A 230,686-nucleotide genomic window follows, 5' to 3' on the forward strand; every position below is an offset into this window, starting at 1 on the left:
TAGTTAAAGACAATAATAATAGCTAATCCTATAGCAATCACTAGACCTCTATAGATAGCTCGTATTTTACTTGATGTCATGGCGCTTTACCCATCCTATTTGTTCATGTGTGGTCATAATTTTATAATAGTCTTTGTGCGAACCGATTATCTTAATAGGCATTTGAGCTTTAGAAATGCCTAAAATCGTGGAATTTTTTGTCGGTAAAATGCGTATCTCTTTTTGGGCGAGCAAAGTCGCTGAACGCTGTTGGAATAATAAATTATAGAGAGCAAACCCTAGACATAGTATTCCAAGCAATAGGAAAATAATTTTGCGCCCAAAGAGCAAAAAGAGCAATAAGAAAAACACACATAAAACTAATAGAGCTACATTAAAAAATACCAAAAAATTATTTTTAGGGACTAGCTCGCTTTGCACATTAATCGCATCATTGATAGGCACAACAGAAAAATGCAAAGTTTTAAAACGCTGTTCTTTTAAAGAAAAATAATCAAATGAAAGGCTTTGGATTTTTTTAGGCAACACACAATAATAAATCACGCTCCCTTCTTTGGTCTTGCTTTGAGCTATTGAGGCATTATCAAATCCTTGCTTAATTGCCTCTTTGATTGAGAACTTTTCCCAATTTGCTCTTTTAAAAGCCATTTCTATTACCAAAATATTATGCTCACTATCATAATCTTTGGTCTTGTATTGCACTACATCTAAATCTTGCGCCATAACTCCTGCATAACGAGGATTTTGAGATAAATCACTCACTTGCAAAGAAATACTAGGGGCTAAAGAATAATCTATATACTTATCCTTATTGGAAAACGCACTAACTTTAAGAGCCGGAATGCTCGCTTTAACACCCTTGATTTTATAATAATACACCGCTTTAAAAAGCTCTTTTTCTACCCCTCTCCATGTAGGCACTTTATTTAAAAGCTCTATTTGGTCTTTATCCACTTCCCCCTCAAGCTTTGCCTCTAAAAACTGCGCATCAAATAGCAACAAACTATAAGTTACTGCAATAGTCTGCCCTACATAAGCGGGGGTATTTTCTAAGGCATCTAAATTTTCTGCCTTAACATAAACTACCTTAGCCTTAACATCTTCATCTTTTTCATCAAGCACTTCTGCATTGACAAACCCTACACAAAGGGCTAACAATAACCATATTATTCGCATTTAATATGCCTCAAGCAAGGATAAAAGCATTTTAACTCCATCTATAGAGGGTGTTTGCAAGATTTTTGCAATTCCTAACGCCCTTTCAGGGTGGGGCATAAGTGCAAAAACATTCTTGTCCTTATTGCAAATGCCAGCAATATTATTTACAGAGCCATTTACATCATCACTATAGCATAATAGCACTTGTTTATTCTCATATAAACGCTCCAAAGTTTCTCTAGGTGCATAAAAATTCCCCTCCTTATGCGCTATAGGTAAAATAATCTTTTCTTTTATTTGATAATCTTTTAATAACGCATTATGATTATTTTCAACATACAGCTCTTGGTTTTTTGCAATAAATTTCAAACCCTTGTTTTTCATTAAAGTCCCCTCTAAGAGCTTGCTTTCTGTAAGGATTTGAAACCCGTTGCAAATACCTAGCACACGCCCCCCATTACTAACATATGCTTTAATAGCTTTCATAATAGGCATTTGGCTTGCAATACAGCCTGAACGCCAATAATCCCCATAGCTAAACCCTCCAGGAATAACAACCAAGCTCGTTTCTTTGGGTAAGGAATTTTCCCTATGCCCCACTATCACGCTTGAAATCTTGCAAGTTTTATTAGCCTGCACAAAATCAAAGGCTTTTTTCATATCTCTTTGACAATTTGTGCCTAAAAATTCTAAAATAGCTATCATTACCTTAACAATATTTCATAATGTTCTGTTATAGGATTTACTAGAAGTTTCTCTGCCATAAGCCTTGCCTCTTGTAAGGCCTTTTTTTTATCCGTAGTTTCTAGTTCTAAAAGCACGCTTTTACTTAAGGCAATTTTTTTAATCTTATCAAAACCCAATGAATTCAATGAATTTTCAAGCGCTTTGAGCGTTGGGTCTAAAACGCCCTCTTTTAAAAAAATACGCACTTCTACTTGCATAATCTCCTCATGCTTATTATCTTTTTAATCTTTTTGATTTTACACTCCAAACAACAACTCAATCATTGATAAAACAAGCCAAACTAGTCTCTTAATAAAACTATCTTAAAGGCTTGCAATATGTCTTAATAGCCTTTTAAAAGGCATTTATCATTATCTAAGACTTCTAATCATCTTAATGTTTTCTTCAAGTGCCCCTATGTTTTAAACTTGCTTGATTTTTATCTTAAAAAAGAATTTTTGATGCCCTTAAGCCAAAAATACCCTTCTTAAATAAACCAAATCAACCTAAATGCCCCATAATCACAACAACCACATTTTTAGACTTAATAAAATGTCTTAAAGCCAAGGGGTCTTTGATATGCCATAAAAAGCATTGCCCCTTATAGCCATATCAAGCGTATTGTTGCTTAAACTATCTCTTTATTTCTTGGTTTCAACCTTTTTAGGCTCTTCTATGATTGTCCAAGTTTTTAAACTATCAATAGCGACTTTCAACTGAATGTCATTACTAATAATCTTTGGTGTAATATCTTGGTCTTCTTCACTCTTTTGATTCTTGGTAGCGTTCTTAGAGGCTGGATTTTTATCATCAATCTTTTTAAGCTCTTGCTCTAAATGGTGTTTTAAATCTGCCTCTTTCAAACTAAACTTATTCTCGTTCTCTGGCACTTTACCCGGATAAATCACAATATCAGGTTTAATACCGGTAGCTTGGATAGTGCGCCCACTTGGCAAGTAATAGCGTGCGGTAGTGATTTTAATGGCCTCGTTTCTATTGACAGGCAAGAGCATTTGCACACTTCCTTTACCAAAGGTATTTTCTCCAATAATAATGGCTCGTTTATGATCTTGCAAGGCTCCTGCTACAATCTCGCTCGCACTCGCTGAACCCGCATTGACCAACACCGCAATAGGCAAGTTCGCATAAGGCGCTCTACCATTAGCCTTGTATTCTAAATTCTCATCTTTATTCTTGCCCTTTTGAGAGACTAAAATGCCGTCTTTAATGAATAAATTAGATAAACCTACCGCTTGATTGAGTAAGCCTCCGGGATTTCCTCTTAAATCTAGCACAATGCCCTTAGCTTTAGGATTAGCCTTCAAGCCATCTAAGACTGATTTGGTTACATTCTTATCAAAGGAATTGACTCTTACATAGAGATAAGGGGTTTTTTCAATCTTTTTGACATATACAGACTTAACCTTAATAATATCTCTCACAATATTGAATACTAAGGGCTTGGGCTCGTTTTTTCTCACTACAGTGATTTGGATAGAAGTCTTTGGCTTACCACGCATAAGATTGATAGCATCATCAATATTCATATTAAGAGTGCTTTCTTTATTGATTTTCAAAATCGTATCGCCAGCTTTAACCCCCGCTTTGTAAGCTGGAGTGCCCTCTAAGGGTGCAATAACGGTTAAAACGCCATCACGCATGCCCACTGTGATACCAAGCCCTCCAAACTCCCCATCAGTTTGAGCTTGAAACTCTTTAAACTTCTTTTCATTCAAATAGGCTGAATGCGCATCTAAATTAGAAAGTAAGCCCTCAATAGCCTTTGTCATAATTTCAGAAATACTGATTTTATCCACATATTTTTTTTCAATTTCTGAAACCACATTGGTGAAACGGCTGAATGCCTCAACCCTTTTGGCTGCTAATTCTTGGGGGTTCTCTTTGACTTGCTTATTTTCCTTAATCTCTGCACCATGCAAGCTCAAAGAAAGCCCTACAGAAACTACTAATAACCCCTTAAATAACCGCTTTGTCATTTTTGCTATAACCTCATATTCAAATATAACCCAACTTCCACATGCAACACGCAAAATTTAATGGGGTTTTTCATTTTAATTTTCTTCCCTAATTCTAGCAAGTTTTGAATAATATCACAAAGTAAAACTTAGTGCCACTTCTTATCTTTATAATTTGAACGCCCTCTTTTAACACGCCCCAAGATTTCAATATTAGCCCTATAGCGTTTGGCTAATCGTTTTAAACGCACCTTATATTTAGGCGCGCAGCAAAACAACCATTCATACTCTTCCCCACTTTTATAACGCTTATCTTTTTTAAATAGCTTAAAATCTAGTTGATTAAGTTTAGAAAGCCGATTGCACTCCGTATAAATGCCATCAGAAATATCTAACCCCACGCTAATAAAGCGAGTCAAATTTTTAAAAAACCCTACATTAAAACTTAATTGAAAAAAGCGAGATTTTTTACAAGCATTCCCCCCTCTTAAAAGCGAATGTAAGGCTTTATAGCTAGAGCCAACTCTAGCGCTACTTATAATCAAATCTCCTTTTTTAGCCCCTTTTCTATACAACACTCGCCCCCTAGTCTCACCTATCATCGTAATAGCAAAACTAAGCGTATTAGAACTAATCGTATCGCCCCCAATAAGCTTAATCCCCCATTTTAAGCACACTTCTTCAATGCCCTCTTCTAAAAGAGAGCATTCTTTTAAGCTAAAGCTTTTTGGCACACTCAAGCCCAAAAGAGCGTATTTGGGTATAGCATTCATGCATAAAATATCAGAAATATTGACTAAAAAAGCTTTTTTAGCAAGGGCTTTTAAAGAAAACCACTCCCTTTTAAAATGCACCCCCTCACTAAATAAATCTAAGGCTAAAACTTTGTCTTTAGAATTTGTAGAGATAACTCCAAAACGCTCTTTTAAAGAAGTGCTTAAAACTACGCCATCATCGCCTATTCCTTTAGCAATAGGCGTTTTTTTAAGCCATTTAAAAAAATGCGTCTCTAAGTCCATTTTTTAGGACATTTTCATATGCATATCAATAAAAGTAGCTTGATGGATTAAGGCTCCCACACTAATAGCGTCCACGCCACTTTGAGCGTATGAATGAATTGTTTCTAGTGAGATATTACCGCTTGCTTCTAATAATACAAAAGGGTAATGCGTGTTTCTATAGGCTACAATTTCTTTGGTTTGTTCGGTTGTCATGTTATCACACATCACAATATCCGCTCCCGCACTCATAGCGTTTTTAGCTTCTTCAAAGCTCTCGCATTCAATTTCAATTTTAGCCGTAAAGGGCAAGCTCTTTTTGGCATGTTCTAAAAAGTTTTTTAAATCTTTCACATGTTTTAAATGTGTGTCTTTAAGCATTAAAGCGTCATCTAAACCTAAGCGGTGGTTACTTGCCCCCCCATTTAGCACCGAATATTTTTCAAAACTTCTTAAAAGGGGTCTTGTTTTTCTTGTATCTAACAAACGCACTTTTTTAGAATTTAGCGCTTCTACAAAACGCCTTGTCAAAGTAGCGATTCCGCTACTATGTTGCAAAATATTTAAAAGGGTGCGTTCAACCTTTAAGAGCATGCTAAAATTCCCCCTAATCTCCATTAAGGTGTCTTTGGGCTTAAAACACTCTTTGTCATTAATATTTTTAACGCACTCAATGCCTGTCATCTTAAGCAACTCTAAGGCGTATTTTTCGCCTGAAAAAACCCCATTTTCCTTAGTCCTAATAAAAGCTGTGGCTTGAAAATCTTTTTCTAACACCCTTTCAAATAAATCCCCATGCCCCAAATCTTCTTTTAAGGCATGTTCTAAAAAGGCTTTGATATTCATTATGATAACTCCATCATTTTAGTTAAAGCGATTTTGGCATAATACGCTACTTCATCTTTTAATTCAATGGTGTTGATAGCTCTATGGTTTTTATAGGCTTTTAGCACTTCAAACACATCTTCTAAGGTTGTTTCATTCATAGTGGGACAAAGAGCAAGAGAGCTAGAGAGAATAAAGGTGTTTTGATGGTTTCGTTTGGCTTTTAGGCGGTTGACTAAATTGCTTTCAGTGCCTATGGCTACTTTTTGATTTAGGCTTAGATTTTCTACAAATTCTATGATTTGACTTGTAGAACCGCTAAAATCAGCGTTTTGAACCACACTAGGCTCACACTCAGGATGCACAGCAATTAAAATATCTGGGTATTTTTGGCGGTAAAATTCTATATCTTCTAGTTTGAAGAGTTGATGCACCGAACAAAAGCCATTATAACAAATGACATCGGCGTTTTGTATTTCTTCTTTACTATTTATGCCTAAAATCGCACTCTTTAAGTCATTTTCAAGAGCTAAATTTTCGCCTAAACATTTATCTGGTAAAAAAAAGATTTTTTTATTTTGTTTTAGGGCATAATCAAAGATTTTAGGGGCGTTCCTGCTCGTGCATACCACGCCATTATCCTGTGCGACTTTAGCTTTGACTTCAGCATTAGAATTAATATAAGTGATAGGATAAAATTCCTTAATGCCATATTCTTTTAATAAATCCACGCTTTTATTATAGTAGTGGCTATCTATCATTCTAGCCATAGAACAGCATGAGAGTTTTGGCATAATCACTTGTTTTTCAAAAGCTAGGGCTTTCACGCTTTCGCCCATAAAATGCACCCCACAAAACACAATGAGATTTTTATCGCTTTGACTTGCCTTTTTAGCTAACTCTAAGCTATCGCCCACATGATGAGCTAACTCTACAATCTCATCTTTTTGATAAAAATGAGCGACCATTAGGGCGTTTAAATCATTCAATAGTTCTAAAATAGAAGCTTTTAAATCTTTTTTAGTCTGCATTAAATTCCCCTATACTTTCTCCAAACTTCACGCATTTTTCCCTTAATTCTTTAAAGGCTATGTTTTGAGCAAAGATTACTATAGTAGAACCCATTTCAAAATTCCCTAAAAGTTGTGCTTTTTTAATTAAAATGGGGGAATTATAGCTATATTTTTGAATTTTTTTAGTTATGCCCATATTTTTGGCATTAGTTTGGATACGCTCATCAAATAAAAAGCGCATTTTACCAACATTTAACGCCCCAACAGCTACAAAATATAACTTATTGCCTTTAACATCTCTTGCAACAAGCACCACTCGCTCATTACCCACAAATAAATTCTTGTTTTTGTATAGCGAAGGCATATTAACCGGCAATAATTTACCCGGAAAATAACGAGCCTCTAAAATTTCTAAATCACAAGGGGCGTGGTAGTGGTGATAATCCTTAGGCGAGAGATAAAAATTCATATAAGAATAAGAATTATCCAAAGGCTTATCTTCACCCACCAATTCATTTGCATAATAGAACATGCCCTTAATCTGTAAGGCTTGATTATCTTCTAAAACTTTGCATTCAGTAATGAGGGAATCACATGGCGCAATTAAGGTATTTAAGCTAGTATCAAAATCTCGTTCTTTTTTTAAAGAGCGAGTGAAAAGGGCGTTCAAACTCTTATAGTTTTCTAAAGGCTCAAATTCGCTCAAATCAATTTTAAAGATTTTGACATAAAGGGCATTGATTTGTTTTTGGATAAAGGGGGGGAACTCATAGTGAGCAAAAGAGCCAAAAACCCTTGAAAGAGTATTGCTTAAAGCCACTATTTTAACCCTGCCATATTGAGTATAAATTCAATTTCGCCCTTACTCACTTTAAATTCCTTAGAAATAGATTCCACACTAAAGCCATTTTGATACATTTTCAAAACTTGCTTTTCATTAATCTCATCACTTCCTGCATAATGCCCCATATCTTTAAACTTATTCTCTAAAACAATGATTTTTTCTTCTAAATAATCACGCTCTTTATCCATAGACTTTTGGATTTCTTGCAATTGATTATACAGATGCGACAGAGTGGTTCTAAGGGCACTATCATCTTTGCCATTTTGCTCTATAGCTACATTTTCTAAGCGCCCCTCTAATTCTTTCAGTCGCTTAGAATGGACATAATTTTCTTGATAGGACTCATCTAAGGTTTTTTCCAAGCGCCTCATCTTATGATAAAACTCTTTTTCCTTAAAATATAAATACCCCACCAAACATACTAAAACCAATAAAATAGCCCCTAAAACTATCATAACCAAATCATTTGTTGCCAACATTATTCTCCCTTCTCTTATAATTTCAATCTTTCAGCGTTTGCAATATGCTTATCATAGCGCTTTATATCCAAAGAGCGCATGCGAGTGATTTCTAAAAAACTCTCATCTTTAGCTATGCCAAAAAAAGCTAAAAACTTTCCTAAAAATAAGCATCGCACATAGTAGTTCTTAGAAATTATAAAACTCTCATTTCTCGCACAAATAAGTCCATGCCCTAAAGCCAAAATACTGCTACTTTGTTTGAGCTTAAGCAAGCTTTGGCTCAATAACAAACTCTCTAATTTTTCTAATTTAGAATACATAGCCTTTAATAATTCTAAAGTGTCGCTTTCAATATTTAAATTAGAAAAGTCAAACCCCAAATCAAGTCGTTCGTATTCTTCTAAAAGCTCAAAAGAGCGCTCACTTTTAGGGATAAATTCTTCATAAGCAAAAGCTAAATCGCATTGAACTAGGCGGGTTTGAAAACCTAAGGCTTGAGATTTTAAAACCAAATCATGCATGTTTTAACCCCACATCAAGAACAATAAAAATAAAAAAGATAACCCCCAAATAGCCATTACTCACAAAAAAGGCTTTAGGAATATTTTTATAATCTCTAGTTACTAAGATTTGCTCATACAATAAAATCAAAGCTGAAACTCCTAAGCCTAAATACGCAAAAAGCCCCCCATCATAGTTTTTCACAAAACCTAGCCAGCATATTAGAGCTAGAAGGTGTGAGAGCCTTGAAAAATTTAAGCACCACTCTTCACCTAACTTGCTTGGAATGGAATGTAAGCCCCTTTTTTTGTCAAACTCCATATCTTGTAAAGAATACAATAAGTCAAATCCAGCCACCCATAGCATAACCCCCAAAGCTAAAAAGACATTCCATAAAGGAATAGCTCCTAAGATTGCCACACTTCCAGCAATGGGGGCTAGTCCTAGTGCTAAACCCACGATAAAATGAGCCAAAGAAGAAAAGCGTTTGAAATACGAATACCCCCCTAAGATGATTAAAAAGGGTAAAGAGAGCTTAAAGGCTAAAGTATTAATGCAATAACTCACAACCACAAATAAAAGAGCGTTTGAAAAACTAAAAATAACCATGCTTTTAACACTAATTCTTCCATCTACACTGGGGCGATTTTTGGTTCTTGGATTATCTTTGTCAATGTCTCTATCTACTAAGCGGTTAAACCCCATAGCAAAGTTTCTTGCACTTAATAATGCCAAAGAGCAAAGGATTAAAATCTCTATGCCAAAAAAGAGCGTTTGATTTTTTTGATACGAGCTAACAACCATAGCTATAAACAAGAACATGCTAGAAAATATGGTGTGTTCTAAAGCGACTAATTCACTTAAGGCTTTGATTTTATGCGTGATTTTTTTAATCAATTATTTAATTCCTAACGAAATGACTTTTCTTAAACCTTGAGACACGCTCAAATCAGTCAATTTCATTTTTTCTTTAGGGATTTTTAATAACAGCCCTGAAATAGGGTTTGGGGTTGTAGGAATAAAAACCCAACAAGATTCATCTTCTTCTTTCTTGGTAATAAAGCCTATGACTTCACTCCCCCCAAATTCTACATAAACTACCCCTAAATATTCCATGCCCCCCTTACCAGAAAATACTCCTATCATATCTTTTAAAGCCCCATATACTGAGCCAATGATAGGAATCTTGCTAATGATGTATTCAGAAGCCTTGATAAGCAAAAACTCTTTGTTTTTTTCAAACAAACGCCCCACATACACTAATAATAACGCACTTAAAAATAAAATGCCCATGGTCGCACTCAAGCTATTTGCGGTCGTGTTAAAAATAATTTCTATGAAATTTTTCACAAAGCTATAGACAAAGGATAATAACCACAACAAAATGATAATCGGCAGTAGCACCAAAATGCCCTTACCCATAAGCCGTAATATGGTATTCACTCTTAAGCCCTTAATTCCCTACAATTAAACTAGGCATTATAATATATTGATAGCAACAATACAAGAAAAAGCTAACGCTTAAAATATTCATGCTTAAATAGGCTTTAAAAAAACGAACACTAAGAAGTGTTAAGCACAAAAACACCCCTAAGAGCCACAAAGGTGTATGAATTGAAATAGTAGGAATTTCTAAAGGCGTATTTAAAAAATTATCTAATAGATGCCCCAAATTGATTGCATGCAAGAATAAACTCAAAGGAAAAAACACCACAAAAACAAAGCCTAAAGGAATGCTAAGGAGTTGATAAAATGAAAACATAGGAAAAAAGGCATGCACAACAATAAGCATGTTAAAAAACACCAAAACGCTTAAGCTTATGGCTTGAATAAATCGCCTTAAAAGAGAGTTATCTTTAAAAAAAGCTTTCGCATGTTTTAAAAATAAAAAGATATACCACACCCCACAAACTGAGAGCAAAAACCCCACACTAAAAAGCAATTTAGGTAGTAGGGCAATGGCGATAAGGCTTGCTAAAATCAAGAGCTTGAAACTTAGTAGCCTTATGCCAAAAAAGCATGCTAAAAACCCTAGTAAGCCCATTAAAAACGCCCTAAAAAAAGATGGCAAAAAATCTAATAGCACTAAATAACCTAGCATAAAAACCCAGACTAAAACCCCCACATCAAAAAAGGCGTTCCTATAGGGAAAATAGCGATTTTGCAAGGGCTTATAAAAGAGAGACAAAAGAAAATAAAGTGTGGCACTCAAAATGCCTAAATGAAACCCACTAATGGCTAGTAGGTGGTTAATGCCTAAAGAATTAGCCCTATCTCTTAAATCTTTATTCAGACTATCGCCCAAAAACAACGCCCGATACAAATTGCTGATAAAGTCGTTTGAATGCATGCTATCAATAAAATTGCGTAAATGAGCTTTAAAATCTTGCTTGTGCAATAAAGAAAAAGAATAGGTGTGAAAATAGCATGATTTCAAAGATTGCAAAAAATTACAAGGCATAACCTTACCAAAAAATCGTGCGTAGCGGTATTGAAGATTTTTTAAAGGCTCTTTTGTAGTGGTGTAAAAAATATGACCTTGAGCGGATTTGAGTTTTAAGACAAAATAAGATTTTTGGTTTTTCATCTTAGGGTATTGCAATAAAATTTGAGCGTTGAAACTCATGGGCTTTGAAAAATCAAGTTTTTTGTAATTAGAGTATTCTAAATAGAGATTAAAAGCAAACAATAAGCCTAAAATGACAAAACATACTAAGCTCTCTTTGGGGGTTGTGAGTAAATCAAACGCCCCCTTAAAAGATGTGGTTTTCAAATGGGCATGATATTGATTTGAGTTTCTTGCTCTTCTAAATGAGTGGTATCTATAGAGATGTCTTCATAGCGAGTGAGCGGAGCGTTATAGCGTGTATAAACCGTTCCTGTAGCCCCATTTCTGTTTTTAGCCACAATGATTTCAGCATCTTCTACACTTCCATTTTGTTTGTGAAGACGCCTTTCTTCATCAACCTTTAAACGCAAAGTCTCTGCTTCTTCAACCTTGCCTTCTCTTTTGAGTTTGTCTATTTTATTGTTTTCAGCTTGAATCCTATACCAATAATCTCTATACACAAATAAAACAATATCCGCATCTTGTTCAATCCCCCCACTATCTTTAATATCCGAAAGTATGGGGCGTTTGTCATCTCTACCTTCTAAAGCACGATTAAGTTGCACTAACGCTACAATAGAAATTCCTAATTCCCTAGCTAGAGTTTTAAGCTCCCTTGAAATCTCAGCGACTTGCTCATGGCGTTCTCTATTTATTTTAGCCTTGCTCCCTGACATCAGTTGCAAGTAGTCAATAAAGGCAATTTCTAAGTCCTTATGCTGGGCTTTAAGCTTTCTTAGTTGCAAGCGGATTTGTTCTATTCTCACATAACTTTTATCATAAAAATAGAGTTTTTTTTGAGAAAACTCATCAAATCGTTTGGCTAAAATTTCCCATTGATTATCATCAAGTCTTCCACTTCTTAAATCGCTCATGTTAATAGAAGTTAAATCAGACAAAGCCCTTATAGCTAAATCTTCTGCATCCATTTCCAAGCTAAAAACCGCTACCCCCTTATCCTCATTAAGAGCGGCTAAAACCATGTTCATCATCAAACTTGTTTTACCCATAGCAGGTCTCCCCCCAATAATGACTAAATTCCCCTTATTAAATCCGGTGGTATAGCTATCTAGTTGGGCAAATCCAGTCGGCACACCTGTAACTTCTAAGCTCCCTTTTTCCATGTTTTCTGTAATCATTTTCATAGTGCTACTAAGCACTTCTTTAATATCCCTAAAACCATCTATCGTGCTACCATTTAATAAAGCATAGACTTCTTGTTCTACAGCGTTTAGAATATCACTAGATTTTTGTGGGCTTTCTAAGGATTTTTCTCTAATGGTATTAGCTAAACTAAAAAGCTTGCGTTTAATGGAAGCGTTTTTAATCTCTTCTACATAAGCTTCAATATTATCCATAGGACTTGCGGCAAAAATAGCGAGCAAATCTTCTTCGCTGATTTGCTTATCGCTTGGCATTTTTTGACGGATAAAATTCTCATCAATAGGGTATCTTTCTTCATAGAGTTTTAAGGCGATTTCAAAAAACAAGCCATTAGGCGGATAGTAAAAATCGCTAGGCTCTAAAATGCTATGAACTTCTTGAATCTTATCATTAGCAAACACAATGCCTGAAAGCACAATGCGTTCAATGTTTTGCAATCGTTGTAATTGTTCTAATTCCATTCTTTATCCTTTGATAATATTTTAATCTTTTCTATCAAATCTAGGGGTGTTAAAGCGTAGTTATTTTTAAACTCTAAGCTTGCTAATGCATGGGCCAAACTCGCATTAATACTAGCTTCTATTGGCGAATAATTTTGAGAAAGTAAGCTAACAATCAGTCCGGCTAACACATCACCACTCCCTGCTTTTGCTAGAGCAACACTCCCTAAATTGTTAATAAAAACTTGCCCTTGATGAGCGATAATAGTATTAGCTCCCTTTAAAAGCAACACAACCTTTGGGTAATCTTTAGAAAAAGCCCTTGCAATCTTTAGCTTATTATCCAATAATTCTTGCATGCTTATTTTGACCCCCATAAGCCCTAAAAGTGATAAAAATTCTTTAGGGTGTGGGGTAAGTATTACTTCATAATCTAGGGCTTGTAAAATTTCTTTGTGATAAAAAGCCCCAGCATCTAAAACACATGGGGCAAGTTCAAGCCACTGATTAAAATCCTTTGGCATTACTTCTAATCCCATCCCTAAAGCAAACGCACTAAGCTTGTTAGGAAAATTCTCACAAAAGACTAATTCTAAAGGCTTATTACTAGGATTAATCTCACATTCTAAGACTTGAATACTCACAACTCCTGCTCCAAAACTTAATGCACTCATCGCACTAATTAGCCCTGCTCCACTATGCTTACCTAAAAGCACATGTGCATGCCCATAATCGCCTTTATGAGCGTTTTTGTGCTTCCTTAGGGGTAATCTCAAATCGCTTTTTTCTAATAAAAAGGTGTCTGTCTTTGTCTCATAAACACTAGAAGCAACGCCTAAATGCCCTACTTCTAATTCCCCCACATAATCCTTAGCCCTATCACTTAATAAACATGCTTTTAAAGCTCCCATGCTTATAGTCATAGTTGCTTGAAACGCCCCTTGAGAGATTCTACCTTGAATATCTATCCCGCTAGGAATATCACAAGCGATTTTAAATTTTGCTTTTTTAGAAAGGCTTTCAAAACAATTAATTAGAGACGAATTTAATTCGCCCTTAAAATGACTCCCTATAACACAATCTATTAACACATCGCATTCTAAATCATCTAATGGGTTATATTTTTTTATTTCTACCCCTATTTTTAACGCCCTTTCTTTTTGTAATTGACACATAGGGCTTTTTGGGGGTCTCATTTCAAAAACTAGCACTCTAAAATGCCCCACTAAGCGTCTGGCTAACGCATAGCCATCGCCCCCATTATCCCCACTCCCACATAGTATAATGACTTTAGAATTTAAGGGAGCGTTTTTAAAAACCGCCTTTTCTAAAGCTATAGAAGCGTTTTCCATTAAAATATCTTCGCTTAATTGCAATTCTTCAACAGCTCTTTTGTCTAAGAAATCTACTTTTTCATACACTGAGCGCATTATCTATCCTAGTGAGAAAATTATCAAAAGATTTTACTTGAATTTAGCTTGATTTTTAAAAGATTCTTTTACTTCATGCCATTTGCTTACCCCATAAAGAAACCCCCCTAATTTAAATTAGGGGGAAACCTTTGGCTTAATAGACTTTTTTGACTACCAATTTAACCCTATACTTGAAAAATGGAAATTTCAAGTATAATAGCACCAAAGGTTTTTTGCCATTTTTTTTACTCATGGCAATTCCTTTGCGGTAAGATTTTTACCCCCTAACTTCTGCTAAAAACTAGGGGGTAAGTGTCATTTTACAAAAATCTTTCTTAATTCTTAAAATAAAGTATCTTTTTTAAAACTTTGCGTTTTATCTTTTTCTATGACTTGTTTAGTGGCTTTGATTTTATGGTAAGATTTTATCACGCCCCATAGTTGCAATATGGGGCAAATTACAGACATAGGAGTTTGTCATGTCCAAACTACATGATAAAAACTCTTGGTTAGTAGTATATCTTAAATTCTCTTTTAAGGGTTTTAAGTTTGTCTTTTTAATTGAAAGATAGCTAATCAAAGTTCCCTTAAGCTCACGCTTAGGGGTTTTCCTTAAAGTAATTTGTCTTAACTTTTGGGGCGTTTTTTAAACAAAGCGTTATGTTTTCATAAAAAGCTATCATTTTTTTCTTTTTCTATCACTTGTTTAGTGGCTTTGATTTTGGCATCGTTATATTCTGCTATGGCTTTTATGAATTTTGTTTTTTCTAAGAAGTTTTTTCAAATCATATTTTTATTCTTAGCAAAATTTTCTAAATTCATTCTTTAAGGGGGACTTAGGACGCTCTTCATTGCGTCCTTATCCCCCTTAACAACCCCCAAACACCCACAAGGCTTTTAAAGTTATCGCTTTAAAACTTTGTTTTAAAGCTCTTTTATATTTATCTTAAAAAGCTATCGCTTTTTTTCTTTTTCTAGGACTTGTTTGGTGGCGTTTATTTTAGCATCGTTATACTCTACTACGCCCTTAATGATTTGCTTTTGTAAGGCGTTAATGCAAAGGTGCATGAAATTAAAATCAAGGTTGCCATGTTTTGTGGTGGGTAGTAAAATATTGATTTCATCGGCATCTTTTGCGTAAAAATTGCGTGAGTAATCAAATTGCCCTGCATGAGTAACCTTGTGGATAGCACTTGTGATAAACAAAACGGCGTTTTTTTCTAAGTCTTGGGTATGAACGACGGCGATATGGTCGTCTGCTCCGTAGGGGTAATTCCTGTATTTTGCAGAACCAAACATATCAATGGTAATCGTATTTTTAGGGAATATCTCTACTTGATTGCCGATAAAGGCTGAAACGCCCTCTTGATTTTCTCCAGCGGTTACAAAAGGTAAATCCCCTAAAATACGGTCGGCACTTTTTAGGCGTTTGCCCCTTGTAGATTTACCAAAAAGATTTTTAAGGTTAAAGCTTTGCCATTTTAGGCTACCAAGCGTTTCACTGAATTGTTTAAGAGCATTTTCTTCATCGCTTGTTAGAGTGGTGTTTTTTAGCCCTGTAGCTTGTAAGTAAGCGTCAAGTTCGGCGAGCCGATGCTGTTCAAGTTCGGCGAGCCGATGCTGTTCAAGTTCGGCTATAAAATTTTCCATAAAATTAAAGTCAATGTCTTCTAGTGTGGGGGTGGTAGCATTAAGGGTGCTTGGTTTTAGGGGTAGAATGACCTTGTCGTTTTTAATTTTTGCCCATGAACACATGTTTTCATAGCCGAATTTTTTAGGATAACCAAAAAATAGCGTGGATAAAAACAAACCGATTTTATGGTTAATCTCAAATTTAGGTTTGAGAGAAAATACCCTAGCGTGTGTTACCATTTTATAAGCAAAACTGCGATAAAACGCACAACCAAACATGTCAATAGTAATGGTATGACTTTCAAAAACTTTTGCTTTTATATCGCTTTGTCCTAAAACACCATTATTGCTAAGTCCTGCGGTAATGACAAAATCACCCCTATGATTGATGTGGTGTTTTTGAATGTCAAAGTCGCCATTACCTGCATCAAACAAATCCCCTAATTTAAACTCACCCCACTTAATAGCGTTTAATTGGCTACTAAGGGGGCTTACAACTTTGGGGGCGTTTGGCTCTTTAAGATTAAACTCACTTCATAGGCGAGATAATCGCTAATGGTCTTTTTAAAATCTTCTAGGGTGGGTTTAGTCTCATTCTTTTGGTGGGCTTCAAAATTAAAGTCTTTGGCGTGTTTATTTTCCTCTTCTTTAGCGATAAAATCTTCAATATAGATGTTTTCTAAATCCCCCCATAATTCTTTAGAAACTTCTGCTTTCAAACCGGCTTTATAAATTTTGATGATTTCTTCATAGCGTTTGTTAGGCTCGCTGATTTCATTCAAGCCCCTTTTAGTGCGTTTAAAGCCATCGTTTCTAAAATCTATGAATTTGACTAACCTTTCATAGTCATGCGCTTCGTGGGCTTTGAAAATATAAATGCTGGTTTGTACCCCTGCCATAGGCATAAAAAGGTCTGTTGGCATTTTAATGCTCGCTAATAAAGAATGCTTTTTTAAAATCTCTTTGTTAGACTTGAGAGCTTGTCCGCTTCCCGCACTATCTTGAATGATGATAGCTCCAAGACCGCCTTTTTGCATGCAATCTAGCCCAAACTTAATAAAGGGCATGCCGTTTTCTTCGTAGCTAAAGGGTGGGTTTAATAAAAGGATATTAGGCTTAAAATCTTCATAGATTTTTTGGCTTGTTTCAAAAGTGTTGCCCTTAATGATTAAACTTGAGCCATCGCCTCTTAAAATCATGTTCGTAGTTGCTAGAGAAAACATTTCAGCGTTGAGTTCTACGCCTAAAAGTTGGGATTTTTTCATGCTCTCTATTTTTTCTTTGGCTTTTGAAGTGTTTTTACCATAGGTTTTTTCTATATTTTCAATCATTAAAACCATAGAAGAGATTAAAAAGCCCGCACTGCCTGCGGCTAAGTCCATGACATAAGAATTAGCATTAACCCCTAAAAGTTCGCTCATCATTTTAGTTACATATGGGGGTGTTAAAACAATGCCTAATTCCTTGCCATCGCCTAAGGCGTATTTTAAAAATTCGCTATAAAGTTCGCCTATGATGTCTAAATGTCCGGTGTTATCGCTCTCATTAATGGGTTTATGGACAAATTCATAGAGAAAAGAAAAAATTTGTTTGGTGATACTCGCATGTTGAGTGAGTTGCGTGCTGATAGCTTTATCAAGGCTTGTTTTATTGTCTCGTTGGGGGTCTTTGGCTATTTCTTTAAAGCTAGAGAGCATTAAATCGCGCTTGTCTTCGTTTAAGCCCTTAGCTTTTAAAAATTCCTTGATTTGATTAAACACTAAAATACTATCTCGGCTTGTATTGGCTAACTCACCTTTCAAATCGCTTGGTTTTAAGCCCTCTTTGACACCTTTAATTTCTTGCATAGATAAAAGCATGCCGCTTACATATAGCACTCGTTGGGGGGCGGTGATGTTGTGGTTGTGCATAAGGCGGTTAAGCTTTTTGGCGGTATCACTCAACTCAATTTTAGTTTTGAATAAGATTAAGGCTTTTTCACTCTCTGTAAGGGTGCATTCTTTATAGAAGTCATCAAACGATTTTTGGTTTTCTAAAAAATGCAAGTTTGTAACATGGGTTAATTTGTGTGCGTTAGCCCCACTTGCAAACACATAATACACTTCTATAGCGATATTTTCTCTATTGTCCCCTGCAACACCTATAGCGATACATTCTTTATACTTGTCTTTATCTCTAAGAATGCTTTTAGCATAATATAACGCTCCATTAACGGCGTAATCTTTAATGGATTTTTCATCGCTTTTTATGGTGCTATCTTTTGAATTAAGGGATTTTAAAAATTTAGAATAAAGTTTGTTTTCTATCACTATGGGAATGATATTTTCTTTATCGCCTTTAGCGTGATAGATTTCTAAACTAAAATCAGGACGGCCAAAAGAAGCTTTGCTTTCGGTCTTGCTCGCATTTTTTAGAGCGTTTTTTAAGCTATCGCTCATTTTTCCTTCAATATTGAAGTCCTTGTTTTTTATGAGACCTAAATTTTCTAATTCTTCTTTGATATAGTCGTTAATATCATCTTCTAGTTTAAAGGGGAGTATTTGCATAAAAATCCTTGTTAAAAATACTAATTTTTAAAATTATTACTCTATTATTTTTGCTATTTTTGTGGCTATTCAAGGCTTAAAACTTAAATTAAACTTTGAGTTATTTTTAGTTTAGCCCCGCTTAATTTAGTTGAAATCAAACCCACCCACTTCGCCTAAACTCATGCTTTCATAAGTGGCGTTCACATAATTATTACGAATTTCACAATTTAAGACTTGTTCGCATTTCAAGCAACTTGTTACTTGTTTTTCATCTTGACAAGCTTGTAATTTCAAAAGAGCGTCATTAAAACGCTCTTCATATTCTAATTTTTTAGCACTATCTTGCATTATTCTCCCTTTAAATGTTCTTCTAAAATTTTAGCCTCATAAGCACTTGTTAAATAGCATTCGCATTTCTCATGATAGCTTGCTACGCCTTGTTCTAACAAACGCTCTTTAACGCCCTTATTAAAATAAAACGCCTCCCCTTTAGCTTTTTCAATCATAAAAGCTAGGGGAAAGACTTCAAAAAGCTTGCGTAATTTCTTTTGTGGGTAGGAAAACATTCCGCCTTTTTTAATCAATAAGTGATGCACATCAGCGACCATGGCCCCTGAGTAGCGTAAGCGATAATTTTCTTCAAAAAGCGTGTTTAAAGCTTTTTTTAGTCCTAGAGAAAAATCCTTTTGATTGCCCCCACTGGCGATGATTTTACCCTTATTTTCCAAAGTAATTATCTCTATGAAATGGAACTTGTTTTCATAAAAAGCATAGCGATAAACTTTATCTAAGGCTATAACTAATTCAATCTTATGCCCAAAAACCATATAAAGGCTTGCAACTAAATTTTGAGCCTTGAAATCGTTTTCATAAATTCCCATAATTGTGCCAACTAAGAAATTCGCCTCCATAACCGAACTGCCATCTAAGGGGTCATAAGCGATACAATAAGAGCCATTTTCTTTAGAAATAGGCATCTCTTTTTCTTCACTAAAGACACTTTTAATATTTTCTAAACCTAAAAAATTTTCTTCTAAGAATTTGTCTAGGGCTAAATCTGCCTTGATAGGGGTGTCCCCACTACTATTTTCTAATTGGGTATAACTCCCTGAATCAGGCTTTTCTAAAATCTCTTGAAAATCTTTAGCCTTTTTTTCTAAAAGAGCTATAATTTGTTTGATAATGTCTGCATGCGAACCTTGAAAATGTCTATAATCCATGAAGAACCCTTTTATAATTTGATTAAAAATGCTAACATTTTACTTTAAAACATTGAAATTAGGGAAGTATTTTGAAAGTAGCCCCAAGCCTTTTGAGCGCTAATTTTATGTGCCTTGAAGAAGAAATAAAAAGCGTGAGTAACGCCGATTTTTTGCATGTTGATGTGATGGATGGGCATTATGTGCCTAATTTAACCATGGGTCCTGTCATTTTAGAAAATGTTACTCAAGTTAGCAAAGTGCCTTTAGATGTGCATTTAATGGTAGAAAATGCGAGTTTTTTTGTAGATTTATTTGCCCCCTTAAAACCACACTTTATAAGCATTCATGCCGAGAATGAAAAGCACCCCCACAGAGTGCTACAAAAAATTAAAAGCTTAGACATCATTCCGGGTATTGTGCTAAACCCCCACACACATGAAGAGAGCATTAAGTATCTCTTAGAAAGTGTGGGTTTAGTGCTTTTAATGAGTGTCAATCCGGGCTTTGGCGGGCAAAAGTTTTTAGACTTGGTGTTAGAAAAAGCCTTGCGAATAAAAGAGCTTATTAATTGCTACAATCCTAACTGTCTTTTGGAAGTGGATGGGGGCGTGAATGATAAAAATACCCCCAAACTTAAAGAAGTGGGTGTGGATATTGTAGTCTCTGGGAGCTATATCTTTAAAGCAAAAAATCGTAAGCTTGCTATTGAAAGCTTACAGAATGTCAGATAATCTCTTGCATAAAGATATTCAAGCCTTAATTGCTCATCTTAAAAATAACGATATTTCTATAGATACACTCAATGTTTTTTTAAAGCGTTTAGATTTATATGATGAACTAAGTGTTCAGTATTTGAAAGCATGCGGGCTTAGTCTCATAGAAACTAATAACGACTTAATCACACTCAAAAACCTTAAAACCCCTTTTAGAGATGAAGTTTTTACTTTTATTGATTTAGAGACAACCGGTTCTAACCCCCTAAAACATGAGATTTTAGAAATTGGTGCTGTGCAGGTGCAAAATGGCGTGATAATCAAGCGTTTTGAAACTTTTATTAAAGTTAAGAGTGTCCCCCCTTATATTAGCGAACTAACCGGCATTAGCTATGAAGACACTATAGGTGCGCCAACTATTAGCGAGGTTTTGCAAGAATTGCGCCTTTTTTTAGGCGATAGTGTGTTTGTAGCGCATAATGCTAATTTTGATTATGCCTTTTTGGAGCATAATTTCATTGAAAAGCTCCATAGTCCTTTATTAAATCTCAAGCTTTGCACTTTGGATTTATCAAGGCGTGCCATTTTATCTATGCGCTATTCTTTGAGTTTCTTAAAAGAGCTTTTAGGCTTTGATGTAGAAATTAGCCATAGAGCTTATGCGGACGCATTAGTTAGCTACAAGCTTTTTGAAGTGTGCTTATTAAACTTGCCTCATTATGTCAAAACTTCTATAGATTTGATTGATTTTTCTCGCTCTGCTAATACCTTAATTAAAAGACCTCCAAGAGCTCGCCTAAAGCCTGAAACCCCCTCAAGTTTCCCTCTTTTTGAAAGGGCTCAAAATTTTTTAAATTCCCAACCTACAATAGCAAACAAATGCCCTCTTGATTTAGCTTTTTGCTATTAAAATAGGTCTTTAGCCTACAATATCTAGCAAACGCTCTTCATGCCATAACTCAATCTCTTCTTCTTCTAGTTCAAAGAGTTTGGATTTTTTAGAGCCTTGATGGTATTTTTGAGAGCCACTTTCAGGTTCTTTATCCCAAATAGAATGCGCATTTTCTAAAGCTCGTGTTTCTTGGGCTAGTTCAAGCTTGTTTTGAAAACTTTGTGCTAAATCTAGCATATCACTTCTTGCACCTTGTTGGATAGCTGAATTTAAAGGCGTGTTTTGATTGATATAAGTTACATTACCTAGAGCTGAAACACTCATAGCTGACCTCCTTAAATCAAGCGTTCTTTATAGTGATAGTTCGGTATTTTGAGTAAATGACATTAGCCCCTTTAACAATTTTGACAAATTTTCGCTGTGTGTAGTCAATTTCGTAACCACTATAAACATCTTTTTGCATTTTGACTAATAATTCTGCCAACTCATAGATGACTTCATCTCTAGGCGCATTCTTTTGGCAAAACACGATTAAATGCGCACTGGGGATATCTCTAATATGCATCCATAAATCATTCGCTCGTGCGTCTTGCAATAATTTAATATTTTCTTTTTGGTTTTTCCCTAAACCGATTTTAAAATCCTTATAATATAGCACCTCATACCCACTAACAACACGCTTAATCTTTGCGTTCTTAATGGGGGCAAACATTTCTAAAACACCTTCTTTTAAGGCATCTTTAACATATGCAATTTGACGCTCTTTAAAAACAATCTTTTCATTCAAATTTTCTTCTTCTAAATGCAAGAATTGGGCTTTTTGCTTTTTCTTCTTGCTGAGCGTGAATTTCTTATTGATAAAAGCACTTAAGGGCATGCTATTGTCAATTTCAATCTCACATTTTTGCCCTAGAAAATCTTCTAAAACCACGCTTTTATCATGCTTATGGATTAAATGTTGATAGGTTAATAATAGCGTAGCTTGTGATTGCAAATGCTTAGCCTCTAGTTGCAAGTCTTTAGCGCTTTCTAAATTTTCTAATTTTTCAATAAGGCGTGTTTTTTGAATATTTAGGCGTTTGATGATTTGACTTTTTTTCTGTTCTAGCTCTTTGTTTTCTTGATTTTCAAAAGCTTGTTTGAAAATTTCAAGCAACTCTTCTATGTTTATATCTTGTTCTTTATGAACATATGAATTAGAAGGGAGTTTGTCTAAAATATCGTTTTTAGTTACCCTATCATTAAAACGCAGTGCTTCTATAACGCATTTATGGTTATCTAAAATGATTAAATTGGCTCTTTTAGGGACAAATTCCAAACGCAATGTAAAACTTTCGCTCTTATAGGCTAAATCTTTTTTAAAAACAATCTCTATTATTCTATCATTATCTACAATTTTTGCATTGATTAAAAGCGCATTTTTAGCGAATTTATTGAGCCAAAAATCTAAAGCCAAAGTGTTTTTTAAAATACTCTCTAAAGGCTTTTGGGATAAGCCAATATAAGGCACATTAAAATCTAAGATAAAAACATAGCGTTTATGCTCTTTTTCAAAAGTCTCCAAAAGAAAAGTAGAATTTTTAATACGCTTTAAATTAAAGCTCTTTTGAGTGTTTAAAAAATGTATAAATGCTTTTAAAAGATAGAATTTCACTCGCTTACCTTTAGTTTTTCTTTAGCAAAATTAATCGCACTCTCCACATTTTCACTACCTCCAACCATGCGAGCGATTTCTAAGACTCGTTCTTTATTTTCTAAGATTTTTAGCATGCTTTTTTGCTTGTCTTTATAAACTAAAATATGGCACTTGGCAATTGCTGGAATATGCACTTGATGGGAAATAGCAAATATTTGAACGCACTCGCTTAATACTTCTAATGCCTTAGAAACCGCTAAACTCTCTTCGCCACTTAGATTTGAATCCATTTCATCTAAGACTAGCACCCCTTTAAAATCCTTTAAAAATTCCATTTCTAAAAGCATGAACGCTAGTCTCAAACGACTATATTCACCAGAACTTAAAGTCTCTAAAACAGAATTTTCTAAATTTAAAACAAGTTTTTGAGAGCCCTTTTTATCCATGCTCACTTCTTCTAAAATTAAGCTTGGATTTTTTAATAACAACTCTTTGGCTTTAGCTTGCAATTTAGTATTAAAGCCTTGCAAATATTTGATTCTTAAAGCGCTTAATTGAGCGCACAAATCAATGCATTCTTTTTTTAAATTCTCTCTTTGTGAATGCAAACTTTCGCAATTTTCATCAATTTGACTTAAATGGCTCAATTCATTTTTGACATAAATTAAACGCTCTTTGGCATTAAGAATACTTCCATAATCCTTAATCACAGAACTTAACTCGCTTAATCGCTCTAAAATTGCCCCCGCATCTAAATGCTCGCATTCTTCTAATTTAGTCTGTTCTTTTTCTAATAAAGCGCTTGCCTCCATTAAGGCACTCTCTAAAAATTGTGCGTTTTCTCCCATGCTCTCTAAAGCATGCGTGATTTTATGCGAAGTTTCTAAAGCTTTTAAAGCTTGGATAATTTTATCGCTCAACTTTTCTTTATGCGATAATAATTTTTTTTGCTCTAAAAGGCGTTCGTATTCATCTTCTTCTAAATTCAAACGCTCTAATTTCATTTTTTCAAAATTTAAGCGTTCTTCTAAATCTTTAACAAAACGCTTTTTGTCTTCTAAAAGGCGTATTTCTTTTTCTAAAAGCTCTAAATTTTCAAAATTCTCTTTAAAATTATCTAAAAGGGGCATAAATTGTTTATCAAGGCTTATAATATAGCCATCTAATAAAGCAAGCATTAAATCATTATCTAGCTCATTTTGACTAAATCTGTCATTAGACAAGCGTTTGATTAAGCCTTTTAATAATTCTTTAAGCGTGTTTTTTGACAAGCTTGTTTGATTTAAAAAATAGCGTGTTTTTTCTCTTTTTATCACACTTATAACTAAAGGTTCATCATTATCTTCTCTAAAAATGCCATATTTTTCAGTATCCAAAAAGGGGGCTAAAAATTCCACTTCAATATTTAGTGCATTGCTTTCTTTAAGCCCAAAGGCTCCTAAAAGACTAGCAATTAAAACACTTTTTCCCGCTCCACTTGCGCCACTAATAGCATTTAATCCTGTATCAAACTCTATATCAATGTTTTCAAAAACAGCATTTTGACGCACTTTTAAGCGTTTAATCAACATTAAAACCCCTCTTTTGTATTTTCTAGCACCATTTTTTGTCTCTCTCCCCATAATAACTTTTCCTTAAGCACTCTAAAATAATCTCTATCATTCTTATGCAAAAGAATGGATGAATGTTTACTCGCCTTAAGGTTTAGCTTTTGATCTGCTTTTAGTTCAAAGATTACTTGCCCATCTACAACTATAAGTGCGTCTTTATTCACCTTAAAACTCAAACAAAATTCTGCCCCAAGCACTAAGGGGCGTTGGGTTAAAGAAAAATCACATAGTGGCGTTAGAATATAGCTTTGACTTAAAGCATGCACAATAGGACCATTAGCGCTTAGATTATAAGCCGTTGAACCTAAAGGTGTTGCAATAATAAGCCCATCGCCTTTGTAAGTATTAAAAACAACACCCTTAACGCACGCCTCTATCCCTAAAACCCCGAGTGATTCTTTTTTGGTGATTAAAATTTCATTGATAGCATAAAAAGATTTATTTTCTATAGTTGCTTCTAAGGCCAAATGTTTTTCTGTGATGACTTCTTTAGATTTTAGGGCTTTTAAAAACGCTTGCAATTCGTATAATTCAATCGCACTCAAAAAGCCTAAATTTCCCATTCTCACCCCAAAGCAAGGCTTATTATGCCCATGCACCACTCTTAAAGCCCCAAGCATGGTGCCATCGCCCCCCAAGCACAAAAAAGCATGCGCTTTTTTCAACGCTTTTTTAATCTCAAAATCACTGATGATAAAAGCCTCAAAACCCTCGCTTTCTAGCAAGCTCATTACAAACTCTTTGGCTTGATTAAGCGCTTTTAAACGAGCGCTATCTCTATGAGGAGGGCGCACAAACACACCTATAATCTTTATTGACTTTTCCATAGACATTATTGTAGCTTAAAAGTTTAAAATGCACTTTTAAACTAGTTTATTCTGCTTAGTGATTTAAATCAATTAATTGTTATAATTATTTTTATATAATTAAAAATATTTTTATTAAAATCTTAAAAATTCCAAGAATAGCGCACTTTATAACAAGATTAAAAACAATAAAATTAAATTTTTTGCCCTATTTGCTTTTTAAACACTTTTTCTTTACTATAATTCAAAATACTCACTAGATGTGGGTTAAGATTATCTTGAAATTAAAGGGATTTTTAATGAAAACATTTAAAACTTTAGCATTAAGCACTCTTTTAACCTCTGGACTCTCCACTTTAGTCATGGCAGAAAATAGTGGTGTCTATACTAGCATTGGATTTCAATACTCACAATTAAGACTAACAACAACCAATACCGATAGAATTCGTAATCCTTCCCCTGCATTAGTAGATGTTATTCCTAATAGAATTACCATGGGCAATATGTATGGCTTTGGTATCAATATTGGTTACAAACATTTCTTTGGCAAGGAAAAAAGAAATGGCTTACGCTATTATGCGTTTTATGACTATGCCTATTCTAACCCTTACTATAATAACAGCCAAGATAATTTAGGGCGCACCAATAATAATGTCTATGGAGTAGGATTTGATTATCTCTTTAATTTTGTTAATAAAGATGATGTTCAAGCAGGTCTATTCTTTGGTGTAGCAATTGCGGGTTCATCTTGGAGTAGTGCTATGCAATCTCAAGGCACTTGCGCTAAAAATGATGATTATTGTCGCAATAATTTTACTTATGTGCAAGTCCCATTGCAATGGGGCATTAGGACTAATGTGAGCAAACACAATGGTTTTGAAATTGGTATGAAAGTCCCTCTAGTTCAAAACTATTGGCTAAAAGTAGGCTCTCAAAAGGGCGCTAATGGAGATACTCTAGCCTCAGTTACTTACAAACGCTCTGTTGTGTTCTATCTCAACTATGTCTATAGTTTCTAAACCTTTTTAAGCTTAACCTGCTATAAAAGATGCTTTTAAAGGCATCTTTTATAGTCTTTTTGCCCCTTATTCTCTCACTTTAAGAGTTTTTTAATATTATTTAGATACTCTAATATTCAATCATTATTAAAGATTGATTTATTTTTAAGGATTTTAAATGCAAAAATTATTTTCTAAACGAGTTTGTGCCCTTGCCTTTATTGCTCTTACTAATAGCGCATTTGCTATGGATAATAATGGAGTCTTTATAGGAGCAGGATACCAACAAGGTATCGCTCAAATGCGCTCCACTATTAATGCTAACCATCAAAATACTAGCACTAAAATTCAAGGCTTTGGCGTTATGCTAGGCTATCAGTTCTTCTTTGGAAAGTATTTAGGTTTGCGTGCTTATGGCTTTTTTGATTATGCGCATGCTGATTCTATCAAGCTTAAAAACCCTAATGCTAAAGCAGATGCTAAAGGTGGTTTCAATAACCAACAAAAAGTAGAGCCCAACATGCTTACTTATGGTGGAGCAGCGGATTTAATGCTTAATTTTGTTAATAATGGTATTATGAGCTTAGGAATCTTTGGTGGGGTGCAATTAGCCGGTAATTCTTGGATTATGGCAACACCTAGTTTTGAGGGTATTTTATTAGAAGAATCTCGCATAAGCAAAAAGGCAAGCGCCTTTCAATTCCTCTTTAATGTAGGGGCTCGCTTAAGAGTATTAAAACATTCTAGCATAGAAGGGGGCATTAAATTCCCTATGCTTAAAGACCCTTTTATTACAGCAAAAAATATGGACTTGAGTTTTAGAAGGGTGTATTCGTGGTATGTGAATTATGTGTTCACTTTTTAAAAGATTTTTTGTTTTATTATAAAACCCCTTAATCCCCTTAATACTAAGGGGGTTACACCCGCCCACATACAAAAGCAAAATCTAATTCAATAATACAAATAGCCCTTAAGCGTTATATTGAGACACATTTGACATATAAATTAAAAACAAAAACTCAACTCTCTTATGCTTAAAATATCTTAAAAACCATACTCATTGCATGCTAAGTATAATCAAATACGCTAATCTTTTTAAGCAAGTATTTAAAAAAAGTATTTTTTCATCTTTTTAGCAAACTTTATATCCATTAAGAAGATTTTTATTTAAGACTATTACATAGTGGCTTATACCCTTTCAAACTCGCTCTTTTAAGAAAAATTTGATTGGAAGTTTAAGGCATTAAGACTATCAAAGAATAGATATAGCTTGCAAGCTAATTTTATCAAAATTAAGGCACGACAACTTTTTTAGTATGCGCTCTAAAAACACTTATTTTTTAAAAAATTGATTGCAAGCTTATGGTATGAATTACCCCAATTAGCTCAAAGATGATGAGATAATTTAGCTTATTGTTTCATAACTAGCTAGTTCTTAATATGCTATCTCTTTTTAGAATAAACCCTTATTAGAGAAACTCACAAGTAGCTTTAGACAAAAATCTCGCTTTTCTTATGCCTATCATCTAGCATGACCAACATTCATGTTGTAGTTTCTATAATGATATATTTAAAAAATATTAAGAACTAAAAAGTTTATATATGCTTAAAGCCTTCATCAAGGGGCTTTAATGCCTTTAGGGCATGCTTAAAAAAATATGGCGCAAAAGTTTCGCACTACTAATAAACGCACCCTTAAGCACCGCACTTTTATAAGTATAATGCTCTTCAATTTTAGCCACTTCGCCCACATACACCCCAGCGCCAAAAATCCCATCTAGTCCGCTTGTAGTTACCTTATCGCCTATCTTAATAGATGCGCTTGGTGCAATAAACTCTACAACCAATTCTTGCTTAGCATTAGCCTTAGTAAAACCTAGCACTTCATTTTCCCCCACTACCACACTATAAGCACAGCGCCTATGGGCATTCAAATACCCTTTCAAACGCCCTTGTTCCAAAAGTGCTATACCTATGGCTTGCTTATGAGAAACTAGACCATAAATCTTATCTTTCGTTAAAGATAAAGAATGGCTTAAATAAATACTATTAGTATCCTCAAAAGTTGCAAATGAAGTCATAAAAATAGGAAAATAATGCGCAGAATTAAAAACTTGCTTAGAATCATCAAAGGCTTTTAAGCGCTCTTTTAAATCGGCATTTTCTAGCTTTAAAGCTTCAAATTCTAAATGTTCTTTTTGAAAATCTTTAATGCTTTTAGCTTGAAAAAAATATGCTTGAAACTCATTAAAAATAGCGTTTTTAGTGCTAATTAATGCGCTTTTAATCGTATCGCTCACATATGAAGAGCTACCTTTAATATCTAAAAAATAGAATAGGAAAAAAACCCCTAAAAACCCAACTAATTTAACATAAAATCGCATTGAAGTTATTCGCTAAAGCCTACACGACTAAGCAAATCCAAATCTTCTATCGCCTTACCTGTGCCTTTGGCTACTGCTAATAAAGGTTCTTCGCCCACATACACAGGGAGCTTAACTGCATCACTTAAATACTTGTCTAAGCCCTTAATAAGCGCCCCACCACCTGTTAGCACCACGCCATTTTGCACAATATCTCTAGCCAAATCCGGCTTAACTTCTTCAAGCACACTTCTTAAAGCACTAGAAATTTCTTTAATCTGGTCTTTAATCGCCTCTAAAATATCATCAGAAGTCAATTCTATCGTGCTTAAAAGCCCACTTACTTGGTCTCTTCCAGAGATTTCCATGCTTAATGTTGGGTCTAGCTTAATCGCACAACCAATTTCAATCTTAATGTTTTCGCCGGTGCGTTCACCTATAAGAAGATTAAATTTCTTGCGGATATATTCCACTATGCTTTGGTCTAGTTTATCCCCAGCTACCCTAATGCTTTTAGAAAGCACTAATCCGCCTAAACTAATCACACCAATTTCAGTTGTGCCTCCACCAATATCTACAATGAGACTTCCTTGTGGCTCTTTAACCGGCAAGCCTGCTCCAATAGCGGCTGCCATAGGCTCTTCAATCAAAAAGACTTCTCTAGCTCCTGCACTTAAAGCACTCTCTTTAACCGCATTTCTTTCTACGCTTGTCAAGCCATAAGGCACGCATACCATAATGCGTGGGCGAATCCAAGACTTACGCTTATGAGCCTTTTCAATAAAGTAGCGAATCATTTTTGCGGTAATATCATAATCGGCAATCACGCCATCTTTCATAGGGCGAATCGCTCTAATGCCATTAGGGGTTTTACCAAGCATTTCCTTAGCATCACTGCCTACTGCTAAAATATCATACGCCTTAGAGTCAAATAGCCCCATGCGCACCGCCACAATAGAAGGCTCATTAATAATAATCCCTTGCCCTTTTACCAATACAATCGTATTAGCCGTGCCTAAGTCTATAGCAATGTCGTGCGAAAACAGACCGATTAGCTTGCTAAAAATCATGCTTTTTGTCCTTGTCCTTTTGATTTAAAATTTTAAGCCCTAATATAATTCAAGGGAGGGCTTTTGAATGGCTTTTTTTAACAATGAGAGGTTCAGCTTGCTTTAAAACGCAATCTTTGGTAATACGCACCTCACAGCCCTTAAGCTTAGGCAAATCAAACATAATATCTAAGCAAAAATCCTCAATAATTGCCCTTAAACCTCTAGCCCCGGTTTTTCTCTCTAGGGCTAATTGAGCAATCTTTTTAATCGCCTCTTCTTCAAAAATCAAATCCACTTCGTCCATTCTAAAAAGCTGTTGGTATTGCTTGATGAGGGCATTTTTTGGCTTTTGTAAAATTTCTACCATAGCCTCTAGACTAATACTATCTAAAGTGCTTAAAACATGCAAACGACCAATGAGTTCTGGAATAAGGCCATAATTGACCAAGTCGTGGGTTTCTGCTAAATGCAAAATTTCTTCTTGCTCTTTCTTGCTCATTTTCTCATGGGTGAAACCAAGCACATTTTGTGTGGTGCGTTTTTTAATGATTTCAGCTAATCCATCAAACGCTCCTGCACAGATAAATAAAATATCGCTTGTATCAATTTGGATAAAATTGCCATCAGGGTGTTTGCGCCCCCCCTTAGGTGGGATATTTACCACAGAGCCTTCAATAATTTTTAATAGCGCTTGTTGCACACCCTCCCCAGAGACATCTCTAGTGATAGAGCGATTTTCTGATAATCGACTAATCTTATCAATCTCATCAATAAAGACAATGCCCTTTTGCGCTTTTTGCACATCCCAATCGCTTGCTTGCAATAATCTGGTAAGAATATTTTCTACATCTTCGCCTACATAGCCTGCCTCAGTCAAACTTGTTGCATCACTAATAGCTATAGGAATATCCAAATGCTTAGCTAAAGTTTGCGCCATTAAGGTTTTGCCTGAGCCTGTTGGGCCTATAAGTAGAATATTAGACTTAGAGAGCTCCACTTCTTCAAAAGCTAAAAGAGCTGAATCCTTTAAGCCCTCTTCATTAGAGGCTTGGTTTTCTAATTGCTCCTTGAAAGCCAAGCGCTTATAATGGTTATATACCGCTACAGAAAAGACCTTTTTAGCTTGCTCTTGTCCAATCACATAGTTATCTAAAACCGCTTTAAGCTCTTTAGGAGCTGGAATATGAGAGAAAAAAGACTCATTGTCAGAGAGAGTGTGAGCCCCTTTGTATTTTGTGTCTTTTTTATCAATAAAAGCGCTCTCATGCTTATGCAACTCTTCATATATAGCGCTGACACAATATTCGCATATACAAACATCTTTAGTCAAATTACTAGAAAAGATGACTCTGCGCCTTTTGGGGTCGCTTGATTCGGGTTTTTGGCAAAAACTGCAATAAAGCGTTTCGTTCATTCTAATCCTTGCATATCTTAATCACTCGGCACTAGAGCTATGAGCATATTCACTTGTCTTATACGCCATACCTCTAGAGCTTGCTAAAATAAAGGTGCAAATCTCTTGCACAATAGGGTCATTAGGGTGCTCTTCTAATTCAATTTTTGCACTCTCTCTTATGGAAGGAACAGGTCTAAAGAGCCTTTTATAAAGCGAGCTGATAAAATCAATTTCTTTGCTTTCTAAGAGTTGACGCATTCTGTGGCGATTTAACCCTCTAATAAACGCCCTATTTCCCTCAACAATACAATAAGGAGGCACATCTTTTCCTAAGGCACTCTTTCCAGCTATCATAGAGCCTTTAGCAATACGAGTGAATTGATGGATGGCTGTAAGTCCGCCAATATTAACATAATCTCCTACTTCCACATGCCCTGCTAAAGTTACGCCATTAGCTAAAATACAATGATTCCCAACCACGCAATCATGCGCTACATGCACATAAGCCATAAGCAAGTTTTTATCGCCAATAATTGTCTTAGAAATCCCCCCTTCAGTGCCGGGATTTATCATGCAAAATTCACGGATTAAATTATCCGCACCAATAATAAGCTCGCTATATTCACCATGGTATTTTAAATCTTGGGGTTGAGTGCCTAGCACTGCAAAAGGGAAAATCTGAGTGTTTTGACCTATAAAAGTATGTCCTGCAAGCGTTACATTGTTATGAAGTTTGACTCCATCGCCAAGCTTTACATTATCATGGATAATACAAAATTCACCAATCTCTACATCTTTTCCAATTTCAGCCTTGGGTGAAACAATGGCTGTTTTAGCAATTTTGACCCCGCTCATACTTCTTCTCTCTCTGCAATCATAGCCTTTAGTTCAGCCTCAGCTACTATTTTACCATCTACTCTAGCAGTGCCACCAACCTGCCATATCATACCCTTGTGCTTTAAAACTTCCAAATGATATTCTAATCTATCTCCGGGAACTACAGGCACACGAAACTTAACCTTATCAATAGTCATAAAATAGACAATTTTTCTTCTTGCTACCTCAGGGTCAAATCCCCACAAACTCGTAAAGGCTAAAAAGCCTCCGGTTTGTGCCATACCCTCTACAATTAAAACACCCGGGAAAATAGGCTTTCGTGGAAAATGCCCATTAAACACATCTTCATTAAAAGTGATATTCTTGTATGCGATGATATTTTTATGTGGTTGTAAATCTATTACTCTATCTACTAAAAGCATAGGATAGCGATGCGGCAAAATTTGTAAAATATCCTCAATAGAAAAACTAGAGGCCAAAGTTTGTTGTGATTGTTGTGATTCCATGATAAAAGCAAAACTCCTTTATTTAATTAAAGCGCACGCAAATCTATTTAATTTAAACTAGCATTATAACATAAAAACCCATGAGCGCTATGCCATTACTTGATTGCGCTAGGAGTAATTCTATATATACGAGCTCTATTAGTAAAGGCTTGCTCGGACTTACTGCCTATGTTAATATTAAAAAATATTTTAAAGTAAATACTTAGAATTATGGATTAAAACCACTTATTCTTGCTCTTCGGAATTTTTATGGTGGCTTAAAATATTTTCTCTTAAATGATAATGAGGGTATTTGTTAGAATCTAATACCACCTGCCCCATAAGTTGCTTATCAAAATTGAAAACTAAAGGGGCTAGGTAATTCACGGTGGAAAGCTCAATGGGCGTTTGAACCACCATAATGTTGGCAATTAGCACATTTTGTGCATCTTCTAATTCTAAAAGAATTTTTAAGGGTGTTGGCACTTCAAATTCGTATTTTCTTAGAGCAAAAGGATTTACAAGAGTAAAAGAAGGGATAGCATCATTTTGTGCATTACTTAAACGCAAAAAAATCTCATCAATTTTTTGCAGTTCCATTTTGCGAATAGATTCAAAACCTAGAATAGGCACTTTCACATCAAAAAGCATGCGATTTGCATTCCCCTTAAAAAACGCACAAAATCTTAATCCAAATCAAAAATCTAAAGCTTAAGATAAGCGTTTGTAAATTGAAATTTAAAGTATTCATTATATCAAAAAACCACTTGTAAAATCAATTTGTGTTAGTTTTAGGTATAATCCTAGAAATGGTTAATATCCATAATCTTTAATAAAGATAGGTGGCATGCACTTAAAACATTGGAAGCAGTTTCTTTTAGTTACTATAGTAGCGTTGGCTATTTTTGGGGGTTGCTCTAAAAAGAAAAAAGAAGAATACAATAAGCCTGCGATTTTTTGGTATCAAGGGATTTTACGAGAAATTTTGTTTTCTAACTTACAGACTGCAGACAATTACTACTCCTCTTTGCAAAGCGAGCATATCAATTCCCCCCTTGTTCCAGAAGCGATGTTAGCTCTAGGACAAGCTCATATGAAAAGAAAAGAATATATCCTAGCAGCGTTTTATTTTGATGAATATATTAAGCGCTTTGGGACTGAAAAAAATGTAGATTATCTAACCTTTTTAAAACTACAATCACACTACTACGCATTCAAAAACCACTCCAAAGACCAAGAATTTATTTCTAATAGCATCGTAAATATGGGCGAATTTATAGAAAAATACCCCAATAGTCGTTATCGCCCTTATGTAGAATACATGCAGATTAAATTTATTTTAGGGCAAAACGAATTAAATCGTGCGATTGCCAATGTGTATAAAAAACGCCATAAGCCCGAGGGTGTAAAACGCTATCTTGAAAGGATAGATGAAACTTTAGAAAAAGAGACTAATCCAAAACCCTCATACTTACCTTGGTATGTGTTTATTTTTGATTGGTAGGCTAAAACATGCCACAATGCTTGTATTCAAAGCACCAATACTATTCAATAGAGAGATAAAATGACTAAAGATTTTCCAAAAACTCTACCTCTAATTGTAGAAGAAGACACTTTTTTATATCCCTTTATGATAGCCCCCATTTTTTTACAAAATGAGACTAGCATTAAAGTGGCAACATACGCTAAAGACAACAATTCGCTTGTCTTTGTAGCATGTCAAAAAGAAAGCCATAGCGAAAATGAACCCCCCTATTATGATGTAGGGGTTATAGGCACCATTATGCGTAAAACGAGCATGCCAAATGGCAAAGTTAAGCTCTTGCTTAATGGTCTAGCTAAAGGACGCATTTTAGAACCTGCTAAAGAAAATGCTCAAGGGGTTTTAGAGGCTCAAATAGGCTTGATTGAATACCTTGAATACGACCTTGAAAATATCCAAGCTATCATAGAGGTATTAAAAGAGAAGGTTACCACCTTAGCTAACATCAGCTCCTTTTTCCCCCCAGATTTAATCAAGGCTTTAGAAGATAATGAAGACCCTAATCGCATTGTGGATTTGGTGGCTACTGCACTTCATTTGAAAAAAGAGCAAGCCTACAAACTCTTTAAAAGCAATAATACCGAGCAACGCTTATTGGATTTAATTGATTTAGTCATTGAAGAGACTAAGACTCAAAAACTCCAAAAAGAGATTAAAAACAAAGTCCATCAAAAAATGGAGCAAGTCAATAAGGAATATTTTCTCAAAGAGCAACTCAAGCAAATCCAAAAAGAGCTTGGCACAGACAAACAGCGAGATGAAGATTTAAATCAGTATTACCAAAAGCTAGAAAGCATTAAGCCTTTCTTAAAAGAAGAGGCTTTTAAAGAAATCAAAAAACAAATTGATAGATTGAGTAGAACCCATGTGGATAGCTCTGATAGCGCGACTTTGCAAAATTATATAGAGACTATGCTAGATGTGCCTTTTGGTCAATATGAAAAAAAGGCTCTCAATATCAAGCATGTTAAAGAGCAATTAGACAGCGACCACTATTCCTTAAAAAGACCCAAAGAGCGTATTGTAGAATACTTTGCCACCATGCAGCTTTTAGAAATGCGTCAAAGTCAAGAAAAAGATAAAAAAAATACAAAAGAAAAAAAAGACAAGACTAAAGGCACCATTCTATGCTTTTATGGACCACCCGGAGTAGGTAAAACGAGTTTAGCTAATTCTATTGCTAAAGCCATAGAGCGCCCACTAGTAAGAATCGCCTTAGGGGGCTTAGAAGATGTGAATGAATTAAGGGGGCATAGACGCACCTATTTAGGCTCAATGCCCGGACGCATTGTGCAAGGACTCATTGAAGCTAAAAAAATGAATCCGGTTATCGTCTTAGATGAAATTGACAAAGTGGATAGAAGTGTTAGGGGCGATCCAGCGAGCGCTTTATTAGAGATTTTAGACCCTGAACAAAATGCCGCTTTTAGGGATAATTATGCAAATTTCAGCATTGATTTATCGCAAGTGATTTTTATTGCCACAGCTAATGATATTTATAATATTCCAGCTCCCTTAAGAGATAGAATGGAATTTATCAGTGTATCAAGCTACACTCCTAATGAAAAAGAAGAAATTGCTAAGAATTATCTCATTCCCCAAGAATTAGAAAAGCACGCCCTAGAGCCTAGCGAAGTGAATATTAGCGATGAATGTTTGAAACTCATTATTGAAAAATACACCAGAGAGGCAGGAGTTAGAGATTTACGAAGACAAATCGCTGCAATTATGCGTAAAGTCGCTCTAAAATACCTAGAAAATAACGAAAATGAGCCTAAAACTTCTAAGAAATCTAAAGGGCGTTCCAAAAAGAATGAGAAAAGCACTGATGAAAAGCTTTCAAATTTCTGTGTCTCTATCACGCCCAAAAACATTAAAGACTATTTAGAACGCATGGTGTTTGAGATTGACCCCATAGATGAAGAAAATAAAATCGGCGTTATCAATGGCTTAGCATGGACTCCAGTAGGTGGCGATGTGCTTAAAATTGAGGCGATTAAAATTAGGGGTAAGGGTGAATTAAAACTTACCGGAAGTTTAGGCGATGTGATGAAAGAATCCGCTCTCATAGCCTTTTCAGTGATTAAAGTCTTGCTTGATGAAGAGAAGTTAAAAGCCCCTAAAATCCCTAGCGAGACCTTTAAAGATGAGAAAGGTAAGAAAAAGAAAAAATCGCTTAAAGTTTATAACGCTTATGACTTGCATTTGCATGTCCCAGAAGGGGCTACGCCTAAAGATGGCCCAAGTGCTGGAATTGCTATGGCAAGCGTAGTTGCAAGCATTTTGTGCGATAGAAAAGCAAGAAGTGATACCGCTATGACAGGCGAATTGACACTAAGTGGGGAAGTCTTACCTATAGGGGGGTTGAAAGAAAAGTTGATTGCCGCTTTTAAAGCCGGCATTAAGACGGCTCTAATTCCAGTTAAAAATTACGAAAGAGATTTAGATGAAATCCCTACTGAAGTGCGTGAGAGCCTAGAAATTATCGCTGTTAAAAATGTCATGGAAGTGTTAGAAAAAACCTTACTTTAGAGAAAAAAGAATGCAAGCAGGAATTATCGGTCTAGGGCTTATGGGCGGAAGCTTAGGCTTAGATTTACAAGCATTAGGCTATTTTAAAAATATTTTAGGCTATGATTCTAATGCTTTGCACGCCCAGCAAGCCTTGACTTTAGGGCTTGTAGATGAGTGCGTAGAATTTGAAAAAATCCTAGAGTGTGATGTGATTTTTCTAGCCATACCCGTTGAAGGCATTATTAATTGCTTGCAAAAAATGACTTCTATTAAAGAAGAAGCGACTATTATTGATTTGGGCGGAGCTAAACACAATATCATTAAAAGCGTTCCACAAAACATTCGTAAGAATTTCATCGCCGCACACCCCATGTGTGGGACAGAATTTTATGGTCCTAAAGCGAGTGTCAAAGGGCTGTATGAAAACGCTCTTGTTATTTTATGCGATTTAGAAGACTCAGGCGCTCATCAGGTTAAACTCGCCAAAGAAATCTTTTTAGGCATAAAAGCTCGTTTGGTTAAAATGAAGTCTAGCGAACATGACGCTCACACCGCTTATATCAGCCATTTACCCCATGTCTTAAGCTATGCTTTAGCCAATAGCGTTCTCAAACAAAAAAACCCAGAGATTATTCTTTCTTTAGCAGGTGGGGGCTTTAGAGATATGAGCAGAATCTCTAAAAGCTCGCCCTTAATGTGGAAAGATATTTTCAAACAAAACAGAGACAATATCTTAGAAGCCATTGAAAAATGCGAAACAGAGATAACCCAAGCTAAGACTTGGATTAAAAACAACGATTATGAAAGCTTAGAAAAATGGATGGCACAAGCTAACAAGCTCCAAGAGTTTATGTAAGTTTTTAAGGGCTTAACCCCTATCAAAGCATTGTATCAGTAATCCATTTTTTACAATAAATAAGATTATATACAAACAAGAATAGGTTTTTTCTTTTGAATAAAATTTAGTAATTTTTATCCTTAATAATCAATGCTTTACAAAGCAAATCTAGTATCTCTAATGTTTGTAATTCTATAATAAGTATTGATATTAAAATTGCCTCTAGTTGGCATTATAAAATAACAACCAGAGGCTTTTTTAAAGTAAGACTTACTTCTTGCAACAAATAAAATCATTTATCACAATTGCAAACACAAAGTCTATTTTATTCTTTTAATAATGGCGCAAAAAGCTTAAGAGGTTCTTGAGTGGCTAATTCTTGACATTTGAGCAAAAATTCTCCAGAACCTAATAAATTCTCTGCGCCCTCACAATCTAGAGCTATCTTGGATTTATGCCTATCAGCCACTTTAAAGACTGCCCTTGTGGGAATATTGCTCCTTAAGATAGAGCTAAAGAGTTCTGAACTAGGATTTTGTGTGGCAAGGATTAAGAAAATATTAGCACTGCGTGCTTTTTGCGCCAATCTTTCTAAAGGCTCTTTAATTTCTTTGTAACTCATCAATAAATCTGCCAATTCTTCTATTACGATAACTAAGGGGGTCTTTTCTTCCAAACCATTAAAACGATTTTGCATTCTTTCTATCACTTCTTCTAGGATTGAACTACTTTCACTCATATCCTTAATTACTTCGCAATTTGACCTGTTTTCATACTTACCAAATTCCTCCCCATTCTTAGGGTCAATCAATAAAAACTCTATTTTTTGGTGCGTATTTAATCGCTCTAATGATTGGATTAGACCATGCAAAAAATTGCTTTTTCCACTTCCGGTTTGTCCCGCTACAAAAAGATGAGGCGCTTTTTTCAAGTCTAAAAAATAAGGCTGATTAGTCGCACTACGCCCCACATAAAAAAGGATTTCTTCCAAACTAGCGCTAACTTTTTTCAAATCATTATCAAAATCTGATTGATTCAATTGTATCCATGTATCTTTTTCTCTAGGAACAAAGAGATTAAAACGCATAACCTCTCCCTTGATTTGTTCCATTCTGGGCTCACCACACAATCCAAGTTGGCTAGAAAAGGTGTGTAGATTCTTACTTAATTTAGTAATATCATCTTGGGAATTAAGCTTAAGCTTATAAACATCTTCTCTCAAGCATTTGTCTTTGTCTAAGAGTTCATGTGATATTTTCAACAATTTGAGATAATTTTCCACTTCATTAGTATCAATCTTTTGTTTTTTTATATCAATACCTATATTGTTATGCATAGATTGATTTAATTTAAAGCTATCAATAAGCACTTGATAGAAATTATCTCTACTAGAGTTATAGGTATTATTCAGTTCATAAAGACCCCTTTTAATATACTTTTGAAGTGTTTTAGTGAAAATGTCCTCATTGTTAAAATCCACTTTTTCCTCTTCGTGTCTTATAAAAAACATGAGTTTTAAAAGTGGCTCGTAATTTTCTTCAATGTCTTTATGTTGTCCTATGACTTGCTCTAAATTATATTCACTACCTTTAATTTCAACATTAGGCAAAGCATGTCTTTTATAAAAATCCTCATCATTTAAAGGAATTTTCTCAAGTTGCAAACTCAAATTGATAGCTATCCTTAGAACAAAATATTTAGGCGGAATAGAACTATTTAAGCTAATAGAAAAACCCAAGCCCTCAATAATATTCTTTATCAGCCTTTCTTCATTACCATTAGTAAAAATCTTAGCCATTATTTTTCCTTATAATCCCAAAATTTCTTTCACATTTTTTTTCATAAAACTCGCACTATGCCTATCTCCATGATTTTGAATCTCAAAGCTCTGTGCAATATCATTTTGTGATATTTCATATTCATTAAGACCAAATTCTGTATCTTGGGGAAGAACAATAATTTGATGTGAGGCTTTTAGAAAATAATTTTTCACAATACTTTGCCTATTGATACTATCTATACGACCTAAGGGCGTGTCAATCACTAAGGGAAATTGCTTTTTAGAAATCAAGGCTAATGCCCAAAAGATACTAATTGTTGCAATTTGTTTTTGCCCGGCAGATTGGCTAGAGATAGAGACCTCATCTCCAGAAGCATTAAAAAAACTCAAAGCAAATTTCTCATCAATATTTACATTCTCAACATTATCATTAGGCAAAATTTGCTTGTAATTTTCTACAACTTGTTTTCTTAAATCTTTCAATAATTTCTTAATTAAAGATTCTTTATAAGTCTCAATCCCTAATTTCAAACTTTCATAGAGCTTTATTTGCTTGAGCAGTCGCTCATCTTTCTTGGTTTGATTCTCTAGTTCATCTTTTTCTATTTTAAGACCCATGAGCTCTTCTTCTAAAGCTCTTAAACTCTCTCCCTCCACTCTAAGCTTTTCTTCCAAGTTTTTAATTTCACCTTCTAATTGCTCAATTTCTGTTTTAATATCCTTAAAATATTCTGCATGCAAACTCTCATCTTTAAGTTCAGCCAAATGAGTGCTTATCTCCTTAATTTCTCTTGGCAATCTGGCAAGTTCTAAAATACACTCTTTCAAATCTTTGGCATTTTCTCTATAGTGCAAACGATTAAAATCTATATTTCCAAGATGACTAATGGGGTCTTTGTGAGTTGTGTTTGTTTGTAGATTTTCATAAGTCTGTTTAATCAAGTTTTCTATATTTTTATCAAGCTCATCTTTAAAACAAAGAGCTATTTTATCTTGCAAATAACTTGCAATACCCTCACTTAAAGTCAAGCTAAATTGCTTGATAAAGTTCTCACTTAAATAGCTCTTTTCTTTTTCAATTTGTGCTTTTTTCAAACGCTCTTCAATACTTTCTAACATCTTTTCTTGATTGAGCAACAACACACTATTGCACACTCTCACAAATTTATTTTTACACTCATTTTGTCTTTTTTCTAATTGCTCTTTATGGGCTTGAACACTCCCTAATTCTTTGCTTGACTCAATAATAAGTGTTTTTTCGCTCTCTTTTTTGTCTTTTAACTCCTCTTGCTTAGAATTAAAATCTTCCTCATAAACCTTAATTCTGTCTTTTGTTGTAGTACTTTTTTCTTCCTTAGTTTCAATATCTCTTTCTATCTCTTTATAACGGTTACGCCTCTCGGTATTTTGGATAGATTTTGTTTGAATTTCTTTTCTAATAGACTCAATTTCTTTGATAGCTCTAGCAAGGGGCGTAATATTGAGAATATTTTGGATTTTATCTTTCAATTCGCTTTTCATTTTTTCTGCCATTTGCTCAATCTCTTCGCCATCAAAAATGAAAAAAGGCACTAGTGAAGAAGGCAAAAGTTGGTCTATATGTTGTTAGGCTATTTTATTTTCATAAGCTTGATAATGCGTTTTATAACTCAAATGCTCTTCAATATCTTTTTTAAAATCAATATCCCAACTTCTAGTGATTGTGATTGGCTGATGGTCTTTTTCACATTCCAAAGACACGAAAAATTCGTGCTTATTAACTAGATTTTGCTCATTTTCTCGCCTAGCCCTAATATTTAAGATGCCACTCCAATCTCCATACCCACGAACTAAATTTTCTGGCTTTGAAGTGTTGAAAAATTTAGAACCTTCAGGAACCTCATGTCCTGATAATAGTCCGCTACCCAAAAAGAGTAATTTCAAAGAACGCAAAAAACTTGTTTTTCCAAACCCATTACGACCATAAATCAAATAAAGATTCTTATTTATTTCTTTTTCAAATGATAATTCTTGCCTACCGTAATATGCAAACAAATTGCAGATAACAATGCGTTTAAAAAATATCATTTAAAACTCCTCTACTTTATTAGTATGGTTATCAACCATAGCTTCAATTATTGCCTTTAAGCTACCTAAATCAGTGCCATGACTTAATTTAATAGCCTCTTTAATAATCTCTTTTACTAGATTAGAATTTTCTATTTTTTCCTCTTCAAAAATCTCTGAATGCAGTAATTCAACTTTCTCTTCTTGATAATTTGACATGCGCTCAAACTCCTTTGTAATGTCTATAAATTCCCTTTCAGTGCCAAACTCTTTTTGCCATATTTTTGCAATCATCTCTAATTCACTATCACTAATTAGTTGGTGTGAAGTATTAGAGCGTAATTGATACTCTCTCTCGCATTCTAATAAGCGTCTTAAAATCAGCATACGAGCGTTCTTAGTAAAAGGACCGGGGGCATAATTGCCATCTTTTTTAAAATCACTACGATATTCTTGTTGCTCTCTAATTTCTTTAATGAAGTTTCTAAAATCATTCAAGGGTTGCAAATGCGTTTCTCCATTTTTGATAAACCCTTGCAAAGACTTATCCTCATTCACTAAAGTGCAAACCCAACACCCAAAACGACTCCCTCCACAAGACTTCGTATTAGTATCTAGGATAAATTGGCATTCATCATTACTCGCCTTAGAATAAAGGCTGAATAATTCCTCATGTGATTTATTCCACTTAGGCATATTAAAATGGCTCAAATACCCCCACACATCATCTAATGACCAATCCACAATAGGGCGATAAATCAAAGTATTAGGATAATAATCATGTTTGCTAAAACCCTCTTCACTCACCACACGCTTTTCTACGCTCTTTTTACGCAAACTGCTCTCATTGCTACGAACTCCTAAAAGCAAAATGCATGAACCATGCTTGGCAATGATTTGTTCTATGGCTCGTTGAGCAGGGCGGATTTTTAATCTATCTGTGCACCATCTAAAAAAGCGTGTGGGACTTGGATAACCCTTACCAATAAGATTGGTGAAAAATTGCTCATTAGCATTAGGTTCTACTAGCTTGATTTCAAAGGGTAATCCTCTAGCATTTGCGTCTTTTTGAATAGATTCAATTAAATTAAGCAGATATTTTTCTACAACGGGTGATTCCACTAAAGTGTTAGAAACAATGGCATAGGTAGGATTAAGCATTTCTTTGGGCAAGTTGCATAACAACTCATAGAGCAGTTGTAACACGCATGAACTATCCTTGCCTCCACTAAAAGCTACAACCCATGCCTTTTTATGCTCTAAATAGCGTTTTTTCAATGCGTCTTTAGTGGTTTTAATTTGCGATAAAAGACACTCATCTAAACGCTCAAAAAGAGCGTAATCTTTAAGCTCTAAAAGCGAGCCATCCAAATAGCCAATATCAATATTTTTAAATTCATTTTCTAACCTTAAGGCCATCTCTCTAGCCTTAAAACTAGAAAAGCATGCTAAGAGAATTTTAAGGTTTTGGTTGTGATTAGTTGGGGGGGGGGGGGTAACTTGTCCTACTTGTTGGTTAATGAAATCACATACTTCTTCAAAAGTTTGAAAATTGATGCTCCCTTGAACATGCTCATTCAAATAAGCTTGCTTGGAACGAATATCAATTACACAATAAGACGAGTCGTAAGCTTTTGGGCTAACCCTATGTAACAATTTATATGCCTTGTGCGAAGTTTTAATAAAAATATAGTTTACCTAAAAAACTTTCAATCTTAAAAACATAACAAAAATCAAGCCAAATAAAAACTCAAAAACCCTTTTTAAGGTTTTTTGAGTTTTTTTAGTAATTTTATAGCTTTTTTAATAATTCTTTTAAATACTCTCTGTATGCTTTTTCATCATAATCTTTTTTACGCCCTACGCCATCTTTAATGGCCGCACTAGCGACTGCACTAGCGACTTCTACTAACGCTCTTTCATCAAAAGGCTTAGGAATAATATAGTCTTTTGAAAAACTAAGCGTTTTAAGATTGTAGGCTTTCAACACTTTTGGGCTTACTTCTTGTTTAGCTAAATTAGCCAAAGCGTATGCGGCAGCTAGTTTCATATTCTCTGTAATCTTAGTGGCATACACATCTAAAGCCCCCCTAAAAATATAAGGAAACCCCAAAACATTATTAATTTGATTAGGATAATCACTCCTTCCTGTGCCAATAATCGCATCGTCTCTCACTGCATGGATTTCTTCAGGTAAAATCTCTGGTGTAGGGTTAGCCAAAGCAAAAATAATGGGGTCTTTTGCCATAGACTTAATCATGTCTTTACTGACTAACCCCGCCAAAGAAAGCCCCAAAAACACATCAGCCCCTTTCATAGCCTCACTTAAAGTCCTATCTGTTGTTTCTATTTCAAATTCCTTTTTTTCCTTACTCAAATTGCTCCGACCACAATACACCACCCCCTTAGAATCGCATAATACAATATGTTTAACTCCAAGTTTTCTATACATTCTTGAACACGCAATAGCAGCCGCCCCTGCCCCACTCACCACGACTTTAATTCCATCAATTTTTTTACCATTAATTTCTAAGGCATTCAATAGAGCCGCACTAGAAATCACCGCCGTGCCATGCTGGTCGTCATGCATCACAGGGATTTGAACCTTTTCTTGGAGTTTTTGCTCTATATAGAAGCAATCAGGCGCCTTAATATCTTCTAAATTAATCCCCCCAAAGCTAGGGGCTAACGCCCTACAAATCTCTACAATCTCATCTCTATCTTTGGTATCTAGCTCTAAATCCACCACATCAATATTACTGAATTTCTTAAACAATAACCCCTTGCCTTCCATAACAGGCTTAGCCGCACTCGCTCCAATATCACCCAGTCCCAAAACCGCCGTGCCATTAGAAATCACTGCAACACTATTAGCCTTATTAGTATAAGTATAAGCCAGCATTTCATCCTTAGCGATTTCTAAGCATGGCTCAGCCACCCCAGGACTATAAGCTAAAGACAAATCTCTAGCACTCTCACAAGCCTTAGTGATATTCATGCCAACCTTACCGCCAATGTGATACTCAAGCGCTTCTTTTTTAGTGTATTTAACCATTTTCGTTGCTCCTTGTTTGAATTGGATTATCAAGCGATTATACAAAGAAATTTTTAAGTATTTACAAAATTATTTTTAAGCAGGCTATAAAAGATTTGTTTTTTCATAGAGTGTTTAGCAAGTAAATATTTTAATCCTAAATACTCCCCAACAAAATGTTTTTAAATAAAAGATTTTAAGAAAGTCAATGCTTGATAAAAGGCAAAGTCATGCTAACTAGACTTATTTGAGATTATATAGCTATCCTAGATAGCTATATAAGAACTAAAAGACATCATTTAGTTTGCGGGAGTGCCCTCAACAAGAATGCAAGTTGTCCCAGCTGGCACTGCCATCCACCATAAAGCAGGGATATGGTCTATAACCATAGTCATGTTCGCAAGCTTAGTGGCATCAGGCTTATAATGTGCCAATGCTTTATCTATTGCTTGTTGCTCCAAATCGGCAAGCTTACTCTTATCTTTTACATAATCATCAAAATGCCATGACCAATCTAATTTGCAAGCATTCGCTGAAACCTTATCGCTACCTGAAACCGTGGGCTTAGCATTTGTATTAAAAGGCCCTAAATTAGCGCTACACCCCACCAATAATGAAAACAAAGCTACAGCCCCAACTTTTAACACCGACCTACATGCCCTCATGAGAAACTCCTTTGGAGAAATAAAAAATTATTGCTTATTATAGTGATTTAAAGCTAATTATTGTTTATCTCAACTCAAATATTATTTATAGAAATTTTTTATTACGATTTTCAAATAATTAAAATACAACAAAAACATTATATAGTAGTGTTATCTACGCAGTTGTAATGTTTGCAAGTCAACCGATTAACTACAAATTAGATTGCTCGCATCAGATTATATAAATTGCATAAAGTTTAATAGAGATAAAAAATTAAAAATCCCTATATTTCAATCCCTAGCTTTAAAAACATGTCTTTTAGGCGTTTTTCATAGGTGTGTTTGGTTGAAGCTTCCTTAAAGGCTTGTTTTCTAATTTGTTCTAGCTCATTCTTATGCTCTAAATAATACTTAGCCTTAGAAATCAAATCTTCTTTGTCCTTATAAAAAATCATACTATCTTTAGAAAATAACTTTTCTAAATCTGGGTTATAGGTGGTCAAATACGCACCCCCACTCATAGGAGCATCAAAATCTCTTAATTTCATATTGACCCAATCAGCCAACGAATTTCCAATGCCTCCCACTCCAAGCACGATTTCGCATTCATTAAAAAATTGATTAGTTTCTTCTAAAGCAATGCGTCCTCCAAAGCCATTACCATAAGCTTTCACATTCAATCCTGCATCTTTTAAAGCCTGAATCAACTCAGCCCTTATGCCATAATTACCTCCCACAAAACCAATATCATATTTTTTTTTGACATTTTCTAAGGGATAGTAAAACTCTGTGCTACTAGCCAAGGGGAAATAAAAAGCCGGTGTGCCTTCTTTATTGATATGCTCTATTCTTTCGGGGGCAGTGCTCAAGGCCACATCAATAAAGGGTAAAATTGCATGCGTACCAAGATGGTTATTGAAATCATAAGTATGTCTATCGTCCATTTGCAAGTTTAAAATTTTTAAATCTTTATGAGCATGCTTGATTCCTAGCAAATCTCTTGGCGTATAGTTCCACCCCCAACCCTGAATAATTAAAAAATCTACTTTAGGATTAGCATTCTCTAAAATCTCTAAAATCTTGGTGGTGTTTACATAGGAATTGGCTTCTTTATATAAATGTATGCGACCATTAGCAAACCCATAATGACTTGTGCCATAACTCCCATCATCTTTATAAAATAAATACAGCTTCTTGCATACTTTTTCTAAATCTTGGATAAAGCCACTCTTATCTTGGTGCTCATCATTACCAGCAAATAAAACCACCGGCTTTCTGTCCTTAAACTTCGCTCTAAATTTCTCATCAAAACCACGGAGTTTCAAAAGCTCTTCATTGTAAGCTTTGAAGTCTATACTATCCCAAGATTTAAAGTCCATCCTTTGTAAAATGGGGGGGGGGGGTAGATGCTTGGTAATATGATAGCTCATGCTCTCGTTGGTATTGCCAACTCTTTTCATCAGTCATCATTAATTTCGTGTGTGCCTCCACAATAGAATAACGCCATGCTCTTAGAAAATTCTCTGTTTTTTTCAAGCCTAACAAACGCAAAATTTTTTTGGCTACTAAAATAGCTGACAAATTCAATCCTTTAATTGTTTTGATATAAAAATTGTAGCACACATGGTATAATTTGGTCTATGAAAATCCTCTACACCACAGAACAATTTTATCCTTTGCAAACCGGTTTAGCTACAGCAGATTATCATTTTGCTTTGAGTTTGACAAATCTAGGTCATGAAGTTTATGTCGTAACTATGGATAGCTTTCAAAACAAAAGAATTGAGAGAACAGGCAAAAAGATAATCTTAGAAGAACCTTTCAAAAAAGAAGCTATAGAGATTTCACCTAATTTGTTTGTAATAGAATTTGATTTTCGCACTACGGAATACCCCATTTGGTGTGGCGAGATAAATAATTATCGCTACTTTGTGCAAGAATTTGTGTGTGATTTGCTCATCGTCTCAGCATTCTTTACTTTCACAGGAGATTTATTGTGGGAGAGCTTGAATGAGCTTAAGGCAACAAAGAAAGTGTTGCGTTCCCATGGTGAAAGTGCTTTGGCTAATTATTTGAGATTAAACCAACCCACAAAACCAACAAAAAAGCAAGTTTTTAAAGACTTTATTAAAAATTTACTCCTATCTTTTGGTTTAACCCTTAAAAGAGAGCCTAATTTTTGGCATTTTACCATCACAAACGCCCCTACAACAAATACACAAAAAGCCTTAGATGTTACCCCTTATGAAAGTTATATGCCTTATCTAATCTTTTTATTAAAGCGTTTTCTTTCCTGTCTGGATAAAGTCTATTTTTTACACGACAAATCCCATGCGATTGATTTCCTAACCCCCCTTTGCAAAAGCGTGGGCATTTTACCTAACGGCGTGTTTCAAAAAGACATCACGCCCCCTAAAACGATTCTTGCTTCTTATTGTGGGGCATTAACGAGAGAGAGAGAGAGAGTAAAAGCCTTAGTGCATTACTAGAAAACCCCTTTGTTTTGAATGTGTCTAACTTCTACAAAGCCAAAGGACAGGACTTTGTTTTAAGAGCTTTTTATCTCTCTAAATGCAGCATTCCGCTGATATTTATCGGTAATTTTATAGAGAATAACACCCTAATAGACTTGCAGGCTTTGAAATTAAAGTTAGACAAAAAACATGGCTATAAAGAAGTGTATTTTTTCAAAAAAATCCAAAGAGAGAGTGTGTGCTTAGCCTTTTTAAAGACCACTTTATTCTTGCATGCAAGCATAGATGAAGCTTTTCCTATGGTTATATTAGAATGCTTGCAACACGCTACACCTTATTGTTGCACTGATGTAGGAAATGTAAGAAATTATCTCAAAGAGTTGTTAGTCAATACAGAACAAGAAATGGGCGAAAAAATCAACGCTTTACTCTCTAGCCCTAGCTATTATGAGAGTGTCTCCAAAAAATTACACGAAATTGTTAAAGACTATACTTACGAGAGCATTGCTAAAGAATTTTTAAAAGAGATTGAGTAATAACTACATCAAAAATTAGATAAGTCATACTATTTTCAATTATAGTGTATAATTTAAAAACTCTCAAGGCAACCATATGGAATTGATAAAAATAGAAATTTCAAACTTTAGGTCTATAAATTGAACAATTTTTCTTGTCGCTTAAGAAGCCCTCCACATAGAATTAATTCTCTGTCTTTTGTTTAAACAAATTCAGTTCTTTTATCAGCACATGCATATTGGTATAACTATTAAAATTTTTAAGGTCTTTTTCCAAATCTATTTCTAACAATTTAAACTCTTTTTTAAATTTTTTCTCTATCTTTTCAGCATGTTCTACAGCTATTGTCAATCTTGCCTTATTGCCACTTCTTTCTTCAATAAGTTTTCTAAATTTATCTTTACTATAATCTCCTTTAGAATAATCACGACAATACTTCTTTTTTACTTCACTAACAAGCCATTCACTGCCATAGAAAGGCTTATTATGACAATATTCAAAATGCAACAATATCCAAAATTCAAAACAAGGTTTAGATATAATAGGTTTCATTCTATTCTCTTTAGTTTCTTGTAGGGCTTTCTCAAGTGTTTCATGTTTATCCACATCCATCACACAAAATACTTTGTCAAAATTCTCTCCTCTATTTTTTGCAGTATTTAATATTTGCGATGGACTAGAATGTTTTGCAGGAATAACGCGAACTATATCTTTAGGTCTAAGATAGTCTTTTAAAGCCAAAAAATAATTAGGCTCTGTTTTTTCTCCTTCACAGACAATTAAAACCCTCGATTTTTGTTCTTGGCTAGGGTTTTTTCTAGACTCTTGTTTGCGTGCCCTTCTTTTTTTAAACAATTCATCACTGCCCATCAAACTGTTCCAAAATCATATCTAAATAGGGAATTGCACCAAAACGCCCTTCTAGGTAAAGTTTTTCAATATCTCGTGTCTCTTTTCTAATAAAGAAATCACTCAATGGATAAAGCTTTGTGGCGCTGTATTGCTTTTCGCAAAACCAAATTTGGTCTTTTCTAAAAATATTTTTACGAAGCAAAGATGTTGCATGGGTATTAAAAATAAGTTGAGCATTATTAGCATTAAAACTACTATGAAAATAATCTATAATGCGCTCACAAAGCAAAGGGTGTAAACCAGCATCTATCTCATCTACAACTAGTATATTTCCCTTTTCAAATGAGTCCATCATAGGCCCTAGAAAGGCAAAAAGTTTTTGTGTGCCATTTGATTCCTTCCCAAGAGGTAAGAAAGCTTGTTGCCCATTCTCGTTAGCATGTAAAAAATTGGCCTGTTTAATTTCCTTTTTTTCATTAACAAATTGTTCAAAAAAATGTTTAATGAGAGCATCTTTTTCTTTTTCTTTCTCAAAACTTTCTTTGAGCTTTTCCGTATTGACTGTTTTTATTTTTATATCCTTGATCCCTATGTCAGCACTTTTTAGCCATTGTAAAATTCTTTGTTTTGATTCTTCTTTTCCTTCTAAGCATTGCTCTATACTAAATTCTGGATCAAACCCTTTCATACTCATAAACTTTAATTTATGAGAAAACCACGCATATACTTTCTGTAATTGGGAGTTGTTATTTTGGTCGCCAATAGATAGAAAGAGCGCGTTGTCTCTTGTTGCTTGTTGCAAAAGAGTTCCTTTTTTAAGGTTGTTGCCAATTTTCCATTCATACTTTTGACTCTTTTCTTGATAAATACGCTGAAACCAGCATTGTTCGCGTCCCTTAGGATAGGCAAAAAGCCATTCTTCTAAAATACGCTCCTTACAATAAGCAAATCCATATTGATATTTAATATTTTCTTGAATAAAAGTTACTTCAAATTCTGTAGGCTCATTGTTCTTAAAGATAGAGGGATCGAAAGATAAAGGAGTATCAGAATTGTTCCTTGCACTTTCCAATACGATTTCTCGCATAATATATAATGCTCCAACAAAATTTGTTTTTCCAGAAGCATTAGCCCCATAAATAGCCGTTGTTTTTAGCAAACGCTCTTTTTTATGTGTATCGGTTACAAAAGTATATCTTTCTCTTTCGTCTGGTTGAGAATTTGCACTCATCAATAGCGTTTGTTCTTCTTCAAAAGAACAGAAATTTTTAAGTCTAAAGCTAATCAGCATACTTTATTTCCATTTTTGAACTATTTTAGTTCCAAATTTTAACATTTTTTGTTAAAACTACTATTAAGGTTTAACATTGATGCCATTTTATAGATTTTCAAATTTTTGTTTTTTAGATATCATTTCTATGTGTCATTGCATAAAAGTCTTTTTGTGTAAATTTCTTAAGCCTTAAACATTATTCAGTTTATTTAATATATACTTTAGTCTATTGACTAATTTTTTTATATCTCGTTCATTTGTTTTCAATACAAGCAATAATCTTGTCATCTTTATTAAAACAACAAAGTATGTAGATATCAATAATACAAGGCATAGTTTCAATCTTCTTGGTCTAATCACTGGAATTTTTAGGGGTGTTTTATCCTTTGACAAATTTTCCTATTTTTTTATTTAGTCCATCCTGTGGTAACTTGCTTAGTGCTTTTTACTTTGCTTTGTATAGTTTCTGTTCTGCCTAAAGAATGCAAGGGGAAACTTATCTTTTTAAAATAATTTCGTAAAATAAAATTCCCTTTCTTATCTATTCCAACATAATGGTTAAGTCTTGGTAGGTAAATTATGGGGATTGCAAAAATACCACCAACAATGGTGCTTTGAATAATCTCAAAATATCCCTTACTAACTTTAAAAACACTTAAAATCGAATCAATCTTAAGTATATTGGCTATATATTTTGTAATGTCAACATTGAGTTCAAAATAAGAAGATAAAAAGCCTAATAAAATAGGAATAATTATGTATGATAAAATAATAAAAATACTCAGATAGTCATTTTCATAGTAACGAACGTATTGACCCAATTTTTTGAGTTCTTTTCTATATTGATTTAAAGTTAATTCAGACACTTTCTCTCCCTAATTTTATATCGTAGTATCTTGTAAAGCATTTTTATAATCATCGCCCCTAAATTGATAAGTGCCATTATAGATTTGAGCCGTTAAGACATTTTTAATTTGATTGAGCTTAACTCCCTTTAAGGCTGATAAAGGAACTTCTACTACTAATTGATTTAGTGATTGGTCGCTTAAAGGGTTATTTATATCAAAGATAAAGCTATAATGCTTATTCAAGCTGTTGTATCTCACATCTTTAATCAACGCATAAATAAGAGATAAGTTCTCAACTTGACCTATAGCTGTTACTATGTTGTTAGATAACTCAGCACTCACATTTTCAAGTTGCATCATAAGGTCTCTATCGTCAATAAAACAATAACCTGCGTTAGTGTCAAATTCCGTTGCTTTTAAAACACTATCTAATGAAAAGGGGTTTTTAGTATTGAACCTAGACACAACTCTACCTACTCTACCCAATTGACCTCCATTTACTTTATGATAATGGTTTCCACCGAGTTTTGCTTTAATAGATTTTATTGTTACATTGTCAATAGACACAGCTCTATAAGACTTTCTCATAAAAGCAAAAGGAATAGTCTTTCTGAATGTCTCAGAGTAGTTTTTTAAGAATTTAGGAGAATTAGGACTTTCTACATTTTGGTCTATGTTAATATGGTTAGCAACCTTAACTCTTTGACCCCTTTTATAAGGTAGATATTCCGCTCCTTCTTTTTTCTGATAGAAAGCGTATTTTAAAGGGGTTGTAAAACACAAAAACCCTTCAGTGCTGTTACTCTTAGAATATAAAACACTATCTTGCTCGTATTTATACCCTAACTCTTTAAGAACCCCTAATAAATTAACCCCCTCTTGTAAAGCATAAATAAGAAAGCTAGGCTCTTTGCTACCTTGATAAATGCCATTCACTTTGATGTAACCTATTTTAGGGTATAATGCTTTAATATCAGCTTCTAAGTTTCTATTCCTTTGGGTATTTTCCTCATCGCTAACTAAATATTTTTTAGGAATATCAGCCCTGCCACTATAATACTCAACTATTTTATCAGTGGCTTTATCAAACCCTAAATCTGACCATAGCGATAACTTAAAATCTCTGTTTGCTGATATACAACCGCACTCATCATTATACAGATGTTTATAAAGACGAGATACCCCAAGAGCTGTTATGTTGTATTTTTCTCTCTCACTAAGCTCATCAAATGTTTTTAAATTAGGGTTATTCATAGCTTCACTCATAGTCATACTAGAAGTCAAACCAGCTTTAACCTTATAATCAGCCATAGCTTTAATAAGAGAGTTGCTTACCCTATCAGTGTTAATTCTAAAATTTTTCATAATTACTGCTCCTTTTAAAAATCCCAAAGATTATCTAAGTTTTCAGCACCTTTCTTATGTTTAAGTGCTTCAATCTTTCTTTTTACTAGATTTTCTCTCTGCTTATCCATCATTACTTTACTAGCCCTATACCCAGAAACTGAATTAGACAATGCAGATAATTTATATTTATGAATATCTGCATTCCTTTTACCACTTGATTTTATAGTAGGACGGCTTAACTGATACTTACTATACTTAGCCATTAAGGATTTTTCACTAGGTATATACAATTTAACACCCTTTATCAAAATCTCTGCAGGGTAGTCCATAGATGATTTTAAATAACCACCCTTCTTGCCTTTATTGTCAAAGAAATAGAAAACTCTGCCTTGTAATTTAGTGTATGCTTTTTGAAAATCTTTTTCAGTAGGCTTAGTGCCAAAACTCACATCATTAAACACAGCCCATCTAGTTCCAAACTGACCTACAACAGAAAATGGAGAAGTGCAGTATAACCCAACTGTTCTAAACTTTGACTGCTTTCCTGTTCTTTTGTCAATAGTTGGAGACTTAGAATAGCAAATAGCATCTTGCTGAAATTCATAAGCAGTATTCATCATAAAGTTAAAAAAGTCAAACTGCTCATACTTTAAATTAGGGCAAATAACAAAGTAAGATATTTCAGATGATGGGTCTCTATTTTCTTTATCAGCACTCTCATCCCAAACGCCATCAACCTCTATAATAACAACAGGTTCTGCTCTTAGCTTTTTAAGAAGTTTCCTATTGTTAGCCATATTCTGTTCTCTAGTAACAACATAAGAGTGATTTAACAACTCTCTTATAGGGGTGTTGTCAGTAAATGAAAATCCAGCTTTAACAAATTTTTTAATAAGATTAGGCTTTCTTTCTCTAAGCTCTTTAACAGACATTTGATACTTATCTTGTTTGTTATATTCAGTCTGTAGTATAGCAATCTCTTTTTCAGTAAAGGTTTTATAGAATTTAGCATTAAACTTACGAAATGCAGAAATTGTAGCAATCCTACTATCGCTATTATAATACTCAGCTATCTTAGATAAAGAACTAGCACTTATACGAAGTTTTAATGTTCCTTTCTTTTCTGCTTTCTCAAGGTCATCTAAGAAATCATCAACATCAGGATAATCAAAGCCTTCTAAAAATTTCTCAGTCTCTGCTTTTTGTTTAGCAAATTCCTCTTCCGAAATATCAATACCCGGTATTTCCCCATTCATATAATGAGCAGACTTAACTCTACTACTCTGTATATTTCCTTTTAACTCAGCTTTCTTTCTACTATACTCATCTAATTGAGCCGATAAAGATTGATTAGAATTAACAGAAATTTTACTAGGTTTATGCCTATTCTCTTGTTTAGACTTGATATGCTCATCAATCCTAGATGACAATGAATAGTCTTTAGTAGGGTTTTCGTCATTATCATTCAAGTATCGGTCTTGCTTGTCTTTAATAGGCTCGTCTTTGTCTGCTTGTATAAACAAGTTTTTGAAATCGCTAGGCATTATGTAATCCTTTTTAATTAATTTTTTCTCCTAGTTGATTAAGCGTATTTTTTAAATCTAAGACTTGTTGCTCGTTAATGCTTAAAATTAAATCTTGTTTAAAAAGCTTTTTGGATAAAAAGTGTTGTTCTATAGTGTTGATTATGGGTGTGAAAATAAAACGATTTTAAACCAAGCAAATCACTATAATAAATACGCTCTTTATCATAAGAATATTTAAGCATATCCATCGCAACCATACTAATAAACACATATTCTTTTTTAAAAACTTCAAACAAGTTTTGACAATCCCTTACAAATCTATGACATGCTTTATTCAAAAATACTATAAAATCTTTTTCTTCTTTTGTAAGATTAAAGGCGTTTTCTATCAAATGCAATGAGCCAAAACTTTGTAAAATGCCTTGTTCTTTAGCGTTTAATTTTGCCTTGCTATTAAGGGCGTTAAACACGCTGAAACGATGTTTTAAGGTGATACTTTGACAAGTTTTCAAGCGTTTGAAAAATGCGTTATTATTTTTATATTCCCCTAAAATATCTTGTTTTAAGGATAGAATATCTACTCTTTTAATCACAAACTCTATTAGCTCTTTTTTAGCCTTGTCAAGTTGCTCTTTGTAAGCATGCAAGTTGCTTATAATATGTTGTCTTTTTTCGCTAAAGGCTTGAAATTTAGCCTCCATATATTTTCTATATCCTTTAGACGCTGTTATCATTATACCATTCACCATTATTCCTTTTAATTTTTTACTTCATTAAAACGCATGAGTTTTAAAATCTCTATACGCTCTTTTATTTCTTCCATTTGTTGTGCGATAAAATCTTGAGTGAAAAGCATTTTTAAAAGCCCTTGCTGTTCTATGTTGTGCGTTAGGCTCAAAATAGGTTTTAATAAAGGCATGGGTTGATAGTAGTTTTCATAAAAATTTTTATCAAAAATATACGCATTTAATCTAGTTGTATGCATATAATAATTTTGATAGAGTTGTCTTAAGGCTTGTGTGATATAAGAATATTTATTTTCTCTAATATTAGGCTTTTTACAATTAAGATATTCTAGCATTAAAGGGGTGCTAAAACTTTTTAAAATCTCTTGTTCTTTGGGCTTTAATTTTTTATCATACGCCACTAAATAAAGCAACTCTATACATTCTTTTAAGGGCGTTTTAAAAACTTTTTTAGAATTTAAGGGCGTAGCATTTTTAATTAATATTCTTAAATTTTTCTCCAAGCTTTCAATCAATTTCCTTTCTTTTTTAAAAACCATAGCGTCATATTTTTTCCTGTCAGCACTTTTGAGCGTTTTATAATAACGCTCTAATTGAGATTTTTGAAACGCTTGAGAGTGTATAAATCTATGGTGTATGCGTATCATCACTAAAACCTTTAAATCTCATATAATGGCGTATCTTTGGCTACATGCAAATTTTTGGCGTATTTAGCGCTATTTCTTAAAGCTATCAAATTCTGCAATAAATCATAAATGATTTGTTCTTTGTAGTTTAAAACCTTGTTTTTATCAAAGCAATAATCCCAAAGGCTTTCTTCAAAGGGGGTGATTGTAATGTGTTTATTTCTATCAACATCAAAAGATTTGTTTTCATTGTATTTAAATTCACAATAACTGATAGGAACAATATAGTCATACAATATTTTTTTATAACTATCTTCTTCAAACAAACTAGAGCATTCTAAGCCATCAAATTTCCATCTAAAATTAGCTCGATCATCATAGACTTTGCCAAAAATTTCATACACCGCAAAATGCCCATGTTTATCAATGCTTATTTTGTCAAGATTTTTATAATTTTTATTTTTTAGAATTTTTACACCAAATAAGCTTAATAACCCTAGTTTTTCATCTAATACAATGGGTCTTGGCATGTAAGCTTCATCTTCATCACAAGCATTATAAAATTCTATAAAATTGTTTATATCATCTTTATTTAAAGTATTTTCAAATAATTTAATGCCAAAATCTGTAGCACAAATCTTATAGTTTTTAGTGCGTTCAAACATAGGCGCACTAAGATGAGTTTGTAGTTTTTTATATAGAGTTTTTTTATATTCTTTGGCTTTATTTTCATAAGATTTGCGAATATAGCTCTCATATCTTTTATCATATGCTAGATAACGCCCTAAAATAGCGTATTGTATAGTTAAATCTAGTGCTTTTGTTTGGCGTTCTACATAGTTTGTTTCAAAAAAAGCAATCTTTTTTATAAACTCTTCTTTGTTTGTTTCTTTTAAAGTTTCTAAATCTTGTAAGGTTTTTTCATAAACCTCGGTTCTTTTTTTCATATTCCTAATAAAACCATCCCATCCCATATTTTTCTATCCTTTTTTAAATCTCATATAACGGCTTGTTGCTATTCACATGCAAATCTTTAGCAAACTTCGCACTATTTCTAAAAGCAATCAAATTTTGATGCGCATCCATTATGACTTGTTCAGCGTAGCTTAAAAGCTTGGTGCTATCAAAGAAATAATCCCATAATTTCAACTTAGCTTTATTTAAGCATGAGGCAATAGAAAGGCTATAAAGGGGCTTATTATCATCTTTACTAAAAAGTGAGATTGAGCCATTAGCCTTAATAAAAAGGTCTTTTTCATACATCTTTTCATTAAATGCTTCTTTTTCTAACCTATTTTGCGACATTTCATAGAAATTCACTCGTTGATACACGGCATAGATATAATGATTAGCCTTAAGGGGTATGTTTTTAGTGGGCTTATTTTGAAGATTTAATAAGCCTAGCTCTTTATCTATAATGATAGGGGGCATTTTTTGATTTAATTTGACGCATTCATTATTATAAAAATCTATGATAATCTTAGCGTCTGTTTCGTTTAAACTTTTGGTAGCGTATTTTTGCCCCAAAATCGTGCCGTATTCTCTAAGTCCTTTAGACATTCTTTCAATTAAAGGCAAATTTAAGTGCGTTTTGAGTTTGTCATAAAGAGCTTTTTTAAATTCTATAATTTGTGCTTTAGAAACGCTTTCTTGATTTTTATGATTGATTTTACGCCCTATAATCAATGCTTTAATAAGCTTGTTGATACAATCTTGTTTTAAAGCAACCCTATTGTATTCTAGTTGCGCCATTTCAAAAATGTAATCTCTAGGTTTTTCATTTTTTAGCCATTCTAGGCGTAATTTTTCGGTTTGGAAACGCTTAGCTCGCCCCACTATAAACACTAAAGCGCCAGAGCCAGACATCCACCCACCACTAAAGCATTTTCTTTTTGTTTCTTCTAATTGCTTGATTTTTTCTAGCACCCTTTTTTCACAAACTTGTAAATTCTTTCTTTCTTTTGGCTTGCAAAAGGTTTTAATGCCTTGTTGGTAATAGGCTAACGCTCTTTTTAAATCCATATTTACACCTTTAGCGTATTCAAAAATCCCACCTAAAAGCTTGTAATCTTCAAAGTATGAATATTCATTTGCCACGCCCTCTAAATAAGTAACAACAATATCCGCATTGCAATTAAGCTTATAGCACACGCTAATGATATGTCCTAGTGGTTTTAGAGAACTTAAAGATTTATAGCCATAATGCCTTACTAAATATTGTTTTCTTTTAGTTCCAAAATGCCTAAAATATTGGTGTTCATTATAAAAAGCTAACACCTCCAAATTCAATTCTAAAAATTTCTTTAAATCCCCCTTTTTCCTATAAACTTGTGCGATTTCTAGCATGCAACTATCCCAAGAGCTACGCAACTTTTTAGGATAATGCTCTAATTCTTTATAAAAATATTCTAATGCTTTATCATAGTCTAGGATTTTCTTGTTTTCACTATAGATTTCTCCCAAAGCTTGGTAATACTTAGCGATTTTAGTTTCATTATTATTTGTGGCGTTTGAAAGAGCTTTTTTAGCGTATTCAATCGCTTTTTTGGCATTTGTAGGAATGATTATTTTAACTTTATCTGTTTTATTATCATCAAACCATAAGCCATAACGATAAATATTCATCAAACCATCTAGCCCTTCTATAGAGCCTAAATCTTTGGCCCTATGGTAGTAAAAAAGCACTTTTTGAGCTTTTTTAATCAATGCGTTACTCATTTGCTCACTTCTAAAAACTTCTTTTTGATAGAAATTAGCCAACGCCACACAGCAAGGCGCATTATCTAATTTAGCCCCTTTTTGATAAAGCTCAAAAGCAAGTTTTTTAAAATCAGGTTGTTTTTCTTTATCAGCATCAAATACTTTATCTTTCATGCTTTCATAAGTTTTTGCGAGCTCATAATAGGCTTGTGGCTCTTTGATTTGTTTGAAACATTCTATAGCAAGCTGATAATTTTTTAATTCATCAGCATAGATTTTCCCTAATTCTAAAAGGATTGTTGTGTTGTGTGGCTCTTTTAATTGCTTATTTTTTAACGCCATGATTTTTAATTTGCTTTGTTCTTTATGGAGATGATTGTTTTCTTCATGCTCGTCTTTAATTTCTTTATGGTAGTTATCTTTTTGCTTTTTATCTTTTAAAAAATATTTTTTAGCCTTTCTTAAATCTCTTTTAACACCTATGCCTAAGTAGTAATGCTTTGCAATATTTTCATATTCCTTATTACAAAGAGATTTTAAAAAGTCTTTAGTTTTTCTATGGCTTTCAAAAGGCTTGATTTCACAAGAATATCTGATTACGCCAAATCTACGCCTTGAAGAATAAAATTTTTTATGCCCTTTTAACATGTCTTATTCCTTTAGTGCTAAAAATAGTCCCCCTCCGTTTTTGATGATTAACTTATTTAATCTCTTTTAAAAGAGAATTTTTAAATTCTTTAATCTCATTTTCGCTGACTAATTCAGCGATATTCCAATGTTGGATTAAAAAGTCTAATAACTTCTCACTCCTTTCCTTAATCTCTGTAACGCCCCAAGAAGTATTTTTAGCAACTTCTTTTTCACTATAAGAGCCTTTTTGATACTCTTTAATTTTCTCATCAAAGGGCTTGTTGCTTAAAGAACTGTTAGCGTTTTTAGGAAGTAAGAGCAAGTTTCCTAATGCATGCACGACATTTGGTTTTTTAGCAAGATTTTTTTCTTTAGTGCTATAGCCTTTATCAGGGGTTTGGGGCAAAATATGCTCTATACTTTCTGCACTTTCACTAAAATCAAGACTTGTTGTAGGGTTATGATGCAACTCGTATTCATAAAGCAAATAGTTTAGTGCCTTGCCCCACTCATACCACTTTTTAGGTTTAGTTTTAAGATTAATGCGCTCTTCAAGTAATTCTAAACCACTATGTTGCCCCTTAAAAAACCCTTCTATTAATGTTGGAAGTTCTTCAATAGATACTTTATCCACTTCAAGCCATCGATACGCTTGAATATTTTTAAAGGCTAAATTAATCAACTTATCTTTAGCAGTGTCTCTACTAGCAACCCCATAGACTAAAAATCCAAAACGCTCTAAATTCCCTAGTAAATCCTCTAATTCTTTGGTGGTATAAGGCTGTTTATCAATAAATTTTAATAAAATTTGCGTTGTAAAAATAGAAAGCAATAAGGGCATGAACGCATTATCGCTCAAGGCATTTAAACGGCGCATTTTGTCTAATAAAACAAGCATTTTAGGCGTAATTTCAATTTTAAGTTCCTTTTCATCACCATTATCATCGGTATAACTTATGATAATATTCTCTTCATCAAGTGTGTGTAAAAAATCCCAAACCCAAGAAGAATATTTAATGAATAATAATAAGTCCTCTATTTTTTCATATTCATCATCTAAATTTGTGTTATGGGTGTATCTTTTATGGGCGTTAAACTCCATATCCAATAACCTTGCCTTAAAATTCCCTTTCTCCCCATAATAATACGCTACAAAATGTTTCAAAAAACTCTCTAAATGAGAATCTTGAAAATTTTTCAAACTATCATAAAGACTAGTATAGGTGCTATTGATAAAATCTTGAAGCTCTTCTAATTTGTCTCCATCACAAATCTTATGCGCTATGAAATGCAAGCGATTTTTTAACAATTCCAAAGTGGATAGCTCTTTACCACGATTATTAATGGTCTCAAAAGAACTGAATTTATCTATCCTACTATCATTTAATTCCACCACGCTAAAAAGCATTCTTTTTGTAAGGGCATCAAACATTCTGTTGAGCGTATCCATAGGTGTATTGCTGATTTTTTCTTCAAAAAATTCATAAGCATTAATAAAATTCTTAGCATAAAAAGAAGTTTTAAATTTTTCTAAATCTTTTTCTTCTTTAACAATAGCCTCAAAAGCGTCATCTACATCATAATAATTGTAGCTATAGTATAAAGTGGGTTTTAGACTTTTTAAAGAATGCTTGTCTTCATTCTTGGTAACCCTTGCTAAAAGACCTAATAACATTAGACTTGTAGTCAATCGTTGCTGACCATCCACAACTTCAAAATCAGGTAAATCAAGCTCATCTTCAGCCTCTCTCATTAACCTTAAAGTAAGATTATGCATGTAGTGAAACTTGTTTTCTAGCTTAGAGATATACTCTAAATCATTCCAAAAATCCTTTAATTGCCTTTCTTGCCATGCATAGCCTCTTTGATAATTAGGGATTTCAAACACGCCTTTATCAATCACTTCATCTAAATTCAATAATTTCATAAAAATCCTTTCTTATTGTTATTTAAAAACTACTAGCCACTTAACTTTTTCGCTTAATCAATTTTGGTGCTGAAATTTGGCGATTATGCGTAAAATGCCAAGTATTCCTATTAACTAACTCTTCGTATTCTTTGCTCCCTTTTTGAGCACAAACCCCCTCAACCTTTAACGCCCCTTCTTCATCACACTCAATAGTGTCATGGTCAATTTTTAGAGCAAAAACACTGCGTTGGACTTCAGCCCCCTTAGTTAAATCCTCATTCACAATACCAATAATGTAATCCACTTTACGCATAGCCTCAAAATCTTCATATTGAGCCACTTCACCTCTTCTTATGCGATAATAATCTAAAGTGCATTCATCACACATTTCTCTAAAACCCTCATTCCCTTCAATTGTCCCTTTATATGCGGGTGAAACCATACACAACAACAAGTTGTATTTTTCATGCACCTCTAAATCTTCTATCTTTGCCATTTCTAGCTCCTTTGAAATTTAATTCTGTAAGCCCCACTTAATTTAAATGGGGCTTATTAAACTAAATGTTAAAGACAATTGAATTTATAAGCGAAGAAAAAACAAGCAACTTTTGAAAAAGTTAAGAAAAATGGGGGTTTTAAGCGGATTTTGGTGAAAATTATGGTAGCGTTGTTTGAATGTTTGAATGTTTGAATGTTTGAATGTTTGAATGTTTGAATGTTTGAATGTTTGAATGTTTGAATGTTTGAATGTTTGAATGTTTGAATGTTTGAATGTTTGAATGCCACATCTTTTGCTCCTTTATAACCATAGCCACAGCCATGCGACTATCTATGATATTTAACTCTAAACAATGAAACTAAATTTTGTGGTCAATGCGTATTATAGTCTATGAATTTTAATTATTAGTTAACAGATGATAAAAAACGCTTTTAGCCCTTAGCTTAGCATATTAAAAGCAAAGATTATTTTACTTTTAATATATCCCAAAAAATTTAATAAGGACTATATAGTGGGATATTATTCAAGCGCATTGAATGATTTGGCAAACCTCTAATACCTCGCACACTATAGTTAAAATTTGTGCCTGTGCCTAAAGTGTCATAGACTTGGATTCCGGGAACATTTTGCAAACTTTGTGGGATATTTTGATTAGCGTTTTCTTTAAGATTTTTGTTAGAAATCACACTACGAGAACCTGTATGATTTTTAACTTTCTTGCTACGCCAAGAAGTGGGGGCATTATTAATATCTTTATTCTTTTTAGCATTTAAAATACTAGAAAAACTTAAGCTTAAAATGAGCAGTAATTTTAAAACTTTCATAGTAATCCTTTTTTGATTAGAATATCAAAATTTAAGTAAATTGACTCATTTACTTTTGTTGGTTATGATTCTATTCACATTTAGCCTTTAATAGTTTTTGTTAAATTTTTGACGGTTACAGAAACACACAAACACTCTTCTTTTGAACCTGTTTGACGGTTACAGAAACACACAAAAATCCATTTTTTACATTTTATTGTATGTTAAAACTACAATAGAGACTGAATGATATTTTTATGTTTTAAGGAGTTTTTATGTGCAACACTTGCAGTAATAACCAAAGAGTGCCTTTTAAAGGTTTTGCAGTAGATAGTAAAGATGGAAAGTTCCACGAGTGGGAGCACTCTCGCCATGCTATGGGTGAATATGACATTATCATTGATACGCATTTCTCAGGAATTTGTCATACAGACATTCACTTTGCTCATAGTGATTGGCTACCCGGAATTTATCCTATGGTTCCTGGACATGAGATTGCTGGGGTAGTAACTGCGGTTGGTTCTAAAGTAACTAAGTTTAAAGTAGGAGACCATGCAGGTGTGGGTTGTATGGTAAATTCATGTGGTGAGTGTGATACTTGTAAGCATGACCACCAAGAGCAATGGTGTGAAAACGGCAAGACCGTTTATACTTATAGCTGGGAAGATTCTTTCCACAATAATGAGCCTACTTATGGTGGTTACTCTAATAACATCGTAGTAAGCGAAAACTTTGCGATTTCTATCCCTAAAGAGGCTCCATTAGATAAGGCAGCGCCACTACTTTGTGCAGGAATCACCGTGTATTCACCTTTGAAATTCTCTAAAGTTGGCAAAGGTTCTAAAGTAGGAATCGCTGGTTTTGGTGGTTTAGGTCATATGGCTTTAAAATACGCTAAAGCTATGGGTGCAGAAGTGAGCGTATTTGCAAGAAATGACAAGAAAAAGCAAATGGCAATGGATATGGGTGCAACTCATTTCTATACTAGCACAGAAGAGTGCAAAGAAAAATTTGATTTAATCATTTCTAGCATTCCTACACAATATGATTTGCTCGCTTACACTAAGCTCTTAAAATATGGCGGTGAAGTAGCGATTGTGGGTATCCCACCAAAAGACCCACAAAGAAACCTAGACTTTGGTGATTTAGTGTTATTCTCTGGTAATCACAAAGTTTATGGCTCTTGGATTGGCGGTGTAGCAGAGACTCAAGAAATGATGGATTTCTCTGTAAAACATGGCATTTATCCTGAGATTGAACTCGTAACAGGTCAAGAAATTGATGCGACTTGGGATAAGCTCCTAAATGGTCAAGGCAATTTCCGCTATGTCATTGATATGAAAAAATCTATGGAAAACTTTAAGAAGTAAGGTTTTTTCTAAGCAATTTAACTCATTCTCCTTTTGATAAAGACTCTTTTTTAAAGGGTCTTTATCTTTCTTAAGTTTAAGGAATGCTAAATGCGTAACTTGCTCCAACTAGAAATCAAGAATTTTAATTGGTTTAATCTATTATTTTTTAGTTTGAAACACTAAGCCCCTAATTATCCCACTATAACAATATCTTATGAATAGAGTATTTGTATTTCTTGGCATACTAATAGGCATTTATTTCACATACTTTAGCATTCATGCTTTGCATTTATCCGCAGTGATTTCTTCTTGTTTGGCAGGAATTTTCTCCCTACTCCCTTTTTTTAAAAAATTAGGCCTAAAGTCTGAATTTAGCGTGGCTATTTATTGTGGCTCTTTTGCTGGCATGGGTTGTGTGCTAAACGCATACGAACTTCTACTTACAGCCATATTGGTATGGCTACTTATGCTACTTTTTGCTAATTTTTTTAAAGGCTTTGGAGGCAAGCTTGGGCTTATGATTATGTGGGTTCTGTTATTACAGAACTTATCATTCTAATCTTTGGGGGTCAAAACATTCATAATTTATCGCTGATTAAATTGCTTTTTCATTTTAACCCCTTAACGGATTTTTATTCCACAATAAGCGTTATTGTTGCAAGCACGCTAGGATTTTATATAGGCGTATTTTTCCACCATTATTTGAAAAAAGGAGCGATATTTTCTTCTGCTTTCCCATCTTTGACAATAGGGCTTTTAGAATACTTTCCTATCGCCCATATTGAATTATTTACAACAACCTTTTTTAGCGCCTCTTTTGTTGGAATGCTCGCTCAAGACCTAATCTTGCGCCGACTTTTTATCATGCTAATTATGGTGCATTTTTTAACAAGCATTTTAGTCAAAAACAATCTAGGAGAATATGGCGGAGCCTTAGGAGTTATCGCATTTTTCTCAGTGTTTATTGTTTTGCAAATATATTTTATCGCTCTTTATTTAAAGCAACTATTCTATAGAAGCAAAATCTAAACCTATTCCATTATCCCAAACTCCCCCTATAACATTCAATCATTAACCCTACAAATTTATAACTAAGTCCTTTAAGCATTTATAAGTTACAATATTTATAAAAACTCTTAAAAAGAATTATCATGCCAAATATCGCCATTCAAGGAATCTTAGGTTCGTTCCATTATATTGCCACTAAAGAATACTTCAAAGAGAATATAACCTTTTTAGAATGCGATAGTTTTAATGAAATGCCCCCCTTACTCTTAGAGCAAAAAGCTGATTTTTTAGTCATGGCGATTGAAAACTCTATTGCTGGAGCGATTTTGCCTAATTTTTCTTTGATTGGTGCGTATGACTTGAATATCATAGGCGAAATTTATTTGCCTATAACTCATAATCTCTTGGCCTTAAAAGGCACTAAAATACAAAATTTAAAAGAAGTTTGCTCGCATTCTATGGCGCTTTTGCAATGCCAAGAATTTTTTAAAAATTACCCCCATATTAAGCTAGTAGAATACGCTGATACAGCCCTTTTTGCCAAAAAGATTGCGAGCGAAAATCTTAAAAATGTCGGAGCGATTGCAAGCATTGAAGCTTGTAAAATTTATGATTTAGAGATTTTAGCCAAGCAAATTCAAGACAACACCCAAAACTATACCCGCTTTTTAATCCTTAATAAGCAAGAGAATAAAACTAATATCAATGCCAACAAAGCCTCTTTAAGCTTTGTTTTAAAGCATAGTGTGGGAAGTTTGGCTAAGATTTTAAATTTACTGGCTAGTTATCATCTTAATTTATGCAAGATTCAATCCTTGCCTATCCCTAGCAACCCTTTTGAATACGCCTTTTTTAGCGAAATTACTTTTAAAGATTATGCGAATTATCAAAATGGCTTAAAAGTTTTGCAACAAGAAGTTGAAAAATTACAGATTTTAGGGGAATATGAAGAGAATAAGCTTAATTGAATCATAAGATTTTATTTAAAAATCCTTGCCTTAACATGTCTAAATTTAATAAATATTGATTATGATTAAAAGTCTCTTGCAAAGGATTTAAAGCCGTGAGCCAACCCTTGCCATCCGTTATCCAAATAAAATCTATCCCTTGATTAATGATAAAATCATTTAAATATTGATACTCTCCAGCTGTGGCTTTAAGTTTTGAACCCCCACTACTATAATAATTCACTTCTATTAAAAAGAGTTTGTGTTTAGCTTGATTTAAAAGAGCAAAATCAAAACGCCGATTATTTTTATCTATAAGAATATCATAAGAAAAATTTTCTTTAATATTTTTTGTGTGGCTTGTTCTATATAGCTAAAATGGGGATTTTCTCTACAAAATTGTTCTAAAAATTGCGAGACTATTTTTTCCATTAAAAAACCTGTTCTATTTTTTTCTAGCATTACTATCAAGCCCTACTTCTATTCCAAAACAATAATCTACTAAGTTTTTAATTTCTTTATTTTTAAAAATACTTTTTAGACCACTTTCTTTAAAAAATATCAATAATTCATCTAAAATACTAGCATTCAAATCATTAATGAAAAGATATTCCTAATTTTTTGCAATTAAAGTTTTTAGGTTAGAAACAATAGGACTTTCTTTTAATTTTTCTAATCTTGTGGCTATCAATAAGGGCAAAGCTTTTCTTATATTAGGGTATTCCTTGATTAAATCAATAAATTCTTGTTCAATATTTGATTTATTAAGTAAATAATTTAATAAATTTAACTCTTTTTCTATTGTTTTAATATTTTGTTTAGCCTTGTTAAAATCACTAAAATAATCCCATGAGAAAATACTTTCGCATAATGAGTTAATAAAATCATTAAAAGTTATGTCTAGTTTCATTATTTATTCCTTGTATCAACACTTCATCAATCTTAAATCGCTTATTTCCCTTGCTATTAATACAACGATTAGCCTTTAGAATCTCTATTTTATAACCTTGATACAAATCTAAAATAAAAGGGGTATTAGAATTACTTAAAAAAACTTTAACTTGTTTTTTAGCCAAAGTGTCAAACACTCTAAAAAGCTCTTTTTGCTCTTTTTCTAAAAACTCATTTTCACTATAAGCGGCAAAACTAGAAGTCTCATTAAGTGGGTAGTAAGGCGGATCAAAATAAATTAAATCATTTGTATGGGCTAATTTTAACACTTCTTCATAAGAAGTGTGTTTAATGGTTGCATTTTGTAAGGCATAAGAACTATTTGAAATCACTTCAACATCACAAATTTTAGGGTCTTTATACGCTCCCATAGGCACATTAAAAAACCCTTCTTTATTCACTCTATACAAACCATTAAAACAAGTTTTATTGAGATAAATAAAGCGAGTTGCCCTTAAGAGAGCGTTAATTTCTTTAAAACCACTCTCCCTGTCCCACTCACGCACTTCATAATAAAATTCTTTAGAATGCTCTTTTTTAAATTTTTGCAATTCCACAATAAGTGCATTAGGATTGTTTTTAACCATTTCATAAGTGTTAATCAACTCCACATTAATATCAAATAAATACGCTTTCTTATTTTTTAGCCTACCCAAAGAAAACAACTCAAAAAATAACGCCCCACCCCCTAAAAACGGCTCAAAATAATTTTCAAATTCCTTAGGAAGTAAAGGTAAGATTTGAGACAATAAATTTCTTTTGCCCCCAGCCCATTTGATAAAGGGTTGGCATATCCTTTTGCTTAGCAAACTTCAAGCACCCAATCTTTTGAGGCTTTTTGCTCGCCTTGCTGGATACTCAAGAGCAAATCATAAAGCTGTTTAGTAACTTTACCCGGCGTTTCAAAAAAATAAGTTTTTTCATTGTGTCTAATCTCTTTAATAGGCGTAATGACTGCCGCTGTTCCGCACGCACCAGCCTCTTTAAAATCGCCTAATTCATCAATAAACACATCTCTTTCTTTGACTTCTAAATTTAAAAATTCTTTAGCTAAAAGCATTAAGCTTTTTCTTGTAATACTTGGTAAAATGCTAGGTGAATGAGGGGTTACAAAACAATTATTCTGTGTTATGCCAAAGAAATTAGCCGCCCCTACTTCTTCAATTTTAGAATGCGTTATGGGGTCTAAATAAATGCAATCATCATAGCCCTCTTGTGTAGCTAATTTATGAGCTAACAAACTTGCAGCATAATTCCCCCCAACTTTGACCCCCCCTGTGCCTTTAGGGGCAGCCCTATCAAAAGTCGTAGTAATAAATCTCGCCCCACCTTTTTCTATACCCCCCTTAAAATACGCCCCCACAGGCACACAAAACACACTAAAAAGGTATTCACTAGCAGGCTTTACCCCTAGATTATCCCCTATGCCTATGACAAAAGGGCGTAAATATAAGCTCGCACCACTTTTATAAGGGGCAAGCCACTTTATATTGGCTTGAACGACCTCAACGCATGCTCTTAAAAACAACTCTTCGCTCACTTTTGGCATAAGCAATCTCTCGCATGAGTTTTGCAAGCGTTTAGCATTTTCTAAAGGACGGAATAATAAGGCCTTATTATCTTTAGAGCGATAGGCTTTCAAGCCTTCAAAACAAGCTTGCCCATAGTGTAATACCGGCGAAGCCTCACTAAGCTGCAAAATATTTTCGCTGACTAACTCGCCCTTTGACCAAGAGCCGTTTTTATAAGTGGCTACAAAGCGAAAATCCGTTTTGATATAACTAAACCCTAAGTTTTCCCAATCTAAATTTTCTATCATTTCACACCTTTAATCAACATTTAGGTGTGATTGTATCTAAATGGAATTAAAAATCTCTCATATAATTGATTTGGAGCGCATATACACGGCGTATATTAGCCTGCAAAGTGTATCCTTGCTCGTTTTCAAGAGAAAAATATTTATGCGTGATTGTAGGCACTTTAATAGCTAGTTCTAGGCTATTATATTTAGCGATATGGGTGCGAATCCCAAAATTGAATAAAAACTGAAAGTTCGCCGGGCTATAGCTAGAATTGCTATGATGTTTTGCATAATCGCCAATTTCCTTACCAATACTGCTCGCCCAACTATCTCCAGCTAATTGCACCCCAACTACAAAGCCAAAAACCATGTTGTCCTTATTCACAAAGTTCCACAGCGTATCAAGAGCCACGCCATAAGTAAAGAGATTAATAAAATACTGCCCTTGATAAGAGTCTTTTTCTGTGAGAGTGTTGCCACCAAAACTAAAGCTATTGTAATTGAAACCACTCTCTCCAACCGGAATACCCTTTTTCATCACGCCAAAGCGATTATGGTTATAATCAAAAAACCCATAATAACGCATTCCAAACCATTTCTTCTTACCAAAAAACTGCTTGTAACCAATTTGAACCCCCGCTCCTGCATAAGGGGGAAATTTCATCAAAGGTTTTTGAGTGCCATTCTCATTAACCATTTTAGTCTGATTTTGTATCATGCTCACTTGAAAATTAAGTCCTACAAAGGCACTACTATTCTCTGCGTGTGCCAAAACGCCAGCCAATGCTCCCAACAATACTACTTTTCTCAACATGTGAATTATCTTTTCCTTTTGTTACCTTAATCCGTTTAAATCACATTAAGTGTTACTTATAAAGGAATAATAATATATCTTTTCTTAAAATCAATTAAAAATACTAGCCTTTTAAGTTATCCCAACGCTTGGCTAGAAAGGCGCTTGTCTCTAATGGCACTCTTAAAGAATAGACTTCGTTATTAAGGATATGCTCTATTTCTTGTTTTAACTCTAAGGCGTTTTTTTCTTCAATCTCAAAAATCAATTCATCATGCACTTGTAAGAGCAATTTCACAGAAGAATCATTTTTAAAACGCTCACTCACTTTCAACATCGCAAGCTTTAATAAATCGCTCGCACTCCCTTGAAAAATCGCATTCACGCCCTCTCTTAGATAATTACCCTTAACATAATCGTTTGCGTTAGTAAAATCAAACACCCTATAACGCCCAAGCAAAGTAGTTGCTTTAGAAGTCTTTAAAATCTCATCTTGCATGAATTGTAAATAATCTTTTATGCTAGGAAATCGTTTGAAATACGCCTCTATATAGCTCTTAGCCTCATTGACAGAAATATTCAAGGTTTCGCTTAATTTCTTGCTCCCCATGCCATATACAAGCCCAAAATTAATGCTTTTAGCAATATGTCGTTTATCTTTAGCTAAGTTTTCGCCAAACAACGCTTTAGAAGTTTCTAAATGAATGTCTCGCCCTTTTAAAAACGCCTCCATTAAGTCCTTATCCTGGCTAAAATGCGCTAGCAAACGCAACTCAATTTGAGAATAATCCACCCCTAATAAACAATACTCTTTGGAACTAGGAATAAAGCCCTTACGAATGAGTAGCCCTTTTTTAGAACGCACCGGAATATTTTGCAAATTTGGCGTGTGCGAGCTTAAACGCCCTGTAGTAGTGCCGGTTTGGATAAAAGTGGTATGAATTTTATCTTCCCTATCTTTCAAGCGTAATAAAGGGGCTACATAAGTGTTAGCGAGCTTGTTTAACTCTCTGTATTCTAAAATGAAAGGAATGCTTGGGTGTTTGTCAATGATTTTTAATAAGTTTTTTTCATCAGTAGAATTGCTTCTATTTTTAGGAAGCTCTAACTTTTCATACAAGACTTCAGCAAGCTGTTTAGGGGAGTTGAGATTAAAATCTGTGCCTATTAAATCTAAAATTTTACGCTCTAATTCACTCAATGAATTTTTAAATTCTTGCTCTAATTGCGTGAAATAATTCACATCAATTTTAAAGCCTTGAAATTCCATATCTAGAAGCACCTTCATAAAGGGCATTTCAATTTCTTTGGCTAAATTGAGCAAACTCTCTTCTAGCCCCCCCTTTTCAAAATACTCGCACAAGTGTTTTAAGGCTTTTAGTTCCAAACTCATGTGTTCTAATTTTTCAGCCTTACTTTTTGTGTTGAAGTCTTTCATCTCTTCATGCGTAATTAAATTTTCTTTTAAATACGCATTTAAAACTTCATCAAATTTCACTTTTTCTGAATTTTTCAAAAACGCTAAAATTTGAGTGTCTTGAAGTTGAACGCTTTCTAAAGACACCTTGTATTTTGCTTTTAGAAAGCTTAATAGGGTTTTTAAATCATGCCCTATGATGTGAGCATTTTTCAATATTTTAGAAAAAGCGTTTTTTAAAAACTCTAAAGAAAAGGGCATAAACAACTCTTCTTCTAAGGATAAAAAATAGCCTTGATTTTCGCATAAGAATGCTAGGGCTAGAATTTCTTTCTTTTTATTAACCACTAAGCGTATAAAAACTCTAGTATGCAGTGTCTCTAAACGCTCTAAAAACGCATTGAATTGCTCGGTATTTTCTAAAGCTATCATGTTTAATTTTTTTGGAGTGTTAGCTGTTTTTTCGCCACTATCAATAGCTAAACTTAAAAGCGAAGTGGAATTTTCTAAATCTCTTAAAGTAGAGACAAAACCATATTCTTTTAATTCATCTGTAATTCTTAATAAGGGATTAACGCTAGGAAAAGCACAACTTGAAAAATCAAATTCCTTAATACATTCTCTCTCTAGTGTAGCCAATTCTTTGCTCAAAAACGCACTCTCTTTATCATCAATAAGAGCTTGATACATTTTGGGGCTAAGCAAATTTTTAGCTAACTCTAAATTTCCATAAATCTTTTCTAAACTCCCTAATTTTTGCAATAATTCTTTAGCATTCTTGCTCCCAATACCTTTAATCCCTTTGTAATTGTCGCTACTATCCCCTACAATACCCTGATAATCTGTGAATTGACTTGGCATTACCCCGTATTTTTCAAAACAATCCTTAGCCAAAAACTCCGTTTTACCATCAAAAAGCACAATTTTATCGCTCAAAAGCTGGTTAAAATCCTTATCTTTAGAATAAATGCGTGTTTTATAAGGGCTTAGTGTGGCTAGACTAGCTATGACATCATCAGCTTCAAACCCACTCACTTCTATACAAGTAAAACCCATTTTTTGCAACCATTCTAAAGCGATAGGAATTTGTAAAAGCATCTCTTCTGGGGTGTCTTTACGATTTTGTTTGTATGCGCCTAGTTTTTCAGCCCTTTTAGTTTTGGTTTGACTTTCTAGGGCAAACACGATAAAGGGCATGTTTTTTCTGTCTTTATAAAATTTCTTAACCATGCCCACAAGCCCGGTCAAAAGCCCCGTAGGAAAGCCCTTAGCATTAGTTAAGGGCTTAGTTTTAGCGCTCATATAATAGCTTCTAAACAAATACGCAAAAGTATCAATTAAGGCTAAAGTCCCTTCTTTAGTGATTGGTTGTTCCATATTAAATTAACTCTCTTAATTCAAGCAAATTTTAAGCCTTGATTGTAGCATAAGCACCCTTTGATATTCAAACCACCCTTATTACAACTAACATGCTAAAATGCAAACTTTAACTCCATAAAGATAAAGAAGTAGAAAATGCCACATACTGAATACAAAAGCTCATTTAATTACATCTTAGAACAACTCCAAAATATCTCAAATGATAAAGACAGAGGCACAGAATTTGAATATTTTTGTAAGCAATTTCTTTTAAAAGACCCCACTTACTACAATCAATTTAAAGAAGTCTATTTAAGAAACGAGCTTTTATTAGATAATGATTATAAAGACATCGGCATTGATTTAATCGCCATAACAACTGATAATGAATTTGTCGCCATTCAATGCAAATGCTACACTAAAGATATTGCCAAAAGCGATATTGATAGTTTTATTTCCGCAAGTTCTAAAAGCTATCATAATAGTAAATATGGCGAAATCATCTTTAAAGAACGCCTTTTAATGCATATCGCTCCACGCTTAAGTGCTAATGCAGAAAAAATCATAGAAAATCAAAATCCAAGAGTTTTTCAAATCTCTAAAAAAGATTTTGAAGAAAGCCAAGTAGATTATTCTAGTTTCAAACTCAACGATAACACATATTCTTTTAAATTAAAACCCCATAAAGTCTTACGCTCACATCAAAAAGAGGCAATTAATAACATTTTAGAAGAATTTAAACATTTTAATAGAACCAAACTCATTATGGCTTGTGGCACAGGCAAGAGTTTAACGGCGATTAGACTATTAGATATTATGTTATTAGAACAACAAATCGCTCTTTTTTTAGCGCCAAGTATCGCTTTAGTAAGCCAAAGTTTAAAAGAGGCGTTCGCACAAAGTCAAAAACCTTTTAAAGCCTTTGTTATATGCTCTGATAGCAAGGTAGGTAAAGAAATAGAAGACGCTAAATCAAGCGAACTCCCCATTCCCCCAACAACAAACCCCACTTTATTAAGCGAACAAATCACAAAACACCAAAATGAAAGATTAATTATTTTCTCCACTTACCATTCTATTGAAGTGATTATGGATTGCTTAAAAGAATTAAAAAGAAACATTAAAATCGCCATTTGTGATGAGGCACATAGAACGGCTGGCTTTAATGAAAAAGATAAAGAACAAAGCCACTATACTAAAATCCATAACGATAATTTAATTAAATGCGATTATAGATTGTATATGAGCGCTACGCCTAAGATTTTTAAAGAAAGAGCCAAAGAACAAGCCAAAAAAGAAGAGCTATTTTTATACTCTATGGATAATGAAGAAATTTTTGGTAAAAACGCTTATGAGCTTAATTTTGATAACGCTTTAAAGCAAGATTTATTATGCGATTATAAAGTCATCATTTCTATTTTAGATAAAAATCTTATCACTAACTCCACTAATCAAACGCCCATAATTAAATACACAGACAAAAAAGGTAAGGAAAAAGAAAAACAAGTAGATTTAGAATTTGCCGGTAAAATCATCGCCACTTATTTAGCCCTAAGCAAACAAAATATTTTAGAAATTGACAAAACGACGCATAAAACTTCTATCTTTAACGAAGATAAAACGCCGATGAAAACTAGCATTGCGTTTCATTCTAGTATTGATAACTCCATTTTACGCACTTCTAGTTTTAAAACTATTTTAGATAATTTTGACAAAGACACCCTAAGCTTAGAATTAGAACATGTTGATGGCAACATGAACACCTTAGAAAAGAGCGAAAAACTAGATTTACTTAAAAACCCCAAAGCAGAGATTAACATTCTTTCTAACGCTAAATGCTTAACTGAAGGCATTGATATTCCTAGCCTAGATAGTGTAATATTCTTTGATAGCAAAGATAGCTTAGTAGAAATAGTCCAAGCAGTGGGGCGGGTTATGCGAAAAGCTCCTAACAAGCAATATGGCTACATCATCCTACCTATCACTATGGAACTTGAAAAATTAGAAAATTACGATGAGACTTTAAACAAACACGAAGATTTTAAAGCCCTTTGGAAACTTTTAAACGCCTTAAGAGCCCATGACAATAGATTAGTGAGCGAATGCGAACTTTACAAAAAGATTGAACCCATTTTAGGCAAACCCCCTAAAAATAAAGACGATAGCAACGATGATGACAACGACACAAACAATGAAAACAACAAAAACAAGGATTTAAAAAATAAAATTACCCAACAATCCTTATTTTTACAAGGCTTAAAAGACCACATCATAAACATCGCCCCTAATAAAATCGGCGATAGATACTACTGGAGCTCTTTTGCCTCTAATGTCGCCAATATCGCTAAAAACATTAAATTACGCCTAAAAGCCCTTTTAGCTGACCCTAGCATTGAAGAAAAAATGCAAGAATTTCTAAAAACCTTGCATATTAACATCAATTCTAGCCTAAATTTAGAAAACGCTCTAGATTTACTCACCCAACATGTGATTACTAAGCCTATTTTTGAGTGCCTTTATTCTTTAGGGCATTTTTCTCAAAATAACGCCGTGTGTGCCTCTATGGATAATCTCTATAATGATATTACTAAGCATAGCCTAGACGCTGAAACGACTGAATTAAACGAATTTTACACTTCCATTAAAGAAAGTGCCTCTTTTGCACAAAGCGATAAAGAAAAGCAAAGCATTATCAAAAACCTTTATAACACCTTTTTTGCTAAAGCCTTTGAAAAAGAGAGCCAAAAACTAGGCATTGTCTATACTCCTATTGAAATAGTGGATTTTATGATTCATTCTAGCAATGCATTACTCAAAAAGCATTTTAATACAAGCCTAAATGAAAAGGGTGTCAAAATCGCTGACCCCTTTTTAGGCACCGGTAGCTTTTTAACTCGGCTTTTGCAAAGTGGCATGATTTCTAAAGAAAATTTGCCTTATAAATACGAGCATGATATTTTTGGCAATGAAATCACGCTTTTAGCCTACTATATCGCTAATCTAAACATTGCTAGTGTGTATAACGAACTTTTAGGGAGTTTTATTGAGCCTAAGGGCGTGTGCTTTTGTGATACCTTTGAGACTTATGACAAAGACAAACCCCTAGATTTTAAAGAACCCTATTTAGAAGAAAACAAAGCCAAAATCAAAGCCTTTAAAAACGAAGAAAATCTTTTTGTCATTTTAGGCAATCCGCCTTATTCAAGAAAGCAAGAAAACGCAAACGATAACAACCAAAACAATTTTTACCCCAAACTCACTAAACGCTTACAAGACACTTACACCAAAGAAAGCAAAGCCCAAAAAAATGATTACGACACCTACAAACTCGCTTTAAGATTTGCAAGCGATAAAATACAAAAAGGCGTGATTGCTTTTGTAACCAATGCGAGTTTTTTAAGGGCTAATAGTGATGATGGCTTAAGGGCAAGTTTAGCCAAAGAATTTAACGCCATTTACATCATGGATTTAAGGGGTAACCAACGCACTAGTGGCGAATTATCTAAACAAGAAGGGGGAAAAGTCTTTGGCAGTGGCTCTAGGACACCGGTATGTTGCGTGTTTTTAATCAAAGATAAAGAAACTTTTAAGGAAAAGTGCGAGATTTTTTATCATAATATCGGCGATTATAGGAGCGCTGAAGATAAATTAAGTTTGTTAGAACATTCTAAGCATATTTTAAACGCCAAATTAGAACATCTAACCCCAGATAGCCATAACGACTGGCTAGATTTAAGAGACCCTGCTTTTGATAAGTTTATGCCCATCACGGATAAAAAGAAAAAGTTTAGCGAACAAGAAAGCGTATTTAAAGCCTTTAGTAGTGGAGTGGTAACAAGTAGAGACACATGGGCGTATAATTTTAGTAAGGAAAATTTAGCTAAAAATATCAAAACAAGCATTGATTTTTATAATTCTCAATTAGGGAAAAGTGCAAAAGAAGTTGAAAAAGACCCCACAAAAATTTCATGGAGTAGAAGAGCTTATAAAATGTGCGAAAGAGACTATAAACTAGATTTTAATGAAAATCAAATTCGCACAAGCTTGCAACGCCCCTTTACAAAAATACATATTTATTATGACATTGTTCTTAATGAAGAACAATGTCAAATGGATAAAATTTATCCATTTAATAATAATAGCACGCACGCCAACGAGAGAGAGAGAGAGAGAGAGAGAGTAAAACACACGCCATAATTATTTCTAGTAGTGGAGATAGTTTTAGTTGCTTAATGACAAATAATATAAGCGATTTACAAACGCTTAAAAACTCTTATGTTTATCCTTTGCATTACTACACCAAAACCCCCAAAGATAAAAACGCCTTGTTTAATGAATGCGATTATGAAAAAAATGACGGCATAACTAACTACGCACTAAAGGAGTTTCAAACAGCTTATAAGGATAAGGGTATTACAAAAGAGGATATTTTCTATTATATCTATGCCTTATTACACAACAAAACCTACAAAAAGAAGTTTAAAAACAATCTTAGCAAAGAATTACCCCGCATTCCTTTCATGCTAGATTTTAGGCATTTTGTCAATGTCGGGCGTGAATTAGGGCATTTGCATGTCAATTATGAAAATATTGAGCCAAGTAAAAAAGTGGATATTGAAATTAAGGGGCAAATGGGAGGCTTATTTAATGCGAACGCTTTAAAAGAAATAGAGCCTACAAAACTTATTGTCAAACAAATGCAATTTAAAAAGGGTAAAAATAGAACTTATGATAAATCTATCATTCATTATAATGATTTCATCACGCTTTCTAACATTCCTTTAAAAGCCTATCGCTACATTGTCAATGGCAAATCTGCGATAGAATGGATAATGGAACGCTACGCTATTAAGATAGATAAGGATAGTAACATTGAAAATAACGCGAATTTGTATAGCCAAAATCCTTATTACATTTTAAACTTGCTTTTAAGTGTCATAGAAGTGAGCGAAAAAAGTGTGGATTTAATAGAAAGCTTAGAATACAAGGAATTAAATCCAAGCTTATTTTAAATGAAAACATTGCATTAAAGGGGAGTTTTAAAAACTCCCCACAATTTTAATAACAAGGTGTTACTAAAATTGCACACAATAGTGCTATAATAACAATGTTTGTCATTGGTATCTCCTTAAATTAAATTTAGGGAAAATACCGCCTAGAGAAGTTCTAACCTTCTTTAGGCTTTTAACTTCCCTAGACTTGAATTATATCCTAAAGCTTATTTTTTAGAAATTAAAATAAAATCAAAAAAGGAATTTGAAAAAGCTTTGATTAGCGTTTGTATGCTAAATAGAAATATTATGAAAGATTTAAAAAAATATAAAATTTAATGAAAACATTGCATTAAAGGGGAGTTTTAAAAACTCCCCACAATTTTAATAACAAGGTGTTACTAAAATTGCACACAATAGTGCTATAATAACAATGTTTAGCATTGTTGCTCCTTTAAGTTGAACTTAGAGAAGCAAACGCCTAGAGAAGTTGCCACCTTCTTTAGGCTTAACTTCCCTAGACTTGAATTATATCCTAAAGCTTATTTTTAAAAATTAAATAATCAAAAGATTAAAAATAAAAAACTAAGACATTGCCTTTTAAAATATTTAATCGTTCGTTTTAGAATGCGTTTTAAAAGGTGAAAGGGCTTAATGAAAGAGAATTTTTCTGTAAGGATTAGGGGCAAATCCAACTCAATTTATCATGCTCAAAACATGATAAAAACCTTTGCGTGAGTTTTCTTTTTTGGAAAGTTTGAGTTAAAATTTTCACGCTAAAAAGGTTTCCCTCATTTTTTGGAGTTCTTTAAAGCGAGAATTAAGTCCCTTTAAATCAAAATCGTTTTTAATTATTTTTAAAATATTTTATCATAAAGCGTTATTCAAAAATAAACGCCTTTTAATTTTCTTTATGTTTTAAACAATCAACAAATAAATATTTATGCTCATTAGGTAAAGCATTAAATAAGCCTAGCGCTAAGTCTTGCATTTCTTTTAAGGCTTTGTTAGAACTTCGTAATGCCAATAGATTTTGCAAAGAGCGTGCGTTAATACTATAGGCTAAATGCGTTTTATAGCTTTCAGGCATGGCGTATTTGGCTAAATCGTTTTTGATATTATGCTCGCTTAATAAAACCCTTAAATTTTCTAAAGCTAGAACGCTCATCTCATTGACTTTCTCATTATCTACAAACACTAAAAATTCTTTCGCCCTAGCTAGATTAATCTCGTTTATGGGTAAAAAACTCTCTTTGTCTTTAAGTTCTCTTAGAGTATAACGGCTAGACTTAACGCTTAAACTCGCTATTCTATGACGGCTTAGTTCTTGTAACGCCCCCCTAGATAAACCCTTAATCTCAAAATTGTAATAAAGGTGTTCTAAAGTGGAAGAATGCCTAAAGATATTCCCTACTCTATGAATTAATTCCTTATCCTTACAACCCCCATCATCGCTGTATTCAAAACTTTGCCAGCAAGTCCTAATCGCTTGGCTTGCTATTTCTAAAGGGGTGTAGTGTTTGCAAACAACTTCCATTATATTACTCCACAGTTACACTTTTAGCTAGATTTCTGGGGTGGTCTACATCGTGATTTAGTCGCATGGCAATTTCTAAGGCTAAAAGTTGCAACGCCAAATTGGTGCGAAAAAATTCTTCCATATAACTCTCACTCTTTTCTAGCTTAATAAAATCATCAGCTATTTCTAAAACTTCAGAGCTTAACACACAAATGGTAGAATCTCTTGCACTTAATTCTTCAATATTACTCTTAGTTTTATCAAATAACAAATGCTTAGATAATAGTGCAATCGTAAAAAGATTAGAATCCACTAATGCAATCGGCCCATGTTTCATCTCTGCACTCGCATACCCTTCAGCGTGTAAATAGCTGATTTCTTTAAGTTTTAATGCCCCTTCTAAAGCGAGCGGATAAAACACATCACGCCCGATATAAAAAAAGCCATGCCCATGCAAGTAGCGTTTGGATAAGCGTTTGATTTTTTCATGCAATTTAGGCTCTACTAGCATGGCATTCACACTATCTAGCATGCTTTTGGCTTGAATTTTTTCTTCTTCCTTAGAAATCGTTTTTAGTTGTTTGCCTACATACACGCTTAAGAGCCATAAAAGCATTACTTGTGAAGAAAACGCCTTAGTAGATGCTACGCTTCTTTCTACTCCTGCTCTAGTTAAAAGGGTGTAATCACTGATTCTACTCATCATGCTAAAGGGGGCGTTACACAAACTAATGGTTTTAAGCCCTTGAGCTTTGGCTAATTTTAAAGCTTCTAAAGTATCAGCGGTTTCGCCACTTTGAGAAATCGCTATAAAAAGCTCGTTTTTATTAGCCTTAAAGTTAGCGTAGCGGTATTCGCTCGCTAAAATGGCTCTTGCTCTCACTTTGGCTAATCTTTCAAATAAATACACACTAGCCATGCTCGCATGGTAGCTACTCCCACAAGAACACAGCGTGATTTCACTCACATTTTCTAAAAACTTAGGGTCAATTTCACAATACACATTCAAGCCTTCTAAACGCCCTTCTAAGCATTCTAATAGGCTACTATGTTGCTCATAAATCTCTTTTTCTAAATAATTTCTAAAATTGCCTTTAGAACAATCTTTGTTATCAAAGGCGTAGTCTTTCATGTTTTCAATATTTTTTAAATCTTTAAAACTCTCTAAAGAAATTTGCCCCACACTATTTTCTTCTAAGACTACAAATTGCTCCACTTTAGAAGCTAGAACGCTTAAACTTGATGCAAAAAATAACCCTTCTTTACCTTTACCCACGACTAAAGGCGAAGAAGATTTAGCATAAAACAAGCTTTCTTTAGCTCTTTTATGGAGCATTAAGATTGCATAACTCCCTTCTAAAAGACTAATGCATTTTTGAAAGGCTTTCAATAAATCACTCTCTTTTTTAAGCGTTTCTTCTAATAGATGGGCGATGACTTCAGTATCTGTTTGGCTTAAAAACACATGCCCTTTAGCTTCTAATTCTTTTTTTAAGCTTGCATAATTTTCAATAATCCCATTATGCACTAAAGCTAAATTTTCTGTGAAATGCGGATGAGCATTTATGCTACTTGGCTTTCCATGGGTTGCCCATCTTGTGTGAGCGATACTCACGCCAAAATTCAAAAACTCTTTATTTTCAAGCTCTAATTTTAAATTTTCTAATTTCCCTTGGGCTTTATACACTTCTAAATGATTATCGCTCAACACCGCTAAACCAGCACTATCATACCCCCTATATTCTAATTCTTTCAAGCCTTCTAAAAGGATTTGCTTTTTTTCACTATTTCCTATGTAACCTACAATCCCACACATTTAAAACACCAACAATTCTCTTTTGATTTTATTTAAAGCATTTATCAATTCCTTTAAATGCTCCACTTCTTCGCTTAATTGTGCGAAAAACGCCTCATTCACGCTACTAGGCATATCCATACTCCCTCTTTTAATCTCAATAAAATCCCCCAAATTCAAATTCGCTAATTTCAAAAGCATTTCAATTTCACTCTGTGCATCTTCAATATCCGCTAAAATCTTGCGTATTTTTTCAAACATCTTATTGCCTTTAATTTTAGAAATATTGCATGATAGCCAAACTATCCTTGATAAGCTTTAAGCGTGTTTTCTAAAATGCGTTTAACTTTAGCGTGATTTTCTTTAAATTCCTTATGAGCGTTAGTTCCCACATAATTACTCACACAAAAAATCCCCTTAGCTTTCAAAGAAAAGGTTTTAGCCACGCTTAGCACGCTAAAAAACTCCATATTTTCTAATAAAATATTATTTTGAGCCATTTTTTGAGCAAAAATTTCATTAGTGTGAATGTAATTACTGCTATTAAGTTTCACTCTTTGAAAAAGGGCTTTCTCTTCGCATTCTATTTGTATCGCATTATCTAAAGGCGTATAGCTCTTAAAGTGAGTAAAACTCTCTTCAATTTGATAACATTCAACACTTTCAAACACGCTTAAAAGCTCAATTTCTTGACTATAACTCCCAGCACTCCCTATAAAAACAAGGCTTTCTATACTAGGATTTTTTAAGCATAAGCAAGTGAGATTTATCGCACTTTCTATTAAACCCACTCCAATAGGAATAGCTCCTTTTAACATTTCATTTCTTCCAGCACAAAGTAACATTATTTCCCTTTAAAATCTGATAGTTTAGTTTACCCATAGTTTAGTTCTATTTAATACAATAATTATAGTAAATTCTAAATTCTAAAGTTTCAAGTTAAAGAAACAAATTTTGGCTAAGGGCGGTGTTATTATGAGCATTTTATTGTTTATTTTGTTTCATTATTCAGATGCATCTCTTGTTTTTGCTTGCTTACTTTTCTTATTTAGCGTATTGTTTGCCTATGGATTGATTTCTATTAGCTTGTCTTATAGGCGTATTAAAAAAATCAAAAAACTTCCAAAAATACCCTATAGAGCTAGTTTCTAGCTTATCCTCTTATCCCTAAATATTTCTCAAGCCTCACTTAATATCCATTGATACCTAGTCTAAAAAATCAGTTTTAAAATTCTAGTCATTTTCGTTCACATTTTAATCCTAAGTTAAGCACATTTCATTCATATTTCATTCACACCATTTTTGAAGATAGCCAAACTAATCCCCTCGTTTGCGCTATAATACGCCTATGAATAGTATTGAAAAAGAAATCCTTGATTTAGTGAAACAAAAGGTCAATCCATCTGAGTTTGAAAGCTATTTGAGCCAACTCAAATATAATTCCAATAAGAGCAAAAGCGATATTGCTGTTTTTTCTGTGCCAAATATGCTAGTGTGCAATTATATTAAATCCAAATATTCTGCCCTACTTTCAGAACTTTTGAGTCAAAATAAAATCGGCAAGCATTTAGCTAATAGCGTGCAAGTGCAATTTGAAGTTGGCTCTAAAATCCAAGTTGCTGAAAAACCTATCATCAATTATAATGCGAGCAAATCTAGTATCAATGCCTCTTACACTTTTGAAAATTTCGTGGTAGGCAAGTGCGGGAATAATGTCTATAAAATCGCTAAAGACATCGCCCAAAGCGATACGCCCCCTTGTAATCCGGTGCTTTTTTATGGTGGCACAGGATTAGGCAAAACGCATATTTTAAATGCTATTGGTAATCACGCTTTAGAAAAACAAAAAAATGTTGTGTTACTCACTGCTGAAGAATTTATGAATGATTACAAAGCCCGCTTGCACAATAAAACCATGGATAGCTTTAGAGAAAAGTATAGAAATTGTGATTTCTTTCTCCTAGATGACGCTCAATTTTTGCAAGGCAAACCCAAGCTAGAAGAAGAGTTTTATTATACTTTCAACGCCCTTTATGAAAAGAAAAAACAAATTGTCCTCATCTCTGATAAGCCTCCTAGAGACATTATCGGTTTAGAAGAACGCTTAAAATCACGCTTTTCTTCTGGCGTTATTGCTAAAGCTATGCCCCCTGATTTAGAAACTAAGCTTTCTATTGTTAAACAAAAATGCCAACTCAATAAAATCGCTTTACCTGAAGATGTTATGGAATATCTTGCTCAAAATAGCGACAATATCCGTCAAATTGAGGGCGCTATTTCTACTATTAGAGTTAACACAGACCTTATGAATGCAAAAATTGACTTAAACTTAGCCAAGAACGCCCTAGAAGGTCTTCAAAAAGATAATATAGAAAATTCAAACTTAGAAAATATCGTGCTTGCTGTATCTCAAAGCCTCAATCTCAAATCTAGCGAACTCAGAAAATCTTCACGCCAAAAAAATGTTGCCTTAGGAAGACAATTAGTAGTATATTTTGCCAAACTTTATACACCTAATTCCACGCTTTCTTTAGCTCAATTTTTAGACTTAAAAAACCATTCAAGCATTTCTAAAAGCTACTCTAGCATTAAAAAATCACTTGAAGCTAAAAATTCTCTGGTATCTAATTTGGTTATGGAAATTAAAACCAGACTAAACACTTAAAACAATGTGAATGAAAAAGGAATGTCAAAAGGCATTTCATTCACATTTTCTAAATTCCTATAACTCCCTAAAAACCGAAGTTCTTAAAAACTATTTTTCGTTTCATTCCACTCTTTCACATCTCTACTACTACTGCTACTATTTTTAATACTTTAATAACTAAAATTTTAGTTAACCCCTTATAAGCTACTAAAGACCCTAAACTTAAGCTACAATTTTTGCATATACCAAAATTTGGAAAACTTTATGAAAAATTTTTTTTATATCCTCTTATTCTTTACAAATTCCCTTAAAGCTCTTATCATTGAAACTTTAGAAGAGATTAAAACTTCACCCAAACAAGGCACTTTCAAAGCTAAAATCATTGATTCTAACGAGAATCATCAAGTCTTAGGAACTTATAAAATCTCTTCAAATGGAAAAATTATTTTTACTATCACACATATTCACACTTTAAACACTTATAAACCTTTTGATGAAAAAACCTCTTTACAAACTACCTTAAATCCTAAACGCTCAATCATTCCCAAAGGCACACAAATCATTTTATCTTCTAAAGAATTTAAAAATCATCATATAAATTCTTTCAATTCTTTTTCAAAACCATCACTTCCAAAGGCACGCCAAAATTTTAATCCTGCACCTTCACAAACTTATTCAAACTTTTCTTATTTAGAAATTCCTAATAAATTACGCCAAATAAACTCTAAAAATAGCTCTTCTAAGACTTTAAACACTTTAGCTGAAGTCAAACATCAAACTAATGTTAAAGAGCCACTAAAAAGCTCTTTAAATGAAAATCTTATTTCTAAACCCTCAAATAAACAAGAAAATATCATATCAAAGCAGGTTGTTGCACCCTCTTTGGAAGAAACAACACCAAATGAATTTGAAACTATAGAGCCAAAAGACCCTAACTTAAAAGAATTTGCGTGCGGAAAGTGGGTTTATGAAGATGAAAAATTGCAAGCCATTCGCCCTAGCATTTTAAAACGCTTTGATGAAGAAAAAGAAACTTACACTGATATTACTCCTTGTGATTACAGCACCACTCAGGGTAAAACAGGCAAGATTATCATGCCTTATACAAAGATTACTCAAAAAATCAATGAGCCTTTAGAAGAGCCAGAAACTTTTGAAAGCACTCGTAATTTTTCTATTTTAAAAGCACAAAGCTCTATTAGTAAGTGTAAGGGAGCTAGAACTAAAAAAGATGGCACAATTAGACAATGCTATTTTATAGATGAGCCTTTAAAACAAAGCTGGGAAAGCCAATACCAAATCACTTCGCAACTTATCAAGGTTGTTTATGAACGCCCCAAACAAGATGACCAAATAGAGCCAACTTTCTATGAAACAAGCGAATTAGCTTACACTTCCACACGAAAAAGCGAAGTAACGCATAATGAATTGAATTTGAGCGATAAATTTATGGGGTTTGTAGAAGTGTATGAGGGGCATTATTTAAACGATATTTTAAAAGAAACTAGCGAATACAAAGAATGGGTTAAAGAGCATGTGCGTTTAAAAGATGGGGTATGTGAAATGTTAGAAATAGAAGAACTTCCTAGGGCTAAAAGTGTTCCTTTGAGCGTGGATAATTCTCGTGTTAATTGTATTAAAAAAGGGAATTATATTTTTTAAAGAAGTGGTGGCTTGAGGCGGAATCGAACCACCGACACGAAGATTTTCAGTCTTCTGCTCTACCGACTGAGCTATCAAGCCAAATAAGACAGAAATTATTACATAAAAAAGGTAAAATGAAGCTTAATTTTTAAAAAATTTACCAAAAAGATATAATTAAATCAAAATTTTAAAAGGATTAAAATTGAAATTGATTTCATGGAATGTGAATGGTTTGAGAGCTTGCATGAATAAAGGCTTTATGGATTTTTTTACAAGTGTTGATGCGGATATTTTTTGTATCCAAGAATCTAAAATGCAACAAGAGCAAAACACCTTTGAATTTAAGGGTTATTTTGATTTTTGGAATTGTGCGCTTAAGAAGGGCTATTCAGGGGTAGTAACTTTTTCTAAAACAAAGCCCTTAAATGTAAGCTATGGCATAGGAATAGAAGAGCATGACACAGAAGGGCGAGTGATTACTTGTGAATTTGATAAATTTTATTTGGTGAATGTCTATACTCCAAATTCGCAACGAGCTTTAGCAAGGTTAGAGTATCGCATGAGTTGGGAAATAGAGTTTAGAAAATTTTTAAAAGCTTTAGAACTTAAAAAACCTGTAATTGTATGTGGGGATTTAAATGTTGCTCATAATGAAATTGATTTAGAAAACCCCAAAGCAAACAGAAAAAACGCCGGCTTTAGCGATGAAGAGAGAGAAAAATTTAGTGAGCTTTTAAACGCTGGTTTTATTGATACATTCCGACATTTTTATCCTACTAAAGAAAAGGCTTATACTTGGTGGAGTTATATGCAACAATCAAGAGAGAGAAATATCGGCTGGCGGATTGATTATTTTTTATGTTCTAATAGTTTGAAAATAGAAATTAAAGACGCTAAGATTTATGAAAGTATTTTAGGGAGTGATCATTGCCCGGTGGGGTTAGAATTAAATTAAAAATAAAAAGTGTGCGAAATGAAAACAGAGTAGTTTCGCACAAATTGAGAGCCATATTCAAAAGCAAAAGGCCATTTAACCCCAACTTCTACACTTGCATCATGGTGGAATAACACCGTTTGGAACTTAAACCCTACCAAACCAAACATTCTAAAATTAGAAGTTTTAAGCGAAAAACCTTTGATACTATCCAAATCATTAATAATCATGTTGCGACTATATTTAGACATAGTCCATGTGTTTTCAGCAATTTGCATGCCATAAAAGAGAGCAAAGACCCATAGAGGATTTTTATTATATTCTACGATTAAATCTCCGCCTAAGCCATAAGTAAACATATTAGCTTGTGCGTTGGTAGATTTATTTAAAATAACATTACCATAGTCCATAAAAATGTAATAACGAGAATAAAACCAATAATTAGTAGGATTAACTTCCCAGCCAAAAGAAAAGCTTGCTCCCTCAATGGTGCGTGTGAATTTTGTATCTCTATAAATTAGCATTTTCCCCACTTGATATTGTGAGGCGATATAAAATCGTGTTTTAGCTCCTACAACTATAGGGTTTAAAAAAGAAACACTTAAAAATAAGGGGGTTACTTTTTTAAACAAATCTTTTGAAAAAATTTTCAATGCTTAATAATTCCTATTTAATGGAGAGCTAAGATTATCTTGATGATTAGTCCAATTTTGTAAAATAGTGGGGTTATTTTGTGGTTGCACCGGCCCATCATTTTCATTTAATTTTTCTAATTTATTTTCGCTATCAATGAGATTATCCACTTTTTGCGTGATTTTCTCATCATCTTCTTCATGCTCAATTCTTTCTATATCTTGATTAGCCTCTTTAGGGGCAGTTTTAGTTGTATGAGATGAAGTTGTTTTTTTGGGTGTGTCTTTACAAGCACCTAAAAACCCTATGAGAGAAATAATTGTGATAAAAAGAGATATTTTTGATTTCATATTTTAGTTTCCTCAATTAGAGTATATAATTTTGGCTTATCTTAGCACAAAATGGTTAAAATACTAGGACAAAATTAACGAAATAAAGGCTTTTTGAATAGGGTTTTCTAAGGTAAGAACAAATTGCAAGAAATGAATGAAATTTTAAAAAAATTAAAAGTAAAATCGCTTTTAGAAGCGTTACTATGTTATGTGCCTAAAGGATACAAAGACTTAAGCTTGTTAGAGCATTTTGAAATGGGGCTAAGTGGCACTCTAGAAGTTACTATTTTAGATAAAAAAAGCTATGCAAAAGTCTTAAAAATCTTTGTGTATTCTAAACGATTTAATGAGAATTTAGAGCTTGTATTTTTTAATTATAGTGCGTTTCATTACAATCAGTTTAAAATAGGCGAAAGTTTGTTTATTTATGGTAAATTAGAGCAAAGCTCTTTTAATCATGCAACTATTATTAACACGCCTAAAATCGTTACAGAGTTTGGAAAAATTTCTTTGCTTTTTAAAAAGGTCAAAAACCACGAAAAAATCCAAGAAAATTTACAAAGTCTCATTTCTTTAGAAAATTTAAAAAATGAAGGCATTAAAGAAAGTATCGCACATTTATTACTAGAAATCTTTTTTCCTACTCAAAATTTTGTAAAAGATTATGAACGCTTTAAGACTTTTCCTTTACAACATTTAAATGCGTTAAAATACATTGAAATGCTTTTTTATATGAAAAGTTTGGAGCGTAAGAAATTACGATTTAGTGCTAAAATTGTGTGTGCTAATAATAGCGAACGCTTAAATGAATTTATCACTTCTTTACCCTTTAGTCTCACTAACGACCAACAAAACGCCATTAAAGAAATTCAAAATGACTTGGCTAGTTCTATAGCGTGTAAGCGTTTGATTGTAGGTGATGTAGGGTGTGGAAAAACAATGGTGATTTTAGCAAGCATGGTATTAGCCTATCCACATAAAACCCTTTTAATGGCACCCACTTCTATTCTAGCTAAACAACTTTATAACGAAGCTTTAAAATTTTTACCCCCCTATTTTGAAGTGGAGTTGCTACTAGGTGGGAGTAAAAAGCAACCAAATAATTTGTTTGAAAAAACTATTCATGTTGTTATAGGCACGCAAGCTTTGTTATTTGACAAGCGAGACTTGAATGAATTTGCTCTAGTGATTACTGATGAGCAACACAGATTTGGCACCAAGCAACGCTATCAACTAGAAAAAATGGCTAGTCATAAGGGTAATAAACCCCATTCATTACAATTTTCAGCTACGCCCATTCCACGCACCCTAGCCTTAGCTAAAAGTGCCTTTGTCCAAACGACGGCAATTAGAGAAATCCCTTATAAAAAAGAGATTGAAACTCTAGTCTTGCATAAAAGAGAATTTAATGTTGTTATGGAGCGAATTAATAATGAAATTGCTAAAAATCATCAAGTCATTGTAGTCTATCCACTTGTGAATGAGAGTGAAAAAATCCCCTATTTATCACTCAATGAAGGGGCAAGTTTTTGGCAAAAACGCTTTAAAAATGTTTATATCACTTCAGGGCAAGATAAGAATAAAGAAGAGATTATTGAAGAATTTAAAGAATTTGGAAGTATTTTACTAGCAACCACACTTATTGAAGTAGGCATTTCTTTACCACGATTAAGCGTGATGGTGATTTTAGCCCCTGAGAGATTAGGCTTAGCGACCTTGCATCAATTAAGAGGGCGTGTGTCTCGTAATGGTTTGAAAGGCTATTGTTTTTTATGCACCATTCAAGAAGAAAACGAACGATTAGAAAAATTTGCTGATGAATTAGACGGATTTAAAATCGCTGAATTAGATTTAGAATACCGAAAAAGCGGAGATTTACTACAAGGCGAAGAGCAAAGCGGAAATAGTTTTGAATACATTGATTTGTCTAAAGATGAAAATATTGTCGCTGAAGTGAAACAAGATTTTTTAAAAAGTCGTAATGTTTCACGTGAAAACATTTAAATATTATAGCGCTAATTTTTAATATTCATGGTTAAGATATATTTTTCTTTTTTATCCATATTACTATTAAAATTGTCTTTTTAGTTATTATGAATAGTTTTATATGCCTAGATAAGTAAAAAGTGATTTAAAAGCAATTTTGAAGTTTTATAAAGGTTAAATCTTTTTATTTTTAATAGAATTGATAAAGCTCTATTTTAAAAAGATTAAAATAAAGCTTTATCTCCCCCACCCTTTTAATACAGATGATTAATCGTCCATTCTATCTGAATAATCAATATCATCTTGATTATCATCTAAGCTTATTGCTGTATCTTTGAGATAATCTTTATCAATAGCATGTTCTAAGATAGCCTTATCGTTAGCAAATTCTTTTTCCTCGTTCTCCAATGCGTGGAAAGAATTTTGCTCTCTATCTTGTTGAACTTTTAATGCTTTCTCGCCATTTAGTCCTTCAAAGACTTTATTACCCATAAACCAAGATAAGTTATACACGCCGGTTTTTGTATTACCGGTTAAGTTATAAACATCACTTGATAGTTTCTCATAGTCAGCTTTAATGGTAGCGTTAGAGCTATTAGCATATTTGCTATATGCGCTAACACTAGAGCTATCTTGATGTGCTTGTTGGTATAAAGGCATGGCCTCTTTAAAGTCTTGTAGCACTTGGCTTAAGTCATTTTGAGCGTTAGACAATGATTTTTCATCATTCAATAGGCTGTTTAATGCTTTTGCTTGTGCCACTACATTTTTAGATTTCATAGCTTGTTGCAATGCCACCTTATCTTTATTAACGCTTTGTGCGTCAGCCTTGGTAGTGTTATAGACAGACTTAAGTCCCCAAACGCTAGTAGCTTGGTTGTAGCGATTTAAATTTGCATTTAAAATTTTGCTATCACTATTTAAAGCGTTATTGAGATTGCTTACTTGATTTAAAGCGGATTGTTGCGCTTTAGCAATTGCTTGAGTTAAGATAGTCTTATCTTTAGTAAATTGTTGTTCCTCATCTTTCAATGCTTTTTGAGCGATTAAAACTTGTTGTTGGTTTTTAGCACTATAAGTATTCAAGCCTATCCACCAAGATAGTCTATACACACCGGTTTTTGTATTACCGGTTAAGTTATAAACATCACTTGATAGTTTCTCATAGTCAGCTTTAATGGTAGCGTTAGAGCTATTAGCATATTGCTTATATTCATTGATAAGAGAAGTATCTCCCCATGCGCTTGCATAGAAAGGCATAGAATTCTTAAAGTTATCATTCACTTTATTGAACGCATTTTGTGCGTTAGTAAAGTTTTGTTGAGCGTTCTCTAAGTTTTTCAACGCTTGAATTTCGTTTTGTTGCGCTTTAGCAAAAGCTTTAGCACCACTAACATTTTTTACGATATTAATCGCATCTTTTAAAAGTTTCTCATCTTTAGTTACCACTTGAGCACTATCTTTTACATTGCTATATGCGTTATTAAAGCTCCAAATACCGGTAGCTTTTTGATAGTTAGACGCATTATCTTGGTAAAGCTTATTATCACTCTTTAAGGTATCAGCATTTTGAGCCACGCTATTTAAAACTTTTTTAGCATTAAGGCTATCTTGGTATGCTACAGCCTCTTGTTCTTTATTGATAATACTATCTTTTTCATAGATACTAATACTATTATCAACTTTTTCAGCAAGCTTTTTCTCATTTTGAGCGATAACATTATGTCCAAGACTTAGTGTGCCATTCTCTAGGTTAAATTTGTATGTGGACTCTTTCCAACCAATATTGTTGACATTGATAATACCTTTATCAGTATTATTAAACACATTGGTCTTAATCATAGATTGCAAAGTATTATTTGCATGAGCGTATTGAGCTTGAGCGCTTTTAAGTTCATTTAGAGCACTATCTACAGCTTGTTGAGCTTTAGCAAAACCTTTAGTGCCAACAGCGCTATGGAGAGTTTTTAGAGTGTTGTTTAATGCAGTAGTAGCACTTGCCACTTTAGCACTAGCTTGATTAACTTTATTCAAGTCATCACTTAAAGAGGTAGTCGCTGTGTTGTTAGCATTACCTTTGATAGCAATATCTTTAACTTTCTCTAACTTATCAGCACTAGCTACATCTTGATTGTAAGTGTTTGTATTAGCTGTTTCATTAGCTTTTACAGCACTATTTAAAGCGTTGTTAGCTTTAGTGTAATCAGCTTGAGCAACCTTAAGAGCTTTAGTAGCACTATCTACAGCTTGTTGAGCTTTAGCAAAGTCAATAGTAGATTTGTTAGAGGCATTCTTAATGCTACCAAATTGCATAGTTTTTTGTAAGTTACTTAGGGCGCTATTGAGAGCTTTTGTCTTATTTACAACTTCTTGATTGGCATTTTTGAGGTCGTTATAAGCTTTTTGGATTGCTTTAGTAGCTAAGTTGGCTGAAGTTGAGTTAGAAATATTGTCTTTAGCACTTATCTTATTTAAAGCTTCAGCTTTAGCTATATCTTTTTTATAAATCGCATCAAGTTGTTTATATGCACTATCTTTAACGCCTGTTGACATGCTTTCACTTACAATTTTATTAATAGTGCTAACATGATTAGCAATCTTACTTACTTGTTTATTAATGCTTTTTTTATCAATACCTAAAGCACCATTTTCTAAATTATAGATAACTTCTTCTTTATTTTTAGCAAGACTATTGCCATTACCTTTCTCTGTAATGACCTCTCTCGTTTTTTTATTCTTAAATACGACTTTTTGATGCGGAAATTCATCTGTAAGTTGTTTGACATCATTATCTAAAATTTGATTATTAGCGCTTATTGTATTAAGCCTAATTTTAGCGCTATGCAGTGCATTATTAGCCTTAGCTACACTATTAGAAAGACTACCAACATAATTTAGAGCATTGCCTACATCATTCAAATAACTTTGAGCATGAGGAGTAGTAGAGTTGTAATCATTATTTAGAGCAGTTTGAAGTTTATTTAAAGTGTTATTAAGTTTAACTTCCGCTGTCTTTGCTTGTGCTATCGTGTTATTGATTTCCTTTAAGCTTGCATTTTGATTTTGTAAAGTTCCTACTTTTTTAACCAAAGTTTTGAAAGTATTGAGCTGTTGGTTCAGCACTTTGACTTCCTTAGTAGGAACAACACTTTTAAAACCATTAAAGTTTTGCTGTGCAGTAGGCCAACTAATTTTAAATGGCTTTAAGAATGGCTTATTAAAATCTTGTGCATTATTTGTAGCACTTGCCACACTAATAAGACTTGACGCTAATGCGAGACTGACGATAAATTTTTTATCCATATTTTCACCTTAATATTGAAATTATAATGGCATATGCCATAAAAAGCTAAAAAGACACAAATGTAACTTAACAAAAAAAAAAAAAAACGAAAAGTAAACAAATACAATTTTTAAAATGAAAATGAAACATGTGATAGTAATTTATAGCTTTATTTTGTTTCTATCGCTAAAAATAATTGTTATTTTTTTAAAATAATGAATATTTAAAACTAAATCAAAAGAAATTTTAAAAGTGTATAGTGGCTAAAATACATCATTAATTACTTGTATTATTAGAGTTTTCTGATTATTTGTAATATTTTTTAAAAATCTTTATCGTATCAATCAATGTTTAAAGCAATACATATTATTAAGATAGTTTTCATTAAAATGGATTTTTAATACAAAATACTTTTAATGTTTTTTTAGAGGGAATGAGATAAAAATAGCAAGTCTTAATGTTTCACGTGAAACAAATCAATCACCATTCCACCTAAAATGAGCCATTATCAATGAGCTATCATGCTAAAATACCGCAATGATAACAAGCACAAAAAATATTATTATTTTAATGCATGTTTTTCTGTGGCATAGAAAATAGAAAAATCGGTTTTTTTTGGTTTTTGTAGTAAAAGAGTGTAATATCTAAAAATTTAGATTGGAATTAGTTAGATGTGGTTCTATAGGCGTGAAACAATAGCAAAATTGCTATATTTCACTTAAGGGTATTTTAATTTTTAAACAAGGATTCTAAGGCCTCTACCCCTACTTTTTGTGCGTCTTTATCATTTTCATTTTCAGTGTTAGTATTTTCTTTAGCACTTGCAATCGTTTCAAATTCTATATGATAGCCTGTAAGCATGGACGCTAGGCATACATTCACTCCACCTTTACCGATAGCCTTAGATTTTTCTGTATCTAGCAAACGCACTTTAGCTTTTTGGAGATAGTTATCCACAATGAAACGCTCTTGAATTTGCTCTTTATCTTCGGCACTCAATTCTTCTAAAGGAATCTTTTTAATCTCAACGCTTAGAATTTTTGCCGGAGCTAGTGCGAGAGTTACATAAATTTCAGGCACATTTGAATATTCTATGCAATCAATGTTTTCTTTATTCAATTCATTGCTTATTGCGTTGATACGCACACCCTTAACCCCTACTGCCGCACCGATGGGGTCAATCCTAGAATTACTTGAAAAAAAGCTTACTTTTGCCCTATTACCCGGGATTCGCACGCAATTCATCACTTCAATTTCTTTGTCTTTAATCTCAGGCACTTCTAATTCTAACAACGCCTCAAGCATTTTAGGAGTGGTGCGACTAAGTTCTAATAATAAGCCTTTTTTGGTGCGTTTGACTTGTGTTAAAACGGCTTTAATGCTATCGCCTACCTTAAAGCTCTCGCCCTTAATCCTATGACGCATAGAAAGAACACCTTGAAATTGTTGCTCAATTTCAACAAAAGTATTTTGATTATTATCTACTAAAATCACTTGCCCTATCAAAACGCTATTAATACGCTTTTGAAACATTTCAAAATGGTTGTCTTCTAACGCCTTTTCTAGTTGGTATTGCAAATCTTTAAAAAGGCGGTTTACTGCCCCTTGTTTCATACTCTCTAAACTCAAGCTATAGGATAATTCATCTTTAACTTTAACGCTTGGCTCCATTTCCTTAGCTTTAGACAAGCTGATATATTTAGAAGGGTCATTAAGCAATCTTTCATCATCATCTTCTAAAACTTCTACAAGTTGGATAAGCTGGAGCTGCTTGTTTTCTTCAATCACAGAGTAGCGCGCCAAAGGGTCTAATTCATTTTGTGCCATTTTTAACAAACAGCCTTGAATCACTTTTGAAATCATCTCTTTAGGTAAATTTTTTTCATACGCAATGCACTCTATAAGGTCGCTGATTTTTTCCATTTCTTAAGTTCCTTTTTATTTTTGGGGAGATTATGCTTTAAAAAGAAGTCCTATTATAGCGAATTTTTAAGCCTTATTTAGGATTTCTTCTAAAATTAAGGTGATTTTTTCAAAATCTCCTTCGTTCAAGCTAAAGACTTCAAAACACACATGTTCGCATGAGATTCTTGTAATAACACCTTTTTGAAAAAGCCTTAAATAAAGTTTTTCACAATCTAAAACTTTTTTATTTTTAGGCTGGATTTTTACACAAAAGGATTCTAGCTCTAAATTTGGCAAGCTCCCTGCTCCAATGCTTGAAAAGCTAGACGCCACGCTTACATTTAACTCTAGGGGTTTTAAAAGAGCGTAGAGTTTTAGAGCTTTTTGCAATAATTCATCTTTAGTTTGATTTAGTAATTCACACACTTTAATATCTTCTTTAGCACTTATCCATGCTTTGAGACTATGAAATAATAGAGTGAGCGTAACTTTATCCACTCTAAAGGCTCTATAAAGCGGGTGGTTTTTTAAGATGTCAATCAATTCTTTTTTACCCATAATAATGCCCGCTTGTGTCCCATTAAAGAATTTATCCGCACTAAAGCTTAATAACGAAGGCTTTAAAGCTAGAATCTCTTCTAAAGTCTCTTCTTTGAGATTATCTAATAAGCTCGCACTCCCTAAATCGTAATAATCAACTAAGTTATGCTCTTTTGCTAGGGTTTGTAAGTCTTTAAAAGGCGTGTCTTTTTTAAAGCCTTTAAGGGTGAAGTTGCTAGGATGGATTTTAAGTAATATTTTGCTCTTTTCATTCAAAGCTAGGCGATAATCTCTTAAATAAGTGCGGTTCACGCTCCCTACTAAGTGCAATTTCGCTCCACTAGCTAGCAAAATATCCTTAATCCTAAAATTCCCCCCAATTTCTACTAATTCGCCATAAGAAACAATAATTTCTTGTTGATTAGCTAAAGCGTTAGCGATGAGAACGACTGCACTAGCGTTGTTATTCACAATTAAGACTTCTTCAGTGTCAAAACACGCTTTAAAAAGCTTTTTTAAGGGAGTTAAGCGGTTGTCTCTTTTAGCGGTGCTTAAATCGCATTCTAAATCAATGGGGTTTGTTAAAACTTCTCTTAGATTTGGTTCAATTTTTTCATAAAATTTTTGGGTAAAAAACGCTCGCCCATAATTTGACCCAAAGGCACTCACACTTGCATTGATAATCTTTTGATAGGGGTTTTTCAAAAGATTTTGGATAGCTCGCTTAGTTTCTTTAGCCATAATTTGAGCGTTTTCTTGCTGATTAGGCGTGAGAATGGAGGGATTTTTGCGTGCGTTTTCTATCGTTTGTGTAACGATTTTTTTAAGAAAAGTTTTATTGTAAGGCTCATTTTCTAAAAGTTGCAACACACTTTGAGTGCTTGGAATGGCTTGGTAATTTGGTTTCATATCTATTTTCTAATGTTAAATTTGAATATCTATCTTAGTCTAAACTCACTAAATTTCTTATAAAACTACTTTTTAAAATCCTTAAAAGCATTTTAGTGAGCTTAGTAAATAAGCGAAATTTCTTCCATAAGGTTTGGTAATTTTTATAAGGTCTTTTAGATTTCATTTTGAAAATATATAAAAGAGAGTTAAAAAAGAAATCTTAAGATTTCTTTTTTAAAACCTAGAATTGATAGGATACTTGGAGGCGAGCGTTAAATCCGGGTGCTGGGAGTGCCATACGCTTGTCTTTAGGAATCATATCGCTTGCTGGAGCGTCCGCACTTGCTTGCCATACAGAAGTTTGGTCTACATATTGCTTGTTTAAGATATTGTTAAAGACAGCAGAAAGTTTTAAGCCTCTCCATTTACTTCCGGGAGGCGTCCAGTTAATAAAAATATTATGCACGCCATAGCCGGGTTTATGAATTTTCATTAAGCCCCATTGTGGATAATAGATTGAATATCCCATATAATACATATTAGTTACAAAGCGTGAAAGCCAAGTGAGTGTAAGTCCCCAGCGAGGTATGCGATAGTCAGCTTTTAGGATAAACACATTTCCTGTAGTTGCAGCTAGTGCGTAAGTATCTGCCAATAAATGCCCCTCAGCTGTAGGCCAAGAACGAGCCACAGAGAAAGTCCCTAAGAAATTCTTGTATTTCACATTCCCTGAAACTTCATAACCATAGATATTAATGGTTTGAGGCAAGTTTCCTGACATATTCTTTGCAGTCGCATTACCCCCGCCATTTTTAGAGGCATCTTGACCATAGCTATTAACAAAGTTATTAATCACTTGGTAGAACGCTGCAGCACGCACATTAAAATACCTGCTGTTAAAATCCGCATTAAATTCTACATTTTGACCGATAGCTGGCTTAAGATTTCGTTGATAAATTACCGTTGGGTCTCTCATCAAAACGCCATCACCGGGTAAGGCACCTTTGGTTACATACGCATAGCTCACTTTTAAGCCAATTTTTTCAATAGGATTATAAAGAATGGTTGCAGAAGGTGAGAAACCAGAAGTTACATGGGTGCGTCCATCTTTATCTAACAAGGTATAAATATCATAACGAGTTCCCGCACCCACGATTAAATTTCTTAAAAGATTGTAGTTGGCTTGCACATAGCCACCAATAATATTACCGATAGCATGCGAGTTTTGAGGCATGTTACGATAAAGAGGGTTAGGCGTATTCAAATTTTGAGGGTATTGAGAGCTTTGGTCTGTGTAGTAATGGCGATAAGGCAAGCCTAAGCCATTAGGGCTATTAGGGTTGATATTATTTTTATAATAGCCATTTGCTCCCTTATCTAGTCCAGAGAATACGCTAATATTTTGATAAATTAAGCCGTATTCAAAGACATTTCCATAGTCTTCAGATAAGGGGTGTTGCACTTTAAGATTAATTCCGGAGTTTACTAAGAAGATTCTTCTAGCTAGAGTCCCTTCAGCATCAGCATTTCCTAAAGTCCAGTCATTCGCTGTAGTATTACTAGAATTTGGTGGTGCCATGTCATAGGCTGGATTTTTAGGCACAGGTCCTGTATAGACACCTGTTTTTGGGTTTATGCTCCAAGGTGCACCTACTGCTAAAGTAGAATTATACCCTATTTGATACCCTCCAGCACCACCATTAATAGGCGTAATGGTTCCTTGTGTGCATTGCCCAGCACCCTCTGGGCTATTACACCAAGGCCCCATTTCTTGGGTATAGTATGGATTATAAGGCTCATTAGAATTATAGGCAAAGGGATTTACTAAAGGATTATAATTACCCCCCCTTACCCCTAAGAAAGCGGTGGATTCAATACGAGGCTGACTAAAGCTTGTGCCACCCTCATGCTTGTATTTTAAGCTTAAACTATGGTTAAAGTTAATGGTATGAGCTAATTCTTTACCAAAGTCAATTACAAAAGGTGCGGGTTGACCTCCCGGATAATTTACTTTAGAAAGCGCTGAAGTGGTATTAGGGCGCAAAAGTCTTGTAGAGTTATAGCGAGTCATGCTATAGCTTAGCGTAATGGTGTCAGTATCATTAATATATCCATTGAATTTGGTTAAAACGCTGTTGGTTTCACTAGGAGTTCCTATACCTTGGTCGCTATTGCCCGGGTCGTTTAAGTCATAATTGGGGTGGAAAAGATTTCTAAAAGCGTTATTTCCATCCCTATAATAAAAGATATTTTGGTGGTTGTAATACGCTAACATATCCCAATTTTTGCCACGATAAGCAGTGGTAAAATTCACACGATACCCAAAGTTAGTAAAAAACCCTGCCTCAACCTTAGCGCCATAGGTTTGACCCTTTCTTAAAAAGTCATTCGCATCAATTAAAGTAAAGGCTAATTTACCTGCTACTGCACCCGGACCTGCTGAAGCGTTTGCCGCACCCTTAATAACCTCTACTTCTTTAATCATGTTTGGGTCAATCACGGTGTTAGCATCATGGTGGAAAATATTACCATTTTGAGCAACGCCATCTATAGTTACCCTTAAGAGACGGCTCTCAATACCCCTAATGTAGATTTTTTGTGCCATCAAGCCCCCACTTGCCACATTCACATCAGCTCTAGTTCTAAAAATATCATCAACTTGATTACTTTGGCGTTGTTCAAGCTCCTTTCTATTGATATACATCTTATTGTTATATTCAAAGGTTCTTTCGCCCATTGTAGTAACTTTACCAAGCGTGCGACTTTCTTGAGCTTCTAGACTACTTGCGACAACAAGCGAGACAAAAATAATCCTAAATCCATTTCTAAGCATTTCTTTTAGCCTTTATTCCTTAAAATTCAACAAATTTCAATTTTTCACATTAAGTCAAAAATTAAATCCAAAAGATTATTATTACACTATTTTATATAATAATACCTTAAACTTAGTTTTAAAATTACGAAATTATGAAAAAAAATACTACTAAGGATAGTTTTAGTATTTATTATAGTTTTATTGTGAAACTGAATCTATTATCACTCGTGAAAAATCGCTATTAAGTCCCCTTAAAAAGGTTTGAGAAGATACATTGATTTCGGCATTTTGGCGGAAAATATCGCTTGGTTGATTGCTTTGGCGTTCTTCTAAATCCTTACGCTTGATAATTATGGTATTCCCCCATTTAAAAGGTTTATAAACATGCTTTTTTCTAATCATAAAATGAGGTTTTAAATCCAAAAATTGTGCATGATTAGGAAAATATAAAGGTTCTAATAAGGGGTTTATAGGGCGAGCATTCAGGCAAATAATGAGAAAGAAGAAATTAAAAACTATCTTCATAGCAAATATTTATGCTTGCCCCTACTTGCGAACAAGAAGAAATTTCTAATTTAGTGATTTTTAAAAAGAGTTTAGAAATTTCTTCATAGCGGTTTTTTAAGATATTGCTTAAATCTTTAAGGGCATCTTCAATCAGCAAGTATTGCTTTTCTTGCATGGTATTTTGAATGATATTTTGGATTTCAATATAGTCTAGGTAAGCCTTGTTTTGCAATGTCGTATAGGAAAGATTTAAATCTAGGCTTATCTTTTGGGGTTTTAAGCGTTCAAACTCCAAAATCCCTAAAATGGTTTCAAAAATGAAGTTATGGACATGAACGCTTTGTGTTACTCTCATAAAATTTTCTTTTCTTTGCCTAAAAGCAAGTTAAAAATATTGCTAGTGTGTTTTAAAAGCGTGAAAATAAAGACCAATACCATAGGAGTTTGTGTGCCAACTTCTTTGATAATATTAATAGAGTCAGGAATATTCATATAAGGAACATAAAAGATTAAAAGCGTTGCAGTCCCTACTCCTAGAATGCTTGCTAGTGAAGAGATTTTAAGCACCTTGCCTACAAAAAACCATACTACTAGCCCTATTAAGCTCTCAATAGGAATGAGCAAGGCTACCGCACCCATAGTTGTAGAAACACCCTTACCCCCATTGAAATTCAAAAAGGGCGAATAACAATGCCCCAAAATACTCGCAATAGCTACCATCCATTGCAAACTATAATCCAAACCAAATAATTTACTTAAAAAAACTGCAAACATGCCCTTGAATAAGTCTAAGATTAAAACGAGCATAGCAAGTTGTTTAGCTTTAGCAACGCCAAGATTTTGCAAAGAGCGCAAAACATTGGTTGCGCCAATGCCTCCAGAGCCAATTTTGGTAATGTCTGTATTATAAAAGATTTTCATTAGCGCATAGCCAAAAGGAATCCCCCCAATCAAATACCCTAAAATAGTGAAAATGACATTAATGTTTGTCAAAAAGCTTAAAACGCTATCCATAAATTTGCCTTAAATAATAAAATGTCATCATTATAACATGTTGATGATTTTAAGTAAAAGCGTTAAGTTGTTAGGGTATAGTAAGACACTTAAATTTTAGGATATTTCATGCTTGATGCGACTAATCATTTTTTAAAATCATTTCGTTTGAAACGCTATATAGGGTATGCTCTAATTTTTTTAGCTTTGGTTATTACGCCTTTTATTCGCATTGATGGAGCACATTTATTTTTAATCTCGTTTGAGTATAAACAAGTGCATTTTTTAGGCAAGATTTGGAATGCCTCTGAAATGCAAATCATGCCTTTTATGGTTATTTTGCTTTTTATTGGTGTCTTTTTTATCACTACAATGTTGGGTCGTGTGTGGTGTGGGTGGGCTTGCCCGCAAACCTTTTTAAGAGTGCTGTATAGAGATGTGATTGAAACTAAGATTTTTAAACTCCATAAAAAGATTAATAATAAGCAAGAAATGGCTCAAGACACTTTAAGCTACAAGTTACGCAAAATGCTGAGTATTTTGTTATTCGCCCCTATTGTGGCAGGGTTAATGATGGTTTTTTTCTTTTACTTTATCGCTCCAGAAGATTTTTTTCTCTATCTTAAAAATCCTAGCGAACACGCTATTGCTATGGGTTTTTGGCTTGTAAGTGCGTTAGTAGTGTTATTTGATATTGTAGTGGTTGCAGAGCGTTTTTGTATCTATCTATGCCCTTATGCAAGGGTGCAATCGGTGTTGTATGACAATGACACTTTAAACCCTATCTATAACGAAGAGCGAGGGGGTGTTGTTTATGAACCTAATGGTGTGTTAAACCCCTTGCCTCCTAAAAAGCGTAGTGCAGATAATGAATGCGTGAATTGCAGGCATTGCGTGCAAGTTTGCCCTACTCATATTGATATTAGAAAGGGCTTACAATTAGAATGTATCAATTGCTTAGAATGCGTAGATGCTTGCACGATAACGATGTCTAAATACAACCGCCCATCACTCATTCAATGGACTTCAACAAACGCTACGATTAAGCATGAAAAAGTGCGCTTAATGCGTTTAAAAACCATAGCTTACATAGTGGTTATTGCCATTGTAGTAGGTCTATTAGCTATCACTTCGTTTAAAAAAGAACGCATGTTATTAGACATTAATCGCAATAGTGATTTATATGAATTACGCTCTAGTGGGTATGTGGATAATGATTATGTTTTTTTATTTAATAATACTGACATTAAAAATCATAGTTTTTACTTTAAAATTTTAGGGCATGATGAAATTAAGATTAAAAAACCCTTAGAGCCTATCACTATTAAAGCGGGGCAAAAGATTAAGGCGGTAGTGATTTTAAGAAAACCCTTAGAAAATCATGCGCAAGTTACAGAGCGCCATATCAAGCGCACTAGAGATGCAATTACCCCTATTAAGATACAAGCTTATAGCATAGATGATAAGAATATTACTATAGAGAGAGAAACGATATTTATCGCTCCAAATAGCTCCAAAGATTAAATTTCAAAGAGCATAAAGGGGGGGAAAATAATATAAAAGCAAAGAGCGTTTTTAACGCTCAATCACTTCATAAGGCAAGCCTTGTTTAGTCAATTCTTCCATAAAGGGGTCAGTGTTTAACTCTTCTATGTTAAACACCCCTGCTTTAAACTGCTCCACACTCCAAGTGTCATTACAAATCATTTTAGCTGCACACATGGCTGGCACGCCGGTAGTATAGCTTATAGCTTGTGAGCCTACTTCTTCATAGCATTTTTTATGGTCGCACACATTATAGATGTAGAGCGTTTTATCTTGATTGTTTTTAATTCCGGTCATATAACACCCAATGTTGGTTTTGCCGGTAGTGTCTTTGGCTAAGGTCGCTGGGTCAGGAAGTAAAGTCTTTAAAAATTGTATTGGCACGATTTTTACGCCTTGATGTTCTACTTCTTTAATGCCTAACATGCCAACATTTTCTAAGCACTTCATGTGGTTAAGATAATTTTGAGAGAAAGTCATAAAGAATCTTGCCCTTCTTAAGCCCTTAATGTTTTTAACTAATGATTCTAATTCTTCATGGTATAAAAGATAAGAATCCATCTCACCAACTTGGGGATAAGCCCATACTTTTTTGATTTCTAAAGGTTTGGTTTCAACCCACTTGCCATTTTCATAATAGCGCCCTTTAGAGCTGACTTCTCTTAAATTAATTTCAGGGTTAAAGTTGGTTGCAAAAGGGCGTTTGTGGTCTCCCGCATTACAATCCAAAATATCTAAAGTATAGATAGTGTCAAAATGGTGTTTTTGAGCGTGAGCGACATAAGCATTCGTTACGCCCGGGTCAAACCCAGCCCCTAAAACCCCTAAAATCCCCGCCTCTTTATAGGCTTTATCAAACGCCCATTGCTCTTTATACTCAAACTTCGCTAAATCTGGATGTTCGTAATTAGCGGTATCAATATAATGCGTTTTAGTTTCTAAACATGCTTGCATTATCGTTAAATCTTGATAAGGTAAAGCCACATTGATAACGACTTTAGGCTTGTATTTATTGATTAACGCTACTAAGGCTTGAACATCATCTGCATTGACTTGTTCAATTGTGATGTCTCCAAGCCCCCTTTTTAACATACTCTCTCTAATTGCTTGGCATTTATCTAGGCTTCGGCTTGCTAAGATAATGTTTTTAAAAATATCTCTATTTAAGCCCATTTTATGTGCTACGACACCGCCTACGCCACCAGCTCCAATTTGTAATACTGTGTGCAAGGAATACCTACTTTCTAATGAATATCGTTTATTTCTAAGGGGCTATTATATTATAATAAGGCAAATTTGCTTAATAAGGATACAAGTTTGCAAGAAATTAAACTAGATGTTTACGCTACTTTGGTGTGTATGGTCTTAGTGTTATTGCTTGGACGCTATGTTATTTCTAAGATAAAATTTTTAAGAGATTATGATATTCCAGAACCTGTTGTGGGTGGGGTTTTAGTAGCATTCTTTATCATGTTAGCCCACCAATTTTATGATTTTGATTTGCAATTTGATTCTTCTTTAAAAGACCCTTTAATGCTGACTTTCTTCATTACTATTGGCTTGAGTGCGGATTTCAAATCTTTGCAAAAAGGCGGGAAAATGCTTGCAGTTTTCTTGCTTGTGGTAGTGGGGTTTGTAGTGTGTCAAGATATTGTAGGTGTTGCTGTAGCAAGTCTTTTGGGGGTGAATCCTTTAATGGGACTTTTAGGGGGTTCTATTGCTTTAGTGGGAGGGCATGGCACAAGTGCGGCATGGGCTAATTCTTTCACACAAGCTCCCTATGATTTTAGCTCAAGCTTGGAAGTGGGCATGGTGTGTGCGACCTTTGGATTGGTGAGTGGGGGGATTATTGGAGGGCCTGTTGCAAAATATTTGATTTCTAAATACAAATTAGAGCCAAAAGATACTAAAGAAAAAGACGCTCTTGAAGGTATTGTCTCCAAAGGTTTTGAAACCCCTAAAGAAGAGCGCTTAATCACTGCATCAAGTTTTGTAGAGTCTTTAGCCTTGATTGCGATTGCTCTATTAGTAGGGACTTTTTTATCTCATTTAATGCCTAAGAGTTTCACTCTACCCACTTTTGTATTATGCTTGTTTGTGGGGGTTATTTTAAGAAATGCTTTATCGTTTTTCAAAATCCATAGCGTGTTTGATAGAGAAGTTTCTGTAATAGGTAATGTAAGTTTGAGCTTGTTTTTAGCTTATGCTTTAATGAGCGTAAATTTATTAGAATTGTTAAAACTTGCTGTGCCATTAGCGGTTATTTTAACGACTCAAGTGGTGTTTATGATACTTTATGTGGTTCTTGTAACCTTTAGAGCATGTGGCAAAGATTATGATGCGGCGGTGCTATGTGCTGGGCATTGTGGTTTTGGACTTGGAGCAACCCCAACGGCTATGGTGAATATGCAAACTATCACCAACCACTACGGACATTCGCATGTGGCATTTATCGTAGTGCCGTTAGTAGGAGCGTTTTTTATTGACATTATTAACGCTTTAGTGATTAAAGGGTTTTTGTCTTTGCCCTTTTTTCCTAGTTAAGGTTGGTTATGAGACTTTATGAGAGTTTATTAGAAACTTGTTTGAATAAGGCATGGGAATATCAAACTCTAGCTTTAGAAAACCCTAGCGTAGCTTGCATGGTGCTAGATAAAGACAATGAAATTCTAAGTCTAGAAGTGCATAAAAAGGCTAAAACTTCGCATGCAGAAGTCCTAGCCTCTAAAACGGCTCTAAAAATATTAAGACCTGAGCTAAAAAGCGACTTAGACCAAATAGAAGACCCTAAAACTTTAAGTGATTTTTTAAAAAAATACCACCACAACGCTTTTAAAGATTGCACTTTTTTAGTAACCTTAGAGCCATGCAATTCTTATGGTAAAACTCCAGCTTGTAGTGAATTATTAGAAATTTTAAAGCCTAAAAGAGTCGTTATTGCCACAGAAGAGTGTGAAGCTAAAAAAGGGGGTTTAGAAAGGCTAAAAAAAGCCCATATTGAAGTTTTAATTTGTAAGAATTTAGAAAAAAAGGCTAATGACTTGCTTTTGCCCTTTAGAATAATGGAAAAACAAGGGCGTTTTAATTTATTTAAACTCGCTTTAAGAATGAATGGGGATTATAAGCATGGTAAAATCACTGGTGAAAAAAGCACCATTTTTACGCATAATCAGCGAGCCGTTTGTAATTCTCTCATAATCTCTGGTAATACAATAAGAGTGGATAACCCTTTGCTAGATACTCGTTTTTCTGATAGCTTTTATCAAACAAAAGCCCCTAATATCGCTATTTTGTCTAAGCATTCTATCCATTCTAATTTAAGAGTTTTTTCTGTGCCTAATCGCTTGGTAAATGTCTATCATAACCCTAAAGATTTGCCCCTAAATAAAGGGTTCAACCTTATTGAAGGGGGGTGGGAATTATTTGAGAGCTTAAGAGAGCAAGTGGATATGTTACTCTTACACTCTCATGCATCTATGATTAGCAAGGCTTTTAACTCATTTATTTTAAAAACCCCTTTCAAAGGGCGTTTATTACACACACAACTTTTGGAAAATGAAGCCCTTTTATGGATAGCAAACTCTTAAGGTTATACCAGCCCTTAAACGCCTATTCTTATAACAGCGATTCGCTTTTTTTATACGATTTTTTACGCCCCTTTGTTAAAACGCACGATAAAATTTTAGATATAGGCTCAGGGTGTGGGATTTTAGGCTTATTGTGTGCGAGAGATAACCCACTAGCAAACATACACCTAGTAGAAAAGGATAGTAAAATGGCGTTTTGTTCTCAAAAAAACGCCCTAAAATTTCCTAACACTCAAGTGTTTGAAACTAACTTTTTAGTTTTCAACCCCCCTACTTTGTATGACATTATTGTGTGTAATCCCCCTTTTTATGCCTTAGGTTCTATTAAATCTATGACTAAAGGGCATGCAAGACACCAAAGCGAATTAGACTTTTTTTCCCTTGTTTCTAAGGTTAAAAAATGTTTGAAACCTAAGGGGTATTTTATTTTTTGTTATGAAGCCTTATCACTTTGTCTAGTCATAGAGAGTTTAAAGGGTGTTAAACTCACTTTAGAGACCTTAAGATTTGTTCAAAGTTTTAAAGATAAAAACGCCCACTTAATGCTTGGAGTGGCTAGGAATAATTCTAAATCCGCTTTAAAAGTCTTACCCCCCCTAATCACGCATAATTCCAAAAATCAAAGCGATAACACCAAAGAAGTTTTAAAAATCTATCAAACTTGTAACACTTATTCTATTAAAGTGCCTTTAGATTAAGGATTAAAATGAAATGTTCGCATTGTCAGTTAGAGTTTAAAGAAAGTGAGCTTTTTAAAGAGACTATCAATCATAAAGAATTAGTTTTTTGTTGCACGGGGTGTGCTAGGGTGTATGCGTTATTATTAGATTTGAATTTAGAAAGCTTTTATGACAAATTAGGCACTTCTACTTTAGCCCCTGTAGTGAGTGAAAATGCCATTAGCTCTTTGGAATTAGAACAAGCATTAGAAGAGAATAATAGGGGCGATTATATTCTTAATCTTTTATTAGAAAAAACCCATTGCACTGCGTGTTTATGGCTCAATCAAAAGGTTTTAGAGCGTTTAAAGGGGGTTAAAAAAGTGAGCGTGAATTTCACAACGCAACATTTACAAATTGTGTTTGACAAATCCTTAAACCCTAAAGAAATTATTCAAAAAATTGAGAGCTTGGGCTATGGAGCTAAAATCTATAATGCTAAAAATTACGCCTTAAAAGCTCAAAAAGAGCAACGCTCTTACTTGCTTACTTTAAGTATAGGGTTTTTTGCAACCATGAATTTGATGTTTATTGCGGTTGCCAAATATGCGAGTTATGCTAATAGCATGGACAAGCTTATGCAAAGAAACCTAGATATTGTCTCACTACTTTTAAGCTTATTAGTGCTAGTGGTTGTGGGGCGATTTTTTATTAAGGGGGCGTTTTATGGGCTAAAAAATGGCGTTTTTGGTATGGATTTGAGCGTGTCTTTTGGGGCGTTATCGGCGTTTGTTTATTCTATTTATGCCATGCTTAACTCACAAGAGACTTATTTTGAAGCTAGTAGCACGATTTTAACCCTTGTTTTTGGCTCTAAGTTTTTGGAATTAAAGGCTAGGTTGTTTGCGAATGAAAAATGCCTAGCTTTAGAATCGCATGAAATTCATAGCGTGATAGTTGTAGAAAATGACAAGCATATTGAAAAACACCCTAAAGATGTCGCTATAGGTTCTATTGTTTTTGTGCCTAGTGGAGCTAAAATCGCATTAGATGGAGAGCTTTTAAGTAGTGCAAGTGTAGATGCGTCCTTAATTAGTGGGGAGTTTAAGCCTTTGGAATTAGGGCTTAATGATAAGATTTTAGGGGGTTATGTGAATGTGGGCGTGCCTTTTAGCTATCAAGTTAGTGCGAATTTTCAAAACTCACGCCTTTCTAGTTTATTAGAAACCTTAAAAAAGAGTTTTTTAGAAAAGCCCTTAATTGAGAGTAGTGCGAATAAAATTGCAGATATTTTTTCTAAAGCGGTGTTGTTTTTATCCTTTTTAAGTTTTGTGCTATGGCAATTTGGTTTGGGGGCTAATTTTGAAAAAGCTTTAATGGTGTGTATTAGTGTTTTAGTGATAAGTTGTCCTTGTGCGTTTGCACTAGCTACACCTATTGCCTTAGTGATAGGGGTATTTAAAAACCCTTTGATTGTGTTTAAAGAAGCGTTGTTTTTAGAGACTTTAGCAAAAGTCAAAAAAATCTTTATAGATAAAACCGGCACACTCACTCAAAAAGAAGTCCTTTTAAAAGAGAGCATTATTTATGAAAGTTTTGATGAAAGGTTTTTAAAGAGTCTTTTAAAAACTAGAGAGCATTTAGCCCATAGTGCTATCATTAAATCATTAGATTGTGATGAGGTTGTCTTAGAAAAAATGGAGTTTTTTGCTCATGGGTTAAAAGCACATTATCAAAACGAAACCTTTCTAGTAGGGAGTTTGAAGTTTTTAGATTCTATGGGAGTTAATTTAAAAATCAAAGAAGAGATTAAGAAAAGCACGAATATTATGGTAGGCTTTGCTAAAAATAAGACCTTACAAGCGGTATTTATCTTAGAAGAGCGTTTGAAGTCTAATGCTAAAGAAGTTATTCAAACTTTACGAAATAAGGGTTTAGAATTAGAAATTTTAAGTGGGGATAATGAAAACTCTGTCAAAAATTGTGCAAAACAATTAGGGATTTCTAATTATCAAGCGAACTTGAAGCCTGAAGATAAGGCTCAAATAGTAAGTTCTTATAAAGGTGTGTGTGCCATGATAGGCGATGGCAATAATGACGCCCTAGCCCTAAAAAGAGCAAATGTTTCATTAGGGTTTGAAAAAAGTGCTTTAAGTAAGAGTGCGTGTGATATTTTGCTTTTAGAAGAAGATTTGAGTTTGTTAGAAAAAGCACTAAGTAATGCTAAAAAAGTCTATAAGATAGTGTTACAAAATATTGCTTTAAGTTTGATTTACAACGCCATTTTAATTCCTGTAGCTATGCTAGGGTATATCAACCCTTTAATAGCGAGCTTAAGCATGAGTGCTAGTTCTTTGATAGTAGTGTTAAATTCTTTGAGATTAAAGCGTTCTTAAGCAAACCACATAAGTTTTGCCAAAATAGCAATTAAAAAGCCAAAAGTTAAAGCGATATGATGGATATAATTACCGATAGGATTTTTCTTGCCTAAAAACTTGCAAGATAAAGAAAAAAGCACCAAAGCAAAAATGCTTAAAGCCAAAATCACTTTAACCATAAGCACTTTTTGAAAAGGGGTTTCACACCAACCCTTATCACCCCCCACATATTGGCTAAGCATCATACCCCCTGTAATAACAAGCGTTAAAACGCATAAGGGCATAATCTTAATCGCTCTTTTAGTGATACCCATATTGGCTTTGTTAGCAAACTCTTCGCCATACATTTTCTTCACATTAGGGAAAATTACCATATCAAAAAATAAATATCCAATAAAAATAATCGCACACAATAAATGCACTACCAAGATATAGGGATAAATCGCTGTCATAGGACTTCCTTAAAGGGGTTTTTGATAAGAAAGCACCCTACCATAATTTAGTTAATAACACGCAAGGAATAGAGATTTTTGAGTGTTGTTGTCGGTTGACTTTTAAGAGTATTGTAGGGTATAATACAATAATTTAGAAAGTAATACTCTAACCAAAAACCATGAGAGTAATACTTAATTTCCGTAAAAAAGAGATAGAAGTAAAATGCAAAATCGTAAAAAGATTGTGGGGAATTTTAGTGGCAATAGGTCTGTAGTGGCTGATTCTTTGGGTATTTCTAAGAGGGGTTCGGTTGTTTTAGGCACTTTTTTAGGTTCGTTTTTGTTATTATCTCCTTTAATGGCGTATGAAAAAAATGGTGCGTTTGTGGGAATTAGCTTAGAAATTGGTAGAGCTGACCAAAAAACTAATGCTTATAAAGATGGCTCTTTGTTTCAAATACCTAATGGCACGGTGGTATCAAACAATACGCCCAATACGCCCATAGGTCAAAGTGGTGGTTGTGCTCCCGGAAACTGCGTAGTTAATTGGAGTGGGCTAAATATGCTTAGCACCAATAAAAATCTTTTGGGGCATAACCAGCCTATGTATGGGCTAGGTGTGATGACAGGCTATAAGCATTTTATAGGCAAGAAAAAATGGTTTGGCTTGCGTTATTATGGCTTCTTTGATTATGGGCATTCTAATTTTTCTAATTCTCGTGCCGCTAACGCTATATCGCCCTTTTATCTAAACAATCAAAAAGTAGATATGTATACTTATGGTTTTGGCACAGACATGCTTTTTAATATCATTAACAAAGATAAGGCTACGGCAGGGTTTTTTGTGGGCGTAAATTTTGCGGGTAATACTTGGACAAATAATCGTGTAGGATATTTTGAAGATGGTTATGTCTATGGTGTGAATACTGACGCTGATGCGTATATGACTAATGCTGATGGCACGATTACATGTGGAGATACTACGCCGGCTAGTTGTAGCGTAGGTATTAATCCTAGTAGCGAGTATACTACAGGAAAACTAAACTCTAAAGTGAATAACACACACTTTCAATTTTTGGTAAATGTAGGGATTAGAACGAATTTCTTCAAACACCATGGCATTGAATTTGGCATCAAAATTCCTACCATTCCTAATGAGTTTTTTAAGGGCTCTACCACTATCAAGGAACAAAGTCAAGGACCACAAAAAGAAGTAACAACTGGCTCTGGCAAAGATAAGAAAACAACGCTAGAACCAACCACCATTAACGGACCAGAGACAAATTTTAGTTTGACTCAGACTTTAATGCGTCAATATTCCATGTATTTGCGCTATGTTTATACTTTTTAGGGTTTAGAGACGCACTTTAAGTTTTATGGTGCGTTATGAAAACCTTATTTTTTAGGCTATTGTTTTTTGTTGTTGAGTTATGATGACTTTATTATAAAGCTATCAATAGTGTTTTAAGATAGAAAACAACAAGGCATTGTTAAGCCCAAATGGCTGTAGTTGGTGATTCTAAAATGCATTAATTTTGCTATATGGCTTACAATAATCTTGGTCTTTTAACTCTTGTTGATAAAAATTATCTAGTATTACGAAAAGATTTTCATAAGTAATATTTTTACTTAAAATCACACCTAAAATATCTGTATCTAAAGATAAGATTTTCATACCATTAATGCCTTTCTTGTCCTTTTGATAAGGCATGATTTTTCTATATGAAAAATCGCTCACTACATTAGGATCTAAATAAGTGCTAATAAAAATGGCATAATCATTCAAATTCTTTGTTTTAATAAGATGATTACCTAAATGTCTGCTAACAGGTTCTAATTCCATACGCCTTTGATTGTCCTTAGTTGTTAGTGTAACTTCTAATAACAGACAATGCTTGTGATAAAAAGGCAACTTAGGGGCATATTCAAAGATAATATCAGCATCTCCCCCTTTTGCATGAGTCTTTGGCAATAAATTAGGTTGTAAAGAGAGTTTTAGAAATACGCCTAAATCACCCTCAAATTGAGAGATTTTATACCAAATAATGCCTATAATGTATTCAAAAATAGTAGGAATATTAGCCTCATCAGTAACTAACTCAAAAATATTTTTATCTGCCTTAGGATTATTGTTTCTATCTTTAAATAATTGAAGAAGTTTTAATAAAACTGCGTTACTAAATTTATTTTCAATCAGTGTGATAAATTGTTGTTTTTTATAATGATTAGTATTATAGATAATGTCTTGCTGATTTTTGATAGGAGCGTTAAGAGCTAGACTTAAATCCCTATAAAGCCTATCAAGGTTTGGGGCATTTCCTATAATCTCTTCTAAAGAAATAGCTTGTTTTAATTGATGATTTGGTTTAAAAATTTGTAAAGACAACGAGTCTATAACTTGTTTAAAATAGTGTTTAGGGAGTATGTCTAGCTTGATTAATCCGTTTTCAAACACGATAATATCACTCAAATTAAAATATCTACAATTTAAATCAAAATAATCCTCCAAAGTCGCTTTTGCTTTAAACACATGCAAGTATTTAAAAAAGATTTGCTTAAATTCTTGAATGTCTTTACAATTTAAAAATGGGTTAGTTGAAGATAAGCAAGTAGAAACTTGATTTTGTTCAATTATTTTTGAAGTAGGATTTTTAGCAAAAATAAGTTTAAACCATAAGCGACAAGTTTTGGAGTTTTTTAAATTTTTAAGGCTCTTAAAGAGTGTTATTAAATGTGTTTCTTGATTATTTATGCCATTTAAAAAACAATTTTGTAAAGCTTGATATATTTCAAAGTAATTCCTATCATAATTAGGACTTTTTCTGTTGATGCCAATTTTACAGATTAAATCTATGCTAACTTCATTTTTTAAAAATATTTGTAAGGCTTTTTGGTAATTAGGCATGCCTATTAAAACTTCATAAATAATGGCATCTATAAAGCTATTTCTATCTTTTTGGATATTCTCTAGTTTTCTATACTCTTTGATTTTATCAATTAGTAAATTTAAGATTTTTGAGTCAGTAATTAAGGGAATAAGGTATGTAAATTCATCATAATTAAGGTATTCTAATTCATCTAAAACTTTTAAGATTAATAATAAGGGTCTTATAGTTTTGTTATTGACTTGAATATGCGTTTTTAAAAGCTGTTTTAAAAAAACCATACTTTTGTTGTATCTATTAAAAATAAAGGCTCTTTTTCATCATTATTACTTGCTTTAAGCAATTCTTTACCAACCTCGCTTAGTTGCCTACTTTTTTTAGTCAATAATCCAATATCTACAAGCCCTGAAGTCTTTAATCTCGCATCTTTATCTTTTCTACTTGCATCCCCACTTAAAAACCCTTTTTCTTTTAAAAAATTATAGTATTGAACTTGCACATTATCCCATTGCCAAGCTCCGTAGTCAGCTAAGATTTCATTTTGAAATTCTTGTAATAATTGGCATTGCCAAATGATTTTGTAGGCTAATTGTTTAACTCTAAAACCTGTTGTTCCTATAACCCAAAAATAGCTTTGATACGATAACTCTGCCATGCTTTTTTCCTAATAATTTGTGATTAACACTTCTATGCTTGGAGCTTGTTTATTTTTTCTTTGATAATTGCTATTAGCATAGCTCTTTTTTAAATAGTGGCAATGGTATTTTTTAGCCCATTCTTTTAAAAGAAAATTTTCTTGGTTTTTACTCGCCAACACATTAGAAAGGGCAAATTTTAATCCTTTTTTATCCGTATTATCCAAAAAGTTTAATAAATCTTTTTCTTCTTGTATAGTCCATGCGTTTAATTCATTGTAAGGGGCATTAGTGATTAAATAAGGGGGGTCGCAATAAATAAGTGTATTTTTAGGCAATGTATTGATTTTAAATTCTCTAAAATCAATACGACTAAAAACAGCGTTTTTTTGTGCTAAGGTTTTAGAAAAAGTTATAAATTTATTTTGTAAATTTGCATTAAAATCTCTCTTGCCTACAGGAAGATTAAAAAAACCTTGCTGATTAAAACGGATTTGATTATTAAAGGCATAAACAATCAAAGTATAGAACATAAAAAGATTATCTTGTTTATTTTTTAAAAGCGTGTTGTAATCCTCTCTTAATTTTAAAAAAGGGGCTTTATTATGTTTTGCAAGTCCTATAGAGCTATTACTTTGATAAAAATCATATCCATGTATGTTGCTTTTTGACAAATTGTAAGCATCAATTAAAGATTGAACTTCTTGCATAAAAAGTTCATAAGGAATATTTTTAATGCTTTCTAAAAGCTTAATAAGTTTAGTGTTGCTATCATTAAAAATAATTTGTTTAGCCTTAACATTTAGCCCTACACTACAACCCCCACAAAACAAATCCACAAAAACTTCTAAGTTTTTAGGGAAATGCTTTAAAATTTGAGGGAGTAATTTGGTCTTACCCCCTATATAATTAAAGCAACTAGGAATTATTGCACTTTGCATAAAAATAATCTTTCTTTATGATTGGTTATTTTAGATTTACCCGTGCTAAAATATTTATAAGGGGTTTCAAATATCTCTACTTTGCCCTTTTGTTTTAAAATACTTAGAATTATCTCATCGCTTATTTTAGCATTGGAACGGCTATTACCTTTATCGCCCATATTATTATAAGAGAGTAAAATATATTTAGCCCTAGCTTTAGAAATTAAATCTTTAAAAACTAAGGGGGCATTTTTAGTGCAATATTCACTTTTTAGGTGTTCTAAGGGGATTTTTTTAGCCACACCTTGTGGGGTTTGTTTCTCAAAACGAGCGATATTTTCTAAAAGATGATAGGCACTACTATATTGCCTAGAATTATAAGGGGGGTCTAAATACAATAAATCACACTCAATTTTTTCTATTAAAATATTAGTGTCCAAGTTGTAACAAACATTGTTTTTTAGTGTCTTGGGCGCTATTAGGGGGATTAGTCTTAAAACTTTTTTATCTAAATCTTTAACATTTTTTTATACGCATCATAATGCCCTACGGTATTAGCAATTCTATCGCTTGCAAACAATAACGCACTAAGCAATAGGGCATATTCTTTAAAATTAAGCTCTTTCTTTAAATATTGTTGCTCTATATCTTTTCTAATTTCACCAATCAAAAGACAATTTTTAAAGCTAAAATAAGTGTTGCTAAAATATTCACTCATATAATTAGAGCTTTCTTTATTGTTTAAAAATAAGGGGTTATTATAAAAATCTAGCTTTTCATAAATTTTATTTTTATCATATCCTAAAGGCAAGAACCACGCACAATGTGTAATATAATTACTATATAAAATATCGTTTGTAATAATTGTTTTGTCTATGAAAGATGCACTAAATGCTCCTGTGCCACTAAACACATCAGCTATGACTTCAATAGGTTCTAGCGTGCTAATAATCTCTTTAAAAAATGCACAAATAGACTGCTTATTGCCTAAATAACGCCGATTGGCTAGAGTTAGAGATTTATCTTGTTCTTTTGTCATAAGAAATCGCTTATACTATTGCTAGATATTTTTTTTGAAATTTCTAAACCCTTATTGATGTATTCACTATTTTGTATGTGTTTAAATAAAATCATTTCTTTATAACTCGCTTTAATGAAATTTACAAAATGATAATAGGTAAGACATTTGTCTAAGTCTTTAGTTGCTCTATTCTTTTTGTAAGAATTACATAAAAATCTTTGCTTATTGTGATTAGCGTCATTTCTTACAAGCTTAGCGAACTCACAATGCAAACATTCTTTAATACCTTTTTGAATGGGTGTTTTAATGGTGGATGTTTCTTTGTTTTCAATAGCCTTTAGGAAAGCTATTTTATCAGTTTTTGTTAGGCTGTTAAAGGATTGCTTAATAATCTCTAATTTGCTTGCATTATTAGGCATCTAAATAGCCTTGCTTAAGGGATTTTTATAAGAATAGTGTAGCAAAACAGCAACTAAAAAGCAATGGTCTTTACAAATAGAACCAAAAGGTTTTTGAAATGCCCCCCCTACCATTCAAGCATTTCTAAAAACCCATTATTGTGAAGCGTGGGCGAAAGAATGGCAAGTTAGGGTTTGGCTAAAAGGGTTGGCTATGGGGTGGTCTACATGCACAAGCTGGACATATCTAATGGTGTGGTTAAATCCTGTGGTAAGCACATTTAAGATAGCACGCAAATCTCTCAAAGGAAATAAATCATGGGAGTAGTTTTCAAGCGTTCTATCTGGTGTATTGGTGCGTATAGCAATGAGCCCGTCTCTTGTGCGAACAAATGGTAAGGCATGCCCTACCATTTGGTTAGTGCGTCCTGATGAATCAATGCTATAAACAAATGCAATCCACACATTTCCTGCTTCTGCATGCAACATTTCATTTAGGCGTGTGGGGAATTGTGTTGAATCTAACATGGGGGTTGTGCTGACTTGATATCCAGCTAACATGGTATAGCTCATACCGGTATGGGCATGTGCGGCACGAGTAGGCATGTAAGCGGGGTCGCTCACTCTACGAATAAATTCGCCCGGAATTTCTAAAGCTAGGGCAAGCCCCGGAAAGCGTGAAGTGAAAGAAATAAAGGGGTCGGTATTAGGAGCGGTGTCAAATAAAGCCCCACCACTTTGCAAAGGATTGTCTGTATAACGCAAGAGTTCTAAAACAATTTGATAGCTTTGTAAAAGGCATACCCCACACATTCCAATACGACTAACTACCCCACGCACACAAGTGGTCGCAATGGCATGCAAGCGTCTTTTCCATGCATCTGTGAGCTGAAAGTCATTCCCTAGCCCCAATAATTCACGGCTAGATTTTCTGTGAGCAAGTTTAGGGTCTAAAATTGGGGCTTGGGGTGCACCTTTAGAACAAGTCTCTAAGCTCTTATGCGTGAAACGAGACAAATCGCCAATGGCGTTATCCAAGTAGAAATAATCTATAGGTGTGTTAGCGTCATCTTGATTAGCGTATGAAGGGTTAATAAAATAAGGCACCCCCCAATAAGGCCCATAAGTTTTTACTCTTAAATTATTCCCATAAGCATCTAAGATAATGGCTTTGTTATCTACAAGCAAGAGCTGGAAAGACTGATTTTTATTATTTTCTTTCTCTTTGGCAGTCATCTCATCTTTACAGGGCTTAAAATGAATGTATTCCCAAGAATCAATGCCTGAACTTGAAGTCAAGCCGTATAATTCGCCGGTATCTTTATGGTATTGTGCGATATGCCCTGTGATAGGGTTGTAATAGTAGTAGGTGATAAAGTCAAGCACAGAGCGTTTGCTCTCTACATAATACACCACGCCTTTTTCCAAGTAGAGCCATGAAATAGGGGTTTTAAAACTAAAGTTAAACACTTCGCTTGGATGGCTTAAAAAGTGGCTTGTAGTGTCGCTCAAATGAAAATCGTAATAGTCAGTAGGATTTTTAGAAATATAGAGCGTGTTTTTATAAACTTTAACAATATATTCTTGATTAGCGGTAAGAATTTTCTTATCCCTAATGATAAAGCGTTGGTTATCATCGTTTAACACAGCGGGGCGAAAGGTCAAATAGTCCCATTTTTCTGTGCTTTCAAAATACAATCCTGTAACACTATCTGGGGCTGTGAGAGCCAAATGCACCCCATGATGAACAAAAATAATGCGCCCTAAGGAATCTATACTTGCCTTGATAGAACTCTTCACATCCCCTAGCACAGGATAGCTCTCGCCTTTATAAAAAACTAGGTGTAAGCCATAAGTTTTGTCATCAAGCACAATTTCTATATTTTTTGCAGAATCAGCCATTTAATATCCTTTTAGTAATAATATGTTGTAACATAGTATCTCAAGTTTAAATTAAAATTACTATCAAAGTTTTGAGTTTCTCGCTGATTTTTGAATCATAGTGAAACCATTTTTCACATGTGATATGTGGGGGTGGTATTAAGAGCATATTAAAATATATTTTTTTAATTTATAGATATTTTACAACATATTTTTATGTTTATGTAGCTTTTAAATGAAAATAAAGTTAATTAAAGTTTAGAATTGAGTTTTTTAAGATAGTAGCAACTCAAGGTTAAAAAGATAAAAAAGGGTAATAATACGCCAATTTCAGGCATAAACATTCCTGAAACACTGAATTTCCCTAAAGCAAAGAATAGCCCCCAAATAACGAGCGTGATAATGATAAATTTTAATCCTAAAAGGGCTAGATTTTCATAGCGAGCAAGGCTGGGCGAAAAATAAGCGATTAGAACGCCTAAAAACGGCACAAAAAAGGGCAAGATTCCAAACACATACAAAAAAGCACGCACTTTTTTGGTGTCTGCATTTTGTCGCATTAAAGCATGCAAAGAAGAAATGGCATCTGTAATAGAAACGGCGGGTTTATTTTGATAGATGGTGTCTAGGACTTTGGGGCGAAAATTTTTGAGCGTTTTAAAGGTTTTTAAATGGGCTGTTTTCAGGGCGTTTGTGCCAAGCTCAAAATGTGAAGGCATGCTATAAATTGTAGTGTCATGTAATATCCAATACTTGCCTTCAAAAAAAGCCTCTTTAGCCTCAGCATAAGATTCTAGCACTTTATTTTTTAAACGAAAAACTTTGATATTTTCAGCTTTTTGCAATAACGGATTAATCTTGCCAAAATACACATAATCATCATTGTATTTCACTAATAAATGCTCTGAAGTGGCTGAAAAATTTTCTTTGTAGATGAGATTTTGCGTTTTTTCTTCCATATACACAAAAGAAGTTGTGTTTAATCCCACATAAATAGAAGTGAAAAAAAAGCTAATAATGAGCACTGGGTTTAAAATCTGGCGTTTGGAAAAGCCAATAGACAATAAGGCAGTGTATTGATTAGACTTAATAAAAGTAATATAAAATAAAACCATTGCTAAAAGCAAAGAAATGGGTAAAGTGTAATTGAGAGCAAATAATATATCATAGGTAAAAAATAGGATAATCATGTTTGCAGAATCGGGCATTTTATCGGCGTATTTCAAGCTATCAATACTTACAAAAAACAATTCTAAGGCTAAAAGCACAATGAGAAAGTATTTGAAGTAATACCACCCTACAAATCTAAACAAACGCATTCAAGTCCCTATAAAAAGGGTTTTTATTTTAAAAAAAATCAATGAACTTTTAAAATTTTTAGCAAAAAAGATTTTTAAAAGAGTGTTTGAATTAAGTTTCTTAAAAATTTTAATCAAAATGCTTTTTAAGTTATTTTCTAGCATTGCTACTAGCTCTCTAAAATCAAAGGATTTTTAAGGGTAAAGCGATTTTGTGTGGCGTTAAAGTCATGGGTTTTTATAAAAAATTTTAAGGCATTTTTAGCATGTTCAAATACAGCGTTTTTCAAAGGCTCTTCGTTTTCATTGAATCTTGAAAGCACATGTTCAATAATATTAGCCCCTTTAGAAATACCCACTCTTAAACGATAATAATTATTAGAACAGAGCAAATCAATGGATTTCAAGCCATTATGCCCCCCATTCCCTCCGCCATTTTTAAATTTCATAACACCTAAAGCTAGGTCTAATTCATCATGGATAACTAAAATTTCTTGGGGTTTATAAAAATTTTTAACGCTTAGGACACTTTCGCCACTCAAATTCATGTAAGTTTGGGGTTTGAGCAAGATAAAATCATTATAAATACATACACAAGCATTGTGCTTGGAATAAAAAGTGAAAGAGATATTAAAATCTTTAACAAGCAAGTCTAAAATGTCAAAGCCGACATTATGCCTTGTGTAAGCGTAACGCTCAGTAGGGTTGCCTAAACCTACTAAAAGCGTCATTTTTTTAAATTACTTCGCCTTAATCACACCGATTACGGCAATAGAATCATTGTCTAAAATCTTAACATTTTCGTGTTTTTTTAAATCACGCACTAAGATAGATTCATTCACATCTAAAGAAGTTACATCTACTAGGTAGCAATCTGGCAAATGCTCTGGAGTGCATTCTACACGCACACGCTTTTTAGAGAGCATTAAAATCCCCTTGTTTTTTAAGCCCACTGGAGTGCCTTGATGCTTAACAGGAACTTTAAACTTAGATTTCACGCCCTTAGTTACAGCGAGTAAATCCACATGGATAAGCTCGTTGGTTACAGGATTTTTTTGATATTCTTGAACCACGACTTCATAAGTCTTATCCCCTAATTTCACCGGGAAAATCAAATGTTTCTTTTCCTTAAGGTATTTGATGAAAGGGTTTAATTTGAACGCACAGCTGACATTCTCAATTCCCTTGCCATAGACATTTGCGATTAGATAGCCATCTTTTTTTAAAGCTTTGGCATTAGCCTTAGTAATACTCTCTCTAATAACGCCTTCTAACATGTTAATCCTTTAAAATTAAAATAAGGGTTTATCCTATCTAAAAAACCCTTAAAAAATTATTTAAAAACTACTTAAAAGCTTTTCAAAGGATTGTTTGAAGGCGACTAAGCCCTCGTTAAGAAGTTTTTGGGCGACATTTTCTAAATCCAAGTTTTGCTTTTTTAATTCTTTTTTAAACGCTTCAATTTCTGTCATGCTTAGGGGGGTTTGATACTCTGTATTTGGATTGAGTAAATAAGCGTTTAAGGCATCTAGGGGAGCGGTGTTAATAGAGTTTTTAAAACATAAAGCCTTGATATAGTAATCTTTAGCTAAAGAACTAGATTTAACCCCAGTAGATGCAAAAAGAGTGCTTGTAAGATGATTAGCGTGTTTCTCTATCTCATAATAACATTCTGTAGCATTAATAATGCCACTTTTTGCTTGTAAATTTTGAGACACAAGAGAGTCTATTTCTTTGTCAAATCGTGAGACAAACACGCTAATGACCGCTCTTTTTTGTGCCACTCTAGCTAGTAATTGAGCGATTTGTTGAGCCATTTTAGGTGAAAAGACTAAGGTTACATTAATGGGAATGAGAGCTTTAGCTAGAGATTCTATGACTTCAAAAGAGCTTTCGCTTGCTGGAACTTTTATCATCACATTAGGGCGGTTTAAAGCTTTAAATAATCGTTTGGCCTCATCAATACTTTGACTCGCATTGTCTTCTAAAAAAGGGTCAATTTCTAGGCTAATGTAACCATTCTTGGGGTCTTTTTCATATAGGGGCATTAAAGCATTTGAAGCTTGTAAAATATCCTTTAAAGCTAGAGTTTCATAAATTTCTTTAGCTTTTTTACCTTTAAGTTTAGTAATTTCATCTCTATAAAACGCGCTTTTAGTAATCGCTTGAAAAAAAAGGCTTGGATTACTTGTCGCTCCACAAATCGCACCCTTACTAATAAGCTTTAAAAAATCGTTTTCTAAAAAATCTCTTTCTATAAAATCGCACCACAAACTAAATTCTTGCATGTTTTATCCTTGTTTTAAATTTTGATAATAGTTTTTAACAATTTCTTGGTCGCTAAAAAAAATCGTTTTGTCTTTAAAGATTTGAATGCTTTCATCGCCCTTGCCTAAAATCAATAAGACTTCATCATCTTTTAAATGTTCTAGGGCGTTTAAAATGGCTTTTTTTCTATCTATTTCTACTATAACCTTAGAATGAGCGTTTTTGTCTATGCCTTTTAAAATATCCTTGATAATCTCTTCTTCATTTTCACTTCTTGGATTATCTGAAGTTAAGATAATTTTATGAGCGTAGTAACTTGCCATCGCTCCCATTTTGGGGCGTTTAGTCTTATCTCTATCACCCCCTGCTCCAAAAAGAGCGACAATTTTTTGGGTTTTAAAACTTTCAAAGACTTGTTGCATGCCATCTTCTGTATGGGCAAAATCTACTACCACTAAGGGCTTAGAATGCACAATTTCCAAACGCCCCTTGACCCCATAAAAATTTTCTAATAAAGGCGTAATAGTTTCTAGGGGCAACTCTGTGAGTAACTTAACCCCTAAAATCCCAGCTAGAATATTATAAAGATTATAACGCCCTAAAAGTGGGGAATAGGCTAAAGCATTTTCTGTAATTTTAGGCTCTCTTAAATCTTTTTGATAGCATAAGGATGCACTAATAGAAGGATTTAATGAAAAAGCTTGAATGTTTAAATGAGCTTTCTTATCTAGTGCGTAAGTGTGAGCGTTAATAGGATTAAAAAGGGCGTTTTTTTCATCTCTGTTGATAATTTTTAAGCTCTCGTCTTTAAAAAAGCTGTTTTTAGTGTCTCTATAATTTTCTATGCTTTTATGGAAATCTAAGTGATCACTTGTAATATTAGTGAGAATTTTAAGAGCGAAGTTAAGCCCAGCAATGCGATTTTGAGCGATGGCATGTGAGCTAACTTCCATAATAAAGTATTCGCATTCTAAAGATAAGGCTATCTCTAAGTTGTTATAGAGTTCTAAAAGAGTGGGGGTGGTTAAGCCTTTTTCTTTTAAGCGTTTGTCATTGACAAAAAACCCCCTTGTGCCTAAAAGAGCGACCTTTTTATTCAAATCTAAGAGTAAAGAATACATTAAACTTGCTGTAGTGGTCTTTCCGTTAGTGCCTGTGATGCCTATAATCTTAATTTTAAAATCAAAATAGTTTTTAAGCTCGTTAAAATCTAAAATGGCTAGGTTTTTTTCTTCAATCAAATGAGCGTATTTTTCATTTAGGGGGGTTTTGACAAAGAGAGTGTCATTAGGGTCTTTTAAGGCTTCGTTAGTGTCATCACTTAAAAAGGAGTAAGTATGGTTTTTATAAACAAGTGATTTTTTGAGTTTCAAAATTTTACCTTGAATTTAGGATTAAACATGCTTAAGTGCGTCCTTTAAAAGATTGCATAAAAAAGGGTCATAGATATGCACGCCATGCAATTCATGCATGCCCTCAATATAGTTGATAGCAAGCTCATAGTAGCCATACTGATTTAAATAACCCAAAAACTCATAAAAATCCTCTTTGTTATCAAAGATAATTCTAGTGCTAAACATCAAATCTTCAAATGCCTCTTTAAAGCCACGCTCTTTAAATAAACGCTTAAAATCCGCATACAAAATGCCATTTAATTCTTCGCCTTTTTGACTAGCTTGCGCCTCTAAAGCCTCTGCCATTTTGTTTAGTCCCTCATCAAAAGATGCAATAAGGCTTAAGATTTGCTCCTCAGCTTGGTGTTTGAGACTTCGTTTTTGCATGCTAATGAGATTTTGATACAGCTCATAAAAGCTATGGGCTTCTTTAGGAAAATCTAGGGCAATATCACTTAAAAGCGCTCCAATTTTAGCTTTATTATCCTCTTCGTCTAAATAAAGTGCCTCTGAAAAAAGGCGCAATGCTTTAGAATAATGCTTTTTTTTAAAGGCTAAAAAAGCGTTTTTAATAAGGGCGCGTTTTTTAAATTCGTAATCAAATTTATGCATGCCAAATCCTTAAAATCAAATCCTCCTAAATTCTTGCGCATTTTGCAAACAAACCACCTCTAATTCGGGGTGAATATCAGTTCTAAGCTGTCTTTCAACTACACTCTTTAGTGTAACCTTACTGCTTGGGCAAGATTTGCAAGCTCCCTCCAAGATTACATAAACTCTCATGTCTTTTATCCCTATAATCTCTATGTTCCCCCCATCTTTGATAAGATAAGGGCGGATTTTTTCCACAGATACACGCACGGGTTTTTGCAATTCTTCATCGCTAAACATTATCATGATAGCAAATCCTCTCTAAAAATTTAGCTTAAGATACCACAGAATGAGTGTTTTTTATCAAATATTTATCAATAAGCCCATACTTCTTTAAGGCGTAGTCAAATCGTTTTTTGTTAGAATAGCGCTGTAGTTAGACACTGCCATATCAAACACTCAACTTCAAATATTAAGAGTAAGAGTAAAAGGTTTTTAGCACATTTATGGAAATTAAAGACATTAAAGAGTTTCAAAAAGCCTCCAAGAAACTTCAAAAAGATACCCTAAAAATTGCTTTTGCAGTAGTATTTCTTATTGGTGTAGCCCTATTGGCACTTATTTTTGGTCATGCTGAATCTAAGGGATTGCTATTGGTATTTGCAACCATTATTGGGGGCTATATGGCTATGAATATTGGGGCTAATGATGTTTCTAATAATGTTGGCCCTGCTGTAGGCTCTAAGGCTATCACTATGGGTGGAGCGATACTCATTGCTGGGATTTGTGAAATGCTTGGAGCGATTTTAGCTGGAGGAGAGGTAGTTTCTACAATACGAGGGCGCATTGTTTCTCCTGATTTGATTGGTGATGCACAAATTTTTATTAAAGTTATGCTTGCAAGCATGCTTAGTGGGGCGTTATGGTTGCATGTAGCCACTTTATTTGGCGCACCAGTTTCTACTACGCACTCTGTAGTTGGGGGGGTTATGGGGGCAGGACTTGCGGCAGCTGGAGTTGATGTTATCAATTGGGAGTTTTTGCTAGGCATTGTGGCGAGTTGGGTTATCTCTCCTGCTATGGGAGGCGTGATTGCAATGTTGCTTTTGATGTTAGTTAAAAAGACTATCGCTTACAAAGAAGATAAAAAAAGCGCAGCTCTAAAGGTCGTGCCTTATTTGGTAGCACTAATGAGTTTAGCATTTAGCTGGTATTTGATTTTAAAAGTTTTAGAGCGCTTTTATCAAATTGGTTGGGAATACCAACTTTTAGCGGGCATTATTATTGCCTTATTGGTTTTTTGGGTATTTAAAAGGTATGTTTCTAAAAAAGCGTCTTTAATAGAAAATAAGCATGAAAGCATTAATGAGCTATTTAATATTCCTCTAGTTTTTGCAGCTGCACTTTTAAGTTTTGCGCATGGGGCTAATGATGTAGCCAATGCGATAGGCCCTTTAGCAGCCATTAGTGAAACTTTAGGTAATTCTATGAATGCTATAGAAAGCACTTTAAGCTCTGTGCCTTTGTGGATTATGATAGTTGGGGGAGCTGGAATTGCTTTAGGTTTAAGCTTGTATGGGCCAAAGCTCATTAAAACGGTTGGCTCTGAAATTACTGAATTAGATAAAATGCAAGCTTTTTGTATCGCACTTTCAGCGGTTATTACCGTGCTTTTAGCGTCTCAATTAGGATTGCCCGTAAGTTCTACGCACATTGTTATTGGAGCGGTATTTGGAGTGGGGTTTTTAAGAGAGCATTTAAGAAAACGCTTTTATAAGATTAGAGATAGCATTGTTTCAGCACACTTTGGGGAGGATTTAGAAGAAATTGAGGGCTTTTTAAATCGCTTTGATAAGGCTAGTTTGAAAGAAAAATCGCTTATGTTAGAGAGCTTGAAAAAGAATAAAAACACCGTTTTAGCCCTAGAATTGAAGAAAAAAGAGAAAAAATCACTTAAGAAAGTTTATAAAGAAGAAGTGGTTAAACGCTCGGTATTGAAAAAAATCATCACCGCTTGGATAGTAACCGTGCCTATTTCTGCGCTTTTGGGAGCAGGCTTATTTATGGCGATAGCTTTTTTAGAGGCAAGAATATGAGAGAGGATTTTAAAAATACTTTTTAAAGTTAGGCTTAATCTTTTATGTTAGAATTACAAAATTTTGTATCTTTTTTGAGATTTTAAGAAAGGTTGGGGAGCATTAAGGAGTTTATTTGGACGCATCTGAGTCGATTCTGATGTTGGTGTCTGCTTTCTTGTTGGTGTTGTTAAACGCCTTTTTTGTGCTTTCAGAGTTTGCCCTTGTAAAAGTGCGTAAATCTCGTTTAGAAGAGCTAGTTAAAGCGGGCAATTTAAATGCCAAGCTTGCTTTGGATATGAGCAAGCGCATAGATACTTATTTGAGTGCTACACAACTTGGTGTAACACTTTCTTCACTAGCTTTAGGTTGGGTGGGAGAGCCTGCTATTGCTAAGCTATTGTATGCGCTTTTGGGACAAATAGATATGGGGGATAATCCTATTTTTATCCATTCTTTAAGTGTGGGGATAGCATTTTTGGGTATCACCTTTTTGCATGTGGTGTTGGGTGAGATTGTGCCAAAATCCTTAGCTATTGCTAAATCCGAAAAGGCGGTTTTATTTATCGCACGCCCTTTGCATGTATTTTGGGTGCTGTTTTATCCTATCGTGCGTTTGTTTGATGTGATAGCGCATTTCTTTTTAGAGAGAATGGGGGTTGATCCGTCTAAAGAGCATGAGAATATGCACTCTGAAGAGGAGCTTAAAATTATCGTGGGCGAAAGTCTAAAAGGGGGCATTATTGATTCGGTTGAGGGTGAAATCATTAAAAATGCCGTAGATTTTTCTGATACGAGTGCTAAAGAGATTATGACCCCACGAAAAGACATGGTTTGTTTGGACGAAGAAAATAGTTATGAAGAAAATATTGATATTGTTTTAAAAAGCCGTTTCACTCGCTACCCCTATTGTAAAGGCTCTAAGGACAATATTATTGGCATGGTGCATATTAGAGACTTGCTCTCTCGCTCTATTTTTACCCCAGAAATGCATGACTTCAAACAATTAGTCAGAAAGATGATTATTGTTCCAGAAAGTGCATCAATTTCTCAAATTCTCATTAAGATGAATAAAGAACAAATCCATACCGCTTTGGTGATTGATGAATATGGTGGCACAGCTGGGCTACTCACTATGGAAGATATTATTGAAGAGATTATGGGGGATATTAGTGATGAATACGACTTGAAGCAAGAAGGCGTGAGCGAGCTTGAAGAAGGCGTGTTTGAGCTAGATGGCATGCTGGATTTAGAGAGCGTAGAAGAAGTGCTTCACATTGAATTTGACAAAGAATGTGAGCAAGTAACCCTTGGGGGTTATATTTTTAGCCTTTTAGAACGCATGCCTATAGAGGGAGATACAATCACTTCGCATAATTATTTGTTTGAAGTATTGAGTGTAGAGGGTGCTAGAATCAAGCGCTTGAAAGCAACTAAGCAGGAGATTAAGGAGCAATAATGAGAAAGACAAGAAGAATCTTAAGCATTGCTTTAGGGCTTGCAGTTTGTTTGAATGCCCTTGAAGAAAACATAGCATCCAATGCCAACCAACAAAAAACTAGCCAAACAACAGAAGATAAAACACAAGCTACAGAGCAAAAAAAGAATATTTCTCAAACATCTCTTCCTCAAACCCCCAATGACAATTCCAAACTAAGTCTTGCTGAGCCATTCAAAAAGACTCCCTTAACTGACCCAAAAGCCCAAAGAATATCGCTAGTGCAAGCATGGGATAGGGTGCTTTCTAATCATGATGGCTTGCATGCGAGCGAATATGAAATCAAGCGTGCTAGAAAATTAAAAACAGCTGCTAAACTCTCTTTCTTACCTCAAATTGATTTGAGTGCCTTTTATGTGTATCTCTCTAACCCCATTAAAATGGATTTTACACAACAAAAACAAGCGGGGGTTCAACAGGCTATGGGGCAAATCCATCAAGGTTTGCAAGGCATACAGCACACTATGTCCCCAGCAATGCAACACATGCCTCCTAATATGCAAGCGGGTTTGCAAGCAGGAGCACAAAGCGTTATGCAAGGTTTTGGAGGGTTAGCTAGGACTTTGGGAGCGCCTTTGTTATATTCCAAACAAAATATTGTGATTGGGGCTTTAAGCATTGTTTATCCCATTTATATGGGTGGTGCTAGATTTACTATGGTGCATATAGCAGATTTAATGCAAAAGGACGCACAAGAGGTCTATCGTTTGCGCAAGCTCTCTACCTTTCAAGAATTAGTGAGCGTGTATTATGGCATGGCATTAAACACAGAAGTAGCAGAGGTTTTAGAAGGCATTGAGGCAGGACATTACAAGCATTTCCAAAATGCTTTAAAAATGCAAAAAGTAGGACAAATTGCACGAGTAGAGACTTTAGGCGCTCAAGTTGCTTATGATAAGGCGCATATTGCTAGTGCTAGGGCTAAAGACACTTTGGATATTTCACAATTAGCTTTTAACTCCATTTTGTCTAGCAAGGAAAACACCTTGCCCTTAAAGGGCTTAGCGATTGTGGATAAGCCTTTGCCCAATTTGAGTGTTTTTGTCAATGATGCGATTAGTTCTTATCCGGCTCTAAGAAGTTTAGCCAATCATGTAGAAATTGCTAAAGATAACACCAAATTGCAAGTGGCTAAATTCTTGCCTCAATTCACTTTCTTTGGCTCTTATATTATGAAACAAAACAATTCGGTGTTTGAAGATATGATTCCTAATTGGTTTGTGGGTGTAGCAGGGCGTTTGCCTATTCTTTCGCCTTTAGGGCGCATTCAAAAATACCAAGCAAGCAAATTAGGCGAATTGCAAGTCTCAAGTCAGCAAGTTCAAGCCAAGAAAGATATGGAGTTATTAGTGAGTAAGACCTATAAGGAAACTCTCTCTTTCTTAAAAGAGTATAAAAGCTTGATTTCTAGCATAGAATTAGCTAAAGAGAATTTAAAACTTCAAGAGCAAGCATTCGCACAAGGCTTAAGCACTAACGCTCAAGTCATTGATGCTAGAAATACGCTTGCATCAATTATGGTGGAGCAAAAGAGTGTGGCTTATAGGTATATTGTTTCATTAGCCAATTTAATGGTATTAAGCGACCATATTGATATGTTTTATGAATATGTTTATTGAATAAGGAAAATAACATGTCTATACAAAAACTTGAAAAAAAGAAAGCGATTTTATTAGGCGTTTTGGGGGGAGCTTTTCTTTTATTGGCAGTGCTATTTTATTTAGCCTATCGCCCCAAAGCTGAAATCTTACAAGGTTTTTTAGAGGCTAGAGAATATAGCGTAAGCTCTAAAGTGCCCGGGCGTATTGATGAGGTTTTTGTCAAAAAGGGCGATAGAATCAAAAAGGGTAGTTTAGTCTTTAGCATTTCTAGCCCTGAGTTAGAAGCAAAACTCGCTCAAGCTGAGGCGGGGCATAAGGCAGCAAAAGCCTTAAGCGATGAAGTCAAAAAAGGCGCAAGAGATGAGACTATTATTTCAGCTCATGATATTTGGCAAGCAGCAAAATCTCAAGCTACTTTAGCAGAAGAAACCTATAAGCGCATTCAAGATTTATATGATAATGGCGTGGCAAGTTTGCAAAAGCGAGATGAGGCTTATGCAGCCTTTAAAAGCACCAAATACAATGAGAGTGCGGCCTATCAAAAATATAAAATGGCATTAGATGGGGCAAGCAAAGAGAGTAAAATCGCTGCTAGTGCTAAAGAAAGTGCAGCTTTAGGACAAGTGAATGAAGTGGAGTCTTATCTAAAAGATATTAAAGCCTATGCGCCAATTGAGGGAGAAGTAAGCAATGTGCTTTTATTTAGTGGGGAGTTAAGCCCCAAAGGCTTTCCTGTAGTCTTAATGATAGATTTGAATGACAAGTGGCTAAAAATTAGTGTTCCTGAAAAATATTTGAGTGATTTTGCTGTAGGAAAGGAATTTGAAGGTTATATTCCTGCATTAAAAAAGAATGCAAAATTCAAAGTTAAATACTTGAGTGTTATGGGGGATTTTGCCACTTGGAAAGCCACTAATAGTGCGAGCAGTTATGATATGAAAAGCTATGAAGTAGAGGCGATTCCTTTAGAAGAGCTAGAGGGCTTTAGAGTAGGCATGAGCGTGCTTGTAACGCTTAAGCCTTAATAAGGATTTTCTTTTGTTTAAGCAAGCTTATTTATGGGTCTTGCAAGACAAATTTTTATTTGTGGTGTGTTTTGTTTTGCCCCTTTTTTTAGGAATTTTGGGCAAGCAAATTTTTATTCAAGAAATTCCTAGAAAGCTCCCTATTGTTGTAATAGATTTGGATAAAACGACTACGAGCCATCAAGTTATTTTTGAACTAAACGCTACAAGTGCTATTAGCATCAAACACCATGTAGCAAATCTCAAAGAGGCTAAGCGCTTTTTAAATTCCGCAGAAGTTTATGGGGCGTTAGTTTTGCCCAAAGATTTAGAGCGTCAAATTAAAATGGGGCGCAATATTGACTTGCCCTTTTATTACAATGCAGAATATGTCCTAATAGGTAAAACCTTAAAAAACGCCTTTTTGCAAACCGCTCTAACTTTAGATGCTAAGACTTCGGCTACTAAAGCACTCATAAGAGATGCGAATTTAAGTTTAGCTAAAGCTCAAGCACTGCCTATTATCACTAAATTGCATGCGCTATATAACGAAAATAATAATTACGCACAATATCTCTTAAGCGTGGTATTGCCTTGTATGTGGCAAATTCTAGTAGCCGTTGGTATGCTTAATTTCATTCAAAAAGTCTCTAATATGCAAGAATTTTTATGGAGTATTGGGGCAAATGCAAGCATTTTTGGTTGTTTTGGGATAGTTATGGTGTTGTATTTTAATCTCATTGGCATGCAAGGCAATTACAAGCATTTCTTATTGGTAGTTTTGGCTATAGGGCTTATGACTTTGATTATGAGTGGGTTTGTGGTGCTTATGTATGTTGTGCTTAAGGATGCGATTAAGGTTGCGAGTGTAGTAGCAGGCTATACAGCACCAAGCTTGGCTTTTGCTGGAGTTACTTATCCGCAAAACAACATGGAAATGGCAGGGAATTTTTGGAGTCATTTTTTGCCTATTAGTCATTTTATGAAGTTTTTCTTACAAGAGGCCTATTATAAGCCTAGTTTGACACAATCTTTGCATTCTTTGTTGCCTTTGTTGCCTTTTTTAATATTCTTATTACTAGGTATTTTTCTTTTTGCTCGCTTTTTTAAAAAGCACTCTAATGGAGTTAATGCATGAATTTTTTAAGTTTATTATTAAAAGAATTTAAGGCATTTTTAGCTAATAGGGGGGTTTTATTTGTAGTGATTGGAGGGTCTATTATGTATGGCATGCTATATCCCTTGCCCTATTTAAATGATGTAGTAACCCATCAAAAAATCGCTCTTGTAGATGAAGATAATAGCGCATTATCTCGCCAATTTGCTTTTATGGCACAAAGTTCTAATTCTCTCAATATTGCTTACAAAAGCCCTTCTATGCTAGAGGCTAGAGAGCTTTTAAAAGAAGAAAAAATCTATGGAATTTTGCATATCCCCTATCATTTTGAGGCTAATATTTATAAGCAAATTCCTACAACCATAGATTTTTATGCTAATGCTAATTATTTTTTGATTTATGGCACATTGGCTACGGCGGTAGTTGATAGCGTGAATGCCCTTAATGATGAAATCAAGTTTAAGCGCAATGCCCAAAGAGAAGAGGCTAAATTAGAAACTAATATTGTAGGCATTAAGCCTATCGCTCTTTATAATCCTAGTGAGGGATATTTGAATTATGCTCTTTCTAGTGTGTTTGTTTTTATCTTGCACCAAGTTATGCTTATAGGAGCTAGTATGCTTACAAGTGCTAGGCGTTTAGAAACAATTAGTTGTGGCAAAAAACAAATTGCTTGTATTCTAAGCGCTAGGCTTGTTATGTTTATGGTAGTTCTTAGTGTATTTATGATGTTGTATTTTGGAGTGCTATTTCCTATTCATGGGATTGAAAGACATGCAAGTGCGTTAGTAGTCTTTGCTAATAGTGCAGTCTTTATGCTTTCAACTTTAAGTTTAGGAATTTTTTTAGGCACTTGGATAAAAAACCCTGCTTATACTACTCAAATTGTTTTGATTTCATCTTTACCTTTAATCTTTATGATGGGCTTTGTATGGCCTTTTGAGTCCTTACCTATAGGCTTACAAGTGTTTGCTAATATGATTCCAGCCTATCATGGCATTAGCTTATTGGTGCGCTTAAATCAAATGCAAGCAGAGTTTGTTGATGTAGCAAGCCATTTTTATGCGCTTTTGACTATTTTTGTGGTGAGTTTTGTAGGCAGTGTGTGGAAATTAGGCATTATAAAAGCACAAAAGAGCACGCATGCAAACGCTTGAAAAACTTATCACCTCCAAGCACCAAATTAAAGCTTCACGCTTTTTAGGGTATTTAATGCCTTTTAACGAGTTTGATAAAATGCTTTCAAATTTAAGAAAAGAGCATTTTAAGGCAGTGCATTTTGTAACAGCATTTCGCTATATGAAAGAAGGTAAGATTGAAGAAGGCTTTAGCGATGATGGCGAGCCTAAAGGAAGTTCAGGTATGCCTAGCTTGAATGTTTTAAGGCGAGAGAATTTAATGGGGGTAGGTATGATTAGTGTGCGTTATTTTGGGGGGACTTTGCTTGGAGTTGGGGGGCTTATGAAAGCTTATGCAGAGAGCGTGCTTTTGTGTATAGAAAATGCCAAGGAAGAAAATGCTTTCAAGGAGTTTATAGAATTAGAAACTTATGTTGGCACTTATGACTACGCACAATTAGATTACATTCAGCGTGAAGTTAAGAAATTTAGCCTACAATTAAATAAAAAAAACTTTCAAGCCCAAGGTGTGGAAGTAGAAATTAGTGGTGCAAGAGAAAAATTGCATGCATTTTTAGCGCATTTTAATCATTGATAGAAAGTATGTTAGGGAGAGTGTATGGGAATATTGAGTGAGTATTTTTTGTGGATTAAGGCTTTTCATGTTGTTGCCTTTGTCTCATGGATGGCAATGTTATTTTATTTGCCACGATTGTTTGTTTATCACGCAGAGAATGCCCATAAAAAAGAGTTTGTTGAGATAGTAAAAGTGCAAGAAAAAAAACTTTATACCTTTATAGGTGCGCCTGCTATGGGATTTACGCTTATTACGGGCATTTTAATGCTCCTAGCCAATCCTATGCTATTTAAAAGTGGGGGTTGGTTGCATGCGAAGTTGTTGTTAGTGGCATTTTTACTAATTTATCACTTTTTTTGTAAAAAATGCATGCGTGAATTAGCTAACGACCCCAATAAAAGAGGTGGGAAATTCTATCGTGTGTTTAATGAAGTGCCTACAATCTTATTGATAGGCATTGTGATTTTAGTGGTTATTAAACCTTTTTAAAGATAAAAGAATGAGTGAAAAGAATTTAGAGCAAAAACAAGAAAAAATCATCAACATGTTTGATGATATAGCAAGCTCTTATGACCAAGCCAATCGCTTAATTAGTTTTGGCATGGATATTAAATGGCGTGAAGATGCGTGCAAGCAAGCGTTTTTAATGCTTGAAAACAAGCAAGCCTTGAAGCTTATAGATGTGGCTTGTGGGACAGGCGATATGCTAATAGCATGGCAAAAGAGCGCTATAAAATACCAAGCAAGTTTTCAAAAATGTGTAGGGATTGACCCTGCAAATAATATGTTAGAGGTTGCCAAAAAGAAACTTGCAAAAAAAGAGTTTATAGGAAAGGCTGAGTTTATCCAAGCAGAGGCAAAAAGCTTAGAGGGCATTAAAGATAATAGCGTGGATATTCTCTCTATTTCTTATGGATTACGCAATGTTGTAGAAAGACAAGAGGCGTTAAAAGAGTTTGCTAGAGTGCTAAAGCCTAAGGGGGTTTTGGTGATTTTAGAATTTCTAAAAAAGGATAATCCAAGTTTTTTAGACAAAATCTCAGGTTTTTATACCAATAAGGTCTTACCAATAGTTGGGGGAGCAGTGAGTAAGAATTATGAGGCTTATTCTTATTTGCCTAAATCTATTGAGGGGTTTTTGAGTTTAGAAAGCTTGAAATTAGAGCTAGAGCAAGTAGGGCTTAATGTTTTAAAAACGCAAGGCTCATTAGGGGAAGTTTCTATCATGCTTTTAGCAAGTAAAGATTCTAGGGGAGTTTAAGAAAATGGAAAATCGTTTATTTGAAGTAGAAAAGAGTCCTAAGCGTAAAAGTGCGTCTAAAACAAAGAGCTTTGAAGAGTATATTCAAGCTTTAGAGCAAGTTTTAGAGCGCTTAAATAGCGCTGAGTTGCCCTTAAAAGAAGGCATAGAATTGTATCAACAAGGCATGCAAGAGCTGACTTTAGCTCAAAAGCTTTTAGAAGAAGCTCACAAAGAATATGAAAAATTTCAAACACTTGATTAAAAGGGGGTTGAGATAGTGGGAGTGCAAGTTATAGCATTACAATTAGAGAGTTTTAAAGAGGATTTAATTCATTCATCTCTAAAGGCTGTGCCAGATTCTAGCGTGGTTGTGTTACCAGAATATGTGATTAATCCCTTTTTTCATCATAACATGGCGCTAGATTTTGCAGAAATTTCTATGCAGTCTATGCAAGCGATTGAATGCTTGCTTAAAATTTGCAAAGAGAAGGATTTAGTGATTTCTGCGCCTGTTCTTTTAGAAGAGGAAAAAAAAATTTATAAAAAAATCGCTTTAGTTTCTAAAGAGGGCGTTCAATACTACACACAACAGCGTTTGATTTCTTATCCGCATTGGGATGAAGAAAGCTTTTTTGATAATGAGAAAACAGATTTTAAAGAGTTGTTAGTTATTGAGAGAGAAAATTTAAAAATCGCCCCTTTGTTTGGTTTTGAAGCTCATTTTGATGAAATATGGGTTCAAGCTAAAAAGCAAGGCGTAGATGTAGTGCTATTAAGTAGTGTGGGAACTTTTGAATCTAATGAGAGATGGCGGGATTTAGGAAAAATGCGTGCATTTTGTAATTCATGCGTATTGATTAGAGCTAACCGCATTGGGGCTTATACGCAGACTGCCTTTCATAATGAGCAAAAACAAGAGATTTTGTGGAAATTTTATGGGGATAGCTTTATTGCGCTGCCAGATGGAAGTATTGAAAATTCTTTGCAGGGTAAAATGGGTATGCTTAGCACACAAGTTACTAAACACTACATAGAAGAGTGGGCTAAAACCTGGCGTTTTAGAGAGATAAACTAAAAGGGGTTAATGTGATTGATAGAAAACTTTTATTGCAAGATTTTGACAAAGTAGCTAAGACTTTAGAATGGCGTAATATTGATAAGGATACACTAGCTTTTTGGCGTGAAAAAATTGTTGGCTATAAAAAGCAACTCATAGAATTAGAAAGTTTGCAAGCTTTTCAAAATAAAGTTTCCAAAGAATTTGGTATCAAAATGGCTCAAAAGGAAGATGTGAACGGGCTAAAAAAAGAGTTAGAAAATAATAAAATAAAATTAAACGCTCTTTCTAAAGTGGTTAGTGAATTAGAAAACGAGATTGATGCATGGCTAGTTAGAGTGCCTAATCTCTTAGATGAAAAAACCCCTTTAGGCAAAAATGAAGAAGATAATGTAGAAATTAAAAAAATTTTAACCCCTAGAGTTTTTGATTTCAAACCTAAAGAGCATTTTGAGCTCGCTCAAAATAATGGCTGGATTGATTTTGAGAGCGGCGTGAAATTAGCCAAGAGTCGTTTTTCAGTAATGAGGGGCTTTGGGGCTAAAGTTTATAAAGCGCTCATTAACTTGATGTTAGATTTCAATGAAAAAAATGGCTTTGAAGTTGTCTACACACCCGCTTTAGTGAATGAAAAAATGCTTTTTGGAACCGGACAATTACCCAAATTCAAAGAAGATGTTTTTAAAATAGAAAATGAAAATTTGTATTTAATCCCTACTTCTGAAGTAACGCTCACTAATTTGTATAACGACACCATAATTGAATCTGAAAAACTTCCTATTAAAATGACCGCTCACACGCCTTGCTTTAGAAGTGAAGCAGGAAGTGCTGGAAGAGATACAAGGGGCATGATTAGACAACACCAATTTGATAAAGTAGAACTTGTAGCGATTACACACCCTAAAGAGAGCGATAAAATGCAAGAACATATGCTAGAGAGTGCGAGTGAAATTTTAAAGGCTTTGGAATTACCGCATAGATTTGTGCAATTATGCAGTGGGGATTTAGGCTTTAGTGCGAGTAACACCGTGGATATTGAAGTGTGGTTGCCCGGACAAAATTGCTACAGAGAGATTAGCTCTGTGTCTAATACAAGAGATTTTCAAGCTAGGCGAGCTAAAATTCGTTTTAAAGAAAACAAAAAAAATCAATTAGTCCATACCTTAAATGGCTCTTCTTTAGCGGTAGGTAGGACTATGGTTGCTTTAATGGAAAACCACCAGCAAGTTGATGGAAGTATTAGCATTCCTAAGGCATTAGAAAAGTATCTATAAGGTTAGTTCGTGGTAAATGAAGAGCAAGATTCACAAACCCTAGAAGAGACAGCACAAGCAACAGAAGATGTAGGGGAAGAGCCAACACAAACGCAAGAATACGCCCAAGAAACAGAACCCTCTGCTTTAAGCTCAACTGATTCTAAAATCCCCCCTTTTAAACAAGCTTTCAAACAAACTATAGACAAGCTAAAAAACCCCAAAGAGCTTTTTAAGGGGCTTATGAATGATAAGAAAAAGCTCATTATTGCTATTGCAATGTTAGTTGCTTTTATAGTGCTAATTATAGTATTAAGCTTATTTTTGGGACATAAAGAAAAGAAAAAGGAAAACTCCAAAGCTCCTATAGCCACTTCAAAGCAAGCCACAACTAATAGTGCCAATAATGCTGAAGAAAAAGACGCTAAAGAAAAGGCAGAAAATCTTAATTTACCGGATTTAATGGGCGAGGGAGCCTTTGCTCCTAATGAATCTAAAGAGCGTCAAGTGGATGCGATGATAAAAAAAGCGAGCATTTTATATGAGCAAGGTCAAAAAAATGAGGCGTTGCACTTATTTGATAAAATTGCCTCTTTCTCTCAAAGTATTGCAAGCCATAATTTGGGCGTTATTAGGTTTAATGAGGGGAATTACAATGAGGCATTAGATTCATTTGATTCTAGCATTGCCTCACAAGAAAATGCAAGTGCAAGTGCGCTTGATGCGCTCGTGAGCGCTTATTATTTAAAAGATGCAGATTTATATTATCACTATCTAAAAATTGTTAGAGAAACTTTATACAAGGATTATAAAAAATCTTTTTATTCTTATGCGTATGCGCTTAAGTCCTACTATGCTGAGGAATATTTTGAGGCTCTCTCGCCCTTAAAACACCCCAATTCAACAGCCTTTCTTAAGCCCAATGCACGCCTAGCATCTAAAATATTTTTAATGTTTAGAGATGAGAGTAATGCGTATGAGAATTTAAAGAAAAGCGCTACTAGCAAAGATGAGCTTGCTTTAGGGCTTTTGCAAGCACGCTTAGGCAATTATGATGAGGCGTTGACACACTTAAAGAGATTTTTGCAACATTATCCTAACGATTTGCAAGGGCTAATGGCTACTGAAATGATTAGCTTAAAAAGGGGCGATATTTCTAGTGTGAGCGAAATCTTAAAAATGATTAGTCATAGGAAAAAGCAAATTGCTCTAGCTAATTCTTTTTATCCTATCAAGCCCCTATCAAAGCCGTTTTATTTGGATAAAGAATCTGCTAAAGAATATTTTTGGAAAGCTCAATATTTTCAAGGAAAGAGAGATACCATTTATCGTATTCTTTTTTATTATGCACCTTTTAAGATTGTAGATTCTTATGAGGCTTTAGGGGTGATTCAAGAAGGGCTTTTTCTTTTAGATTCAGAGCAACAAAAGGATTTAGAAGGAGCGAGCAAGGCTCTAAAAAGAGGGCGTATGATTGCTTTAGCGGATAAAAATAGCTTAAAGGGGCTTAGGGAATTAGAGCAAAAACATCTGCGTAAAGCCTTGTATTATTTTAAGCTTTCTTTGAAAAATAGCCCTAATAATGCCTTGATACACTACAATATAGGCTTAATTTATGCGCAATTAGAAAATTACTACAAAGCATATTTTCATTTTTTAAGGGCTTATCATTTAAATTCAGCAGATTATTTGAGTGCGATATTTGCCTTAATGTCAGCGCATTTTACCCATGATGATGGCGCAGAGCTTTTAAGAGAAATTACAGAGAATTTCTATAATCAAGATTTTTCTACCCCTACACAAAAAGCTTTTTTAGGTTCGCTTGTAGCCTTTTTAAACCATCGCACTAATTGGGATATGGACTGGCTTAAAAATGCGCCTAAAAAAATCCCCCTTTATTATGCGTTGCAAATGGTCTTTGCCAATGAGAATAAGAATAAAAAATTAGCCATAGAATCTTTTATGCGCTTAAAAACCATGTTGCCAAAAGATTTACTCTCGCATATTTTTTATGAAGTGGTATCCTACTATGATGCCAATATCCGTCATACTTTGAGTATCTACACACTTTTAGATTCTAATACGATTGATTTGGAACAAACCATGCTAGGGCCCATTTTAGGGCGTAGATTTTATGCGTATATGGGATTTATTGTAGGAGATTTGGATAAACAAGAGAAGTTGATTGAAAAAAAGCTCGCTAGTTTAGAAGAGGGCGAAGAGCCTAATGATTTGTTGCAAAATTTAGCTTTAGTGAGCTTGTTTCAAGGTAAATATGAAAAGGCAAGTGCATTATATCAAAACCTAATTGAAGGGCTTAAGGATAATGAAACACGCTTAAAAATCTTAGCAAGCCTAGTGCATATTATTCAAGGCAACTACAATCAAGCGTCATTACTATTAGAGCTTGGCAAGCTTGATGAGCCAAGAAATGAAGATATTCGCTATGCTTTAGGATTGTTATACCAACAAAAGGGTGATTTAAAGTCTGCTTTAAATCATTTTCTAGCCATTAATACCCCTAATTTTTCTTCTTCTTACTTTGATTTTAAAATTGATACAGATATTTTAAAAGAGCGTTTGAGCAAAGAGAAAAAAGGCGAATTTTTAGAATAAGGTAAAAAATGGATTTTGAAAAAAGTATTTTAGAGGGACTAAACGAGGCACAAAAAGAAGCTGTCTTACACACACAAGGCCCTATGCTTATTTTAGCAGGAGCTGGAAGCGGGAAGACTAAGACTTTAACAAGCCGTTTAGCGTATCTTATTGGCGCTTTGGGAGTGCCAGCACAAAATACCTTAACGCTAACCTTTACCAATAAGGCTAGTTTAGAAATGAGAGAAAGAGCGAGCAATCTATTGGAAAATCAAATCATTGTTCCTCCCTTGCTTTGCACCTTTCATCGCTTTGGGTTATTATTTTTACGCCAGCATATGCACTTATTAAAACGGGCATGTGATTTTGTGTTATTAGATGCTGATGATACCAAATCGCTTTGCAAACAGCTTAAAATCTCTAGTCATCGTGAAAATATTTCAAAAATCAAAAACCATATTATTGACTTAGAAACACAAGACAAAGAATGTCAAAAAGCCTATGCCCACTATACAAGCGCTTTAGAAAAGGATAATTTGGTAGATTTTGATGATTTGTTAGCCCTTAGTTTTAAAATCTTAAAAGAAAATTCTTCTATTGCTCAAGAATTAAGCGAGCACTATAATTATATTATGGTTGATGAGTATCAAGATACTAATCGCTTGCAATTTGAGCTACTAGAATTATTGTGTTGCAGACATGATAATTTGTGTGTAGTGGGTGATGATGACCAAAGCATTTATGGTTGGAGAGGGGCAGATATTTCTAATATTTTAAACTTTACTACGCATTTTAAAAACTCAAAATTGATTAAATTAGAACAAAATTATCGCTCAAGTGCTGAGATTTTAGAATGTGCCAATAAACTAATCGCTCATAATGAATACCGCCATAAAAAGACCTTAATTAGTCATAAGGGTGCTTATAAGGCCGTGGAGTGTCAAGAGTTTCCTACCCAAAAAGAAGAAAGCTTGAATGTGGCTTATCAGATTAAAAAGCTTTTAGAAAAAGGCGAGAATTTAGAAGAAATAGCGATTTTATATCGCCTAAATGGATTAAGTCGTAGTATTGAAGAAAGTTTGAATGCCTTAAATATTCCTTATAGATTAGTGGGGGCTGTGAGTTTTTATGAAAGAGCTGAAATTAAAGACGCTCTAGCTTTTATGCGTTTAGTAGCCAATAAGAATGAGCGCTTTTTTTTAAGGCGTGTTATCAATAAGCCTACTAGAGGCATTGGGAAAAAAACGCAAGATTTGGTGCTAGAAACTTTAGAAAAAGAGCAACTAGGTTTAGAAGAGGCATTAGAAAAAGAGCTATTTGTGGGTGTGTTGAGCGCTAAAAATTTGCAAGTCTTAAAAAACTTTGTAGCTTTAATTAAGCGCTTAAGAGAGTATTTTGAAATTTCTATAGAGAAGTTTTGTGCTGAATTTTTAGAAGAAACTAACTTAATGCAAAGCTATGAAAAAGAAGACAATTATGAAGAAAGAAAGGGCTTTGTAGAAGAATTACTAGGCTTATTAAAAGAATTTTTTAAAGAAAATTTAGAGAGTTCGTTGCTAGATTTTTTAAATGAAAGCGCTTTAGATAATGTAAGCATTCAAGATTGTGGCAAAGTGAGTTGCATGAGCGTGCATATGAGTAAGGGCTTGGAATTTAGGCGTGTGTTTGTGATTGGCTTAGAAGAGGGCTTTTTCCCCCATGGGAGTTTTTATAAAGATTTTGATGATGACAATGATTTAGAAGAAGAGCGCCGTCTAGCTTATGTCGCTATTACTAGAGCTAAGGAAGAACTGCACCTTTCTTATGTGAAAGAGCGCTTGTATTTTGGTAGAAAGACCCCATGCATGCCCTCTTTATTTTTAAGAGAGGCAGGACTTATGACAAATGATAAAGAGAATTTATCTATTAGGGTGGGGGATTTGGTTCAGCATAAGGTTTTTGGCACAGGGCGTGTGCTAGAGATAGAAAAAGGCGTGCAAAATAGGGCTTTAAAAGTGAATTTTGGAGGGCGTATCCAAAGGATTATGGAGGGGTTTTTAGAAAAAGTTAGGGAGGGATTTTGAAGGCGTTTATTGGTGTTTTAATTTTTTTAAACCTTTTATTTGCTTTAGATTTAAACACGATTGAAAAAGAAATTGCTAAAACTTATCTTAAAGAATATCAAGCTTTGCATTTAGAGATTGAAAAAATCAATTTGAATTTAGCAGAGCGATTTAATAATGCTAAGATTTTAAGTTATGAGTTAGGTTCTAAAGAGACATTAAGAAAAGATGGGGTGGTCTTTTTAAATATAGAATTAGAAAATCAATCAAAAATGCGCTTGCCTGTGCGCTATAGCATTATAGGGAGTATTCAAGCTTTTAAGAGTGTAGGCATTATCAAAAAAGATGAAAATATCACTGAGGCTAATACTTTAGCCACACGCATTCCTTTTGGCTCGCTTGAAAGCCCTTTATTAGAAAGTGCAATCAATCACTCTAGTGCCAAGGTCTATATCGCACCTAGCACGCTTTTAAATGCAAGCAAAGTTCAAGCGCTTATTGTGGTGCATAAGGGCGATGTTATTGTGGGGGTGTATCAAGAGGGGCGCATTATACTAGAAACAAATTTGCAAGTTTTAGAAAATGGTGCGCTTAATAGTGTGATTCAAGCTAAGAATTTAGAGAGCAATAAAATCTTAAAAGTGCGTATATTAAGTAGCTCTAAGGCTCAAGTTTTGTAAGGGAGAATAGATTGAAATTAGTTTTAGGTATTAGTGGGGCAAGTGGAATCCCCTTAGCATTGCGCTTTATTAGAAAGCTTCCTAAAGACATTGAGCTGTTTGTGGTGGTTTCTAAAAATTCTTTGGTGGTGGCTAAAGAGGAAATGCAAATCAATTTAAAGAGTGTGATTAAAAAAGAGCGCTCTTCTATCACTCTTTTTGATGAACAAGATATTCATGCAAGCATTTCATCAGGGAGTTATGGCGTTCATAAAATGGCGATTATTCCAGCTAGTATGGATATGGTCGCTAAAATTGCGCATGGCTTTGGAGGGGATTTAATCTCTAGATGTGCAAGTGTTATGCTTAAAGAAAAACGCCCTTTACTTATTGCTCCTAGAGAAATGCCTCTAAGTGATATTATGTTAGAAAACTTATTAAAACTCTCTCGCTCTAATGCGATTATTTCGCCACCTATGATGACTTATTACACTCAAAGCAAAGATTTAGATTCTATGGAGGATTTTTTAGTGGGGAAATGGTTTGATAGTTTGGGAATAGAGAATGATTTATATCCAAGGTGGGGAGTGTTAAGCTAATGCAAAAAATAGGTATCTATCCGGGAACTTTTGACCCTGTAACTAATGGGCATGTAGATATTATCCATCGTTCTAGCGAATTGTTTGAAAAACTCATTGTTGCTGTAGCCAATTCAAGCGCTAAAAAACCTATGTTTAGCCTAGAAGAGCGCTTAGAGATGATGAAACTTGCTACAAAAGCTTTTAAAAATGTAGAGTGTGTGAGTTTTGAGGGGCTATTGGCAGATTTTGCTAAGGCACATCAGTGTAAAATGCTTGTAAGGGGCTTAAGGGTGGTGAGCGATTTTGAGTATGAATTACAAATGGGTTATGCGAACAAGTCCTTGAATACGGAGCTAGAAACCATTTATTTTATGCCAACCTTAGAAAATGCGTTTATTAGCTCGTCTATTGTGCGCTCAATCATCACTCATAAGGGTGATGCAAGCCATTTATTGCCAACAAGTGTGTTAGAGCTAGTGAAAAATAAGGGGGGCATTTAAAAATGTATGTAGTATTAGAAGGCATTGATGGTGTGGGTAAAAGCACCCAAATAGACTTATTAAAAACAAAGTTTCAAAACGCCCTTTTCACTAAAGAACCCGGTAGCACAAAAATTGGCGAGAGTTTACGCTATATGGCTTTAAATGAAAATATCAGCGAGTTAGCTAGAATGTTTTTATTCTTAAGCGATAGAGCGGAGCATATAGAAAGCGTGATAAAACCGGCTTTAAAAGAAAAAAAACTCATTATTAGTGATAGAAGTTTAATTTCTGGCATGGCTTATAGCGAGTTTTCAAGCTTAGAATTAAATCTTTTAGCCACGCAAAGTATTGTGCCAGAAAAAATCATTCTCTTATGGATAGATGAAGAGAGTTTAAAACAGCGTTTGAGCTCTAAACAATTAGATAAAATAGAAAATCAAGGTATAGACAAGCTATTAAATATCCAACAAAAACTAAAGGTTTGTGCTTATGAGCTTAAAGAAAGATTTCAATGTAAGATTTTAGAATTAAACGCTAAAGAAAGCATAGAAAAATTACACCAAAAAATAGTAGCCTTTATTGAATGCGTTGCTTAACTTGCTTAAAACTCTCTTTTAAACCCCTTTGTCAAAGCTGTTTGAATGACCTATCTTTACGATTAAAAGTAAGAGTCTTAGAAGGTGTGAGCGTGTATAGCTTTTATGCTTATAGTGAAGTAGAAGATTTAATCAAAAGCAAGTATTCTCTCATTGGCTCTCGCCTTTTACCTTTGCTTGCCCAAAAAGCTAGTAGAGAGTTTTTAAAAATCTTAAAAGAAAAGGGTTTGAACGCCCCCCTTTATGGCATAGCTATTGATGATAGAGTGAAGTCTTTTTACTCACATTCGGCTGTGCTTTTAAAAGCTTTTTGCAAAAACAATCTAAAAGCCACTTATGGGAATTTAAGGGCAACCAATTCTATCGCTTATGCAGGAAAAAGCCTAGAATTTCGCACAAACAACCCTAGAAACTTTAATTTCAAAGGCGACAAAAGCTTAGATTACTTCTTGCTTGATGATATTATTACTACCGGAACCACCCTAAAAGAGGCTCTTAGTTATCTTAAAAATTTAGGCATAAAAGTGCATTTTGCTATCGCATTATGCGATGTAAGTGAGTAGTTTAAAAACTCCACCCTAAGCTAAACTCACCCATAGTGTATTTCAAACTTTGTCCAATACTCGCCCCTAAGAAAAAATGCTGTGTGATTAAGTATCTCGCATTTAAGCTTGCAAACCATTGCAATTTGGCTTTAACTCCCTTATAGGTCGCAAACAAAGGGTCATAGATAAAACTCACTTCTTGTGAGTTTTTGCCTAAATGTGCGAAATGGGTTATGCCACCTTGAAGTTCCATAGAAAAACGATTGGGCGTAAAACGCACAATGGCTTTTGCTCCACTAGTAAACCATTGTCTTTGAGCGCTTTTAGCGTAAAAATCTTGCGTAGAGAAAGCGCTGTTATTGTGTTGTTGATAGCCTAAGACTACTTGAGCTATTAAAGAAAGGCTATTTAATACCAAGCGATACTCCCCAGCAACTCTACTATCTATAATGCGTGTTTGCCAACTAGCATTTTGAGTGTTATTTAAGGTTATAGCATTAAATTTGGATTTTTCTTTGAGCTGTGCATAGCTAGTTTGAATAGCCAACCCAAACCCAGATTCTTCTTCATTGCTATTGTATTGAATCGTAGCTCTTCCTAGATACACCCGCCCAGCTTGTCCTCCTATGCCGATTTTAAATCCGTTTTTACTTGCATAATGCCCCCCTAGATATTGACTCACACCAATATTGCTTGCACGAGTTTTGGTAAAGATTTCACTCTTGCCCCTTAAAATAGGGTCGTTCTCTAATTCCAAAAGAAACATCACATCATTGGGGTCTCTCAAGCTTGCTACACTACTTAAATCACTATTGGTTTTATTGACTAGATTTTGCATGCCTATTTGGTTTCTTGTCATAGCCATAGCCTTAAATTCTCTCTCTATGGTAGGGTTCGTAGCGTTTTTGAGTAAGGCTAAGAAGTGGTAGTTGTTAGAGAGTTTGTGTAATGCTTTATTAGATAAAGGGTTCTCATTGCTTTTCTTAATAATCAAATCATTGCCACTGAAATTATAAGTATAGTAATAATTTTTGTTGGAATTGTCAGTAATGAATACATCTTTAATCAAACGCTTGTCGTTTAAAGTGGGTAAAGATATGGTGCGTTGAATTTCATTTCCCGTGGTTACTACCTCATCTGAAAATGCTTTATCTATTTTGACATTGATTTTGGCGTCGTTAGCTAAGGTCAATGTTTTATCATTGCCTTGCAGAATTGTTTGGGTTGTGCCTTGAGTGATATTAAGATTTTGAATGACTTCTGTATTGATTGGTAGTGTTGAGGTTCCGCTTGAAATATTGAGATTATTAACTAATAAATTTGAAGTGTTATCGCCTGTAATCTTTAAAATAGGCGTATTGTTTTGTATGGTGGCTAGAGCTTGCATGGGTGTGGGATTTTCTAATGGTTGAGCTTGTAGGGTTAAATGGTCTAAATAAGCTTGACTATGATTTTCTATTTTTAGATTAGCTAGATTATTTACATTCATAGGGGTATTTAGCACACTATTATTGAGATTAATGGTTTTAGCATTGATTGTGCCTTGATTTTGAGTAAAATCTTTTATATTTTTAAGATTGATAGTTTCAGCGCTAAGATTTCCACTAGTCATTTTTAGGCTCTCATTCACATTAAGCGTGCTATTATGTGTAAGAGTTCCACCTTGAATGTTTAAATTTTTAATTTCTGTTTTAGTGTCAGTAAGGGTGGCTTGATTACCGGCTTTAAGCGTTAAATAGTCCGCATTTAATGTTCCGCCATTCATTTTTAGCGAGCTAGGAGCGAAGTTTTCTAAATAGCTTGTAATATTTGCCTTAGTTGCGTTAATGCTGTTGCTAAAACCTTGAGTTTTAAAGATAGTATCTATATTTTTGCTTGTTACAAGCTGTTTGTATGCGAAACCATTACCGGTAGTATTTTCGCCATCATAAAAATCAGCGTAATGGGTTTTGTCGCCTAGAATTAAAGTGGCATTGTCTTGTAGCTCTACATCACTCTTTAAATCTGTAGAGCTTGTAACTTTTAGGGTTGCGTTACTCTTTATCGTTACTTTTTGTGCTGTATAGGTGCGTTTATCCCAATCAGGCTGAGTGAGAGTGCTTGGGCGGGTAATATCCATATAGTCGGGTAATTTAGGGTTGATTGTAGTTTTATAAGTTTCAATGAGACATTGTATTTTTGGGTCTTCATAGTAGCGATCATAATTCAATTTTCCATTTTTTGCTTCATTGCACACTTCTGCTTGGGTTGGCTTTTTGGCGCTTGGGTTATACTTACTTTCCCTAAAACTCGCATGGGTTGTAGGGTGCGATTGCAAAATGGTTTCGTTATTAATGGTTACATGATTGACATTAAAACCGCCATCTAAAATAGTGGTTACTTGATTGTTTGTTGAATTGATATTTAAGTTAAGCTTGCTGTTGTTTGAGCTTTCTTTTGTGGTATTTCCAATGTGAGCATGCATAATCACAGCGTTTTTTTCTACGCCTTGAGTAGGCAAGCTTTCTACAAAAATAGGATTTCCTTTGTCATCACTACTCCCATTTTGATTGATAGTGGGGTTTGCCTTTAAATCTAGGGTAAGAGTTGTTTCTTTTATTAGGTTGCTATTAATGATTTTTGCATGGTTATTATCAGCTGAAAATTGCGTGAAAATTTGGTCGTGTCCATTTAAATCTAAAATCCCCCCACCTTTAGCAAAAAAGATTTTTTTATCTAAAGAATTATGTTGCGTGCTATTTGTTATGTTATTACCTAGTTTTAAAGTCGCATTTTGTCCGGTAATATAAATATTATTGAATGCGCTACTTGTCCCTAATTCTACAATGCCTTCGCCAAAGCGTAAATTCCCATTAGTTGCATTCATTACCTTAAGAGAGCCTTCGCCTACTTTATGCAAATCGCCCTTTTCAAGCGTTAAGTTATCCCATGTAACACTAGCATTTTTAGCAATATCTAATCCGGCTAAGTCTTTAGCATTCGCATTCCCCTTAAGTGTCCACTCACCACTTTCAAAAACTAGTCCTGTGCCATTTAGATTAGTATTAGTATCAAAAGTTAAGGTTTTGTCTGTGATTTCGCTTTTAAAAATATTGTCTTTATTTGCTTGTATTTTACTTGTGTCGTTATCTTTCATTTCATTTTCAAATTGTTTTTTATAATTTTGATAATCCACATTTAGCACGGGCGAATAGTCCGCCGATGCCCCCGTTATATCGCTAGAATTGCTTTGAACGCCTTGGGAAAGCACACCAAGCACTACCCATTTATTTTGTTTGGTATCATAGGCAATGAGCGCTGAACCGCTATCGCCTTGGTCTACACCCGCAAAGAAAGGATTGAGCTTAAAAGCATCTTTGTCTTTCCAAGGCATAGAGCCAAAAACAGAGAGATAAAACCCTTCTCCATTAAAAGATTGTTTTTCTTCTTCATCGGCTTTTGTTCCTTTTTTCCAAGAAGATTGAGACCCCCAGCGCACTAATGGGTTGGGTTGTCCGCTTGAAGAATAATCGTCTCTTAAGAGCCAAGAACCCCCACTTTTACTTATATGTCCTAATAAAATGCCACGCACAACGCCATTTTCTTTATCTTTTAAATCGCCATAAAGTTTGTTATCTATGATGAAGTTTAAAGTGCCTGAGCCAGATTGAAAGGCTTGGGGCATGCCATTTTTATCTGTTTTGATATTTTTTAACAAGTAGTCGGTAAGTTCTTTGTCTAGCTCATTTTGTTTGTCAAATCGTTCTTGTTTGTATGCGCCTTTTTCTTTTATTATATTATTTACCTGTTCGCTAGGATTTTTATCAAACCCTACATCTAAAGGGCTTGAAGACCCTTCTACAATGTATTTTTTAGTGCGCACATACATCGTATCTCGCCCATAGGTTTTTTGGTGGAGTCCATTTAGCCTTGTTGTGCTATTAGGGTCTTTGCATTGAGGGTCAGACTCATAATCAAATTCATAAGAAGTATTGCCCCATGTTTGTAATTTGGATTGATTGGCAGACTGAATGCCATCTTTTTTTTCAAAATCTGTGCATCTGATATGATGTGCGGTAACGGTGATATTACGCCCTAAAGATGTAACATTTCCGGCTAAGTTGCGTGAGGAAAAATCTGGTATGCCTGAAAAATCAGCCACTACGCCATTTTTGCCATCATAAGTGAAGTCTTTATCGCTATTAGGATTAAAGTTGTTAGGGTCAAACTTGCCTAAATTTTGTCCAAAATCCATGTAATCTCGCCAATAGAAATTGTCTAAGTTTAAGGTTTGAGCGTTTATGGAGGTATCAAAAAATAAGGCTAAAGTGAGCCAATGTAAGCGGAATTTCATCTTTTTTCCTCGTTGGTCTTAATAATTGTTTAGTTTAGTTACAATATATTATAAATTTAGTTAATAATATCAAAAAAATGAATAGAATAAAATAAAAGGCATAATCTTTGAATAGTTTTTGATAGTTAAATAATTTTAAGTTTTTATCTTTGCTATAATCAATCTTTAATATTAAGGAAAACAATTATGCAAGAGATTTTTTTATGCTCTATTTCAAATGTGCGTAGTGGGGATTGCAAAGAAGATTGTGCCTATTGCACGCAAAGCTCACACCATCAAGGCAAAATCAAGCGCTACAAGTTTAAAGATGAAAAAGTAGTGTTAGAAGAGGCTAGAGCCTTAAGAGAATTAGGGGCTTTGGGGTTTTGCTTGGTAACTTCTGGGCGTGAATTAGATGATGAAAAATGCGAATACATTGCTAAATTAGCCCACGCTATCAACAAAGAAGAGCTAGGCTTACATTTAATTGCATGTTGTGGAAGAGCAGATTTGGACAAACTAGAATATTTAAGAGATTCAGGTATTCATAGTTATAACCATAATTTAGAAACTTCGCAAAATTTCTTTCCCAAGATTTGCTCCACGCATACTTGGGAAGAACGCTTTATTACATGTGAAAATACTCTAAGAGCGGGGCTAGGGCTATGTAGTGGGGGGATTTTTGGACTTGGGGAGAGTTGGGAAGATAGAATGGATATGTTGCGCTCTTTGCAAACCCTAGGGCCTCATACCACACCCATTAATTTCTTTATCAAAAATCCGGTGTTGCCTATTGAGATAGAGACTTTGAGCGCTGATGAAGCCTTAGAATGCGTGATTATGGCAAAAGAATTTTTACCTAATGCTAGACTTATGGTTGCTGGGGGGCGTGAGGTAGTGTTTAAGGGTGATGAGGAGGCTAAGTTATTTGAGTATGGCATTAATGCGGTGGTGTTAGGGGATTATCTCACTACCAAAGGACTAGCATCCAAAAGAGATATTGAGAAATTGCTCTCTTATGGCTTAAAAATGGCTACAAGTTGTCATTAATGTTTAACTTAAGAGTGTTTTTAAGAAACTTAAGAGGATTTTTCCACTTGGTTAAGATGTGTTTTCCAGCTCGCCTAAAAAAATTTTTTGAAGGGATTGGCGAGCTTTTTTCTTATGCCTCAAGCTTAAGTTTTTATACGATTTTATCGCTCTCGCCCATTTTGTTGTTTGTGTTTACGATTTTTGTTTCTTCATATATGCAAGCGCATGTGGGCGAAGTGGAGGCACTTATTTTCCCTAACGCACCAAAGCTTATGAGCGCTATTAAGGAGTTTTTAGAAACTTTTAAAAAGACAGATATGACTTTGGGCGTGATAGAGGCTTTTTCCATTCTTGTGGCTTTAGTATTGTTTTGTGAAAATTATCGCAATATTGCCTCTAAGATTTTTGAGGCACGACCAAGAGACTATATCTATTTTAAGGGTAGAGAAATCTTTTTATTTTGGGGTTTTGGCACTACTTTAGTGTTTTTATTTGCTCTGCCATTAGTGGTATTTTTTGATATTAAAATCCAAGTGTTTTTTGATGATAGAAACTCTAGCTTGTTGCATTGTTTGCGTTGGATTGGGACTTATGGGTTTTTTTTAATCCTTTTTACTATTCCTACTAATCATGTATTTTTGCATAGATTTTGGGTGTTTTTATGGGTATTTTTTACAAGCGTTTCTTGGCACATTTTAAAATGGGCGTTCACTTACTATGTGCTGTATAATCGCACCTATCACGAATTATATGGAAATGTATCTATTTTATGGTTTTTGATGAGTTGGGTGTATATCTCATGGCTTGTGATTTTGCTTGGTATGTATGGGTGCAAGATATGTGATAAATATGACCCAAAGAGAGTATTGCAAGGGATTTTGAGTTTTTTAAAAATCAAATAAGAAAATCAATAAGAGTATTAGCACCCTTTTAAAGGGGTGCTAAATTTTAAAAGCCAACCACATAGTTTACATAAAAAGAATAAAGCCTTCTGTATTCTAAATCTGCACTATGACTTTTTAAGTATTGTTGGTTGATAGTGGGGATTTTTACGCCAAATTCAATGCCTTGTTGCAAAAGCCTACCTCTTAAAAATTTTTTAGAACTAGCTTGGCTTATTAGGGAGGCGAAGTTGGTTCTAAAGCCTAAATTGAATAAAAATTGAAAATTAGTGGGATTGATTGCTTTAGAACCCCATTGAGATTTGATTTGATTATCCAAAGAGCTTTCCCATGTGTTTCCAGCAATTTGAATGCCCCCAAAAATCCCTACATTAATCGCCTTACTCACAAAAGTTCTTCTAAAGAAATTATAAAGCAAGTCAGTCCCCACGCCATAAGTATAGATATTAGTCGCTACTTGATTGGAAGTTACTCCAATAGAAGCATGGTTATAATCAAAAAAGCCATAATACCTTATGCCAAAGAATCGTTGCTTGCCAAAGAATTGTTTGTATCCTATGGATACGCCAATACCATTAGCGATGCCTTGTTGCTTAGAAACTCCCGCATTATATTGATAAAAAGCTCTAGTGTCTGTGTGCGATTGTATGCTGTTTTCCAAGTTCGCCATTTTTTGATTGATTTCTTTAATAAAGGATTGTAATTGACTCAAGTCGGTGCTATTTTTACTAGCTAGTAGTTGGGATAGATTTTGACTAAAGACTTGCACGCTAGAAGTTTGATTGCTAATGGTTTGCAAAATATTATTGATAACGCTATTCATAGAAGTATTGTTTAATTGTGATTGTGCATTTTGCAATTCAGTAATGAGATTATCCAAACTACTTGTATAGTCTTTGAGATAGCCTGAGCTATCAGAGTTTATCATCAGTTGCACGAGCCTTATCATGTTATTCATTTCAGTGGTAAGGGCTTGTGTGGTTATGCCACTATTTGGATTAGTGCTGGCTTGTTGTAAGTTGTTGATAAAAGCTTTAGTGTAATCGGTAAAATTAGTGTAATTAGTAACGCCTAGTTGTTTAAGGGTATTAGCTGTAATGGCTTGATTGATTGAATACATCAAGTTTTGATTATTCAAAATGCTTTCTAGCCCATTTGGGCTTGTGTAAGTGGTATTGATAGTGTTATAAGCGTTATTTAGAGTGTTGGTTAGAAGTTGACCTTGGTTTTTTAGCTGATAATAGATACTGCCTTTGTCTTGTGTGTCAAAAAGTTTTTGTAAAGTGGTGTTGCCATTAAAATCATAGTTAGGGTTTTGTTGTTGGAATTTTTCAAGAGCGTTAAGAGTTTCAGTAATGGCATCTTGTTCGTTGGCAGCGATTTTAGCCCCACTAGAAGAGTTGATGGCATTAGTGATTTGATTATCCAAGCTATTTGGGGTAAGGATATTTTGTTGTTGGCCATAACCACTAGCATTGTTAATGCCATTGAGATAGACCATAAGGTTGCTTAGGGTGTTAGCATTGAGAATGCCCCCCACTTGATTTTTCATGGTTTCTAAAATTTGAGCGTATGCGTTTTTGGCGCTGTTATTAGGCACATCGGCGAGATGTTTCAAATCATTAGCTAGAGTGTTTTGCAAGGTTTCTAGTTTCTTTTGTAAATCGCTAGAAAGGACATTTATAGCTAAAGTTTGATTACACCCTGTGCCTAGATTGTTGGTGCTATTAGCCGTAGCAAAATAGGGTGGATTATTAGAATAGGAACAACCCCCAGAGCTTGCTTGCTCGTTTATAAGGGCGTTGATACCCTGAAATTGCTCTTGAATGTTTTTAAGGCTATTGATAGCCTCTTGGCTGTGCGTTTCACTAGCGATATTATTTAATTCATTAAGATAGCTATCCATTAAAGGCTTTTCTAAAGCATTGTTTAATAAGTTAGCCTTATCTACAAAGACTTTTAAAGCGTTATAGTCTTTTTGCACTTGATTCATTGATGATTGAGGGTTGAGATTATCAATATTTGGGAAGAGTGAGATGGAGTTTTTGACCATAGAGTTAAGATTGGCGCTACTTAGTTTCATAATATCTACTAAAGGGTTGTAAGTGTGGGCTTTATTCCAGCTACTTTGACCTATAGTGGCGATAAGCTGTGTAGCAAGATTTTGCAAATTCAAGCTACTATAATAGGCTTTTTGAGTGTTACTATCTGCCTCTAGGCGCTTTTGAATGGTCTTAATCACACCAGCTTGATTGTTAGAGCAATCAATTTGACCATTCGCACAAGAGGCGATTGCATTGGTATTACTTAAAGCATTGAAAAAAGCGTTTAAAATGCTGTTAGACAAAGAGTTTAGCACGCCATTATTGTTATTGGCAATATAATTAGCATCATTTTGCATTTCACTAATAATTTTTTGAGTGATAACAGAGCTTTTGTTATTGACTTTTTGTTGAGCTTGACCGATTTGATAGCCAATAGATGCATAAAATCCATTGTCTTCAGCGACCAACATAGAGCTTAAAAGGGTGCTTAAAGCGAGTGATTGACTAAAAATTTTTATTTTATTGCGGTTTTGTTGATAAGTGTTTAAAATCATAATTATTCCTTAAAATCCTATTAAATAACTCAAATAAAAACTATATGAACGCATATAATCCACTTGCAAACCGCTATTTTTGACATAGGTTTGTGGGATAGTGGGGACTTTCATGCCAATTTCAAAGCCTTGTTGCAAGGGCTTTTGAGAAGAATTGGTGTATTTTTTGGAAAAATAAGTTCTAAAGCCATAGTTAAACAAGAATTGAAAGCTAGAATGATTGATTTTAGAGCCACTTGGAAGAATTTGATTTAAAGAGCTTATCCAAGTCTGCCCTGCTAATTGAAAGCCTAAAAAGAGTCCTAAAGAAAAGGAGCTAGATTTGCCTTTGCGTTGGAAAACATTAAATAGGCTATCCATTCCAGCCCCATAAGTAACTAGATTGGTTTTCACACTTATATTGTTATTAAACCCAGCATAGCCATAGTCAAAAAAGCCATAATATCTCAAGCCAAACCACTTCTTTTGCCCAAAGAATTGCTTGTAACCTATTTTAGCTCCAAAGCCATTCATATTAGACACGCTATTAGACTGCGAGGCAAAGCCCGGTAAAAGCGTGATAGCATTTAATGCGGAGTTTTGCGCATGGAGTTGTTTGAGTGTGTCAAGGACTTCTTGATTAGCTTTGTTAAGACCTATTTGTTGGGAGCTATTGATAATTAAATTATTTTTAGCGTAATCTTGTAGTTGTCCCATTTTATTGGCTAGGTTTTGCCCATTAACTAATAAGTTTTGGTATTGAGTCTCATTAGAATTTTTGTTTAAGGCGTTGGCTTTTGCTTCAAAAATATTCATACTATCTTCAATATTAGTGATAGCTAAGCCATTGGTATTGGAGTATTCATATGAGCCACTACTAACATTGCTATTAGCTTGTTGGCATTTGCTATCGCATGGCACATACTGAAATCCGCTATCAATGCCAAAAGAAGTGATTTGAGCAATGCTATTAAAAAGCTCTTGAGTGCTAATAGTCTTGCCATTGATTTTTCCTACAAAGCCTTGATAGTTTCCATTCATCGCTCCTGATGCGGATTGGTTATACATCAAAGTGGCAATAGCACTATTAACATCGTTTAAAACGATATTAGCGATTTGCTGGGCATCTAAGGTTTGGTTATTTAGAATGGTTGTAGGGGAAAAATTAGGGTCATTAGCATTTTTTTGAGACTCGCTAATTAGTGTGTTAAGTGCTGTGAGAGCATTATTGAGGTTAGTAGGGTTATAGGGAGCAAAAGTTGGCCCTGATTTTGATGCCCCATTAGTGCAAGGATTCTTATCGCTTGCCCCCGGACAAATAGCTTGCATAAGAGCTTTAGTGTTTTCGCCTATGATTTGCGCCATATAAGTTAGAGGGGTTACAGACTTATGGTTTTTAGTTACGCTTGAACTTATGGTTTTTCTTAATTCGCTTGCAATGTTAGCCCCAGGATTTTTGATATTTTGTTTGGCGTAGCTTGTTTCATACGAAATGCCAAAAAACCAACCATTTTCTTCAGCAATAAGTGTGTTAGCGCTTAAAAGCGAACCTAAAGTAAAAGCAAAGAAAGTTTTTGGAAGAGATGAATTAAGGCGTGTTAGTATTGTTGTATTGTTGTATTGTTGTATTGTTGTATTGTTGTATTGTTGTATTGTTGTATTGTTGCGTGTGTGATTGCATACCACTTAGTTCTCCTTGAAATTAAAATGTGTATAAAAAATAATTAATAAAAATTAAATGCTCCGTATTCTATTGTAGAGATTTTAAAATTAGTCTTAATTTTATTAATTTTCTGTTTGTTTTTATTTCTATTTTTTAAGTATAAATAAGAAAATAATCAAGGATTTGCGCATTTTATAGCGTTTCATCAAGTAGTTATCAAAAATAACTCCAAAATAGAAAGTTACCTTTTGTAATGATTTTTTAAAAAATAGATTTTAAAGGGGTGTTCGTGTTTAGTATTTTGTAGATTTTGATATGACTAAAATTTGTAGTTATACATCATATAAAACATGGCTGAGGTTTCAAAACGCTCTGATTTAGAAAGCATGCGAGCTGTAGGCAAAATCTTAAACCCCCATTCAATGCGATGTCTTAAAAAGAGTGTTAAAGAGATACCCCCATCTATAGTGAGTCCGCCCGCATAAGCCGCATGCTTAATGAGTTTAAAATTTTCATTATCAGCATAGACTACCACCCCTCCTCCTGCACCCCCAAACGCTCCTAAGTAATATTTATAGCTACCTAAGGGAAATTCCATAATAATATCCATGCCTACTGAAAGCATGGTAAAAAAGGAGTTGGTGGGGTCGCTATGGCTTTGATAGTTGACTTTTCCTGTGCCTAAGTCCCATGCAAAAAATCCTCTAACCCCAACATATCTTTTGAAAAAGCTTTGCACGCCGGTTTTTAGATTGAGTGTTGCGATAAAGTTTTTGACTTCTTTACCTTGATAATCTTTAATGGCATCTAAAACCCCAAAGCCTGTGCCAAAATACCAACCACTTTTTTTGCGTGTTAGGCGTTGGCGATTGATAATGCTTTTATACAAAGCCTCATGGGCTTTTTTATTTCTGTTTGTAACCTTTTTAATTGGTTGTGGCTCTGTAGAACCATAGGCTTGTGGAGCAATAAGACTCAATAGGATAAAAAGGCATAAAAAAGAACCGAATTGTTTAGATATTTTAGAAATAATTGCGCCTTTAACTTAATAAAATATTATTTGGTTAGTTTATACTATTTTGTGTTAAAATAGCTTTATGAGCGCAAGTTAAGCGGTGTTTACTAAACAAATTTTTATTTGAATAGAGAGCATTTTATGGGAATAGAAAAACAAAGCTTTTTAGAAATTACCAGCGAGGGTGCTAATTCGGTATTAGTTTTGAGGGGAGATTGGAATTTTAGAACGAGCGCCAAGCTTTTAGGAGAGCTTAAAACAGCCTTATTGAAACATAAGGGGCGCTTAAAAATTGACCTTTCTTTATGTAAGAATATAGATTTTGTGTTTGGCATGTTCTTATTTGATTTGATTAAAACACACCGCCTAGATATAGAATTATGCAATGTATGTGAGACCAATGCTTGTGCGCTTAAGGTAGTGCAAGATTGGGTGTTGCAAGATGAAGAAGTCTTACAATCTAAAAAAACAAGCGCTAGGCGTGAATTGTTGCTTGCAAAAATGGGTAGGGGAGTTGTAGAGTTTTGCAACACCTTTTTAAATGCCCTAAACTTCTGTGGCATGATTTTGTTTTATTTTGCTAAGGGTGTTGTAAATCCTAAGCGCTTTTGCTTTACGCCATTAGTCTATCATATCAATGAATCCGGTTTCAAAGTCTTGCCTGTAAGCATTCTAACCGTGTTTATCGTTGGGTTTGCTATCGCTTTGCAAGGGGCATTAGAGTTGCAAGAAATGGGCGTGCCTTTGACGGCAGTTGAAATGACGGCTAAACTTGCCTTAAGAGAAATTGGCCCTTTTATCTTAACTCTTGTTATTGCAGGGCGCAGTGCGAGTAGCTTTACCGCTCAAATTGGGGTAATGAAAATCACTGAAGAGCTAGACGCTATGAAAACTATGGGCTTTAGCCCTTTTGAATTTTTGGTTTTGCCTAGAGTTTTAGCTTTAGTGATTGTCTTGCCTTTAATGGTTTTTATTGCTGATGCATTCGCACTTCTTGGAGGCATGTTTGCCATTAAGTATCAATTAGGATTGACTTTTTCACATTATGTAGACCGCTTGCATGATACGGTGAGTTGGAGTCATTTTTGGGTAGGCATTGTCAAAGCGCCTTTTTGGGGGTTTGCAATTGCAATGGTGGGGTGTATGCGTGGTTTTGAGGTTAAGGGAGATACTGAGAGCATTGGGCGCTTAACTACCATTAGTGTTGTGAATGCTTTGTTTTGGATAATCTTTTTAAACGCAGTATTTTCTATTATCTTTTCTAAATTGGATATTTAAGATGGATAAAACAAATAATGAAATCTTAATTGAGGTTAAAGATATCCATAATGCCTTTGGTAGCACCATTATTCATAGAGGTGTGAGTTTTAGTGTTCATAAGGGCGAAGTTATGGCGATTTTAGGAGGTTCAGGAAGTGGCAAAAGCACGCTTTTAAGAAGTATGATTTTGCTTAATCGCCCTGTAAAGGGGGAGGTGCTACTTTTTGGAGAAAATATTTGGAAACTTAAAGATGAAGAACAGCTTAAGATTTTTAATCGTTGTGGCATTTGCTTTCAGTTTGGCGCACTCTATAGCTCTTTAACAGTGTTAGAAAATGTTGGCATTATGTTAGAAAAATATAGCCCTTATTCTAAAAAAATCATTGAAGAGATTTCTAAAATGTGGATTGAAAAAGTGGGCTTACCCCCTAGGGCTTATCATCTCTATCCTTATGAGTTAAGTGGGGGCATGAAAAAGCGTGTGGGTCTAGCTAGAGCTATGGCAACCAATCCTGAGATTTTATTTTTAGATGAGCCAACAAGCGGGTTAGACCCCTATAGTGCGGGGAAATTTGATGAATTAATTATGACTCTTAGAGAGAGTTTGCAACTTACAGTGGTAATGATTACGCACGATTTAGATACCGTGCATGATTGTGTAGATAGATTTATTATGCTTAAAGATGGGCTTTTAGAATTTAATGGCAATTTAGAAGAATTTGTTCAAAAAGCTCAGTCTCAGGGCTTAGATGAGGGGAATTTATTCAATTCAACACGAGGAGAGAAATTTTGGAAAGGCATGTAAATTACACCTTAATTGGTGGTCTTTTCTTTTTGTGCTTAGTTTGCATGGTGGGTTTCATTCTATGGCTCGGTCATGTGGGATTAGAAGATGGAAAATATCAAAAATATATTGTTTATACGGATAAAGAACTAGGGGGGATTTCTACCAACTCGCCCATTAGCTATAAGGGCATTCAAGTGGGTAATGTGATTAAAGTAGGCTTTGCAAAAAATCGTGTGGGGGTAGTGCGTTTAGAATTGATGATTGATTCAAACATTAAGGTTCGCAAAGATTCCATGGTAATGGTTTCTTCTCAAGGACTTATGGGATTAAAGTATTTAGCCCTAGAGCAAAGCAAGAATGAGGCATTTTACAATAATAATGATAAAGAAGAGCGGGTTTTGATTTTCAAAGAGGGGCTTATGGGGCGTTTGGCTGGCGATGCTAATCAAGTGGTTAATGAAGTGATGAAAATTGTTAAAAATGTAGATAAAATGCTTAATGAAGAAAATGTGCAAAAAGTCAAGCATATCCTAACTTCTGTAGATGATATTGCAAGCAATATTGATAGCATGAAAAGCACGATTGATTCTATTGCAAAAAATGCCAATGATTTGGTTTATAATGTGGATTTGCGTGTTAAGCAAGGGCAATATGATTTCAAAACTATGCTAACCCCATTGATAATCCAAGCAGAGTTGAGCTTGAGAAATATTGATAATTTTGTGCAAAAAGGCTCAATGCTTATGGATAAGTTTGATGCTGACCCTTATAAAACTATTTTTGGAGAAAGGAAGTAATTATGAGAGCTACTTATTTGAAGTTATTTTCACTCTCATTAGTGTTGGCGCTAATACTTGGTGGTTGCTTGAATTTAAATCTTAGGCAAGTGTTGCCAGAAATTAAAAACTATGATTTGAATGCAAGTTCTTTTGCCAAAGATAGTTGTGCTAAGCAAGTAGCTGAAGTGGGGCTTGTGAGTATTTTAAGCGCAGATTTGTTTAACACTAAAGAAATTGTTTTTAAAGCAAAAGATGGGCAAATTACTTATGGAAAACACCAAAAGTGGGTAGATTTGCCCCGCAACATGCTAAAAACCATGTTTATGCAAGAGGCGCAAAAAGCGTGTCTAAGTGTGGCATTGCCCCCCTATGGTATGAAAGTGCCACCCTATTCAGTGCGCTTTACGATTCTTTCTTTTTCTATCTTAGAAGAGGATAATGCTAAATATAAGGCGGAGTTTGCACTTGGATATGATATTAGCGTGAAAGGCTATTCGCATTCTGGAGTTATTATCAAACATGAGGGCATTTCTAATTTGGAGAATAAGACAATAAATGTAAGCAAAGACAGCAAAGATAAGGAAAATAAGCAAGATTTTCAAGAGAGTGCGATACAATCGCTCCAACATGTGAGCGAACAAGCAGTGCAAGAGGCTATCAATTTGCTTAAAAAAGCAATTCAAGAGCAAGGCGCTAAAGAGGGTAAAAACTAATTTAAATTAAGGAGGGGGTCTCATGCTTTGTGGCAAGAAGTATGGAATTTTAATCAAGGAATAATGAATTGAATGTGCGTTTAATGGGAATGAGCGTGATGTTGGCTTGCACGCTTTCAGGGTGTTTTCTCTTTAAGATTTTTGACCACAAAAAACTATCAAATAGTAATTGGAGAATCCAAAAAGTAGAAATGAATCATAAAACCTATAATATTGACACTATGCTTGCAGATAGTGCCTTTAGGGAAAATCAAGAAGATGAAGGTCTTTCTACTGATAACACTGCTTTGCCCGAAGAAAAAGCTAAAACGATAGAAATGGAGCAAAAAGAGAAAAAAAAGCATTGGTATGAACGCTGGTATGCTCTTTTAAGAAAAAAGCCACGCCCTAAAAATTCTATGGGGGAATTTGTCTTTGACCAAAATGAAGAGCGCATTTATGGGAGAGGGTATTGCAACCGCTATTTTGCAAGCTATATGTGGTGGGATAATAACCACATCAAAGTAGAGGATAGTGGGATTTCAAGAAAAGTCTGCAGAGACGAACACTTAATGGCATTTGAATTGGATTTTATGGAAAATTTCAAAGGCATGTTTGTTTTGACAAGGGGTAAAAACACGCTTATTTTAGACAATCAAAAAATGAAAATTTATTTGGTAACACCATAGTTTTTAATGAATCAAAGCAAGCAAAGCTCCCCTAAAAACACCCCTATAGATTATCTAGGGGAATTGCCTAAACATTGGGAAATTACAAAATTAAAATATATAGCAAAGTATAGTAATGGAAACAGCATTAGTGATAATGAGAAAAACAATTACAAAAATAAGGAAAATGCAAGACCTTACATAGCAACCAAAGATATTGACCTAGAGACAAGCACAATTAATTACAATACAGAACTTTACATACCCTACAATAACTCTAACTTTAAAGAATTTGTTAAGGGCTGTATTCTAGTTTGTATAGAGGGGGGTAGTGGAGGTAGAAAAAAAGGTTTTGTTACGCAAAATGTTAGCATTGGCAATAAATTATGTGCCATTAAAACCAAAACAAAAGACATAAACGAACGCTTTATGTTTTATATTGTTTTGTCTGATATTTTTAATCATTTTTATAACGCAAATATTCAAGGCGATAGAAATGGAGTGCCATTAGAAAAAATAGGTTATTTTGTTTTGCCCCTACCCCCTTTAGAAGAGCAAGAAAAAATCGCAGAGTTTTTAGATAAAGAAGTTTCAAAAATTGACACCCTTTCTAACACTTTAAACCAATTAGAAAACACCCTTAAAGCTTTTAAAAAAGCTTTGATTAGTGATTGTGTTTTAGGGAAGAAAGAAATATTATAAAAAACGATAGGACAAAAATATTAAAAAACGCCTTTGGCATTTTTATTAAAATATAAAGAGCTTAAAACAAAGTTTTAAAGCGATAACTTCTTAAAGCGTTCTTAGGGGGTTTGGGGGTTGTTAAGGGGGATAAGTGGGGGTATATCGCAAATACCTCCTGTCCCCCTTAAGAAATAAAAGGATTTAAAAAAGTGAAATTTAAAAACAACCCTTAAGAAATAAGTTTTTTAAAAAAATTGAAATAAAAAGCAAGAAATGACATTTTTATAATCAGTGAATAAGAAATAAGATTTTAAAGAGATTGAAAGAAAAAGCAAGAAAATAATTGTTTAGACAAATAAGATTTAAAATAAAAAATATTTTTAAAAACCTAAGAATTTTAAAAAGCTTTGATGAAAGTATTGTAATGTTTAAACTTAAAATGCAAAACCCTTTGACAAAGGGTTTTGTAAAAAATTAAAAAGAGGGTTTTGGGGTTTTATCAGTGATTGTAGGGAGTTCTGGATAAACAATCTTAGGTTTTTTGCCCTTTAAGGCACCAAAGAAAGTCTCAATTTTCTTAGCTTCTTCATCGCTAATTTCAACACCTAATTGGATAGAGCCCATTTCTTTAATCGCATCTTTAACATCCCAATATTGTCCGTTATGGAAATAAGGCATAGTCTCTGTGATATTTCTTAGAGTTGGCACTTTAACCATGCCGTTTTTATCCCCTTTGAAATCGCCTACATTAGCAAACTTATAAGGCTTAACCACGCCAAAGGCTTGCATAGAACCACCCAAATTAATGCCATTATGACAACCCACACAACCCTTTTCAATAAATACTTCTAAGCCCTCTTGCTCTGCTTTGCTTAAGGCTTTAGGGTTACCCCTTAAGAAATCATCGTATCTGCTTGGAGTTACTAAAGTAGCCTCAAACATTGCAATAGTATCAGTGATAAGCTTGAAATCAATCTTTACTTTATTGCCATAAGCTTTTTTGAATAACTTCACATAGCCGGGCATAGAATTGATTTTTTCTACTACAACTTTAGGGTCAGCGCCCATTTCAAAAGGAGCTTGGATAGGTCCTTGAGCTTGCTCGCCTAAATGCGTAACCCTACCATCCCAAAATTGCACATCATTAAAAACTGAGTTATACACAGTTGGAGAGTTTAAAAAGTGGGGATTGCTCTTCCACTGAGCGCCTACAGCTTTAGGGGCTAAATCCACGCCACCAAGCCCTAAGTTATGGCAAGTGTTACAAGACACCAAGTAAGAAGTAGAAATTCTAGGGTCTAAATAGAGCATTTTACCTAACTCTACTTGAGCTTGAGTCATTACATTAGAATCATTGCCCCCAATACCTACATCTTTAGTTTTTTTGATTTGGTATTCTCTAAGTGCCTTACCTATAGGCATAGGCTCTAAATGACTTTCTCTAGCCTTTTTAATCAATGCTAAGTCATTGGTTGCATGCGCAAAAGAAAACGCCACGCAAAACGCCGTAACGCCAAACAAAACCGATTTTTTCATAAAAACTCCTTGAACTCACTTATTATTAAAGAGAGATATTTTTCTTATTATAGTAGCAATTATACAACAAATTTAGGTTGCTATGACTTAATCCATTATTTAGGGTAGCTTGGGGTATAATGCGTGAAGACAAAATATCAAAACTTGATTAAGCATAAAAGGCTATTGATGAATACAGAAACTAAAGCATTCACACACTTGCACTTACACACCGAATATTCGCTTTTAGATGGAGCTAATAAGATTAAAGTCTTAGCCAAACGCATTAAAGAGCTAGGCATGAAAAGTGTGAGCATGACTGACCATGGGAATATGTTTGGAGCGATTGATTTTTATACGAGCATGAAAAAAGAAGGCATTAAACCCATTATAGGCATGGAAGCTTATATTCATAATGATGAAAATCTTTCTAGTAAAGAGACTAAACAACGCTTTCATTTGTGCTTGTTCGCCAAAAATCAAGAAGGCTATGAAAACTTGATGTATTTGAGCTCTATGGCATATTTAGAGGGGTTTTATTACTTCCCACGCATTAATAAAAAGCTTTTAAGAGAGCATTCTAAGGGTATTATTGCCTCTAGTGCGTGCTTACAAGGCGAAGTTAATTTTCATTTAAATACTAATAGTGAGAGAAATCGCAAATATGGAGCTAAGGGCTATGATGAGGCCAAAAGAATTGCTTGTGAATACCAAGAGATTTTTGAAGAGGATTTTTATTTAGAGATTATGCGTCATGGCATATTAGACCAGCGTTTTATTGATGAACAAGTGATTAAAATGTCCTTAGAAACAGGGCTAAAAATCATTGCCACAAACGACACGCATTACACCATGCCAAGTGATTCTAAGGCTCAAGAGATTGCGATGTGTGTGGCTATGGGTAAAATTATGAATGATAAAGGGCGCTTAAAACACTCTGTGCATGAGTTTTATATTAAATCGCTTGAAGAAATGGCGAAGTTATTCGCTGATATTCCAGAGGCTCTAGCTAACACTCAAGAAATTGCTGAAAAATGCACTTTAGAGATTGATTTAAAAGATGATAAAGCTAACCCTCCAACCCCCCCAAGCTTTAAATTCACCAAAACTTATGCACAAAATGAGGGGCTAGATTTTGAAGATGATGCTTCTTATTTTGCTTACAAGGCCAGAGAAGGGTTAAAAGAGCGTCTAAAATTAGTGCCTGAAATTGAGCATGGAAAATATCAAGAGCGTTTAGAAAAAGAAATTGAAGTCATTACCAACATGAAGTTTCCGGGCTATATGCTAATAGTGTGGGATTTTATCCGCCATGCTAAAGAAGTGGGTATTCCTGTAGGACCGGGTAGGGGGAGTGCGGCGGGAAGTTTAGTAGCTTTTGCTTTAAAAATCACTAATATTGACCCCTTGAAATACGATTTGCTGTTTGAAAGATTTCTAAACCCTGAAAGAATCAGCATGCCTGATATTGATACGGATTTTTGTCAGCGTAGGCGTAGAGAAATCATAGAATACATGATTGAAAAGTATGGCAAATACAATGTGGCTCAAGTGATAACCTTTAACAAGATGTTAGCTAAGGGCGTGATTAGAGATGTCGCAAGGGTTTTGGACATGCCCTATAAGGAGGCTGATGATTTTGCAAAGCTCATTCCTAATCGCTTGGGTATTACGCTTAAAGGTTATGAAAAAAATGGCGAGTTTGTGGAAGGAGCGTGGGAATTAGAGCCTAAAATCAAAGAATTAGTAGAGAGTAATGACTTAGCCAGACAAGTATGGGAGTATTCGCTTAATCTAGAGAATTTAAATCGTAATGCTGGCGTGCATGCCGCCGCATTAGTGGTGGATAGCGAGAAAGAGCTGTGGCACAAAACCCCTTTATTTGCATCTGAAAAAACCGGTGGTATCGTTACGCAATATTCTATGAAGTATTTAGAACCGGTGGATTTGATTAAGTTTGACTTCTTAGGGCTTAAAACCTTGACCGTGATAGATGACGCGCTTAAAATCATTAAAACTCAGCATAACATTGACTTAGACTTCTTGTCGCTAGATATGGACGACCCCAAAGTTTATAAAACGATTCAGAGTGGCGACACGGTGGGGATATTCCAAATTGAATCGGGCATGTTTCAAGGGCTTAACAAACGCTTAAGACCATCAAGTTTTGAAGATATTATTGCGATAATTGCGCTTGGAAGACCAGGGCCTATGGAATCAGGCATGGTAGATGATTTTGTTAATAGAAAGCATGGCATTGAGCCTATTACTTATGCTTTTAAAGACTTAGAACCGATTTTGAAACCCACTTATGGCACGATAGTTTATCAAGAACAGGTTATGCAAATTGTTCAAACGATTGGGGGGTTTAGCTTGGGCGAGGCAGATTTAATCCGTCGTGCTATGGGTAAAAAAGACGCTCAAATTATGGCGGACAATAAGGCTAAGTTTGTAGAAGGGGCTAAAAATTTAGGGCATGATAGTAAAAAGGCGGCTGATTTGTGGGATTTAATTGTTAAATTTGCGGGCTATGGTTTTAACAAATCACACTCTGCAGCTTATGCTATGATAACTTTCCAAACAGCGTATTTAAAGACTTATTACAAGCACGAATTTATGGCAGCCATGCTTACAAGCGAATCTAATAAGATTGAATCTGTGGCTAGATATATTGATGAGGTTAGGGCTTTAGAAATTGAAGTTACGCCCCCTCATGTAAACACTTCTATGCAAGATTTCAGTGTTAAAGAATTTGAGAATGAAAAGGGTGAATTAGAAAAGAAAATTGTGTTTGGATTAGGAGCGATTAAGGGAGCTGGGGGTGAGCCAATTAGAAACATCATTGAAGAGAGGGCTAAGGGGGATTATAAGAGTTTAGAAGATTTTATTTCACGGGTGGATTTTTCTAAAATCACTAAAAAATCCTTAGAACCCTTAGTCAAATCAGGGAGCTTGGATAATCTAGGCTACACACGAAAAACCATGCTCGCTAACTTAGATTTAATCTGTGATACAGGGCGTGCTAAAGACAAAGCTAATGAGATGATGCAAGGAAGCAATTCGCTCTTTGGGGCAATAGAGAGTGAAGAAAAAGAGCAGGTCGTTTTAAATATGACTGATTTAGGCGAGCATGATGCTAAAACGCTTTTAGAATATGAATATGAGATTTTAGGCATCCATGTTTCAGGTAATCCTTTAGATGAATTTAAAGAAGAGATTAAGGGCTTTAAAAACTTAGTCAAAAGCATTGATATTGAGGAGTTAGAAATTGGCTCGCAAGCTTATTTGCTCGGTAAGATTATGGAAATCAAAAAGAAAATTGGCAAACGAAGCGGTAAGCCTTATGGCACAGCAGATATTTTAGACAGATATGGCAAATTTGAACTCATGCTTTTTGAAAAGCAATTAAACGCCCTAGAAGAATTGGATATAAACAAACCCTTAGTATTTAAATGCAAGATTGAAGAGCAAGAAGAAGTCGCGCGATTAAGGCTTTTTGAAATCTTGGATTTAGAGAGTGCTAGAGAAGTTAAAATTCCAAAAGCTCGTTATAAAGACCCTAATAAAGAAAAAGAAGATGTGCGAGAAATTCCACCTATTGAGATGTTAGCGTCTAGCTCTTGCTCCTTGGCGATTGTGTTAGAAAATGATGTGAAAAAAGAGTTTTTAAAACAAATCAAAGAGAGCGCTTTAAAGCATCAAGGCAAACACCCCTTATGCTTGATTATAAAAGATAAGGGCAAGCAATTCAAGTTTCAAAGTGATTTGTTGGTAGATGAAAGCATTAAAGAAGAGTTTAAAGAATTAGAATGGAGAGATTTAACATGAGAATCAATCAATTTTTAGCCCACCATACTAAGCATTCACGAAGAGAGGCTGAAAAACTTGTTTTAGAAGGGCGTGTCAAAATCAACCATGAGCATGCCAAACTTACTAGCATTATCAAGGAAAATGACAAGGTGTTTTTAGACAAACGCCTAATCAAGCCTTTGAAAAACAAAAAATTTAGTGTTCTGGTCTATCACAAGCCAAAGGGCGAGTTAGTGAGTAAGGCTGACCCCTTAAATAGGCGTGTGATTTATGAAAGTTTGGAGAAAAAATACGCTCATTTTGTGCCTGTGGGGCGTTTGGATTTTGCGAGTGAGGGGGTGCTACTTTTAAGCGATAGTAAGGCGGTGGTGAGTGCCTTAATGCATACGAATTTAGGAAGAGAGTATTTAATCAAAATTCAAGGTGCGATTACAAAGGATATAGAACTTGCTATGCAAGAGGGCTTGAAATTAGAGAATGCCACTAAGGGCGCACATAGTAAAACTGCGATTAAAAGCATGGAATTTGCCCCCTTTATTTCTTATGAAATCATCAAAAACCATGCCAAATATTCTAAGCTTAGGGTGGTTATTAGCGAGGGAAAGAATAGAGAATTAAGGCGTTTTTTTGCGTATTTTAATGCTGAAGTATTGGATTTAAGGCGTGTGCGTTATGGCTTTGTGAATTTGAACGCTTTGCCGGTAGGGAAAATGCGTTTTTTAAACCGCCAAGAATATAATGAGTTGCATAAATTTATGGCAAATATTAAGACAGATTAAAACAACTTAGTTTTTCAATCAAGCTTTTAAGCTTTAGGGTGTTTGGGTTGTGCTATACTCTAGCTACGAGGGGGAAATTAAATTAAAGGATATAGCATGTTAGAAGTTATCAATGGAAGTAATTATGAAGAGAAAATTAAAGAAGGAGCGGTGGTAGTCAATATCGGGGCGAGCTGGTGTCCGGATTGTAGGAAAATTGAGCCGATTATGGATAATCTAGCTAAAGCTTATGAGGGGAAGGTGCAATTTTTTAAGGTTTCTTTTGATGAGAGTGAGGATTTGAAAGAGAGCTTAGGCATTCGTAAAATTCCTACTTTGATTTTTTACAAAGACGCCAAAGAAGTGGGCGAAAGACTTGTAGAACCCGGCTCTCAAAAACCTATTGAAGACGCTATAAAAGCGTTGTTGTAGGTTAAATTGCCAAGCTTTTAGGAGGAAAGCTTGGCAATATTAGACTATGGATTTATCTTGCTTGATTAAGGGTTTTATATTTTTCAAGTTTTTACACGGTAAATTTGTTTAATAAAGTTTTTAAACTACTTGTTGTTGCACTAGGCTATATTTATATGCAAAATAACCTATTCTGTCTTTGATGAATATTCTATTGACTCTTATTTTCCCAAGCAAAATTCACTAAACATGCTATCTAGCATTTGGGCGTTTTCATAAGGGCGTGTGAGTAGATTTAAGCTCTCTATGGCATTTAAGATATGGTAAGAAAAAAGCTCTAAAGTTTCTAAGTGATTTGTGGCATTTTCTAGCTCGCTGATAGTGTTTTGTAAGGCATTTTTTTGAGCCAGGGAAGTGAGCAAGAGTTTATTTTGAATGTCAATTTTAGGGAAAAATTCGCTAATTTTTTGACTTAATTCTTTTAAGCAAGCCGAAGAATCTAGCGTGTTAGTTTCTAAAAAAGAGCAAGGAATTTTTAATAACTCTCTTAAACGCTCTTTATCAAGCTCTAATTTTAAATCATTCTTATTTAAAACAATAATGCAAGGTTTAGGAGTGCTAGTATTAAGGGTGTTAATAATATGAATATCTTCTTCTTCTAAGGGCTTAGATAAATCAAATACCGCCAAGACAATATCGCAAATTTCTAGGCTTTTAAGGCTTTTTTGCACGCCTAGTTGCTCTATCTTATCATCAGTTTCTCTAATGCCTGCTGTATCAATCAAACGCACTTTATGCCCATGCAATTCTATGATTTCTTCTATGGTGTCTCTTGTAGTGCCTTTAATATCGCTCACTAAAGCCCTTTCTTCTAAGAGCATAGCATTCAATAAGGAGCTTTTGCCTGCATTGGGTTTGCCAACAATGCTTAAGGCATGCCCTTTAGCCTTACTAGCGTGCATGTTTGAAAAGTCTAATAAATCTTTAAAGCGTGTGATTTGAACCCCTAAGTTTTGTTCTACTTCTTGAATAAAATCAAGAGGAATATCCTCTTCGCTATAATCAATCAAGACCTCTGAGCTTGCTAGAAGTTTTAAAAGAGTTTCTCTGGCATCTTCTATAAAGGTTTTTAATGCGCCCTTTAGTTGTCTAGCGAGTGCATTTAGAGTGCTTTCTTCTTCACAAGCAATGATTTGAGCGCTTGCCTCAACTTCGCTTAAATCCATTTTGTGGTTTAAAAAGGCTCTCTTGCTAAATTCCCCCGCTTTAGCAAGCCTAGCCCCAAGATTCAAGCAAGCATTTAAAATATTATGCACCAAAAGGGGGTTGCCATGGCATTGAATCTCGCATACATCTTCGCCTGTGAAACTATAGGGGGCTTTAAAATAGAGGGCTAGAGCTTTATCTAGTAAAATATCATTAGAAAAAACATCGCACACATAGGCATAGCGTGAAGTAAAATCTTGTTTTTTGGTGAGTTTTTTAAGGATATTTAGAGCGTTTTTTCCGCTCATTTTGATAATACTAATGGCTCCCTTACCCTCTGGGGTAGCAACAGCTACAATGGTATCTGTCATTCAAAAAAATCATTAATAACGATATATTGTTCATCGTTAAGATTGGTTTTTAGTGAAATGTATTTATTGGGGAAAGTTTTGCGTAACTTTTTGAGAGCAATGTAAGTCAATACGCCATCTAAAGCCTTAACTTGAGCCTTACCTACCTCATGCACGCTCATAATCACGCTTTCCAAATAGGTATCCATAACTTTTTCTTGATTTTTTAAAAAAGTAGAAATTTCTAAACGGATATTGTAGCCATATTTGGGGTGAATCCAATTAAAGAGTAAGTAAGAAAGAGCTTTATAACGATAGCCTTTTTCGCCAATAAGAAGAGCTGAATCCTCACCATCAATATCAATCAAAAGCACAGACGGCTCATATAAACTTACTTCTACCTTGCTAATCTTATAGGGCAAATGAGAAAAAAGCTCTTTAAGTTCTTCTTCAATCTCATCAAATTTGTCTAATCTTGGGAGTTTTGTTGTTTTGGTTTCTAATGAGCTTAATGCAGAGTCATCTTTGATAAGTGGGTTAAAGGGAGTTTTATCCGTTTTGGGAGTATTTTCACTTAAAGAATGAGGCTTTTGAATAGGTGTTTCATTGATAAGGGGGGTTGCAAGCTCCTTTTCTTTTTCTTGGATTTCTTGATTGGGGTTAAGACTTGGAGTAAGCTTTTCTTGGGGTATTTCTTGGGGGCTAGAAGACAGGTTTAACTCTTTGGCTTGCATTGGCTCTTCTTGGCTCTCTTCCTTAATGCTTGCTAGAATAATGGCCTCTTTTTTACCAATATTTAGAAATCCTTTTGAGGGCATTTGGATAATTTCATATTTTAAGTTTACAATGGAGCAATTAAGGCTGATAGAGGCTTGAATAAGAGCCTCTTCTAAAGTCTTAGCTTTAATTTCAACAGAATGAGTTTGCATAATAAGCCTTTAACTAGGAATTTTGTTGTTGTTTTTTCTTTTCTAACACTTTATTGATTAAAAATTGCTGTAAGACTGAAAAAATATTGTTGGTTGTCCAATATAGCACAAGTCCTGCTGGGAAAGTGATTAAGAAAAAGGTAAAGATGATTGGCAATAGCTTGAAAATCTTTGCTTGCATAGGGTCTGTCATAGTGTTTGGCGTAATAGATTGATGCCAATACATAGAAATTCCCATAAGGATAGGCAAGATAAAATAAGGGTCCATAAGAGACAAATCATGTATCCACAAAATCCATTCAGCACTTTTTAATTCTACAGCATTATAAAGCACTCTATATATGGCAAAAAATACCGGAATTTGCAAGAGTAGGGGCAAGCACCCACCTAGGGGGTTAGCACCATGTTTTTTATAAAGTTGCATCATTTGGGCTTGGAGCTTTTGGGGGTCGCCTTTGTATCTCTCTTGAAGTTCTTTCATTTTGGGACTAATCTCTTTGAGTTTTTGCATGCTCACCATACCCTTATAACTCAAAGGATAGAGAATAAGGCGCACTACAAGCGTTAAAAAAATGATAGCCCACCCCCAATTACCTACAAAATCATGCAAAAAGTCTAATAAGATAAACACACCTTTAGCAAAAAAAGTAATTAGTCCATACTCCACTACATCAGTAAGCATAGGTGAGATAGCCTTAAGCGCACGATAGTCTTTAGGACCAATATAGCCATGCAAGTTTGCATCGCCCTTTAAGGAAATAAAGCCTAAAGGATTATTCGTGCCAACTTCTGAATCAATCAGTGCTTCAAAACCTTGAGAGTCTTTAGTAAAAAGCAAAGTAGTGTAGTATCTATCTACGCTAGATAAGAAGAGGGTATTAGAATAGCGCTTGATTTCCTTAGAATCTTTGTCTTCAATTTTTTCAATTTTGTTGTCATTGTTTTCTAAGAGTGTGCCTGAAAAAGTGTAGCTATCTAAATCAGCGATAGGCTTATAGCCATTAGATAGGACATAAGCAGGGATTACACCCCCATTTTCTTTAGGGGTTAGTTTAAGACTTAAATCATAGTGCAAATCATCATAAAAAGTGAGTGTTTTGGTAAGTGTGATAGTGTCTAAATCTTGGGTTAAGACAAGCTGTTCGTTAGGGCCAAGCTGTGCTTTAGAGGCTACATAAGGGGTGCTAAAGGCTTTGTTATTTAGTGTGGGGTCTAAAAAGCGCACTTCTAGGGGGCGTAATTTGTCAAGACCTAAAAGAGGGAGCTCGCTAAGTTGTTGGGACTCTTTTTGATTATGCCCAAAAAGATATGAAACATGCTCTATGAATCCTTTTTGTTTGGGGGCTAAGTATTTTTTGTCTTTGAGATAGACTTGCATAATACGCCCTAAGGAGTCTATCTCAATCTTTGCATGTTCAAAAGCAATGGTCGTAAGAATATTGCTCTGTTCTAATGTCATGTTGGGAGAGTTGGTTTTTGTGGGATTTGTAGCTAACTCAGAAGTTTTGGGCGCTTGATTAGAATGCGTAGCTGTTGGTGCTTGAGTGGGCTTGACTTCAGTTTTTTGGAAAAAATAACTATAAATCGTAATAAATAAAAATGAGAGCGCAACCGCTAAGATAAGGCGCAAGTTGGTGTTATTATCTTTATTCATGTGTGATTAAACCTTAATGATGTAGTAAGCCGTATGGCTATTTTTAGTGGGGATAAGCCAAAAACTAATCGTTTTATTATGGGCGCTACTTGATTGGAGCAAACTAGGGCGTCTCCAATAAGAAACTATAGGATAAGCAATGCCCCCAGAACAAAAGGGGTGGCATGAAAAAATTCTCAATAGAATCTTGCCTATAGCTAGAAAGGGGTTTTCAAACCTAAGTAGCCATAAAGCATAATGAGAGCAAGTGGGGTAAAAACGACAAGTTGGAGGCTTTAGAATAGAAAAAAGGCGCTGATAACCCTTAATTGTCAAGCTCAAAAGAGTGTTTAGAGAGGACATTCTATGATTTTGCATGAGTGTTAGCAATTCCTTTTGTTAAATCCATAGAGGCTTTATGTGCCTGTGCTTGTCTTTTTGAATTTGTGTTAGAGCTATTTAAAACCCCTTTTTTAGCACTTCTAGCGATAGTTTGTAAGCTAGTAAGTGTTTCTAAAAAATAGTTTTCTAAACTCTTGAAATCTAAATCTTGAATACCACTTCTAGGCACAAACACTAAAGCAAGTCCTTTGCAAAGCTTGATATGTTTAGTAACAAGCGAGCGTAAGCGTCGCTTGATAAGATTGCGCTTAATGGCATTGCCTACTTTTTTAGAAACGCTTAAACCTAACAAGCTTAAACAAGAATCTCTTTTGTTGTAACCCAAAGAGATTTTATCACAAGATGGTGTCATAAAATCGGCACTTTGACCTTGATAAATCTGTCCCTGAGATAGAGAGCTTTTTGTATGTTGTGCTAATCTTGGCATACTAAAAGCTTGCAAACTTATAGCATGTAAAGAAAAGAAAGGGGTATGCCTTTTTAAGCCTTTTTTATAAACCTTATCAAATTCGCTCTTAGTTTTCAAAGAGCCTACAGGCTTAAACAGAAAGCTTTTTTCTGCCTTTAGCGCGTCTAGCATTGATAACCTTGCGTCCATTTTTTGTTTTCATTCTCACTAGAAAGCCATGGGTGCGCTTTCTTGGAGTGTTATGGGGTTGGTAAGTGCGTTTCATTTGAGAAAACTCCTTATTTTAATTAAATATAACATAAACCTAAAATTCTAGCCAAAGAATGCTAAAAGTTGACTAAAACCACTGATTAGTTTTTCTTGTCTTCAACAAGAATATAAAGTTGCTTAAGTTCATTGGTTTGCAATAAATCTACAACTTTTACAAAACTATCCAAATTGCTTTGCTTATCCCCTTGTAGAACAATGGGAGTATCCTTAGGATAAGAGGCAATCTTTTCCTTTAAGGCATCAAAGCTAATTTCCTTATCATCTAAATAGAATGTGCTTTTATCAGAAATAGCAATAGTTACTTGCTTTTTCTCTATCACATCTTTAGAATCCGAAGTCTCTTTATCTACTTTGGGGATATTGATAGGGAGCTTGGAGGTTTGCACAAAAGATGCTGTCGTTAATACGATAACAAGCAATACAAGCATGATGTCTATAAAAGGCACCACATTCATTGATTCTACTTTTTTCACCGCTTTTCCTTATGCTTGTGAATATGCTTTGCTCAATTCAGTTTCAATAGGGTTATGGAAAATATCCCACTTAGTTACCAAAATCTCACTTTTTCTAACAAGCAAATTATACACCACAATCGCAGGAATCGCTACAAGTAGTCCCATTCCTGTTGCTTTTAGAGCAAGGGCTAGGTTAGTCATAATTGCCTTAGTGTCTATGCCTGTTGCAGAACCCAAGTCCATAAAAGTAAGCATAATTCCTACAACAGTCCCTAAAAGCCCAATATAAGGCGCATTTGAGCCTATAGTAGCTATTAAGGTCAAGCGCTTATGTAGAGCTAATTCTAGTTTGCGTCTATCAGTGTAGTCATCTACACGCACTGTGGCAAAAAACCACATTCTTTCTATAGCGATGGCAATAACCACCACAGACAAAAATAATAAAAAGCCCAAAATTCCGTAATCTACCATTTCTTTCATGGCTATCCTTTGAAGTGATTTTTTAAGCTAGCGAGTGCCTCTTTGTTGAGTGCTTTTTCCTTTAAGCTCTGTCTTTTATCGTGCAACTTTTTCCCTTTTACTAGAGCGATTTGGATTTTAGCCCTATTTTTCTCATTAAAATACAATTTCAAGCCCACAATGCTTAAGCGCTCTTTACTCACTTCATTTTGCCATTTAATGAGCTGTTTTTTATGTAAGAGCAACTTGCGCTCTCGCCTTTCATTTGGTCTATAGTGAGCGTGAATTGTATCTAAATGCGATATATGGACACCAAACAAAAATGCTTCTCTCTTAATAATTTTAACAAAATTATCCTTTAAATTCACCCTAGATTGTCTTAAAGCTTTGACTTCTGAACCTAAAAGCACTATTCCAGCCTCTAAGGTTTCTAAAATTTCGTAATCAAAATACGCTTTTTTATTATTGGCAATGAGTTTCATTTCTAATCTTCTACCCCCATTGCATAAAAAAATGCGCTCCCACTCCCACTAAAAAACCAATCTTTTCCTAATGCACTCTCAAATTCTTTTAAAGCAGGATTAATTTGTAATGCTGGCTTTAAAAGGTCGTTAAGCTCGTGCCTAGAATGAGTTTTTAGGCATTCAAGGCTAGGCTTTTTGAGCCAAGCTTGTGTGTCAATCTTAGAATGACAAGCACTAGGGCGATAAGCTTGATAGATGGATTTGGTATTGCAAGTTATTCCTTTAGGGATTTGAATGTTCCCTATTTCTAAAGGTTCTTCATCAAAAGCCTCAATCACTTCGCCATAAGAAGTTACATTAGCGCTTGTGTATTGTGAGATAAAAAAATTCACATCCATGCCTATTGAAGAACCAATAACATAAAGCTCTTCTAAATTCAGACCAAATTCAAAAGCTTGATTTAAGAAATAAAGCAAATTGCCCGCATCAGCACTCCCTCCGCCTAAACCCGCTTGAGCAGGAATGTGTTTTTCTATTTCAATAGATAGGGTGTTTAAAGGATTTAGTTTTGATTTTGGAAAATCTTTTTGTTTTAAGTAGTTTTTTAATGCTTGAAGGGCTTTAAAAATAGTATTCTCTTCTAAGGGGCAATCAAAATCGCCTTTGAGACTGAATGAATGAGCTGTTTTAATATTGATAAAATCCCTCATAAGGTTCGTTAAAACTAGGCGAGAGATGAGTTTGTGATATGTGCCTTCTTTTTGTAAGATTTTTAAGAAAATATTGACTTTAGGATAGACTTCAAAAGAAAATTGCATTAATTTTTAATGACTTTCTTGATATTTTCTAACACACTCTCATCTACAGCCACAGAAGCTTTTTGATTTTCAGAAACAATCGCCTCTTTGAGTTCAGAGCGTAAAATTAGAGTGTTCTCGGGTGCTTCAAACCCTAAGCGCACACTCCCTCTATCTATGGAGATAACTTTAATGCGGATATTGTCGTCAATGACAATTCCCTCATGGAGTTTGCGACTGAGTATGAGCATAGATTTCCTTTTGTATTATAGAGAAGAGCGAATTTCAACACTCTCTATAATATCTCCTTGCTTAATGGTATCTAAGATACTAAGGCTTTCTTTGTTAGTTAATTTGCCAAACACGGTATGCTCGCCATCTAAATGGGGCAAGTCTACAAAACACAAGAAAAACTGACTTCCCCCCGTGTCTCTTCCAGCATGCGCCATAGAGAGTGAGCCTCGCTTATGCTTATGAGGGTTATTAGCTACTTCACATTTAATGCGATGTTCTGGGCCTCCTGTGCCTGTGCCATAGGGGCAACCCCCTTGAGCCACAAAGCCTGCAATCACACGATGAAACTTCAAGCCATTATAAAAGCCCTCTTTAGCTAGGGTAATGAAATTGCTTACAGCTTGAGGCGCATCTTTATAAAAAAGTTCCAAAGTCAAATCACCTTTGCTAGTTTTCATAATCGCATACGCTGATTGCGCTAATTCTGTTTCATTAATATCATAGATTTTAAGAGGTTTCATCATTTTAAGTCCTTTTTACATAACATGTAATAATAATTAAAACCCCTTATTATAGCAATAAATTAAAATAAGTGATGTTTTTAGCCGATAATATTTTGAGTTGTATTGCAGAACTTTAGGGTCAAGCTACTTGATACTAAGAACTATATTTTTGTTTAATAAGAGCGTTAGAGTAATGGTAGGAACTTATTTGATGTGGGGTTTTTGGCAAAGTAAAACAAAGTGGCTTTTAAAAAAAAGATTAGTTTTATTATGGATTATAGTTGGGATATTTAGCACACTTAATGCTAAAACATTGCTTTCAGAAAATGACACTAATAGTTCCAACCAAAACTCTAGCGCAGAGATTTTTTATCCTATCAAAATTATACGAGATGATTTGCCTATAGATTTATCACTCCCTAAGTGGTTGTATGCGATTGCATTATTAGAAGTGCATTTTAGCGATGGGACTTATAAACAAGGCTATGCAACCTTACTAGATAGCGGGCATTATATTGCCTCTTCTGAGACATTATACGCAAATGGCGCTTACCCTAAGAGCATTCTAGCTAAAATGCAAGATGATAGTGCCAAAGAATTAGTTTGCATTGCCAATTTGCGCCTAAGGGCTATTGATAGGAGTAAGGGACTTTCACTCTTGCAAACTTCAAGCTTTAATAATAATTATTGTCAAGTGCGCCAAGAGAGTTATTATCACGCTAGAATCTACACACTTTATGCGCAAACCTTTTATTTAAACCCTCCTTTAATCAAAAAGCGCCCTCCCTCTAAACTCTACTATCCTACGATTGATGAGGAAAATGCCTTTGCTATCCATGCTACAGATGGTTTGATTTTAGATTTTTTACATCCTAAAAATACCTTATTGTCTAAAAGTGCCTTTAAGCAAGCGAGTCATTTATGGGGGGGAAGACCTTATTTTAATGGGTTAGGAGAGCTTGTAGGGATTGCTAGCACAACTTTAAAACACCCTCAAACTTTAGTGATTATCCCTAGAGAAAATATTAGAAAATTTTTAAGCGATTTAAAAAAGGAGCATATTTTTTAAGTTATCTTATTTTAGATAGTTTCAAAATGGGCTTAATCTTTAATATTTAAGGTTTATTTTTTGAATTAAGTAGGTTTTAGAGAGTAGTTTTATGCGCTTTAACAAAAACATCTTTCTACTTTTTCTGTCTCAGGGGTTTAATGGGGCAGTGATTAGTTTATTAACCTTTTCTAGCCCTTTAGCAGGGAAGTGGTTTGTAGAACAGCTCAATAAACATGTAGGTGCTTTTGTGCTAAATCTCAGCACTCTAGCTGTCTCTCTAACGCTTTGTGGAGCTTTTATAGCGGTATTTTTTTCTTCTAATATCATCTATAAGTTGGGCAGAAAAAAGGCTTTTTTGTGGAGCACTTTTGTAGGGGTTTGTGGGGCGTTGTTAGCCATTCTTGCTTTATCTCAAGGCTCTTTTTGGCTCTTTTGTTTAGCCACCTTTTTGCTTGGGTTTTTCACAGCCTTAAATGGCTTTTACCGCTTTTTAGTTAATGAAGCTTTAAAAAATGCTAATCAAAATCATGCTTACAAAGCGAGCGCTTTAATTGTAGGGGGTGGCATACTAGGGGGCGTTTTAGGTCCTAATTTAGCTCATTTTGGACTCCATCTTATGCATACCCCTTTTGTGGGTTCATTCATTTTTGTTTTAATCTTGTGTGCTTTGAATTTCTTATGCACCATGTTTTTAGACTTAACACCCTTACCCCCTAAGCCAAAGATAAAAGCGACATTGCTAGAATGCTTGAAAGAACCCCATTTTTTAAGGGCTACATTATCATGTGCTGTGGGCTTTTCTTTAATGACTTTAATGATGAACGCTCTGCCTTTAAGCATGGCACATTATGAACCACAAGAAATCAAAAATGTTTTGATGTGGCATTTTATAGCCATGTATGCTCCAAGCTTATTGCTTGCATTTTTAGTTAAAAAACTCAATCCTTTTGGGCTTATTGTGATAGGCATGATTTTTTATGGTATCGCTGGCATTGTAGCTCTAATGAGCCAAGATTTTTGGGGCTTTTTAGTATCGCTCATTTTTGTAGGCATTGCATGGTCGTTGAGTTTTAATGGGGGAACTTTCTTGTTTAACAGCATTCAGTCCAAAAACCAAGTCAAATTACAAGAGTTAAATGCTATAGCAATTTTTGGAGCGAACTTAATGGCTAGTTTGAGTGTGGGAATCATCCTTGAAAATGGGGGTGAACTAGTGCTTAATGGGATATTATTAGGGAGTGTGTGCGTGTTTTTGGTGGGTTTTAAATTTCTCAAAACCTAATCGCTCCAAAATTTTAACTTACTTAACCAGAAAATCTTTAATCTTTAAGCAAACCTTAAGCTTTGTATAGCTATACTTTCACTTCCTTGTTTCAGCAAGAGCTTTTAAAAAAGTCTTTTAACACAAGGATAGCTTATTAAAGCAAACGATCTTTGAAAACTAAGCAAAGTTATAGGAAGTTCTTTTTAAAAAGGAATATTCTAAATTACTAAGAGAGATTTAATTCTTTCTTTTTGTTTTTTATGATATTTATTTGGGTTAGCATTTTGTTAAACCTTTAATTTTAAAAAGTTTCTTTCTTTTTTGTATTGTTGTAATACTTAAGAACACAACCCGTTTTATTATTAAAACGAGTTCTTGTGATACGCATTTAAAATAGAAAGAGCTTTAGGACAAACACTTTTTATGGAGAGTTTGATCCTGGCTCAGAGTGAACGCTGGCGGCGTGCCTAATACATGCAAGTCGAACGATGAAGCTTCTAGCTTGCTAGAAGTGGATTAGTGGCGCACGGGTGAGTAACGCATAGGTTATGTGCCTCTTAGTTTGGGATAGCCATTGGAAACGATGATTAATACCAGATACTCCCTACGGGGGAAAGATTTATCGCTAAGAGATCAGCCTATGTCCTATCAGCTTGTTGGTAAGGTAATGGCTTACCAAGGCTATGACGGGTATCCGGCCTGAGAGGGTGAACGGACACACTGGAACTGAGACACGGTCCAGACTCCTACGGGAGGCAGCAGTAGGGAATATTGCTCAATGGGCGCAAGCCTGAAGCAGCAACGCCGCGTGGAGGATGAAGGTTTTAGGATTGTAAACTCCTTTTGTTAGAGAAGATAATGACGGTATCTAACGAATAAGCACCGGCTAACTCCGTGCCAGCAGCCGCGGTAATACGGAGGGTGCAAGCGTTACTCGGAATCACTGGGCGTAAAGAGCGCGTAGGCGGGATAGTAAGTCAGATGTGAAATCCTATGGCTTAACCATAGAACTGCATTTGAAACTGCTATCCTAGAGTGTGGGAGAGGTAGGTGGAATTCTTGGTGTAGGGGTAAAATCCGTAGAGATCAAGAGGAATACTCATTGCGAAGGCGACCTGCTGGAACATAACTGACGCTGATTGCGCGAAAGCGTGGGGAGCAAACAGGATTAGATACCCTGGTAGTCCACGCCCTAAACGATGGATGCTAGTTGTTGGGGAGCTTAGTCTCTCCAGTAATGCAGCTAACGCATTAAGCATCCCGCCTGGGGAGTACGGTCGCAAGATTAAAACTCAAAGGAATAGACGGGGACCCGCACAAGCGGTGGAGCATGTGGTTTAATTCGAAGATACACGAAGAACCTTACCTAGGCTTGACATTGAGAGAATCCGCTAGAAATAGTGGAGTGTCTAGCTTGCTAGACCCTGAAAACAGGTGCTGCACGGCTGTCGTCAGCTCGTGTCGTGAGATGTTGGGTTAAGTCCCGCAACGAGCGCAACCCCCTTTCTTAGTTGCTAACAGGTTATGCTGAGAACTCTAAGGATACTGCCTCCGTAAGGAGGAGGAAGGTGGGGACGACGTCAAGTCATCATGGCCCTTACGCCTAGGGCTACACACGTGCTACAATGGGGTGTACAAAGAGAAGCAATACTGCGAAGTGGAGCAAATCTCAAAAACATCTCTCAGTTCGGATTGCAGGCTGCAACTCGCCTGCATGAAGCTGGAATCGCTAGTAATCGTGAATCAGCCATGTCACGGTGAATACGTTCCCGGGTCTTGTACTCACCGCCCGTCACACCATGGGAGTTGTGTTTGCCTTAAGTCAGGATGCTAAACTAGCTACTGCCCACGGCACACACAGCGACTGGGGTGAAGTCGTAACAAGGTAACCGTAGGTGAACCTGCGGTTGGATCACCTCCTTTCTAGAGAAGAGCTTTTAATATTCGCTTATTAAAAGCCATAACCTTTAAGAGTATTACTTCATTTTAAAGAACTTCTTTTTGCTTAGTTTTGAAAGATTGAATCTCATTCATTTCCCCTTTAAATTTATTTTTAACTCTGTTAAAACATTGTATTGATAGATTATTGTTTCTTTTATTTAGTGATTAAACTTTTTAAAAAAGTTCTTTTGAATAAAATAAAAAAAGGGGGGTGTAGTTTTCCTCCTAATAACTATTTTTAGACTTAAGGCCTATTTTGTAATTTTAAAAATTAAATGATTTTAGGTAGCAATACTTTGTTTAAATAGAGCCTTATTTTTTGTATTCTCAATCTCTTATCTTTAGTTTTCTTATATCTCTTATATCTCTTATATCTCTTATATCTCTTATATCGCTTATATCTCTTATATCTCTTATATCTCTTATATCTCTTATATCTCTTATATCTCTTATATCTCTTAGATCTCTTATATCTCTTATATCTCTTATATCTCTTATATCTCTTATATCTCTTATATCTCTTATATCTCTTATATCTCTTATATCTCTTATATCTCTTATATCTCTTATATCTCTTATATCTCTAGTTTTTCTTGCATTTTACACTTAACTTCTATGTCTCTATCTTTAGCGAGTAGCTTTATGAAGTGTTGAATTTTTATCAATTTTGTTTTAATGGCTTAGGATTTTAGTTTAATAGGATTTTAGTTTAATAGGGGAGGTTTTGTTTGATTTTTTATGAGGTAAAATGATTTGATTTTACCATTGTTTATAGTAGGAGGGGTTAAGTAATTATGGTTTTCTATTTTTAAAGAAAGGTTTTTATATACCAAAGGTTGCCACCACATAATAGGATAATTAGTAGCTCTCTATTTAAAACTACAAAAATAGAATAAGAATTTTAGGAAAGATAAGATAACCTTGTAGATTTAAAAGAAATGGTTAAATAGAACATTAACAATAAACATTGACAATAAACTAGATAAATTAATTAAAATTTCTTAGTGCAACCAAGAATAAATTATGCAATAATGAAAAATTAACCTCAAAGAATGAAAGTCTCTTTTTTATTCCTATTAAAACAACCCAATCTTTTATTAAGTAGAAACATCTTGCTTGCTAACATCATTTGGTGGGTTTCATTGTATTGTATTTTGATAATAACAATTAATTGGATAGTAGTATAGTGTTTAATGGTTTAAAATTTAATATTGAGTTTTCTAGCTTACAAAAAAGCGCTTAATCATAACTCCTAAAGACATCTTAGATAAGATTAAAGAATGCATGATTTTTTAAAGAAAGTTTGCATTTTTAAAAACAGCTCTACTATACATTATTTATGCAAAGTTTTAAGGGGATTAAAGTTTTTATTAAAGACTTATGATTCCCTTTTAATACGAATTGGATAATCTTTTTATAGAAGTAAAACTCTTAATGGGGGGTTTAGGCGTGATTAGGTTAATAGGCTTTAGATTTGCTTTATGTGGTTCTAGGTTGCTATAGGTCTTTAGTTTGTCTTTAGATAGAATGGGTGTAATATTGCTCTAAGCTTGCTATCAATCTAAGTCTGTTAGTATTTTTAGGGTTAAGACAAAAGTAAGATTAAGGCTTAAAAAATAGGGTTAAATCTGTATGGATATAGGGTTAAGGGCGCAAGAATTATGGGCGCTAGAGATAATATGAATGCTTGTCTTATGGTTGGATATGCAGTAAATTTATTTTCTTAAGAAACAATGCCATAAAATACAAAGGCAATAAAAGCTTTCTTAAAGAAAATGCTTTGAGTTCGCTTTTTTGGATTAAGGTTATTGCAACATATACAATACATTTTAGCCAATGTCAAGCTGTTTGTATGCTTGCGTTATTTTTAGGGATTATATTAAATAAGGGCATTAAAAATTTTATTAAGGCTCTTAAAGCAATCTTTTCTATAGAAAGGTAATTAGTCAAAGCTCCTCTATAAGCTTAGGGTGGGGGTTTTCCTTTAAGAAATGCTAGATTTACTCTTAACTTTTGGGGTGTTTGATTTTTTGATTAAAGAGGAGGCTATTTTACTAAATGCTATATAAGTTTTCAAGCCTTTATATAACATGTTAAACCATTAAACCATCTCTTTTAAGTTACTAGCGGTTCAAATCTTACTGCAAATGCCAAGAGATTTAAGCATAATCCAATAAATAAGGCAAATAATTATTGCAAAATGAAATCTATCAGTAATCAAATAATGTCTATCAGTTATTAAACACATTCGCATCTTCTAAAGCAATCAAATCGTATCAATATCAAATTTCTTTGATTAGAAATATTAAAAATGTAAAAAATGTATTATAGATTTTAAGCATTACTTTTATACTCATATTTTAAAATAGCTACTATTAGTTGTAAAATTATTAAGGTATATACCAACGATTTTATAGCTTTGAATAATAATAAAAACAATACTATTTGTTATCTAAAATCTCATAAATTAGCTAAAATTGATACTAAAATACTCATTTTTATATAAACAATGATAAATAAAGATAGATTTAAGATAGTCTTTGATAGCATAGTAGAAGTTTATCAAGTATTAAATATTTGGTAAATTATTGGCAAATAGTATGATTAAACTATTTTTAAAATTATTTTTTTTAAAAAAAGGAGATTTTATGAAAAAATTGGCAGTTATTAGTTTATTGAGTTTAACAAGTCTTATCGCAGAAAATAGCGGAGGCTTTTTAGGAGGAGGGTTTCAATACTCTAATTTAGATAATCAGCAAACCACTCGCTCACCCGGGTTTAACAATGATACACAAGTGAATTTGGAGGCGTTGCAATCACCCATAGCACCACAACCACAAGGGCAAGCTCAGCAAGGTGGAGCAGAAGCTAATGGTGGCAGTGTTGGTGGTGCTAAGAAGTAGTGTAACAACAAATAAGCATAAGAATATTAAAAAGGATTAAAGAATGAATATGAAGAAAATTATTTCAGCAAGCTTAGTTTCTATGGTTGGTAGCTCTATTCTTTTAGGTGTAGAATCTAGCGAGACTCAAGCACAACAACCTAGCTCCTCAGTAAGCAGTAGTTCAGTCTCTTCAGTTCCAAGTTCTCAGCAAGAAACAAGTGAAAGTAGCTCCAAAGCAGAGCAAGAATCTAGCGCTGAGGGACACCAAGCACAAAATGAATCCCCCACAAGCTCGCCAACTCAAGGACAAGAGAGTTCAAGTAGTGGAGGTGGTGTGAGCGGTAAAGACAGCGCTCAAAGCGAGACAAGTCCTACAGCAAAAGCTCCAGAGCAAAGTTCTTCAAGCAAAAATGAGAGCGAACCTCAGGCTCAAGCCTCTCCAAGCCCAAGTTCTCCGGGTTCAATCAGTAATGACAATCATCAAGCAAGTAGTGCGCCTACTCCTCAAGCTTCAGCACCTCAAGTTTCTACCCCCCCCCCACAAGTGGCACACCTACAGCTCCTAGTAGTTCTATAGGTAGTTTGCAAACGCAATTAACTGACGCAACCAATAAGCTTTTTTCACAAATGAGTGGTGATAGTGTAGCCACAAATGGAGGCTATACTACTAGTGCTAATGGAAGTATTATCCCTAATGCTAATAGTTTAGATGCTAAATATGATAACGCCATGAATGCTCTTTATGGCACAAGCGGTATGACTTATGAAGATGCTCAAAGTGCGACTAGTGGAACTATTGCAGTAAGTGGTGGCACAAATGGCATGAAAGCAGCTAGTGGTTCAGTTTATGGTAATTATCAAGATGCACAAAATGCTATTAATGAAACAGCCAAAGCCCTATTTGGTGCAGTAACTACAACAAGTGGCACAACTTCTATTGCTGCAGCAGAGGGTAGTGCTACAGAGGGCTTTAGTGTAGGAAGTGGGAGTCTTGCTAGTAAGTTTGATAGCGCTATGAATGATTTGTATTCTAAGATGACAAGCGCAGAGGGTGGCAGTAGCACTGTAACAACAGCATACACAACAAGCGATGGTCAAATTCAAGCGGCTGAGGGGTCGGTAGCACAGCTATATAACACTGCAAAAACCAATCTTGAGGGCGCACAAACACTAAGCAACCAAACACTAACCTTGCTTTATGGTGATAGTAACAATACTCCTATTACAAGCTCTACTAGTGCCTCTGCTACAAGCCTTTATACTCTTATGAAAGATGTAAACAAAACTTCAAGTTCAACCAATATTACAAGTGGCTTACTCACTGCTGTGTTAGATGATGCGCAAACTTTGCAAACAACCTTAAATAAAGCTACAAGCGGTGGTTCAGATACTAATTCAGCAACCGAAGTTCAAGCTGTGAGTTCTGGTTCAAGTGGTGCAAGCTCTAGCTCACAATCTGTTATAACCACTCTTAAAACAACAGTAGGTAATGTTGTAACTACCTTACAAAACGCATTAAGTCAGTTAGCTAAACCTAGTGGGCAAGACCTAGCGCAAGCAACACTAAAGGGGCTTTCAGCGGATTTAAAAACACTTGAGCAACAAACTGCTAGTGTAGCACAAGCAAAGCAGAATAATACTGAGACTATCAATACTTTGCTTGACCAAGCCCAACAAGCTCTTTATGGAACTACTGGAAACCCCGGAACAGCCCAAAGCCCTCAAACAGGTAGTGTGTATGAGAACTATCAAAAAGCTTATGATGCTCTTTATGGCACATCTACAAGCAGTGAGGGTGGACAATCTACAACTACAAAAGGCACAGAGCAAAATCCGGCTAGTGGTAGTCTAGCTGACCAATTTGATAAAGCATGGACAAAATATGAAGACGCTGTAGATAAGATGTATCAAACTACAAGCACAACAGATGGTCAATCTACTATTAAGCAACCAACAGTTACCTTTACCCCTAATCCTAGTGGTAATAATAAACAAGGTAAGGTAACTCCCGTTACTGATGATAGTAATAGTTTAAATCATCAGTATTCTTCTTTAAATAACGCTATTTATGGTGCTAGTAGTGAAACAAGTGGGACAGGAACTCTTGAAAGTCCAGCTGAAAACAGCTTACAAAAACAATATAGTAGTGCTGTAGAGCAAGTGCAAACAGCGGGAAAAAACCTTGTTGATGCCATAGACGCACAAGCTAAGGGATTAAACACTACTCAAGCAGGCATGACAGCCTCTAATATGTCTTCAATGTCAGCTCAAACCAACGCTCTAAGCAATGCGATTATTACACTAAGCAGTATTGGGACTTTTTCTAATTTGGATAATTTGAGTAATACACTTAAAAACCTTGAGGATAGCCAAAAGAATTTGAGCAATCATTTAAATTCCTCTAGTGCGAGCGTGGGAGCTTTGACTCAAGGCACTAACTCTACTTTAGCTACTATCAATAAAGCTATTGGCGAAGTGGACGCACAATTATTGGCTTTAAGCGGTTCTAGTGAGTCTTCAAATCCTAATGCAACTACAGAAAAAACCCTTTTAAGCTCCCTAAAAACCACTTTAACCAACCAAAAGAATGCGTTGCTGAGTGTGCAAAAGAATGTTAATATGGCTATAGCTAGTGCGAAGAAAACTACCGTTGCTACTGTTACCAACACCAACAACCATGGTCAAATGTATGGGGTGAATGTTATGGCAGGTTATAAACACTTCTTTGGTAAGAAAAAGCGCTGGGGCTTTAGAACTTATGCTTACTATAGCTTTAATCATGCTAACTTAAGCTTTGTAGGCACTCAAGCAGGTTATATGAATGGAGCAAGCCAGGTGAATAACCACACTTATGGTGTAGGCTTTGATGCACTCTATAACTTCTATGAGAGCAAAGAGGGCTATAACACTGCAGGAATCTTTTTTGGCTTTGGTTTAGGAGGTGAAACATGGCTTGTGCAAGGAGAGAGCCATTTTAAAAACATGATGAATGCTTGTAATGCTATGACAGGTTGTAGTGCAAGCATGAATACAAGCTATTTCCAAATGCCTGTTCAAGTGGGCTTTAGAACTAACTTTGCTAAGCATAGTGGTATTGAACTAGGCTTTAAAGTGCCTTTATTTGTCAATCAATTCTACAAAGAGCGTGGGGAATATGGTGATGTAGATGTATTCTATAAGCGCAACTTCTCTATGTATCTTAACTATATGATTAATTTTTAATCTTAGTTTTTATAATTAGAAATTATTAAAACTTCATATAGACTTTAATCATACCAACTTCATACCAAAGGCTTTTAAAAAGCCTTTGGGTTTATTAATAAGATAAACTATTTAGAAAAGAAATAGCTAACCATTTCATTGAAATTATCTTGACTTTGTAAAATAGTGTCTTTCAAATAACCTTTTGTGTTGTCATATTCTCTAATGCCCCTATAGTAAAAGGCTTTGTGTTCGTTCTCTATGATAAAGGGCATGATATTGTTTTTCAAACACTCTTTAAACATAACTAATCGCCCTACTCTACCATTGCCATCGCTAAAGGGGTGTATCTTTTCAAAATCTACATGAAAATCTATGATGTTTTCCAAACTCACTTCAATGTTGCTATGGTAACTTTTTAAAAGTTTTGTTAACTCGCTTTCAACCAAACACTAAGATTAGGGATTTTAGATGTGATTAAAAACAATAGGATTTTAAAATAATCATTCAAGCCAAATAATGAATTAAATTCACAAACATTTTTAAAATGTATTTTCTAATTAGATAATAAAAGTTAATCTTTGTGTAATTTTGATATGATGTTTTTTGAATGAATATTAAATATTGTTGGTTGGCTCTTAAGAGGGGATAATAATTTTATTGCTTTATAAAAAGAGTGTTTTTTTAATTTAAAATTAAAATGCAAAATAATATATGTTTGGAGTAAGGGTATTTGGGATTGTTTATAACTAAACGAGAGAGAGAGAGTAAAAAGGGCGCTGTTTTGAGGGCAAGCTCTTTAAAAATGTGCTTGCCATCAAAGTTATTTTTGGTAAAAATTTTATGTTTTAAAGAGTGTTTAAAGATAGTCGCTAAGAGTCTTTTTTATTTTTTGCCCTTAAGTTTAAATGTTTTAAAAGCCCATGAAAAAAGTGGCTTTTTTATAGAGGGCGGATTTGAAAGTGGGATGCTACAAGGCATAGAAAAAAGAGAGCAACAAATCGCTACTGAGAGTAAAGCTTACGAAGACTACTTGCCTTTAAATACGATAATTAGTCATGCTAAAAATCTTTTTGCTAATTCTAGTGCGATTTCTAAGCTACAATTTTCAACCTTGCACCCTATCAAAGTTACGCTAGATAGGGATACTAAGCAACTTGTGATAGAAAGCTTTCTTCCTTATAATGTGAATAATGTCAAAATTTCTTTTAAAGACTCTCAGGGTAAGCTCATCAGTTTAGGTATGATAGAGGTTATTCCTAAGTTTTCTAAAATCACACTTTCTGAAAACTTGTTTGATAATTTTAAAGAAATTGACCTAAACGCTACCTATAATAACTTTAAAGTTTCTAGCACAAAGTTTTCTAATGAAAATACAAAAAGGCTGTTTAGGGCATTAGATACAATAACAACTGATTTAATAGTGGAATATAAGTCTCCGCCTACCTTTAACTCTTGTATGTATAATAAGGCACAAAATAAAAAAGCTACAAATTCTTGTTATTCTCCCTTTAATGCTCAAACTGCTGAGGAATTTACCAATTTATTAATAAATATGATGGCTGTTTTTGACTCAAAGTCATGGTATGAAAATATTATGAATGCCCCTTTTGATTTTGTTAATAGTTGGAAACCAAATGATTGTCGGTTTGGAACTCCTAAATGTGTAGCTCCCGGCAAAAACGGATTGGTTAATCCTGAATTTAAAAAAGATGTTGTTCCCCATGATAAAGTAGTGAGCGACTTTAGAAGTGATATGAATCTTCAAATATCAATCTTAAATGGTGCAAAAGTAGATGGTTTGGGGCTAGGAGATGTTACTTGGGGGAAGTTAGGGGTTGTTGCTTGGGCTTTAGACCCTAAAACACTTTTTGGAAAGGATTTTAAAACCCTTAATTTATATACTGCAAGAACTATTTTACATGAATTTAGTCATACCAAGCACTATAGTCATAATGGTAATATGACTTATCAAAGAGTTCCAAAAAGTAATGGTAAGGGAGATTCTGATGGCATTCCTTATGATGTGTGTTCTAGGTTTGGTGGCGAAAATCAGCCAACATATCCGGGCGACTTTCAAGGTTCAGTCTATCCTCATTGCAATGATGTTCCAGCAGGATTTTTAGGAATTAGCACTTCAGTTTGGCAACAACTCATCACTCAAAACGCCTTGCCAATAGACTACGCTAATTTAGGCACTCAAAAGAATTATTTAGATGCCAAGCTAAACACCACAAACCTAGCTAATTCTATGCTTAGCACACTCAAAGAAAGCTTTTTGGTTTCTAATATGATTACAACTTCTAGTAGTAGCTCTAGCCAACGCTTTAATGTGGCTATGCTAGGGGCTAATCTCAAGCTAGGTTACCAACAATATTTCAACGATTATTTAGGCTTAGCTTATTATGGGATAGCTAAATACAACTTCTCCTCACTCAATGGTAGCTCTAATAATAAAGTCCAGCAAATGAGCTTTGGTGGGGGAGTGGATTTACTCTTAGATTTCATCACTCACTATGATAATAAAAAGCCCTTAAAGTCTCAATTAGTCCCTAAAAGACTTTTTAAATCTTCTTTTGGTATGTTTATGGGGCTAAGGGGTCTTTATAATTATTACTATTTATTTAAGCAGTATCATAATAAGGGAAATCTTAATATTGTGGGCGGATTAAACTATCGCTATAAGCATTCTAAATATTCTGTTGGTATATCTGTGCCTTTGATAGAACAAGTTATTAGAGTGAGCCTTAGGGATAATAATATTCAAAGCACTTGGGCTTTTAAAGAGGGGGCAAGTCATTTTAATGTATTCTTTAACTATGGGTGGGTATTTTAGGTTTTTTTAGAATACCGCCTCGCATGCTTTTTTATTTTTTTCAAATAGGCAAGCTTTTTGTAATTGTTCAAAACGCTTTTTACGCTCTAAGATTGAGGCGTCTTTAGGGAGGGGTTTGAGTAAATCTAAGAGATTAGAAGAATGGGAGGTTTCTTTAGTTTGAATAGGGGTATTGGTTGGTAAGGGGGGGCTTTTAGGTTTCTCTAGCTTGTCTGCAATATAAAAGCCAAAGCCAGCAATAAAGATGAATATCCAATCGGTTTTTCTAATTTTGGGGCAGAATTTGCAAGCCATAATTTACATTCCTTGTTTAAGGGCTTTTAAGATAGTGTTTAAGTATAATACAAACTTACAAAAAATCTAAGCTTAGGGAAATAATGTTGAATTTTATTAGGCAATTTTTTAGGGCATTTGTGATTATGCCTTTGGATTTTATTACAAAATATTTTAAGACTTTTGTTTTTTTGGCAGTATTGTTGTTGGTTTTTGGCGCTAGAGAGAGCGAACCAAGTATCAAGCCAAATCAAGCCAAACTCTATTTAAATGGGGCTATCTTTAGCACAGAAAATTTTGAAAAACAAGTGGATAAAATTTTAAAAACTCCTAGTATTAAAGGGGTGTTACTCTTAATTGATTCACCAGGAGGTGCCGTTTCAGCAAGTGTGGAGTTGAGTGAAAAAATCCTTGAATTAAAGCAAAAAATGCCCGTATTAGCCTATGCTAGGGGTGTTATGGCAAGTGGGAGTTATTATGTGGGCATGGAAGCTAGTGAAGTATATGCTAATAAAGCGAGTTTAGTAGGCTCAATAGGCGTGATTTTTTCTAGCGCGAATGTAGAAGATTTGCTTAAAAAAGTAGGGGTGGCTACTCAAGGCGTGCATGCAGGCGAGTATAAAGAAATAGGCACTTTTACTAGGGCTTGGACAAATAATGAAAAGACTTTTTTGCAAAATCTCATTAACGAACAATATAACATGTTTATCAACGATGTGGCTAAAGCTAGAAAAATTGATGTTAAAAAGTATAAAGATTTTGCTGAGGGTAAGGTTTTTAGCGCTCAAAAAGCCTTAGAATTAAAGCTTATTGATAAAATTAGCACCCTAAAAGAAGCAGAGGTGCGCTTAATGGAATTAAGTAAAGTAAAAGAGGCGCATTGGTTAGAAAAGAGTGCGATGGAGCGTTTCATTGAAAAGGCGACGCAGTCAGCTACAAGCGTGCTTACTCAAGCGCTTGGCAATGGTTTTATGATGAGGTAAGAGAATGTTAGAATTTGTATTAAAAGTCCAAGCTAAAGACAAGCAAGGCTTAGTGAGTGCGATTAGCTCTGTAGTAGCGAATAAGGGCTATAATATTGTAGAAAATAATGAATTTGTAGAGCCATTGAAAGAACGCTTTTTTATGCGTTTAAAAATCCAAAAACCTTTAAATGAAATAAGTGTTGAAAATAAAGAGCAAGAAGAGCAATCTTTAAAAATAGCGCTTTTTAAGGCGTTGCAAGGTTTTGAAGAACTATCTATTGAGCTAGTTTTAACTCGCAAAAAGAATGTGATTTTGCTTGCTACTAAAGAGAGCCATTGCTTAGGAGATTTGCTCTTAAGAGTGTATGGAAATGAATTAGAGATGAATATTTTAGGCGTGATTGCTAATCATGAAATTTTACGCCCTTTAGTGGAAAAATTTGATGTGCCTTATTTTTGTGTGCCTTGCATAGATAAACAACAGCACGAACTAGAAGTGCTAGAAGTGATTAAAAAGCTTGAGCTAGAAAAAGGCGAGAGTGTGGATTTGCTCGTTTTAGCTAAATACATGCGCATTTTAAGCCAAGATTTTACTAATCGCTTTAAAAACCAGATTTTAAACATTCATCATAGTTTCTTACCCGCATTTATTGGAGCTAACCCTTATAAACAAGCGTTTGAAAGGGGCGTGAAAGTTATTGGAGCGACCGCACATTTTGTGAATGAAAGCCTAGATGCAGGGCCTATTATCTTGCAAGATACTTTACCAATCAACCATAACTATAGCGTGGAAAAAATGCGCTTAGTGGGTAAAGATATAGAAAAGCTTGTTCTAGCAAGAGCTTTAAAACTTGTTTTAGAAGATAGGGTTTTTGTGCATGAGAATAAAACGGTGGTGTTTTAATTCTAGGAGTCTTAAAATGTTGGGGTTATCCCTTTCATAACTCTTTTAAGGTGTTTTTATAGGCTGAGTTTAAGTGGGTTAAAGGTTGGGTATAGTTGGTTGTAATCTTAATTTTTAACCCCTAATTTAATCTTACAACAGCTTATATTAAGATATTCTAACTTTTTAAAGATTAGATTGTAGTTAATTCTTATTCTAGTCTTGTAAAATAATTTCTATATTTACTCAATCTTAAGAAACATTATGTTAGCATTCTTTTGGTTTTTAAATTCCCAACATTTAACATCATAAAATCCATAAAAGGCAATAATATGAAAGAAATGATTATTAATCTCAAAAATTCCGTCTCTCTCTCTCTCTCTTAAGAAGAAACTAACACTCTATTTATTCCAATTACCTACATAGACTTATATAACTTCTTTTTGTGCTAAACGCACAAAATATTATCCACACACATGCACATAAATAAAAAATAGTTTTTTCTGATTTTTTAAAAATCAGTAGTCATATATAACTATAGGCTTTTTTAAATAAAAGCCATTGATTAAATTTCTAAATAAAGAAAAAGGAATATTATAAAAATGAAAGTTCAAGCAATGATATTTAATAAGAAATTCTTAAAAGCCTCATTAGTCTTAAGTGTGCTTTTAAGTGGAGAGGAAGTGTTGGCTATAAATACTCCAATCACTCCTACTTATAGCAATGGAACTTTAATCTTAAATGGCTATGATAATATTACAAAACCCTTAAAAGATAACAACCTTATTAATGTTGCTCAAAATGTAAATATTTTAGGTTCTAGTGCTGATAAAAACTATAATCCAAATGGCACCATTCCAAGCAATCCTAAAAATTACACCTTAAATGATTTGATTATGAGTTTTCCTAACAATGTTGTTTATGATATTAATGTGGGGAACAACAATATTAGCCTAAGCAACGATAGCTTTTTATCGCCAAGCAAAAATGCTAATGATGCAACAGGTATAACGATTGAGGCTAATAAGGTTATTCTAAAAAATAGTTTAAGCCTTAATAGCACAGCTAATTTAAGTAGTGGCGTAATGCTTTTTCAAACCACAAGCAATTCTTTGAATATTGATAACGCAAATATAACAAATAATGATTCCATTGTTTCCTTAAGCAGTCAAGATAAAACCACAATTACAAGTTCAACCATTAGCATTCAAGACTATGGTTCTATGGTTATCAATGCAAAGAATATGAGCGTAAATAATAATGTAGTATTTAACAATGATGGTAGTGCTAATACCGCATTTTTGCTTGGTCAAACAAGCGTAGATACTACAAGTAATTTCAATGATACTAGTTTTAATAATAAGAGCCATGCGTTTATGGTTTTTGCTAATCAAGATGAAAAGACTAAAACTACCCTTGATTTCACGAATACAACTTTTAACAATCAAGTTTTGACACCAACACTAGTTCAAGAACACAATAGTGGAAATGCTACAGCGGGCATTCAATTTGGTGAAAATAAAGCTAATAAAAATCCTAAAACTACCTTGAACATAGACTTCAACGACACTACTTTCAAAGGCAATGGAAGTTATGACTTTTATAATGGCACTATTACACTTCAAGGCACAGATAATTTAAATTCTAGCGATTCGCCCTTCTCTAGTATAAATGATAATAATGCTAATACGGACAACATCACCTTTAATTCAAATAGCGCTCTTAATCTAGGCTATTCTTTAACTAAGGATAAAGTTTATAGTGTTGTAGATACCACAGGCATAATCAATTATAATGGTAATACACAATATGATTTGATTAAAGTAGATAGTGTTGAGTCTAGCAAAGCAAAAGAAGTTGCTAGTGATACTAATAGCACTCAAAAAACCTATGATGTAACTTATGATAATGTCAATGGTAAAGACATTACCTTGCAAGAGACTTTTACTAATCATTCTATTAGTGTAGAAGAAATATCTAGCATAAGCATTCCAACCCCACATAACAACCAATCCCCACAACCTCAAACTACCAATAATAACAATCTTTTAGCCCCACAAATTGCAAACAGCTGGAATACTTGGCTAAAATGGAATGATAAAATTTTTAAATCTGATAAAATTAGGAGGTTTACTCCTAGTCAAAAATTACAAGACCATATCTATATGCAAGACTTTCTAAAATCTGTTGCTCAATATGGAAATACAAAAGAGCAAGAGCTTGCTAAGGATATGCTAACTTTAATTCAAAACAATGGTGGTCAAGCCCCAAGTAGCAGTAGTGCTTATAATAATGATACAGACAAGTTATTATCTCTTCTTGGATTAACAGAGGGGCAATTAATCCCACCAAGTAGGATAGAAAAAAATAACACCCCAATAAAAGTTATGATAGGCTCTACACCTTTTGAATTGCAACCTAAGAGTGATATTCAAAATATTCAAGTTAGTGGCACTAAAAATCTTTTGCAAAACACTCTTAATAATATGGATAGCTTAAATACTGCGTTAAGTGGCTTAAGCGATATTTCTAAGACTCTTACTGCTAGTGTTGGCGGTGTGGTTACTTCTTTAAATAGTGTTGTCAATGCAATGAAACAATCTCGGGTAAATGTTAATTCCTTAGGTGCTGATATTTCTAATACTCTCAATTCTTTAGATAATTTAGACAGCATTCTAAATATTGATATTGACAATTTAAAAAAGACCATTACATCACAAAAAACACAGGAAATTACAAGTATCGCCTTAGTTCAAGAAACAACCCCAACCTTAAAGCAGAATGAGACCAAGCTTGCTGATTTACAAAGCGCTCAAAGCGTAGTGGGCAATGCTATTATGAGTGTTAGGCAAATTCAAAGCAATGTTGTTGCCATAGCAGCTCAAAAAGGTATTCTACCTCAAGTTACTCTTCCTGCTACTTCCACTCAAAGTGTGAGCGGTTCAGCCTATGGTGTAGATGTTCAAATTGGTTATAAATACTTCTTTGGTAAAACAAAGCATTGGGGTATTAGAGGTTATGCCACTTATGCTTACATGCAATCTAACTTAGGACACACTACTAATATTCAAGGTGCAGGACTAGGAGTAGGACAAGCAAATAATCACACTTATGGTGCAGGCTTTGATTTCTTATACAACTTCCATGAAAGTCAAGATGGCATTCATACTGCAGGTATTCTACTAGGAACAGAACTCTTAGGCTCTACTTGGGTCAATCAAGGCCAATCTATTTGGCATGCTAGAATGGAAAGCATTAGAGCAAAGGGTGGAAGTGCTAGTATGGATACAACGCATTTCCAAATTCCTATTGTTATAGGCTTTAGAAGTAATTTCTCTAAGCATAGTGGTATTGAACTAGGTCTTAAGATTCCTTTAGTAGTGAATTACTACTTTAGAAGTAACTATGATGGCTTTGAGCAATCCACATTCTATAAGAATAACATCAAGTTGTATTTCAACTATGTGGTGAATTTTTAAGAAACTTTATTTTGAATGCAATAAAATTCCACTATCCCTACTTTTTTAATGTGGATTTGTTTGTTTTCTAGCAAATGTTGAAGGGATTGGAATGTTTGATTGTCTAATAATAAAGAGGCTTCTTCTATGCTTAAGGGTCGGCGTTTGATAAAAGAAAGCAAATCTTTTTGATTATAGGTCAATGGCTTTTCATAAGCCACTTTATTGCGTTTAGGCAAGCTCACACAAAGCCCTTCAAACACTAAAGAGCATTTTAATAATTCATCTTCATTTAATTTGGGCGCATTAAAGCTTGAGGGTCTATCAATCGTGCCTAAATCTATTCTAGCTACATTGATTTTTTTTAAAAATTCAGCAATAAGCTTGAGATTATGCAAACTATCATTCACGCCTTTAATCAGCAAAACTTCCGCTACAAGTTGCCCTTGATAATTTTTAGAAAAATCAAAAATGCCTTGTAGAATGGTGTTGATGTCTTTAGAATAGGGCTTATCCACTCTTTGAAAGGCTTTTAAATCTATCGCATCTATTGAAAATTTTACGATGTCAAATTCCTTCAAGGCTTGTTGAACTTTAGTCTCATAGAATAACGAGCCATTGCTTAAAATAAGCGTTTTTACACCCTTTAAAAAAGGCTTAATATTTTGCATAAACTCTAGTAAATGGGGGTATAAAGTCGGTTCGCCATTAGCGGTAATGGTTAAAACATCAATAGGGGTTTTTAAGTTTTTTAGGGCGTTTTTAGTCGCATTGATTAGGGTTTCAAGCTCTAGCACTTTTTCCATGCTATCCATTGTTTTAGCTTTGCCTAACTCACAATAAATGCAATTAAAATTGCATTGCTTTTTAAAGGGCGATAAATCTATGCCTAGAGACTTTCCAAAGCGCCTAGATAGCACAGGCCCAAAGACTATGGGCAAAGTTTCTTTAGTCATTATTATTCTTCTAAAAACACTCGCTCTTTGCACTTAATACATTCATGGGCGTTTTTTTTGCGATAAATTCTTTCGCTCATCAAGTAATTACATTTTTCGCAACGCTTGTTTATGGGCTTATGGTTAGATAAAAAGTTGCATTTAGGATAATTATTGCACCCATAGAATGAGCCTTTTCTGCTACGCTTTAAGGTAATACCACCCCCACACTCAGGGCATTTCACATCTTCTAAAATCTCTTGGCTATTAGGGGCGGATTTTAAAGATTTGGTATTCTTGCATTCAGGGTAGTTAGAACAAGCTAAAAACGCTCCATTTCTGCCAAATTTTTGCACCATTTCCCCACCGCATTTTTCGCATGTCTCATTGGAAGTTTTATCACTTGCTTTTTCTTCTTGCTTGATATATTTACATTTAGGATAAGCACTACAAGCTATAAATTCTCCATAGCGACTGCTCTTTTTGACTAACTCTGCCCCACATTTAGGGCAAAATTCGCCGGTTTTTTCGCTTATTTTTTGGGAGATAATATTCTTTTTTCCCGCCTCAATCTTTTCCATAAAGGGATAGTAAAAATCTTTTAAAACTTGTTGATAATTGGCTTTATTTTGAGCGATATTATCCAGCTCATCTTCTAAAGAGGCGCTGAATTTTGAATCTACGATTTCTTCAAAATGCTTTTCTAAAATTTCTATTACTTTAAACGCACTCTCTAAAGCACTGATTTGCTTTTTTTCTACTTTGATGTAATCTCTATTTTGCAAGAGCGCAATAGTGGGGGCGTAAGTGCTAGGTCTGCCTATGCCTAAGCTTTCTAAGACCTTGATTAAACTTGCCTCTGAATAGCGAGCAGGAGGTTCTGTAACATGCGTGTTGTTGTCTAGTTTTTCTAATTTAATGGGGTCATTTTCTTTTAAATTAGGGAGTAATTTGTCCTTATCATCATTGCCTAAGATTCTATAATAGCCATCAAAAAGCAGTTTTCTGCCATTAGCTTTAAACTCGCCTTTTTCGCAAGCTAAAATCACGCTTTGAGTTTCAAAAGTTGCATCTTGCATTTGAGAGGCTAAAAAGCGTTTGTAAATGAGCGTATAGAGCTTTAATTCTTCAGGCTTGAGATAGTCTTTTAAGGCATTTGGCTCTAAGGAAATACAAGTGGGTCTAATCGCCTCGTGCGCCTCTTGAGCGCTCTTGTTTTTACTAGCATAAACTTTGGCTTTAGGGGGTAAATAGTCCTTGCCATAGTCTTTTAAGATTTTAGCTCTAGCCTCTTGTATCGCCTCTTTGGCAATATTTAAGCTATCGGTTCTCATATAAGTGATAACACCCATAACGCCTTGTGGGGTCGCTACGCCCTCATATAATTTTTGAGCAATACTCATGGTTCTTGTAGGCGAAAAGCCTAAAAGGCTTGAGGCACTTTGCTGTAAAGTAGAAGTCATAAAAGGGGGTGGGGTAGAAGATTTTTTAGGCTTTTTAACAATGCTAGAAATAATATAATTTTCTTTTTCTAGTTCGTTTTTTATAGCAAGCGCTTGCTCTTTGTCTATAAGCTCTTGGGCTTTAAGCTTATTGCCTTTATAGCTAATTAGTTGAGCCTCTAGGGCATGTTCAAATAAGGCATCTAGTGTGAAATAAGTTAAAGGGACAAAAGCTTTTATCTCTCTTTCTCTATCAATCACAAGCTTTAAGGCTGCGCTTTGAACCCTGCCAGCACTTAAACCTTTGCTAATTTTTGATGAAATGAGTGAGCTAAGTTTAAAACCTACAATTCTATCTAAAAAGCGCCTTGCTTGTTGGGCATTGACTTTATCCATATCAATTTGGCGTGGGTTTTCTAGGGCATTTAAAATCGCACTCTTAGTAATCTCATGAAAGACAATTCTAGGATAACTCTCTAATTTGCCTCCAATAAGACTTGCCACATGATAGCCTATAGCCTCACCCTCTCTATCTTCATCGGTGGCAATATAAGTAGTGCTTGCTTTTTTAGACAATTCTACAATGCGTTTGACAATTTCTTTATGGTCTTTATCCACGCTATAAGTTGGCGTGAAACCCTTTTCATCAATCTTAATCCCTAAATTGAATTTGGATAAATCCCTTACATGCCCTTTAGAGGCAATCACTTCATAATTGTTGTCTAAAAAATTTTTAATCGTTTTGGCTTTAGCAGGGGATTCTACAACAATGAGATGTTTCATTAAATGCCCTTTTGATTGGAATAAAATAATATGTATACTTAATACTTAAATGATACCTAAATAATAGCGAATGATTGTAGCATAGAATTTTTACTAATACGACCTATTCAATGAGTTAGAAAAATAAATTCATAAAAACATGCCAAATTATACAAAGTTGGAACACCCTTTGCTTAACTAAATAGCAAATATCTATGCAAAGGATGCAAATCATGAGTTTTAGGATTAATACTAACATCGCCGCTTTAACTTCTCATGCGGTAGGGGTTCAAAATAATAGAGACCTTTCAAGTTCGCTTGAAAAGTTAAGTTCAGGGCTAAGAATCAATAAAGCCGCTGATGATGCTAGTGGAATGGCGATAGCAGATAGCCTAAGAAGTCAAAGTGCGAATTTAGGTCAAGCGATTCGTAACGCTAATGACGCCATTGGTATGGTTCAAACCGCTGATAAAGCAATGGATGAGCAAATCAAAATCTTAGATACTATTAAAACTAAAGCCGTGCAAGCTGCTCAAGATGGGCAAACTTTAGAAAGTAGAAGAGCCTTACAAAGCGATGTCCAAAGATTATTAGAAGAATTAGACAATATCGCTAATACCACAAGCTTTAATGGTCAGCAAATGCTTTCAGGAAGTTTCTCTAACAAAGAGTTTCAAATTGGTGCGTATTCTAACACTACCGTTAAAGCCTCTATTGGCTCAACTAGCTCTGATAAAATCGGTCATGTGCGTATTGAGACCTCTTCTTTTGATGGAGATGGCATGTTAGCAAGTGCAGCAGCACAAAATCTCACAGAAGTGGGCTTAAATTTCAAGCAAACAAATGGTGTGAATGATTTTAAGATTGAAACCGTGCGCATTTCTACAAGTGCTGGCACAGGTATTGGGGCATTGAGTGAGATTATCAATCGCTTTTCTAACACTCTAGGGGTTAGAGCCTCTTATAATGTTATGGGAACAGGTGGCACACCGGTGCAATCAGGAACGGTTAAGGGCTTAACTATTAATGGTGTAGAAATTGGAACGGTTAATGATGTGCGTAAAAATGATGCCGATGGGCGCTTGACTAATGCGATTAACTCTGTTAAAGATAGAACCGGTGTAGAGGCGAGCTTAGATATTGCAGGGCGCATTAATTTACGCTCTATTGATGGAAGAGCAATTTCGGTTCATACCATTAGTAATACCGGCGATGTCTTTGGTGGGGGAAGTTTTGCAGGGATTTCAGGAACAGAACATGCTATTATTGGGCGTTTGACCCTTACAAGAACGGATGCGAGAGATATTATTGTAAGTGGTGTGAATTTTAGCCATGTGGGCTTGCATTCAGCTCAAGGGGTGGCAGAATACACCGTGAATCTAAGGGCTGTTAGAGGTGTATTTGATGCGAATGTGGCATCAGCAGCTGGAGCAAATGCTAATGCCGCTCAAGCTGAGACTAATGCTGATGGCATAGGCGCAGGGGTAACAAGCCTTAAAGGTGCGATGATTGTTATGGATATGGCAGATTCTGCTCGCATTCAATTAGATAAAATCCGCTCTGATATGGGTTCAGTGCAAATGGAATTAGTAACAACCATTAATAACATTTCTGTAACTCAAGTCAATGTTAAAGCGGCTGAATCTCAAATTAGAGATGTAGACTTTGCTGAAGAGAGTGCAAGCTTTTCTAAATACAATATTTTGGCACAAAGCGGAAGTTTTGCTATGGCGCAAGCTAATGCGGTGCAACAAAATGTTTTAAGACTCTTACAATAACACCACCTTTTATTAAAAGGGGCGTTAGCCCCAAAAATCTAGCATAAAATCTAATACTAAAAGTCAATTAGAATGAATATCTATCAAAAAAACTTACAAGCCCTAGCCAAAAGAGACCCCCTTTTATACAAGCAACTCAATACGATTAAAGAAAACAAAAAATACGAAGTGTTTCTAGGAAATGATAGTGCGAATTTTAATCTCATAGACAAAGAACATAACACACCCTTATTTCTAGGAAACCCTTTAGAAGAGTGCTTAGAGCAATATAAAAATTTTGAGCCTTACATGCTCTATCCTTATTTGTATTATTTTGGCTTGGGTAATGGTGTGTTTTATCGCTTGCTTTTAGGCAATGAAAATTTAAAACGCCTAGTCGTCATTGAGCCAGAAATAGAGATTATTTTTATTGTTTTGAACTTATTAGATTTTTCAACTGAGATTTTAGAAAATCGCCTTATACTCCTACATAGTGGTTTTTGTAGTTATAACTTAATAGCGTCCTTATTTGATATGGATAAAAAGTCTCGCTTGTATGCAAGAATGTATGATTTGCGCCTTTTTAATCCCTACTATGAGCGTTACTCCAAAGAGATTTTAGAAATTAACGCTCATTTTACGCATGCTTTAGAGCATAGTGCCATTAGTGTAGGAAATGACGCTAAAGACGCTCTAATAGGTATCAAACAGCATGCCACTAATTTGCCTGAAGTGATTCAAAGCCCTAGTTTAGTGGATTTTGTCAATGCTTTAAAAAATAGAGACACGGCTATTATTGTTTCAACCGGGCCAAGCCTTAATAAGCAACTCCCCCTTTTAAAAGAAATCGCCCCTTATGCAACGCTCTTTTGTATAGACGCATCTTTTCCTATTCTAGCAAAAGCTGGCATTAAACCTGATATTGTGGTGTCTTTAGAAAGGGTGGATTTAACGGCGAAATTCTATGAAGAAACGCCCCTAGATTTTCAAGAGGGCGTTGTTTTTGCCCTTACTTCCATTGTGCATAAACGCCTGAGTAATGCCATTAAAAAGGGGGTCAAACAATTTAGCTTTCGCCCCTTTGGATACACAAACCTTTTTAACCTGCATCAATATGGTTATGTGGGTATAGGCATGAGTGCGGCGAATATGGCGTATGAATTAGTGGTGCATTCACGCTTTAAAAAATGCGTGTTTATTGGGCAAGATTTGAGTTTTTCAGAAAGTGGTAATAGCCATGCAAATGGAGCCATTTATGGCGATAATGAGATTAAACCCAAAAATGAGAGCGAAAAAATTTTTATAGAAAAATATGGCGGTAACGGACAAGTAGAGACCACTTTAGTGTGGAAGCTTTTTTTAGAATTTTTTGAAAAAGACATTTTTAACACACCCTATAAACTGGAAGTTATTAACGCTACTGAAGGGGGGGCTAGAATTAAAGGCACCAAAGAAATACCCTTTAAGGAAGTGTGTGAAACAATAGATAAATCTAAGCCAAAGCCCCCTATCAATCTTAGCTATCCTACTAAAAGAGAGCAAGCCAAAAATTTAAAAATGGCTAAAGAAAAATGCGAAGAAATCATTGAATATGCTAATGAACAAAAGGCTAAAATTGAAGAAGTGTTTTTAAAAGTAGCGAAATTTTTAGAAAAAGTAGAAAAGCTTAATGATGAAAGCAAGTTAGAAGAATTAGATTTTAAAGAATTAGAAAATTTAAGCGCTGAAATTGATAACATTAAAGAGCTTTTTGATGACAGACAATTTAATGCGTATTTTATGGACGCGATACAATCCTATATCTTTCATCAAGAATTGCATATCGCTGAAATTGTGTGTAAAAAAACGAATAATGAAGATGAGTTAAGGGCTAAGCAATTAGAATATATTTATGCTCATAAATACTGGCTCTTTAGTTTGGCAGGAGGGATTGATTGTGTGATAGAGGCGATTAAAATGGCGTTAAAAGAATGGTAGCAAAAAAGAAACAATCATTTTAATTTAATTAATTTTTTTTTTAATAGAGACTTCTATGGCTAAACGCATTTACGCCCCATAGGTTGAGATATGGGGCAAATTTATTTTATTCTTAAGGAGCAATGCCATGAAACAAACAAGTGGCAAAAGCTCTTGGCTAGTATTATACAAAGATAATCATCTTTTAAAAATTTATTTTTTAATTAAATTAAGCAAGGAATTTGTTGTAAAATACATTTACGCCCCATAGTTACGATATGGGGCAAATCAAGTCTTAAAAGGAGCTGTTATGCCTAAGACACATAACAAACGCTCTTCTTAAAGAATTATACCTTGAAATTTCATTTTTGGGGTTTAAAATGGCGTTTTGTCTTAAACGCTGATTTCTAAGAGCGTCCCCTAAGCTCTCAAAGCTTAGGGGGTTTGCTTTAAGAAATGCTAGATTTGCCCTTAACTTTTGGGGCGTTTTTAATTAAAACGCTCTTTTAGTCTTGTAAAATCTCAAATACTTATTAAATTTTATTGCATAAAATATGATATAATTCTAATCACTACATTTTGATTTTTAAAATTCATAATAATGTTGGTTGAACGCTCAATCTAATCTCATAATGCTCTGCATATTAGCACTTAAAAATCGTTTTATATATAAAATTTTATTTTTATTAAAATTATAAATCACTATTAACTTTTAATTACAATTATTATGATATTATGAAATGTAGCCCTAATCACACACCCAAGCACATAATAATTGTTAAAAAGGGTTTTAAAATCATCAAAAAATGAGTAAAATTGAAATTTAAACCTTAATTTTCCTATCCATTTGTTTAAAAATCCTTGCAAAAATACAAAATTTTACGCACAAATTTTTAACTATTTTAATATCTCTACACTTTCGTAAAATAAAGCATTTGCACCACTTTCTATACGATTTAATTATTGCTTTAATAGGTAAAATAATTTCTAAAATTAACAAATATTAAGAAAATAATGGTAGCATTTTAAGCGTGAATTCTAGTAGAAGGCGATAGCGTGTAAGGAAATGATTAGAAATGATTATTAATCTCATTTATCCGTCTCTCTCTCTCTCTCTCTCTCTCTCTCCTAAGCAAGAAAGAAAGAGAGTTTTGGTTGTGAATTTTTTATCTTTTTAGTTTAGTTTCTTTCTGCTATAAGTGCATAAAAAACATTTTTTTGCATTTCTCGTATTTTTAAATAAGAGCGTCTTTTGGTTAGTAATTTAATTTGGTTTTGGTAGAAGTGCCTTTTTAGGGCTTGTTTGTTAACTTAAATTTTTAAAATGAAAGGATTACTTGAATGTTAAGTAAATTGCTTAAAGTAATGGGTTCTAGCGCCTTAGTATTAGCTAGTATGAGTGTGTTGCACGCTGAAAAAAGTGGTGCTTATGGCGAAGTAGGGTTTCAATGGGCTAATCAAAGCTATGCAAACACCACTAAAAATCCCGGTAAGAGTGGTTATAACAAAAACGCTGAAATCAATTCTTCGGCTTTTGGTTCAGTAGGCGCAGATGCGAGCGCTCCTAAAGGCGCTAATCAAGGTGGTTCACAAGCTGTAGTGGATTCTAGCCTTTTTGGTGGCGGTAATAATAGCGCTAAGTAAAGATTAAAAGAAAGGAAAGCTTAAATGAAATTCATTAAATTTGTTTCTGTAGTAGGTAGTGTGGCGCTTATTGGTAGCGTGGGTATGTTAGATGCGAAAACCAAGGCGCAAACACAAGCACAAAAAAACGAAAAAGTTTATACAGCAGACAAAGCTAGTGCTACTAATGCTTTAAAGACTACAGATTATCAAGCTCTTAGCGGTGCTACTCTTACAAAAGATAAAAAAGCTGATAAGACAGATACAGACGCATTGCAAACTGACGCAAGCACTATTGTAAAAGATGCTAAGAAAGTTACAGATGATTTAGCAAACATGAAAAAAGATGAGGCTAATAAGACGAAGTTTAACGCTGATAAGACTGCTTTTGCCACAGACCTTGGTAACCTCAAAAGCACTGAGAGTGATTACACAGCTAAAGAAAAGCTTATAGCAAAAGCGGTAGCAAAAGCTGATACCCCTCCAACCCCAGCTGCTGTAACACAAGCGCAAAAAGATGAGACTAACTTAGCAAAAGAAGAAACAGCCGTTAGCCAAGCGACTACAACAAACACTAATGCCACAACAGATGGAGTCTTAAACCAAGATTTAAAAACTCTTACAACAGATACTGCTACAGAGCAAACAGAATATAATAGTGCTACAAAAGCAAGCGATAAGTCAGCAGACTTAACTCAATTAAAAGCTGATGAAACAAAAGTCGCAAGCGATACAAAAGCCCTTGATACAGCGCTCAAAGACTCTCAGTATAAGGGAGCAGTTCCTGCATTACAAAAAGCTCAAACTCAAAAGAGTGCGTATGACAATGGCACAGGTGCTAGTGGCGCAGTTACTCCAACAACTACTGAGGGTAAGGCTATCAAAGCAGCAGAAGGCTTAAAAACTAGCTCTACAATAGTAAGTGGGGATTTAACACAGCTTGGCAAAGATATTAGTGCAGTGAATACTGCTAGTTCTAAACTCCAAAGTGATATTAGTGCTGTGCCTGCTCCTATAGTATCTAAAGGCAAGACCACCAATAAAGATGCGATTGCTACAGCTAAAGAGCAAGTTGCTAAAGAAGTTACAGCCTTACAACAAGCTGAGGCTACGGTAAGCACTGATGAGAGCAATCTAAATGAGGATAGCAGTATTGCAGCCGCTCAAAAAGCTTTAACTACATTGCAAGGTTCTGTTACTTCTAGCACTCATGTAAAATCTGATACTAATGTAACTTCTAGTTGGACTACTCTAGGCGAGCTTACTAGCACTAAGGGCAATACTGCTATAGCAACTACTTTAACCAATGCTACAAGTGTTAAGACTGATAGTAGTGTGCAAACTGATGTGCAAAGCTTAACGACTGATGAAACTGCTGTTAATAGCGCATTGACTGCTTTAGAAAACGCTCTTAAAAATGAGAAAAAAGCTCCAGCACCAACTAAAAGCAAAACAGCACCTAAGACCGAAAAGACTGCAAGCGATACTACTAAAGGCGCTAAAGGTAGTGTAGCAAGTGGTGCAAAAGATAACACCAAGAAAGTTGTTGCTGAGAGTGGTAAAGATAAAGAGAAACCTGCTGTAAAGAAAGATGAAGTTGCAAAAGCCCCTAAAGATGACAAAAAGGGTGCTGAAGTAGCACAACATGATAAAAGTAGAGCTATAGCTATTACAGAAACTGCCGAGCAACCAAAACTAAGTGTTTCAAGCTTAGAGCAAACTTTTGAAAATGATGTAACCGCATTACAAGGCGCAGAAAACACTCTTTCAACAGCTGTAGGCACAGCAGAAGTGAATGAGGCTAGTAGCGCATTGACTGATTTACAAAAAGCATTAAGCACAGGTTCTGATGCTCAAAACCCTCTAGCTCTTGCAAGCAGTGTTGAGGCGATTAAAACGGCTATTAAAGGCTTGAATACAGCTACAACCAATATTTCAGCAGATTTAACTAGCGCTCAAAATTTTTTAACTAACCACTATGTGCAAAAAGATTTGGGTGTGGTTAAGACAGATGAGGCTAGTGCTACTCAAGCATTAAATAATGTAGAAAGTGCTTTGAAAGCTCAAAACGAAAGCGAGTCAAAAAGTAAAACAGCTGAAAAATCACATGCTGAAACTAAAGCAATTATTCTTGCTGCTCAATCAGAAAGTAGTAGCACTCTTACTACTGATGAGACTAAGCTTACTAGCGCTGAAAAAGCCCTAAGCACGAGTGAGCAAACACTCTCGCAAGATTTAACTCTTGCTAAAGATTACCAAACCATTGATAGTCTTATTAAGGAATATGCAAGTAGTTTTAGTGGTTTAAAAACAGAGTTTGCAAAGTTTTCTGCTGATAAAGATGGTGGTGCTGTTAAAAATAAGGGTGTAGCAACTGCTTATACAAACTTATCTAATGCAATGACAGCTATTGAGAATGCTTTAAATGGGACAGGTAAAGATAATGGACTAGATTCTGCTATTGCAAAATTAAAGTCTTATAAAAATGGCGGAACCGCTGCTAGTGCAACTAAGTTTGGCACACAAAAAGCTAGTTTAGCTACTATGATGACAGAGTTGCAAAAGAATGAGGCTAACTTCCAAAACTTGGTGAAAGCATTAGAACAAGCTAAAGCTAATTCTATAACTTTGGGTGGCACTAATTATACTTTGGGTTCTACTGACTTTACAACAAATAATACCGCTCAAAACCTCTCTAACATGCAAACTAACCTTAAAACCTTGCAAGGTAGTTTAGGAACTCTTAATTACGCTAATGACCATGCAGTAATGTCAGCTCTAAGCAATGCTTTAGCTATCGTAACAACAGCTAATGATGATTTGAAAAACCCTCAAGTCAATGTCTCTACTCTAAACCATCAAATGACTGAGGCTAAAGAGGCTATTGCTAATGTGGTTAGTGAAATTAATGCAGCGATTAAAACAGCAGGTGCTAATAGTGATGAGGCAACTAATTTAGGAAACGCTTTAAAAATTGTTAGCAATGCTAGTGCAATAGTGAGTCAAGCTAAAAGCAATGTTGTTGCTGTAGCAGCTCAAAAAGGTATTCTACCTCAAGTTGCTCTTCCTGCTACTTCTACACAAAGTGTGAGCGGTTCAGCCTATGGTGTAGATGTTCAAATTGGTTATAAATACTTCTTTGGTAAAACAAAGCATTGGGGTATTAGAGGTTATGCCACTTATGCTTACATGCAATCTAACTTAGGACACACTACTAATATTCAAGGTGCAGGACTAGGAGTAGGACAAGCAAATAATCACACTTATGGTGCAGGCTTTGATTTCTTATACAACTTCCATGAAAGTCAAGATGGCATTCATACTGCAGGTATTCTACTAGGAACAGAACTCTTAGGCTCTACTTGGGTCAATCAAGGTCAATCTATTTGGCATGCTAGAATGGAAGAGATTAAAGCCTTAGGTGGAAAAGCTAGTATGAATACAAGCTATTTTCAAATTCCTTTAGTGGTAGGTTTTAGAAGCAATTTCTCTAAGCATAGTGGTATTGAACTAGGTCTTAAGATTCCTTTAGTAGTGAATTACTATTTTAGAAGTAATTATGATGGCTTTGAGCAATCCACATTCTATAAGAATAACATCAAGTTGTATTTCAACTATGTGGTGAATTTTTAAGCCTTTTAGCTCTCTCTTTTACTTAAACCTTGAAAGTTTAAACTCTTTAGGGGTTTGAGCTTTCATTTAATCTTTTTTAAATAACTTGAAAGTAGTTCCTATCATTCTAATAAACGGGTTTGAGCTTTGATGTTTTTAAAAGTTTAAAAGCTTTTATAATTAAATAAGATTGGAAAAAAGTCTAGATTTAAGCAAGTAAAAAAAAGAAACTCTTTTTTAAGATTAATTTTTTGACTCTGTTTTTTATTATTTATTTTAAAAACACAAAAAGCGTTTTTATTTTTTAGTTATCCATATATAATTAGAACAGAGCCTAAATTTTTAAAAGGCAAAAGGCTTAAGATTGTTGGTTAAGTTTCTTCTCTCTTAATTGTCCGCAAGCTGCCTCAATATCTAGGGCTTTGGATTCTCTAATAGTGCATAATAACCCTTTAGAGTTTAAAAAGTCTGCAAAAATTCTAGCGCTCTCTATACTAGGGCGTTGAAACTTGGAGCCCTCATGCGGATTGAATAAAATCAAATTCACTTTAGATTTAATGCCATTTAAAAGTTTTAGAAGTTTTTTAGCGCAATCCAGGCTATCGTTTAAATCTTTAATCAAAAGGTATTCAAACATCACTCTTTTGCGTTGTTCTAAAGGCCAAAGTCTTACTTCATTCAAAACACATTCAATATTGTATTTTTTATTCAAAGGCATTAAAGATGAGCGGGTTTTATCATCTACAGCGTGTAAAGATATGGCTAATTGCACGCCTAGATTCTTACTCGCTAACACAGGAATTTTATCGGCTACGCCACTAGTAGAAATCGTGATTCTCTTAGGTGAAATTTGTAAGCCGACCTTAAAAATCTCAATTGCTTTACACACTTCATCTAAGTTATTCAAAGGCTCACCCATTCCCATAAAGACAATGTTAAGCGCTTTTTCAATAGGTAAGTTATTGTCTTCTTTAATGAGTAGGGCTTGTTGGATAATTTCACTTGCTTTTAAGTTTCTTGCAAAACCGCCTTTTTGAGTGAAACAAAATGTACAGCCTACTTGACAGCCTACTTGACAAGACACGCATACGGTGTATTTTTCCCCTTCTAGTATGGCACCAGACTCTTCATCAATCTTTTTATCTTTCATCTTTAAAAGCACTGCTTCAAAAGTATGACCATCTATTAAAGACTTAAAAAGATATTTTTTAGAACCATCAATGCTCTTACTAACATGCGTGATTTCTATAGTGCGTAAGATAAATTCTTGTTCCAAATAAGCGATAAAATCTTTTGAAAAATTATTTTGCATGTCCTTAAAGCTTGTTTTATACTTCGCATAGAGCCACAAATAGAGTTGTTTAGCCCTAAAACTTGGTTTTAAAAGTTGGCTTAATTCATCTAAAGTAAAATCATAAATGCTAGGTTTCATTAGATAACCCTAATTCTAAAAGTTGGTGTAAGTGTAAGACCCCTAAAACTTTATTTTGAGTATCCACACACACTAAAAGCTGGATTTTATGGTGCTCTAAAAATTCTAACGCCTCTAAAATAAGGGCGTCTAAATTGTTAAAGCTTTTAGGTTTTAGAGTGGCAAAATGCTTGACTTCACTATCTAAACTAAGCCCCTTTAATAACGCTCTACGCACATCGCCATCGCTTAATACCCCTACAAGCTCGTTATTTTCATTGACTAAAATCGCACTACCCAAGCGTTTTTCGCTCATTTCTATGAGCGCATTTTTAAAGCTTGTGTTGGGCGTTATTAAAGGAAGATTGGTGGTTTGCAATAAATCTTTGACTTTCACAAAAAGCTTTTTGCCTAAAAGCCCGCCAGGATGAAAGGACGCAAAATCTTCTTTGCTAAAATTCTTTGCTTGCATTAAACATGCCATTAAAGCATCGCCTAGTGCAAGGGTGAGTGTGGTGGAAGTTGTAGGGGCGGTATTGATTGGGCAAGCCTCTTTATCAATTTTTAGGCTCAAATAATAATCGCCTAGTTTAGAGAGCGAGCTAGTAGGGCTTTTAGTCATGGTGATGATTTTATAGCTCAAGCGTTTTAGGTGTGAAAAAACACTTAATAATTCTTGAGATTCCCCCCCATAACTAATCATTAGAATAATATCGTTTTTATCTACCAAGCCTAAGTCCCCATGCATAGCCTCTGTTGGGTGTAAAAAAGCGCTTTTATTGCCGGTGCTTAGCATGGACGCCACAATTTTTTGAGCGACTAAGGCACTTTTGCCTACGCCCACAACAACAAGCTTGCCACCCCTTTTTTGGCTCTCTAAAATAAGCTTGATGATTTTTTCTAAATCATTAGAAGTTTGAAATTGCCTTGTGCTTTCTAAAAGTGCATGTGCCTCATCTTGTAAAACTTGTTGGGCAATGGCATTAAAATTAAGATGCGTGGACATGACAAATAATGGCTGGATATTTTCTAAACTTCTTAAACAACGATTTTCTAATGAAATTACGCACACAATCTTCTAATTTCTTAGGGTGGCTAAAGATTTCAGCATTACTAGATTTTAATAGCATTTCTAAGCCCCCTTGAATTTCTTTAGTCAAATTCTTTTCATCTTTAAAGCTTACAAGTCCTAGGCTAGAAAATTGAGAGCTTTCCAAAAGGGCTTGTTTGTTTTTATTGATAAAAAGCGTGGCAAAAAACGCCCCTACACTAGCGACTTCTTCTCTTTGTTGCACGATATTAGTGTCAATGCTTAGGCTACTTTGATTGTCAATATAGCTTTTCCCACTCTTAATGGTGCCGACTTTTCTAATGAAATTAGGGCTTACTTCTACTTGGTCGCCATCTTCCATTAAATAGATATTTTTTTCAGGCACTCCGCAAGCTATAGCGGTTTGTTTGTGGCGTGCGACATGGTTATACTCCCCATGCACAGGCAAGAAAAACTTGGGCTTAATAAGTCTTAGCATAAGCTTTTGTTCTTCTTGAGCGGCATGCCCGCTTACATGGATATTATTAAACTCTTGGTAAGCCACTTTGGCCTCTTTTTTCATTAAGAAATTCAACACCGCTGAAACACTTGCCTCATTACCCGGAATGGCTTTAGCTGAAATAATGATTAAATCGCTTGGTTTGATAGAAATATGGCGATGCTCATCAGTAGCCATGCGATATAAAGCGCTCATGGTTTCGCCTTGTGAACCGGTGGTTACGATTAAAACTTCATTATCAGGGTATTGCGCCACTTCATTAGCCTCAATGAAGGACTGATAGGGCAAATGGATATAGCCTAGCTCTCTAGCAATGTCTAGGTTTTTTTCCATGGAGCGACCGATTACGGCGATTTTTCGGTTGTATTTAATGCCATATTGTATGGCTTGATACACCCTATGGATATTGCTAGAGAAAGTGCTCATAATCACTCTTCCTTGTGCTTCTTTAAAAAGGGCGTCAAAGGTAGGGGCTATGGTGCTTTCACTTGGGGTGGTGCCAGCTTTATGAGAGTTGGTAGAATCGCTTAATAAAAGCATGACCCCCCTTTCACCATAATGAGCTAGGCGATACAAATCAGTGGGTAAGTTATCTACAGGAGTGTGGTCAATCTTAAAATCGCCGGTATGAATAATCGTGCCTGCTTTAGTTTGAATGGCTAACGCACTACTATCAATGATAGAGTGCGTGATATGAATCCATTCAATAATAAATTCGCCAATGCTAATAGGACAGCGTTTTTCAATGATTTTAAAATACGAGCGGTATTTTTTCAAGCCATGTTCATCAAACTTGCTTCCAATAAGACCTAAACTTAGGGGTGTGCCATAAAGGGGGAATTGCAATTCTTTGAATAAATAAGGCGTTGCTCCTATGTGGTCTTCATGGGCATGGGTGATGATAATACCAGCGATTTTGTCCTTGATTTGGTGCAGATAAGAAAAATCTGGGATTAAAATATCCACGCCAAATAGCCCTTCTTTAGGAAAGCTCATGCCCACATCAATCACAATAGCACTTTTTGGGGTTTCAATGACCATCATATTGCCCCCAATTTCGCCCAAGCCCCCCAAAGGCGTGATTTTAACGCTTGCTTTAGAGTTTAAATTCATCTTATAATGCGGATTTAAGTGTTCCACTTGAATTTTATTATTAGCCTCAACGCCTTTTTTTAGTTCTTTATGAAAGCCTAAAGTTCCTCTCTCATTCACATGTAAAATCTCTGTTACGCCCTCTACTTTGTTTTTATCCAGCTCTTCTTTAGCGTAATTTCTTGTTTTTTGTGGAGCATTTTTGGGTTTGTTGTGGTTAGGGTTATTTGACCTTTCTTTTTTATTGTGGTTGTTTGCATGCTCTTTTTTATGGGGTTTTTGATTGTGGTTATTCTCATCTTTGTTTTGCGCATTTTCTTTAAAGCGTTTTTTGCGGTTAGCAAAACGATTGAATGCCCCAACTCTAGGCTCGTTATGATTAGAATTGGGTTGATTGTGGTTGTATGAGTGCTCATTATTCTCATAATTGTTATGCTCGTTATTCTCTTGCATTGGGTTCTTCCTTTACTATATTTATTTATCCTTTTATAAAAAGGTAATATCTAATCCAAAATAAAATCTAAGAGCTTGAGATAATCTCTAATCTCAGATGCCCTTATGCTATGGGGTTGTCCCTCTAGTTCTAAAAATTCTAACACCTTAGCAAGCTTTTCTTGATAAGAAACGCTTTTTTTAAGATTGTTTGAAAGCGTCTTTCTAGGGGCTATGAAACAAGCTTTCAAAAAATCTTCTAATCTGTCAAAGCCAAGTGTTAACGCCTTGTCAAAATCCATTTTTTCTAAGACACCCTTTTGCCCTAAACAAGCTAATGTGTCTTCTTTAGAACGCTCTTTAATGACTTGAAACACGCTAGAAAACACCTTAGGTGGCGGACTAAACGCACTAGGTGGCACATCAAATAAAAGAGTGGCATTCCCTATAGCACCAGCTAGAACACTTAAGGCGTTTTGAGTGTTTTCTTTGGCACAAAACTTTAACGCTACTTCTTTTTGTGTCATCACTAATAAACCCCTACACTTAGGGTCTTTAAGAGCATTTAATACAAGCCTAGTAGCGATGTAATAAGGCAAATTAGAGACTAAAAAATAAGGCTCTTGCTCGTTTAAAAAAAGCGCATCTTGAGACACAAGCTCCAAAGCAAAGCGCCTTTTCTCTCTCTCAAGCCTTGCTCGTATGCGCTCACACAGCTCGTTATCTATTTCATAAGTCTTTAGCGGATACAAATCTAACAACTTGCAAGTCAAATCGCCTAGCCCCACTCCAATTTCAATTAAATTCACTTGGTCTAATGGGGGCAAAGCGCTTACAATCTGGTCTAAAAACGACTCATCTGTTAAAAAATGCTGTCCTAAGGACTTCTTGGCTACAACCATAAGAGTTGATTCCTACTCCAACTATTATACTTAAAAAGCACTTGCCTTAGTAGCTTTGTGCTTTAAAAGTTTTGTATATGAAAGGCATTATAGCTTTTTTATCTTAAATTGAACGCTTTTTGTGAAAGTGGCAAAAAACTCTAATACTAATAATTGATAATATAGATAGTGCAAATTCAAAGATTTTTAAAAAGATAGATAAAAACTTGATTTTGTTTAACAATTAATGGTTCTTGTGGCTTATATTAACAATCCAACTACTTAGATATATCTAAGTAGTTGGGGCAACTCAAGCAAGAGATGTTATGCTAGGTAACTAGCAAGCAGAAAGTTGCTAAGTTTGGTATGTAGCGTTATTACTACCACAATTTTCTAACGCAAACATTGAGACTTGGTTTTGACAAGCTTTGAGTAGCAGGTAGCAAAATTAGGTTGAGCGAAAGCTCTAAAAATACAAATTTCAATTAAAGGAGACACCATGTCTAACAATAACAACCACAACCACAATGCGCAAAACAACAACAATAACAACGCTTGCAACCATAACAACAACAATGCGAAAAATAATAACAACAACAATGCGCAAAACAACAATAACAATAATGCTAAAAATTAAGTTATTGTAAGGCTTAGGGGGCAAAGCCACTTTTTATTGGCTCTTGCTCTCTTATAGTGGTCAATGGCTATTTCAGCCTTTGGCTATTAAGTTTCTCCACTAAAAAACTTCTTGGTATGATAACCACAATCTAAAATTTAGCTTGAATGCGTTCTATTATATTTTAGCCTTGGATTAGGGGCAATTTTATGTAGGTTTTGCTTATAAAATGCTTGAAAGTTAATGAATAAAATTCAAAAGTTAACAATTGGTTGACTTTTGTGGCTTAGAATCAAGGTCTAGCAAATAAGAATTGCTAGTATTAAAATTTTAAAATAAAGGAGACATCATGGCACACCATGAACATCACGGCGAACACCACCATCATCATCAACACCATCATCATCACCACTATCATGGCGGTGAACATCACCACCACCACCACCACTATTCAGGTGGCGAAGAGCATCATGGAGAGCATCACGAAGAGGGTTGCTGTCATGGTCATCACGGACATCACGAAGAAGATTAAGTCCGTGTGGGCTAGGGGTAACTCCAATGGGGTTGTCCCTAGTTTTTGGTTAGTGCAATCCTTGTTAAAAATTTAGTCAAATAGATTAAACTCTCTCAAAACGCTATTTTTTAAATAATTTCATAGATTATACAGATATATAAAGAGTAATTTTTTAATCAAGTCGTATGGTCAAAGTTTCTTAGTTTAAGTTTAAGTTTGCTATCATATTTCAAACCATATTTTAAATAGGAAAAAGATATGCAAGTTACCCCCCCCCCATTATTTTAAAATCAAGTAAGAAGTTTTTTAAAATCGCTTTCTATTCTGCGTTAGGGTTTAATCTTAGCTATGCTTTAGATGAAAGCAAGCTTAATGAACTCATTGAAAAGAAAGTTAAAGAAGTTTTAGCCAAACAAGAAATCAAGCCTAAACATAAAAGAGTGGATAGAAGCGGTCTTTTTGCTGGACTTGGGTATAGTGGGATGTATTCGTGGAATGTGCTTCCTAATGGTTTTCTATCAACAAATTGGACTAATGGTCGTATAGACAATAATCTTTTAGGTGTTTCTTCAGAAACTTATATGATTTTAGATAGAAAAAATCCTAACACACTTCTAAATGGTGCTAATTTTAAAGTAGGTTATCAATACATCGCTCCTGTTAGAGTTAAAAAAATGAGTTTTGGAGTGAGGGGAGGGTTTCAATACGCTTATAGCGTCGGTGATTATATGGATACAAATACAATTAGTTATCAATACCGACATGCATTTTTTAATAATAACGATCCGTTAAATCAAATAATGAAAATATTAAATCCATGGTTAGCAACAACGCAAAATAAGATTATAAATAATTATAAAACATCTTCAAGTATTATTATGAATACTTATAGCTTTTTCATAGATTTTTTGCATAATATTTACGAAAACGATAAATTATTTGTCGGTTATTTTATAGGGGCTGGACTAGGGGGTGAGAGCGTGCAGGTTGGATATTTTGGAAGATGGAATAGCCAAGTTGCACAATTTCAAGGCTATGGCTCGTTAGGTTTGAGAATGGGCGATAGACACCACACGCTAGAATTGAGCGCTAGTATTCATGGCGATGCTCCAAATTGCTCTAAGAAAAAGCCAAAGACTTGTGAGAGCATAAGACCTATGCAAGTAAAAATCCCTAGAGGATTTTTTGAAAGTTATGTTACATGGAGTGCGGATTATGTCTATCGGTTTTAAAGTCTTTTAAAAAGGCTTTAATGGTCTATTATATCTTTTAAGGAATAGTTTTTAAGTTTTTGATTTAAACTCCCCTCAATCCATTTAACATTAGCACCCTTTTCATTATTATTGAATAAAAACACGCCTACAACCCCATTTTTAAGAGGCTTAAGGGCTACTTCTACGCTAGGAAGAATGATATTTTTTTGATTAGGCTTAACTTCAAAAGCTAGGAAAAAGGGCTGATTGTTTTTAAAATCATAACCATTTCTTAAACTTGGATAGCCTGGAGCGCTTTGAATAATATTTTTTTCTGTATGGACACTAAAGGAATCTAAATAATAATATCCGGGCTCTAGTTTGATAGTTTGGGTTTTGGCTTTAGAATAGCTATTTTTCCATAAAAGCATAAAAAAGTTATTCCCTCCTAGTGCAATTAAACGCCCTCTAGGGTCTTTGAGCTTGAGTTTTTCAGCGCCCTTATAAGGGTCGCTATTAAAAAGTCCTTTTTCTTTTAACAGAGCATTATGCTTAGAAATAGTTTCTCTATCAATTTTACGCCAATAAGTGCGGACACTCTGTCCTTGATGAGCGATAAAAATGCTTACTAAACTTGTATTCTTAATTTTGGGGGATAAACAAGAGCTAAAAAGAAACGCAGTCATAAAACTACATAAAAGAGCGTATTTTTTCAAAAAATTTCCTTATTCAAATTTGTTTTTAGATAGTAGCATAACTTAAAATAATATAAAAGTTACAACTAAGAACAAGCAATAATAGGATAGAATAATCACATGCGAATAGATAAATTTTTACAATCAGTGGGTTTAATTAAAAGGCGTGTTTTAGCGACAGATATGTGTAATGAAAAGGCTGTGCAACTTAATGGTAGTTGCACTAAACCTAGCAAGGAAGTAAAAGTGGGCGATATTATTAGCTTGCATTATCTAAAAGGAGTAGAAGAATACACTATTTTACAAGTGCCTACTTTAAAAAATGTGCCTAGAAAAGATATACATCTTTATGTAGAGCCTAAAAACACCACTAAATAAGGATAATGGAATGAAAGAATACAAAAATACCCTAAATCTAAATGCGACTACCTTTTCTATGAAAGGGAATTTAAGCGTTAATGAGCCTAAGACTTATGCCAAATGGCAAGAGCAAGGGGCGTTTAAACGCATGCAAAAAAGAAAGAATAATCATGGGAGTTTCACTTTGCATGATGGTCCACCTTATGCGAATGGGCATTTGCATTTAGGGCATGCACTCAATAAGATTTTAAAAGATATTGTTGTTAAGAGAGAGTATTTTAAGGGGAAGAAAGTTTATTATACGCCCGGCTGGGATTGCCATGGCTTACCCATTGAGCAACAAATTTTAGAGCAATTAGAAAAAGAAAAAACAAGCCTAGAAAACCCCACGCTTTTTAGAGAGAAGTGTAGAGAGCATGCTAAGAAATTTTTAGAAATCCAAAAAGAAGAGTTTTTGCAATTAGGCGTTTTAGGGGATTTTGAAGAGCCTTATAAAACGATGGATTTTAAATTTGAAGCAAGCATTTATAAAGCCTTAGTAGAAGTGGCTAAAAAAGGGCTTTTAAAAGAACGCCATAAGCCCATTTATTGGAGTTATGCATGTGAGAGTGCTTTAGCTGAAGCTGAAGTGGAATATAAAATGAAAAAATCGCCTTCAGTGTTTGTAGCATTTAGTTTAAAAAATGAGAGTCTAGAAAAATTAAAGGTTACTAAAGCTAGTTTAGTAATTTGGACGACCACGCCTTGGACTTTGTGTGCGAATGTAGCGATTGCTCTAAAAAGAGACGCCATTTATGTGCTTACCAAAAAGGGTTATATCGTTGCAAAAGCCTTGCATGAGAAGTTAGTCGCTTTAAAGGTGGTGGATAGTGAGATTACGCATGAATTTAATGCGAATAATTTGGAATATTTAGTCGCTACAAACCCACTAAATAACAGAGAATCGCTTGTTGTTTTAGGCAAACATGTAGGTTTAGAAGATGGCACAGGGGCAGTTCATACAGCCCCTGGACATGGTGAAGATGACTACTATCTAGGCTTAGAATACAATTTAGAGGTGCTTATGCCTGTAGATGAAAAGGGTTGCTATGATGAGAGCATTATTCATAAAAAATTATTAGATAAAAGCTACCTAGGCGAACATGTTTTTAAGGCTCAAAAACGCATTATAGAGCAACTAGGCGATTCACTCTTGTTAGAACAAGAGATTGAGCATTCCTATCCACATTGCTGGAGAACGCACAAACCGGTGATTTATAGAGCGACGACGCAGTGGTTTATTCTAATGGACGAGCCTTTTATTCAAAATGATGGCTCTAAAAAAACTTTAAGAGAAGTGGCTCTAAATGCGATTGAGAAAGTGGAATTTGTGCCTAGCTCTGGGAAAAATCGCCTAAAAACCATGATAGAGAATCGCCCTGACTGGTGCTTGAGTAGGCAAAGAAAATGGGGTGTTCCATTAGCCTTTTTTATAGACAAACGCACGAATAAGCCTTGTTTTGAAACAGAAGTCTTAGAACATGTGATTAAACTTTTTGAAGAAAAGGGCTGTGATATATGGTGGGAATATAGCGTAGTGGATTTATTGCCCCCTAGTCATAAAGATAATGCTAAACACTATGAAAAAGTCATGCATATTTTAGATGTGTGGTTTGATAGTGCTAGCACCTTTAAGGCGGTTTTAGAAGACTATAAGGGGACAAAAGGGCAAAGTCCTAGCGATATTGTTTTAGAAGGGAGTGATCAGCATAGGGGGTGGTTTCAAAGCTCGCTCTTACTAGGCTGTATTTTAAATAACATTGCCCCTTTTAAAAAGGTTATTACGCATGGCTTTATCGTAGATGAAAAGGGCGAAAAGATGAGTAAATCTAAGGGCAATGTCGTGTCCTTAGATAGCTTACTCAAAAAGCATGGGAGCGATATTGTGCGTTTATGGGTGGCGTTTAATGACTATCAAAACGATTTAAGAGTCTCTCAAACCTTTTTTGCCCAAACTGAGCAACATTATAAGAAATTCCGAAACACCTTAAAATTCTTACTCGCTAATTTTAGCGATATGACGCTTAAAGATTTAGAACACTCTCATACTTTTAGCTCTTTAGATAGTTTCTTATTAGAAAAATTAGAAACCATGAGTAATGAAGTTAATAGTGCGTTTGAAGAGCATGATTTTGTTAAGGGCTTGAATATTTTAATGGCGTTTGTTACTAATGAATTGAGTGGGATTTATTTAGATGCTTGTAAGGATAGCTTGTATTGTGATAGCATAGACAATGAAAAACGCCGAGCCATTCAAATGGTTTTGCTGGCTGTAGCTAGTAGGTTGTGTTACTTTCTAGCTCCGATTTTAACACACAGCATTGAAGAAGTCTTAGAGCATAGCGGAGTGCTTCGTGCGTTTTTAGAAGCTAAAGATGTGTTTGACTTAAAAGATATTAAGGTTTTAGAAAAACTTCGCATTAAAGAACTAAAAAAGCAAGATTTTAAAGAAATCTTGGAATTGCGTTCTATTTTTAGTGAAGAGCTAGACAAATTGAAAAAAGAAGGCGTAATCAAGAATTCACTAGAATGTGGCATTGAAATTAAAGACAAAACGCTCAATGAAAACTTAGTAGAAGAATTGCTTATGGTAAGCTTTGTGGGGCAATTTAAAGAGAATATGGCTAAAGAAAAATTAAGCCAAAACAAAAAATTCGTGCTTTTTAAAGCCCCCTTTTTTAAATGCCCCAGATGTTGGCGTTTTAAAAGCGAGTTAGAAAATACACCTTGTAAGCGTTGCGAGCAAGTTTTAAAAGAACAACAATAAGGAAATAGGGCTTTGCAAACTTTACAAACCCATAGAGTTTTACAAGCCCTAATCGCCCATTTTACGCCTTTTTTAGAAAGTGGCATTACAGAACTGATTATCAATAACGAACAAGAACTTTGGCTTTATAAAGTCAATAACACACGAGAAAAAATCAAAGCGGAGCTTTTTAGCAAGGAATTTTTACTGAGATTTTGTGAGCAATTAGCAAGTTTTAGGGGGTTATTTTTTGATGAATTTCACCCTACGCTTAATTGCTCCATTCCTTTTACACGCTATAGAGTGAGTGCGAATCATTTTAGCATTACCACTAACCATCAAATTACGCTTAATATCCGTGTGCCACAACTTAACCCCTTAAATTTAGATGATTTCGCTTTTAAAACAAGCGATAAAGAGAGCTTAAAAGAATTGGCATTAAAGGGGCATAATATTCTTATTAGTGGGGAGACTTCAAGTGGGAAAACAAGCTTGCTAAACGCTCTTTTAAATTGTGTGAATAAAGATGAAAGAATTGTGAGCGTTGAAGATAGTCAGGAGCTAGATTTAAAGGCGTTTGAAAATTCTATAGGGCTTTTAGTGGGTAAGCAAGAAAATGGGTGCTTTAATTATGAAGATGCCTTGAATATGGCTATGCGACTAAACCCTGATAGGCTCATTGTAGGCGAGATTGACACAAGAAATGCGGCACTATTTTTGCGTTTAGGAAACACGGGGCATAAGGGCATGCTTTCAACCATTCATGCAAGTAGTGCTAAAAAAACTTTAGAAGCTCTTTCATTGAATTTGGGCATGCGATATTCGCATTCTTTAGATAAGGATTTGATGCAAGCGTATTTTAAGAGTGCGATTGATGTCATTATCCATGTCAATAGAATCAAAAATGTGCGTCAAATTACTGAAGTGTTATTCACTAAAGAGTTTTAAATGCCCCTAAAATCGCTTAAAAACCGCTTGAATCAAAATTTTGATTTATCGCCCCGCTATGGGAGTGTGAAAAAAATCATGCCAAATATCGTTTATGCGAATGGTTTTAACCCATCAGTGGGCGATGTGGTTAAAATTGAGAAAAGCGATGGCACAGAATGCGTGGGAATGGTCGTGGTGGTAGAAAAAGAGCAATTTGGTTTCACGCCCTTTAGTTTTATAGAAGGCACTAGAGCTGGCGATAAAGTGCTGTTTTTAAAAGAGGGACTGACTTTTCCTGTGGGTCGTAATCTTTTAGGAAGAGTGCTAAACCCTTTAGGACAAGCCATTGATAATAAGGGGGCATTAGATTATGAGAGCCTAGCTCCTGTGATTACTACTCCTATTGCCCCCTTAAAAAGAGGCTTGATTGATGAGGTTTTTAGCGTGGGGGTAAAGAGCATTGATGGGCTTTTGACTTGTGGTAAGGGGCAAAAACTAGGTATTTTTGCAGGTTCTGGGGTGGGTAAATCCACTTTAATGGGCATGATTACTAGGGGTTGTGCGGCACAAATTAAAGTGATTGCTCTAATAGGCGAAAGGGGTAGAGAAATACCTGAATTTATAGAAAAGAATCTCAAAGGGGATTTAAGCTCTTGTGTGCTGATTGTTGCCACAAGCGATGATAGCCCTTTAATGCGAAAATATGGGGCGTTTTGTGCGATGAGCGTGGCGGAGTATTTTAAAAATCAAGGGTTAGATGTGTTGTTTATGATGGATTCGGTTACTCGTTTTGCTATGGCTCAAAGAGAAATCGGTCTGTCCTTAGGCGAACCGCCCACTTCCAAAGGCTACCCCCCATCGGCACTTTCATTATTACCCCAGCTTATGGAAAGAGCTGGCAAAGAAGAGGGCAAGGGAAGTATTACCGCCTTTTTTAGCGTGCTAGTAGAGGGCGATGATTTAAGCGACCCTATAGCTGACCAAGCCAGAAGTATTTTAGATGGGCATATTGTCCTAAGTAGGGAGCTAACCGATTATGGTATCTATCCGCCTATCAATATCCTCAACTCCGCATCAAGGGTAGCTAGAGATATAACAAGCGAGTCTCAAAACCTAAATGCGAGAAAATTCCGCCGTTTGTATGCGTTATTGAAAGAAAATGAAATGCTCATTCGTATCGGCTCTTATCAAATGGGAAATGATAGAGAACTTGATGAAGCGATTAATAAAAAGGCTTTAATGGAGCAATTTTTAATGCAAGATGAAAACGCCTTACAACCTTTTGAAAAAAGCTTTAAAGAGCTAGAAGAAATCTTACAAACCCCCCAAAAAGGAATATAGAAAGGAATATTATGGAAGCACAACTGATGAAACTCGCCATTGAGACTTATAAAATCACTTTGATGATTTCTTTACCGGTATTGTTAGTGGGCTTAGTGGTGGGGCTATTAGTGAGTATTTTTCAAGCGACCACTCAAATCAATGAAATGACCTTATCCTTTGTGCCTAAGATTTTAGCTGTGATTGGCGTCATTATTTTAACCATGCCTTGGATGACCAACATGCTTTTAGATTACACAAAAACCTTAATCAAACTCATTCCTAAGTTCATAGGCTAGAAATGTTAGAAAAAATTATTGATTTTTCTTCTTATAGTAGCGTGAAAATCGGCACACCCTTAAAAGTGAGTGTTTTAGAAAATGATAATGAAATCTCTAAAGAACATCAAATTATAGGTCTAGCGAACAATCTTTTAATCGCTCCTAGAGTTAAAAATCTCGCCTTGTTAGGCAAAAATTATGATTATATTTGCGATAAGGGCGAGATGATTGAAGTAGGGGGGGCGACAAATGCGGCTAAAATTTTTGGTTATTTTAGGGCGAACAATTTGGGGGGTTTGGAGTTTTTAGGGCAATTACCCGGCACTTTAGGGGCGTTAATCAAAATGAATGCCGGTATGAAAGAATTTGAAATTAAAAATATTTTAGAAAGTGCTTATATTAATAATGAATGGCTAGAGAATAAGAATTTAGGCTTAAGTTATCGTGGCAGTGCGTTTAATGGCATTGTTTTAAGAGCGAGATTTAAAAAAGTGCCTAACTTTAGAGAAGAAGTTTTTAAAGCGTGTAAAAGCATGCGAAAAAGCCATCCTAAATTGCCTAATTTTGGGAGTTGTTTTAAAAATCCGCCTAATGATTATGCAGGAAGACTCCTAGAAAGCGTGGGTTTAAAGGGCTATTGTCTTAAAAGAGTGGGCTTTGCCAAAGAGCATGCGAATTTTTTAGTGAATTTGGGTGGTGCAGAATTTGAAGAAGCACTAGAATTGATAGAATTAGCCAAGGCTAGAGTATGGCAAGAATGGGGCATTTGTTTAGAAGAAGAAGTGAAAATTTTAAGGTAGGGTAAATATATTGTATTTTCGCATAAAAAAGGCTTGTTATTGAATGATAAGAAATTCTTTTTTAAAAGAAAAGAATTTTAAAAAACTTATTCTAAAACTTAGGGAGCTACCCCATTTTTCTAGTTGTGCTTACTTAATCTCATCATAATTGATACTATTACAAAAAATCCTTTTTCTTGTAGTATCAAACTTAGGGCTAAAAAGATTTTTACTCTCTATTTCATCTTTGGTATGTATGCCTACTAAAGGTAAGAGCGAATGGATTAAATCATCGCTCATAAAGGGCTTATTCAAAGCTTGTTTAATCAACTCTACTTTTTTAGGGTGTCTTTCTTTAAAAATATCACTCACATAAATCATAAAAGGGATTTCTACGCCTTTTTTAGAGCATTTATGCCCAAAGGTAGAGCCACTTTCAAAAATATCTTGGGCGTGGTCGCTTAGATAAAACACTATGGCGTCTTTATCTTTAAAGAGATTAAAAATTTCATTGAGAATATAATCGTTATAATAAAGCGAATTAACATAATCAGCGACAATTTGCTTGTCTTTGTCATTACTTACATGTAATTTAGTAAAAGACAAGTCGCTTGGTTTGAATTTGGCGAAGTTTTTGGGGAAACGCTCGTTATAAATTCCATGACTACCCATTAAATGCAACAGAATAAAATTATTAGTTTCAAGGTTAGGCAATATTTTATTTTTTGCACCATGAATTAACCACTCATCTAAAACATGCCAATTGTTGTTATAATTAAAAGCCATATCAAATGGTAATGATAACAAATAATAGGGTGTAAGCTTGGGTTCTAATGCTCGTAAAGATTCTTGATTGTCTAAATCAAAGGTTTTATAATTGGCTTGTTTGAAAATATTACCAAGATTATTGAACTGATACCATGGGGTATTTCTATTTTCATAATCACTATAAGTTAAAAGGCGTGTGAAGTTCTCTAAAGTAAAAGCCTCGCTAGAAACAGCATTCTTAAAAATATAAAGCGAAGGGCGTTTTACTTCTCTCTCTCTCTCTCTCTCTCTCGTTGGCGATTTTGCTTAATAAGGGGTTATTAGGGGCGTTATAGCCATAGAGTCGCATAAAATTCTTGCTCGCACTTTCGCCGATGATTAAGACAACATTAGCAATAGGATTTTCTTCTACACTTAAATAATCTTTTTTTGAGAATTTATTTAAATTTTCTAAGAACTTTAATCCTACTTGTTCTGTTTTGGCTAAATAAAAAGCATAAAGACTTTTTGTTAAGGGTGTGGAGTTGGCTAGAGTGTTTGTGGTGTAATACAAAGTATGTTGAGTCATCAAGCTTTTAAAACCATGCGAAAGAATAATGAGCATAAGAAAGCCATTGATAAAGCAAGTTTTCTTTAATGAGATGTGCATGTTAAAACGCATAAAATATAAAAAAGAACACAAAAATACAATATAAAGAATAGGGATTAAAGGTCTAGCAAGAATCACGCTTTCAAAAAAGGCTTTACTCTCACTAGGATTTGTGGCTAGAATGGTTTGTATCATAATAGTAGATATAGGCATATTGAAATAATAGGCATTAAAAATATCCACTATTCCAAATAGGCATACAAGAATTAAGAAAGTATTTTTTAAAAAATGACTAATGCGATTATTTTTAACATAACTTAAAATAAAATAGGATAAAAAATAGATAGAAAAACCAAAAAAAGCAGTCTTAAAAGTTTCTTTGGCAATAAATAAATAATTAATATATTCATGTTGTGTCTTTAAAGAAAAAATACAAGAAATAATGGTGATTAAGAGCATTAAAAAGAAACGATTGTCTAAGTTTATATTACTTTTAGGCACAAAAAGGGTTTTAAAGAATTTTATGAGTGGAGTTGTCATTAAATGTCCTAAAATTTAGTAATGTGATTATGACTTAAAGCAACTATTATTCTAACATAATAAGCTTTAATATCTTGCAGTATTTTGATTAAAGACTAAAAAATATTAAATGCCACAATCTTTTAAAATCGCTCGTTTAATTTCTTCAATGCCCCCCATACAGAGATTTTGAAATTGTGTTTTATTGAAAGTATTTTGTCGCTTGGCTAATTTCATCGTGTTAGAAAAAATCGCTTCTTCTAGCTCATTAAGGGTTAGGCGTTTTTCTAAATAAAGAATACTCTCTTTAACGCCTATGGCTTTAAAAGGCTGTGAATCTTTGGGGTATTTTGTATAAAGGGCTTTGATTTCTTCAATAAGACCAAGATTAAGCATATTTTTAGTGCGGTTTTTGATGTTATTTTGAAGTGTGTCTTTTTTAATACTAAGAGCAAATAAAGATATGGCATGCTCAAAGGGTTTTTTGGGATTTTTTTTAAAATACTCACTTGGCGGAGTGTGCGTGAGATAAAAGATTTCTAAAGCCTTATGAATGCGATAAGTGTCGTTATAGTGGATTTTAAAAGCTGTGTTAGGGTCAATGGATTTTAAAAACTCATAAGGGTTAGTTAGGGCGTTGATTTCTTGCTCTATTTTTAAGATTTGCTCTTTGCTAGGCTTTGGCATCTCACTTAAGCCTTCTAAAATAGATTTGAGATAAAAGCTACTCCCCCCAACAATGAGTAAAATCTTTTTAGGGCATACTCTAATAGCATCTTCTAAAAGGGTTTTAAAAATTTGGGCGTTATTCTTTTCATCAATATTGAGATAATCTAGGGCGTAATGCTTGATATTCTTTCGCTCTTCTAAGCTTGGTTTAGCCGAAGCGATATTAATATCTTTATAAATACTCAAAGAATCCAAAGAAAAGATTTCAGCATCTAATTTTTGGGCTAGTTCAATAGAAAGAGCGGTTTTTCCGCTCCCACTAGCTCCTAGTATGGCGATAAGTTTTTTAGGCGTTTTGATGAGCTTGCTCGCTTTTATAAGTATTCAAAAACCCTTCTAAATCAAACTTTTTACGGCAATCTTCTGCAAAAAGATGAATCATCAAATCCCCTAAATCAATGATAATCCAATCTTCACTTTCTTCATCTACTTGATAAAAGACTTCACCTAAGGGTTTAAGGGTGTTTTTAAGGGTATCTAGTAAAGAAAGAGCATGCTTACTAGCCAAGGCGGTTGCGATAATGACATCTTCTACTAGATAGGGGGTTTTGGATAAATCAATATGCGTAATATCAAAAGCCTTTTTTTCATCTAGTAGAGCTATAATGGTTTCTATGCGTTTATTCATAAGTTTCCTAATTGTGGTTTTATTTAAAAATGGGTTAAAATAGCGTTATTATAACCTAAATTACTCAAGGAATTTTTATGCAAGAAAATAATGAACTCAATCTCAAATCTTTAGGCACTAAAACGCCCTATATTTTTGAATACAACAAGGATTTGTTAGAAGCCTTTCCTAACCCAAACCCTAATTTAGAACCCTTGATTACTTTAGAATGCAAGGAATTTACAAGCCTTTGTCCTATCACTGCACAACCAGATTTTGGCACGATATACATCCGCTACATTCCTAAGGATAAAATGGTAGAGAGCAAGTCTCTAAAACTCTATTTATTCAGTTATAGAAATTGTGGGAATTTTCATGAGAGTTGTATCAATACGATTTTGCTTGACTTGGTAGAATTGTTAGAGCCAAAGTATTTGGAAGTGTATGGGGATTTTGTCTCTCGTGGGGGGATTGCGATTAAACCTTTTGTAAATTACGCTCTCAAAGAGTATCAAGACTTTAAAGAAAAACGCCTTTTGAATACAAAATGATTTTAGGCTTTTAATATGCTTTTTGTTTAATATCTATTAAAAATCTTTAATTAGAATTTTACTATTCAATCACAAAAAAGGGAGTTAAATAAAAATGACAATTAATCTCAAAAATTTGTCTTCTCTCTCTCTCTTGTAAGATTAAACTCTTTTATTACTTTTTACCTAGTTTTCTATCTAACTACTCAGTTTTTCAAATTTCGCATTTAATTTTTTCAACCCCATATTTTAGGCGCTTCCTATATGCATGTGGGGTTAATAAAGTTAATAAAAAGGGGCAAATATGCAAGGTCTAAATTTAGTTTTTGGCATGAATGTCAATGAGTTTAATAAAAAGCATGGTTTAGTGATTTGTGGGTTGAATCATGGGGTAGGTGTATATGAAGATCCAGATAATGTGAATGCGGAGTTTATCAAAAAGGTTAGCGAAGAAGAGCAATCGTATTATTTCGCTACTATCCCCTTTAGATTTCAAAGACGCATTACTGGATGGTTTGGTCTGTGGGATTGTGCCTTAGAGAGTGAAGAAGAGAAGATGGGGGCGTTTGAAAAGAGCCTTATCAATATCAATTGGGTGGATACTAAATCAAAAAATTTTGATGATGAACTGATAGAGCATAAAGATAATTTTTTACAATACATAGAAGTCCTAGAGCCTAAGCTATTATTCTTCTTTGGGATTGATATGCTAAGGGCTTTAAATGATGAAAGAATTAAACCTTATGTTGAAAATTTTCTAGGTAAGGCTAAAAATGAGCCAAATTATATCACTAAGCCTTTTGAAGGCAAGTCTTTTAGAGTGGGGTTTCAAAGTTTTGAAAAATGCGAAGTGGTAGCTTTCCCACACCCTACAGGCACTATAGGGCTAAGTGATGAATACATCGCTCTTTTTAAAGATGATATTAAGCCCTTAATTGAAAATTATAGAAAGTTTAAGGGTGTGTGAGTTTTAAGAGATTTTAGCGTTACAATTTTGTAACGCACTTCTTGTATTTAAAAATACTATTAAGGATTTTAAAAATGAATAAAGAACAAATAAGAGCGATGATAAAAAGGAAAAAAGAAAATTATTCTAAGCATTTATTCAGACAATTTAATGCGTTAGAAGAATGCGTTATTAAAGATTTTTTAGCGAATTTAAAAGAGTATTTAAAAGAGCAGGGATTTGAGAAAGTAAATCATTATGGGAATTTAGTTTATATAGAGATTGAAGATTTTAGCATTCAAATTGTCTTGCAAGGGCGTAAGTGTTCTATGGTTTTTTCTATTCAAGAAATGGGGTTAAAAGATAGCACACTAATGAGCTGTAATCTTATAAAGCAATTCAAGCTTAAAGGAAAAATGCTAGATAATATCATAGAAAGTAAGCTATGTGAAATGGAGTTAGGGGATTTTGTTTTAAACTTTTTTAAAAACAACAAGCAAAAATTATTAAAGCTCAAAGAAAAATATAAACAAGACAGACAAATTGAATATGAGTTTTTTAAAACAGCCATTAGTCTTATTCAAGCTAAAATCCCTACAAATTATCAAGTAGAATATTCTATTTTAATAGAACATGGGATTGCTATTATTTTTAATGATAATGATAGTTGCCGTATTCAAATAAGAGGGTTTGAAGAAAGTGGCGAAATGTATTGCAAGGGTTGTTATGAAAATGAAGAGTTAGAAGATAATCTACTTGATTGGATAAGAACAAATAAAATAAGCACAGAAGAGTTTGTTAAAATGGTGCTATGCTTTTTTGACAAACATGCAGGCTGTATAACACAAAAATACGCACAAGAACAAGAAGAACAAGAATTTATAAAGTCCTTAATTGCAGTATTACAAGAGAAGTTTAAGGGGACTAATTTTTATGTGTATCCAAAAGAAAATGTGTTTGAAGGGTTTTATATCAGCACGATAGAAAAGAGCGTTAAATTGATTGGTGCTAGTGCAAGTGCAATAGATTATGATGGGCGTAGCAGTTTGATTAGATGCTATCAGGCAGGCGACACTAACTCTAGACAAATCCAAGAGATTTTACAACAAACTGAGCCACACTTTAACAAAACGCAACGCAATTATTGTTCTTTTGATATGAGAAATTTAAAAAAAGAGATTAGTTTGGAAACGCTAAACGCTAAAGATATTGCAAAAATTACTGATTATATTTATGCGTATTGTTTAGAGCATAAAGAATGGCTTATACATATGGATAATCTTATTAAAAAATCTAATTCTTTAGTAAGGGATTTTATAACAAAGACTTATGAGTTTTTAAAAGAGAAGTTTGAAAAAGAGCCTAACTGGGAGCTAGAATTAAAAGAGAGTAAGGATATTTTAGAATTAAATCTTAATTTTAAGGGCGAAATCAAAGAAGCGCAATTTGCTTTTAAATTGCTAAAAATTAGAGGGGTTTCTTGTGTGGAATATATACTAAGTTGTGGCATTTTTGAAAAATGTAGGCATAGTGAAATAGATTTGTTAAAAACGGCTTATTTAATTGAAAATAGCGCACAAAACTTTAATACCTGCTTTAGAAGCGAATGGCTAGATTATCGTTATGTAGAAGACGCCCTAAATTTAGAAAAAAGTTTTTTAGAGAGTTTGGAAGATAAAAGCTTGAATGCTGAAAATTACGGCGTATTTGTCTATAATTATTTCAAAAAACGCCAAGAGATAATAGAAGTCTTAAATGAAAATATAGAAGAATTTATCTTAAAATAAAGGATAAGAATGCTAGATTGTTTTGTTAAAAAATTCACGCATTATTTAGAAGAGCAAGCCAAAAACTTAGAACAAAAGGGTGTTGTCGCTAAGACTGATTTAGATGAACTTTTTGCTAGATTGCAAACTATAAGAGAATATCATGCTAAAAAGCAAGAATTGATTATGGAATTATTAGAGCTAATTTTTAAAAAAGCTCACATAGATAGCATAGAGGGGCTTGTAAATGGTTTGTATTTTTTTGGATTAGATGAAAATCTTAAGGTTATAGATAAGACTTGTATTGATGGCGATTTGCAAAATTTATTAGATAAATTATTGTATGAAATTGCAACACCACTTATTTGTTCTAAAGAAGAATTAGAAGTTTTTATTCAAAAGGCAGAAACTTTAGAAGAAGAGTTTGCAAAACTTAATGCCAAGCATAGAGACCATGCAAAATTAAAGGCTATCATGGGAGTTTCTAGAATAGGCGAAAGCTTAAGAGAGGTTTATCAAAGTAATTTAGATTATGAAAGGAATAGGTATGAATAAAGAGAAGTTTAGTCAAGAAGTTTTAGAAGAGCTTAGAGCTTTATTCAATGAAAATATATGGAAAAGAAAGCAAGATATTAATGATAAATCGCTAGAAGAATTATTGAGAACGCTTGAAAAGGGGCAAAAGGAAAAATCAAGATTTACTAAGGCATATTTTAAGCATATCATCAATTTTGATTTAAAAGATTGTCAGCTTGTCTTAGAAATGTTAGAAAAAGAGGGTATGGTTTCTAAGCCTAATATTTTTGGTTGGCGTAAGATTACTAGGGATTTTCAAACAGAGCTATGCGAAAGGATACAATCCCTAGAAGAAATGGTGTTATATGCCAATGGTGGGGCAGAGTGGGGGAATAATTGGCATTATGATAGGTTGCGTCATATTGGCGAGCAAGTTTATGAGGTTGCTGATGAAAAAAGAAAGACTAATGACTTGCTTAGAAACATCAATTCAGAGCTTAAAAACGCTAATAACGAAAGACAAAGAACTAACGAGTTGTTAGACAAAATAGCCGACGCTTTAGAGTATTTGTCTAATGAGATGAGGTTTTCAAAATGAGCGATTACCAACCATTTTTTAATAAAGTCAAACATGCTTTAAAAGAGCTTGAGATAAAAAGAGCTAGGGGATTGCATGATTACAATGTGTTTAGCGTGCTGATGAGTGAGAGCGATGAAGTGAGGCATTCTAAAATCTTACATTCATTCTTAGACACTATGGGGGAACACTATCAAAAAGACTTGTTTTTAAAGGCGTTTTTAAAGGTGTGTCATTTAGAGAGTTTTGGTTTTAATAGCATAGATACTAAAATTGTTGAAAAAGAAGTTACTACAAATGGTAGTAGGCGAATGGATTTATTTTTAAGCGATGGGTTTAAGCATATTATTTTAGAAAATAAGATATACGCAGGCGATTGTGATAATCAAATTTCTGATTATATTCTAGGCGTAGTTAAGGACTATCAAGTTAATGATGCACAAGATATTTGTGTTTTGTATTTAACAAAAGAAGAACGCTTGCCTAGTCAAAACAGCTTAGGCGATTTCAAGTTAGATGAGAGCAACACAAAGCTATTTTACAAAGGCGATAAGCTTAAATTAGAAAATTTAGAGCAAGGCATACTCTTTAAAGAGCTAATAGAGCAAAAAATGAGTGCTGATGACAAAATAAAATGGGTTGTGAGCAGTAGTTGTGCAGCACAAGATTTTAATAAAAAAATTGTAAATTGTTTGGAAATTAAACTAAATAATGAAAAAATGCGATTTTTACTTGAAACAGGAAACTTTTTTGATGTATATTTTGGAATTGTTGGGTGTGAAACGCTCAAAGGTAAGCATGAGCAAATAAAAAAGATTTAAAGCTTGATAATTTTAGAACAACTGAATGGTGGTTAGACTGGTGGTATCTATCTAAAAAACTTGGTGGCAGTAAAAACTTTGCAGACAATATCCTTAATGGAACTTGGAGTGTAGAAAAATTTAGTCAAGCTATTTTAGACTACTTCAACAAGCATAAAGAATTAGTGGAGACACTAAACGCTAACATTAAAAAATATATCTCATAATCAAAGGAATTTTTATGGCATATTCAATGGAGCATTTTAGAGTTATTGTATTAAAAGATTGTGGGGTTGAAATCCCACAAGACATACAAGCAGGGAAAATAGAAGTCATAGACAAAGAGCTTTTGAAAGAGAGTGTAGCTAAAGCTAGTGGCTTGGTTTGTATTGTAGTGGGGGATAACCTAGTCTTAGCCAAGCAAATTGCTAAAGATTACCCCTTTGTTTTTGTCATAACAACCCCTAAAAATAGCCAAGAAATAAAAATCTTTAAAGAATCTAATTCTATAGTCGTATGCAATAAAAATGAAGTTTTTGCTTGTATTAATGCTATAAAAGAGATGGTTTTAACTCAAGGGGAAATCAATATTGATATGACTCATTTTATGATACTAGCTACTCATAAAAATGGTGTAATGGTAGTAGGAAAAGGGGAGGATAAAGACCTTAAGAATGCTTGCCTCATAGCGCTCAAAAACGCTTTAAAACCTTTGGGTTATGGTCTTGAATATTTAAATGAGATAAAAACAAAGTCTCCTTTTTGTGGCGCTCTTGCATATTTTTGCAGGCATGAAGATTATCCTTTTGACAAGTATTGTGAAGCGCTAGACTCTATTGGTGATATCTTACACGAAGACGCAGAAGTATTGTATGGGTCTCAAATAACGGATACTAAAGATAATGCAAAAGTAATCTTGATTTTAAAGTTTTGCTTTTAATTCTTGTTTTTTGCATTATTTTAGGGTTAAAACCTTAATTTTTAAAAGCTTAGCATGAGTTTTTAGACTATCTAAAAAAACGCTCCTCTAAAATAGGAGTGTAACCCCCTCTATTATATTTGATTCTCTCAATCCCATCCTCTTATATTTTTTCTATCACTATTTAGTTCTAATTGATTTTTACTATTCTTGTATCTTTTTATGCTATTCTCTACCTCCCCTTATCACTTATACTATTGAACTTATATATCAAAATAACAATTCTTATTTGAATTGAGAGCATTTTTTATTTCTTATAACCTCTATAACCTCTATAATTTCTATTTTTTAGAAACTTTTCAACTCTATTCTCTATCTATTCTCTATCTAATGCAACTTCTTTCAATCTTTCTCCTTTTTCCCTTCCCTCCCAATATCCCCCCTAACCACCCATTTAAGGCTCTCACAACAGCCTAATAACCCTTCTATTGAATTTTATTTTCAATCTTTTCCCAAATCTTTTTTATGTTTAAGCAAACTTTAAGCATTGCGTGTCTATAATTACATTTCGTTTTTGACGACAAGCTAACAAGTTAAGCAAACGATTGTTTAACAAACCTAGCAAGTTATCACTAAAACGAAGTTATTTGATTTAATATTGTTAATAGCCTATGTAAAAGTAAAGTAAAACTACAATTACTCTGTCTTATATTCAGTAAGGCAGTGGTAGCGTTGAAGAATATTCATGCAATTGTCGTTATTCATTATATAAAAAGGCGGGTTTTAAAGGATATTTTAGAATTTAAAACAAGCTTTTAAGAGCAGATGGCGGATGCCTTGCCAAAGAGAGGCGATGAAGGACGTACTAGACTGCGATAAGCTATGCGGAGCTGTCAAGGAGCATTGATGCGTAGATGTCCGAATGGGGCAACCCAACTAATAGAGATATTAGTTACTCTAATATAGAGAGCGAACCTAGTGAAGTGAAACATCTCAGTAACTAGAGGAAAAGAAATCAACGAGATTCCCTAAGTAGTGGCGAGCGAAAGGGGAAAAGGGCAAACCGAGTGCTTGCATTCGGGGTTGAGGACTGCGTCATCCAATAGAACACTTTAGCAGAGTTACCTGGAAAGGTAAGCCATAGAAAGTGATAGCCTTGTATGCGACAAGGTGTTCTTAGGTAGCAGTATCCAGAGTAGGCCGAGACACGTGAAATCTTGGTTGAAGCCGGGGAGACCACTCTCCAACCCTAAATACTACTCTTTGAGCGATAGCGAACAAGTACCGTGAGGGAAAGGTGAAAAGAACCGCAGTGAGCGGAGTGAAATAGAACCTGAAACCATCTGCTTACAATCATTCAGAGCCCTATGATTTATCAGGGTGATGGACTGCCTTTTGCATAATGATCCTGCGAGTTGTGGTATCTGGCAAGGTTAAGCGTATGCGAAGCCGTAGCGAAAGCGAGTCTGAATAGGGCGATTTAGTCAGATGCTGCAGACCCGAAGCTAAGTGATCTATCCATGGCCAAGTTGAAACGCGTGTAATAGCGCGTGGAGGACTGAACTCGTACCCATTGAAACGGGTTGGGATGAGCTGTGGATAGGGGTGAAAGGCCAAACAAACTTAGTGATAGCTGGTTCTCTTCGAAATATATTTAGGTATAGCCTCAAGTGATAATAAAAGGGGGTAGAGCACTGATTGGGCTAGGGCTGCTCGCCGCGGTACCAAACCCTATCAAACTTCGAATACCTTTTATCGTATCTTGGGAGTCAGGCGGTGGGTGATAAAATCAATCGTCAAAAGGGGAACAACCCAGACTACCAAATAAGGTCCCTAAGTTCTATTCTGAGTGGAAAAAGATGTGTGGCTACTCAAACAACCAGGAGGTTGGCTTAGAAGCAGCCATCCTTTAAAGAAAGCGTAACAGCTCACTGGTCTAGTGGTCATGCGCTGAAAATATAACGGGGCTAAGATAGACACCGAATTTGTAGATTGTGCTGATGCACAGTGGTAGAAGAGCGTTCTATACAGCGTTGAAGGTATACCGGTAAGGAGTGCTGGAGCGTATAGAAGTGAGCATGCAGGAATGAGTAACGATAAGATATATGAGAATTGTATCCGCCGTAAATCTAAGGTTTCCTACGCGATGGTCGTCATCGTAGGGTTAGTCGGGTCCTAAGCCGAGTCCGAAAGGGGTAGGCGATGGCAAATGGGTTAATATTCCCATACCGACTATGGAGCGTGATGGGGGGACGCATAGGGTTAAGCGAGCTAGCTGATGGAAGTGCTAGTCGAAGGGCGTAGATTGGAGGGAAGGCAAATCCACCTCTGTATTCGAAACCTGACAGGCTCTTTGAGTTCTTTTAGAACAAAGAGAGAATCGCTGATACCGTCGTGCCAAGAAAAGCCTCTAAGCATATCCATAGTCGTCCGTACCGCAAACCGACACAGGTAGATGAGATGAGTATTCTAAGGCGCGTGAAAGAACTCTGGTTAAGGAACTCTGCAAACTAGCACCGTAAGTTCGCGATAAGGTGTGCCACAGCAATGTGGTCTCAGCAAAGAGTCCCTCCCGACTGTTTACCAAAAACACAGCACTTTGCCAACTCGTAAGAGGAAGTATAAGGTGTGACGCCTGCCCGGTGCTCGAAGGTTAAGAGGATGCGTCAGTCGCAAGATGAAGCGTTGAATTGAAGCCCGAGTAAACGGCGGCCGTAACTATAACGGTCCTAAGGTAGCGAAATTCCTTGTCGGTTAAATACCGACCTGCATGAATGGCGTAACGAGATGGGAGCTGTCTCAACCAGAGATTCAGTGAAATTGTAGTGGAGGTGAAAATTCCTCCTACCCGCGGCAAGACGGAAAGACCCCGTGGACCTTTACTACAGCTTAGCACTGCTAATGGGAATATCATGCGCAGGATAGGTGGGAGGCTTTGAAGTAAGGGCTTTGGCTCTTATGGAGCCATTCTTGAGATACCACCCTTGATGTTTCTGTTAGCTAACTGGCCTGTGTTATCCACAGGCAGGACAATGCTTGGTGGGTAGTTTGACTGGGGCGGTCGCCTCCTAAAAAGTAACGGAGGCTTGCAAAGGTTGGCTCATTGCGGTTGGAAATCGCAAGTTGAGTGTAATGGCACAAGCCAGCCTGACTGTGAGACATACAAGTCAAGCAGAGACGAAAGTCGGTCATAGTGATCCGGTGGTTCTGTGTGGAAGGGCCATCGCTCAAAGGATAAAAGGTACCCCGGGGATAACAGGCTGATCTCCCCCAAGAGCTCACATCGACGGGGAGGTTTGGCACCTCGATGTCGGCTCATCGCATCCTGGGGCTGGAGCAGGTCCCAAGGGTATGGCTGTTCGCCATTTAAAGCGGTACGCGAGCTGGGTTCAGAACGTCGTGAGACAGTTCGGTCCCTATCTGCCGTGGGCGTAGGAAAGTTGAGGAGAGCTGTCCCTAGTACGAGAGGACCGGGATGGACGTGTCACTGGTGCACCAGTTGTTCTGCCAAGAGCATCGCTGGGTAGCTACACACGGATGTGATAACTGCTGAAAGCATCTAAGCAGGAAGCCAACTCCAAGATTAACTTTCCCTGAAGCTCGCACAAAGACTATGTGCTTGATAGGGTAGATGTGTAAGCATAGTAATATGTTTAGCTGACTACTACTAATAGAGCGTTTGGCTTGTTTTTTGCTTTTTTATAAAATAACGACAATAAACATGAATAAGTTACCACTGCCTTACTGAGTGTAAGGGAGATTGAGTTTTACTAAAACTTATGGGCTATTAACAATCTTCTTTTGTTAAAAACATAACTCCCTAGGATTAGAAAAGGGAGTTAAGGATAAATCAGATTTTATCTTTAACTCCCTTTTCCTTGTGCCTTTAGAGAAGAGGAACTACCCAGTTAACCATTCCGAACCTGGAAGTCAAGCTCTTCATCGCTGATAATACTGCTCTTTTCAAGAGTGGGAATGTAAGTCGGTGCAGGGATAGGGAAATGTTTTTTAAATCTTACTTGTTTTTAATTTATTTAAAATTTTAGTTTAATTTATTTTATTTCTTATTTTTTTTAATACTTTTTTGATAGTCTAGTATTTATTTTATATCCTTTTAAATAAAACTTATTGGTTGTGAAGTTTTGGTTTTTATTGAGTAGTTAGTTTTTATCCTTAAAAATGTTCTTTGATATTTTTTAATTTTCATTTCTAATGTTTTTAATGTTTATCTTATTGCGTATTGAATGATACTGTCTTTTGTTTGGTGTATTTAGGTGTGTATGACGAGTGGTTTTTTTGTTGTTTAAAAACATGGTAGCTTTTGATTTTAATTCTCGTTGGTTCTCACAAGCA

197 protein-coding genes, 1 tRNA gene, 3 rRNA genes and 3 pseudogenes (1 of these 204 only partly in view) are annotated in these 230,686 nt (G+C 34.7%); 88 read left to right on the plus strand and 116 right to left on the minus strand.

Annotation, left to right across the window (positions count from 1 at the left end):
- The 20 genes from HCW_RS00925 to HCW_RS01025 all read right to left on the minus strand — a co-directional run.
- A protein-coding gene (locus HCW_RS00925) for a 1-acyl-sn-glycerol-3-phosphate acyltransferase (RefSeq protein ID WP_014660352.1) crosses the window boundary here: on the minus strand, positions 1-80 show its start. 625 nt of this gene lie to the left of the window's left edge; the window shows 80 of its 705 coding nt (coding positions 1-80); its start codon is at positions 78-80; the stop codon falls past the left edge of the window.
- Positions 67-1,176 (minus strand): SH3 domain-containing protein, encoded by a 1,110-nt coding sequence (locus tag HCW_RS00930; RefSeq protein ID WP_014660353.1) that lies wholly within the window; start codon positions 1,174-1,176, stop codon positions 67-69. Before HCW_RS00930 ends, HCW_RS00925 begins: the two co-directional genes overlap by 14 nt.
- A complete protein-coding gene (gene purQ, locus HCW_RS00935) occupies positions 1,177-1,863 on the minus strand; it encodes a phosphoribosylformylglycinamidine synthase subunit PurQ (protein ID WP_014660354.1) in 687 nt (228 codons plus the stop codon). It lies immediately after the preceding gene.
- Entirely contained in the window at positions 1,863-2,102 is a 240-nt protein-coding gene (gene purS / locus HCW_RS00940; RefSeq protein ID WP_014660355.1) for a phosphoribosylformylglycinamidine synthase subunit PurS, read from the minus strand. The genes purQ and purS overlap by 1 nt, the downstream gene beginning before the upstream one ends.
- A gap of 423 nt (positions 2,103-2,525) precedes the next feature.
- Entirely contained in the window at positions 2,526-3,881 is a 1,356-nt protein-coding gene (locus HCW_RS00945) for a S41 family peptidase (RefSeq protein ID WP_014660356.1), read from the minus strand.
- A gap of 128 nt (positions 3,882-4,009) precedes the next feature.
- Positions 4,010-4,879: a thiamine-phosphate kinase gene (locus tag HCW_RS00950; RefSeq protein WP_014660357.1), complete on the minus strand. Its 870-nt coding sequence runs from the start codon at positions 4,877-4,879 to the stop codon at positions 4,010-4,012.
- A gap of 3 nt (positions 4,880-4,882) precedes the next feature.
- Positions 4,883-5,704 (minus strand): carboxylating nicotinate-nucleotide diphosphorylase, encoded by an 822-nt coding sequence (nadC, locus tag HCW_RS00955; RefSeq protein WP_014660358.1) that lies wholly within the window; start codon positions 5,702-5,704, stop codon positions 4,883-4,885.
- The gene (gene nadA, locus HCW_RS00960; protein WP_014660359.1) at positions 5,704-6,714 is read right to left on the minus strand and encodes a quinolinate synthase NadA; all 1,011 of its coding nucleotides are present in this window, start codon (positions 6,712-6,714) and stop codon (positions 5,704-5,706) included. Before nadA ends, nadC begins: the two co-directional genes overlap by 1 nt.
- Positions 6,704-7,519, minus strand: a complete 816-nt coding sequence (locus tag HCW_RS00965; RefSeq protein ID WP_043902546.1) for a phosphatidylserine decarboxylase — start codon at positions 7,517-7,519, stop codon at positions 6,704-6,706. The genes nadA and HCW_RS00965 overlap by 11 nt, the downstream gene beginning before the upstream one ends.
- Positions 7,516-8,019, minus strand: a complete 504-nt coding sequence (locus HCW_RS00970) for a DUF6115 domain-containing protein (protein ID WP_014660361.1) — start codon at positions 8,017-8,019, stop codon at positions 7,516-7,518. Before HCW_RS00970 ends, HCW_RS00965 begins: the two co-directional genes overlap by 4 nt.
- 14 nt (positions 8,020-8,033) lie before the next feature.
- The gene (locus HCW_RS00975; protein WP_014660362.1) at positions 8,034-8,522 is read right to left on the minus strand and encodes a hypothetical protein; all 489 of its coding nucleotides are present in this window, start codon (positions 8,520-8,522) and stop codon (positions 8,034-8,036) included.
- On the minus strand, positions 8,515-9,375 hold the full coding sequence (mqnP, locus tag HCW_RS00980; RefSeq protein ID WP_231283044.1) for a menaquinone biosynthesis prenyltransferase MqnP: 861 nt from the start codon (positions 9,373-9,375) through the stop codon (positions 8,515-8,517). The genes HCW_RS00975 and mqnP overlap by 8 nt, the downstream gene beginning before the upstream one ends.
- A 24-nt stretch (positions 9,376-9,399) precedes the next feature.
- Positions 9,400-9,945, minus strand: a complete 546-nt coding sequence (locus HCW_RS00985) for a DUF502 domain-containing protein (RefSeq protein WP_043902548.1) — start codon at positions 9,943-9,945, stop codon at positions 9,400-9,402.
- A gap of 10 nt (positions 9,946-9,955) precedes the next feature.
- Complete coding sequence (locus HCW_RS00990) at positions 9,956-11,275, minus strand: ComEC/Rec2 family competence protein (RefSeq protein ID WP_014660365.1); 1,320 nt, start codon at positions 11,273-11,275, stop codon at positions 9,956-9,958.
- On the minus strand, positions 11,272-12,735 hold the full coding sequence (locus tag HCW_RS00995; RefSeq protein WP_014660366.1) for a replicative DNA helicase: 1,464 nt from the start codon (positions 12,733-12,735) through the stop codon (positions 11,272-11,274). The genes HCW_RS00990 and HCW_RS00995 overlap by 4 nt, the downstream gene beginning before the upstream one ends.
- A complete protein-coding gene (locus tag HCW_RS01000) occupies positions 12,726-14,144 on the minus strand; it encodes a bifunctional ADP-dependent NAD(P)H-hydrate dehydratase/NAD(P)H-hydrate epimerase (protein WP_014660367.1) in 1,419 nt (472 codons plus the stop codon). The genes HCW_RS00995 and HCW_RS01000 overlap by 10 nt, the downstream gene beginning before the upstream one ends.
- 936 nt (positions 14,145-15,080) lie before the next feature.
- Positions 15,081-16,223, minus strand: coding sequence for a restriction endonuclease subunit S (locus HCW_RS01010; protein WP_043902549.1), 1,143 nt, complete (start codon positions 16,221-16,223; stop codon positions 15,081-15,083).
- 26 nt (positions 16,224-16,249) lie between these two features.
- A complete protein-coding gene (locus tag HCW_RS01015; protein ID WP_196794374.1) occupies positions 16,250-18,298 on the minus strand; it encodes an HsdM family class I SAM-dependent methyltransferase in 2,049 nt (682 codons plus the stop codon).
- A gap of 132 nt (positions 18,299-18,430) precedes the next feature.
- Complete coding sequence (locus HCW_RS01020) at positions 18,431-18,634, minus strand: hypothetical protein (protein ID WP_014660371.1); 204 nt, start codon at positions 18,632-18,634, stop codon at positions 18,431-18,433.
- Positions 18,634-19,506 carry a class 1 fructose-bisphosphatase gene (locus tag HCW_RS01025; protein ID WP_014660372.1) on the minus strand — a complete coding sequence of 291 codons (873 nt, stop codon included), beginning with the start codon at positions 19,504-19,506 and terminating at the stop codon, positions 18,634-18,636. Before HCW_RS01025 ends, HCW_RS01020 begins: the two co-directional genes overlap by 1 nt.
- A gap of 71 nt (positions 19,507-19,577) precedes the next feature.
- Here HCW_RS01025 and rpe point away from each other — a divergent pair, with 71 nt between their 5' ends.
- On the plus strand, positions 19,578-20,219 hold the full coding sequence (rpe, locus tag HCW_RS01030; protein WP_014660373.1) for a ribulose-phosphate 3-epimerase: 642 nt from the start codon (positions 19,578-19,580) through the stop codon (positions 20,217-20,219).
- On the plus strand, positions 20,209-21,111 hold the full coding sequence (locus HCW_RS01035) for a 3'-5' exonuclease (RefSeq protein ID WP_014660374.1): 903 nt from the start codon (positions 20,209-20,211) through the stop codon (positions 21,109-21,111). Before rpe ends, HCW_RS01035 begins: the two co-directional genes overlap by 11 nt.
- Before the next feature lie 9 nt (positions 21,112-21,120).
- Here HCW_RS01035 and HCW_RS01040 read toward each other — a convergent pair whose 3' ends face one another.
- From HCW_RS01040 to HCW_RS01055, 4 genes are read right to left on the minus strand one after another with little or no spacing between them, the layout of a single operon-like run.
- Entirely contained in the window at positions 21,121-21,417 is a 297-nt protein-coding gene (locus HCW_RS01040; RefSeq protein WP_014660375.1) for a hypothetical protein, read from the minus strand.
- A 16-nt stretch (positions 21,418-21,433) separates the two neighbouring features.
- Positions 21,434-22,747 carry an NFACT family protein gene (locus HCW_RS01045; protein ID WP_014660376.1) on the minus strand — a complete coding sequence of 438 codons (1,314 nt, stop codon included), beginning with the start codon at positions 22,745-22,747 and terminating at the stop codon, positions 21,434-21,436.
- A complete protein-coding gene (locus HCW_RS01050) occupies positions 22,744-24,300 on the minus strand; it encodes a DNA recombination protein RecN (protein ID WP_043902718.1) in 1,557 nt (518 codons plus the stop codon). The genes HCW_RS01045 and HCW_RS01050 overlap by 4 nt, the downstream gene beginning before the upstream one ends.
- Positions 24,300-25,166 carry an NAD(+)/NADH kinase gene (locus HCW_RS01055; protein ID WP_043902719.1) on the minus strand — a complete coding sequence of 289 codons (867 nt, stop codon included), beginning with the start codon at positions 25,164-25,166 and terminating at the stop codon, positions 24,300-24,302. Before HCW_RS01055 ends, HCW_RS01050 begins: the two co-directional genes overlap by 1 nt.
- Before the next feature lie 278 nt (positions 25,167-25,444).
- Between HCW_RS01055 and HCW_RS01060 the strand changes: the two genes are divergently transcribed.
- The gene (locus HCW_RS01060) at positions 25,445-26,164 is read left to right on the plus strand and encodes an outer membrane protein (RefSeq protein ID WP_014660379.1); all 720 of its coding nucleotides are present in this window, start codon (positions 25,445-25,447) and stop codon (positions 26,162-26,164) included.
- A gap of 157 nt (positions 26,165-26,321) precedes the next feature.
- A complete protein-coding gene (locus HCW_RS01065) occupies positions 26,322-27,008 on the plus strand; it encodes an outer membrane protein (protein ID WP_014660380.1) in 687 nt (228 codons plus the stop codon).
- 772 nt (positions 27,009-27,780) lie between these two features.
- On the opposite strand, the gene mreC is transcribed toward HCW_RS01065, so the two are convergent.
- From mreC to fliW, 6 genes are all read right to left on the minus strand, one after another.
- Positions 27,781-28,527, minus strand: coding sequence for a rod shape-determining protein MreC (mreC, locus tag HCW_RS01070; RefSeq protein ID WP_014660381.1), 747 nt, complete (start codon positions 28,525-28,527; stop codon positions 27,781-27,783).
- A gap of 5 nt (positions 28,528-28,532) precedes the next feature.
- Positions 28,533-29,576, minus strand: coding sequence for a rod shape-determining protein (locus tag HCW_RS01075; RefSeq protein WP_014660382.1), 1,044 nt, complete (start codon positions 29,574-29,576; stop codon positions 28,533-28,535).
- Positions 29,577-29,625: 49 nt separating this feature from the next.
- Positions 29,626-30,972: an ATP-dependent protease ATP-binding subunit ClpX gene (clpX, locus tag HCW_RS01080; protein WP_014660383.1), complete on the minus strand. Its 1,347-nt coding sequence runs from the start codon at positions 30,970-30,972 to the stop codon at positions 29,626-29,628.
- Between the two features lie 21 nt (positions 30,973-30,993).
- Complete coding sequence (gene lpxA / locus HCW_RS01085) at positions 30,994-31,809, minus strand: acyl-ACP--UDP-N-acetylglucosamine O-acyltransferase (protein WP_014660384.1); 816 nt, start codon at positions 31,807-31,809, stop codon at positions 30,994-30,996.
- On the minus strand, positions 31,806-32,297 hold the full coding sequence (fabZ, locus tag HCW_RS01090; RefSeq protein WP_014660385.1) for a 3-hydroxyacyl-ACP dehydratase FabZ: 492 nt from the start codon (positions 32,295-32,297) through the stop codon (positions 31,806-31,808). Before fabZ ends, lpxA begins: the two co-directional genes overlap by 4 nt.
- 225 nt (positions 32,298-32,522) lie before the next feature.
- Positions 32,523-32,927 (minus strand): flagellar assembly protein FliW, encoded by a 405-nt coding sequence (gene fliW, locus HCW_RS01095; protein ID WP_014660386.1) that lies wholly within the window; start codon positions 32,925-32,927, stop codon positions 32,523-32,525.
- A 196-nt stretch (positions 32,928-33,123) separates the two neighbouring features.
- On the opposite strand from fliW, the gene HCW_RS01100 reads away from it, so the two are divergent.
- The 3 genes from HCW_RS01100 to HCW_RS01110 are packed head-to-tail and all read left to right on the plus strand — an operon-like array spanning position 33,124 to position 37,189.
- Positions 33,124-33,780 (plus strand): outer membrane protein assembly factor BamD, encoded by a 657-nt coding sequence (locus HCW_RS01100; protein WP_014660387.1) that lies wholly within the window; start codon positions 33,124-33,126, stop codon positions 33,778-33,780.
- Positions 33,781-33,840: 60 nt separating this feature from the next.
- The gene (gene lon / locus HCW_RS01105; RefSeq protein WP_014660388.1) at positions 33,841-36,351 is read left to right on the plus strand and encodes an endopeptidase La; all 2,511 of its coding nucleotides are present in this window, start codon (positions 33,841-33,843) and stop codon (positions 36,349-36,351) included.
- Between the two features lie 10 nt (positions 36,352-36,361).
- A complete protein-coding gene (locus tag HCW_RS01110; RefSeq protein ID WP_014660389.1) occupies positions 36,362-37,189 on the plus strand; it encodes a prephenate dehydrogenase in 828 nt (275 codons plus the stop codon).
- A 307-nt stretch (positions 37,190-37,496) separates the two neighbouring features.
- Here the strand turns inward: HCW_RS01110 and HCW_RS09000 are convergent, their stop codons facing one another.
- From HCW_RS09000 to HCW_RS09540, 8 genes are all read right to left on the minus strand, one after another.
- Positions 37,497-38,969 carry an FtsK/SpoIIIE domain-containing protein gene (locus HCW_RS09000; protein WP_014660390.1) on the minus strand — a complete coding sequence of 491 codons (1,473 nt, stop codon included), beginning with the start codon at positions 38,967-38,969 and terminating at the stop codon, positions 37,497-37,499.
- Between the two features lie 9 nt (positions 38,970-38,978).
- Positions 38,979-40,538 carry a hypothetical protein gene (locus HCW_RS01120; protein ID WP_014660391.1) on the minus strand — a complete coding sequence of 520 codons (1,560 nt, stop codon included), beginning with the start codon at positions 40,536-40,538 and terminating at the stop codon, positions 38,979-38,981.
- Positions 40,539-40,556: 18 nt separating this feature from the next.
- Positions 40,557-41,018: an AAA family ATPase gene (locus HCW_RS01125; protein ID WP_014660392.1), complete on the minus strand. Its 462-nt coding sequence runs from the start codon at positions 41,016-41,018 to the stop codon at positions 40,557-40,559.
- Entirely contained in the window at positions 41,019-42,653 is a 1,635-nt protein-coding gene (dndC, locus tag HCW_RS01130; protein ID WP_014660393.1) for a DNA phosphorothioation system sulfurtransferase DndC, read from the minus strand. It abuts the gene before it with no gap.
- Positions 42,654-42,789: 136 nt separating this feature from the next.
- A complete protein-coding gene (locus tag HCW_RS01135; protein ID WP_014660394.1) occupies positions 42,790-44,052 on the minus strand; it encodes a malic enzyme-like NAD(P)-binding protein in 1,263 nt (420 codons plus the stop codon).
- A gap of 278 nt (positions 44,053-44,330) precedes the next feature.
- Positions 44,331-44,696, minus strand: coding sequence for a hypothetical protein (locus tag HCW_RS01140; protein WP_014660395.1), 366 nt, complete (start codon positions 44,694-44,696; stop codon positions 44,331-44,333).
- A gap of 263 nt (positions 44,697-44,959) precedes the next feature.
- Positions 44,960-46,000, minus strand: a complete 1,041-nt coding sequence (locus HCW_RS01145; RefSeq protein ID WP_231283030.1) for a glycosyltransferase — start codon at positions 45,998-46,000, stop codon at positions 44,960-44,962.
- A 43-nt stretch (positions 46,001-46,043) separates the two neighbouring features.
- Entirely contained in the window at positions 46,044-46,256 is a 213-nt protein-coding gene (locus tag HCW_RS09540; RefSeq protein ID WP_014660397.1) for a hypothetical protein, read from the minus strand.
- A 59-nt stretch (positions 46,257-46,315) separates the two neighbouring features.
- Between HCW_RS09540 and HCW_RS01155 the strand changes: the two genes are divergently transcribed.
- Together HCW_RS01155 and HCW_RS01160 are read left to right on the plus strand one after the other, a co-directional pair.
- Entirely contained in the window at positions 46,316-47,164 is an 849-nt protein-coding gene (locus HCW_RS01155) for a hypothetical protein (protein ID WP_043902550.1), read from the plus strand.
- On the plus strand, positions 47,110-47,685 hold the full coding sequence (locus HCW_RS01160; protein WP_052306435.1) for a glycosyltransferase: 576 nt from the start codon (positions 47,110-47,112) through the stop codon (positions 47,683-47,685). Before HCW_RS01155 ends, HCW_RS01160 begins: the two co-directional genes overlap by 55 nt.
- A gap of 163 nt (positions 47,686-47,848) precedes the next feature.
- Here HCW_RS01160 and HCW_RS01165 read toward each other — a convergent pair whose 3' ends face one another.
- From HCW_RS01165 to HCW_RS01225, 13 genes are all read right to left on the minus strand, one after another.
- Positions 47,849-48,535: an RloB family protein gene (locus HCW_RS01165; protein ID WP_014660398.1), complete on the minus strand. Its 687-nt coding sequence runs from the start codon at positions 48,533-48,535 to the stop codon at positions 47,849-47,851.
- Positions 48,525-49,808 carry an AAA family ATPase gene (locus HCW_RS01170; protein ID WP_014660399.1) on the minus strand — a complete coding sequence of 428 codons (1,284 nt, stop codon included), beginning with the start codon at positions 49,806-49,808 and terminating at the stop codon, positions 48,525-48,527. Before HCW_RS01170 ends, HCW_RS01165 begins: the two co-directional genes overlap by 11 nt.
- Positions 49,809-50,197: 389 nt before the next feature.
- The gene (locus tag HCW_RS01175; protein ID WP_014660400.1) at positions 50,198-50,656 is read right to left on the minus strand and encodes a hypothetical protein; all 459 of its coding nucleotides are present in this window, start codon (positions 50,654-50,656) and stop codon (positions 50,198-50,200) included.
- 15 nt (positions 50,657-50,671) lie between these two features.
- Entirely contained in the window at positions 50,672-52,003 is a 1,332-nt protein-coding gene (locus HCW_RS09965; protein WP_014660401.1) for a hypothetical protein, read from the minus strand.
- A gap of 14 nt (positions 52,004-52,017) precedes the next feature.
- Positions 52,018-53,529, minus strand: a complete 1,512-nt coding sequence (locus HCW_RS01190) for a hypothetical protein (RefSeq protein WP_014660402.1) — start codon at positions 53,527-53,529, stop codon at positions 52,018-52,020.
- Between the two features lie 98 nt (positions 53,530-53,627).
- Entirely contained in the window at positions 53,628-54,257 is a 630-nt protein-coding gene (locus HCW_RS01195) for a hypothetical protein (RefSeq protein WP_155802203.1), read from the minus strand.
- Positions 54,258-54,268: 11 nt separating this feature from the next.
- The gene (locus HCW_RS01200; RefSeq protein WP_014660404.1) at positions 54,269-54,904 is read right to left on the minus strand and encodes a hypothetical protein; all 636 of its coding nucleotides are present in this window, start codon (positions 54,902-54,904) and stop codon (positions 54,269-54,271) included.
- 11 nt (positions 54,905-54,915) lie between these two features.
- Entirely contained in the window at positions 54,916-55,830 is a 915-nt protein-coding gene (locus tag HCW_RS01205) for a hypothetical protein (protein ID WP_155802204.1), read from the minus strand.
- 43 nt (positions 55,831-55,873) lie between these two features.
- Positions 55,874-58,231: a tetratricopeptide repeat protein gene (locus tag HCW_RS01210; RefSeq protein ID WP_014660406.1), complete on the minus strand. Its 2,358-nt coding sequence runs from the start codon at positions 58,229-58,231 to the stop codon at positions 55,874-55,876.
- Positions 58,232-58,283: 52 nt separating this feature from the next.
- Positions 58,284-60,140 (minus strand): DUF262 domain-containing protein, encoded by a 1,857-nt coding sequence (locus tag HCW_RS01215; protein ID WP_014660407.1) that lies wholly within the window; start codon positions 60,138-60,140, stop codon positions 58,284-58,286.
- A gap of 40 nt (positions 60,141-60,180) precedes the next feature.
- Entirely contained in the window at positions 60,181-60,618 is a 438-nt protein-coding gene (locus tag HCW_RS01220; RefSeq protein WP_014660408.1) for a hypothetical protein, read from the minus strand.
- 160 nt (positions 60,619-60,778) lie between these two features.
- Positions 60,779-60,910 (minus strand): hypothetical protein, encoded by a 132-nt coding sequence (locus HCW_RS09815; RefSeq protein ID WP_269208199.1) that lies wholly within the window; start codon positions 60,908-60,910, stop codon positions 60,779-60,781.
- A gap of 205 nt (positions 60,911-61,115) precedes the next feature.
- Positions 61,116-61,445, minus strand: coding sequence for a TonB-dependent receptor plug domain-containing protein (locus HCW_RS01225; protein ID WP_014660409.1), 330 nt, complete (start codon positions 61,443-61,445; stop codon positions 61,116-61,118).
- A gap of 254 nt (positions 61,446-61,699) precedes the next feature.
- On the opposite strand from HCW_RS01225, the gene HCW_RS01230 reads away from it, so the two are divergent.
- The 4 genes from HCW_RS01230 (at position 61,700) to HCW_RS01245 (ending at position 64,752) form a co-directional block, all read left to right on the plus strand.
- Entirely contained in the window at positions 61,700-62,794 is a 1,095-nt protein-coding gene (locus tag HCW_RS01230; RefSeq protein WP_014660410.1) for an NAD(P)-dependent alcohol dehydrogenase, read from the plus strand.
- A gap of 196 nt (positions 62,795-62,990) precedes the next feature.
- Positions 62,991-63,335 carry a hypothetical protein gene (locus tag HCW_RS09005; RefSeq protein WP_014660411.1) on the plus strand — a complete coding sequence of 115 codons (345 nt, stop codon included), beginning with the start codon at positions 62,991-62,993 and terminating at the stop codon, positions 63,333-63,335.
- Entirely contained in the window at positions 63,302-63,805 is a 504-nt protein-coding gene (locus tag HCW_RS09010) for a hypothetical protein (protein WP_014660412.1), read from the plus strand. The genes HCW_RS09005 and HCW_RS09010 overlap by 34 nt, the downstream gene beginning before the upstream one ends.
- Before the next feature lie 122 nt (positions 63,806-63,927).
- Positions 63,928-64,752 carry a prephenate dehydratase gene (locus HCW_RS01245; RefSeq protein ID WP_014660413.1) on the plus strand — a complete coding sequence of 275 codons (825 nt, stop codon included), beginning with the start codon at positions 63,928-63,930 and terminating at the stop codon, positions 64,750-64,752.
- Position 64,753: 1 nt separating this feature from the next.
- On the opposite strand, the pseudogene HCW_RS09645 reads toward HCW_RS01245, so the two are convergent.
- From HCW_RS09645 to polA, 5 genes and pseudogenes are all read right to left on the minus strand, one after another.
- A pseudogene (locus tag HCW_RS09645) lies at positions 64,754-65,641 on the minus strand (type II restriction endonuclease).
- Positions 65,619-66,491, minus strand: coding sequence for a DNA adenine methylase (locus HCW_RS01255; RefSeq protein ID WP_014660416.1), 873 nt, complete (start codon positions 66,489-66,491; stop codon positions 65,619-65,621). Before HCW_RS01255 ends, HCW_RS09645 begins: the two are co-directional and overlap by 23 nt.
- Entirely contained in the window at positions 66,485-67,501 is a 1,017-nt protein-coding gene (locus HCW_RS01260; protein ID WP_014660417.1) for a branched-chain amino acid aminotransferase, read from the minus strand. The genes HCW_RS01255 and HCW_RS01260 overlap by 7 nt, the downstream gene beginning before the upstream one ends.
- Before the next feature lie 46 nt (positions 67,502-67,547).
- Positions 67,548-68,297 (minus strand): outer membrane protein, encoded by a 750-nt coding sequence (locus HCW_RS01265; RefSeq protein WP_014660418.1) that lies wholly within the window; start codon positions 68,295-68,297, stop codon positions 67,548-67,550.
- A 103-nt stretch (positions 68,298-68,400) separates the two neighbouring features.
- Complete coding sequence (gene polA, locus HCW_RS01270; protein WP_014660419.1) at positions 68,401-71,070, minus strand: DNA polymerase I; 2,670 nt, start codon at positions 71,068-71,070, stop codon at positions 68,401-68,403.
- A gap of 138 nt (positions 71,071-71,208) precedes the next feature.
- Between polA and HCW_RS01275 the strand changes: the two genes are divergently transcribed.
- Together HCW_RS01275 and HCW_RS09820 are read left to right on the plus strand one after the other, a co-directional pair.
- Positions 71,209-75,249 (plus strand): DEAD/DEAH box helicase family protein, encoded by a 4,041-nt coding sequence (locus HCW_RS01275; RefSeq protein WP_014660420.1) that lies wholly within the window; start codon positions 71,209-71,211, stop codon positions 75,247-75,249.
- A 35-nt stretch (positions 75,250-75,284) separates the two neighbouring features.
- The gene (locus tag HCW_RS09820) at positions 75,285-76,064 is read left to right on the plus strand and encodes a type ISP restriction/modification enzyme (RefSeq protein WP_014660421.1); all 780 of its coding nucleotides are present in this window, start codon (positions 75,285-75,287) and stop codon (positions 76,062-76,064) included.
- Between the two features lie 880 nt (positions 76,065-76,944).
- Here the strand turns inward: HCW_RS09820 and thyX are convergent.
- Genes thyX through HCW_RS01300 form a run of 4 tightly spaced genes read right to left on the minus strand, consistent with a single transcriptional unit; the run spans position 76,945 to position 80,202 of the window.
- Entirely contained in the window at positions 76,945-77,580 is a 636-nt protein-coding gene (gene thyX / locus HCW_RS01285) for an FAD-dependent thymidylate synthase (protein ID WP_014660422.1), read from the minus strand.
- Positions 77,581-77,584: 4 nt separating this feature from the next.
- A complete protein-coding gene (glmS, locus tag HCW_RS01290) occupies positions 77,585-79,378 on the minus strand; it encodes a glutamine--fructose-6-phosphate transaminase (isomerizing) (protein WP_014660423.1) in 1,794 nt (597 codons plus the stop codon).
- Positions 79,379-79,618 carry a DUF2443 family protein gene (locus tag HCW_RS01295; protein WP_014660424.1) on the minus strand — a complete coding sequence of 80 codons (240 nt, stop codon included), beginning with the start codon at positions 79,616-79,618 and terminating at the stop codon, positions 79,379-79,381.
- A gap of 41 nt (positions 79,619-79,659) precedes the next feature.
- Positions 79,660-80,202, minus strand: a complete 543-nt coding sequence (locus HCW_RS01300; RefSeq protein WP_014660425.1) for a purine-nucleoside phosphorylase — start codon at positions 80,200-80,202, stop codon at positions 79,660-79,662.
- A gap of 503 nt (positions 80,203-80,705) precedes the next feature.
- On the opposite strand from HCW_RS01300, the gene dnaA reads away from it, so the two are divergent.
- A complete protein-coding gene (gene dnaA / locus HCW_RS01310) occupies positions 80,706-82,022 on the plus strand; it encodes a chromosomal replication initiator protein DnaA (protein ID WP_043902551.1) in 1,317 nt (438 codons plus the stop codon).
- A gap of 246 nt (positions 82,023-82,268) precedes the next feature.
- A complete protein-coding gene (locus HCW_RS01315) occupies positions 82,269-83,666 on the plus strand; it encodes a hypothetical protein (RefSeq protein ID WP_014660428.1) in 1,398 nt (465 codons plus the stop codon).
- A gap of 5 nt (positions 83,667-83,671) precedes the next feature.
- Here the strand turns inward: HCW_RS01315 and HCW_RS01320 are convergent.
- Positions 83,672-83,747: transfer RNA gene (locus tag HCW_RS01320), tRNA-Phe, on the minus strand.
- Positions 83,748-83,850: 103 nt separating this feature from the next.
- Between HCW_RS01320 and HCW_RS01325 the strand changes: the two genes are divergently transcribed.
- Entirely contained in the window at positions 83,851-84,603 is a 753-nt protein-coding gene (locus HCW_RS01325) for an exodeoxyribonuclease III (protein WP_014660429.1), read from the plus strand.
- Here HCW_RS01325 and HCW_RS01330 read toward each other — a convergent pair.
- Both HCW_RS01330 and HCW_RS01335 read right to left on the minus strand, forming a co-directional pair.
- Positions 84,600-85,235: an outer membrane protein gene (locus tag HCW_RS01330; protein WP_014660430.1), complete on the minus strand. Its 636-nt coding sequence runs from the start codon at positions 85,233-85,235 to the stop codon at positions 84,600-84,602. The two genes, HCW_RS01325 and HCW_RS01330, sit on opposite strands and share 4 nt — an antisense overlap.
- Before the next feature lie 3 nt (positions 85,236-85,238).
- Positions 85,239-85,565, minus strand: coding sequence for a hypothetical protein (locus tag HCW_RS01335; protein ID WP_014660431.1), 327 nt, complete (start codon positions 85,563-85,565; stop codon positions 85,239-85,241).
- A gap of 132 nt (positions 85,566-85,697) precedes the next feature.
- Here HCW_RS01335 and recG point away from each other — a divergent pair, with 132 nt between their 5' ends.
- Positions 85,698-87,551, plus strand: a complete 1,854-nt coding sequence (gene recG / locus HCW_RS01340; protein ID WP_081478671.1) for an ATP-dependent DNA helicase RecG — start codon at positions 85,698-85,700, stop codon at positions 87,549-87,551.
- A gap of 249 nt (positions 87,552-87,800) precedes the next feature.
- On the opposite strand, the gene HCW_RS01345 is transcribed toward recG, so the two are convergent.
- The 7 genes from HCW_RS01345 to plsY form a co-directional block, all read right to left on the minus strand.
- Positions 87,801-90,836, minus strand: coding sequence for a hypothetical protein (locus HCW_RS01345; RefSeq protein WP_014660433.1), 3,036 nt, complete (start codon positions 90,834-90,836; stop codon positions 87,801-87,803).
- Positions 90,837-91,545: 709 nt separating this feature from the next.
- Positions 91,546-92,739: a transcription termination factor NusA gene (nusA, locus tag HCW_RS01350; RefSeq protein ID WP_014660434.1), complete on the minus strand. Its 1,194-nt coding sequence runs from the start codon at positions 92,737-92,739 to the stop codon at positions 91,546-91,548.
- Positions 92,740-92,805: 66 nt separating this feature from the next.
- Positions 92,806-94,170, minus strand: a complete 1,365-nt coding sequence (gene selA / locus HCW_RS01355; RefSeq protein WP_081478648.1) for an L-seryl-tRNA(Sec) selenium transferase — start codon at positions 94,168-94,170, stop codon at positions 92,806-92,808.
- Positions 94,171-94,393: 223 nt separating this feature from the next.
- Complete coding sequence (locus HCW_RS01360) at positions 94,394-96,985, minus strand: TonB-dependent receptor domain-containing protein (RefSeq protein WP_014660436.1); 2,592 nt, start codon at positions 96,983-96,985, stop codon at positions 94,394-94,396.
- A 180-nt stretch (positions 96,986-97,165) separates the two neighbouring features.
- On the minus strand, positions 97,166-97,492 hold the full coding sequence (locus HCW_RS01365) for a Plug domain-containing protein (RefSeq protein ID WP_014660437.1): 327 nt from the start codon (positions 97,490-97,492) through the stop codon (positions 97,166-97,168).
- A complete protein-coding gene (locus HCW_RS01370; RefSeq protein ID WP_014660438.1) occupies positions 97,476-97,829 on the minus strand; it encodes a FolB domain-containing protein in 354 nt (117 codons plus the stop codon). The genes HCW_RS01365 and HCW_RS01370 overlap by 17 nt, the downstream gene beginning before the upstream one ends.
- Complete coding sequence (gene plsY / locus HCW_RS01375; RefSeq protein ID WP_014660439.1) at positions 97,826-98,488, minus strand: glycerol-3-phosphate 1-O-acyltransferase PlsY; 663 nt, start codon at positions 98,486-98,488, stop codon at positions 97,826-97,828. Before plsY ends, HCW_RS01370 begins: the two co-directional genes overlap by 4 nt.
- Before the next feature lie 108 nt (positions 98,489-98,596).
- Between plsY and ccoG the strand changes: the two genes are divergently transcribed.
- Complete coding sequence (gene ccoG / locus HCW_RS01380; protein WP_014660440.1) at positions 98,597-99,991, plus strand: cytochrome c oxidase accessory protein CcoG; 1,395 nt, start codon at positions 98,597-98,599, stop codon at positions 99,989-99,991.
- A 51-nt stretch (positions 99,992-100,042) separates the two neighbouring features.
- Here ccoG and HCW_RS01385 read toward each other — a convergent pair whose 3' ends face one another.
- Positions 100,043-101,242, minus strand: coding sequence for a saccharopine dehydrogenase family protein (locus HCW_RS01385; RefSeq protein WP_014660441.1), 1,200 nt, complete (start codon positions 101,240-101,242; stop codon positions 100,043-100,045).
- Between the two features lie 87 nt (positions 101,243-101,329).
- Between HCW_RS01385 and gltS the strand changes: the two genes are divergently transcribed.
- Genes gltS through HCW_RS01405 form a run of 4 tightly spaced genes read left to right on the plus strand, consistent with a single transcriptional unit; the run spans position 101,330 to position 106,654 of the window.
- A complete protein-coding gene (gene gltS, locus HCW_RS01390; protein WP_014660442.1) occupies positions 101,330-102,556 on the plus strand; it encodes a sodium/glutamate symporter in 1,227 nt (408 codons plus the stop codon).
- Positions 102,557-102,564: 8 nt separating this feature from the next.
- Positions 102,565-103,599: a bifunctional diaminohydroxyphosphoribosylaminopyrimidine deaminase/5-amino-6-(5-phosphoribosylamino)uracil reductase gene (locus HCW_RS01395; RefSeq protein WP_014660443.1), complete on the plus strand. Its 1,035-nt coding sequence runs from the start codon at positions 102,565-102,567 to the stop codon at positions 103,597-103,599.
- On the plus strand, positions 103,581-104,297 hold the full coding sequence (locus tag HCW_RS01400; protein ID WP_014660444.1) for a tRNA1(Val) (adenine(37)-N6)-methyltransferase: 717 nt from the start codon (positions 103,581-103,583) through the stop codon (positions 104,295-104,297). The genes HCW_RS01395 and HCW_RS01400 overlap by 19 nt, the downstream gene beginning before the upstream one ends.
- 8 nt (positions 104,298-104,305) lie before the next feature.
- Complete coding sequence (locus tag HCW_RS01405; RefSeq protein WP_014660445.1) at positions 104,306-106,654, plus strand: heavy metal translocating P-type ATPase; 2,349 nt, start codon at positions 104,306-104,308, stop codon at positions 106,652-106,654.
- On the opposite strand, the gene HCW_RS01410 is transcribed toward HCW_RS01405, so the two are convergent.
- A complete protein-coding gene (locus HCW_RS01410) occupies positions 106,651-107,088 on the minus strand; it encodes a CopD family copper resistance protein (RefSeq protein ID WP_014660446.1) in 438 nt (145 codons plus the stop codon). The two genes, HCW_RS01405 and HCW_RS01410, sit on opposite strands and share 4 nt — an antisense overlap.
- Before the next feature lie 205 nt (positions 107,089-107,293).
- Here HCW_RS01410 and HCW_RS01415 point away from each other — a divergent pair, with 205 nt between their 5' ends.
- Positions 107,294-108,421 (plus strand): outer membrane protein, encoded by a 1,128-nt coding sequence (locus tag HCW_RS01415; RefSeq protein ID WP_014660447.1) that lies wholly within the window; start codon positions 107,294-107,296, stop codon positions 108,419-108,421.
- 168 nt (positions 108,422-108,589) lie between these two features.
- On the opposite strand, the gene HCW_RS01420 is transcribed toward HCW_RS01415, so the two are convergent.
- From HCW_RS01420 to HCW_RS01475, 14 genes and pseudogenes are all read right to left on the minus strand, one after another.
- Entirely contained in the window at positions 108,590-110,236 is a 1,647-nt protein-coding gene (locus tag HCW_RS01420; RefSeq protein ID WP_052306436.1) for an AlwI family type II restriction endonuclease, read from the minus strand.
- Positions 110,224-110,610, minus strand: coding sequence for a hypothetical protein (locus tag HCW_RS09015; protein WP_052306437.1), 387 nt, complete (start codon positions 110,608-110,610; stop codon positions 110,224-110,226). Before HCW_RS09015 ends, HCW_RS01420 begins: the two co-directional genes overlap by 13 nt.
- Before the next feature lie 9 nt (positions 110,611-110,619).
- Positions 110,620-111,531, minus strand: a complete 912-nt coding sequence (locus tag HCW_RS01425) for a DNA adenine methylase (RefSeq protein ID WP_014660448.1) — start codon at positions 111,529-111,531, stop codon at positions 110,620-110,622.
- Positions 111,516-112,001, minus strand: a complete 486-nt coding sequence (locus tag HCW_RS09650) for a DNA adenine methylase (RefSeq protein WP_331270855.1) — start codon at positions 111,999-112,001, stop codon at positions 111,516-111,518. The genes HCW_RS01425 and HCW_RS09650 overlap by 16 nt, the downstream gene beginning before the upstream one ends.
- 20 nt (positions 112,002-112,021) lie before the next feature.
- Positions 112,022-112,552, minus strand: coding sequence for a hypothetical protein (locus HCW_RS09655; RefSeq protein WP_231283032.1), 531 nt, complete (start codon positions 112,550-112,552; stop codon positions 112,022-112,024).
- A 173-nt stretch (positions 112,553-112,725) separates the two neighbouring features.
- A pseudogene (locus HCW_RS09970) lies at positions 112,726-112,953 on the minus strand (IS1595 family transposase); the annotation flags it as partial.
- Between the two features lie 135 nt (positions 112,954-113,088).
- Positions 113,089-114,834: a DUF1561 family protein gene (locus HCW_RS01440; RefSeq protein WP_014660450.1), complete on the minus strand. Its 1,746-nt coding sequence runs from the start codon at positions 114,832-114,834 to the stop codon at positions 113,089-113,091.
- Between the two features lie 230 nt (positions 114,835-115,064).
- On the minus strand, positions 115,065-116,132 hold the full coding sequence (locus HCW_RS01445) for an LptF/LptG family permease (RefSeq protein WP_014660451.1): 1,068 nt from the start codon (positions 116,130-116,132) through the stop codon (positions 115,065-115,067).
- A 149-nt stretch (positions 116,133-116,281) separates the two neighbouring features.
- Positions 116,282-116,842, minus strand: coding sequence for an aminoacyl-tRNA hydrolase (pth, locus tag HCW_RS01450; protein WP_014660452.1), 561 nt, complete (start codon positions 116,840-116,842; stop codon positions 116,282-116,284).
- A 9-nt stretch (positions 116,843-116,851) separates the two neighbouring features.
- Positions 116,852-117,388 carry a 50S ribosomal protein L25/general stress protein Ctc gene (locus HCW_RS01455; RefSeq protein ID WP_014660453.1) on the minus strand — a complete coding sequence of 179 codons (537 nt, stop codon included), beginning with the start codon at positions 117,386-117,388 and terminating at the stop codon, positions 116,852-116,854.
- A 60-nt stretch (positions 117,389-117,448) separates the two neighbouring features.
- Complete coding sequence (locus HCW_RS01460; RefSeq protein WP_014660454.1) at positions 117,449-118,399, minus strand: transaldolase; 951 nt, start codon at positions 118,397-118,399, stop codon at positions 117,449-117,451.
- 3 nt (positions 118,400-118,402) lie between these two features.
- Entirely contained in the window at positions 118,403-119,752 is a 1,350-nt protein-coding gene (locus tag HCW_RS01465) for a UDP-N-acetylmuramoyl-L-alanyl-D-glutamate--2,6-diaminopimelate ligase (RefSeq protein WP_014660455.1), read from the minus strand.
- Positions 119,753-119,773: 21 nt separating this feature from the next.
- Positions 119,774-120,385 carry a hypothetical protein gene (locus HCW_RS01470; protein ID WP_014660456.1) on the minus strand — a complete coding sequence of 204 codons (612 nt, stop codon included), beginning with the start codon at positions 120,383-120,385 and terminating at the stop codon, positions 119,774-119,776.
- A gap of 15 nt (positions 120,386-120,400) precedes the next feature.
- On the minus strand, positions 120,401-120,670 hold the full coding sequence (locus HCW_RS01475; RefSeq protein ID WP_043902553.1) for a NifU family protein: 270 nt from the start codon (positions 120,668-120,670) through the stop codon (positions 120,401-120,403).
- A gap of 200 nt (positions 120,671-120,870) precedes the next feature.
- On the opposite strand from HCW_RS01475, the gene HCW_RS01480 reads away from it, so the two are divergent.
- The 19 genes from HCW_RS01480 to HCW_RS01570 all read left to right on the plus strand — a co-directional run bounded on the left by HCW_RS01480 (position 120,871) and on the right by HCW_RS01570 (position 140,425).
- The gene (locus HCW_RS01480) at positions 120,871-122,460 is read left to right on the plus strand and encodes an inorganic phosphate transporter (protein ID WP_014660458.1); all 1,590 of its coding nucleotides are present in this window, start codon (positions 120,871-120,873) and stop codon (positions 122,458-122,460) included.
- Positions 122,461-122,599: 139 nt separating this feature from the next.
- A complete protein-coding gene (locus HCW_RS01485; RefSeq protein ID WP_014660459.1) occupies positions 122,600-123,898 on the plus strand; it encodes a hemolysin family protein in 1,299 nt (432 codons plus the stop codon).
- A complete protein-coding gene (locus HCW_RS01490; RefSeq protein WP_014660460.1) occupies positions 123,898-125,556 on the plus strand; it encodes a TolC family protein in 1,659 nt (552 codons plus the stop codon). The genes HCW_RS01485 and HCW_RS01490 overlap by 1 nt, the downstream gene beginning before the upstream one ends.
- Before the next feature lie 14 nt (positions 125,557-125,570).
- The gene (locus HCW_RS01495) at positions 125,571-126,563 is read left to right on the plus strand and encodes an HlyD family secretion protein (RefSeq protein WP_014660461.1); all 993 of its coding nucleotides are present in this window, start codon (positions 125,571-125,573) and stop codon (positions 126,561-126,563) included.
- Positions 126,564-126,576: 13 nt separating this feature from the next.
- Complete coding sequence (locus HCW_RS01500) at positions 126,577-127,680, plus strand: ABC transporter permease (protein ID WP_014660462.1); 1,104 nt, start codon at positions 126,577-126,579, stop codon at positions 127,678-127,680.
- On the plus strand, positions 127,677-128,816 hold the full coding sequence (locus tag HCW_RS01505) for an ABC transporter permease (RefSeq protein WP_014660463.1): 1,140 nt from the start codon (positions 127,677-127,679) through the stop codon (positions 128,814-128,816). Before HCW_RS01500 ends, HCW_RS01505 begins: the two co-directional genes overlap by 4 nt.
- Complete coding sequence (locus HCW_RS01510) at positions 128,803-129,372, plus strand: YigZ family protein (protein ID WP_014660464.1); 570 nt, start codon at positions 128,803-128,805, stop codon at positions 129,370-129,372. The genes HCW_RS01505 and HCW_RS01510 overlap by 14 nt, the downstream gene beginning before the upstream one ends.
- A 24-nt stretch (positions 129,373-129,396) precedes the next feature.
- Positions 129,397-129,843, plus strand: a complete 447-nt coding sequence (gene hemJ, locus HCW_RS01515) for a protoporphyrinogen oxidase HemJ (RefSeq protein WP_014660465.1) — start codon at positions 129,397-129,399, stop codon at positions 129,841-129,843.
- Positions 129,844-129,853: 10 nt separating this feature from the next.
- Positions 129,854-130,615 (plus strand): bifunctional demethylmenaquinone methyltransferase/2-methoxy-6-polyprenyl-1,4-benzoquinol methylase UbiE, encoded by a 762-nt coding sequence (ubiE, locus tag HCW_RS01520; RefSeq protein WP_014660466.1) that lies wholly within the window; start codon positions 129,854-129,856, stop codon positions 130,613-130,615.
- Positions 130,616-130,619: 4 nt separating this feature from the next.
- Positions 130,620-130,859 (plus strand): exodeoxyribonuclease VII small subunit, encoded by a 240-nt coding sequence (gene xseB / locus HCW_RS01525; RefSeq protein ID WP_014660467.1) that lies wholly within the window; start codon positions 130,620-130,622, stop codon positions 130,857-130,859.
- A gap of 21 nt (positions 130,860-130,880) precedes the next feature.
- A complete protein-coding gene (locus HCW_RS01530) occupies positions 130,881-131,672 on the plus strand; it encodes a carbon-nitrogen hydrolase family protein (RefSeq protein WP_014660468.1) in 792 nt (263 codons plus the stop codon).
- Between the two features lie 11 nt (positions 131,673-131,683).
- The gene (gene serS, locus HCW_RS01535) at positions 131,684-132,928 is read left to right on the plus strand and encodes a serine--tRNA ligase (RefSeq protein ID WP_014660469.1); all 1,245 of its coding nucleotides are present in this window, start codon (positions 131,684-131,686) and stop codon (positions 132,926-132,928) included.
- A gap of 147 nt (positions 132,929-133,075) precedes the next feature.
- Positions 133,076-135,523, plus strand: coding sequence for a tetratricopeptide repeat protein (locus HCW_RS01540; RefSeq protein WP_231283047.1), 2,448 nt, complete (start codon positions 133,076-133,078; stop codon positions 135,521-135,523).
- 8 nt (positions 135,524-135,531) lie between these two features.
- Positions 135,532-137,565 carry an ATP-dependent helicase gene (locus HCW_RS01545; protein ID WP_014660471.1) on the plus strand — a complete coding sequence of 678 codons (2,034 nt, stop codon included), beginning with the start codon at positions 135,532-135,534 and terminating at the stop codon, positions 137,563-137,565.
- Positions 137,562-138,224, plus strand: coding sequence for a flagellar basal body P-ring formation chaperone FlgA (gene flgA / locus HCW_RS01550; RefSeq protein ID WP_014660472.1), 663 nt, complete (start codon positions 137,562-137,564; stop codon positions 138,222-138,224). Before HCW_RS01545 ends, flgA begins: the two co-directional genes overlap by 4 nt.
- An 11-nt stretch (positions 138,225-138,235) precedes the next feature.
- Positions 138,236-138,802: a UbiX family flavin prenyltransferase gene (locus HCW_RS01555; RefSeq protein ID WP_014660473.1), complete on the plus strand. Its 567-nt coding sequence runs from the start codon at positions 138,236-138,238 to the stop codon at positions 138,800-138,802.
- Entirely contained in the window at positions 138,802-139,284 is a 483-nt protein-coding gene (gene coaD / locus HCW_RS01560; protein WP_014660474.1) for a pantetheine-phosphate adenylyltransferase, read from the plus strand. Before HCW_RS01555 ends, coaD begins: the two co-directional genes overlap by 1 nt.
- Positions 139,285-139,286: 2 nt before the next feature.
- Entirely contained in the window at positions 139,287-139,862 is a 576-nt protein-coding gene (tmk, locus tag HCW_RS01565) for a dTMP kinase (RefSeq protein ID WP_014660475.1), read from the plus strand.
- Positions 139,850-140,425, plus strand: coding sequence for a phosphoribosyltransferase (locus HCW_RS01570; protein ID WP_014660476.1), 576 nt, complete (start codon positions 139,850-139,852; stop codon positions 140,423-140,425). Before tmk ends, HCW_RS01570 begins: the two co-directional genes overlap by 13 nt.
- Position 140,426: 1 nt before the next feature.
- Here the strand turns inward: HCW_RS01570 and HCW_RS01575 are convergent, their stop codons facing one another.
- Positions 140,427-144,740, minus strand: a complete 4,314-nt coding sequence (locus HCW_RS01575; RefSeq protein WP_014660477.1) for a S6 family peptidase — start codon at positions 144,738-144,740, stop codon at positions 140,427-140,429.
- A 132-nt stretch (positions 144,741-144,872) separates the two neighbouring features.
- Here HCW_RS01575 and HCW_RS01580 point away from each other — a divergent pair, with 132 nt between their 5' ends.
- Entirely contained in the window at positions 144,873-145,769 is an 897-nt protein-coding gene (locus tag HCW_RS01580; RefSeq protein WP_269208212.1) for a biotin synthase, read from the plus strand.
- On the plus strand, positions 145,769-146,653 hold the full coding sequence (locus HCW_RS01585; RefSeq protein ID WP_014660479.1) for a YihY family inner membrane protein: 885 nt from the start codon (positions 145,769-145,771) through the stop codon (positions 146,651-146,653). Before HCW_RS01580 ends, HCW_RS01585 begins: the two co-directional genes overlap by 1 nt.
- A 46-nt stretch (positions 146,654-146,699) precedes the next feature.
- On the opposite strand, the gene HCW_RS09825 is transcribed toward HCW_RS01585, so the two are convergent.
- The 3 genes from HCW_RS09825 to HCW_RS01600 form a co-directional block, all read right to left on the minus strand.
- A complete protein-coding gene (locus HCW_RS09825; protein ID WP_014660480.1) occupies positions 146,700-149,252 on the minus strand; it encodes an outer membrane protein in 2,553 nt (850 codons plus the stop codon).
- A 9-nt stretch (positions 149,253-149,261) separates the two neighbouring features.
- Positions 149,262-150,917, minus strand: coding sequence for an outer membrane protein (locus tag HCW_RS01595; protein ID WP_014660481.1), 1,656 nt, complete (start codon positions 150,915-150,917; stop codon positions 149,262-149,264).
- A gap of 296 nt (positions 150,918-151,213) precedes the next feature.
- A complete protein-coding gene (locus HCW_RS01600) occupies positions 151,214-151,915 on the minus strand; it encodes an outer membrane beta-barrel protein (RefSeq protein ID WP_418904631.1) in 702 nt (233 codons plus the stop codon).
- Between the two features lie 135 nt (positions 151,916-152,050).
- Between HCW_RS01600 and HCW_RS01605 the strand changes: the two genes are divergently transcribed.
- From HCW_RS01605 to HCW_RS01630, 6 genes are all read left to right on the plus strand, one after another.
- Positions 152,051-153,187: an ABC transporter permease gene (locus HCW_RS01605; protein WP_014660483.1), complete on the plus strand. Its 1,137-nt coding sequence runs from the start codon at positions 152,051-152,053 to the stop codon at positions 153,185-153,187.
- Between the two features lies 1 nt (position 153,188).
- On the plus strand, positions 153,189-153,974 hold the full coding sequence (locus HCW_RS01610) for an ABC transporter ATP-binding protein (protein WP_014660484.1): 786 nt from the start codon (positions 153,189-153,191) through the stop codon (positions 153,972-153,974).
- Positions 153,959-154,753, plus strand: a complete 795-nt coding sequence (locus HCW_RS01615; protein WP_014660485.1) for an MlaD family protein — start codon at positions 153,959-153,961, stop codon at positions 154,751-154,753. The genes HCW_RS01610 and HCW_RS01615 overlap by 16 nt, the downstream gene beginning before the upstream one ends.
- A 2-nt stretch (positions 154,754-154,755) precedes the next feature.
- Complete coding sequence (locus HCW_RS01620) at positions 154,756-155,448, plus strand: ABC-type transport auxiliary lipoprotein family protein (protein ID WP_014660486.1); 693 nt, start codon at positions 154,756-154,758, stop codon at positions 155,446-155,448.
- 68 nt (positions 155,449-155,516) lie between these two features.
- On the plus strand, positions 155,517-156,116 hold the full coding sequence (locus HCW_RS01625; RefSeq protein ID WP_014660487.1) for an META domain-containing protein: 600 nt from the start codon (positions 155,517-155,519) through the stop codon (positions 156,114-156,116).
- 6 nt (positions 156,117-156,122) lie between these two features.
- Positions 156,123-156,797 carry a restriction endonuclease subunit S gene (locus tag HCW_RS01630; protein ID WP_014660488.1) on the plus strand — a complete coding sequence of 225 codons (675 nt, stop codon included), beginning with the start codon at positions 156,123-156,125 and terminating at the stop codon, positions 156,795-156,797.
- Between the two features lie 456 nt (positions 156,798-157,253).
- On the opposite strand, the gene HCW_RS01635 is transcribed toward HCW_RS01630, so the two are convergent.
- A complete protein-coding gene (locus HCW_RS01635; protein ID WP_014660489.1) occupies positions 157,254-158,315 on the minus strand; it encodes a cytochrome-c peroxidase in 1,062 nt (353 codons plus the stop codon).
- 168 nt (positions 158,316-158,483) lie between these two features.
- Here HCW_RS01635 and dnaE point away from each other — a divergent pair, with 168 nt between their 5' ends.
- The 3 genes from dnaE (at position 158,484) to HCW_RS01650 (ending at position 163,294) form a co-directional block, all read left to right on the plus strand.
- A complete protein-coding gene (gene dnaE / locus HCW_RS01640; RefSeq protein WP_014660490.1) occupies positions 158,484-162,122 on the plus strand; it encodes a DNA polymerase III subunit alpha in 3,639 nt (1,212 codons plus the stop codon).
- A complete protein-coding gene (locus tag HCW_RS01645) occupies positions 162,104-162,883 on the plus strand; it encodes a pseudouridine synthase (protein ID WP_043902555.1) in 780 nt (259 codons plus the stop codon). Before dnaE ends, HCW_RS01645 begins: the two co-directional genes overlap by 19 nt.
- Positions 162,884-162,979: 96 nt before the next feature.
- Positions 162,980-163,294, plus strand: coding sequence for a thioredoxin family protein (locus HCW_RS01650; protein ID WP_014660492.1), 315 nt, complete (start codon positions 162,980-162,982; stop codon positions 163,292-163,294).
- 200 nt (positions 163,295-163,494) lie between these two features.
- Here the strand turns inward: HCW_RS01650 and mnmE are convergent, their stop codons facing one another.
- The 12 genes from mnmE to HCW_RS01710 form a co-directional block, all read right to left on the minus strand.
- Positions 163,495-164,850, minus strand: a complete 1,356-nt coding sequence (gene mnmE / locus HCW_RS01655; RefSeq protein WP_014660493.1) for a tRNA uridine-5-carboxymethylaminomethyl(34) synthesis GTPase MnmE — start codon at positions 164,848-164,850, stop codon at positions 163,495-163,497.
- Positions 164,847-165,758, minus strand: coding sequence for a Jag N-terminal domain-containing protein (locus HCW_RS01660; protein ID WP_014660494.1), 912 nt, complete (start codon positions 165,756-165,758; stop codon positions 164,847-164,849). Before HCW_RS01660 ends, mnmE begins: the two co-directional genes overlap by 4 nt.
- Positions 165,759-165,771: 13 nt before the next feature.
- A complete protein-coding gene (yidC, locus tag HCW_RS01665) occupies positions 165,772-167,412 on the minus strand; it encodes a membrane protein insertase YidC (RefSeq protein WP_014660495.1) in 1,641 nt (546 codons plus the stop codon).
- Positions 167,413-167,418: 6 nt separating this feature from the next.
- Positions 167,419-167,769 (minus strand): membrane protein insertion efficiency factor YidD, encoded by a 351-nt coding sequence (gene yidD / locus HCW_RS01670; protein WP_014660496.1) that lies wholly within the window; start codon positions 167,767-167,769, stop codon positions 167,419-167,421.
- Positions 167,756-168,373, minus strand: a complete 618-nt coding sequence (gene rnpA, locus HCW_RS01675) for a ribonuclease P protein component (RefSeq protein WP_014660497.1) — start codon at positions 168,371-168,373, stop codon at positions 167,756-167,758. Before rnpA ends, yidD begins: the two co-directional genes overlap by 14 nt.
- Positions 168,333-168,467, minus strand: coding sequence for a 50S ribosomal protein L34 (gene rpmH, locus HCW_RS01680; protein WP_001847286.1), 135 nt, complete (start codon positions 168,465-168,467; stop codon positions 168,333-168,335). Before rpmH ends, rnpA begins: the two co-directional genes overlap by 41 nt.
- A gap of 85 nt (positions 168,468-168,552) precedes the next feature.
- Positions 168,553-168,945, minus strand: a complete 393-nt coding sequence (locus HCW_RS01685; protein ID WP_014660498.1) for a biopolymer transporter ExbD — start codon at positions 168,943-168,945, stop codon at positions 168,553-168,555.
- A gap of 9 nt (positions 168,946-168,954) precedes the next feature.
- Positions 168,955-169,407 (minus strand): TonB-system energizer ExbB, encoded by a 453-nt coding sequence (gene exbB, locus HCW_RS01690; protein WP_014660499.1) that lies wholly within the window; start codon positions 169,405-169,407, stop codon positions 168,955-168,957.
- 2 nt (positions 169,408-169,409) lie between these two features.
- On the minus strand, positions 169,410-169,868 hold the full coding sequence (gene smpB / locus HCW_RS01695) for an SsrA-binding protein (RefSeq protein WP_014660500.1): 459 nt from the start codon (positions 169,866-169,868) through the stop codon (positions 169,410-169,412).
- A 2-nt stretch (positions 169,869-169,870) separates the two neighbouring features.
- A complete protein-coding gene (locus tag HCW_RS01700; protein ID WP_014660501.1) occupies positions 169,871-170,668 on the minus strand; it encodes a 4-(cytidine 5'-diphospho)-2-C-methyl-D-erythritol kinase in 798 nt (265 codons plus the stop codon).
- Positions 170,668-170,898 carry a carbon storage regulator gene (locus HCW_RS01705; RefSeq protein WP_014660502.1) on the minus strand — a complete coding sequence of 77 codons (231 nt, stop codon included), beginning with the start codon at positions 170,896-170,898 and terminating at the stop codon, positions 170,668-170,670. The genes HCW_RS01700 and HCW_RS01705 overlap by 1 nt, the downstream gene beginning before the upstream one ends.
- A gap of 15 nt (positions 170,899-170,913) precedes the next feature.
- Positions 170,914-171,402, minus strand: a complete 489-nt coding sequence (locus HCW_RS01710) for a peptidylprolyl isomerase (protein ID WP_014660503.1) — start codon at positions 171,400-171,402, stop codon at positions 170,914-170,916.
- A 193-nt stretch (positions 171,403-171,595) separates the two neighbouring features.
- Between HCW_RS01710 and HCW_RS01715 the strand changes: the two genes are divergently transcribed.
- The 6 genes from HCW_RS01715 (at position 171,596) to HCW_RS09670 (ending at position 181,747) form a co-directional block, all read left to right on the plus strand.
- Positions 171,596-172,453 (plus strand): hypothetical protein, encoded by an 858-nt coding sequence (locus tag HCW_RS01715; RefSeq protein ID WP_014660504.1) that lies wholly within the window; start codon positions 171,596-171,598, stop codon positions 172,451-172,453.
- 91 nt (positions 172,454-172,544) lie between these two features.
- Positions 172,545-173,717, plus strand: coding sequence for an MFS transporter (locus HCW_RS01720; RefSeq protein ID WP_014660505.1), 1,173 nt, complete (start codon positions 172,545-172,547; stop codon positions 173,715-173,717).
- A gap of 402 nt (positions 173,718-174,119) precedes the next feature.
- Positions 174,120-175,622: ribosomal RNA gene (locus tag HCW_RS01725) — 16S ribosomal RNA — on the plus strand.
- 2,666 nt (positions 175,623-178,288) lie between these two features.
- Entirely contained in the window at positions 178,289-178,543 is a 255-nt protein-coding gene (locus tag HCW_RS09665; protein ID WP_014660782.1) for a hypothetical protein, read from the plus strand.
- Positions 178,544-178,586: 43 nt separating this feature from the next.
- Positions 178,587-179,102, plus strand: a complete 516-nt coding sequence (locus HCW_RS01740; RefSeq protein ID WP_014660508.1) for a hypothetical protein — start codon at positions 178,587-178,589, stop codon at positions 179,100-179,102.
- Positions 179,103-179,107: 5 nt separating this feature from the next.
- Positions 179,108-181,747 (plus strand): outer membrane protein, encoded by a 2,640-nt coding sequence (locus tag HCW_RS09670; RefSeq protein ID WP_014660509.1) that lies wholly within the window; start codon positions 179,108-179,110, stop codon positions 181,745-181,747.
- Between the two features lie 107 nt (positions 181,748-181,854).
- Here the strand turns inward: HCW_RS09670 and HCW_RS01750 are convergent.
- Positions 181,855-182,175: pseudogene (locus HCW_RS01750) on the minus strand (Fic family protein); the annotation flags it as partial.
- A 290-nt stretch (positions 182,176-182,465) separates the two neighbouring features.
- On the opposite strand from HCW_RS01750, the gene HCW_RS01755 reads away from it, so the two are divergent.
- Positions 182,466-184,562: an outer membrane beta-barrel protein gene (locus HCW_RS01755; protein ID WP_014660511.1), complete on the plus strand. Its 2,097-nt coding sequence runs from the start codon at positions 182,466-182,468 to the stop codon at positions 184,560-184,562.
- A gap of 6 nt (positions 184,563-184,568) precedes the next feature.
- Here HCW_RS01755 and HCW_RS01760 read toward each other — a convergent pair whose 3' ends face one another.
- Entirely contained in the window at positions 184,569-184,856 is a 288-nt protein-coding gene (locus tag HCW_RS01760) for a hypothetical protein (RefSeq protein WP_014660512.1), read from the minus strand.
- Positions 184,857-184,939: 83 nt separating this feature from the next.
- Here HCW_RS01760 and sppA point away from each other — a divergent pair, with 83 nt between their 5' ends.
- From sppA to HCW_RS09025, 3 genes are all read left to right on the plus strand, one after another.
- Positions 184,940-185,818, plus strand: a complete 879-nt coding sequence (sppA, locus tag HCW_RS01765) for a signal peptide peptidase SppA (RefSeq protein ID WP_043902574.1) — start codon at positions 184,940-184,942, stop codon at positions 185,816-185,818.
- Between the two features lie 4 nt (positions 185,819-185,822).
- Positions 185,823-186,704: a formyltetrahydrofolate deformylase gene (purU, locus tag HCW_RS01770; RefSeq protein WP_014660514.1), complete on the plus strand. Its 882-nt coding sequence runs from the start codon at positions 185,823-185,825 to the stop codon at positions 186,702-186,704.
- A gap of 581 nt (positions 186,705-187,285) precedes the next feature.
- Entirely contained in the window at positions 187,286-190,162 is a 2,877-nt protein-coding gene (locus tag HCW_RS09025) for an outer membrane protein (protein ID WP_014660515.1), read from the plus strand.
- Here HCW_RS09025 and HCW_RS01780 read toward each other — a convergent pair.
- Together HCW_RS01780 and topA are read right to left on the minus strand one after the other, a co-directional pair.
- Positions 190,159-191,097, minus strand: a complete 939-nt coding sequence (locus HCW_RS01780; RefSeq protein ID WP_014660516.1) for a radical SAM protein — start codon at positions 191,095-191,097, stop codon at positions 190,159-190,161. The genes HCW_RS09025 and HCW_RS01780 overlap by 4 nt on opposite strands.
- 2 nt (positions 191,098-191,099) lie before the next feature.
- Positions 191,100-193,301: a type I DNA topoisomerase gene (gene topA / locus HCW_RS01785; protein WP_014660517.1), complete on the minus strand. Its 2,202-nt coding sequence runs from the start codon at positions 193,299-193,301 to the stop codon at positions 191,100-191,102.
- Between the two features lie 212 nt (positions 193,302-193,513).
- Here topA and HCW_RS01790 point away from each other — a divergent pair, with 212 nt between their 5' ends.
- From HCW_RS01790 to HCW_RS09030, 5 genes are all read left to right on the plus strand, one after another.
- Positions 193,514-195,058 (plus strand): flagellin B, encoded by a 1,545-nt coding sequence (locus HCW_RS01790; RefSeq protein WP_014660518.1) that lies wholly within the window; start codon positions 193,514-193,516, stop codon positions 195,056-195,058.
- A gap of 72 nt (positions 195,059-195,130) precedes the next feature.
- The gene (locus tag HCW_RS01795; protein ID WP_014660519.1) at positions 195,131-197,014 is read left to right on the plus strand and encodes a motility associated factor glycosyltransferase family protein; all 1,884 of its coding nucleotides are present in this window, start codon (positions 195,131-195,133) and stop codon (positions 197,012-197,014) included.
- Positions 197,015-197,141: 127 nt separating this feature from the next.
- Positions 197,142-197,264, plus strand: a complete 123-nt coding sequence (locus HCW_RS09830; RefSeq protein WP_269208200.1) for a hypothetical protein — start codon at positions 197,142-197,144, stop codon at positions 197,262-197,264.
- 1,070 nt (positions 197,265-198,334) lie between these two features.
- Positions 198,335-198,637, plus strand: a complete 303-nt coding sequence (locus tag HCW_RS01800) for a hypothetical protein (protein ID WP_014660520.1) — start codon at positions 198,335-198,337, stop codon at positions 198,635-198,637.
- Between the two features lie 24 nt (positions 198,638-198,661).
- Positions 198,662-202,249 (plus strand): outer membrane protein, encoded by a 3,588-nt coding sequence (locus tag HCW_RS09030; RefSeq protein WP_014660521.1) that lies wholly within the window; start codon positions 198,662-198,664, stop codon positions 202,247-202,249.
- 337 nt (positions 202,250-202,586) lie between these two features.
- Here HCW_RS09030 and rlmN read toward each other — a convergent pair whose 3' ends face one another.
- From rlmN to rsmA, 4 genes are read right to left on the minus strand one after another with little or no spacing between them, the layout of a single operon-like run.
- Positions 202,587-203,660: a 23S rRNA (adenine(2503)-C(2))-methyltransferase RlmN gene (gene rlmN / locus HCW_RS01810; RefSeq protein ID WP_014660522.1), complete on the minus strand. Its 1,074-nt coding sequence runs from the start codon at positions 203,658-203,660 to the stop codon at positions 202,587-202,589.
- Positions 203,650-204,645: a KpsF/GutQ family sugar-phosphate isomerase gene (locus HCW_RS01815; RefSeq protein ID WP_014660523.1), complete on the minus strand. Its 996-nt coding sequence runs from the start codon at positions 204,643-204,645 to the stop codon at positions 203,650-203,652. The genes rlmN and HCW_RS01815 overlap by 11 nt, the downstream gene beginning before the upstream one ends.
- The gene (locus HCW_RS01820; protein ID WP_014660524.1) at positions 204,629-206,734 is read right to left on the minus strand and encodes a ribonuclease J; all 2,106 of its coding nucleotides are present in this window, start codon (positions 206,732-206,734) and stop codon (positions 204,629-204,631) included. The genes HCW_RS01815 and HCW_RS01820 overlap by 17 nt, the downstream gene beginning before the upstream one ends.
- Positions 206,735-206,784: 50 nt before the next feature.
- Complete coding sequence (rsmA, locus tag HCW_RS01825) at positions 206,785-207,615, minus strand: 16S rRNA (adenine(1518)-N(6)/adenine(1519)-N(6))-dimethyltransferase RsmA (RefSeq protein ID WP_014660525.1); 831 nt, start codon at positions 207,613-207,615, stop codon at positions 206,785-206,787.
- 478 nt (positions 207,616-208,093) lie between these two features.
- Between rsmA and HCW_RS09340 the strand changes: the two genes are divergently transcribed.
- The 3 genes from HCW_RS09340 to HCW_RS01835 all read left to right on the plus strand — a co-directional run bounded on the left by HCW_RS09340 (position 208,094) and on the right by HCW_RS01835 (position 209,956).
- Positions 208,094-208,231, plus strand: a complete 138-nt coding sequence (locus tag HCW_RS09340) for a hypothetical protein (protein WP_014660526.1) — start codon at positions 208,094-208,096, stop codon at positions 208,229-208,231.
- Positions 208,232-208,569: 338 nt separating this feature from the next.
- A complete protein-coding gene (locus HCW_RS01830) occupies positions 208,570-208,818 on the plus strand; it encodes a hypothetical protein (RefSeq protein WP_014660527.1) in 249 nt (82 codons plus the stop codon).
- A 346-nt stretch (positions 208,819-209,164) separates the two neighbouring features.
- Entirely contained in the window at positions 209,165-209,956 is a 792-nt protein-coding gene (locus tag HCW_RS01835) for an outer membrane beta-barrel protein (RefSeq protein WP_014660528.1), read from the plus strand.
- 17 nt (positions 209,957-209,973) lie between these two features.
- Here the strand turns inward: HCW_RS01835 and HCW_RS01840 are convergent, their stop codons facing one another.
- Positions 209,974-210,603, minus strand: coding sequence for a hypothetical protein (locus tag HCW_RS01840; protein ID WP_043902735.1), 630 nt, complete (start codon positions 210,601-210,603; stop codon positions 209,974-209,976).
- Positions 210,604-210,732: 129 nt separating this feature from the next.
- Here HCW_RS01840 and HCW_RS01845 point away from each other — a divergent pair, with 129 nt between their 5' ends.
- From HCW_RS01845 to HCW_RS01870, 6 genes are read left to right on the plus strand one after another with little or no spacing between them, the layout of a single operon-like run.
- Positions 210,733-210,990: an RNA-binding S4 domain-containing protein gene (locus tag HCW_RS01845; protein WP_014660530.1), complete on the plus strand. Its 258-nt coding sequence runs from the start codon at positions 210,733-210,735 to the stop codon at positions 210,988-210,990.
- A gap of 10 nt (positions 210,991-211,000) precedes the next feature.
- Complete coding sequence (gene ileS / locus HCW_RS01850; RefSeq protein WP_014660531.1) at positions 211,001-213,778, plus strand: isoleucine--tRNA ligase; 2,778 nt, start codon at positions 211,001-211,003, stop codon at positions 213,776-213,778.
- A 12-nt stretch (positions 213,779-213,790) separates the two neighbouring features.
- A complete protein-coding gene (locus tag HCW_RS01855) occupies positions 213,791-214,705 on the plus strand; it encodes a CpaF/VirB11 family protein (RefSeq protein WP_014660532.1) in 915 nt (304 codons plus the stop codon).
- On the plus strand, positions 214,706-216,028 hold the full coding sequence (gene fliI, locus HCW_RS01860) for a flagellar protein export ATPase FliI (RefSeq protein WP_014660533.1): 1,323 nt from the start codon (positions 214,706-214,708) through the stop codon (positions 216,026-216,028). It begins immediately after the preceding gene.
- 11 nt (positions 216,029-216,039) lie between these two features.
- A complete protein-coding gene (gene fliQ / locus HCW_RS01865; RefSeq protein ID WP_014660534.1) occupies positions 216,040-216,306 on the plus strand; it encodes a flagellar biosynthesis protein FliQ in 267 nt (88 codons plus the stop codon).
- 2 nt (positions 216,307-216,308) lie between these two features.
- A complete protein-coding gene (locus HCW_RS01870; protein ID WP_014660535.1) occupies positions 216,309-217,088 on the plus strand; it encodes a UDP-N-acetylmuramate dehydrogenase in 780 nt (259 codons plus the stop codon).
- A gap of 129 nt (positions 217,089-217,217) precedes the next feature.
- Here HCW_RS01870 and HCW_RS09910 read toward each other — a convergent pair whose 3' ends face one another.
- The 4 genes from HCW_RS09910 to rsfS form a co-directional block, all read right to left on the minus strand.
- Positions 217,218-218,081: a phosphoethanolamine transferase gene (locus tag HCW_RS09910; protein WP_043902577.1), complete on the minus strand. Its 864-nt coding sequence runs from the start codon at positions 218,079-218,081 to the stop codon at positions 217,218-217,220.
- Positions 218,074-218,964 carry a sulfatase gene (locus HCW_RS09915; RefSeq protein WP_014660537.1) on the minus strand — a complete coding sequence of 297 codons (891 nt, stop codon included), beginning with the start codon at positions 218,962-218,964 and terminating at the stop codon, positions 218,074-218,076. The genes HCW_RS09910 and HCW_RS09915 overlap by 8 nt, the downstream gene beginning before the upstream one ends.
- A gap of 105 nt (positions 218,965-219,069) precedes the next feature.
- Entirely contained in the window at positions 219,070-219,945 is an 876-nt protein-coding gene (gene miaA, locus HCW_RS01885; RefSeq protein ID WP_081478651.1) for a tRNA (adenosine(37)-N6)-dimethylallyltransferase MiaA, read from the minus strand.
- A gap of 13 nt (positions 219,946-219,958) precedes the next feature.
- Positions 219,959-220,300 carry a ribosome silencing factor gene (gene rsfS, locus HCW_RS01890; RefSeq protein ID WP_014660539.1) on the minus strand — a complete coding sequence of 114 codons (342 nt, stop codon included), beginning with the start codon at positions 220,298-220,300 and terminating at the stop codon, positions 219,959-219,961.
- 77 nt (positions 220,301-220,377) lie between these two features.
- Here rsfS and queF point away from each other — a divergent pair, with 77 nt between their 5' ends.
- The 9 genes from queF to rrf all read left to right on the plus strand — a co-directional run bounded on the left by queF (position 220,378) and on the right by rrf (position 230,327).
- A complete protein-coding gene (queF, locus tag HCW_RS01895) occupies positions 220,378-220,830 on the plus strand; it encodes a preQ(1) synthase (protein ID WP_014660540.1) in 453 nt (150 codons plus the stop codon).
- A gap of 283 nt (positions 220,831-221,113) precedes the next feature.
- Positions 221,114-221,776 carry a hypothetical protein gene (locus HCW_RS01900; protein WP_014660541.1) on the plus strand — a complete coding sequence of 221 codons (663 nt, stop codon included), beginning with the start codon at positions 221,114-221,116 and terminating at the stop codon, positions 221,774-221,776.
- A 74-nt stretch (positions 221,777-221,850) separates the two neighbouring features.
- Positions 221,851-223,542, plus strand: a complete 1,692-nt coding sequence (locus HCW_RS01905) for a hypothetical protein (protein WP_014660542.1) — start codon at positions 221,851-221,853, stop codon at positions 223,540-223,542.
- 9 nt (positions 223,543-223,551) lie between these two features.
- Entirely contained in the window at positions 223,552-224,076 is a 525-nt protein-coding gene (locus HCW_RS01910) for a hypothetical protein (RefSeq protein WP_014660543.1), read from the plus strand.
- Entirely contained in the window at positions 224,069-224,635 is a 567-nt protein-coding gene (locus tag HCW_RS01915) for a hypothetical protein (RefSeq protein ID WP_014660544.1), read from the plus strand. Before HCW_RS01910 ends, HCW_RS01915 begins: the two co-directional genes overlap by 8 nt.
- Complete coding sequence (locus HCW_RS01920; protein WP_014660545.1) at positions 224,632-225,435, plus strand: PD-(D/E)XK nuclease family protein; 804 nt, start codon at positions 224,632-224,634, stop codon at positions 225,433-225,435. The genes HCW_RS01915 and HCW_RS01920 overlap by 4 nt, the downstream gene beginning before the upstream one ends.
- A 220-nt stretch (positions 225,436-225,655) precedes the next feature.
- The gene (locus tag HCW_RS01925; RefSeq protein ID WP_014660546.1) at positions 225,656-226,354 is read left to right on the plus strand and encodes a hypothetical protein; all 699 of its coding nucleotides are present in this window, start codon (positions 225,656-225,658) and stop codon (positions 226,352-226,354) included.
- Positions 226,355-227,138: 784 nt separating this feature from the next.
- Positions 227,139-230,025, plus strand: a 23S ribosomal RNA gene (locus HCW_RS01930).
- 184 nt (positions 230,026-230,209) lie between these two features.
- Positions 230,210-230,327 (plus strand): 5S ribosomal RNA (rrf, locus tag HCW_RS01935).
- The last annotated feature ends 359 nt before the right edge of the window (positions 230,328-230,686 follow it).

It is taken from the genome of Helicobacter cetorum MIT 00-7128 (assembly GCF_000259255.1).
Taxonomy (GTDB): Bacteria; Campylobacterota; Campylobacteria; order Campylobacterales; family Helicobacteraceae; genus Helicobacter; species Helicobacter cetorum_B.

Excerpts from the sequence above, each read along its gene's own strand:
- HCW_RS00930 (WP_014660353.1), bottom strand. The coding sequence starts at position 1,176 with ATGCGAATAATATGGTTATTGTTAGCCCTTTGTGTAGGGTTTGTCAAT.
- purQ (WP_014660354.1), bottom strand. The coding sequence starts at position 1,863 with ATGATAGCTATTTTAGAATTTTTAGGCACAAATTGTCAAAGAGATATG.
- purS (WP_014660355.1), bottom strand. The coding sequence starts at position 2,102 with ATGCAAGTAGAAGTGCGTATTTTTTTAAAAGAGGGCGTTTTAGACCCA.
- HCW_RS00945 (WP_014660356.1), bottom strand. The coding sequence starts at position 3,881 with ATGACAAAGCGGTTATTTAAGGGGTTATTAGTAGTTTCTGTAGGGCTT.
- HCW_RS00950 (WP_014660357.1), bottom strand. The coding sequence starts at position 4,879 with ATGGACTTAGAGACGCATTTTTTTAAATGGCTTAAAAAAACGCCTATT.
- nadC (WP_014660358.1), bottom strand. The coding sequence starts at position 5,704 with ATGAATATCAAAGCCTTTTTAGAACATGCCTTAAAAGAAGATTTGGGG.
- nadA (WP_014660359.1), bottom strand. The coding sequence starts at position 6,714 with ATGCAGACTAAAAAAGATTTAAAAGCTTCTATTTTAGAACTATTGAAT.
- HCW_RS00970 (WP_014660361.1), bottom strand. The coding sequence starts at position 8,019 with ATGTTGGCAACAAATGATTTGGTTATGATAGTTTTAGGGGCTATTTTA.
- HCW_RS00975 (WP_014660362.1), bottom strand. The coding sequence starts at position 8,522 with ATGCATGATTTGGTTTTAAAATCTCAAGCCTTAGGTTTTCAAACCCGC.
- HCW_RS00995 (WP_014660366.1), bottom strand. The coding sequence starts at position 12,735 with ATGGAATTAGAACAATTACAACGATTGCAAAACATTGAACGCATTGTG.
- HCW_RS01000 (WP_014660367.1), bottom strand. The coding sequence starts at position 14,144 with ATGCGCTCAGTGTATGAAAAAGTAGATTTCTTAGACAAAAGAGCTGTT.
- HCW_RS01020 (WP_014660371.1), bottom strand. The coding sequence starts at position 18,634 with ATGCAAGATAGTGCTAAAAAATTAGAATATGAAGAGCGTTTTAATGAC.
- HCW_RS01025 (WP_014660372.1), bottom strand. The coding sequence starts at position 19,506 with ATGGATTATAGACATTTTCAAGGTTCGCATGCAGACATTATCAAACAA.
- HCW_RS01035 (WP_014660374.1), top strand. The coding sequence starts at position 20,209 with ATGTCAGATAATCTCTTGCATAAAGATATTCAAGCCTTAATTGCTCAT.
- HCW_RS01040 (WP_014660375.1), bottom strand. The coding sequence starts at position 21,417 with ATGAGTGTTTCAGCTCTAGGTAATGTAACTTATATCAATCAAAACACG.
- HCW_RS01050 (WP_043902718.1), bottom strand. The coding sequence starts at position 24,300 with ATGTTGATTAAACGCTTAAAAGTGCGTCAAAATGCTGTTTTTGAAAAC.
- HCW_RS01055 (WP_043902719.1), bottom strand. The coding sequence starts at position 25,166 with ATGGAAAAGTCAATAAAGATTATAGGTGTGTTTGTGCGCCCTCCTCAT.
- HCW_RS01060 (WP_014660379.1), top strand. The coding sequence starts at position 25,445 with ATGAAAACATTTAAAACTTTAGCATTAAGCACTCTTTTAACCTCTGGA.
- HCW_RS01065 (WP_014660380.1), top strand. The coding sequence starts at position 26,322 with ATGCAAAAATTATTTTCTAAACGAGTTTGTGCCCTTGCCTTTATTGCT.
- mreC (WP_014660381.1), bottom strand. The coding sequence starts at position 28,527 with ATGCGATTTTATGTTAAATTAGTTGGGTTTTTAGGGGTTTTTTTCCTA.
- HCW_RS01075 (WP_014660382.1), bottom strand. The coding sequence starts at position 29,576 with ATGATTTTTAGCAAGCTAATCGGTCTGTTTTCGCACGACATTGCTATA.
- clpX (WP_014660383.1), bottom strand. The coding sequence starts at position 30,972 with ATGAACGAAACGCTTTATTGCAGTTTTTGCCAAAAACCCGAATCAAGC.
- lpxA (WP_014660384.1), bottom strand. The coding sequence starts at position 31,809 with ATGAGCGGGGTCAAAATTGCTAAAACAGCCATTGTTTCACCCAAGGCT.
- fabZ (WP_014660385.1), bottom strand. The coding sequence starts at position 32,297 with ATGGAATCACAACAATCACAACAAACTTTGGCCTCTAGTTTTTCTATT.
- fliW (WP_014660386.1), bottom strand. The coding sequence starts at position 32,927 with ATGCTTTTTGATGTGAAAGTGCCTATTCTAGGTTTTGAATCTATTCGC.
- HCW_RS01100 (WP_014660387.1), top strand. The coding sequence starts at position 33,124 with ATGCACTTAAAACATTGGAAGCAGTTTCTTTTAGTTACTATAGTAGCG.
- lon (WP_014660388.1), top strand. The coding sequence starts at position 33,841 with ATGACTAAAGATTTTCCAAAAACTCTACCTCTAATTGTAGAAGAAGAC.
- HCW_RS01110 (WP_014660389.1), top strand. The coding sequence starts at position 36,362 with ATGCAAGCAGGAATTATCGGTCTAGGGCTTATGGGCGGAAGCTTAGGC.
- HCW_RS09000 (WP_014660390.1), bottom strand. The coding sequence starts at position 38,969 with ATGGCTAAGATTTTTACTAATGGTAATGAAGAAAGGCTGATAAAGAAT.
- HCW_RS01125 (WP_014660392.1), bottom strand. The coding sequence starts at position 41,018 with ATGATATTTTTTAAACGCATTGTTATCTGCAATTTGTTTGCATATTAC.
- HCW_RS01135 (WP_014660394.1), bottom strand. The coding sequence starts at position 44,052 with ATGGTTAAATACACTAAAAAAGAAGCGCTTGAGTATCACATTGGCGGT.
- HCW_RS01140 (WP_014660395.1), bottom strand. The coding sequence starts at position 44,696 with ATGAGGGCATGTAGGTCGGTGTTAAAAGTTGGGGCTGTAGCTTTGTTT.
- HCW_RS01155 (WP_043902550.1), top strand. The coding sequence starts at position 46,316 with ATGAAAATCCTCTACACCACAGAACAATTTTATCCTTTGCAAACCGGT.
- HCW_RS01165 (WP_014660398.1), bottom strand. The coding sequence starts at position 48,535 with ATGGGCAGTGATGAATTGTTTAAAAAAAGAAGGGCACGCAAACAAGAG.
- HCW_RS01170 (WP_014660399.1), bottom strand. The coding sequence starts at position 49,808 with ATGCTGATTAGCTTTAGACTTAAAAATTTCTGTTCTTTTGAAGAAGAA.
- HCW_RS09965 (WP_014660401.1), bottom strand. The coding sequence starts at position 52,003 with ATGAAAAATTTTAGAATTAACACTGATAGGGTAAGCAACTCTCTTATT.
- HCW_RS01190 (WP_014660402.1), bottom strand. The coding sequence starts at position 53,529 with ATGCCTAGCGATTTCAAAAACTTGTTTATACAAGCAGACAAAGACGAG.
- HCW_RS01200 (WP_014660404.1), bottom strand. The coding sequence starts at position 54,904 with ATGATACGCATACACCATAGATTTATACACTCTCAAGCGTTTCAAAAA.
- HCW_RS01205 (WP_155802204.1), bottom strand. The coding sequence starts at position 55,830 with ATGAAAAAAAGAACCGAGGTTTATGAAAAAACCTTACAAGATTTAGAA.
- HCW_RS01210 (WP_014660406.1), bottom strand. The coding sequence starts at position 58,231 with ATGTTAAAAGGGCATAAAAAATTTTATTCTTCAAGGCGTAGATTTGGC.
- HCW_RS01215 (WP_014660407.1), bottom strand. The coding sequence starts at position 60,140 with ATGAAATTATTGAATTTAGATGAAGTGATTGATAAAGGCGTGTTTGAA.
- HCW_RS01220 (WP_014660408.1), bottom strand. The coding sequence starts at position 60,618 with ATGGCAAAGATAGAAGATTTAGAGGTGCATGAAAAATACAACTTGTTG.
- HCW_RS09815 (WP_269208199.1), bottom strand. The coding sequence starts at position 60,910 with ATGTGGCATTCAAACATTCAAACATTCAAACATTCAAACATTCAAACA.
- HCW_RS01225 (WP_014660409.1), bottom strand. The coding sequence starts at position 61,445 with ATGAAAGTTTTAAAATTACTGCTCATTTTAAGCTTAAGTTTTTCTAGT.
- HCW_RS01230 (WP_014660410.1), top strand. The coding sequence starts at position 61,700 with ATGTGCAACACTTGCAGTAATAACCAAAGAGTGCCTTTTAAAGGTTTT.
- HCW_RS09005 (WP_014660411.1), top strand. The coding sequence starts at position 62,991 with ATGAATAGAGTATTTGTATTTCTTGGCATACTAATAGGCATTTATTTC.
- HCW_RS01245 (WP_014660413.1), top strand. The coding sequence starts at position 63,928 with ATGCCAAATATCGCCATTCAAGGAATCTTAGGTTCGTTCCATTATATT.
- HCW_RS01260 (WP_014660417.1), bottom strand. The coding sequence starts at position 67,501 with ATGATAGAAAATTTAGATTGGGAAAACTTAGGGTTTAGTTATATCAAA.
- HCW_RS01265 (WP_014660418.1), bottom strand. The coding sequence starts at position 68,297 with ATGTTGAGAAAAGTAGTATTGTTGGGAGCATTGGCTGGCGTTTTGGCA.
- polA (WP_014660419.1), bottom strand. The coding sequence starts at position 71,070 with ATGGAACAACCAATCACTAAAGAAGGGACTTTAGCCTTAATTGATACT.
- HCW_RS01275 (WP_014660420.1), top strand. The coding sequence starts at position 71,209 with ATGCCACATACTGAATACAAAAGCTCATTTAATTACATCTTAGAACAA.
- HCW_RS09820 (WP_014660421.1), top strand. The coding sequence starts at position 75,285 with ATGACAAATAATATAAGCGATTTACAAACGCTTAAAAACTCTTATGTT.
- thyX (WP_014660422.1), bottom strand. The coding sequence starts at position 77,580 with ATGGAAGTTGTTTGCAAACACTACACCCCTTTAGAAATAGCAAGCCAA.
- glmS (WP_014660423.1), bottom strand. The coding sequence starts at position 79,378 with ATGTGTGGGATTGTAGGTTACATAGGAAATAGTGAAAAAAAGCAAATC.
- HCW_RS01295 (WP_014660424.1), bottom strand. The coding sequence starts at position 79,618 with ATGTTTGAAAAAATACGCAAGATTTTAGCGGATATTGAAGATGCACAG.
- HCW_RS01300 (WP_014660425.1), bottom strand. The coding sequence starts at position 80,202 with ATGTTACTTTGTGCTGGAAGAAATGAAATGTTAAAAGGAGCTATTCCT.
- dnaA (WP_043902551.1), top strand. The coding sequence starts at position 80,706 with ATGAATAGTATTGAAAAAGAAATCCTTGATTTAGTGAAACAAAAGGTC.
- HCW_RS01315 (WP_014660428.1), top strand. The coding sequence starts at position 82,269 with ATGAAAAATTTTTTTTATATCCTCTTATTCTTTACAAATTCCCTTAAA.
- HCW_RS01335 (WP_014660431.1), bottom strand. The coding sequence starts at position 85,565 with ATGAAATCAAAAATATCTCTTTTTATCACAATTATTTCTCTCATAGGG.
- recG (WP_081478671.1), top strand. The coding sequence starts at position 85,698 with ATGAATGAAATTTTAAAAAAATTAAAAGTAAAATCGCTTTTAGAAGCG.
- HCW_RS01345 (WP_014660433.1), bottom strand. The coding sequence starts at position 90,836 with ATGGATAAAAAATTTATCGTCAGTCTCGCATTAGCGTCAAGTCTTATT.
- nusA (WP_014660434.1), bottom strand. The coding sequence starts at position 92,739 with ATGGAAAAAATCAGCGACCTTATAGAGTGCATTGCGTATGAAAAAAAT.
- selA (WP_081478648.1), bottom strand. The coding sequence starts at position 94,170 with ATGAAACCAAATTACCAAGCCATTCCAAGCACTCAAAGTGTGTTGCAA.
- HCW_RS01360 (WP_014660436.1), bottom strand. The coding sequence starts at position 96,985 with ATGCTTAGAAATGGATTTAGGATTATTTTTGTCTCGCTTGTTGTCGCA.
- HCW_RS01365 (WP_014660437.1), bottom strand. The coding sequence starts at position 97,492 with ATGAAGATAGTTTTTAATTTCTTCTTTCTCATTATTTGCCTGAATGCT.
- HCW_RS01370 (WP_014660438.1), bottom strand. The coding sequence starts at position 97,829 with ATGAGAGTAACACAAAGCGTTCATGTCCATAACTTCATTTTTGAAACC.
- plsY (WP_014660439.1), bottom strand. The coding sequence starts at position 98,488 with ATGGATAGCGTTTTAAGCTTTTTGACAAACATTAATGTCATTTTCACT.
- ccoG (WP_014660440.1), top strand. The coding sequence starts at position 98,597 with ATGCTTGATGCGACTAATCATTTTTTAAAATCATTTCGTTTGAAACGC.
- HCW_RS01395 (WP_014660443.1), top strand. The coding sequence starts at position 102,565 with ATGAGACTTTATGAGAGTTTATTAGAAACTTGTTTGAATAAGGCATGG.
- HCW_RS01400 (WP_014660444.1), top strand. The coding sequence starts at position 103,581 with ATGGATAGCAAACTCTTAAGGTTATACCAGCCCTTAAACGCCTATTCT.
- HCW_RS01405 (WP_014660445.1), top strand. The coding sequence starts at position 104,306 with ATGAAATGTTCGCATTGTCAGTTAGAGTTTAAAGAAAGTGAGCTTTTT.
- HCW_RS01410 (WP_014660446.1), bottom strand. The coding sequence starts at position 107,088 with ATGACAGCGATTTATCCCTATATCTTGGTAGTGCATTTATTGTGTGCG.
- HCW_RS01415 (WP_014660447.1), top strand. The coding sequence starts at position 107,294 with ATGCAAAATCGTAAAAAGATTGTGGGGAATTTTAGTGGCAATAGGTCT.
- HCW_RS01420 (WP_052306436.1), bottom strand. The coding sequence starts at position 110,236 with ATGGTTTTTTTAAAACAGCTTTTAAAAACGCATATTCAAGTCAATAAC.
- HCW_RS09015 (WP_052306437.1), bottom strand. The coding sequence starts at position 110,610 with ATGGCAGAGTTATCGTATCAAAGCTATTTTTGGGTTATAGGAACAACA.
- HCW_RS01425 (WP_014660448.1), bottom strand. The coding sequence starts at position 111,531 with ATGCAAAGTGCAATAATTCCTAGTTGCTTTAATTATATAGGGGGTAAG.
- HCW_RS09655 (WP_231283032.1), bottom strand. The coding sequence starts at position 112,552 with ATGACAAAAGAACAAGATAAATCTCTAACTCTAGCCAATCGGCGTTAT.
- HCW_RS01440 (WP_014660450.1), bottom strand. The coding sequence starts at position 114,834 with ATGGCTGATTCTGCAAAAAATATAGAAATTGTGCTTGATGACAAAACT.
- HCW_RS01445 (WP_014660451.1), bottom strand. The coding sequence starts at position 116,132 with ATGCGTTTGTTTAGATTTGTAGGGTGGTATTACTTCAAATACTTTCTC.
- pth (WP_014660452.1), bottom strand. The coding sequence starts at position 116,842 with ATGACGCTTTTAGTAGGTTTAGGCAACCCTACTGAGCGTTACGCTTAC.
- HCW_RS01455 (WP_014660453.1), bottom strand. The coding sequence starts at position 117,388 with ATGTTAGAAGGCGTTATTAGAGAGAGTATTACTAAGGCTAATGCCAAA.
- HCW_RS01460 (WP_014660454.1), bottom strand. The coding sequence starts at position 118,399 with ATGCAAGAATTTAGTTTGTGGTGCGATTTTATAGAAAGAGATTTTTTA.
- HCW_RS01470 (WP_014660456.1), bottom strand. The coding sequence starts at position 120,385 with ATGCATAAATTTGATTACGAATTTAAAAAACGCGCCCTTATTAAAAAC.
- HCW_RS01475 (WP_043902553.1), bottom strand. The coding sequence starts at position 120,670 with ATGATAATGTTTAGCGATGAAGAATTGCAAAAACCCGTGCGTGTATCT.
- HCW_RS01480 (WP_014660458.1), top strand. The coding sequence starts at position 120,871 with ATGGAAATTAAAGACATTAAAGAGTTTCAAAAAGCCTCCAAGAAACTT.
- HCW_RS01485 (WP_014660459.1), top strand. The coding sequence starts at position 122,600 with ATGTTGGTGTCTGCTTTCTTGTTGGTGTTGTTAAACGCCTTTTTTGTG.
- HCW_RS01490 (WP_014660460.1), top strand. The coding sequence starts at position 123,898 with ATGAGAAAGACAAGAAGAATCTTAAGCATTGCTTTAGGGCTTGCAGTT.
- HCW_RS01495 (WP_014660461.1), top strand. The coding sequence starts at position 125,571 with ATGTCTATACAAAAACTTGAAAAAAAGAAAGCGATTTTATTAGGCGTT.
- HCW_RS01505 (WP_014660463.1), top strand. The coding sequence starts at position 127,677 with ATGAATTTTTTAAGTTTATTATTAAAAGAATTTAAGGCATTTTTAGCT.
- HCW_RS01510 (WP_014660464.1), top strand. The coding sequence starts at position 128,803 with ATGCAAACGCTTGAAAAACTTATCACCTCCAAGCACCAAATTAAAGCT.
- hemJ (WP_014660465.1), top strand. The coding sequence starts at position 129,397 with ATGGGAATATTGAGTGAGTATTTTTTGTGGATTAAGGCTTTTCATGTT.
- ubiE (WP_014660466.1), top strand. The coding sequence starts at position 129,854 with ATGAGTGAAAAGAATTTAGAGCAAAAACAAGAAAAAATCATCAACATG.
- xseB (WP_014660467.1), top strand. The coding sequence starts at position 130,620 with ATGGAAAATCGTTTATTTGAAGTAGAAAAGAGTCCTAAGCGTAAAAGT.
- HCW_RS01545 (WP_014660471.1), top strand. The coding sequence starts at position 135,532 with ATGGATTTTGAAAAAAGTATTTTAGAGGGACTAAACGAGGCACAAAAA.
- coaD (WP_014660474.1), top strand. The coding sequence starts at position 138,802 with ATGCAAAAAATAGGTATCTATCCGGGAACTTTTGACCCTGTAACTAAT.
- tmk (WP_014660475.1), top strand. The coding sequence starts at position 139,287 with ATGTATGTAGTATTAGAAGGCATTGATGGTGTGGGTAAAAGCACCCAA.
- HCW_RS01570 (WP_014660476.1), top strand. The coding sequence starts at position 139,850 with ATGCGTTGCTTAACTTGCTTAAAACTCTCTTTTAAACCCCTTTGTCAA.
- HCW_RS01575 (WP_014660477.1), bottom strand. The coding sequence starts at position 144,740 with ATGAAATTCCGCTTACATTGGCTCACTTTAGCCTTATTTTTTGATACC.
- HCW_RS01585 (WP_014660479.1), top strand. The coding sequence starts at position 145,769 with ATGTTTAACTTAAGAGTGTTTTTAAGAAACTTAAGAGGATTTTTCCAC.
- HCW_RS09825 (WP_014660480.1), bottom strand. The coding sequence starts at position 149,252 with ATGATTTTAAACACTTATCAACAAAACCGCAATAAAATAAAAATTTTT.
- HCW_RS01605 (WP_014660483.1), top strand. The coding sequence starts at position 152,051 with ATGGGAATAGAAAAACAAAGCTTTTTAGAAATTACCAGCGAGGGTGCT.
- HCW_RS01610 (WP_014660484.1), top strand. The coding sequence starts at position 153,189 with ATGGATAAAACAAATAATGAAATCTTAATTGAGGTTAAAGATATCCAT.
- HCW_RS01620 (WP_014660486.1), top strand. The coding sequence starts at position 154,756 with ATGAGAGCTACTTATTTGAAGTTATTTTCACTCTCATTAGTGTTGGCG.
- HCW_RS01630 (WP_014660488.1), top strand. The coding sequence starts at position 156,123 with ATGAATCAAAGCAAGCAAAGCTCCCCTAAAAACACCCCTATAGATTAT.
- HCW_RS01635 (WP_014660489.1), bottom strand. The coding sequence starts at position 158,315 with ATGAAAAAATCGGTTTTGTTTGGCGTTACGGCGTTTTGCGTGGCGTTT.
- dnaE (WP_014660490.1), top strand. The coding sequence starts at position 158,484 with ATGAATACAGAAACTAAAGCATTCACACACTTGCACTTACACACCGAA.
- HCW_RS01645 (WP_043902555.1), top strand. The coding sequence starts at position 162,104 with ATGGAGAGATTTAACATGAGAATCAATCAATTTTTAGCCCACCATACT.
- HCW_RS01650 (WP_014660492.1), top strand. The coding sequence starts at position 162,980 with ATGTTAGAAGTTATCAATGGAAGTAATTATGAAGAGAAAATTAAAGAA.
- mnmE (WP_014660493.1), bottom strand. The coding sequence starts at position 164,850 with ATGACAGATACCATTGTAGCTGTTGCTACCCCAGAGGGTAAGGGAGCC.
- HCW_RS01660 (WP_014660494.1), bottom strand. The coding sequence starts at position 165,758 with ATGCAAACTCATTCTGTTGAAATTAAAGCTAAGACTTTAGAAGAGGCT.
- yidC (WP_014660495.1), bottom strand. The coding sequence starts at position 167,412 with ATGAATAAAGATAATAACACCAACTTGCGCCTTATCTTAGCGGTTGCG.
- yidD (WP_014660496.1), bottom strand. The coding sequence starts at position 167,769 with ATGCAAAATCATAGAATGTCCTCTCTAAACACTCTTTTGAGCTTGACA.
- rnpA (WP_014660497.1), bottom strand. The coding sequence starts at position 168,373 with ATGCTAGACGCGCTAAAGGCAGAAAAAAGCTTTCTGTTTAAGCCTGTA.
- rpmH (WP_001847286.1), bottom strand. The coding sequence starts at position 168,467 with ATGAAACGCACTTACCAACCCCATAACACTCCAAGAAAGCGCACCCAT.
- exbB (WP_014660499.1), bottom strand. The coding sequence starts at position 169,407 with ATGAAAGAAATGGTAGATTACGGAATTTTGGGCTTTTTATTATTTTTG.
- smpB (WP_014660500.1), bottom strand. The coding sequence starts at position 169,868 with ATGAAACTCATTGCCAATAATAAAAAAGCGTATTTTGATTACGAAATT.
- HCW_RS01700 (WP_014660501.1), bottom strand. The coding sequence starts at position 170,668 with ATGCAATTTTCTTTTGAAGTCTATCCTAAAGTCAATATTTTCTTAAAA.
- HCW_RS01705 (WP_014660502.1), bottom strand. The coding sequence starts at position 170,898 with ATGCTCATACTCAGTCGCAAACTCCATGAGGGAATTGTCATTGACGAC.
- HCW_RS01710 (WP_014660503.1), bottom strand. The coding sequence starts at position 171,402 with ATGAAACCTCTTAAAATCTATGATATTAATGAAACAGAATTAGCGCAA.
- HCW_RS01715 (WP_014660504.1), top strand. The coding sequence starts at position 171,596 with ATGTGGGGTTTTTGGCAAAGTAAAACAAAGTGGCTTTTAAAAAAAAGA.
- HCW_RS01720 (WP_014660505.1), top strand. The coding sequence starts at position 172,545 with ATGCGCTTTAACAAAAACATCTTTCTACTTTTTCTGTCTCAGGGGTTT.
- HCW_RS09665 (WP_014660782.1), top strand. The coding sequence starts at position 178,289 with ATGAAAAAATTGGCAGTTATTAGTTTATTGAGTTTAACAAGTCTTATC.
- HCW_RS01740 (WP_014660508.1), top strand. The coding sequence starts at position 178,587 with ATGAATATGAAGAAAATTATTTCAGCAAGCTTAGTTTCTATGGTTGGT.
- HCW_RS01760 (WP_014660512.1), bottom strand. The coding sequence starts at position 184,856 with ATGGCTTGCAAATTCTGCCCCAAAATTAGAAAAACCGATTGGATATTC.
- sppA (WP_043902574.1), top strand. The coding sequence starts at position 184,940 with ATGTTGAATTTTATTAGGCAATTTTTTAGGGCATTTGTGATTATGCCT.
- purU (WP_014660514.1), top strand. The coding sequence starts at position 185,823 with ATGTTAGAATTTGTATTAAAAGTCCAAGCTAAAGACAAGCAAGGCTTA.
- HCW_RS09025 (WP_014660515.1), top strand. The coding sequence starts at position 187,286 with ATGAAAGTTCAAGCAATGATATTTAATAAGAAATTCTTAAAAGCCTCA.
- HCW_RS01780 (WP_014660516.1), bottom strand. The coding sequence starts at position 191,097 with ATGACTAAAGAAACTTTGCCCATAGTCTTTGGGCCTGTGCTATCTAGG.
- topA (WP_014660517.1), bottom strand. The coding sequence starts at position 193,301 with ATGAAACATCTCATTGTTGTAGAATCCCCTGCTAAAGCCAAAACGATT.
- HCW_RS01790 (WP_014660518.1), top strand. The coding sequence starts at position 193,514 with ATGAGTTTTAGGATTAATACTAACATCGCCGCTTTAACTTCTCATGCG.
- HCW_RS01795 (WP_014660519.1), top strand. The coding sequence starts at position 195,131 with ATGAATATCTATCAAAAAAACTTACAAGCCCTAGCCAAAAGAGACCCC.
- HCW_RS09830 (WP_269208200.1), top strand. The coding sequence starts at position 197,142 with ATGAAACAAACAAGTGGCAAAAGCTCTTGGCTAGTATTATACAAAGAT.
- HCW_RS01800 (WP_014660520.1), top strand. The coding sequence starts at position 198,335 with ATGTTAAGTAAATTGCTTAAAGTAATGGGTTCTAGCGCCTTAGTATTA.
- HCW_RS09030 (WP_014660521.1), top strand. The coding sequence starts at position 198,662 with ATGAAATTCATTAAATTTGTTTCTGTAGTAGGTAGTGTGGCGCTTATT.
- rlmN (WP_014660522.1), bottom strand. The coding sequence starts at position 203,660 with ATGAAACCTAGCATTTATGATTTTACTTTAGATGAATTAAGCCAACTT.
- HCW_RS01815 (WP_014660523.1), bottom strand. The coding sequence starts at position 204,645 with ATGTCCACGCATCTTAATTTTAATGCCATTGCCCAACAAGTTTTACAA.
- HCW_RS01820 (WP_014660524.1), bottom strand. The coding sequence starts at position 206,734 with ATGCAAGAGAATAACGAGCATAACAATTATGAGAATAATGAGCACTCA.
- rsmA (WP_014660525.1), bottom strand. The coding sequence starts at position 207,615 with ATGGTTGTAGCCAAGAAGTCCTTAGGACAGCATTTTTTAACAGATGAG.
- HCW_RS09340 (WP_014660526.1), top strand. The coding sequence starts at position 208,094 with ATGTCTAACAATAACAACCACAACCACAATGCGCAAAACAACAACAAT.
- HCW_RS01830 (WP_014660527.1), top strand. The coding sequence starts at position 208,570 with ATGAACATCACGGCGAACACCACCATCATCATCAACACCATCATCATC.
- HCW_RS01840 (WP_043902735.1), bottom strand. The coding sequence starts at position 210,603 with ATGACTGCGTTTCTTTTTAGCTCTTGTTTATCCCCCAAAATTAAGAAT.
- HCW_RS01845 (WP_014660530.1), top strand. The coding sequence starts at position 210,733 with ATGCGAATAGATAAATTTTTACAATCAGTGGGTTTAATTAAAAGGCGT.
- ileS (WP_014660531.1), top strand. The coding sequence starts at position 211,001 with ATGAAAGAATACAAAAATACCCTAAATCTAAATGCGACTACCTTTTCT.
- fliI (WP_014660533.1), top strand. The coding sequence starts at position 214,706 with ATGCCCCTAAAATCGCTTAAAAACCGCTTGAATCAAAATTTTGATTTA.
- fliQ (WP_014660534.1), top strand. The coding sequence starts at position 216,040 with ATGGAAGCACAACTGATGAAACTCGCCATTGAGACTTATAAAATCACT.
- HCW_RS01870 (WP_014660535.1), top strand. The coding sequence starts at position 216,309 with ATGTTAGAAAAAATTATTGATTTTTCTTCTTATAGTAGCGTGAAAATC.
- HCW_RS09915 (WP_014660537.1), bottom strand. The coding sequence starts at position 218,964 with ATGACAACTCCACTCATAAAATTCTTTAAAACCCTTTTTGTGCCTAAA.
- rsfS (WP_014660539.1), bottom strand. The coding sequence starts at position 220,300 with ATGAATAAACGCATAGAAACCATTATAGCTCTACTAGATGAAAAAAAG.
- queF (WP_014660540.1), top strand. The coding sequence starts at position 220,378 with ATGCAAGAAAATAATGAACTCAATCTCAAATCTTTAGGCACTAAAACG.
- HCW_RS01900 (WP_014660541.1), top strand. The coding sequence starts at position 221,114 with ATGCAAGGTCTAAATTTAGTTTTTGGCATGAATGTCAATGAGTTTAAT.
- HCW_RS01905 (WP_014660542.1), top strand. The coding sequence starts at position 221,851 with ATGAATAAAGAACAAATAAGAGCGATGATAAAAAGGAAAAAAGAAAAT.
- HCW_RS01910 (WP_014660543.1), top strand. The coding sequence starts at position 223,552 with ATGCTAGATTGTTTTGTTAAAAAATTCACGCATTATTTAGAAGAGCAA.
- HCW_RS01915 (WP_014660544.1), top strand. The coding sequence starts at position 224,069 with ATGAATAAAGAGAAGTTTAGTCAAGAAGTTTTAGAAGAGCTTAGAGCT.
- HCW_RS01920 (WP_014660545.1), top strand. The coding sequence starts at position 224,632 with ATGAGCGATTACCAACCATTTTTTAATAAAGTCAAACATGCTTTAAAA.
- HCW_RS01925 (WP_014660546.1), top strand. The coding sequence starts at position 225,656 with ATGGCATATTCAATGGAGCATTTTAGAGTTATTGTATTAAAAGATTGT.